The organism is Paraburkholderia silvatlantica (genome assembly GCF_003096715.1).
GTDB classification, from domain to species: Bacteria; Pseudomonadota; Gammaproteobacteria; order Burkholderiales; family Burkholderiaceae; genus Paraburkholderia; species Paraburkholderia silvatlantica.
Genome location: NZ_QEOL01000019.1, coordinates 1 through 172,243 on the forward strand (window position 1 = coordinate 1; position 172,243 = coordinate 172,243).

The 172,243-nt window shown below is 63.0% G+C and carries 159 protein-coding genes and 12 pseudogenes; 99 read left to right on the forward strand and 72 right to left on the reverse strand.

The features are described 5' to 3' along the window. Nucleotides 1–466: 466 nt before the first annotated feature. From hydA (C7411_RS23200) to C7411_RS23220, 5 genes are read right to left on the reverse strand one after another with little or no spacing between them, the layout of a single operon-like run. Nucleotides 467–1,891: a dihydropyrimidinase gene (gene hydA / locus C7411_RS23200; RefSeq protein ID WP_110386402.1), complete on the reverse strand. Its 1,425-nt coding sequence runs from the start codon at nucleotides 1,889–1,891 to the stop codon at nucleotides 467–469. Continuing rightward, complete coding sequence (locus C7411_RS23205; protein ID WP_110386403.1) at nucleotides 1,888–2,844, reverse strand: dihydrodipicolinate synthase family protein; 957 nt, start codon at nucleotides 2,842–2,844, stop codon at nucleotides 1,888–1,890. Before C7411_RS23205 ends, hydA (C7411_RS23200) begins: the two co-directional genes overlap by 4 nt. Before the next feature lie 11 nt (nucleotides 2,845–2,855). Beyond that, a complete protein-coding gene (locus C7411_RS23210) occupies nucleotides 2,856–4,028 on the reverse strand; it encodes an NAD(P)/FAD-dependent oxidoreductase (RefSeq protein ID WP_110386404.1) in 1,173 nt (390 codons plus the stop codon). Between the two features lie 8 nt (nucleotides 4,029–4,036). Then, nucleotides 4,037–5,461 carry an FAD/NAD(P)-dependent oxidoreductase gene (locus C7411_RS23215; protein ID WP_110386405.1) on the reverse strand — a complete coding sequence of 475 codons (1,425 nt, stop codon included), beginning with the start codon at nucleotides 5,459–5,461 and terminating at the stop codon, nucleotides 4,037–4,039. After that, nucleotides 5,454–5,768, reverse strand: coding sequence for a (2Fe-2S)-binding protein (locus C7411_RS23220; protein WP_243413301.1), 315 nt, complete (start codon nucleotides 5,766–5,768; stop codon nucleotides 5,454–5,456). The genes C7411_RS23215 and C7411_RS23220 overlap by 8 nt, the downstream gene beginning before the upstream one ends. A gap of 146 nt (nucleotides 5,769–5,914) precedes the next feature. Here C7411_RS23220 and C7411_RS23225 point away from each other — a divergent pair, with 146 nt between their 5' ends. From C7411_RS23225 to C7411_RS23245, 5 genes are all read left to right on the forward strand, one after another. Next, nucleotides 5,915–6,745, forward strand: coding sequence for a transporter substrate-binding domain-containing protein (locus C7411_RS23225; protein WP_110386406.1), 831 nt, complete (start codon nucleotides 5,915–5,917; stop codon nucleotides 6,743–6,745). Nucleotides 6,746–6,822: 77 nt separating this feature from the next. Continuing rightward, nucleotides 6,823–7,491 (forward strand): amino acid ABC transporter permease, encoded by a 669-nt coding sequence (locus tag C7411_RS23230; protein WP_110386407.1) that lies wholly within the window; start codon nucleotides 6,823–6,825, stop codon nucleotides 7,489–7,491. Next, the gene (locus tag C7411_RS23235) at nucleotides 7,491–8,180 is read left to right on the forward strand and encodes an amino acid ABC transporter permease (protein ID WP_110386408.1); all 690 of its coding nucleotides are present in this window, start codon (nucleotides 7,491–7,493) and stop codon (nucleotides 8,178–8,180) included. Before C7411_RS23230 ends, C7411_RS23235 begins: the two co-directional genes overlap by 1 nt. Beyond that, nucleotides 8,158–8,895: an amino acid ABC transporter ATP-binding protein gene (locus C7411_RS23240; protein WP_110386409.1), complete on the forward strand. Its 738-nt coding sequence runs from the start codon at nucleotides 8,158–8,160 to the stop codon at nucleotides 8,893–8,895. The genes C7411_RS23235 and C7411_RS23240 overlap by 23 nt, the downstream gene beginning before the upstream one ends. 51 nt (nucleotides 8,896–8,946) lie before the next feature. After that, the gene (locus C7411_RS23245; protein WP_110386410.1) at nucleotides 8,947–10,176 is read left to right on the forward strand and encodes an ArgE/DapE family deacylase; all 1,230 of its coding nucleotides are present in this window, start codon (nucleotides 8,947–8,949) and stop codon (nucleotides 10,174–10,176) included. Between the two features lie 47 nt (nucleotides 10,177–10,223). Here the strand turns inward: C7411_RS23245 and C7411_RS23250 are convergent, their stop codons facing one another. Beyond that, complete coding sequence (locus C7411_RS23250) at nucleotides 10,224–10,898, reverse strand: GntR family transcriptional regulator (protein ID WP_309147586.1); 675 nt, start codon at nucleotides 10,896–10,898, stop codon at nucleotides 10,224–10,226. Between the two features lie 104 nt (nucleotides 10,899–11,002). On the opposite strand from C7411_RS23250, the gene C7411_RS23255 reads away from it, so the two are divergent. After that, on the forward strand, nucleotides 11,003–11,230 hold the full coding sequence (locus C7411_RS23255) for an FmdB family zinc ribbon protein (protein ID WP_110386412.1): 228 nt from the start codon (nucleotides 11,003–11,005) through the stop codon (nucleotides 11,228–11,230). Between the two features lie 7 nt (nucleotides 11,231–11,237). Further along, a complete protein-coding gene (locus C7411_RS23260) occupies nucleotides 11,238–11,489 on the forward strand; it encodes a hypothetical protein (RefSeq protein WP_110386413.1) in 252 nt (83 codons plus the stop codon). Between the two features lie 179 nt (nucleotides 11,490–11,668). Here the strand turns inward: C7411_RS23260 and C7411_RS23265 are convergent, their stop codons facing one another. After that, a complete protein-coding gene (locus C7411_RS23265) occupies nucleotides 11,669–13,360 on the reverse strand; it encodes a sigma-54-dependent Fis family transcriptional regulator (protein WP_110386414.1) in 1,692 nt (563 codons plus the stop codon). Nucleotides 13,361–13,677: 317 nt separating this feature from the next. Between C7411_RS23265 and C7411_RS23270 the strand changes: the two genes are divergently transcribed. From C7411_RS23270 to C7411_RS23325, 12 genes are all read left to right on the forward strand, one after another. Next, entirely contained in the window at nucleotides 13,678–14,463 is a 786-nt protein-coding gene (locus C7411_RS23270; RefSeq protein ID WP_243413302.1) for an ABC transporter ATP-binding protein, read from the forward strand. Further along, a complete protein-coding gene (locus C7411_RS23275; protein WP_110386416.1) occupies nucleotides 14,460–15,236 on the forward strand; it encodes an ABC transporter permease in 777 nt (258 codons plus the stop codon). Before C7411_RS23270 ends, C7411_RS23275 begins: the two co-directional genes overlap by 4 nt. 34 nt (nucleotides 15,237–15,270) lie before the next feature. Beyond that, nucleotides 15,271–16,254, forward strand: a complete 984-nt coding sequence (locus C7411_RS23280) for an ABC transporter substrate-binding protein (RefSeq protein ID WP_110386417.1) — start codon at nucleotides 15,271–15,273, stop codon at nucleotides 16,252–16,254. Then, complete coding sequence (locus C7411_RS23285; RefSeq protein WP_110386418.1) at nucleotides 16,251–17,975, forward strand: carbon-nitrogen hydrolase family protein; 1,725 nt, start codon at nucleotides 16,251–16,253, stop codon at nucleotides 17,973–17,975. The genes C7411_RS23280 and C7411_RS23285 overlap by 4 nt, the downstream gene beginning before the upstream one ends. Nucleotides 17,976–17,998: 23 nt before the next feature. Then, on the forward strand, nucleotides 17,999–18,910 hold the full coding sequence (locus C7411_RS23290; protein WP_165822874.1) for a LysR family transcriptional regulator: 912 nt from the start codon (nucleotides 17,999–18,001) through the stop codon (nucleotides 18,908–18,910). Nucleotides 18,911–19,038: 128 nt separating this feature from the next. Next, entirely contained in the window at nucleotides 19,039–20,028 is a 990-nt protein-coding gene (locus tag C7411_RS23295; protein WP_110386420.1) for an ABC transporter substrate-binding protein, read from the forward strand. Nucleotides 20,029–20,032: 4 nt separating this feature from the next. Beyond that, nucleotides 20,033–20,836 carry an ABC transporter permease gene (locus C7411_RS23300; protein WP_110386421.1) on the forward strand — a complete coding sequence of 268 codons (804 nt, stop codon included), beginning with the start codon at nucleotides 20,033–20,035 and terminating at the stop codon, nucleotides 20,834–20,836. Then, nucleotides 20,837–21,595 carry an ABC transporter ATP-binding protein gene (locus C7411_RS23305; RefSeq protein ID WP_110386422.1) on the forward strand — a complete coding sequence of 253 codons (759 nt, stop codon included), beginning with the start codon at nucleotides 20,837–20,839 and terminating at the stop codon, nucleotides 21,593–21,595. A 9-nt stretch (nucleotides 21,596–21,604) separates the two neighbouring features. Then, the gene (gene nthB, locus C7411_RS23310; RefSeq protein ID WP_110386423.1) at nucleotides 21,605–22,300 is read left to right on the forward strand and encodes a nitrile hydratase subunit beta; all 696 of its coding nucleotides are present in this window, start codon (nucleotides 21,605–21,607) and stop codon (nucleotides 22,298–22,300) included. Then, a complete protein-coding gene (gene nthA / locus C7411_RS23315) occupies nucleotides 22,297–22,887 on the forward strand; it encodes a nitrile hydratase subunit alpha (protein ID WP_110386424.1) in 591 nt (196 codons plus the stop codon). The genes nthB and nthA overlap by 4 nt, the downstream gene beginning before the upstream one ends. A gap of 44 nt (nucleotides 22,888–22,931) precedes the next feature. Further along, nucleotides 22,932–23,342: a nitrile hydratase accessory protein gene (locus C7411_RS23320; protein WP_165822875.1), complete on the forward strand. Its 411-nt coding sequence runs from the start codon at nucleotides 22,932–22,934 to the stop codon at nucleotides 23,340–23,342. Then, complete coding sequence (locus C7411_RS23325) at nucleotides 23,339–24,028, forward strand: cysteine hydrolase family protein (protein WP_110386426.1); 690 nt, start codon at nucleotides 23,339–23,341, stop codon at nucleotides 24,026–24,028. The genes C7411_RS23320 and C7411_RS23325 overlap by 4 nt, the downstream gene beginning before the upstream one ends. Before the next feature lie 162 nt (nucleotides 24,029–24,190). Here C7411_RS23325 and C7411_RS38355 read toward each other — a convergent pair. The 7 genes and pseudogenes from C7411_RS38355 to C7411_RS23365 all read right to left on the reverse strand — a co-directional run. After that, nucleotides 24,191–24,328 (reverse strand): annotated as a pseudogene (locus C7411_RS38355) (IS4 family transposase); the annotation flags it as partial. A 575-nt stretch (nucleotides 24,329–24,903) separates the two neighbouring features. After that, on the reverse strand, nucleotides 24,904–25,569 hold the full coding sequence (locus tag C7411_RS23340) for a GntR family transcriptional regulator (protein ID WP_110386428.1): 666 nt from the start codon (nucleotides 25,567–25,569) through the stop codon (nucleotides 24,904–24,906). A 35-nt stretch (nucleotides 25,570–25,604) separates the two neighbouring features. Next, a complete protein-coding gene (locus tag C7411_RS23345; RefSeq protein ID WP_110386429.1) occupies nucleotides 25,605–26,930 on the reverse strand; it encodes an amidase in 1,326 nt (441 codons plus the stop codon). A gap of 61 nt (nucleotides 26,931–26,991) precedes the next feature. Beyond that, complete coding sequence (locus C7411_RS23350; protein ID WP_110386430.1) at nucleotides 26,992–27,960, reverse strand: ABC transporter substrate-binding protein; 969 nt, start codon at nucleotides 27,958–27,960, stop codon at nucleotides 26,992–26,994. After that, entirely contained in the window at nucleotides 27,957–28,775 is an 819-nt protein-coding gene (locus C7411_RS23355) for an ABC transporter permease (protein ID WP_110386431.1), read from the reverse strand. Before C7411_RS23355 ends, C7411_RS23350 begins: the two co-directional genes overlap by 4 nt. After that, nucleotides 28,772–29,626 (reverse strand): ABC transporter ATP-binding protein, encoded by an 855-nt coding sequence (locus C7411_RS23360; protein WP_110386432.1) that lies wholly within the window; start codon nucleotides 29,624–29,626, stop codon nucleotides 28,772–28,774. Before C7411_RS23360 ends, C7411_RS23355 begins: the two co-directional genes overlap by 4 nt. A 428-nt stretch (nucleotides 29,627–30,054) precedes the next feature. Continuing rightward, the gene (locus C7411_RS23365) at nucleotides 30,055–30,471 is read right to left on the reverse strand and encodes a hypothetical protein (RefSeq protein ID WP_181431364.1); all 417 of its coding nucleotides are present in this window, start codon (nucleotides 30,469–30,471) and stop codon (nucleotides 30,055–30,057) included. Nucleotides 30,472–30,619: 148 nt separating this feature from the next. Between C7411_RS23365 and C7411_RS23370 the strand changes: the two are divergent. Beyond that, nucleotides 30,620–31,016 (forward strand): annotated as a pseudogene (locus C7411_RS23370) (DDE-type integrase/transposase/recombinase); the annotation flags it as partial. Between the two features lie 78 nt (nucleotides 31,017–31,094). On the opposite strand, the gene C7411_RS23375 reads toward C7411_RS23370, so the two are convergent. Then, nucleotides 31,095–31,808: a GntR family transcriptional regulator gene (locus C7411_RS23375; protein ID WP_243413303.1), complete on the reverse strand. Its 714-nt coding sequence runs from the start codon at nucleotides 31,806–31,808 to the stop codon at nucleotides 31,095–31,097. Nucleotides 31,809–32,290: 482 nt separating this feature from the next. Between C7411_RS23375 and C7411_RS23380 the strand changes: the two genes are divergently transcribed. The 12 genes from C7411_RS23380 (at nucleotide 32,291) to argE (C7411_RS23435) (ending at nucleotide 45,294) form a co-directional block, all read left to right on the forward strand. Continuing rightward, the gene (locus tag C7411_RS23380; protein ID WP_110386545.1) at nucleotides 32,291–33,019 is read left to right on the forward strand and encodes a maleate cis-trans isomerase family protein; all 729 of its coding nucleotides are present in this window, start codon (nucleotides 32,291–32,293) and stop codon (nucleotides 33,017–33,019) included. After that, entirely contained in the window at nucleotides 33,016–34,506 is a 1,491-nt protein-coding gene (gene hydA / locus C7411_RS23385; protein ID WP_110386434.1) for a dihydropyrimidinase, read from the forward strand. Before C7411_RS23380 ends, hydA (C7411_RS23385) begins: the two co-directional genes overlap by 4 nt. Nucleotides 34,507–34,615: 109 nt before the next feature. Further along, complete coding sequence (locus C7411_RS23390; RefSeq protein WP_110386546.1) at nucleotides 34,616–35,473, forward strand: transporter substrate-binding domain-containing protein; 858 nt, start codon at nucleotides 34,616–34,618, stop codon at nucleotides 35,471–35,473. A gap of 13 nt (nucleotides 35,474–35,486) precedes the next feature. Beyond that, on the forward strand, nucleotides 35,487–36,134 hold the full coding sequence (locus C7411_RS23395; RefSeq protein WP_110386435.1) for an amino acid ABC transporter permease: 648 nt from the start codon (nucleotides 35,487–35,489) through the stop codon (nucleotides 36,132–36,134). A gap of 22 nt (nucleotides 36,135–36,156) precedes the next feature. Then, nucleotides 36,157–36,990 (forward strand): amino acid ABC transporter ATP-binding protein, encoded by an 834-nt coding sequence (locus C7411_RS23400; protein WP_279306310.1) that lies wholly within the window; start codon nucleotides 36,157–36,159, stop codon nucleotides 36,988–36,990. A gap of 22 nt (nucleotides 36,991–37,012) precedes the next feature. Then, nucleotides 37,013–38,371, forward strand: a complete 1,359-nt coding sequence (locus C7411_RS23405; RefSeq protein WP_243413304.1) for an amidohydrolase family protein — start codon at nucleotides 37,013–37,015, stop codon at nucleotides 38,369–38,371. Further along, a complete protein-coding gene (locus C7411_RS23410; RefSeq protein WP_243413305.1) occupies nucleotides 38,368–39,555 on the forward strand; it encodes an ABC transporter ATP-binding protein in 1,188 nt (395 codons plus the stop codon). Before C7411_RS23405 ends, C7411_RS23410 begins: the two co-directional genes overlap by 4 nt. Before the next feature lie 89 nt (nucleotides 39,556–39,644). Continuing rightward, nucleotides 39,645–40,703, forward strand: coding sequence for an ABC transporter substrate-binding protein (locus tag C7411_RS23415; protein ID WP_110386436.1), 1,059 nt, complete (start codon nucleotides 39,645–39,647; stop codon nucleotides 40,701–40,703). Between the two features lie 6 nt (nucleotides 40,704–40,709). Further along, entirely contained in the window at nucleotides 40,710–41,561 is an 852-nt protein-coding gene (locus C7411_RS23420; protein ID WP_243413306.1) for an ABC transporter permease, read from the forward strand. Continuing rightward, a complete protein-coding gene (locus C7411_RS23425) occupies nucleotides 41,554–42,402 on the forward strand; it encodes an ABC transporter permease (protein WP_243413307.1) in 849 nt (282 codons plus the stop codon). Before C7411_RS23420 ends, C7411_RS23425 begins: the two co-directional genes overlap by 8 nt. Before the next feature lie 40 nt (nucleotides 42,403–42,442). Further along, nucleotides 42,443–43,942: an amidohydrolase family protein gene (locus C7411_RS23430; RefSeq protein ID WP_110386438.1), complete on the forward strand. Its 1,500-nt coding sequence runs from the start codon at nucleotides 42,443–42,445 to the stop codon at nucleotides 43,940–43,942. A 155-nt stretch (nucleotides 43,943–44,097) separates the two neighbouring features. Beyond that, nucleotides 44,098–45,294, forward strand: coding sequence for an acetylornithine deacetylase (gene argE, locus C7411_RS23435; RefSeq protein ID WP_110386439.1), 1,197 nt, complete (start codon nucleotides 44,098–44,100; stop codon nucleotides 45,292–45,294). A gap of 12 nt (nucleotides 45,295–45,306) precedes the next feature. On the opposite strand, the gene C7411_RS23440 is transcribed toward argE (C7411_RS23435), so the two are convergent. Continuing rightward, nucleotides 45,307–46,038 carry a GntR family transcriptional regulator gene (locus C7411_RS23440; protein ID WP_110386440.1) on the reverse strand — a complete coding sequence of 244 codons (732 nt, stop codon included), beginning with the start codon at nucleotides 46,036–46,038 and terminating at the stop codon, nucleotides 45,307–45,309. 479 nt (nucleotides 46,039–46,517) lie between these two features. Here C7411_RS23440 and C7411_RS23445 point away from each other — a divergent pair, with 479 nt between their 5' ends. The 6 genes from C7411_RS23445 to C7411_RS23470 are packed head-to-tail and all read left to right on the forward strand — an operon-like array spanning nucleotide 46,518 to nucleotide 52,665. Further along, a complete protein-coding gene (locus C7411_RS23445) occupies nucleotides 46,518–47,435 on the forward strand; it encodes an ABC transporter substrate-binding protein (RefSeq protein WP_110386441.1) in 918 nt (305 codons plus the stop codon). A gap of 10 nt (nucleotides 47,436–47,445) precedes the next feature. Further along, nucleotides 47,446–48,507 (forward strand): ABC transporter substrate-binding protein, encoded by a 1,062-nt coding sequence (locus tag C7411_RS23450; protein ID WP_207786561.1) that lies wholly within the window; start codon nucleotides 47,446–47,448, stop codon nucleotides 48,505–48,507. Continuing rightward, nucleotides 48,504–49,403 carry an ABC transporter permease gene (locus C7411_RS23455; protein ID WP_110386442.1) on the forward strand — a complete coding sequence of 300 codons (900 nt, stop codon included), beginning with the start codon at nucleotides 48,504–48,506 and terminating at the stop codon, nucleotides 49,401–49,403. The genes C7411_RS23450 and C7411_RS23455 overlap by 4 nt, the downstream gene beginning before the upstream one ends. 1 nt (nucleotide 49,404) lies before the next feature. Continuing rightward, nucleotides 49,405–50,217, forward strand: coding sequence for an ABC transporter ATP-binding protein (locus C7411_RS23460; protein WP_110386443.1), 813 nt, complete (start codon nucleotides 49,405–49,407; stop codon nucleotides 50,215–50,217). Next, nucleotides 50,214–51,095: a carbon-nitrogen hydrolase family protein gene (locus C7411_RS23465; protein WP_110386444.1), complete on the forward strand. Its 882-nt coding sequence runs from the start codon at nucleotides 50,214–50,216 to the stop codon at nucleotides 51,093–51,095. The genes C7411_RS23460 and C7411_RS23465 overlap by 4 nt, the downstream gene beginning before the upstream one ends. Before the next feature lie 28 nt (nucleotides 51,096–51,123). Next, nucleotides 51,124–52,665: an amidohydrolase family protein gene (locus tag C7411_RS23470; protein ID WP_110386445.1), complete on the forward strand. Its 1,542-nt coding sequence runs from the start codon at nucleotides 51,124–51,126 to the stop codon at nucleotides 52,663–52,665. 244 nt (nucleotides 52,666–52,909) lie between these two features. Here C7411_RS23470 and C7411_RS23480 read toward each other — a convergent pair whose 3' ends face one another. Beyond that, entirely contained in the window at nucleotides 52,910–53,479 is a 570-nt protein-coding gene (locus tag C7411_RS23480) for a membrane dipeptidase (protein ID WP_110386446.1), read from the reverse strand. Between the two features lie 71 nt (nucleotides 53,480–53,550). After that, nucleotides 53,551–54,717 carry a pyridoxal phosphate-dependent aminotransferase gene (locus tag C7411_RS23485; protein WP_110386447.1) on the reverse strand — a complete coding sequence of 389 codons (1,167 nt, stop codon included), beginning with the start codon at nucleotides 54,715–54,717 and terminating at the stop codon, nucleotides 53,551–53,553. 53 nt (nucleotides 54,718–54,770) lie between these two features. Here C7411_RS23485 and C7411_RS23490 point away from each other — a divergent pair, with 53 nt between their 5' ends. Continuing rightward, the gene (locus tag C7411_RS23490; RefSeq protein WP_110857938.1) at nucleotides 54,771–55,421 is read left to right on the forward strand and encodes a GntR family transcriptional regulator; all 651 of its coding nucleotides are present in this window, start codon (nucleotides 54,771–54,773) and stop codon (nucleotides 55,419–55,421) included. Nucleotides 55,422–55,754: 333 nt separating this feature from the next. Then, nucleotides 55,755–56,033 (forward strand): annotated as a pseudogene (locus tag C7411_RS23495) (helix-turn-helix domain-containing protein); the annotation flags it as partial. A gap of 92 nt (nucleotides 56,034–56,125) precedes the next feature. Here the strand turns inward: C7411_RS23495 and C7411_RS23500 are convergent. Continuing rightward, nucleotides 56,126–56,983, reverse strand: coding sequence for a LysR substrate-binding domain-containing protein (locus C7411_RS23500; RefSeq protein ID WP_165822876.1), 858 nt, complete (start codon nucleotides 56,981–56,983; stop codon nucleotides 56,126–56,128). A 143-nt stretch (nucleotides 56,984–57,126) separates the two neighbouring features. On the opposite strand from C7411_RS23500, the gene C7411_RS23505 reads away from it, so the two are divergent. The 4 genes and pseudogenes from C7411_RS23505 to C7411_RS38360 all read left to right on the forward strand — a co-directional run. After that, complete coding sequence (locus C7411_RS23505; RefSeq protein ID WP_110386450.1) at nucleotides 57,127–58,380, forward strand: aminotransferase class V-fold PLP-dependent enzyme; 1,254 nt, start codon at nucleotides 57,127–57,129, stop codon at nucleotides 58,378–58,380. Between the two features lie 24 nt (nucleotides 58,381–58,404). Then, nucleotides 58,405–59,712 carry a dicarboxylate/amino acid:cation symporter gene (locus tag C7411_RS23510; RefSeq protein ID WP_110386451.1) on the forward strand — a complete coding sequence of 436 codons (1,308 nt, stop codon included), beginning with the start codon at nucleotides 58,405–58,407 and terminating at the stop codon, nucleotides 59,710–59,712. A gap of 18 nt (nucleotides 59,713–59,730) precedes the next feature. Beyond that, a complete protein-coding gene (locus C7411_RS23515) occupies nucleotides 59,731–60,762 on the forward strand; it encodes a threonine aldolase family protein (RefSeq protein WP_110386452.1) in 1,032 nt (343 codons plus the stop codon). Between the two features lie 53 nt (nucleotides 60,763–60,815). Beyond that, nucleotides 60,816–60,941, forward strand: a pseudogene (locus C7411_RS38360) (GlxA family transcriptional regulator); the annotation flags it as partial. Nucleotides 60,942–60,978: 37 nt separating this feature from the next. On the opposite strand, the pseudogene C7411_RS23525 reads toward C7411_RS38360, so the two are convergent. The 4 genes and pseudogenes from C7411_RS23525 to C7411_RS23540 form a co-directional block, all read right to left on the reverse strand. Continuing rightward, nucleotides 60,979–61,434 (reverse strand): annotated as a pseudogene (locus C7411_RS23525) (SDR family NAD(P)-dependent oxidoreductase); the annotation flags it as partial. Nucleotides 61,435–61,457: 23 nt separating this feature from the next. Continuing rightward, nucleotides 61,458–61,877, reverse strand: coding sequence for a MaoC/PaaZ C-terminal domain-containing protein (locus tag C7411_RS23530; protein WP_110386453.1), 420 nt, complete (start codon nucleotides 61,875–61,877; stop codon nucleotides 61,458–61,460). 118 nt (nucleotides 61,878–61,995) lie between these two features. After that, nucleotides 61,996–62,309: pseudogene (locus C7411_RS23535) on the reverse strand (thiolase family protein); the annotation flags it as partial. 658 nt (nucleotides 62,310–62,967) lie between these two features. Beyond that, nucleotides 62,968–64,020 (reverse strand): AraC family transcriptional regulator, encoded by a 1,053-nt coding sequence (locus tag C7411_RS23540; RefSeq protein ID WP_110386454.1) that lies wholly within the window; start codon nucleotides 64,018–64,020, stop codon nucleotides 62,968–62,970. Between the two features lie 289 nt (nucleotides 64,021–64,309). On the opposite strand from C7411_RS23540, the gene C7411_RS23545 reads away from it, so the two are divergent. From C7411_RS23545 to C7411_RS23590, 10 genes are all read left to right on the forward strand, one after another. Further along, on the forward strand, nucleotides 64,310–65,095 hold the full coding sequence (locus tag C7411_RS23545; RefSeq protein WP_110386455.1) for an enoyl-CoA hydratase/isomerase family protein: 786 nt from the start codon (nucleotides 64,310–64,312) through the stop codon (nucleotides 65,093–65,095). A 63-nt stretch (nucleotides 65,096–65,158) separates the two neighbouring features. Continuing rightward, complete coding sequence (locus C7411_RS23550) at nucleotides 65,159–66,400, forward strand: thiolase family protein (RefSeq protein WP_110386456.1); 1,242 nt, start codon at nucleotides 65,159–65,161, stop codon at nucleotides 66,398–66,400. Between the two features lie 10 nt (nucleotides 66,401–66,410). Continuing rightward, nucleotides 66,411–67,568, forward strand: a complete 1,158-nt coding sequence (locus C7411_RS23555) for an acyl-CoA dehydrogenase family protein (protein WP_110386457.1) — start codon at nucleotides 66,411–66,413, stop codon at nucleotides 67,566–67,568. Nucleotides 67,569–67,605: 37 nt separating this feature from the next. Further along, the gene (locus tag C7411_RS23560) at nucleotides 67,606–68,382 is read left to right on the forward strand and encodes an SDR family NAD(P)-dependent oxidoreductase (protein ID WP_110386458.1); all 777 of its coding nucleotides are present in this window, start codon (nucleotides 67,606–67,608) and stop codon (nucleotides 68,380–68,382) included. A gap of 74 nt (nucleotides 68,383–68,456) precedes the next feature. Further along, nucleotides 68,457–70,049 carry a class I adenylate-forming enzyme family protein gene (locus C7411_RS23565; RefSeq protein ID WP_165822877.1) on the forward strand — a complete coding sequence of 531 codons (1,593 nt, stop codon included), beginning with the start codon at nucleotides 68,457–68,459 and terminating at the stop codon, nucleotides 70,047–70,049. Between the two features lie 35 nt (nucleotides 70,050–70,084). Beyond that, on the forward strand, nucleotides 70,085–71,029 hold the full coding sequence (locus tag C7411_RS23570) for an NAD(P)H-dependent flavin oxidoreductase (RefSeq protein WP_110386459.1): 945 nt from the start codon (nucleotides 70,085–70,087) through the stop codon (nucleotides 71,027–71,029). Between the two features lie 33 nt (nucleotides 71,030–71,062). Further along, nucleotides 71,063–71,446 carry a BON domain-containing protein gene (locus tag C7411_RS23575; RefSeq protein WP_110386460.1) on the forward strand — a complete coding sequence of 128 codons (384 nt, stop codon included), beginning with the start codon at nucleotides 71,063–71,065 and terminating at the stop codon, nucleotides 71,444–71,446. A gap of 115 nt (nucleotides 71,447–71,561) precedes the next feature. Continuing rightward, nucleotides 71,562–71,978, forward strand: coding sequence for a hypothetical protein (locus C7411_RS23580; RefSeq protein WP_110386461.1), 417 nt, complete (start codon nucleotides 71,562–71,564; stop codon nucleotides 71,976–71,978). Between the two features lie 170 nt (nucleotides 71,979–72,148). Further along, nucleotides 72,149–73,273, forward strand: a complete 1,125-nt coding sequence (locus C7411_RS23585) for a porin (RefSeq protein WP_110386462.1) — start codon at nucleotides 72,149–72,151, stop codon at nucleotides 73,271–73,273. 272 nt (nucleotides 73,274–73,545) lie between these two features. After that, nucleotides 73,546–74,040: a hypothetical protein gene (locus C7411_RS23590; RefSeq protein ID WP_110386463.1), complete on the forward strand. Its 495-nt coding sequence runs from the start codon at nucleotides 73,546–73,548 to the stop codon at nucleotides 74,038–74,040. A 547-nt stretch (nucleotides 74,041–74,587) separates the two neighbouring features. Here the strand turns inward: C7411_RS23590 and C7411_RS23595 are convergent. Further along, entirely contained in the window at nucleotides 74,588–75,088 is a 501-nt protein-coding gene (locus tag C7411_RS23595) for a hypothetical protein (protein WP_110386464.1), read from the reverse strand. A gap of 426 nt (nucleotides 75,089–75,514) precedes the next feature. Here C7411_RS23595 and C7411_RS23600 point away from each other — a divergent pair, with 426 nt between their 5' ends. Both C7411_RS23600 and C7411_RS23605 read left to right on the forward strand, forming a co-directional pair. Continuing rightward, on the forward strand, nucleotides 75,515–75,862 hold the full coding sequence (locus C7411_RS23600; protein WP_110386465.1) for a hypothetical protein: 348 nt from the start codon (nucleotides 75,515–75,517) through the stop codon (nucleotides 75,860–75,862). A gap of 3 nt (nucleotides 75,863–75,865) precedes the next feature. Continuing rightward, nucleotides 75,866–76,387, forward strand: a complete 522-nt coding sequence (locus C7411_RS23605; protein ID WP_110386466.1) for a hypothetical protein — start codon at nucleotides 75,866–75,868, stop codon at nucleotides 76,385–76,387. A gap of 806 nt (nucleotides 76,388–77,193) precedes the next feature. Here the strand turns inward: C7411_RS23605 and C7411_RS23610 are convergent. After that, nucleotides 77,194–77,436, reverse strand: a complete 243-nt coding sequence (locus C7411_RS23610; protein ID WP_243413308.1) for a hypothetical protein — start codon at nucleotides 77,434–77,436, stop codon at nucleotides 77,194–77,196. A gap of 738 nt (nucleotides 77,437–78,174) precedes the next feature. Here C7411_RS23610 and C7411_RS23615 point away from each other — a divergent pair. The 3 genes from C7411_RS23615 to C7411_RS23625 all read left to right on the forward strand — a co-directional run bounded on the left by C7411_RS23615 (nucleotide 78,175) and on the right by C7411_RS23625 (nucleotide 81,768). Further along, a complete protein-coding gene (locus tag C7411_RS23615; RefSeq protein WP_110386468.1) occupies nucleotides 78,175–79,008 on the forward strand; it encodes a DUF932 domain-containing protein in 834 nt (277 codons plus the stop codon). Between the two features lie 123 nt (nucleotides 79,009–79,131). Continuing rightward, on the forward strand, nucleotides 79,132–81,399 hold the full coding sequence (locus C7411_RS23620) for a ParB/RepB/Spo0J family partition protein (protein ID WP_110386469.1): 2,268 nt from the start codon (nucleotides 79,132–79,134) through the stop codon (nucleotides 81,397–81,399). 117 nt (nucleotides 81,400–81,516) lie between these two features. Then, the gene (locus C7411_RS23625) at nucleotides 81,517–81,768 is read left to right on the forward strand and encodes a hypothetical protein (RefSeq protein WP_110386470.1); all 252 of its coding nucleotides are present in this window, start codon (nucleotides 81,517–81,519) and stop codon (nucleotides 81,766–81,768) included. A 98-nt stretch (nucleotides 81,769–81,866) separates the two neighbouring features. On the opposite strand, the gene C7411_RS23630 is transcribed toward C7411_RS23625, so the two are convergent. The 4 genes from C7411_RS23630 to C7411_RS23645 form a co-directional block, all read right to left on the reverse strand. Beyond that, nucleotides 81,867–82,595 carry a hypothetical protein gene (locus C7411_RS23630; RefSeq protein ID WP_110386471.1) on the reverse strand — a complete coding sequence of 243 codons (729 nt, stop codon included), beginning with the start codon at nucleotides 82,593–82,595 and terminating at the stop codon, nucleotides 81,867–81,869. Then, nucleotides 82,588–83,292 carry a nucleotide-binding protein gene (locus tag C7411_RS23635; RefSeq protein ID WP_181431365.1) on the reverse strand — a complete coding sequence of 235 codons (705 nt, stop codon included), beginning with the start codon at nucleotides 83,290–83,292 and terminating at the stop codon, nucleotides 82,588–82,590. The genes C7411_RS23630 and C7411_RS23635 overlap by 8 nt, the downstream gene beginning before the upstream one ends. A 9-nt stretch (nucleotides 83,293–83,301) precedes the next feature. Continuing rightward, on the reverse strand, nucleotides 83,302–83,751 hold the full coding sequence (locus C7411_RS23640) for a hypothetical protein (RefSeq protein WP_110386472.1): 450 nt from the start codon (nucleotides 83,749–83,751) through the stop codon (nucleotides 83,302–83,304). Nucleotides 83,752–84,565: 814 nt separating this feature from the next. Further along, on the reverse strand, nucleotides 84,566–85,561 hold the full coding sequence (locus tag C7411_RS23645) for a LysR family transcriptional regulator (RefSeq protein WP_243413309.1): 996 nt from the start codon (nucleotides 85,559–85,561) through the stop codon (nucleotides 84,566–84,568). A gap of 64 nt (nucleotides 85,562–85,625) precedes the next feature. On the opposite strand from C7411_RS23645, the gene C7411_RS23650 reads away from it, so the two are divergent. The 3 genes from C7411_RS23650 to C7411_RS23660 are packed head-to-tail and all read left to right on the forward strand — an operon-like array spanning nucleotide 85,626 to nucleotide 88,894. After that, the gene (locus C7411_RS23650; RefSeq protein ID WP_110386473.1) at nucleotides 85,626–85,967 is read left to right on the forward strand and encodes a DUF485 domain-containing protein; all 342 of its coding nucleotides are present in this window, start codon (nucleotides 85,626–85,628) and stop codon (nucleotides 85,965–85,967) included. Beyond that, a complete protein-coding gene (locus C7411_RS23655; RefSeq protein ID WP_110386474.1) occupies nucleotides 85,957–87,831 on the forward strand; it encodes a solute symporter family protein in 1,875 nt (624 codons plus the stop codon). Before C7411_RS23650 ends, C7411_RS23655 begins: the two co-directional genes overlap by 11 nt. Nucleotides 87,832–87,862: 31 nt before the next feature. Then, nucleotides 87,863–88,894, forward strand: coding sequence for a carbon-nitrogen hydrolase family protein (locus tag C7411_RS23660; protein ID WP_110386475.1), 1,032 nt, complete (start codon nucleotides 87,863–87,865; stop codon nucleotides 88,892–88,894). Nucleotides 88,895–88,982: 88 nt separating this feature from the next. On the opposite strand, the pseudogene C7411_RS23665 reads toward C7411_RS23660, so the two are convergent. The 12 genes and pseudogenes from C7411_RS23665 to C7411_RS23720 form a co-directional block, all read right to left on the reverse strand. Next, a pseudogene (locus C7411_RS23665) lies at nucleotides 88,983–89,532 on the reverse strand (IS5 family transposase); the annotation flags it as partial. A gap of 171 nt (nucleotides 89,533–89,703) precedes the next feature. Continuing rightward, nucleotides 89,704–90,639, reverse strand: coding sequence for an electron transfer flavoprotein subunit alpha/FixB family protein (locus C7411_RS23670; protein WP_110386476.1), 936 nt, complete (start codon nucleotides 90,637–90,639; stop codon nucleotides 89,704–89,706). 16 nt (nucleotides 90,640–90,655) lie between these two features. Then, entirely contained in the window at nucleotides 90,656–91,405 is a 750-nt protein-coding gene (locus C7411_RS23675; RefSeq protein WP_110386477.1) for an electron transfer flavoprotein subunit beta/FixA family protein, read from the reverse strand. 74 nt (nucleotides 91,406–91,479) lie between these two features. Further along, on the reverse strand, nucleotides 91,480–92,610 hold the full coding sequence (locus C7411_RS23680; protein WP_243413314.1) for a porin: 1,131 nt from the start codon (nucleotides 92,608–92,610) through the stop codon (nucleotides 91,480–91,482). Between the two features lie 162 nt (nucleotides 92,611–92,772). Further along, nucleotides 92,773–93,609: a substrate-binding periplasmic protein gene (locus tag C7411_RS23685; protein WP_110386479.1), complete on the reverse strand. Its 837-nt coding sequence runs from the start codon at nucleotides 93,607–93,609 to the stop codon at nucleotides 92,773–92,775. Between the two features lie 81 nt (nucleotides 93,610–93,690). After that, on the reverse strand, nucleotides 93,691–94,353 hold the full coding sequence (locus C7411_RS23690; RefSeq protein ID WP_110386480.1) for an amino acid ABC transporter permease: 663 nt from the start codon (nucleotides 94,351–94,353) through the stop codon (nucleotides 93,691–93,693). Beyond that, nucleotides 94,350–94,991 carry an amino acid ABC transporter permease gene (locus C7411_RS23695; RefSeq protein ID WP_110386481.1) on the reverse strand — a complete coding sequence of 214 codons (642 nt, stop codon included), beginning with the start codon at nucleotides 94,989–94,991 and terminating at the stop codon, nucleotides 94,350–94,352. The genes C7411_RS23690 and C7411_RS23695 overlap by 4 nt, the downstream gene beginning before the upstream one ends. Then, the gene (locus C7411_RS23700; RefSeq protein WP_110386482.1) at nucleotides 94,992–95,807 is read right to left on the reverse strand and encodes an amino acid ABC transporter ATP-binding protein; all 816 of its coding nucleotides are present in this window, start codon (nucleotides 95,805–95,807) and stop codon (nucleotides 94,992–94,994) included. Nucleotides 95,808–96,062: 255 nt separating this feature from the next. Continuing rightward, complete coding sequence (locus tag C7411_RS23705; RefSeq protein ID WP_165822878.1) at nucleotides 96,063–96,581, reverse strand: MarR family winged helix-turn-helix transcriptional regulator; 519 nt, start codon at nucleotides 96,579–96,581, stop codon at nucleotides 96,063–96,065. A 19-nt stretch (nucleotides 96,582–96,600) separates the two neighbouring features. Continuing rightward, the gene (locus C7411_RS23710) at nucleotides 96,601–97,593 is read right to left on the reverse strand and encodes an ornithine cyclodeaminase family protein (protein ID WP_165822879.1); all 993 of its coding nucleotides are present in this window, start codon (nucleotides 97,591–97,593) and stop codon (nucleotides 96,601–96,603) included. A gap of 45 nt (nucleotides 97,594–97,638) precedes the next feature. Continuing rightward, complete coding sequence (locus tag C7411_RS23715) at nucleotides 97,639–98,964, reverse strand: M24 family metallopeptidase (RefSeq protein WP_110386485.1); 1,326 nt, start codon at nucleotides 98,962–98,964, stop codon at nucleotides 97,639–97,641. A 198-nt stretch (nucleotides 98,965–99,162) separates the two neighbouring features. Next, nucleotides 99,163–101,199 carry an NADH:flavin oxidoreductase gene (locus C7411_RS23720; protein ID WP_110386486.1) on the reverse strand — a complete coding sequence of 679 codons (2,037 nt, stop codon included), beginning with the start codon at nucleotides 101,197–101,199 and terminating at the stop codon, nucleotides 99,163–99,165. A gap of 255 nt (nucleotides 101,200–101,454) precedes the next feature. Here C7411_RS23720 and C7411_RS23725 point away from each other — a divergent pair, with 255 nt between their 5' ends. After that, nucleotides 101,455–102,081 carry a TetR/AcrR family transcriptional regulator gene (locus C7411_RS23725; RefSeq protein ID WP_110386487.1) on the forward strand — a complete coding sequence of 209 codons (627 nt, stop codon included), beginning with the start codon at nucleotides 101,455–101,457 and terminating at the stop codon, nucleotides 102,079–102,081. Nucleotides 102,082–102,104: 23 nt separating this feature from the next. On the opposite strand, the gene C7411_RS37115 is transcribed toward C7411_RS23725, so the two are convergent. From C7411_RS37115 to C7411_RS23775, 11 genes are all read right to left on the reverse strand, one after another. After that, on the reverse strand, nucleotides 102,105–102,341 hold the full coding sequence (locus C7411_RS37115; RefSeq protein ID WP_133253698.1) for a hypothetical protein: 237 nt from the start codon (nucleotides 102,339–102,341) through the stop codon (nucleotides 102,105–102,107). Between the two features lie 213 nt (nucleotides 102,342–102,554). Further along, a complete protein-coding gene (locus tag C7411_RS23730; RefSeq protein ID WP_110386488.1) occupies nucleotides 102,555–103,556 on the reverse strand; it encodes a DMT family transporter in 1,002 nt (333 codons plus the stop codon). Next, the gene (gene tnpB, locus C7411_RS39005; protein ID WP_373682637.1) at nucleotides 103,463–103,843 is read right to left on the reverse strand and encodes an IS66 family insertion sequence element accessory protein TnpB; all 381 of its coding nucleotides are present in this window, start codon (nucleotides 103,841–103,843) and stop codon (nucleotides 103,463–103,465) included. The genes C7411_RS23730 and tnpB overlap by 94 nt, the downstream gene beginning before the upstream one ends. Before the next feature lie 342 nt (nucleotides 103,844–104,185). Next, complete coding sequence (locus C7411_RS23740) at nucleotides 104,186–104,599, reverse strand: LysR substrate-binding domain-containing protein (protein ID WP_110386490.1); 414 nt, start codon at nucleotides 104,597–104,599, stop codon at nucleotides 104,186–104,188. A 569-nt stretch (nucleotides 104,600–105,168) separates the two neighbouring features. Then, entirely contained in the window at nucleotides 105,169–105,795 is a 627-nt protein-coding gene (locus C7411_RS23745; protein ID WP_133253699.1) for an ANTAR domain-containing response regulator, read from the reverse strand. A 2-nt stretch (nucleotides 105,796–105,797) separates the two neighbouring features. After that, nucleotides 105,798–107,030, reverse strand: coding sequence for a transporter substrate-binding domain-containing protein (locus C7411_RS23750; protein ID WP_110386492.1), 1,233 nt, complete (start codon nucleotides 107,028–107,030; stop codon nucleotides 105,798–105,800). Between the two features lie 9 nt (nucleotides 107,031–107,039). Continuing rightward, the gene (locus tag C7411_RS23755) at nucleotides 107,040–108,827 is read right to left on the reverse strand and encodes a nitrilase-related carbon-nitrogen hydrolase (RefSeq protein WP_110386493.1); all 1,788 of its coding nucleotides are present in this window, start codon (nucleotides 108,825–108,827) and stop codon (nucleotides 107,040–107,042) included. A 106-nt stretch (nucleotides 108,828–108,933) separates the two neighbouring features. Further along, nucleotides 108,934–110,457, reverse strand: coding sequence for a sugar ABC transporter ATP-binding protein (locus tag C7411_RS23760; protein WP_110386494.1), 1,524 nt, complete (start codon nucleotides 110,455–110,457; stop codon nucleotides 108,934–108,936). A 48-nt stretch (nucleotides 110,458–110,505) separates the two neighbouring features. Further along, nucleotides 110,506–111,732, reverse strand: a complete 1,227-nt coding sequence (locus C7411_RS23765) for a sugar ABC transporter substrate-binding protein (protein ID WP_110386495.1) — start codon at nucleotides 111,730–111,732, stop codon at nucleotides 110,506–110,508. 110 nt (nucleotides 111,733–111,842) lie between these two features. Further along, nucleotides 111,843–112,868 (reverse strand): ABC transporter permease, encoded by a 1,026-nt coding sequence (locus C7411_RS23770; protein WP_110386496.1) that lies wholly within the window; start codon nucleotides 112,866–112,868, stop codon nucleotides 111,843–111,845. A gap of 39 nt (nucleotides 112,869–112,907) precedes the next feature. Continuing rightward, a complete protein-coding gene (locus C7411_RS23775) occupies nucleotides 112,908–113,909 on the reverse strand; it encodes an alpha/beta fold hydrolase (RefSeq protein ID WP_373682635.1) in 1,002 nt (333 codons plus the stop codon). A 365-nt stretch (nucleotides 113,910–114,274) separates the two neighbouring features. On the opposite strand from C7411_RS23775, the gene C7411_RS23780 reads away from it, so the two are divergent. From C7411_RS23780 to C7411_RS23800, 5 genes are all read left to right on the forward strand, one after another. Further along, nucleotides 114,275–115,114, forward strand: a complete 840-nt coding sequence (locus C7411_RS23780) for a transporter substrate-binding domain-containing protein (RefSeq protein WP_110386497.1) — start codon at nucleotides 114,275–114,277, stop codon at nucleotides 115,112–115,114. Nucleotides 115,115–115,181: 67 nt separating this feature from the next. Beyond that, a complete protein-coding gene (locus C7411_RS23785; protein WP_110386498.1) occupies nucleotides 115,182–115,832 on the forward strand; it encodes an amino acid ABC transporter permease in 651 nt (216 codons plus the stop codon). Between the two features lie 25 nt (nucleotides 115,833–115,857). Then, a complete protein-coding gene (locus C7411_RS23790; protein ID WP_110386499.1) occupies nucleotides 115,858–116,520 on the forward strand; it encodes an amino acid ABC transporter permease in 663 nt (220 codons plus the stop codon). Between the two features lie 15 nt (nucleotides 116,521–116,535). Continuing rightward, entirely contained in the window at nucleotides 116,536–117,405 is an 870-nt protein-coding gene (locus C7411_RS23795; RefSeq protein WP_110386500.1) for an amino acid ABC transporter ATP-binding protein, read from the forward strand. Nucleotides 117,406–117,435: 30 nt separating this feature from the next. After that, a complete protein-coding gene (locus tag C7411_RS23800) occupies nucleotides 117,436–118,158 on the forward strand; it encodes a class II aldolase and adducin N-terminal domain-containing protein (protein WP_110386501.1) in 723 nt (240 codons plus the stop codon). Nucleotides 118,159–118,255: 97 nt separating this feature from the next. Here C7411_RS23800 and argE (C7411_RS23805) read toward each other — a convergent pair whose 3' ends face one another. Genes argE (C7411_RS23805) through C7411_RS23820 form a run of 4 tightly spaced genes read right to left on the reverse strand, consistent with a single transcriptional unit; the run spans nucleotide 118,256 to nucleotide 121,877 of the window. Then, nucleotides 118,256–119,428, reverse strand: a complete 1,173-nt coding sequence (gene argE, locus C7411_RS23805; protein WP_110386502.1) for an acetylornithine deacetylase — start codon at nucleotides 119,426–119,428, stop codon at nucleotides 118,256–118,258. Then, complete coding sequence (locus C7411_RS23810) at nucleotides 119,421–120,098, reverse strand: DUF1028 domain-containing protein (protein WP_110386503.1); 678 nt, start codon at nucleotides 120,096–120,098, stop codon at nucleotides 119,421–119,423. The genes argE (C7411_RS23805) and C7411_RS23810 overlap by 8 nt, the downstream gene beginning before the upstream one ends. Nucleotides 120,099–120,108: 10 nt before the next feature. Continuing rightward, on the reverse strand, nucleotides 120,109–120,540 hold the full coding sequence (locus C7411_RS23815; protein ID WP_110386504.1) for a RidA family protein: 432 nt from the start codon (nucleotides 120,538–120,540) through the stop codon (nucleotides 120,109–120,111). Further along, the gene (locus tag C7411_RS23820; RefSeq protein ID WP_110386505.1) at nucleotides 120,540–121,877 is read right to left on the reverse strand and encodes a flavin-containing monooxygenase; all 1,338 of its coding nucleotides are present in this window, start codon (nucleotides 121,875–121,877) and stop codon (nucleotides 120,540–120,542) included. The genes C7411_RS23815 and C7411_RS23820 overlap by 1 nt, the downstream gene beginning before the upstream one ends. Before the next feature lie 223 nt (nucleotides 121,878–122,100). Here C7411_RS23820 and C7411_RS23825 point away from each other — a divergent pair, with 223 nt between their 5' ends. The 17 genes from C7411_RS23825 (at nucleotide 122,101) to C7411_RS23905 (ending at nucleotide 147,507) form a co-directional block, all read left to right on the forward strand. Further along, nucleotides 122,101–123,027: a LysR family transcriptional regulator gene (locus C7411_RS23825; protein WP_110386506.1), complete on the forward strand. Its 927-nt coding sequence runs from the start codon at nucleotides 122,101–122,103 to the stop codon at nucleotides 123,025–123,027. 137 nt (nucleotides 123,028–123,164) lie between these two features. After that, nucleotides 123,165–124,316, forward strand: a complete 1,152-nt coding sequence (locus tag C7411_RS23830) for an aromatic ring-hydroxylating oxygenase subunit alpha (RefSeq protein WP_110386507.1) — start codon at nucleotides 123,165–123,167, stop codon at nucleotides 124,314–124,316. Between the two features lie 44 nt (nucleotides 124,317–124,360). Then, nucleotides 124,361–125,587 (forward strand): ABC transporter ATP-binding protein, encoded by a 1,227-nt coding sequence (locus tag C7411_RS23835; protein ID WP_110386508.1) that lies wholly within the window; start codon nucleotides 124,361–124,363, stop codon nucleotides 125,585–125,587. Between the two features lie 14 nt (nucleotides 125,588–125,601). Then, nucleotides 125,602–126,639, forward strand: coding sequence for an ABC transporter substrate-binding protein (locus C7411_RS23840; RefSeq protein WP_243413310.1), 1,038 nt, complete (start codon nucleotides 125,602–125,604; stop codon nucleotides 126,637–126,639). 51 nt (nucleotides 126,640–126,690) lie between these two features. Next, complete coding sequence (locus C7411_RS23845; protein ID WP_110386510.1) at nucleotides 126,691–127,947, forward strand: ABC transporter permease; 1,257 nt, start codon at nucleotides 126,691–126,693, stop codon at nucleotides 127,945–127,947. Between the two features lie 47 nt (nucleotides 127,948–127,994). Then, nucleotides 127,995–128,822, forward strand: coding sequence for an ABC transporter permease (locus C7411_RS23850; protein ID WP_110386511.1), 828 nt, complete (start codon nucleotides 127,995–127,997; stop codon nucleotides 128,820–128,822). Nucleotides 128,823–129,759: 937 nt separating this feature from the next. Further along, complete coding sequence (locus C7411_RS23855) at nucleotides 129,760–132,447, forward strand: polysaccharide deacetylase family protein (protein WP_110386512.1); 2,688 nt, start codon at nucleotides 129,760–129,762, stop codon at nucleotides 132,445–132,447. Next, the gene (locus C7411_RS23860; RefSeq protein ID WP_110386513.1) at nucleotides 132,437–136,393 is read left to right on the forward strand and encodes a tetratricopeptide repeat protein; all 3,957 of its coding nucleotides are present in this window, start codon (nucleotides 132,437–132,439) and stop codon (nucleotides 136,391–136,393) included. The genes C7411_RS23855 and C7411_RS23860 overlap by 11 nt, the downstream gene beginning before the upstream one ends. 75 nt (nucleotides 136,394–136,468) lie before the next feature. After that, complete coding sequence (locus C7411_RS23865) at nucleotides 136,469–137,017, forward strand: penicillin-binding protein activator LpoB (protein ID WP_110386514.1); 549 nt, start codon at nucleotides 136,469–136,471, stop codon at nucleotides 137,015–137,017. A 21-nt stretch (nucleotides 137,018–137,038) separates the two neighbouring features. Beyond that, on the forward strand, nucleotides 137,039–138,457 hold the full coding sequence (locus tag C7411_RS23870; RefSeq protein ID WP_110386515.1) for a PelD GGDEF domain-containing protein: 1,419 nt from the start codon (nucleotides 137,039–137,041) through the stop codon (nucleotides 138,455–138,457). Next, nucleotides 138,450–139,460, forward strand: a complete 1,011-nt coding sequence (locus C7411_RS23875) for a hypothetical protein (protein WP_110386516.1) — start codon at nucleotides 138,450–138,452, stop codon at nucleotides 139,458–139,460. Before C7411_RS23870 ends, C7411_RS23875 begins: the two co-directional genes overlap by 8 nt. Further along, the gene (pelF, locus tag C7411_RS23880; RefSeq protein WP_110386517.1) at nucleotides 139,460–141,115 is read left to right on the forward strand and encodes a GT4 family glycosyltransferase PelF; all 1,656 of its coding nucleotides are present in this window, start codon (nucleotides 139,460–139,462) and stop codon (nucleotides 141,113–141,115) included. The genes C7411_RS23875 and pelF overlap by 1 nt, the downstream gene beginning before the upstream one ends. Further along, entirely contained in the window at nucleotides 141,115–142,485 is a 1,371-nt protein-coding gene (gene pelG, locus C7411_RS23885; RefSeq protein ID WP_110386518.1) for an exopolysaccharide Pel transporter PelG, read from the forward strand. Before pelF ends, pelG begins: the two co-directional genes overlap by 1 nt. A 150-nt stretch (nucleotides 142,486–142,635) precedes the next feature. Then, nucleotides 142,636–143,604, forward strand: coding sequence for an endo alpha-1,4 polygalactosaminidase (locus tag C7411_RS23890; protein ID WP_110386519.1), 969 nt, complete (start codon nucleotides 142,636–142,638; stop codon nucleotides 143,602–143,604). Between the two features lie 390 nt (nucleotides 143,605–143,994). Then, complete coding sequence (locus C7411_RS23895; RefSeq protein WP_110386520.1) at nucleotides 143,995–145,152, forward strand: HPP family protein; 1,158 nt, start codon at nucleotides 143,995–143,997, stop codon at nucleotides 145,150–145,152. A 121-nt stretch (nucleotides 145,153–145,273) separates the two neighbouring features. Next, a complete protein-coding gene (locus C7411_RS23900; RefSeq protein WP_110386521.1) occupies nucleotides 145,274–145,687 on the forward strand; it encodes a MarR family winged helix-turn-helix transcriptional regulator in 414 nt (137 codons plus the stop codon). A 5-nt stretch (nucleotides 145,688–145,692) separates the two neighbouring features. Then, nucleotides 145,693–147,507 carry a chloride channel protein gene (locus tag C7411_RS23905; protein WP_110386522.1) on the forward strand — a complete coding sequence of 605 codons (1,815 nt, stop codon included), beginning with the start codon at nucleotides 145,693–145,695 and terminating at the stop codon, nucleotides 147,505–147,507. Between the two features lie 15 nt (nucleotides 147,508–147,522). Here C7411_RS23905 and C7411_RS23910 read toward each other — a convergent pair whose 3' ends face one another. The 3 genes and pseudogenes from C7411_RS23910 to C7411_RS23920 all read right to left on the reverse strand — a co-directional run bounded on the left by C7411_RS23910 (nucleotide 147,523) and on the right by C7411_RS23920 (nucleotide 149,240). After that, nucleotides 147,523–147,930 carry a DUF2000 domain-containing protein gene (locus C7411_RS23910; RefSeq protein WP_110386523.1) on the reverse strand — a complete coding sequence of 136 codons (408 nt, stop codon included), beginning with the start codon at nucleotides 147,928–147,930 and terminating at the stop codon, nucleotides 147,523–147,525. A gap of 91 nt (nucleotides 147,931–148,021) precedes the next feature. After that, nucleotides 148,022–148,162, reverse strand: a pseudogene (locus tag C7411_RS23915) (carboxymuconolactone decarboxylase family protein); the annotation flags it as partial. Between the two features lie 193 nt (nucleotides 148,163–148,355). Further along, nucleotides 148,356–149,240 (reverse strand): dienelactone hydrolase family protein, encoded by an 885-nt coding sequence (locus tag C7411_RS23920; RefSeq protein WP_373682638.1) that lies wholly within the window; start codon nucleotides 149,238–149,240, stop codon nucleotides 148,356–148,358. Between the two features lie 371 nt (nucleotides 149,241–149,611). Here C7411_RS23920 and C7411_RS23925 point away from each other — a divergent pair, with 371 nt between their 5' ends. After that, on the forward strand, nucleotides 149,612–150,631 hold the full coding sequence (locus tag C7411_RS23925) for an alcohol dehydrogenase (RefSeq protein ID WP_110386526.1): 1,020 nt from the start codon (nucleotides 149,612–149,614) through the stop codon (nucleotides 150,629–150,631). Between the two features lie 55 nt (nucleotides 150,632–150,686). Here the strand turns inward: C7411_RS23925 and C7411_RS23930 are convergent, their stop codons facing one another. Next, complete coding sequence (locus C7411_RS23930; protein WP_110386527.1) at nucleotides 150,687–152,453, reverse strand: SulP family inorganic anion transporter; 1,767 nt, start codon at nucleotides 152,451–152,453, stop codon at nucleotides 150,687–150,689. A gap of 409 nt (nucleotides 152,454–152,862) precedes the next feature. On the opposite strand from C7411_RS23930, the gene C7411_RS23935 reads away from it, so the two are divergent. Then, nucleotides 152,863–153,447: an ANTAR domain-containing response regulator gene (locus C7411_RS23935; RefSeq protein WP_110386528.1), complete on the forward strand. Its 585-nt coding sequence runs from the start codon at nucleotides 152,863–152,865 to the stop codon at nucleotides 153,445–153,447. 20 nt (nucleotides 153,448–153,467) lie between these two features. Continuing rightward, nucleotides 153,468–154,601, forward strand: coding sequence for a CmpA/NrtA family ABC transporter substrate-binding protein (locus tag C7411_RS23940; RefSeq protein ID WP_110386529.1), 1,134 nt, complete (start codon nucleotides 153,468–153,470; stop codon nucleotides 154,599–154,601). Nucleotides 154,602–154,625: 24 nt separating this feature from the next. Here the strand turns inward: C7411_RS23940 and C7411_RS23945 are convergent, their stop codons facing one another. Continuing rightward, nucleotides 154,626–154,919, reverse strand: coding sequence for an antibiotic biosynthesis monooxygenase family protein (locus C7411_RS23945; RefSeq protein WP_042259226.1), 294 nt, complete (start codon nucleotides 154,917–154,919; stop codon nucleotides 154,626–154,628). Nucleotides 154,920–154,988: 69 nt separating this feature from the next. Further along, a complete protein-coding gene (locus C7411_RS23950) occupies nucleotides 154,989–156,110 on the reverse strand; it encodes an NAD(P)/FAD-dependent oxidoreductase (protein WP_110386530.1) in 1,122 nt (373 codons plus the stop codon). Between the two features lie 172 nt (nucleotides 156,111–156,282). On the opposite strand from C7411_RS23950, the gene C7411_RS23955 reads away from it, so the two are divergent. From C7411_RS23955 to C7411_RS23965, 3 genes are all read left to right on the forward strand, one after another. Continuing rightward, nucleotides 156,283–156,540, forward strand: coding sequence for a hypothetical protein (locus tag C7411_RS23955; protein WP_243413311.1), 258 nt, complete (start codon nucleotides 156,283–156,285; stop codon nucleotides 156,538–156,540). After that, a complete protein-coding gene (locus C7411_RS23960) occupies nucleotides 156,537–157,796 on the forward strand; it encodes a LysR family transcriptional regulator (RefSeq protein ID WP_110386531.1) in 1,260 nt (419 codons plus the stop codon). Before C7411_RS23955 ends, C7411_RS23960 begins: the two co-directional genes overlap by 4 nt. A 99-nt stretch (nucleotides 157,797–157,895) precedes the next feature. Continuing rightward, on the forward strand, nucleotides 157,896–158,393 hold the full coding sequence (locus C7411_RS23965; protein WP_110386532.1) for a hypothetical protein: 498 nt from the start codon (nucleotides 157,896–157,898) through the stop codon (nucleotides 158,391–158,393). Between the two features lie 99 nt (nucleotides 158,394–158,492). Here the strand turns inward: C7411_RS23965 and C7411_RS23970 are convergent, their stop codons facing one another. Then, the gene (locus C7411_RS23970; protein WP_110386533.1) at nucleotides 158,493–159,086 is read right to left on the reverse strand and encodes an NADPH-dependent F420 reductase; all 594 of its coding nucleotides are present in this window, start codon (nucleotides 159,084–159,086) and stop codon (nucleotides 158,493–158,495) included. 65 nt (nucleotides 159,087–159,151) lie between these two features. Then, a complete protein-coding gene (locus C7411_RS23975; protein WP_110386534.1) occupies nucleotides 159,152–159,892 on the reverse strand; it encodes an SDR family NAD(P)-dependent oxidoreductase in 741 nt (246 codons plus the stop codon). A gap of 133 nt (nucleotides 159,893–160,025) precedes the next feature. Here C7411_RS23975 and C7411_RS23980 point away from each other — a divergent pair, with 133 nt between their 5' ends. Further along, nucleotides 160,026–160,916, forward strand: a complete 891-nt coding sequence (locus C7411_RS23980) for a LysR family transcriptional regulator (protein ID WP_110386535.1) — start codon at nucleotides 160,026–160,028, stop codon at nucleotides 160,914–160,916. 27 nt (nucleotides 160,917–160,943) lie between these two features. On the opposite strand, the gene C7411_RS23985 is transcribed toward C7411_RS23980, so the two are convergent. Beyond that, nucleotides 160,944–161,834: a LysR substrate-binding domain-containing protein gene (locus C7411_RS23985; protein ID WP_110386556.1), complete on the reverse strand. Its 891-nt coding sequence runs from the start codon at nucleotides 161,832–161,834 to the stop codon at nucleotides 160,944–160,946. A 101-nt stretch (nucleotides 161,835–161,935) separates the two neighbouring features. On the opposite strand from C7411_RS23985, the gene C7411_RS23990 reads away from it, so the two are divergent. The 3 genes and pseudogenes from C7411_RS23990 to C7411_RS24000 all read left to right on the forward strand — a co-directional run. Beyond that, the gene (locus tag C7411_RS23990) at nucleotides 161,936–162,526 is read left to right on the forward strand and encodes a LysE family translocator (RefSeq protein WP_110386536.1); all 591 of its coding nucleotides are present in this window, start codon (nucleotides 161,936–161,938) and stop codon (nucleotides 162,524–162,526) included. Between the two features lie 2 nt (nucleotides 162,527–162,528). Then, nucleotides 162,529–162,921 carry a cupin domain-containing protein gene (locus tag C7411_RS23995; protein WP_110386537.1) on the forward strand — a complete coding sequence of 131 codons (393 nt, stop codon included), beginning with the start codon at nucleotides 162,529–162,531 and terminating at the stop codon, nucleotides 162,919–162,921. Between the two features lie 52 nt (nucleotides 162,922–162,973). Continuing rightward, nucleotides 162,974–163,060: pseudogene (locus C7411_RS24000) on the forward strand (IS5/IS1182 family transposase); the annotation flags it as partial. A gap of 203 nt (nucleotides 163,061–163,263) precedes the next feature. Here C7411_RS24000 and C7411_RS24005 read toward each other — a convergent pair. Beyond that, on the reverse strand, nucleotides 163,264–165,123 hold the full coding sequence (locus C7411_RS24005; protein ID WP_110386538.1) for a putative bifunctional diguanylate cyclase/phosphodiesterase: 1,860 nt from the start codon (nucleotides 165,121–165,123) through the stop codon (nucleotides 163,264–163,266). Nucleotides 165,124–165,475: 352 nt separating this feature from the next. Here C7411_RS24005 and C7411_RS38365 point away from each other — a divergent pair. After that, nucleotides 165,476–165,648: pseudogene (locus C7411_RS38365) on the forward strand (Crp/Fnr family transcriptional regulator); the annotation flags it as partial. 138 nt (nucleotides 165,649–165,786) lie between these two features. On the opposite strand, the gene C7411_RS38375 reads toward C7411_RS38365, so the two are convergent. The 3 genes from C7411_RS38375 to C7411_RS38780 form a co-directional block, all read right to left on the reverse strand. Next, nucleotides 165,787–165,972, reverse strand: a complete 186-nt coding sequence (locus C7411_RS38375; protein ID WP_243413316.1) for a hypothetical protein — start codon at nucleotides 165,970–165,972, stop codon at nucleotides 165,787–165,789. Between the two features lie 557 nt (nucleotides 165,973–166,529). Beyond that, the gene (locus C7411_RS24020) at nucleotides 166,530–167,711 is read right to left on the reverse strand and encodes a PDDEXK nuclease domain-containing protein (RefSeq protein WP_110386539.1); all 1,182 of its coding nucleotides are present in this window, start codon (nucleotides 167,709–167,711) and stop codon (nucleotides 166,530–166,532) included. Then, nucleotides 167,708–168,406 (reverse strand): HU family DNA-binding protein, encoded by a 699-nt coding sequence (locus C7411_RS38780; RefSeq protein ID WP_309147587.1) that lies wholly within the window; start codon nucleotides 168,404–168,406, stop codon nucleotides 167,708–167,710. The genes C7411_RS24020 and C7411_RS38780 overlap by 4 nt, the downstream gene beginning before the upstream one ends. Between C7411_RS38780 and C7411_RS24030 the strand changes: the two genes are divergently transcribed. After that, nucleotides 168,356–168,904, forward strand: a complete 549-nt coding sequence (locus C7411_RS24030; RefSeq protein ID WP_243413312.1) for a hypothetical protein — start codon at nucleotides 168,356–168,358, stop codon at nucleotides 168,902–168,904. The two genes, C7411_RS38780 and C7411_RS24030, sit on opposite strands and share 51 nt — an antisense overlap. Nucleotides 168,905–169,282: 378 nt before the next feature. Beyond that, the gene (locus C7411_RS24035) at nucleotides 169,283–169,474 is read left to right on the forward strand and encodes a hypothetical protein (protein WP_110386541.1); all 192 of its coding nucleotides are present in this window, start codon (nucleotides 169,283–169,285) and stop codon (nucleotides 169,472–169,474) included. 64 nt (nucleotides 169,475–169,538) lie between these two features. On the opposite strand, the gene C7411_RS24040 is transcribed toward C7411_RS24035, so the two are convergent. Continuing rightward, nucleotides 169,539–169,883 carry a hypothetical protein gene (locus C7411_RS24040; RefSeq protein WP_110386542.1) on the reverse strand — a complete coding sequence of 115 codons (345 nt, stop codon included), beginning with the start codon at nucleotides 169,881–169,883 and terminating at the stop codon, nucleotides 169,539–169,541. Between the two features lie 170 nt (nucleotides 169,884–170,053). After that, a complete protein-coding gene (locus C7411_RS24045) occupies nucleotides 170,054–170,659 on the reverse strand; it encodes an H-NS histone family protein (RefSeq protein WP_110386543.1) in 606 nt (201 codons plus the stop codon). 498 nt (nucleotides 170,660–171,157) lie between these two features. On the opposite strand from C7411_RS24045, the pseudogene C7411_RS24050 reads away from it, so the two are divergent. Then, a pseudogene (locus C7411_RS24050) lies at nucleotides 171,158–171,497 on the forward strand (H-NS family nucleoid-associated regulatory protein). Between the two features lie 611 nt (nucleotides 171,498–172,108). On the opposite strand, the pseudogene C7411_RS24055 reads toward C7411_RS24050, so the two are convergent. Continuing rightward, nucleotides 172,109–172,243, reverse strand: a pseudogene (locus C7411_RS24055) (IS5/IS1182 family transposase); the annotation flags it as partial.

Here is a 172,243-nt window from a genome sequence, read left to right on the forward strand (position 1 = left end):
AGCTCAGCCGCACGGATCAATCCATCGTTCGCCCCGGCCAGGACCTGTGGCCGGTTGCCAAGCTGGTCAACGAGTACGTTGGAATGGAAATGCTCCCTTACTCCCCCTGATATGAGTCCGTTCAGGATCGTTTTCGCAGCCGCCGTCGTACTTGGCTCCATGTTTCTCAGCTCTTGCTCTGCCACGAGCGAATCAGTTTCGCCAACAAGCGACGACTCCGCACATAACGCTGCGCTATTACGCTATGTGCGCGGATACTGACAGGCGGATGATTTAGCTCGCATGCGTTCGTCACGCGTACGAACCGGAACGGGACTTCGAGCTGGTACACGGGGCGAATCGTGTGCTGGTCGCATTCCCCCCTGCAAAAGCGACCTTGAGCGATCGACTGGAGTCACTGCTGATACGGCATTTCTGCGAATTGCGCACCAGTGGGAACCCGCTACCTTCGTACCGCACACCGCTTTCACCAATACGCTCCCAGTTCACCTCGCGCCACGAATTGCCCTTGCCCAGCGCGTCCGACCCACTTACCATCTTCGATCAAACACTCGCCGCGCAGCAGAACCGTTTTGACCTGTCCTGTAACATTGCGCCCTTCGAACAGTGTGAAATCGCATGCGCCGTGCTGCGTTTCGGCGCTGATCGTGTGTGACGCATCAGGATTGAAGAGCACGATATCCGCGTCGCTGCCCACCGCGAGCGTCCCCTTGCGCGGGAAAAGTCCGAACAACTTTGCCGGCGCGGTCGAAGTCAATTCCACGAAGCGGTTCAGTGAAATGCGCCCGGTGCGCACACCTCCATCGTAGACGACAGTCATGCGGGTCTCGACGCCCGGCACGCCATTGGGGATGCGCGAAAAATCGTTCTCGCCCAGCGGCTTCTGGTTGACGCGCCCGAGATGCCCCTCCTTCAGACAATACGGGCAATGGTCCGTCGAAATCAGTTGCAGATCGTCGGTTTTCAGTGCAGTCCACAACGCACTCTGTGCTTCCTTCGAGCGCAACGGCGGGCTCATCACGTACCGGGCGACATCGAAGCTGTCGTCGGCATACGCAGAGTCGTCGAAGAACAGATAGTGCGGGCACGTTTCCGCGAACACTGGAATGCCCAGATCGCGGGCCTCGATGACATGCTTGAGCGCCTCTTTGGCAGAAAGATGCACGAAATACACCGGCGCCTCGGCGAGTTCCGCGAGCTTGATGCCGCGATGCGTCGCCTCGCCCTCCATCAGCGCCGGCCGCGTGAGCGCGTGATAGCGCGGCGAAGTGTGCCCCTGTGCGAGCGCTTCGCGAATCAGAAGATCGATTACATTGCCGTTTTCCGCGTGCAGCGCGATCATGCCGCCATGTTGTCCCACCATGCGCATGGCGCGAAAGATCGCGGCATCATCGGACATGACCGTGCCCGGATAAGCCATGAACATCTTGAAGCTCGACACGCCTTCGTGACGAATGGCGTAGCGCATGTCGCCGAGCACCGCGTCGTCTACATGCGTCACGATCACGTGAAACGCATAGTCGATATGAGAAACCGATGCGGCCTTCGCCTGCGTGCGTGCGATGGCGTCCAGGGGACTCGTGCCCGCCTCCTGCAACGCGAAATCGATGATCGTGGTCGTGCCGCCAAACGCTGCCGAGCGCGTGCCCGTGTCGAAGGTGTCGCAGGTCACGGAGGGGCCGAAGGTGTTTTCCATGTGCGTGTGCGCGTCCACGCCGCCGGGCAACACGAGCAGGCCCGTTGCGTCGATTACGCGCGTATCCGGTCCGGCTTCGAGCCGCGCGCCGATGCAAACGATGCGCTCGCCTTCGATCAGGATATCGGCATGGTAGTCGTCAATCGCGGTAATGAGGCGACCGCCGCGGATCAGGGTTCGCGTCGCTTGGGTCATGAATGGCTCCGTTGAGGGTCGGTGGCCCGCGCGTGAGAGAGCGCGGCTTCGAGGTTTTGAATCTCCTGTGCGCTAAGTGGCGCAACCGGCGGGCGCATCGCCGCATCCGGAAACTGGCCGAGCAGATAAAGGCACGCCTTCAGCCGCGCGTTGGCGAGAAAGCCGGGCGCCGTTCCGTATATCGCCTTCGCGAGCGGATAGATGCGCTCATGCGCCTTGCGCGCCGTGATGAGGTCGTTGCCCTGCATGGCGCGATAGAGCTCGATGATCAGCTCGGGCACCACCGCCGCGAGACTCACGAGCGAACCTTCGGTCCCGAGCGCGAAACACGTCATGAGATGCTCGTCTCCCGAGGCCATCACCGCGACATGCGGTGCGAGGCTTTGCACGAGTCGGCGGTTGGCCTCGTAACGCGCGGTCTCCCAGCTGCCCTCCTTGACGGCGACGACATGGGGCAACGCAACCAGCGCCGCGAGCATATCCGGTGTGTACGCCATCGCGCCCGTGCCAACGCCCGCCTGATACAGCATCAGCGGTAACTGCGCGTTCGCGTTCGTAATGCGGTGATGGGCGAGGACGGTCGCCAGATCGGTGGAGAGCGTCCACGAGTACGGCGGGAACAGCAGCAACGCATCGGCACCCGCGGCTTTCGCGTCGTCGGCGTGCGTCTGTGCCTGGAAGCTGTCCTCGGAATTGATACCGGCCACGATGATAGAGTGCGAGCCGCAAACGTCGCGTGCAATTTCCACCACACGGCGCTTCTCCTCGCGCGACAGCGCAAAGTTCTCTCCGGCATGGCCATTGATCAGGAGTCCGACTATCCCGTCGACCGACGTGACTTGCGCGAGATGACGGATGAGTGCTTCTTCGTCGAGATGACGGCCCTCGGCGTCGAGCGGGCAAAGCGTGGCGGCGTAGACGCCGTGAAAGGGGAATTCGTGGGCGGGAATCATTGCATCGGTTCTCAGTGAGCGCGGAAATGGGAGGACATGGCCACCGGCGTGACGACGAGCCGCGCGGGATCGAAGAGTGGCAGTTCGGGCTCGCTGCCGAGCATCGCCTGCGCGAGCAGCTTTCCCATGAATGGGCCGCTCGTGTAGCCTGAATGCACGCAGCCGATCACCCATGCGCCGTCGTGACCGGCAATCGGGCCGAGCATTGGCATGGCGTCGGCCGTCTCCGATTCGAGGCCGAGCCAGATGCGCGCCACGCGAGCCGAGGCGAGTGCGGGAATGACATGCTGCGCAAGGCGAAGATTGCCCTGCAGGTTCTGCGGAATGGTTTCGACCGGGCCGTTCTCGCGGTCGCCTACGCCTTGCCAACCGCCGCCGATCAGCACCGTGCCGTTGGCGAACTGCTTCATCGACAAAAGGCCGTTGGCGATACTCAGCACCGTACGCATCACGCGCGGCATGCGTTCTGTGACGACCAACTGGTTGACGAGCGTTTTCACCGGAACGTTCACGTCCAGCATCGCTAGCATGGGTTCGAGCCACACACCGCCCGCCAGCACGAGACGCGCCCCATTGAGCCGCAGCGGCGCATCATCGCGCCGTGCGCCGTGCACCCGGTACACACCGCCTTCGCGTTCGATGCGCCTGACCGCCGTGTATTCGACGATCTCGACATTCGCCTCGCGCAGCGCGGCGCGATAGGCCCGGCCGGTCAGATACGCACTCGCAAAGCCATCCATGTCGCAGTGCGCCGCTTCGAGCATGCGGGGGTTGAGCCCCGGCTCGACCGCGAGCGCTGCGGCCGGGTCGAGCAGGCCGATCTGGGCACCATATTCGCGCCGGGCCGCAGCCCGCGCGCGCAACAGGTCCTGCTCGGCGGGCGTGAAGGCGAGGGAAAGGCCCGGAGCCGCCGTTGCTGCCACGCCGGAACCCAGCCAGCTTTTGGCGTTCATCCACATGTGCCAGGCGCGTATGGCATAAGGCACAAGTGCGGCCCGCGTCATGTGCAGCGTGAGCGTGCCGGCATTAACGCCGGAAGCGGCCCGGCACAGCGCATCGCGCTCGACGAGCGCCACGCGCATGCCGCCGCGCGCGAGAAACAACGCGGTGGTACAGCCCATCACGCCGCCGCCGATCACGATGGCGTCGAAGGCGCGAAGCGAATTCGTATCAGTCGATTTCATAGCGGTATTCACAGCGGCGCCGCCTTGGGAATGGGAATGTCCTCGTAGGTGTAGGTGCCCGTGAGCGCCTCCACGGCTACCGGGCGCAACGGAGTGCGCGCCGAAAATGCACCAATGCTCTCGCGCGTTTTTCCGGGCACGCCATGCATCTGCAATTCCGCGGCGACGTCGCCGCAACTGCGCCCCTGGCAAGGCCCCATGCCACAGCGTGTCCACGCCTTTAGCTGGTTGACGTCCTGCGCGCCTGCCATGCACGCCGCCTCGATTTCCGCGCGGGTCACGTCCTCGCAGCGGCACACCGTCGTATCCGCGCCGATTCCCTGCACATGCCCCTCGCGCAACGCCATCATCCGGCCCATTGCGCGGCCGAAGCGAGCGTTGCGGGCATGCGATGCACGCGCTGCCTCGATGGCGGCAGTCGATGCGATCGCGTCGTTTGCGCCGAGGTCGCGCGCACACACGAGTCCAGCCAGCGTGCCGTGAGCGGCGGCGGCCGCCGCACCTGCGATTCCTGCGCCATCGCCGCATACGTAGAGGCGTTCTCGCGAAGTGCGCCCGTCGCGGTCGGTATTGGCGATCCAGCCGCCGGCCGCCCGCACGTATCGATGGCGCGCGCGCAGCAGCCGCGTAATCTCCGTCGACGGCACGAGGCCGTGCCCCACCGCGACGCAGTCCACGTCTGCCGTGCGCCGCGCGCCGGCGACCGGACGCCCGCTCGCATCGCAAGGCGCGAGCGTCGCGCGCAGGCGCTCGCCCACGGGTTCGACGCGCTCGAGCGTGTGACGCGCGTAACGCGGCGTGCCCGCGCGGCGAATCGCACGCCACCACGCAAAGCCTTGCGCCAGCAGGTCGGGACGCGTCACGAGCGCGGGGAGCGTGCACAGCCAGTCCGCGCTGCTCGCGATATCGGCAATCGCCACGACCTCGCCACCGCCCGCAATCGTCTTCGCGGCCACCGCCGCGAGCAGCGGCCCGCAGCCGCCCACCAGCGTCGTACGCCCAGGCAGCACGCCTTGCGCTTTCAGCAGGATGGTCGCCGCCGCAAGTCCGATTACGCCGGGCGTGGTCCAGCCGTCGAACGGCACGACGCGCTCCGTCGTGCCCGTGGCGACGATCAACGCTCGCGCGCAGCAATGCAGCGGCCCCTCCGGCCCGACTGCATCGACCCGATAGTCGCCTGTCACGGCCCAGACCGAGTGCGCCAGGAAAACACGTACCGCACTCGAGCCGAGCACACGGCGCAAGGCATCGCCGGCCTCGCGGTCGGCGTCGCCGTATGCGGCCATATCCGCGTGCGGCGCGCGATACACCTGGCCTCCCGCCTGGGGATTCTCGTCGAACAAGGCGACCGAGAGACCGGCCGAAGAAGCGGCAAGCGCCGCTTGCACGCCGGCAGGCCCGCCGCCAATCACGATCACGTCGAAATCATTCATGGCGGCCCGGGTGTTCGGCGAGATCGATCGTGTCGACGCACAATTGCGCGCGAACAGGGGTCTGGCACGCAAGCGCACGGCGGCCGTTCACCATCACGAGACATTCCTGGCACGAGCCCATCAGGCAGAACATGCCGCGCGGCCCATGTCCCCGGGGACTCATGCGCAAGCGGCGGATACCGTTGGCGAAAAGCGCCGCAGCAACACTCTCTCCAGCACGCACCGTCACGGGCTGGCCGTCGTAGATCAGTTCGACCCGCTGCGCGCCTGATGCGCCGCGCAGATGCATCGCATCGTCTGAAGACATCGTGAACACCTCGCTTGACAAGGAATTTAGGCGATGTTTTGATCCTATCGTATACGAACCGTATACGACAAATGGCCAAAAATAAGGCCAGCGCACAAACGGTCCGTCGCCTCTTTCCACCCTCACGCTTCTTACGGAGTCAGCAGATGAAACCTTCGATGATGTTGGGACGCATGCTAGCCGCCACGGCGGCGGCAGTCGCGTTGCTCGGTCCGGTCAGCGCCCATGCACGCACGCTCGACGAAATTCTCGCCTCGAAAAAAATCGTCTTCGGCATTAATCCGAACCTGCCACCGCTCGGCACCTACGACGCAAAGAACAACATCGACGGTTTCGACGTGAGCGTCGCGCGCAAGATCGCCGAAGGTCTGGGCGTGAAACTGGAAATCGTGCCGGTCGGTTCGAACGACCGCATTCCGTTTCTCATGACCGACAAGATCGACGCGGTGATGGGCGGCATGACGCGTAACGCCGACCGCATGAAGGTGATCGATTTCACCGATCCCGTGAATACCGAAGTGCTCGGCGTGCTGACGACCAGGGACAAGCCGTACAAGGACTGGACCCAGCTCAACGATCCGTCGGTGCGTCTCGTGCAGGTGCGCGGAACGACCCCTGTGAAGCTCATTCAGGACAAGCTGCCGAAGGCGCAACTGCTGCTGCTCGACAACTACCCCGATGCGGTGCGCTCGATCGCACAAGGCCGCTCCGACGCGCTCATCGACGTGCTCGACTTCATGCTCAGCTTTACGAAGCAGTATCCGGTGAAATGGCGCGTGGTCGACTCGCCCATTGAAGTCGACTACGACTGCATTGGTGTGAAGAAGGGCAACACGGCGCTCACCGAGCGCCTGAACAAGGAGATCGGCGCCATGCAGAAGTCCGGCTATATCGCGGCGAACTGGAAGACCTGGTTCGGCAGCCCGATGCTTTACGACCCGACGGCTGCGCCGCCGGCTGTCGCCGCCGCACAGTAAGCGCGCGCACCTCGCACGCAGGCGCTGCGCGGCGCCTGCGTGATTGTCTAATTCCATTTTCCGGGGGCGCAGAAATAATGACGCTTCAATTTGGGCCGATCCTCGAGCAATGGCGGTATCTGCTCGGCGGCGCGTGGCTCAGCCTGCAGATCGCCGTACTGGCTTTCGCGCTTGGCATGCTGATCGGTCTTGCATGCGCGTCCATCCAGCGTTTTGGCCCCGCATGGCTTGGCCGGATCGTGCGCGTGTACGTGACGTTCGCGACAAACACGCCGCAACTCGTGCAGATTTTCTTCCTGTTCTTCGCGCTGCCGCAGGCCGGGCTCACGCTCTCGCCGTACGCGGCCGTCCTGATCGGCGCAACATTTAACGCGGGCGCTTACCTGTGCGAAATCCAACGCGCCGGTTTCGCCTCGGTGCACCGCACGGAGATCGAAGCCGCCGAAGTGCTGGGCTTTTCCTCATTGCAAATCGTGCAGTACGTGATCTTTCCTCACGTCGTAAAGGTCATGTTCCCGCCGCTGTCGAACCAGTTCATCATGATGACGCTTGGCACCTCGATGGCTTCGGTATTTGGCGTGGAGGAACTGACCGGCCGCACGTACAATCTCAGTTCGCAGACCTATCTGTCCGTCGAGGCGTTCACCGTGGCAGCCGGCGTCTACATCGCCATCACGATGCTGGCGACGTTCGCGCTCGCGATGTTCGGCCGGCACGTGTGCCGCGCCAGAGTGAAGGTGTTTTGATGCCAGATTCAACAACACAACAAATCGCGCAACTGTTTTCGTATTACAACCTTTTGCTGCTGCTGGAGGGTTTCGGGACCACGCTCGCGCTTTCCGCGATCGGCTGCCTCGCGGGCTTTGCAGGCGGCTTCGTCATTGCCGTGCTGCGCCTCACGCGCTCGCGCGCGGCCGCACCTTTGCGCGTGCTGGCTTTCGTCTGGTGCATGCTCTTCAGGCGCGTTCCGTTTCTCGTCACCCTGATGCTGGTGTTCTTCGTGACGCAGTCGCTCGGCGCGAACTTTTCGACCTTCACGGTGGCGCTTGCAAGCGTGTGCCTGATCGCGAGCGCCTACCTCGGGGAAATCGTGCGCAGCGGGCTCGAAGCGGTGCATTCCACGCAATGGGAAGCGGCGCAAACGATGAACTTCACGTTCGTACAGACGCTGCGCCACGTCGTCATGCCGCAGGCGTGGCGCGTGATCCTGCCGCCGACCTTCGCGTTCTTCGTCATGTTCATCAAGGACACGGCGCTCGCTTCGCAAATCGGCGTCATGGAACTGACGTCGGCGGGCAAGGTTCTTAGCAACAAGGGCTTTTCCGCCATGATGGTCTACGGCTCGGTCCTCGTGCTCTACTTTGTCATGTCGTATCCCCTCTCGCGCCTTGGTAAGCGCCTGGAGAAGAATTTTGCCGCAACTCGAAATCGTTGATCTCAAGGCCTCCTACGGCTCGCAGACGGTCCTGGAGAAAATCAACCTGCGCGTGGAAAAGGGCGAGATCGTCAGCCTCATCGGGCCATCCGGTTCGGGTAAGAGCACACTGCTTCGCGTGCTCATGGGACTGTTGCCGCCCGAAGCCGGTGCGGTGCGCCTGAACGACAAGGTCGTCGACTACGCCAGCAAGGCGGCCGTGCGCGCGCTGCGCTCAGACATTGCCATCGTGTTCCAGCAGTACAACCTGTTCCAGAACATGACCGTGATGGACAACGTGACCATCACGCCCGCGCGCATCAAGGGCTGGCCGCGCGCTGAAGTCGAGCGCGACGCGAAGCGGCTGCTGGAGCGCGTTGGCCTTGGGCATCGCCTGAAGGCGTATCCCGACGAATTGTCCGGCGGACAACAGCAGCGCGTCGCGATAGCGCGCGCACTCGCGCTCAAGCCGAAGGTGCTGTTCCTCGACGAGGTTACGGCCGCCCTCGACCCCGAACTCGTGAACGAAGTGCTCGATACGATACGCGAGCTCGCCTCGGACGGCATTACGATGTTCATCGTTTCACACGAAATGAGCTTCGTGCGCGAAGTCTCGTCGAAGGTTGTGTTCATGGCCGGCGGCCATGTGGTCGAAACCGGCACGCCTCAGCAGATCTTCGACACGCCGCAGGAGACTCGTACGCGCGAGTTCGTCGGCAAGATCCTGCGCCATTGAGCAATCGCTGGACTGCCAACGCCCACGCATCCCCATTGACAGGTATAGAGAATGACTGACGCAGATTTCACCACCACACTATTTCAGGCGATTGATCGCAATTTCGACGATGAAATCGCGTTTCTCGCCGACCTCGTGCGCCGACCGTCCGACAATCCCCCCGGCTATTGCGCGGAACACGCCGAACTCACGGCGCAGGCGCTGGAGACGCTCGGGTTCAGCGTCGAGCGCCATCGCGTGCCGACACCAGTCGTCGAGCTTGCGGGCATGATCAGCGCGACGAATCTCGTCGTGCGGCATCGGTTCGGTCCGGGCCCCGTGATCGCGCTCAACGCGCACGGAGACGTCGTGCCGCCTGGAGACGGCTGGACCGCCGATCCCTATGGCGCCGAGATTCGGGAGGGCTGGATGTATGGGCGCGGCGCCGCCGTTTCGAAGTCCGACTTCGCGACCTACGCCTTTGCGCTCAAGGCGCTGATCGATGCACGGGCTTCGCTTGCCGGCACGGTCGAACTGCACCTCACCTACGACGAGGAAAGCGGTGGCTTGATCGGTCCAGGCTGGTTGCTCAAGGAGGGCATCGTAAAGCCCGATTATGCCATTTGCGCTGGATTCTCGTATGCCATTACGACCGCTCACAACGGGGCGATCCATCTGGAAGTGACCGTGCGGGGCAAGTCGGCGCACGCGGCGCGGCCCGATACGGGCCACGACGCGCTGGAAGCCGCGGTAGGCGTGCTCAACGCACTGTACGCGCACCGCGAGGAACTGCGCCAGATCCGTTCGGCCACCACCGGCATCGAGCACCCCACACTCGTCGTGGGGTTGATCGAGGGCGGCATCAATACGAACGTCGTGCCCGACAAGGTCACCCTCCGCCTCGATCGGCGTGTGATCCCCGAAGAATCGGCGCAGGCAGTCCTCGCGCAGCTGCAGTCGGTGATCAAGACCGCAGTGGCGTTTCCCGGCATCACGGTCGAGATTCGGGAGGTCCTCGTCACCTCTCCGCTGCGTTCGATCGAAGGCGCCGGGCGTCTCACGTCCGCGCTACAGCAAGCCGCGGAGGTCACGCTCGGCACGCGCATTCCCGAGGAAGGCGTCCCGCTTTACACCGACGCGCGGCTGTACTGCGAAGCGGGCGTGCCAACGGTGATTTACGGAGCAGGGCCACGCACGTTGCTCGAAGCGAACGGCCACCGCGCGGACGAGCGCGTCAAAGTGGAGGACGTGCGGCTCGCCACGCGCACGCTGGCGCTGGCGCTCAAGAACCTGCTCGGATGATGCCATGAGAAGAAGGAAGCGGCGCGCACGCGCCGCTTTCCTGGGGCTTAGCCGTACGAGCCTTCGGCGAGCCGTTCGATGACGAAGCGGCGCAGGTTCTGCAGATGGGTGCGCATGGCATTGCGCGCGAGTTCCACATCTTCTGCAAGGCAGGCTTCGAGGATCGCAAGGTGTTCGACGCGATCTTCTTCGATCCGGTTGAACGGCGTGGCGAGTTCGAACAGGCGGCTATTCGTTCGCACAATGTCGATGGTGCGCGCAAGCACATCGTTGCCGCCCGCGCGGGCCATGAGCGTGTGAATCTGGTCGTCGACCTGCCAGTGAGCCTGTTCCTGCTGACCACTGCTCAGGGAACGCGTTTTCTTGATGAGCGCCTGTAACTGTTTTTTCTCGATCTTGCCGACCGCCAGCCCCACGGCCTCGACCTCGAGCATTTCGCGCACCTTCATGGCCTGAAAATATTCCTGCACGCTCACGAAGCGCACCGAATACGAGCGCGCTCCGGCGCGCACCAGCAGCCCTTCGCCTTCGAGACGCAACAGCGCCTCGCGCATGGGGGTGCGCGAAATGTTGAGCTCCTCGGCAAGTCTCCCCTCGACCACGGCACCGCCACTGCGTAGCGCCTTGTCAAGAATCATGCGCCGCAACGTCTGATAGGCGAGCTCCCCGAGTTTTTCCGGACTGGAAGTGGATACGCTAGACACAATGATTGATCTCCCCACGGTGGGGTGAGTATACGGTAAGTATACGGTTTATCAAGTGTACGTCCGAATCCGGAAACGACGCCTGTCCCCACACATTGCCCCCAGAAAGAAGGAAGCTGACGATGCCGCTGTACGATTACCGATGCGACGCTTGCGGGCTCTTCGAGGCCGCGCGCAGTGTCGCCGCACGCGACGATGCAGTATCGTGCCCAATTTGTACCGAGCCTGCGCTCCGGGTGACGATGGTCGCCCCGCGCCTCGGCAACCGCTCTACCGACGATGTCATGAACGAGGCGGACAAGGGGCGTTATGGAATGCGCCACGTCAGCTGTTGTTCGTGTTGTTGCTGAAGTTTGTATGCTCCAGACGTGGCGCGAATTCTCGCCGTTTTCGCCGTACGGCCACGGCGACAAGCTGAGGGCGGCAGATCCACATGCCTCGGCCTGGGAGTGGGACAACCGTCAGCGCCATGTTGCCGCTGCCATGAACCAGTATGCCCAGATGAAGATCGCGCGGATTGCGGAGGTGGAAAGGCAGATCGCCGCTGAGGACGATCTCAGTGACCTCTATCGGTCCTCGCTCGGTGCGCTCCTGTTACCCAGTGACTAGATCGCGTGGCCCTGCAGGAACGGCGATTGGAGCCGCCCAATAGAGGAACGGGGAGCACGCATCTTGATCGTTCGCTAACAGTTCCAGGTTCGTGGCTATGCATGGCATGACAAATCTGACTGGTCCAACTGAAATCATCACGCAGTCGCACCGCCCGGAACATTTGTTCCTCCGTCACTCTAGCGATCGTTCTTGAGTACTGTGTTACGCAATACTTGCTGGACGTCAATTTGCAGCAAGCGAATCCGGTAGTTAAACTGACTCAGAGTCAGGCCGATCTGCTGGGCAGCTCTGGACTTGACACCGCCAGCGCGCACAAGAGCCGCCTCAATATTCTCGCGCTGCCCGTAATCGATACGCCGGGAAAGCGCAAAATGCGCTCCGGCTTCCTCCGTCGACCGGTCTCTCTCCTGCCCTTTCAGGCCGCCCTCTGTTTCGAGGATCGCCATGACTTCGCCGGCGCCAATTGCTGGTGAATCCGCCAGCAACGTCAGGCGATCAATTACGTTCTGCAGCTGACGTACGTTTCCTGGCCATGGATAGTGGACAAGTGCCGATAGCGCTGCGCCTGAGAGCCATGCCTTGCGCTTGAATCTCGCGTTCGCTCCCCTCAGAAAATGCTCGACCAGTGGCGCGACGTCTTCCGGATGCTCCCGCAATGGCGGAAGGTGTATTGGCACGACGTAAATCCGATAGAACAGGTCGAGTCGGAACATTCCTTGCGCTACGCGCTGCCGCAGGTCCAGATTGGTCGCAGCAACGACACGCACGTCAACACGCCGTTCATCCCGGCCTCCCAGAGGCGTGACGCAGCGTTCCTGCAGGACGCGCAGCAACTTGACCTGCAGGTTGAGCGGCAGCTCGCCGATTTCGTCCAAAAACAACGTACCACCGTGCGCTTCTTCGAAGCGCCCCGAGCGGGCTCGCGTTGCACCGGTAAAGGCACCCTTCTCGTGACCAAAAAGCTCCGATTCGAACAGCGCTTCCGGCAACGCGCCACAATTCACGCGCACGAAAGGATAGGCGCGGCGAGAACTCGCGAAATGCACCGCATGTGCGAAGCGCTCCTTTCCTGTGCCAGACTCGCCAAGCAGCAGTACCGTCGCGTCGCTCTGCGCGACCTGTTCAACTTGTCTGACCGCTGCACGGATTTTTTTCGATCCGCCAATAATTCCGTAAGTGGACGAATGGCGATTGAGGGCAAGCTTCAGCGTGTGGTTTTCCTGTTCCAGCGCTGCGGTATGCGTCTGAACGCGCTCGGCAATCAGGTCGTCCAGACGCAACAGCTGGGAGACTTGCGTAGCGACCTCCCGCAGGATTTCGAGGTCGGACGTCAGGCTGCGCGAGATGCCACGAAAACGGTTGACGATGAAAACACCGCGCGTTTCGCCCCCAACCCGAATCGGCACAAAGAACATGGATGTCGTGCCATTCGGCAACGCGCTGCGCGCGACGGTCCGCCACAGATAACTCGGCTCCGAATCGATATCCTGCACGATGGTCAGTTGACCCGACAGGAACACCCTGCCCGTCATACCCTCGCCCGGTGCGAAGACGCCGCGCGCCATTTCTCCGCGTGTCAGCCCGTAGGCGCATCGCAGCGTCAATTTACCAGCCGCATCTGCAAGAAACAGGCGTCCGCGGTTCAGGCCGAGAATTTCCGACAGCAAATGGAATACTTCGCGCAGGTTTTCCTCGGAATTCGAAAACCGTCCTGCGACTTTCGCAAGTTCGCGGCGAAAGAAAAGCTCCTGCGAGGCCCAGTCGACGTCGATATGAACCTCGACATCGAGGTCCGCCCGCGCAGATGAGGGCACCAGCCTGTCGGCGCCGTCATCTGCCGCTGGACTGAAAGGTAAGCGAGCGGCCATGCGATCCATTCCCGAACAAAACATGACATGAGGTCGCGACGAACCCTTTCGTCGCGCGCGAACAGCGAGGTAACGCCCAATCTATATCAACAAATTGTGCATTTGTTAACAAATTCGCGGCACCGCTCCCGGCGCATATGCATGGGCCGCCGCGGCCTCGACATTCGTTCGCGGGCCTTCGGGACGGGGCCGCCCGTGCGCGACTGCGCGAGCGACGTGAACTGGCGCAGATATTGCCTCTCATGTCACCGCGCACAGACCTCTCTTCTCCAGTCCATCAGCAAAAGGCTCAACGAATGCATGCACGCGTTGAAACAATGTCTCTGCCCACGAATGCCGTGGAAAACAGGCGCCCAGCCATCACAATAAGCGGGTTGCACAAGAAGTTCGGCCACGATCCGCTTTACGATACATTCAACCTCGAAATCCCGGCCGGTTCATTCACTTCGATCTTCGGACCTAATGGTTGCGGCAAGTCCACACTGATCAACATGATGGCAGGCCTTACGCGGCATGATGGCGGCCAGATCCTGTTCGACGGCCGTGACGTGCGCGACGTCGCCATTGGCTACGTATTCCAGAACTATCGCGATGCCTTGTTTCCCTGGCGCCGGGCCAGTGAAAACATCGAATATCCGCTGAAAATCCGCGGCATGGCTCGTGCCCGCCGGCGCGAACGCGTGCAGGAACTGGCTGAACAGTTCGACGTGCGCTTCGACCTGAACCGCTACCCGTATGAGTTCTCAGGCGGCCAACAGCAGTTGATCTCCATACTGCGCGCGCTCGCACCACATCCCGAAGTCGTATTTCTCGATGAGCCATTTTCGGCGCTCGACTATGAAACGACGTTGTTCATTCGCGAAAAGCTGCAATCGGTCTTCATGCAAGGCAACCTCACAATGATCCTCGTATCGCACGATCTCGAGGACGCCGTGTATCTGGCTGACCGGGTGCTCATGCTGACACGGCGGCCGACGCGCGTGGCGGCAATTGTCCCGTTTGACCTCCCCTATCCACGAACTGACTCAACGCTGCACCACCCTCAATTCATTGCAGCGAAACGGCGAAGCCTCGAAATCTTTCAACGTGAGGTGCATCGATGATCGGCACACTCGCGGCATGGCGCACGCGCCTCGCGGGCGCCGGCCTCATCGGTCCGGCCGCGTTGATTGCGCTCTGGGCCATTGCCCACTCCGCGCACTGGGTCACGCCGCATCTGTTACCCGGTCCGCTGGAAACGTTCAGCACCCTATGGGACGGCGTGATCCACGGTGCGATCTGGCCCGACCTTGGCGCGACGGTGCTGCGTACCGGATATGCCTTCGCCATCGCGTTGGTGGCCGGGATTCCTGCCGGCGTCCTGCTCGGATCAAGCCCGGTTATCTACCGCACGACAGAGTTCGTCATTGATTTTTTTCGCTCGACGCCTGCCACTGCGATGTTTCCGCTGTTCCTGCTGGTTTTCGGCATCGGTGAAGAATCGAAAGTGGCCGTCGCGGCGTTCTCGGCGTGGCTCGTGATCGTGTTCAACACCGCGTATGGGGTGATGAACGCGCGCCGAACGCGGATTCTTGCCGCTCGCGTGATGGGCGCATCGAACTGGCGCGTACTGTGCGACGTGATGTTCTACGAATCGCTCCCCCAGACGTTTATCGGCCTGCGGCTCGGGGTGTCGTATGCGCTCGTCGTGATCATCGTTGCAGAGATGTTTATCGGTTCGTCGGACGGCATGGGGCGTCGGATCATTGACGCCGAGCAGGTCTACGACCTGGCCCAGATGTACGCCACCATCATCGCAACTGGCTGCATCGGCTATTGCGTCAACCTCGGCTTCCTGCTACTCGAACGGAGTTTCGTGAAGTGGGCAGGCAAATAGAGACTCTTCTGGCAATTTACCTTGCGGGGCCTGCATGAAACTAGCAAATCTACTGGCTGCGACAAGCGCGGCAATGGCGCTCCTTGCCGCCACTCCCGCTCACGCAGTGGACAACGTCACCGTCGCATGGCTGCCGATCATGCAGACAACGGCCTTCTACGTCGCCATGGAAAACGGCCTGTTCAAGAAGGCGGGTATTGAGATCCATGCAGTCCGCTTCGAGAATCCAAACCAGATCGTGGACGCGCTTGTCTCCGGGCAGGCAGATGTTGGTGCCCCTGGCACAGCAGGGGGCATCACCGCACTTGCCGAATCACGCTTTCCTGGCACGTTCAAGGTGTTCGGCCTCGAAGGCGGCAGCATCAAAGCGGGTCGCATCAACGATGGCCTGATCGTAGCCAACCAGTCGTCAATCCATTCGTTCGCGGACCTCAAGGGTAAGAGCCTCGGCCACCTGCCGGGCATCCAGTGGCGCACTATCGCGCGCTACATGGTGCGAAAGGCGGGTCTCGACCCAGACCACGACGTACGCCTGCAAGATATCGCCACAGGCTTGCAGGTTCCGTCCGTCGCGTCCGGCAGCGTTGACGCGACGCTCTCGCTCGAGCCCGTCGGATCGATCGCAGTCGCCTCTGGCGAAGCAAAGCGCGCAGTGGTCAATCCGGCTGAGGTCATGATTGCAGAGCCGTTCTACTCAGGTGTTTCCGTTCTCACCACGCGCTTCATTCGGGCGCATCCGGACACCGCCCGAAAGATCGTCGATGTGCTCGATGAGGCGACACGCATGACAAACGCTTCCTTCGACACCTACCGTCCCCTGATCGCGCGCTATGCCGCCATCGAACCCGGGCAGGCCCGCATTGTCGCGCAGCCCTATCTGCGTGCATGGAACGACATAGACACGACCGACATCGCATCTTACCAGGCCCTCGTCGACGTATTCCAGAAAGAAGGTGTCCTAAAGCAGCACGTCGACGTTTCCTCCCTCATCCTGAAACCCAAGGACTTCAACCAATGAACGGTTCCTCAACACGCACCTTCCGCGCCGCGGTGGTGCAAACGCTCGCCAGGCTCGGCGACGTCCACGCAAACATCGCACTCGTCGAACGCTACGTCGATGAAGCCGTACGACAGGGTGCGAAGCTGGTCGTGTTCCCGGAATGCATGAATTCCGGCTACCTGTTCGATTCCGTCGAACACTGCCGCCAACTGGCTGAGCCGCTCGACGGCGTCTACTGCTCGGCGCTCCGCAATCTATGCCGCCAGCACGACATATTCATCGCATCGGGCTTCACCGAACGCGGCGAGGACGGACTGGCCTATAACTCAGCCCTACTGTTCAACACGCACGGCGAACTGATCTGTCACTATCAGAAGCAGTTCCTTGCCACGCATGATCAGAACTGGTTCGAGGTCGGCACGAAGGGCAATCCCGTCGTGGACACGGAACTCGGCCGCATCGGCCTGCTGATCTGCTTCGACGGACGCATACCCGAGATAGCAAGATGTCTTGCTGCGAAGGGCGCGGAGGTCGTGCTCGACATGGCGAACTTCTTCGCAATGGATCAGGCCGAGATGTGGGTGCCCGCGCGTGCCTATGAAAACGGCGTGTGGTTCGTCGCCGCAACGAAAGCGGGCGTCGAGCGCAGCATCTACTATCCGGGCGGCAGCATGGTCGTTTCACCAGATGGCGACGTGCTCACACGCATTCCCTACGATGCGCACGGAGTCGTATCGGCCGACATCGTGCTCGACGCTCACCGCGCGGCACGCTGGCCGTTCGGTGGAGACAAATGGCGCGATCGCAGGCCGCACGCGTACCGGCTGCTCACCACACCCTTCCCCGATACGCCACTCGAGACGTTGCTGGCCGAACCCATCGCGCCCGATGCACATACCACGAAGGTCGCGGCGGTGCAGGCGCACGTCACACGCGAGCATTCACTGGACGAAGCGATGGAGATGGTCGAACATGCGTGCCGACTCGGCGTAAAGCTTCTTGCGCTGCCGCTCAACTTCGGTTCACCGGCCTGGTGCCTCAGCGAACAGGCCGCGCGGGAGCAGGCCATACTTGCGCCGAGCCTGATCGCGCGGCTGTCCGGGATATGCGCACGCTACGACGCGCTGGCTGTCCTGCCCTGCGTTGGCGGCGGACCTGCTGGCGAGCCGTATCTGGAAGCGGTACTGGTCGGCCCGGATGGGGCGATCGGACGTCAGCGCCAGGTGCATCCGGGACCGCGCGCTGGCACAAGGACGACAGCTGCGACAAACAGCTTCGCTGTCTTCGACACACGATATGGACGGCTCGGCATACTGGTCGACTATGACGGAATGTTTCCGGAATCGAGCCGCGTGCTCGCGCTGATGGGCGCCGAGATCATAGTATGGTGCGCGGCGTGGGAGCACCCCGCACAACGGCGCCTGCTCAGCGTACCCAAAGCAGAGGATAATCGCGTGTACGTTGTGTGCGCCAACCGAGTCGACGCGCCCTATCCGGGCGGCTCGTTCATCGTGCCGCCAAACGGCTTTCCAAACTGGGACGTGGAGCATGCAGCGGCTCCGTCGCCTCGCTGGGGCGCCGTGATGCCCGCCTATGCGAATCTTGCGTTCGCGCGTCAGAAGCGCATGATCCCTGGTGTCGACATGGTACGCAACAGGCTCGTTGATACCTACGAGGTGCTAACCGGCGACGCCCGCGCACATGGACCAACCGCGCCAGGCGCGACGGTACCGGCATGATCGTCGGGAACATCGACCTGCGAATGTTACGGGTGTTCCAGGCGGTAGTGGAAGCGGGAGGCTTCTCGAACGCCCAGGTCATCCTGAACGTGAGCCAGTCGACGATCAGCACGCAAATGGCGCAACTGGAAACACGACTTGGCGTCACGTTGTGCCATCGCGGTCGGGGTGGCTTCAGCCTCACAGAAGAAGGCGAAGCCTGCTACCGGCACGTCGTCGAACTGTTCACGGCAATCAATACGTTCCAGACTCACGCGGACGCGTTACGCGGCGAGTTCGACGGCGTGCTGCGCGTTGCGTTCCTTGACAACGTCGTGACCGATCCCGCGTCGCCGCTACGCGAACTGTTCGCGCGCTTTGTCGGGCTGCCGGGCAACCGCGTCAGGCTCGCGCTTGAGGTACTGGCACCGCAGGACATGGAGCGCCGCCTGCTTGACCGCAGCCTGGACGTCGCCATCGGCATCTTCTACGGGCGGCTGCCTGAACTGGAATATCGGCCTCTGTACCGAGAGACCGACAGCCTCGTCTGCGCACGCGGCCATCCGCTTGCCTCAATACGCGAGCCCGGTGCGCTGCGCGCGGCGCTCCCGGCCACCCGCAAGGTCATGCGCGGCTTTCTCGGCTCGCTCGAATTCGCCCAGCCCGAGTCGCAAGCGCCCTCGTCCGACGCGGTCGTAACGAACGTTGAGGCAGCAGTGCATCTCATCCTCACTGGCGGGTATATCGGTTTCCTGCCGCGCCATTACTCACGTACCTGGATCGACTGTGGAGAACTCGTTGAACTGCTCCCCTGCCACTTTCTCCGCCACTCAGAGTTCTCTCTTGTTACGCGCGTGACCGAAATCCGGCAGCGCACCCTCCAGGCCTTCCTGAACTGCGTCGAACCAACATACGACAGCCAGACACCTTCGGCGAAACTCAGGGTTGCGAACTGACTTCCATATCGCAAATGCCGATACGAACATTGAAACTACACTATTTATCGGTCAATTTTCGCTCGCTACGATCAGCTCCGTCATCCACCACTCGTCCATTCTCACGGGCACATAACAAAGGAACTCCGATGTGGAAACTCAATTCCATCCTGCTGTCCCTTACGTTGCTGTTCGGCGCCACCAGCCGCGTGCAAGCCGAGCCCGCGCTTACCCATGTCAAGGTCGGCCATCTCGTGGCGCTCGACATGGCTCCGCTGTTCGTCGCGAAAGAGAGCGGGTGCTTCGCACAGAACGGCCTCGCGGTCGACACTGTATTCTTCGCAAATCCCGGCGACAACAATGCCGCGCTTGCGGGTGGCAAAATCGATTTCAGCATCAATCCATTCACATTGCCTTTTTTTGCGGCAAACAGCGGCGTGCCGATCCGTGTGATCTCGGCAGCTGGTGGATGGGGAGTGATGGAGGTAATTGCAAGCCACCGGCTGGGCTTCAAATCATTTTCCGACTTGCAGGCTTACATCAAGGCCGGCAAGCCGAAACTGAAGATTGCGACACTGCAGGGCGACACTCTGGAACTGATCCTCACGAGGGAATTCGCGCGCTACGGCATCGATAGCAACAGCGTCGATTTCGTCTACTTCAATGATCTGCTCGCGATGGTTGAGGCGTTCCGGTCGGGTCAGGTCGATATCCTGAGTCATATCAAGCCCTACACCACCGAGATGGTGGCCACGAAAGGGGCAACCGTATTGACAAACAACGCGCAGGCATGGACCCCTCATACGCCAAATACGGTTGTGAGCGTGCTCGACAGCACACTTACCGGACGCCCGCAGGTAGTTCACGCATTCCTGAAAGGTCTCGTCTGCGGCGGCGATCTCATCAATCGCTCGCCCGAAAAGGCAGTACAACTCCTGCAGAAAGGCAGCTATTTCAGGGTGGCGCCAACAGTTCTGCTCGCGTCGTTCAAGTCAGCGCCTGAACCCATCTCGTTCGTGCCCGACGTCAACGCAGTCCAGAGCGTAGTTACGGATCTGACGAAGCTCGGTTACATCAAGGGCAACGTCAGCGCGAAAGACATCTTCCGGCTTGACATGATCGAGTCGATCGGAAAATGACACGATGAAGCGCGACGACAACCGCCCGACGCAGCCCCGATGGTTACCGGCTGCAACGGGCTTGCTCTCGATCGGCTCCGTACTGGCGCTGTGGGAATGGGCAGGCCATGACACCAATTCCGCACTCGCGTCCATCCTGCCGCCGCCGAGCCAGTTCCTCGCCACAATTGCACAGAGCGGCTTTCGTATCGGACTCGGCTCGCAAGCCGAGTCAGTGTACGCGTCGGTAGCCTCAACATTCGCGCGTGTCTTTGCCGGAATGGCGCTCGCGTTCATTGCCGCGATCCTGACGGGGGCGTTGCTCAGCCTTTCGCGTTTCGCCACCTGGAGCCTCGGACCAATCCTTCGCCTGCTCGCACCAATCGCTCCGATTGCGTGGATTCCTACCGCGATCGTCGTATTCGGCATCGGCAACACGACCGCAGTATTTATTGTATTCATGGGCGTCTATTTCATACTCACACTCGCCACACTTGCCGAAATCGAGCGCGTACCTCCGGAATTTCTCACGGTCTCGGGCAACCTCGGTGCGAACGCGATGCAGCGCTGGCTGTGGGTCATCCTCCCGGCAATCCTGCCCGGCGTATTTACACTGCTGCGAACAAATTTTATCGCTGCCTGGATGGCCGTCCTTGTGGCCGAAATGGTAGGGCTGCGCGATGGCCTCGGAGCGATCATCATGATGGGGCGCAACCTGTTCAACAACGACCTCATCATGTTCGGGATGGTGGTAATTGGTTTGTCAGGCTTCGTGGTAGACAGGCTACTCGGCCTCATCGCCCACCGCATCCTCTGGTGGAGACTCTGAATGACGGCGCTCGCACGCAACGCACACGCATTCCGTGTCGAACAGTTGACGGTGCCGTATCAAGGCGCCAAGCCATTTCCGATCGAGTGCCTCAGCCTCGATCTCCGTGAGGGCGAAATCACATGCATCCTGGGCAAGTCTGGTTGCGGCAAGACGACGTTGCTCAAGGCGCTAGGCGGGTTCGTGCAGTCTGCAAAGGACGGCGGGGTGCTTTTCCGCGGCCGCTATATCAATGGCCCCACGTCCGACATTGTCATGATCTTCCAGGACAACAACCTGTTCCCGTGGTTGACCGTGCGGCAAAACGTCGCCTTTGGACTCAAGTTCCGGCCCTCGCCGCCAGAGGGTAGAGGCTTCGCCGTGGACAGGATGCTCGAAAACGTCGGGCTCGCGGAGGCGGCACGCGTGTATCCGCACCAACTATCGGGTGGGATGCGGCAACGCGCGGCGATCGCGCGCGCGCTCGTCGCCGACCCGAAAGTGCTGCTACTCGACGAACCATTCAGTGCGCTAGACATTGGCCTTCGTCGACGGATGCATGTATTGATGCGTGCCTTGTGGGAGCGCTCGCACAAGACCATGGTGATGGTCACACATAGCATCGAGGAAGCGATCCTGATCGGTCACCGCGTAATTGTGCTGGGAGGACGCCCAGCCCGCGTCCTGTTCGATGCGGACACGAGCGCGCCGGAAATGAAGGATCGCTATTCGGCAGACTTCCTCGATCTGCAAAAGCTGCTCGAAGCCTTGATCGACTGAGAGACGACGATGAACGGCATTCACGACATGGGGGGCCTGCACGGCTTCGGCAAAGTGGACCCGGAGCAGGACGAGCCGGTTTTTCACGCGCGCTGGGAAAGCCGTGTGTTTTGCATGACCCAGGTGCTCGATACAAAGGGAATCTGGAACCTCGACGAACACCGGCACGAAATCGAATTGATGGACGCCGCCGCTTATCTCACAGTCGGGTACTACGGCCGCTGGCTCTTCGCAATGGAGCGCCTGCTGACCCGCAAGAACATCGTCGCGCCCGAGGAGATCGAGTTGCGCGTGGCCGAGTATCTCCATGACGCCTGCTTTCCAACTCCACTTCCCGCCCGGTCGCGCAACTGGCCATTGCAGCCGGCAGCACGGATACGCTGGGGCGCGTGGCGCAAAGAGGCCACGGTCAGTCCCCGCTATCAGGTCGGAGACCGCGTACGTGTACGCAACATCCATCCTGAGGGCCATACGCGCGTAACCGCGTATGCACGCGGCAAACGCGGAACGATCTCGATCGTGAACGGCGAAGCGTGGGTGTTTCCCGACACGCGTGCACATCACCGCGGCGAGAACCTCCAAGCAGTCTACAACGTCCGCTTCGACGCGCGTGAACTCTGGGGCGTGCAGGCAGAGGCCGACGCATCCGTCCATATTGATCTGAGCGAGGATCACCTGGAACCCGACCAAGGAGAAACGCCATGACGCATCGACCGACGGATAAGCCCTGGCAAGCTGTCCGCACCGAAGCCATCGAAAGCCTGCTCAACGAGCTCGGCGTACTTCAGTCCACGCGCGTCGACGAAATCGTTCGGCACTACGAGCAAACCGTGGGCCCCAGGAACGGAGCGCGCGTAGTCGCAAAGGCCTGGACCGACCCGGCGTACAAGGCCAGACTGCTCGCTGACGGTCTCGCCGCCTGCGCGGAACTTGGCATTGGCGGCCCCGAAACCGAGAAGCTGCACGTGGTCGAAAATACGTCTTTCATTCACAACGTTGTCGTATGTACGCTGTGCTCGTGCTATCCGTGGCCGATCCTCGGCCTGCCACCGGCGTGGTACAAATCGAGCGCCTACCGTTCGAGAATGGTCAGGGAGCCGCGCCGCCTGCTCGCAGAAATGGGGCTGACGCTGGCCGCCGATGTGGAGATTCGCGTGTGGGACTCGGTTTCGGAAATACGCTATCTCGTGCTGCCGTGCCGCCCGCCCGGCACCGAATCACTCGACGAAGACTCGCTCGCTGCGCTGGTCACGCGCGACGCCATGATCGGCGTAGCCAGGGTCCTCTCATGACGCGCCCGCTAGCGCCGCTGCCAACACCACCAAGGACACTCCCGATGAACCTCGTAGACACCGCTGCATACAATTCGCTCACGGACCCGCTTCGGCTCGACGGTCTCGCGTTTCCGACCCCCTGGTCCGCCCGGGCGTTCGGCATCGTGCTTACGGCTGCGCAGTGCGGGCTCTTTTCGCTAAACGAGTTCCAGCAGGCGCTAATCGTGGAGATCGCCGACTTCGAACAACGGGTCGGCCCCGTAGAGGCAGAAGACGTGTACTACTCGCGCTGGGTAAATGCATTGAAACGCGTACTCTCGCTTCGGGGGCTGGTGCACGAACCCTCGTTGCTCGCCGCCGAACAGGCCATTCGCGATGCACGTGCCGCGCATCCGCACCCGCACCATCACGCACCCGATGATGACCCGGTTCAGAACACTCCGAGCCCGATCTTCCGGGAGATAGGTCAATGATCGTGCGAGCAACGCCTTACAATTTCCCGATAACCGGGTCTCTCGATCCCCAGTTGACGGCGCTAGTCGTTATCGATATGCAGCGCGACTTCTGCGATCCGCTCGGTTACATGGGCACGCGCGGCGGCGATGTCACCGCCACTATGGCAATCGTGCCACGTATCCAGCAGGTGCGCGATTGCGCCGCTGCCGCCGGTCTCACGATTATCCACACGCGCGAAGGGCACCGGCCAGACCTTTCCGACCTGCCTGAGAACAAACGCTTGAAGACCGCTCGTGCCGGCGCGGAAATCGGCAGTCGCGGCCCGCTTGGTCGCCTCCTTGTTCGTGGAGAATCGGGCTGGGAGTTTATTCCCGAGCTAGAACCACGTCCCGGGGAAATCGTCATAGACAAGCCCGGCACCGGCGCGTTCTACGGCACCGACCTGCATCATGTGCTCGCGACATCAGGGATACAGAATCTGGTCCTGGTTGGAGTGACGACAGGCGTATGCGTCACGTCGACGGCGCGCGAGGCTAGCGATCGCGGATTAAACGTCCTCGTGATCTCGGACTGCTGCGCGGAGCCTGACCCGCTCGAGCACGAAATGGCCATACGTCTGCTACAGATCGAGGGCGGGTATATTGCAACGATCGCGTCCACAGTGGACTTCGTCGCAAGCGTAAATACTTTGGCACAAAGCTAGCCTTCGTGTTGATCAGGTCAGAGGCAACCCGCCGGCGGAGGGTTCCCGAACACCCTGAAAAACGAACGGATCCATGCCAGCCTCGATCACTCGCATTGGGAACCGATAGCCGGCTTGTTCGAGCGCATCGAAGCATTGTGTAATCGTAATCGCCATGATCCGTTACATGTCAATCCACAGCGTCTTCGCGCCCGGTTCGCCATCGCTCTTGCGCCGCAGAAACCCGCCCAGTGACGCGGCCAACTCTGGACATGTCCTGCCCAGACGCATGAGCCGTGCGATACCCCACGATACGACCATGGCCGCGTCGGGCAAGCCGGCAAATGTCGCCGTAGGGCGGGACCGAAGCAGACGTCCTCACAACCGAAGGCTGGACAAGGACTTCAAGTGAAACGATAAATTGCAGTCCAGATCCGCTCAGGCGGATTGCCAACGAACTGCCGATGCATGACCACGCCGCAATGGCGACAACGGTAGTGTTCGATTGCCAACGTACCTTCGCACTCACCGATGCCGATCAATGTCATTCCACTGGTACAGGACCGGTCAGCGGAACAGCCATTGAGGCTGGCGCAATCATTGCAAAGTTCCATAATGACATAGCATTCGACTTGCACTGAAACGGATGGCAGTACTGCAGAAAATGCATAGAACCGGCGCTCCCTGCTGTCACAGCTTCCGCAGATAGCCGGAACTTGCTGAATGTTGAATCTGCGCAGACGGGGCTGGGCCTGCGTACTGACTGCATGTGCAGCAAAGAAGGACAGTCCGCAACTGGAGCCGTGTTGACGCCAAAAGAAAAACACGGTAAGAGTGGTTGATTATAAATCGCAAAATTCCGGTCGCAACATCCCAACGGTCCCGAAAGGAGTGCATCAGGCGGCCAGCGCGCACGCCGATCGGTCGACGCAGGCCACGATCGCATTGCGCGTGTTGAGCAGATGTACGCGCGTCTGCTCGTGCACGGTGGCAGCGGCGCGCGTGCGCCAGGCCCTGAGCAGTTGCGCATGCTCGTCGTTGTTGCTCGCCATGATATCCGGCTGCACGTACATAGACAGCGCCACGTACGGACGCGCGAGCAGCGAAAGCCCGCGTACCACTTCGAACAGCCGTGTGTGCGCCTCGCACTGCATCATATGCTGATGGAATTCCTCGTTCAGCAAGGCCCATTGTTCGGGACTCGGTGCGGCGCCGCTCATGGCGTCGTGGCTCGCCTGCGCCGCGTCGAGTTGCGCGGTACTCACGCGCAGACACGCTCGCGCAGCGAGCACCGGTTCCAGCATCATCCGCAACTCGTAGATCTCGCTCACGTCGTCGGCGGTGAGTCCGCGCACTTCCACGCCCTTGTTCGGATCGATCGCCACGAGCCCTTCGGCGCGCAGGTCGCGGAACGCCTCGCGCACTGGTGTCGTACTCACGCCCAGGCGCCTGGCTACCTCCTCCTGGCGCAGGCGCGTGCCCGCCGTGTAGATGCCTTGCAAGATCTCGGCGCGCAGCGTGCCGAGTACGTACTCCTGAATCGTGCGATACGGCTTGCCCATGCTGTCTCCCTGGTCGCTACCCGGCAGCGCTCGCGCTACGCGACGGCTTCCGTGTTCATGGCAAGCACGAACTCGCGCCGCGCACCGATCACGCGCTCGATCCACGCCGCTACGCGCAGCGTCGCGAGATCTTCGCCGAACGCGCCGATGGTCTGAAAACCGAGCGGCAAACCGATTTCGGTCCAGCCCGAAGGCACCGTGACGGCGGGCATGCCGAGCAGGCTCCACGGCGCGCAGAACGTAGGATCGCCCGTGTCGTCGAGCCCTCGCGGCGCAACGCCGGTGGCCGGCACGCTCACGAGCGCATCGCAGCCCGCGAGCAGTTCCGCCGAGCGCGCGCGCCACTGCGCCTGCAACGCGAGCGCCGCCCGATAGTGCGCCTCGGGCATCGCCGCGCCTTCGTCCACGAGCGCGCGCATAGGCTCGCTCAACTGGTCGCGATGCGCGCGCGCCTCGGGCCCAACCGCGTGCCAGGCTTCCACGCGCAAAATCACCTGCAACGCGTCGACGATCTGCTCGAGATCCGCGTGGAATTCGACCTCGACGACCTCCGCGCCCGCTGCGCGCAACTGCGCGAGCGCGGCGTCGAAATTCACTTTCTGTATGTCCTGCAAGCGGTCGTCGAACGGCGTGCGCACGACGCCCAGACGCGGCGGCGCGGCCAGCGGCGCGAACCACGCGCGCCACGCTTCGGCGCTATCGATCACTTCCACGCGCCGAGTCACGAAGAGCGCGTGCGCGAGCGCCGCCACTTCGACGTCGCGCGCGAAGAAGCCAATGTGATCGAGCGACGCCGCGAGCGCATGCACGCCCTCGCGCGAGATCGTCCCGTAGCTCGGTTTGTAACCCACGACGCCGCAGTACGCGGCCGGCCGGATCACCGATCCCACCGTCTGCGTGCCGAGCGCGAGCGGCACGATACCCGCGCCCACGGCCGCCGCCGAACCACTTGACGAACCGCCCGGCGTATGGTCCTTGTGCCACGGATTCACGGTCGGCCCCGGCTGGCGCCACGCGAATTCGGTCGTCACGGTCTTGCCGAACACCAGCGCGCCGAGTTCGCGCAGTTGCACGACGATGGGCGCGTCGGCCCCCGGTCGATGGCCGCTCCAGATCGGCGAACCGTACGAGGTGGGCATGTCGACGGTGTCGATCAAGTCCTTTACACCCACGGGCAACCCCGCGAGTGGCGCACACGCGTCGGGTTCGACATAGGCATGCGGGCGATGTGTGAAGGCATGCAACGATGCTTCGAGCGCCTCGGCGCGCGCCACGGCTTCGCCAAGCCGCGCGCGGCTCGCAGCGTGATTGCCACGCTGCGCGATCAGCGCCGTCACGAACGACGGTTGGGCTTCGTTCATCCTATCCTTCCATTCGAGGCGCCAGCGCAGCGCGCTGACGCGATAGCGGGCGACTCGGCGCTTACTTCTTCGCGGCGGCCGCAGCAAACGAATTGTCGACGGCACTCGCATAGGTCACGCTGCCAGGCTTGATATTGCCGATCGATTCCTGCAGATCCAGCGCGTTGCCAAACGCCTGCGCGGAGATCTCGGGTGTGGGCGCGTAGATATTCTGGTCGATCAGGCGGCCCACCGCCGCTTCGACGATCTTCGCATCGAGTGAGGGAAACTCCGCTTTCGCGACCGCCTTTGCCGTATCGGGCGACTGATGAATCAGCGCTTCGGCCTCGCCGATCGACTTCACGAACGCCGCCACCATCTGCGGCTTGTCCTTGATGGTCGAGGCCAGCGTGTCGATGGTCGAGAACGCATAGCCGCCCGGATAGGCCTTCGGGAAACTGTAGACCACCTTATAGCCCTGTGCGAGGCCCGTATCCGCCTGCGGCTCGTAGACGGCCGCAGCCTGACTGCGCCCCGCACTCACGGGCGCAAGCTCGGTGCCGATCTGCACCGTGTTGAGCGACACCTTCTCGATCTTCTGATCCTTGATCAGGCGTTGCAGCAAGTATGTGCTGGTCGAAGGCGGCAGCGCCGTGGCCACGCTCTTGCTCGACATGTCGCCGGGCTGATGCACGCCCGCATCGGGTGGCGCGATCACCCACACCGGCACGCCTGCCACCACGTTCGCGACGGCCATCACGTTCGCGCCCTTCAGGTTCGCGAGCACGGCAGTCATCGGGTCCTGCAGTGAAAAGTCCGCATGCCCGCCGATCACCGCCGCCACTCCCGCCGCGCCGCTGCCAGCGGTGACCTTTTTCACGTCGAGACCGTTCTTCGCGAAGATGCCCTTGTCGATCGCCACGTAAAGCGGCAAATACTGAATCGACTGGAATGCCTGATATACCGTCACCGGCTCCGCCGCCTGCGCCGAGACCTGAACGCTCAACCCGGTCACTGCGGCCGCCAATGCAATCGCGCTGACTCGTTTCATCGTGCTGACTTCCATGAAATAACCTTCGCTTCCGTGAAATGAACGATCCAGCCCAGCAGCGTCGCCATCAGCGTGAGCACGATGATGCCGAGCCACACCGTATTCAGGTCGAACAGCGATCCGGCCACGAAAACCTCATGCCCGAGTCCCGCCTGCGAGGCAATGTATTCGCCCACCACCGCACCGATCAGTGCGAAGCCGATGTTCACGCGCAGCGTCGAGAACACCCACGGCAGTGCGCCGGGCAGAATCAGCCTGGTGAAGATCATCGACGGCTTCGCGTTGAAGGAGCGGAACAGGTTGAGCAGATCCTTGTCGACTTCGCGCGCCGCCGCACACGAGGAAATCATCGCCACGGCGAAGGTGGAAATGCCCGCCAGCCACACTTTCGACGTCATGTCCGAACCGAACCAGATGACGATCAGCGGCCCGAGTGCGATCTTCGGAATACTGTTCAGAATGACTGACAATCCTTCGGCAACGCCTGTGACGCGCGGCACGAACCAGAGCAGCAGGCCCAAGCCGATACCGAGCCCGCTGCCCACCACGAGGCCCACCACGGTCTCGTAGAGCGTGACGAGCGTGTCGGGCACCAGCGTGCCGCCGTCCAGACCTTGATGCGCGGCCTGCCAGATACCCGCGGGCGAGCCGAGCAGCTTGCCATTGATCCAGCCCGCTGACACCGCAACTTGCCAGAGCGCGATCAGCGCGACAACGATGAGCGCCACGGCGCCCGTGGTGCCCAGTTGCGCCGCACGGCGCGGCTTCGCGCGGCGCCGTGCGGGCGTGTTGGTGGAGATCGCAATATCGCTCATGCCGTGGCTCCCGCGTGCTGGATGGTATGGCTGCGCAGTCCGTTCCAGACGCGCGAGTGGAAAGTGCGGAACTCGGGCGCCTCGCGCGCCGACACCGCCGTGCGCGGCCCGTGCGTGGTGAGGCGGACGTCGATGTCATCCTCGATGCGCGCCGGGCGGCCGCCCAGCAGGATCACGCGGTCGCTCATGGCGATCGCTTCCTCGATGTCGTGCGTGACGAGCACGACGCTCGTGCCGTTCTGTTCGCGCAGCGCCATCACGTCGTCTTCCAGCGCGAGGCGCGTTTCGTAGTCGAGCGCGGAAAACGGCTCGTCGAGCAGCACCAGCGTGGGATCGACCAGCAGCGTGCGCGTGAGCGCCACGCGCTGGCGCATGCCGCCCGAGAGCGAATGCGGATACGCGTCGGCCACCGTGGCCAGGCCATAACGCGCGAGCATCTGGCGCGCGCGCTCGTAGTCGGCGGGCTTGACCTTGCGATAGAGCTCGATGCCGAGCACGGCGTTTTGCAGCACCGTGCGCCACGGCATCAGCAGGTCCTTTTGCAGCATATAGGCGATACGCCCGGCGTTCCCATCCTCGCGGATGCCCACGCTGATCTGCCCAGACTGCGGCTTGATCAGGCCCGACACGAGATTAAACAGTGTGCTCTTGCCCGCGCCGCTGCGGCCAACGATCGAGACGATCTCGCCGCTGCGCACGCAGAAGTCGAGCCGCTCGAAGATCGGCACGTCGACACCATCAACAGTCTGAAATGAATGACTGAGCCGATGGACCTTCAGTCGGTCCGTAACCGACGCGTGCGTCGAAGCGATTTCCCCCTCATGCGGGGTTGCAATGGCTGAGACACTCATGGACATCCTCACCGGTACGTAATGTACGTTTGTGCTGTGCACGACACATAGTGCACAGTCAAAATGCCACGGCGCAAGTGAAAAAAAAATCCTGCGCAATCGGGGAATCACCTGCTCGATGATGGTGCGAATGCGTGAGCCAACGCGCGTGCAAAGCGCCAGACGGGCATGCGGTGCCGCGCCGTGGTGCACCATGCTGGAAATACACGACGAGCGTGGCAATGTCCGTCGTCGACTCGTCGCCTACGAAAGTCAGTTCGAAGCGAAGTGACAGTTCGACGACAGAAACGCCGCAGAACCAGCGGTTTTGTGATCAGCGTCAGGCGCTGTTTCAAGGCGCCAAGCCTCGACTTCGTCAAGAATCCATTTCGCAAATGCACAAATGGCTGTGGACCGACTCGGAATCACATGTCAATCCCGCAGTGCGCTTACGACTTCAATACCGACCACGCCACCATCACAGGCATCAGGACGCCGAGGCTGATGCTCACTATCCGGTTCAACACAGGATCCGTGAAAAATCGACGCAGGTTGCTCCCCGTCGCCAGCCAGAGGAAGTCAAGGACGACAACCGCTGCCATGCAGATTGCAGCCTTGATCAATACGTCCCCTTGCCCTTTCTCCGATATACCCAGCACGAACCCACCAAATAGGGCACCGAACACCGCGTATGCCTCGACGTTGGTGACGCCGAGAATGAATCCAGACGGAAGTCCCGGCGACGCAACCTCCTCGGGATTCGACAGCGGTGGTGTTGAGTCAATCTTCACCGCGAGGTACAGTGTGTAGCCTGCCGAAGAGGCAAACAGGACTGACGAGACGACGGGAACCGTGCGCGGCGCCACAAATACCGCGCAGGCAACCAATGCGATAGCGGAGACCAGTACGACAGTCGAGTAGCCCGAGGGAATCGCACCCTCAGGCCCTTACGCGTAGGGTCGAGAACTGGCGCGCGCACGGTAGGCTCCGGTGGATTCTCCCTCGCTTTCGCGGTGGGCCTATCTCTACCGCGCCGTTGACCGGGCGGGAAAGACGATCGATTTTCGCCTCAGCGCCAGGCGCGACGTAGCGGCAGCAAAGGCGTTCTTCGCGAAGGCAATCCGGACTCAGGGGCGCGGTCCGCGAGATGAAGACAGACGGGTCGTTGCCCAGGCGAACGAGATTGCGATCCTCGAAGTACCTGAACAACCTGATTGAGCAGGATCACCGCCACATCAAATCGCAGGTGAACGTGATGCTAGGGTTCAAACAGTTCCGCAGCGCCGCCGTTACCCCCTCCGGCATCGAACTAATGCATTGCATTCGCAAAAGCCAGTTCGATCTCACCAGCGTGCTCGTCAAAGATACGACCTCGCCATCGATCTGGACGGCGGTTCTTTCAGCTCGTTGAGGTATCCAAAACGTGGGCGATTTCTCGCCCATGCACCGAGTTTTCACCACAACCGTCACGCCCTGGTGGGCAGCCGGTTCAGGAAAAGATCGCTTCGATATCTAGCGACGCGTCCTTCACCTCGTCGAAGTTCAGCGTCGCTTCGATATGCTGCAGGTGTTGCAGCATGCACGCCGCCGCCTTTTCTTCTTCATGCGCTTCAATTGCATCGATCAGATCACTGTGCTCGTGATGCGGGCACGCCGGGGCATTGGGCTTGTCGTAAAGCGTGATAACCAGACACGTCAACGGCGCGAGTTCTCGCATCATCCGCAAGAGGATTTCGTTGCCGATCATCTCGGCAATCAGCACGTGAAACTCGCCTGACAGTCGGATGATGGCGGGCCGGTCATTCTGCTTGCGTGCGTCGCTTTCCTGCCGCACGTGCTTGCGTAACGCACGCACTTGCGCCGACGTCGCCGTGCGGCTCAACAGCCTGGCCATTTCCGGCTCGATCATCCTCCGCGTGACAAATACGTCTCGCGCCTGCTGGACGCTCGGGCTGGCGATAAAGGCTCCCCGATTCGGCACCAGCTCGATGAGCCCCTCATGCGCGAGCTTGTTGAGCACTTCGCGAATCTTGGTCCGGCTCACGCCCGAGACTTCCGCAAGCCGCTCCTCAATCAGTTTTGTACCGGGTGCAAGGCGATGCTCAAGCACCGCCTTCTGGATACGGCCATAGATTTCCTCGTTTGTAAGCGGCGCCTTGGGCGCGGCAGCTTTACTGGCAGGCATGGAGGAGGCTCGACTCAAGGGGCTTCTGGCAACTGGGAATGGGTTGATGATAGAGCAATCACTAGCATTTTTGTACACAAAATTTGGCAAGGTGCTCGCATCGAAACCCTGCTTTAGAGAAGCAAACTTCAATTTTTGTATTCAAATGCTTATCCGCGCCAGTCGAGCCCAACATCCTGAAAACCTCTTTGGGGACAACTGTACGGCCGGCGCAGCAATCCATATCTGGTGCCAATGATTCGATCCTGGTGCGTCTTCGCACCATCTTCATGCGCGCGTCTATCGCAGCTTACACCACGATTCATGGACGCTCATTCCAGAAAACTTGCTCAGTAAACGGCCGTCTCCACGGTGGAATGCGCACCTTTCATTGCATACAATCCAGTTTTTATTGCGTACAAAAATGACAATTTATGTTGGCATAAGGTTTGCATTAAGTAACTCCAGAAAGCAACTCGTTCCGGCGCCGGCCTCCAGAAGCCACCCTTGAAATGGAAATCATGATGCAACGCACCCTGATTGGTATGTTGACCCCGTCTTCCAATACGGTTCTCGAACCGGTCACGTCGGCGATGCTCGCGGCCCTGCCCGAAGTCAGCTCGCATTTCGGCCGCTTCCGGGTGACCCAGATCGCGTTGTCCGAGCAAGCGCTAGCCCAGTTCGACGACAAGGCAATTCTCGGCGCAGCAGGGTTGCTCGCCGACGCGAAACTGGACGTAATCGGCTGGAACGGGACATCGTCGGGCTGGCTCGGGTTCGAGGCAGACGAGCGTCTGTGCCGCAGCATCACGGAACGCACTGGCATTGCCGCCTGCACCTCGGTGCTCGCGCTCAACGAGATTTTCGCCATGACGGGCGTGCGTCGCTTCGGCCTGATCACGCCCTATCGCGACGACGTGCAGGCAAAGATCGTCTCGACGTATGGCAGCGCGGGCTTCGAATGTGTCGGTGAACGTCATCTGAACAAGCAGGATAATTTTTCGTTTTCAGAGGTCGATGCGGACACGTTGCGTGAGATGGCGCGTGAAGTCGCAAGGAGCAAACCGGACGCGACAACGATTTTCTGCACCAATTTGCGCGGCGCGCCGCTTGCCGAAGAGCTCGAAGCCGAACTCGGCATTCCGGTGTACGACACCATCTCGACGGTGGTCTGGAAAGCGCTGCGGATGAGCGGCATCGATACGCGGCGCGTCACCGGCTGGGGCAGCCTGTTCCGGGAGGTCGCATGAGCGACGCGGCGGCCTTCGACCTCGTGATCCGCAACGCGGATATCGCCACGGCGGCCGACCGTTTCACTGCCGACATCGGCGTTCGCGACGGACGCATCGCCGCGCTGGGCAGCGGACTGGCCCGGGGCGTCAGCGAGATCGACGCAGGCGGCCGCCTCGTCACGCCAGGCGGCGTGGACAGCCACTGTCACCTCGACCAGGACACCGGCGACGACAGCGTGATGGCCGACGACTTCCTGAGCGGCACCGTTTCGGCTGCGTGCGGCGGCACCACCACGGTAATTCCGTTCGCGTGCCAGCAGAAGGGAAAAACGCTGCGTGAGGCGATCGATACCTACCACCAGCGCGCTGACACCCGCGCGGTGATCGACTACGCCTTCCATCTGATCGTCACCGATCCCACGGCGCATGTCCTCGAACGGGAGCTGCCGCAACTGGTCGAAGAGGGGTATACGTCGTTCAAGATCTACATGACGTATGACGCGCTCAAACTGAACGACCGTCAGATCATCGAACTGCTCGCATTGGCCCGCGTCCACGGCGCCATGGTGATGATTCATGCCGAAAACGCCGATTGCATTGCCTGGCTTACCGAAGCGCTGCTGGAGGAAGGCATCACCGCGCCGATCGGGCATGCGCTGTCCCGCCCGATGCTGGCCGAGCGCGAAGCGACGCACCGCGCGATCAGTCTCGCGCAGCTGGTCGACACGCCCGTGCTGATCGTGCACGTCTCCGGCCGCGAAGCGATCGAGCAGATTCGCTGGGCGCAAGGACATGGCCTCGCCGTTTACGCCGAGACATGTCCGCACTATCTGCTGCTGACCGAAGACATGCTCGAAGATGGCCCTCGCGGCTATCAATGTATCTGCAGTCCGCCGCCGCGCGACGAAGGCAACCGCCAGGCCGTGTGGGACGGTCTGGTGAACGGTACGTTTCAGGTGCTCTCCTCCGACCACGCGCCGTTCCGCTTCGAAGGTCCGCACGGCAAGCAGGTGGCCGGCGAAAACCCGCGCTTCGATCAGGTGCCCAACGGCATACCGGGTCTCGAGACGCGCATGGCGTTGCTGATGTCCGAAGGCGTGATGAACGGACGCATCGACATTCACGCATTCGTTGCATTGACCGCAACCAATGCCGCGAAGCTCTATGGTCTCTATCCGCGCAAGGGGTCGATCGCAATCGGCGGCGACGCCGATCTGGTGATCTGGGACACGGATCGAGCCTTCACGCTCACCAACGATGCGTTGCACCACAACGTCGACTACACGCCGTACGAGGGTTGGCAGATGAAAGCGTGGCCCGCGCTGACGCTGTCGCGCGGCGACGTGGTGTGGGACGGCGTGCAGCCCAGCGGCACGCGCGGCCGCGGCGAGTTCCTGCCGGCCTTGCGGCCGCAACCGGCGCAACCGCATCGGCCGTTGAACCCCCGTATCGACACTCACCGGGTACTACCGCGCTTTGCCTTTCCCGCTGTCTATCGCGGGTAGGACTGGCGTGGCGGGCTCGCGCGGAACGCGCAGTGTATTCGGCACCTTCGGCGCCGCTTGACATGCTGGCTTTATAACGTACGTATTGTGATTTTCTCTGGAGATCCTGATGTCCGAACGATTTTCACGTCGCCAATTCCTCCAGCGTGCTGGCGCGGGTGCCGCCCTGATGTCGATTGGCCTGCCCCGCTTTGCGATCGCCGCCGGGCTCACGCTTGACGAGATCAAGAAGGCCGGCGTGCTGCGAATAGGCTGCGAAGCGACCTATCCGCCGCTGACATATCGCAATACGAGCGGCGCGATGGTCGGCTACGACGTGGATCTGGCCAACGCGTTTTGCCGCGATCTCGGCGTCAAGGCGCAGTTCGTCGACACGGTCTGGGCAGGCGTGATTCCATCGCTCTATACGAAGAAGTTCGATCTGGTGATGAGCAGCCTGAGCTACACGGCCGAGCGCGAAAAGCACGTAGCTTTCTCCGTGCCTTACGTCGAGGCCTCACAGGCATTACTGATTCGTGCGGCGGATCTGAAGAGCATCACCAGCCTGACCGGCATGAACGGCAAGGTGCTCGGACTCAAGCTCGGCTCGCCGGGCCAGATACTCGAACCCAAACTCGATGCCCAATTGAAAGCGGCGGGCGGCGCGAGTTTCAGGGAAGTGAAAACCTTCGACGATCATCCGGCCGCCTATATCGCGCTGGCGGAAGGCAAAGTGGACGGTGTACTCAACACATTGCCGACGCTTTCGCTTGTGCTGAAGAACGCGCCGGGCAAATACGCCATCGTCAAGGGCATCGGCGCAGACAATTGGGCGGGGATCGCAGCACGAACGGATGACACCGCGCTGATCGGCTTTATCGACCAGCAATTGCGCAAGTTCAAGAAAGACGGCACGTTGCGTACGCTGCAGCAGAAGTGGTTCGGCTTCGACATGAACTTGCCGGATGCGATTCCGGTGCTGTCCTGAGAGCGCGGCGTTCATGGACTGGAGCATCATCGTCATGGCGTTGCCGATCCTCGCGGTCGGCCTGCTCGCCACGCTTAAGGTTTGCCTCGCGGCCATCGCGATTGGCATTGTGCTCGGCTTCGCGCTGGGTTTCGGCGCGCTCAGCCGCTTCAGGGCGATTCGCATCGCGGTACTGGCGTATGTAGATTTCGTGCGCGGCACACCGCTGCTCGTGCAGATCTTTCTCGTCTATTTTGCGCTGCCTGTCATCGGCATCAACTTCAACGAGTACTGGGCAGGCGTCATCGCGCTCAGTCTGAACGCGGGCGGCTTCATCTGCGAGATCGTGCGCGCCAGCATGCAGTCGGTCGATCACGGCCAGACTGAAGCCGCGCAATCCATCGGCATGCGTCATGGCCAGATCGTTCTGCACGTGCTCTTTCCGCAAGCGTGGCGGCGCATCCTGCCGCCGCTCACCAATGAGCTGATCTCGCTAATCAAGGGTTCGGCGCTGCTGTCTGCGATCTCCGTGTATGAGCTCACGCACGCGGGTCAGGAAATCATCGCAACGTATTTTTCGCCGTTCGAGATTTTCCTGCTGATCGCCCTCTACTACTACGCATTGATCTCGGCGCTGGCGTGGCTGTCGCGCTACCTGGAGCGGCGACTGCCGCAATACTGACTTCATGAGCTCGGGTTCCCGCATGTCTTCCACCGTTACCGCCTCTGAGCTGCCCGCTGCGTCCGCTATGGACGCAGCCGCGCGCACGCATGAAGGCGGAGCTGCAACGCTGCTCTCCATAGAAGGGCTGCACAAGCGCTTCGGAAACAAGGTCATCCTTCCCTCCGTCTCGCTGGAGGTCGGGCACGGCGAGACCGTGGTTCTGATCGGGCCGTCGGGTTCCGGCAAGACCACGCTCCTGCGCTGCCTCAACTTCCTGGAGAGACCGGACGGCGGCACGATCCGCCTTGGCGGCCGGCGCATCGGGCTGTCGGAGCACGGGCGCGCGCTGCCCGAAGCCGACCTGGCGCGGCAACGCAGCCGCCTCGGCTTCGTGTTTCAGCGCTTCAACCTGTTCGCGCATCTGAGTGCGCTGGATAACGTCGCCGCCGGCCCGCAGCGTGTGCTGGGACTCTCGCGCGATGCAGCTCGCGCTCGCGCACAGGGTGCCCTGGACAAAGTCCATCTCGCGCAGCACGTCGACAAGCGGCCCGCGCAACTCTCGGGTGGCCAGCAGCAACGCGTGGCGATTGCCCGCGCGCTCGCGATGGAGCCACAGATGATCCTGTTCGATGAACCGACCTCGGCGCTCGACCCGGAACTCGTCAACGAAGTGCTCGACGTGATGCGCGATCTCGCCGCTGCCCGAATGACGATGATGGTCGTGACACATGAAATGAGCTTCGCGCACAACGTCGCGCATCGGGTTGTCTTCATGGATGCCGGCGCGATCGTCGAACAAGGTACGCCCCACGACGTCTTCGACCGTCCGCGCGAAGAGCGCACCCGGCGTTTCCTGAAGCACCTGCACATCTGAACTGAAGCGGACCGGCTGACTGATGACTGCCCCACCTATCGAGCTTGATCTTGACCTTCTGCTGCTCGGCGCCACCGCCGTGACGATGGACCCGGCGCAACCGCTGCTGCACGACGCGGCCATCGGCATCCGCGGCGAGCGTCTCGCCTTTGTCGGCCGCGCGCACGATCTGCCGCCGCTGACACGCGCGCGGACCACGCGCCGGCTTGATGGACGCGTCATCGTGCCGGGCTACGTGAACGTCCATACCCACGCCATTCTGACGATGGTGCGTGGTGTGGCCGAAGACCTCGGCTTCGCGCCCGCCTACACGCCCGGTATTCCGCACGGCCATGACGTGCGCCCGGACGAAGCCATCGCGCTGGCGCGTCTCGGCGCACTCGAAGCGATGCTGTTCGGCTCGACGCTGATCAATGACAGCTATGTCCACGCAGACCTGACGATGGAAGCCATGGCCGAACTCGGCCTGCGTGTGTATTCGTGCGGACGTTTGCACGATGTCGATTTTTCGGGGGTCGCCGACGGGCATTGGGAATACCATGCCGCAACCGGCGAGCGCACGCTCAACGACGCGCTCGCGCTCGCCGGCCGCTGGCATCGCAAGCGCAACGGGCGCACCGGCGTCCAACTCGCCGTTCACGCGCCCGACACCTGCTCCGACGACTTTTTGCGTCTCATTGCCGACGCAGCGCGCACGCATGATCTCAGCGTGACGACTCATCTCGCGCAAAGCCGTACCGAAGTCAGCGTGGTGAAGCAGCGTTCCGGCAAGAGCCCCGCGCAGCTGCTCGACGAAGTCGGACTGCTCAACGAAAGGCTCGTGGCGGCGCACTGTCTGTATCTGGACGATGACGACATTGCACGCGCCGGACGGGCCGGCATTACGGTGGCGCACATCCCCAAGGGCAACGCGACGGGCGGCACGATGGCGCCCACGCCGCGTCTGCGCGACGCCGGAGCGCGCATTGCATTGGGCACCGATAACATGCACGCCGATATGACCGAGGTGATGCGCTGGGCGCTAGCCATTGCGCGCATCCAGCTGGGCGAAGTCTCGGCCGACTGGCAGCCCGCCGATGCGCTCGCGATGGCGACGCGCAACGGCGCGCAGGCCATGGGCCTCGGCGACGAGCTCGGTTGCCTGAAGACAGGCTGGCTCGCGGACCTCGCGGTATTCGATTTCCAGCGCGCGCATCTGACACCGCACCCCAATCCGTTGGGCACGCTGGTACACACGGGACTTGGGCGCGATGTCGAGATGGTCGTCGTGGGCGGGGAGCTCGTGGTAGACGGCGGCGCCCCCACCCGTTGCGACGCCGATGCCGTCATCGCCGCTGGAAAACACGCCGCCACGCAACTATGGAAAAGGGCAAGCACATGAGCACCCCGCACAGTGTCATTTCGCAGTCGAAGCACGGCGCAGCCGGCGCCGAATTCGCGGCTTCGCAAGCACGCACCTCGCAAACTGGTGCCACCGTGCAGATGCGCGGCATCCGGCATCGTTTCGCCGCCGTGCCGGTGATCGAAGACGTCACGCTTGAAATCGCCGCGGGCGAGCTGGTTGCGTTGCTCGGCCCATCGGGCTGCGGCAAGAGCACCCTGTTGCGCATCCTTGCCGGTCTGCAGGTGCAGTCCGAGGGCGAGGTGCATATCGGTGGGCAACGCGTGGACGGCCTCGCGCCACGCCAGCGCGGCGTGGGCATTGTCTTCCAGAACTACGCGCTGTTTCCGCACATGACGGTCGCCGCGAACGTCGCCTACGGGCTCGAAGCCAACGGCGTCGCGCGTCGGGATGCCGCTCGGAGGGCCATGCAGATGCTCGAGACGGTGCGCATGGACGCATTGGCGAAACGCCACCCGCGCGAGTTGTCGGGCGGACAGCAGCAACGCGTGGCACTGGCCCGTACGCTTGCCGTCGAACCGCGCATCCTGCTGCTTGACGAGCCTTTTGCAGCGCTGGACAAAAACCTGCGGCTCGATATGCAGATCGAAATCCGCCGGCTGCAACGCGAACTGAACATCACGACCGTGATGGTGACGCACGATCAGGAAGAGGCCATGAGCATGGCCGACCGGGTCGCGGTGCTCAATCGCGGGCGGCTCGAACAATACGACGCGGCGGTCGCGATCTACGATCAGCCGGCCACCCCCTTCGTCGCCACCTTCGTCGGCACGGCGAATCTGCTGCCGGTCACCCTGCGCATGCACGACAACCGGTGCCTGGCACACTTCGACGACGGCGCCGCGCTGACCGTTGCCCAGCCCGGCCCGTGGCGCGATGCGGGCGCAGCGCTGCTGGCGGTTCGCCCCGAGCAGTGGGCATGGCAGTTGCCGCAGCCCGGCGCCAGCGCGCGTCAGTTGCTGGCTACAGTGCAACTGGCGATGCCGATCGGTCCCACGCTGGTGGTCGATCTGCAGAGCGACGCCGGACGTACCGTGAAGATTTCCATGCCACGCGCAGAGGGTGCCGACTTGCGCCCCGGCATGCGCGTCGCGCTCGATTTCAAGCCGGGCGCGCGAGTGCGCACGTTCAAGGCGGCGCAACCCGATACCACGGGTGTCTAGGGTCACGAAGGTCCTGGTCCAACCTGCCGTCCGCTTCGTTATCGCCGGTTCATCCTGTTCAACTACCTGACTACCAATCCAGAGGTCCTATGTCGCTGATCGATTACCAACGTCGCAAGCTCCTGCAACTGATGGGCGCAGCGGGGGCTGTCGGCCTGTCCCTCGGCAGCCCGCTTGCCATGGCTGCGTCCGCATCCCTCGCCGCCACCACGTTTCCCGGTGCGTGGGAAGAGTCGCAACGCAAGATCCTGTTGCCCGCGTTTCGCAAGGCGGCGGGCGTGAGCGCCGTGCTCACCGCATCGCAAGCGGTCGACACGCTGACCAAGCTGGTGGCCGCGCGCAACAACCCGCCGTTCGACGTGGTCATGATGGACGAGGGGCCCTACCTGCAGGGCATCGCGCAAGGCGTGTTCGAACCCATTCCTGCAGCCCGGGTGCCGAACCTGGCGAGTCTGCCCGTGCACTTCATCGACCCGAAGGGTCTGGGTGTCTATGTGTCCGCGCAGGTCTATGGCATCGCGTACAACACCGAGCGCGTGAAGACCACGCCGAAATCGTGGAACGATTTGCTCAAGCCGGAATTCAAGGGCCGCGTTGGCCTCGTGAGTCTTGACTCCACCTTGGGCACGGTATGGATGGTGGCGCTCGCCAAGATGCTAGGCGGCGACGAGGATCACATGGACCCAGCGTTCGATTACATCAAGCGGCTGATGCCTAACGTCGGCGCGGTTGCCGCCAATCCGGGCGCACTCGGCACGCTGTTCCAGCAAGATCAGGTGGATATTGCCTGCCACTACATCAACAACGTGGAATCGCTAAAGGCCAAGGGCGTGCCGGTGGCGCTCGCGCGCCCCGAAAGCAACTGGGGCATGGTGCGCAGCACGATGAATATCGTCAAGAACACTCAGGCGGCAGATCTCGCCGCGGCGTATATCAACACCGCATTGAGCGTAGAAGTGCAGCAGCAGATGACGAGCGCGCCCTACTACGTCGCGCCGACCAACACCAAGGTGCCGTTTGGCGCGGCGCTCGCCGCTATCGCGCATGACGCCAATGAGATGGCGTCGTTCGTGCAGGTCGACTGGGCACGCGTCAATCCGCGCCGCGCTGAGTACATCGACCGCTTCAACCGTCTGGTCAAGGTCTGACGCATCATGAAGGCGAATCACCGGATGCCGCGCGACTGGCTGCTCGTGCTGCCACTGGGTCTGTTCTTCGTCGCGTTCGTGGGCATGCCGCTCCTGCTCGTCGCGCTGGTCAGCCTGCACAACGACACCGCCATGACGCATTTCGGCATTCGCCAATACATGGTCTTCTTTGGCGACAGCTATAACCGCGGCATCCTCTGGCAAACGCTCTGGCTCGGCGTGGCGACCACGCTGGTGACGATCGTGCTCGGCTATCCGGTTGCGCATCTGTACGTGGTGAGCCCGCCGCGCTGGCGGCGTGTGCTGATCGTGCTGATTCTGCTGCCGCTTCTGACCAGTTCGGTGGTGCGCACGTTTGCGTGGGTCGTCATTCTCGGCAACGAAGGGCTGGTCAACGCGCTGCTGATGGCACTCCGGCACACGGGCCAACCGGTCAAGCTTCTCTACACGCCGCTGGCGGTGATCCTCTCGCTTGCGCAGATCGAATTGCCGTTGATGGTGTTGCCGCTCGTCACCACGCTCACGGCGCTCGACACGCGCTTGCCCGAGGCCTCGCATGCGCTGGGCGCCAGCTGCTGGCGCACCTGGTGGAAGATCACAGTGCCGCTCGCCATGCCGGGTTTGCTCAGCGGAACCCTGCTGGTGCTTACCGGCGCGGTCAGCGCGTTCGTGGTTCAAACCCTGGTGGGTGGCGGCCAGCTGATGTACATGCCGTTCTACATCTACGAACAGGCCATCCAGACGCAGAACTATCCGTTTGCGGCGACGCTTGCGGTGATTCTGCTGGTGAGCGTGCTGTTCGTGGTGACCTTGCTCAACTATTTCGGCCGCAAGACCAGAGGGTTTGTCCATGGCTAAATCCACGCTCGCCGCGCCGGGCGTCATGCCAGCGCGGCACACCCAGCCGGGTCGCCGGTCGTTCAATGCAGTGATGGGCTTGATGGGCGGCATCGGGCTCCTGATGCTGATCGGGCCCACGCTGATCGTTCTGGTGACCTCGCTCACGTCAGGCTACTCGTTGAAGTTCCCGCCGCCGGGACTGTCATTGCGCTGGTATCAGGCGCTGATCTTCGATTCGCCGGAGATCATCGACGATCTGATGTTGAGCCTGAAGCTGGCTGCCGCTGCAACCGCCTGCGCGACCGTGCTGGCGGTCGCCGCCGCGGTCACGCTCGCGCGCCGTCGCACGTTCGGCGCGCGAGTGCTCGATTCGTTCTTCATGGCGCCGCTGACCATTCCGTCGCTGGCGCTGGGTCTGGGTATTCTGATCCTGTTCAATCTCGACAGCGCGGGGCTCTCGTTCTACAGCCTGCTCGCCGGTCACATCGCGCTGTGCGCGCCGTATGTGCTGTACACGACCTCGGCCAGTTATGCGCAGCTGGATCCTGCGCTGCTCGACAGCTCGACGTGCCTCGGCGCGGGTGGCTGGTTCACGTTTCGCCGTGTCGTACTACCCGCGCTGGTGCCGGGCATTGCGTCGGGGGCGTTCATCGCGTTCATGAATTCGTTCGATAACGTCGCGCTGTCGCTGTTCCTGTCGGACGCGAGATCCGAAGTGCTGCCCATCCATCTTTGGCACATCATCGAGGACAGCCTCGACGTGCGGGCAGCCGCGGCCTCGGGCGTACTGATTATCGCCACCTTGATTTCCATGCTGCTGATGGAGCGACTCGCAGGTCTGTCGCGGCAGTTTCGCTAGCTGCCGCAGTCAACCCCTTCCCTTCGATCAAGCAAAGACCGTGCGCAAAATACTTTCCAACGTCAGAGCTTTACTCGGCACCCAACAGCGTTATGAGGAACGGCGCGTGGATGTCGTCATCGAAGGCGAGCGCATCGCCGCCATCGTGCCGGGCGGCAGCGCGGCCGACGGCGAGCGCATACCGCTCGACGACTGCCTGCTGGTGCCGGGGCTCATCAACGGCCATCAACATTCGCACGAGCACTTTCACAAGGGACGGCTCGAGAACCTGCCGCTCGAGTTGTGGATGCACTATGTGCGCTCGCCGCGCCCCGTCAAGCTGACGCCGCGTCAGGTCTATCTGCGAACGTTGATTGGTGCGCTCGAATCGCTGCGCACCGGCGCAACCACGCTCGTCGACGACGTGAGCCTCGGTCAGGCCATTGACCCGGCCGCCGTCGACGCTATCTTCCAGGCCTACGAGGACGCAGGGATTCGCGCGCTTGTGGGGTTCTCGATGATGGATCGCTCGATCGTCGACAACTTCCCGGAGGTCGACAGCATTTTCCCGCCTGCGCTGCTTGCGCAACTACGCGCGCAGCCGCGCCCTTCTCCCGACGCCTTCTTCGCGCTGCTGGAAAACGAGCTGGCGCATCACCATCCGCAGCATGATCGGGTGGGCATGCTGATCGCCCCTTCCGCACCGCAGCGCTGCACGCCGGAATTTCTCGCGCGCTGCCGCGAATTCGCCGACACCCATGATCTACCGGTCATCATCCACGTTCAGGAAACCCGCTTGCAGGTGGTAACGGCGCAAGCCTTCTACGGCAAGTCCATGGTGATGCGCCTTGCGGAGCTGGAATTTCTGCGACCCGGCACGTCGCTGATCCACGCGGTCTGGTTGTCGGATGCGGAGATCGCCTGTCTGGCTCGATCGGGCGCGAGCGTGCAGCATAATCCATGGAGCAATCTGATGCTCGGCTCAGGCGTTCAACCCGTGCGGGCGCTGCTCGAAGCGGGCGTCAACGTGAGTCTCGGCTCCGACGGGTGCGCGTCGACGGTCACCGTCAATATGCTCAACGTGCTTGGCAGCGCCGCAGCGGTGTCGAAGATACGCGGCGACGATTATTCGCGCTGGCTGTCCGCAGCTGAAGCACTGCGTGCGGGGACGATCGGCGGCGCGACCGCGCTCGGACTAGGCAGCCAGCTCGGTGCAATCGAGCCGGGGTATCGCGCCGACCTGGTCGCTTACCGGACCGACGCGATCAGCTTCTCGCCGCTCACCGATCCGGTGCGGCAACTGGTGTATGCCGAGCGCGGCGCCGCTATCGACAGCGTGTTCGTTGCGGGTGAAGCAGTCATGCGGAACGGACGACTCACGCGCGTCGATGAAGGCGCGCTGCTGCGGGAGATCAACGCCGCTTACCAGGCACTGGGCGAGGAGTTCGACCTCGCGGATGAATCCGTCGCGCCGCTGCGCGTGGAGATGGAGAGGGTCTACGCACGCGCCCAGGCACTGCAGGCCGCCTGGCAACCTCATCCGGCGAAACTGGCCGGATGACGACGACGGACTCCCGCACCAGGCAATCCAGATGCGCGCCGCTGCTGCGCTTGCGACGCTCAGCTTGGCGGGGCCGCATACGTTGACGGACACATTGGGAATTTCGTCCACCCACAATCGTTCAATGTCATTCCGAGGGCCCGACGGCACATGTGATGTTTGATCAGCCAACACTGGACACGAACGAAGCCCCCGCCTATCTCGCGTTGGCCGACGAACTGATTCGACACGATACGACGAGCAGCCGTTCGAATCTCGGCCTGATCGAAGCGATCCGAGACCGCCTTCGAGCCCATCACATAGAAACGCTGCTGGTCTATGACAGGGCCAAACAGAAAGCCAATCTGTTCGCGACGGTGCCGGCCTTTACCGGGGAACAGAATGGCGGCGTCGTGCTGTCCGGGCACACCGATGTCGTTCCCGTAACCGGTCAGAACTGGTCAAGCGATCCCTTTGATCCAATCATCCGCGGCGAGCGACTCTACGGCCGCGGCTCGTGCGACATGAAAGGCTTTATCGCAGTGACGCTCGGCCTGTTGACCGATATCCGGCTGCACCGGCTACGCGAGCCTCTTCATTTCGCCTTCTCCTTTGACGAGGAGGTCGGTTGCCTTGGTGCGCCCCTGCTTCTGGCTGAACTTGCGCAACGGGGCATCAGGCCGGCTGGCTGCATCGTCGGCGAGCCGACCAGCATGCGCCCCGTGGTCGCCCATAAGGGCAACAACGCCTACCGGTGCTGCGTAAAGGGCGTAGCCGCCCATTCGTCGCGTACGCCAAGCGGCGTCAACGCGATCGAATACGCCGCGCGCCTGATCTGCCGGATCCGCGATACCGCTGATGCCCTGCGCCGCAACGGCCCGTTCGATCGCGCATTCGACGTACCGTATTCCACGGCGCAAACCGGCCTGATCAAGGGCGGCAACGCAATCAACACGATTCCCGACGATTGCGAATTCTTCTTCGAATACCGCAATCTGCCCTCCGAAGATCCGGAACTGTTCTTTGAACAGATTGCGCGCTACGCGCGCGAGGAACTCGAGCCACAGATGCGCGAAGTCTCCGATGCCGCGGCGATCTCATTTGAAAAGGTCAGCACGACGTTGTCGCTCGACAGCGCTGAGCAAGCCGCCATCACCAGACTGGTACGCACGCTGTGCAATGACTTCGAAACCCGCAAGGTGACTTACGGCACCGAAGCCGGCCTGTTCTCGCAAGCGGGAATTCCCACGGTCATTTGCGGCCCGGGCAGCATCGACGACGCGCACAAGGCCGACGAATCCGTCGAACTTTCGCAGCTGGCCGAATGCGACCAGTTCCTGCGGCGCGTACTCGCCACGCTCACGGCGCCCTGAGTCTTATCGCCATCAGAGGCCATGAACGAGGATCGACTCCAGGTCGTCGTTCTCTTCCTCCGGGCCGTGCAATCGCAACGTTGCCTCGATATGCTCGAGATGCTCGTCCATGATTTTCTGCGCCAGCTTCGCGTTGCCCGCTTCCACTGCGTCGATCAGGCGCGCGTGTTCGTCGTGCAGACACGCCTGCGCGGTAGGCGCGTTATAAAGCAGGATCGTCAGGCACGTGAGCATCTGCAACCCGCGCATGGTGCGCTCGATGAAGCGGTTACCCGACACCTGCGCGAGCATTACGTGGAATTCGCCTGAAAGCCGTACCGTGGTGCGCCGGTCATCGCGCCTACGGGCCTCGTCCTCCTGTGCCACATGCGCGCGCAAACGCGCCAAGTCCTTCTTCGTGGCGCAACGGCATACCTTTTCGATAATCGGCAATTCGATCTGACGGCGCGCCTCGAACAACTCGCGCGCCTCCTCTACCGTCGGGCTCGCAACAAAAGCGCCGCGATTCGGCACGATGGTCACGACGAGTTCGTGCGCCAGTTGCTGCAATACCGACCGCACGGTAGTCCGACTCACGTTGAAAATGGCGGCGAGCCGGTCTTCCGAGAGCTTCGTGCCGGGCTGCAGACGATGCTCCGAAATCGCATTCATCAAGCGCTCGTAAATCACGTGGCGATGGGCGCCGTCGAAGGAGCCGGCCACTTCGTTTTCGGCTGTCTTCGCCCTCTTCTTATTGGTCGGCATGAAAGGGTCCCGGTAATGAGTTGAATCACGAAAAAGGCAACATGCGCGATGCAATGCACCGATTGCACCTCCTCGCCACTGCGATAGATTATCGCCCATATTGCACACAAATTATGCGACAGATTGTATTTCAATTGCGAGCGACAGTTGGACGATTGTGTGTACCACGCCTTCAAATCTCGTACCAATTTGGTATAGACGCATGATGCCCAGTCACTGTGCCCTGCGCAACATGAAGGTGCAGAAACGGCCAGCCGGCTACATTGTGGTGCGTCAATTCGAACACACTTTCAGAAAAAATTGTGTACAACTTCTTATATGTTCAAAGAACAATATTCAAAATATCCTGTAAACAAAGCGATGCGCCAAAGCGCACACGGAGCGCCGCTCGCTGGCACGGTCTTCGCTAACCGTCATCAAACCCTTGCGTGCGGCAAGCCATCTGTCCACGCGATTCCCCTGACGCCTGAAATCCCGTCATGCGAAAACTGCTCCTGGCGCACGGCAGTGCGCTTTCCAATCTCGCGTTGTTCGTCGCGGTCGATACCGGCCTGTTCGAGCGCCAAGGCCTGCAGGTCGAAGCGCCGCCGCTGGCACATTTCAGTTCCACTGCGGCACTACTGAGAGGCGGTGGGGCTGAACTCGGCACAACCGGCTTTACACAGGCGCTGGTCGATCATGACCGGCCCGATCCGCTGCGCATTGTCGGCGGCAGCGGCAAGCTCGGTATGGCGCTCGTGGGGCGGCCAGGCCTGTCGATGAACGAGCTGCGCGGCCAGCGTGCCGGAACCTTCGCCGACGATCCAATGGAGGTTCTGCTGCACGACGCGCTGCGGATGCACGGCATGGACCCCACGCAGATCGAACGCATACTGTACCCGTCACTAGCCGGCGCAGTCGCCGATCTGATGAGCGGTCGACTCGCGGCGCTCACCTTGATCGAACCGTGGATTTCCCGCCTTCGTCTGCGCGGCTTCGAGGTGCTTTGCGACGGCCTGCAGGCATGGGGAGACGACTATCCCGACACCTTGCTCGTCGCCCGCAAGAGCTTTCTCGACGCGCATCCCGAGATCGTCCGCGCGGCCTTACGCGCGATGCTCGACGCCCAGGAAGCGATCACGAAAAATCCCCGCTCAGCCCTGAGCGCCAGCGCGTACCGCTACCCCGAATTCACGCTCGACGAGCTGCTCGCAGGGATCGCTGCGCAACCGCCGATCATTGATATTCGCCCGCTTCGCGAGTGCATCCTCGCGCGTGCCCGGTCGCTGGAGGCGCTCGGACGAATGCGGGTATCAGGCTCGATCGGAGAGATTTTCAGCTTCGACCTGCTGGAACAAACGCTCGCGCAATCGCCTGCGGAAACTTTCACATCCTCATCTGCCGTTCAACCTCTCTAAGGACCACGCGATGTTCAGGAAATTTGTTCAGCAAGACCCGAATGGTTACCCGTTGACCGAACTCGGCAGCACGCGACGCGAATTTCTGATGCGCGGCGCGTGTCTGGCCGGCGCCGCGGCGTTGGGCGCAGCCTATCTTCCACAGGCTATGGCGGCCGGCCCGCTGACCCTCAAGGCGACACACGGCACGGGGCTCTGCAATTGTCCGTTCTTTCTCGTAAAGGAACGCAACCTCGCGCTAGGCGTCGCGCTCGACTTCGTAACCACCCCGTCCAATGCGGACATCGCGGCGCTCTTCGGCGCGGGGGTCGTGGACGTCTCCGTGGTGCCGTACACCAACTTCATGACGCTCTACGATGCCGGCGCGCCGATAAAGATCGTCGCGGGCTCAGGCGTGCAAGGCTGTGTGATCGTTGCGCAGCCGGGCATCACCTCGGCGGCCCAACTGCGCGGCAAGACCATCGGCACGTTCCAGGCCGATACGCTGGAGATGCTGCCCTACGATTACCTGAAGAAGTCCGGCATGAGCTTCGCCGACGTCAAGGTGCGCTACTTCGGCACGTCACCGGAGCTGGCGCAGGCGTTCATCGCCGGGAATGTCGATGCAATGTGCCACATCGAGCCTTACGCGACGCAGGCATTGAAAGCGAAGCCGGGGTCCGTGCAGCTTTCGAACGGTGTGGACGTCTACGGCGCGAACTACTCCGACTGCGTTCTCGCGGTGCGCAGCAAGCTCCTGCAAGAAAACCGCGACGCGGTGAAGGCGCTGATCAAGGCGATGATGACCGCGCAGCATCAGGAAGAACTGGACCGTGCCTCGGCCGTCAAGGACACCGTCGGCAAGTACTTCAAAACCAGCTACGACGCCACGCTCGACGCGGCCGCGAAACAGCCCGCGATGATCGATCAGCGCGGCAACCAGAATTTCATCCTGCAGAGGGCGCAGAATCTGAAGGACCTGCGCTACATCAAGCGACTTCCCGGGCCTGACATGTTCGACTGGGGTCCGCTCAATGAGGTAATCAAGGAGAACACCGATCTCTATGGCCAGCTCAAGCTGAAATCCGCATGAAGGCCGATCCGACGACCCTTCTCGCGCACCGACACAGGGTGCGCCCGGTGGCGACCAGCCGGCAGCGCGCCGGTCTCGTCCGGCGACTCGTGCCGCTCGGCTGGGGCGTCGCCTCGCTGGCGTGCTTCATCGCCGCGTGGGAACTGGCGTGGGCCGCGGGTTGGGCCGACCCGCTTCTGCTGCCGCCGCCGCACATCTTCCTGCGCAACTTCGCGTCGCAGGCGCAGTACTTCATCCCGACCGACGTGATTGGCGAGACGTCCAACGCGACCGCGCTGAAGTCGCTTGCCATGACCATCGCGGCAACGACATTACGGGTGCTGAGCGGTCTCGTGCTGGGTTTCGTGTGCAGCGTGGCGATGGGCGTCGCGATCCGCTACTTCCGGTTGTTCGGCAATCTGACGTTGCCGACGATCACGTTGCTGGCGCCCATCTCGCCGATTGCATGGCTGCCGGTCGCGATCTTCCTGTTCGGGATCGGCAATGCGCCAGCCGTTTTCATGGTCTTCATTTCGCTCTTTTTCGTCATGACCGTCTCGACGATCAGCCAGATCGACAACGTCAGCCGTACCCACCTCAACGTCGCCGCCGTGATGGGCGCGACGCGCGCGCAGACGTTCCGCCATGTGATTCTGCCGGCCATCTTGCCGTCGCTCTTCATGGTGCTGCGCATGAATCTGTTCGGCGCGTGGATGGTCGTGCTGGTGGCGGAAGCGACAGGCGTCGGCAGCGGGCTCGGTCAGGTCGTCATGCTCGCGCGCAATACCTTCAACTCGAGCCTGTCGTTCTTCACGATGACGCTGATCGGCGTCACCGGCTTCGCCTTCGACGTTGCGCTGAGAATCGTCCAGCGCAAAGTGCTGTTCTGGGTACCAACTAACGGCCTGGGGAAATGATATGAGCCAGAAGGAATCCGCTTGCGCGCAACCGCCGCTCGTCACCTGCAAGGGCGTCGGCAAGACATGGCCGACAGACGGCGCTCCTTTCGTCGCCTTGCGTGATATCGACCTGAATATCGCTCGTCGCGAATTCGTCGTGTTCCTCGGCCCAAGCGGCTGCGGCAAAAGTACCCTGCTCTATCTCATCGCGGGACTGGAACAGGTATCCAGCGGCCGCATCGTGTGCGGCGGCGCCGAGGTGAGCGGACCGGGCACGGACCGTGGACTCGTCTTCCAGGACGCCTCGCTCTTTCCGTGGCTGAGCGTGAGCGAAAACATCACCTTCGGCCTGAAAATGCAGCACATGCCAAAGGAAAACCGGCGGCGTGTCGCGGCGGAAATTCTCGAGCGTGTAGGCTTGTCCGAAGCCATCGACAAACGGCCCGACCAGCTCTCGGGCGGCATGCGCCAGCGTGTTGCAGTTGGGCGTGCACTCGCGCTGAAACCCGAGATACTGCTGCTCGACGAGCCATTCGCCGCGCTGGACGTGCAAACGCGCGCAAAGATGCAGGACTTCCTGATCCAGGTCTGGCAGCAAAGCAGCGTCTCGATGGTGTTCGTCACTCACCACATCGACGAAGCCATCGCGCTAGCCGACCGCATCGTCGTATTTACGGCGCGCCCAGGATGCATCAAAACCATCATTCCAGTCGAGCTGCCTCGTCCGCGCGACACGCGCAGCCGCGCGTTTCACGATCTCAGCGTCCACCTGACCGATCTGATGCGCGATGAAGTCGATCGCGCCTTCGCCGAGCAGGAGCGGGTCCGATGAATTCGTCGGTAACCCTGAGCACACTTCGGGTCGCGGCCCTGCAATTGCCCCCCTGCACGACCGACCTTGCCAGCAACGAGGCCGTCGCTTTCGAAGCCGTGCGCGCCGCCACAGCTGACGGCGCTCAGTTGATCGTCTTGCCGGAGCTTTCCATGGTGCCGTATTTCGCGAGCGCGCCGGGCGGGCAATATCGTGACTGGGCTCAGCCCGCCGACGGTCCCCTCGCCGCGCGCTGCGCTGCGCTGACCCGGGAGATTGGCATCGCGCTGTTCGTCCCGTTCTACGAAATCGATCGGGCGAGTGGCCGGTATCACAACGCCGTGCTCGGCTTCGATGCGCACGGCAAGCCGCTACGCGCCGGTCCGGTTGCGCGCAAGCTTCACCTGCCTGTCGGCGACGACCCGCCGCCCGGCTACGACGAAGCCGCGCACTTCACGCCTGGCGACGCACTGCACGTCGTGCAGGTAGGCGCATGGCGCATCGGCGTACTAGTCTGCTACGACCGACGCTTTCCGGAATGCTGGCGCGCGTTGCGTGCGGCCGGTGCGGATCTCGTTATCGTGCCTGTCGCGGGCAGCGGTGGCGACGACATGGATTTCTTTGTCGGGGAGCTACGCACGCACGCACGGGAAAATGGGCTGGCCGTCGTTTGCGCCAACAAGATAGGCGACGAATATCTCGATGGCGTATGCATCGACAACTATGGCGAGTCGTGTGTGATCGCTGCCGACGGTGCGGTACTCGCCCGCCGGCCTGGCAATGAAGGGCCTGGCATCGTCAGCGCGACGCTTGTGCATGCAGAGATTGCGGCGACCCGCGAAAAGCTGTCTTACTTCGACCATCGGCGTGTCGATCTGTACAACACACCATCGTTCTGAAACTCTCCTCTATTCAGGCAAAACAACCATGTCAGAAACATTGATTGTCGCTGGGTGGATCGTCAAAGGTGTCGACGACCGGCACACCGCGAACATCATCCGCGACGGCGCGTTGTATCAGCGTGACGGCGTGATCGTCGAGATTGGCGATGCGCGGGAACTGATCGCCAGGTATCCGGATGTGCCGCGCATCGGCTCAGCCGATACGGTATTGATGCCCGGCTTCGTCAACAGTCACCATCATGTGGGCCTGACGCCGCTGCAACTCGGCTCTGCGGACCACGCCCTGGAACTTTGGTTTGCGAGCCGGATGGGCGCTCGCGAGATCGATCTCTATCTCGACACGCTCTATTCAGCGTTCGAAATGATCGCTTCCGGCATTACTACCGTGCAGCACATTCACGGCTGGCGGCCAGGGCCGTTGTCGGCGATTCATGAAGCGGCTTCGCGGGTTCTGAAGGCGTATCAGGACATCGGTATGCGCGCGTCGTACAGCTTCGCCGTGCGCGAGCAGAACCTGCTCGTCTACGAAGCCGACGAAGATTTCGTCAAACGCTTGCCGCCCGACATCGGACCTAAGCTCGCCGCGCATCTAAAAGCGCAGCAAGTTCCTCTGGCCGACCATCTCCAGCTATTCGACATGCTCGTCCAGGATAACGAAGGCCAATCACTCACCAGGATTCAGCTTGCACCAGCGAACCTGCACTGGTGCGGCGATGACACGCTGCTCGCCATCAAGGAACGCGCCGACCAAGCCGGTGTACCGATGCACATGCACTTGCTGGAAACCGCGTACCAGAAGGAATACGCGCGCCGCCGGACCGGTAAGACAGCCGTCGCGCACCTGAACGATCTCGGGCTGCTCGGTCCGTCGTTGACCCTCGGCCATGGTGTGTGGCTGACAGAAGAAGACATTGAAATGGTCGCGCACACCGGAACTTGCATCTGCCACAACTGCAGTTCGAATCTGCGTTTGCGAAGCGGCGTGGCGCCGTTGAATGCGTTTGCCAAGTATGGCGTCACGGTAGGTATGGGTCTGGACGAAGCCGGTATCAACGAGGACCGCGACATGTTGCAGGAGATGCGCCTCGCACTGCGCGTACATCGCACGCCGGGAATGGACGACGACGTTCCGACTTGCCCGCAGATACTGAAAATGGCCACCGAAGACGGCGGTCGCACCACCCCGTTCGGCGACCAGATCGGACGCCTCGAAGCCGGACGCCTGGCCGATCTCGTGCTGATGAACTGGAAGACGGCCACGTATCCCTATCAGGACGACAACATTCCGATGTTGGATGCACTCTTGCAGCGCGCCAAAGCCAATGCCATCGATACGGTGATGATCGCCGGCGAGGTCGTATATAACGAGGGGCGCTTCACGCGCGTGGATCGTGATGCGATCCTGCGCGAGATCGAGCAGATGCTCGCGAAACCGCGAGTCTCGCAGGATCAGGCTAAGCGTGAATTGGGTTCCGCGGTATTTCCCTACGTGAAGGCGTTCTATAGCGACTATTTTGCGCAGACGCCCAGGCGAGAGCCCTTCTACGCGCCATCGTCTCGAAGCTGACTATGTCGTGGCGGTCGACTATATCGTCGCCAATGCCGCCGCCAGGCGGCAGCGGCGGAAAAAACACCCCAGTGACCTCTGCGCGCGCGAAGCGATACAGCCCAACCAGGTGATTCTGCACTCGGATAACGGTGACCCGATGAAAGGCGCGAGACGATGCTCGCTACCCTCCAGGCGCTGGGTGTCCTGCCGTCGTTGAGTCGCCCCGGCGTGCGCAACGACAACCCATATTCGAAGTCTCTGTTCAAAACCCTGCGCTCGTGATCGAACAAGGAGCGTGCGTTGGAATGAGAGAACACGGTGGGCGCAATAGCGCTGTGTCGAGCACATCGAGGCTCGTGCGAGTTCCGCAATGCCTCAGGTCGATCCGCATCCCCGTTGCATCCATCCTTTCGACGAGACGCCGGCCCAGCGCGCTCAATCTCGCGTTGCGCACTTCATGGCAGCCGTTGGGGAACGGATTGGCCTCGTTGTACGCGAGGATCGCGCGGTCGATGCCTGCCGCGAGAAAGGCATCGACCAGATTCAGACTGCCGCTGAGCGGCGTGGCCGTCTGGAAATGGAACGAGACCGACATCTTCCGCGCCGCGTGGGCGGTCTCGATCGCATCCTGCCCGCTGGCTACGACGAGCCAGTCCTGACATGCGTTGATCACGCTTCGTAGGTAGCAGAGTCGCTCCTGGGCCAGCGCCATCGAATCGCGGCCGGCTGTGACTGTGATCGAGATATGGTCGATGCCCGCGTCGCGAAATCGCTTGAGTTGCGTCGGAAGCTCCGCGTTTGCCGGAAGGAAGACGTCGGTCCAGGGCAGCAGGCCATCTCAGACCGGTGTGTCGTCCAGCCAGGGACGCTCGGCGCGCCAGTCGGGCTTCACGTGGGCGACCGTCACGCGTCCTCCAGTGCGAAGCGCACCTTGTCTCCGAGCGTGCGCAACCGCTCGACCGGTTCGTTCGCGAACACAAAACGGACGTACTGATCGCCGTGTGCGACTCCCCATCCGGCCATAGCCGTCGCACATACGCCGCGGCTCAGCAACCGCTCCGACATCTGCGATCCGGTCAGGCTGAAGTCGGAGACGCGCAGCAGCATCGACCAGCCGCCCGCCGGCATGCCGAACGGTAGTCCCGACAGTTCGGCGGCGATCGTGTCCCGGCGCTTCTCGAGTTCGCTCACGTAGCCAGGCAGATCGGATGCGGAATGTTCAAGCGCGACGGCCGCAGCTTCCTGGGCAATGCCGACCGGTACCACGACATTGGCGAGCGACACTGCCACAAGATCGGGAATCAGCCATTCCGGCGCGACGATCCAGCCTACCCGCCAGCCAATCATACGCAGCTCTTTCGACGCTGCGCCGACCGTGACCGTACGCTCTGCCATGCCGGGCAGGCCGGCGGGATGGATGACCGTGCGTCCATCGAAGAGCAGCCGCTCCATCGCACTGTCGAGGATCAGCAGCAGATCGTTCTTCACACATAGGCTTGCGATCAGTTGCCAGTCAGAAGAGTCGAAGAAACCGCCCGACGGCATTGAGGGAGACATGAGCAGCATGGCCCGTGTTTTCGGACCGATTGCCGCCCGCAGCGCGGCTTGGTCCAGCTTCCATTCGCCGCCTGGCGTGAAGTCGAACGGCACTTGCCGGGGTATGCCGCCCGCAAGGCGGACGCGGTTGAGCAGACCCGCGTACGTCGGATCGGTGACGATGACTTCGTCACCCGTCTCGACGGTGGCGAGCAGCGCGTTCAAAATGCCAGAGAGTCCGCCCGCCGAAACCACCACCTGGTCGGCCGTAAAGCGCTGCCCCGAAAGCGCCGACACGTGGGCGGCAGCACTCGCGCGTAGCCGATCCTGACCGACGAATGGCAAATAGGAGTTGGCCGAGTCCCGCTGGATTGCCTCTCGGGTGAAGGCGAGCGCCTCTATAGTGGGTGGGATGTCGGTATCGAGATTTTCGAGTCGCAAAAGGTCGACGTCGGCATGATCGGCGATCGAACCCATGCGATCGACGCCGATGCCGGCGATGTGTTGCAGACGGACAGGACGGTAGTGGCGCATCGAAGCTCCAGTTTTGTTACAATTTAATAGATAATAGATAAATGATGATCGGAATGAATTTTGAAGTCAAGAAAGATCGCTCGCTGGCCGATCGGATTGCCGTCGCATTGGCGGACCGCATCATCTCGGGCGTCATTGCGCCGGGAGAGTGGCTGCGCCAGGACCACATCGCCGCAGAATTTGGCGCGAGTCATGTGCCGGTACGCGAGGCGTTCAGACGGCTGGAAGCGCAGGGGTTGGCAGTGGTGGAACCGCGACGAGGCGTGCGGGCGGCGCCGCTTGAGCCGGCGGACGTACTCGAAATGGCAAAGATGCGCGCCGCTTTCGAGGCGCTGGCGCTGCGTGAGGCGATCCCCGCTCTCGACGCAGGTGCTCTGGAGGAACTCGATGCGATCCTCGATCAGGAGTCGGCAGCGCGCGGCGTAGCCGTGCTCGGCACGCTGAACCTAAGGTTTCATCGCGCATTGACAGCGCGATGTGGGATGCCGCGACTCGTCGACGCAATCAGCGACATGCATCGGACCAGCTCCCGGCATCTGTACGCGACGTGGCAGCAACTTAACTGGCAGGACCGCTCGAACGACGAGCACCGAAACATCGTCCGGGCGATACGCGACAGCGATGTGGAAGCAGCGTGCGCGGCCCTGTCCGCGCACATTCTGTCTGCGGGCGACGCACTAGCTCATGCGTTGCGGTGCCGGTAGGAGCCTCGAGTCGAGGCGGTGCACATGATTAGAGCAGCAATGTGAGGGCTTCATCAAAAAGCATCTCTAGGTTCGCGATGGTCGGCAGTTGCCGGCAGACTGGCAAATTAAACGTCGGTAACAACTTGAAAAGAGACGTTTGAACGGTAGATGGTCGAGTGGCAGAGAAGGGTCCGGTCCAACGCGAGATGGGCGACCTGCGGGTTCACGCGTGCGAGACAACGGGCAAGGTTCGTCGGCCATTCTCGGCCGCTCCGTATCGTCGATGCCACGACCTTCAGGCGGCGTTTAGACTTAGGTAAGAGACATCCACAGCGTTATAGGCACGCATCCAGAACGGAGCGGCTCGCGGAGGCCGCCCATCTGAGTCTCCGGCAGTTCGGACGAGCATTCCGGCGTGAGACCGGCGAGACACCGGTCGAGCGACTGCGTGTCGAAGCGGCCCGGACTCGATTGCAGGCGGGATCTGAGCCGATCGAACTGATCGCCGAAGCGGTGGGTTTCGGCGATCCTGAACGGATGCGGCGTGCGTTCGTGCAGGTCCACGGGATGCCGCCTCAGGCCATCCGTCGTGCCAAACAGCACGGCGAAACGCAGCGTGTTCGCTCATGATCGGAACAGACCGGACCCGATCTAAGCCGGGTCTGCTTACTTTCTGAAGCCGAATTTTTCCTGATCACGCCACTTGCTCGGTTTTGGGTACGCTATGCGGAAATCGCGAATTCCGACTCGAGCCACTGCATGAATAACTCCACTGCGCGGCGAGCATTGGTACGGTTCGAGCAGACGGCGTAATACCTCTGCCCATCGCGAATTTCCTGTCCCCACAACTGCGTAAGCGTCCCTGCAGCCAGCGAGTCCGCAACCAGCGTCAGTCGCGTCAGGCAGAGTCCCGCTCCTCCCTTTGCAGCTTCAAGCATCGGAGCGGAATCGTTAAAACGGATCGCTGGACTTCCTTCGAGATCGGGCATGCGATTCCCGCTTTCCTGCCAACGTTCCCAGTAGTCCCGCTCGATGTTTCGCAGCAGCAATCCTTCCGCGATGACGTCGGACGTTGACAACTGTTCGTAGTGTTTAAGCAAACCTGGACTGCAGACCGCACCCACCCTGTCGTCACTGATCGCGAGGGCACGGTATCCGTCCCAAGGGCCTGCTCCAAGCCGGATGGAGATGTCCACCCCCGAAGAATCGAGGTCGACAAAGTAGCGATGGACATCGATCCTCAGGTCGATCCACGGATTCGCGCTGACGAAACCAGCGATTCTTCTGCAGAGCACACAGTCGGCGAAACTCCTTGCCACCGAAACGACCAGCGTCTCTCTGCTCGCGCCAATCGACAGATGTCGTACTGCTGTCCCCAGCGTGTCGAACGCCCGCCGGGAGTAGTCGTATAGCAAGTCTCCCTCTTGAGTAAACGACAGGCCTCGAGGACCACGCTTGAACAGCGCGACGCCCAGATGCTCTTCGAGTGCCTTTATTTGCCGGCTCAATGCGCCTTGAGTCATGTGCAGTTCCTCGGCGGCGCGGACCAAGTTCAGGTGCTTCGCTGCGGTGTTGAACACGAGGAGCGCCTTGATGGAGGGCAGTGTCCGGAGAAGTTCGGTATTCCCTGAGCTCATAGCTGTCGAATTATTTTCTCGATACTGACGAAGTAAAAAGTCCACGACCATACCCGCATGTTCCCACACTCATATGGGGCGGATTTATGGAGTTGGCTCTGGAGAAGACGATGATACAAAACGAACCCTCTTGCTGGCATGCCGTCCGCAGTCGGTTTCCCGGCGCGGAAGAGGGCCCTTACCTCGATCTGTCTGGACGGTCGTTGCTATTCGAAGACGGTCGGACGGCGTTGAACGCACATCTCGACGCCTTGTCCGTCGGCCTGGTCGACAAAGGTGCACTCTTTGAAGCTGTGGAGAGCACGCGGGCCCTCTTCGCGGACCTGATCCGCTGCGAGCCCGACGAGATATGCTTTACACGCAACGTGACGGACGGGATCGCCGCATTCGGCACGAGTATCGAGTGGAAACGAGGAGATACTGTCGTTATATGCGAAGCGCTCGAGCATCCGGCTAACGTATACCCCTGGTTCGGGATTTCCCGGAAGTTCGGGATCGACGTCAGATCCGTGGCGTCTGATCGCGGCGCGCTGTCGCTTGAAAAGATCATCGACGCGATCGACTCCACGACTCGAGTGGTCGCGGTGTCCGCTGTGTCCTTCGCGCCAGGCTTTACGTTTCCAGTCGCGGAACTCGGCGCCGAGTGCCGGCGTCGCGGGGTATTGCTGCTGGTCGACGCGGCACAGGCCATCGGCGTTGCGAACATCGATGCCCGGCAATGGAAGGCAGACGCGATCGTAGCGTCCACGCAGAAAGGATTGATGGCCCTGTATGGTCTGGGATTTATGTTCGTCCGGCAGGAAGTCGCAGAAACGCTCAAGCCGGCTTACCTGTCGCGATTCGGCGTCGATCAGGAAGGTCATGAGGCGCACCTCGGCAATCCGTCGTCGGACGCCTATGCGCCCGGAGCAAGACGGTTCGACGTAGGCAACTATAACTATCCGGGCATCGTTACCGTTGCGCCCGCGATCCGTATGCTCCTCGAACTCGGGCAAGAGCAGGTGGAAAGCTATGTGTTCGGTTTGGCACGAGAGTTTGCCAACCGAATTCTCGATCTTGGGCTACCGGTATTCGGTGGACGACCCGGCTCACACAGCAGTCAGATCGTCACCGTAGGCTCGGACCTTGGCTCCGAACACGATAGCACCGGCGACCACGACATGCTGAGCTTATATGAGCATCTCAGCGCGAACAGAGTGCGCCTGAGCATCCGTCGGAACCTCCTCCGCTTTTCTTTCCATATCTACAACAACGAGAGCGATATCGACACGGCGGTCGCATTCGTCGCCCAGTGGATCGAGCGTCACGGCTCCGATGCCCGCGCGTTGACCCGCACCTGACCTCCGTCGATCAGAGAGTAATTTATGAATTTCAATGCACATTCGACGGACCGCGTGCCTGGCGGTCCAGCACGCCGTTCATTTCTCGCCCGCACGCTGCCGGCTCAGATGCTGATCGGCCTCGTGCTGGGATGCCTGATTGGCCACTTTTTCCCGGATATCGGAAAGAGCCTGGTGCCGCTCCGGGATGCCTTCATCAGCGCGCTGCGCATGATCGTCATCCCGCTCGTTTTCGCATCCATCTCCCTCGGCGTCTACAACATGGGCCGCAACATATCCGTGTTGGGGCGAATAATCGGTGCGGTCTTTATATGGTTCTTTCTCGCGACCGGGGTATGCATCTCCCTCGGCCTGGTGCTGAACGCCGTCTTCCATCCCGGCGTCGGCGCGGATCTTTCGGTTGCCGGCGCGATTCCCGCCCAGGCCGGGCTCAAGATCAACCTGGCGCAGTTTCTGATCGAACTGATACCGACGAACATTGTTGCCGCGATGGCGCAGCAAAAGGTGCTGCAGGTTTTGATATTCGGCATTCTGTTCGGTGCGGCGCTGTCCAAGATCGGGCAGGTGGGCGGCGAGAGCGTGGCGCACATGCTGCACGGAGTCCAGCTGGCGATGATGAAGATCGTCCAATGGATTATTTCCTTGGCGCCTCTCGCCGTGCTCGCAGCCATGGCGTGGCTGTTCGCCAGTCAGGGAGCGGCGACGATCATTGCACTCGCAAAGCTCGTGATGACCCTTTACATAGGGCTCGCGCTCGCGGTCGTGCTGATGTGGGTGGTGATGTTCGCCTGCGGACACAATCCGTTTTCAGTTACCCGAAATATCTCCGGCGCTCTGCTTCTTGCCTTCACGACCCGTTCGTCTGAAGCCACGCTCCCCATCCTCATGGATATCCTTGAGGTAAAGATGCGCGTGCCGAACAGAATCGTGTCTACGGTGCTTCCGCTTGGTTATTCGTTCAACCAGGACGGGACATCGCTATACATTTCTCTCGCAGTCGCGTTCGTGGTCGAGGCCCACCATATCACTCTGACATTGCCCGCGATTCTCACGATCATCGTGACTGGCCTGATAGCGACCAAGGGAATGGCCAACGTCTCCGGTGGAGGATTGCTTGCGGCGACAACAGTGCTTGTCGCACTCGGTCTGCCGGTCGAATCTGTCGCGATCTTGGCTGCAATTGACATCTTCCTCGATATGGGGCGCACGACAATCAACGTGTTTGGAAATACTGTGGCAGTCCTGCTCGTGAATCGACTCACGAAATCCAGGTCGGAAGAGCCGACACGCGCTCCGACCTCGCTTGCGCAGACTGACGACCGCACCGCTTGACCTGTTCAGAGACTGCTCGTGCATCACTTCCGGATCGACCTTCGAAGCGACACAAAAACGATTCCGTCGGCGGCAATGCGAGCGGCGATGGCGCAGGCATCGGTGGGGGATGAGCAACTCGATGAAGACCCCAGCGTGAACGAGCTGGTGGCGCGCGTATCCACTCTCCTGGGCAAGCAAAAGGCTCTCTTTCTGCCCTCCGGAACGATGTGCAATCTAATCGCGGTCCTGGTTCATTGCCGTCCGGGGGACGAGATCATCGCGGCTGACAATTCGCATCTCATCTCGTCCGAATCGGCTGGAGCAACGGCACTTGCCGGTGCACAAATCAGGCCGGTCCCGGCAGAGCGCGGGATTTTCTCCGCCGAGCAGGTCGCCATTGCCGTACGGCCGCAGAAGGTGAACGCTCCGACGACGCGACTCATTCACGTCGAGCAGACTGTGAACCGGGGCGGCGGGGCGATCTGGCCGATCGACGTGCTTCGGGACCTCGCACGGTTTTCCCGTGAACGAGGTCTCGCCATGCATATTGACGGGGCGCGCCTGATGAATGCGGTCGTCGGCAGCGGAGTCGACGCAAAAGACTATGGAGACTGCTGCGATAGCGTGTGGCTCGATCTGTCCAAGGGACTGGGTTGTCCAATGGGGGCCGTGTTGGCCGGTAGCGACGAATTCATCGAGGCTGCGCGGCGATGGAAGTTTCGCCTCGGTGGAGCGATGCGGCAGGCAGGGATCGTGGCTGCCGCAGGACTCTATGCGCTTGAAAATAATGTCAGCGGCTTGCAGACCGACCATCAGAAGGCCCGCCGGTTTGCCGATGCGCTGAGTTCTCACGAATGCGTTCTCGTGGGTAATCCGGAAACAAACCTCGTTTTCTTCGAGATCAACAGCCGGCGCATGAACGCGGCGCAGCTTGCACATGAACTTGCGCTGGAGGGCATCGGTATAGGTGTTGAAAGCGCGACTTTGCTGCGCGCAGTCACGCATCTTGACGTGTCCACAGCGAACGTTGATGAAGCAGCAGCAACGATTTGTCGTATCTTGAGATAGACAGCGTTGAAGGGTAACTCTCTGAATCCAGACGCTCCGTAGCATGGATCGTGACGCCAGCTCGCGCCGTCGAGCGACTGCGCGTCGAAGCAGCGCGGATCCGATTGCTGATGGGATTCGAGCCGATCGAACTGATCGCTAATGCGCTGGTTTTCATCCGTACTGCGCCTTCCCGGTAGCTCATCGCTGTGTTTTGAAATGCGGTGCATAGCCACAGGCGATATTTACAATCTTGCGTACGTTACGCCGGCCAAGCTCCACCTCGGCTCTGGACAGGCCACGGATCACTGGTTGCGCGGCGCGCAGGATGCGGAACGGCGCAGTCAGATGGCAATCGATCATGGCATACCACTGTTCGTCGGTCATCTTCTGGATCACGTTATCCCAGGTGTAACCGGCGTTGTTGATGATGATGTCAAGGCCCTTGTACTTTTCGACTGCCGTGCCCACGAAGCGCTCGGCGAAATCCGGCGCAGTCACGCTGCCGACGCAAATCCCAGCCTCTCCTCCCAGCGCGCGAATTTCCGCGGCGCCCCCCTGCGCCGGCTCGCCGTCCAGATCGTTGATGACGATGCGCGCGCCTTCGCTGGCGAGCTTGAGCGCGATCGAACGACCAATGCCGCGGCCCGATCCGGTGACGGGAGCAATTTTGCCTTCGAGTTTGCGAGTCATGTATGTGTCTCCTTGAAACCGTTTCAGGACAGCGCGACCAGCGCTTCACCTGCGATTTTTGTTTGTCCGTATTGACTGGTACTGTGCACTTCGACGCGTGCGCAGCGTTCACCATTTACCTCGAGTTTTTCGACCACACGGCCGCCGCATCGAATCACATGACCCAGGTGAGTGATGCCCTGAAAACGCACGTCGAACCGGCGCAAATGCGACTGCGGCACCCAGTTCGTCAGCAGCCGGCCGATCCAAGTCATACCCAGCATCCCGTGCGCGAACACATCCGACATGCCGGCACGGCGCGCGAAATCGAGGTCGATATGGATCGGATGATGATCGCCCGAGGCGCCAGCGAACAGCGCCAGCATGCGACGATCCACCGGCGGCAGTGTGAGTTCGGGCAGCGCATCTCCGACCTGGACCGAGTCAAAATCAAGCGTGTCCATATTCCGTCCTTCAGTTGCGTACCACGGTCACCGAGCGAATCCGTGCAACCGGGTCGCCGTGCTGATTCGTTGCCTGCGACTCGATTTCAATGAATTCCAGTGCACCGCCCTTCTTTGCAAGCGCTCCTGGAGCCATGTGCTCGAAACCTAGCGCCAGAGCACAATCGACGACACCACTCCGAACAGCCTGACGCGCGAGGAACAGCGCGGTAGAGCCAGTCGAGCAGTTGTTATTGACGTTGATGATAGGGATGCTGGTCATGCCCACTTCATATAGTGCACACTGAGCTGCTGTGGAATCGCCATAGACATAGCCCACGTAGGCTTGCTGCACATCAGCATAGTCTAGGCCGGCATCAGCGAGCGCTACCGTGTAGCCTGCGCAGCCATCTCGGGATAAGGGGCGTGCTTTCCCGGCTTGCCGAAGGGGAGGTACCATCACAGCTCGTGCAGGACGTGCGCGGCAATATCCCCTGTGCGTTGTTGCCCGAGTACATCACGGACCTCATCCTCCAACGCACACAGACGATTGGGTGAATTCGACACCTTCGGATTGTCTAACGAGAATGCTATTTCCGCGGACACATCGGATCATAGTAGAGAGGCCGCACATCTGGCTGTAGGCGGCCAGCAAGCGACGTTCGCCGTCATGCTCCGATGGACATTCAAGCGGCCGCTCCACTCAAACAACGGACCTTCGCGGCGGGATAAGTAACCGGTCTGTACCGGACGACACATTGACGTGGCTAATTCGATCACCTCCTCGCGTTAGCCGTAGTTACCTGGACGCTCGGCGAACAATACTCGTTCCTGCGTTATTGGTTTACGGACGCGTGCAAAAAGTCGTCACGACACATCAGAAAATCAAATTGGAGAATGCGGTGCGGAAACTCTGCGTGGAATTCGGCCCCGAGACGGAAAACTATGATGTGACTACCTTCGTCCAGGCAGTGCTTCACACGGAAGGTCGTTGAGGCAGAACTGGATGCTCACGGCATTTCAATCGCGAATCCAGAGGTCCGACTCGCCCTGGAGCGTGCAGTCTCGCGCAAGAGCAAGTAAGCGTGGCGGCATCGACTGATCTTTGTTACTACGACAAAACCTCCTGCTCGGGTCGATCATCACGGAATTGCGTTGGTGATAGGCCAGTCCATCGCTTGAATGCGCGGGCAAAATTACTGGTGCTGGTGAATCCGAGCAGGAAAGCAATTTCGGTTACGGAGCCTGTCCGCTGCTGGATGTAATTGCAAGCCAGTTCCCGGCGCGTGTCGTCCATGATCTGCAGGAAATTGGTGCCGCGCTGCGCCAAGCGCACCTGCAAAGTCGCCGGGCTCACGCATAACGCTTCGGCCACCTTCTCCCTGCTGCAGTCGCCAGAGGGCAGCAATTCGATGATTTTCTGCGTGACGCCGGTCACCACGTCGCTCTTGTCCAGTCGGGCAAGATATTGATTCGCGATATTGTCGTTGACTTGCGCCAATTCCGGGCACGCTCCGCCGAGCGGCTGCATCAACTCATGCTTGTCGAAAGTCAGCGTCGTGGCCTGATTCGAAAAACTGACCGGTGCTCGCAGCAAGGCGCGGTAAGGCTCGTCGCCTTCACGCGGCATTGGACGACGGAATTCTACGGACAGCGGGTTGAACCCCGGCTTGTACAACATACGCATCGTCTGCACCAGGAAACCCACGAATGCGTCTTCAGTTTCGCCGCAGACTTCGATCTTGAAATCGGTGGCGCGCAACGCGATGTTGTCGCCTTCTTCAATGACAAGAACGGTCGCCGATTGCGACACCAGCCGGAAGTGCCGCTCCAGCCGGCGACAGAAGTCGAGCAGCGTGCTGCTCGCGGCGAGCGCGTAGCCGAGCGCATGCAAATTGGAAATATGGATGTGCCGGGCGACCGAGAGGCCGAAATAAGGATTGTTAGTGGCCTCCACGCAGGCACGGTATAGCCTAGTCAGGGTGGCAACAGGCAGCCGGACCATCGGGCCGTTCACCATATGGGGTTGCACGCCGACGGAGCGAAAAATGCGCTCGCTGTCGATCCCGCTGGCTTGCAGAGTCTTGGCGATTGCCGTGCAGTACCCCCCTATGGTCGTCGCTTCCTGCGTGGCGGCGAGGGACGGTTGGCGGTCGGATTTCAAGGCGCGGCGATGTAGTCAAACGGTGGTGCTGCCGATTCTACACCGTCGCTGAACGGGTCAAGGCGCGCTTGGGCGGCCGCCCTTCGTCCGTCCCGGGACGACAATCCGCCTTCCACAGTCATTGCTCACTGGCGCGTCGCACGAATGATCAACGGCGATCGCTCTGCGGAATGCACTTTTCGTTCCAAAGAGCCGCGCGGTCATTGTCCCCTGCCTAAGATGACCTCCTACTGCGGACAGGTCTGGGCCTCTCCGCCACAACAACATTCCTGCATGACACGGAGACGTTATGACCGAAGAAACCTTGCTGTTTGAGCCAACGGGTGCGGTTGCGCGTTTGACGCTGAATCGCCCTAAGGCGATGAACGCGATGAATATGGCGCTGCTGGCCGAACTGGATCGCCGGTTGGCACGGATCGCCGCCGACGACGACATCCGCGTCCTGGTCTTGACCGGCGCTGGCCCTGCATTTTGCGCCGGCGCGGACTTGAAGGAGGTGCTGGCCAGTCAGAAGGCAGAGCCCGGCGAAGCAGATTTCCTCGACCGTGCTGACGCAACGCTTGCGCGACTGCGCAATTTCCCCAAACCGGTGATTGCCGCACTCAACGGTGTAACCATGGCCGGCGGCCTGGAGATGGCCATGTGCGCCGACATCGTCATTGCTGCTGAAAGCGCTGCCATCGGGGACGCCCATGCCAATTTTGGCGTCTATCCCGGCGCCGGCGGCGCAGCGGTGTTGCCGCGCCTCATTCCTCAGAACATCGCCATGTATCTACTGTTCACCGGCAAGACGCTTTCGGCGGCTGAGATGAAGGCTTACGGCTTCGTCTCCGAAGTGCATCCCGACGGCGAATTGGCCGATGCAGCGATGAAGCTGGCCGGCCAGATTGCCGCAAAGAGCCCTGTCGTGTTGCGGCGCATGAAGGAAGTCGCGCGCGTCTCCGCCGACAAGAGCCGGGACGACGCCTTGCTGCATGAGCAAGTCATGTTGCGTCGCCATCTGCGCAGCTTTGACCTGCAGGAGGGCTTGCAGGCATTCGCCGAAAAGCGCGCACCGCAATTCCAGGGCCGCTGAGCCGACTCCGCTGAGCCGACTCACTACTTCATCTGGATTTCTCATCCCTCTTTCGGGAATTACATGAACGATATCTATGTTGCCGGCGTCGGTATGACGCCGTTCGGACGCTTGCTTGAGCGCACCGTATACGACATGGTCGGCGAGGCCGTCACCCTGGCCTTGAAAGATGCCGGCGCAGAGGCCGCCGACATCGGCTCGGCATTCTATGCGACGCTGACCAATGGTCAGTTCCAGGGGCAGACCGCGATTCCCGGGCCGATCGCCATGCGCCGCATCGGCATTACAGGCATTCCAGTGTTCACCGTCGAAAATGCATGTGCCTCCGGATCGTCGGCATTCAACCTGGCGGTGCAGGCGCTGCGGGCCGGGACCTGCGACGTGGCGCTAGCCGTCGGCGCGGAAAAGATGAACATCGCCGACAAGGCCAAGATGTTTGCTGCGTTCGACGGCGGCTGGGACGTCTCGACTGTCGAGGAAAACAAGAGGACGCTGCTGGCATTAGGCGAAGGCGTGGAGCCCCCACCCGGCACCATGTCCGACCGTCCCTACAGCGTGTTCATGGATGTCTATGCGGCCATCGCTCGCAGCCATATGAAACGCTATGGCACTACGCAGCATCAGATCGCTGCAGTCGCGGCCAAGAACCACCAGCACTCGGTGCATAACCCACTGGCGCAATTCCAGCAGCCAATGACGATCGAGCAGGTGCTGGCTTCGCCGCCGATCACCTACCCGCTGACCACGACCATGTGCTCGCCGATCAGCGACGGCGCCGCCGCCGCCTTGCTGTGCACCGCCGCCGGCCTGAAGCGCCTGCAGGGCGAGGCTGGCCGCGCAGTGCGCGTGCTGGCCAGCGTCATTCAGACCGGTGCGACGCGCAGTGTCGACGAGCCGCAAAAGATCATCGCGCACCTCGCGGCGAAGAAAGCCTACGAACAAGCCGGCGTCGCGCCCGAGGACGTTGACGTTGCCGAAGTGCACGATGCCTCGGCGATCGGGGAGATCCTCAACGCCGAATCGCTGATGCTGGTGCCATTCGGCGAAGGCGGTCCCGCGGCCGCACGCGGCGACTTTACGGTCGGCGGACGCATCCCGATCAACCCGTCCGGCGGTCTCGAGTCGAAAGGTCATCCGATCGGCGCTACCGGTCTCGGCCAGATTCACGAACTGGTGACGCAGTTGCGCGGCGAAGCGGGACAGCGTCAGGTTCAAGACGCACGCATCGCAATTCAGGAAAACGGCGGCGGCCTGTACGGCATCGAAGAAGCTGTGGTCGGCATCAACATCCTGGCGAAACAATAAGGACTCCACAATGGGACACGTATTCCGCACTGAAGAGCAGCAGGCCGCCGTCGATGGACTGAAACGCTTCCTCGATGCCGAGATCGATCCGATCTTCAGCAAACAATACCGCGACAAGTTCGTACCGCGCGACAAGATGGCCGAAATCATGCGCCGGCTGACGGAATTCGGCCTGGTATCGGGCATCGCGAGCGAAGCCAACGGCGGCATGGGCCTGGATTGGCTGACTTCACTGATGCTGTTCGAGGAAGTGGCTACCACCTCGGCCGACCTGTCGGTGCCGGTGCTGATCAACTCGTTTGGCGTAGTGCTCCTCGAGAAGGTTGCCCCCCCGCATTTGCGTGAACGCTACCTGCCCGGCCTGTTGAGTGGAGACAGTTTCGTCTCGATGGGTATATCCGAACCGGACGTCGGGTCCAATGTGCTGGAGATCAGAACGCGCGCGCGTCGCGATGGTGATCATTTCGTCATCAACGGCGAAAAGACCTGGATCAGCAATGGCGAATACTCGGACTTCCTGATCTGCACCTGCCGAACCAGCGACGATCCGCGCAAGGGGCTGACCCATTTTCTGCTCGACCGCAAGGAACATCCGTACGAAGTCCGCGGCATTCATAAGATCGGTTTCAACAGTCAGTCCACCGCACAGATCTTCCTGACTGATGTGCGCGTGCCAGCCTCAAACATGATCGGCAACGAAGGCGAGGGACTGCGCAATACGCTCTCGCTGTTCGAAAGGTCGCGCGTATTCGTCGCCGCCCAGGGATTGGGCATCGCCCGCCGCGCCCTCGAAGAAGCGATTCGTTATGCAAAGGAACGCCGCCAGCACGGCAAGGTCATCGCGGGCCACCAGTTGATCGCGGCAATGTTGGCCGAAATGGCGACCAACGTGGACGCAGCGCGTCTGTTGACCTACCGCGCGGCGTCGATGATCGAAGCCGGCGTGCCTGCCGAGATGGAAGCGGCGATGGCCAAGTATTTCGCCTGCGAAGCAGCGGTGAAAATCGCCCGCGAGGCCGTGCAGATCCACGGGGGCAACGGCGTCACGACCGAATTTCTGGTTGAGAAGCTCGCGCGCGAGGCAATCATCGCGCCGATTCCGGAAGGCACGAGCCAGATCCAGCAACTCATTATTGGCCGGGCCTTGACTGGCGTGCCGGCGTTCTAAGGCGCCGAGGCGAAGAATTAATCTACAAGGACACATCATGCGTATTGAAGGAAAAGTCATTGTCATTACCGGCGGCGCTTCGGGCCTCGGGCTAGCCACGGCGTGTTATCTTGCTCAGGAAAAAGGCGCGCGCGTCGCCCTCTTCGATCTGAACGCCGAGGCCGGTGCCAAGGCGGTCGAAGACGTCGGCGCCGAACACGCGATGTTCGTGCAAACCGACGTCGCCAGCGAGGAATCGGTTCAGAACGCGCTAGCGGCTGTGACTGCCCGGTTCGGCACGGTACACGTCTGCATCAATTGTGCGGCGCTGCCCACACCGTGCAAGGTGCTCGGCAAGGAAGGCAAGGCCACGCCGCTCGCGAAGTTCGCCCAGGTGACGGCGGTCAACGTCAATGGCGTGTTCAACGTCATGTCGAAGTGCGCCGAGCAGATGGTCAAGAACGAAGCGGAAGCTGGCGAGGAGCGCGGTGTGATCATCAACATCTCGTCGGGTGCCGCCTACGAGGCGCAGATCGGTCAAGTCGCCTATGCCGCCTCCAAGGCGGCGCTGCTCGGTATGAACATGCCGGCGGCGCGCGAACTCGGTGACGTAGGCATCCGTGTCAACGCCATTGCGCCCGGCCTGTTCATGACGCCGATGGTGCGGACGCTCGACGAAAAGATTGTCGCCTCGTTGACGGCACAAATCGAAGCCCCTCGGCGCCTCGGCGACATGCGCGAGTTCGCGCACTGCTGCGCGTTCATCATCGAAAACGGCTACCTCAACGCGCACACGATCCGCCTCGACGCAGCGTCACGCCTGCGCGCGCGCTAAACGCGCTGCACCGGCGACAGGACCGCCCTTCCTCTCAAGAAGCGGGAGGGCGAAAGAACAAAGGAGACACATCCATGAAGATGAACTTTTGCCGCATCATGCGCCTGATGACGCTGCGCTTTCGCGACCGGCAAGCGATCGTCAATGTGGAGCGCGGCCGCGGTTACACATACCACGAATACCACCTGCTGACCAACCGCATCGCCGATGCGCTGCGCAACGCGCTCGGGGTTGGCAAAGGCGACAAGTTCCTGCTCATCCTGGACAACGACAACCTGAGCCTGATGATGCTGCCGACTGTCCTCAAGCAGGAAGGCACGGTGGTCATGACCAACCTGCGCGACGCGCCGCAAGAGCATGCGCGTCAGATCGAACTGGTCAAGCCGAAGGTCGTATTCATTGAAACGCGCCTGCTCGATGGCTACTACGCCACGTTGCGCGGGGCCGGCTGCGAGATCGTCGTCATGGACGATCCCACGCCGGATCAGGCCACGCGCCCTGGCGTGCACGCGTTCTGGAGCCTGGTCGACACCGCCTCCGAACTCGACGCCAACGTCGAGCTGGACGACGACGAGCACATCTTCATGTTGCGTTTCACCGGCGGCACGACTGGCCAGGGTAAATGCGCGATGTACTCGATCGACAATCTGATGGCTTGCCGCGACGGCGGCTTCAGCAACCCGGATTTCGGCTTCAACGACCGCACACGCATGTTGCATGTGGCGCCGCTCTCGCATGGCACGATGGTCGGTTTCGTACCGACTTTCTATGCAGGCGGCGCCAACCTGACGCTCAATCAGCTTGATCTCGAGCAATGGCGGCAAACGGCCGAACAGCAGCGCGTGACGCATTCGTTCCTGGTACCGACCGTGCTGTACCGTCTGCTCGAATTGCAGCACTCCAACCCACGCGATCTCTCTTCGCTGAACACCCTAATCTACGGCGCCGCACCGATGAGTCCCGCCAAGCTCGAAGAACTGATCGCGTGCTTCGGTCCCATCTTCGCGCAAGTCTACGCCGCCACCGAAGTCCCCATGTTCGTGTCGACGCTCGACAAGGCCGAACACGAGACCGGCCCAAAGACGGAGGGCGGTGTCGAACGTCTATCATCGGCCGGCCGGCCGACGCCGGGCGTCGAAGTTTATGTGACCGATGAGCAGGGCAACCCGCTGCCAACCGGCCAACCCGGCGAAATCAACATCCGCAGCAGAGCCGTCATCAAGGGGTATTACAACAATCCGGAAACGACGGTCGCCGAGTTTGCCGACGGGGCCTGGAAGTCGGGCGACCTCGGCTATATCGACGAGGACGGCTACCTGTACATCGTCGACCGTTTGAAAGACATGATCATCAGCGGCGGCTTCAACGTTTATGCGATCGAAGTCGAATCGGCACTGGCTTCGCACCCAGCCGTCATGATGTCCGCTGTGGTCGGCGTTCCCCATCCTGAGTGGGGCGAGGCCGTGCATGCGGAAGTGCTGCTGCGTCCCGGCGCCTCGGTCGAGGCCGCCGAACTTATCGCACACGCCAAGGAAAAGCTCGGCAGCTACAAGGCGCCGAAGTCGTTGGTGTTCGTCGACCAATTGCCGACCTCGGTGGTCGGCAAAGTACTGCGGCGCGCGATCAAGGAAAAGTACTGGCAAAACATGCAGCGCAAGGTCAGCTAGACAGTTCCATGTGACATGTAAGCAGGATTTAACTCATGGCCATACCATCCGCCCTCAACAAGAACCTCAAATTGCCGGTGATCGTCGCGCCGATGTTCCTGGTCTCAGGACCGGAACTCGTGCTGGCCGCCTGCAAGTCCGGCGTGATCGGATCGCTGCCGGCATTGAATCAGCGCACCACTGAAGGCTATTCCGGCTGGCTGGATACGATCAAAGCGGGGCTAGGGCCAAACGACGCCCCCTATGCCGTCAATCTCATCGTTCACAAGACAAACCCCAGGTTGGCCGCCGACCTTGAGGTCACGATTCGACACCAGGTGCCTCTGGTCATCACCTCACTTGGCACGGCGCACGACGTCGTCGACAGGATCCACGGCTATGGCGGGCTGGTCTTTCACGATGTCATCAACCTGGTTCACGCAAAGAAAGCGGCTGCCGCCGGGGTTGACGGTCTGATCCTGGTGACCGCCGGCGCGGGTGGTCATGCTGGCGACAAGAATCCATTCGCATTGCTGAACGAAGTGCGGAATTTTTTCAAAGGCACCATCATTCTTTCCGGTTGCCTCTCGACGGGAGGGGACGTCGCCGCGGCTACCATGATGCAAGCCGACTTCGCCTACATCGGAACCCGGTTCATCAATGCCAAAGAGAGCCTTGCGCCCACAGAATACAAGCAAATGATCATTGACAGCCATGCTGCCGATATCACTTACACACCGGCCATCTCCGGTATTCATGCGAATTTCCTGAACGCTTCCCTGATCTCCTGCGGTCTCGATCCCAGCAATCTTCGAGGCGGCGCGGCTGTCAGTGTCGAAAAAGAACTAGGCGCACACAGCGCAGAGCCATGGAAGCAAGTATGGTCGGCGGGCCAGGGCGTCGGAGCCATCAAGGATGTTCTGCCAATGGCCGATCTGATTCCTCGCATGAAATCGGAGTTCGATGAGGCCGTATCCAGGTTCATCGCGCGCTTTTTCTGATGCCGTCCACCTTCATAACAACCGGAGTATTCGATGAAAAGTATTCAGGCACGCGCGTTGGCAGTTGCCACATTGATTCTGGCCGCGTCCAGCAACGCATGGTCGCAGCCGGGTCAGACAGCCAGTGTACCTGCCGGTATGCCGGCTGCATCGATTGCGGAAAGCGCAACGCCTCCCATCAACGCAAGGAAAGCCGACCGCGCGCTGCGCCGGCAGGTGTATGCCGCCATCGGCAAGCACAAGGAGATCAGCGCCGGCAATATCAGCATCGTCGCAAGGAGCGGCGCGGTGACGCTGAGCGGCACAGTCATGAACGCTTCGCAGGTCAATGAGGTTGCGGAGATTGCGAAGGGTGTGCCGGGGGTGACCTCCGTGACCAACAAGCTGACCGTGCAAAAGCCGTTTGGCGGTGCGTAAAAGCTCGCGCATCGGGAGAAGTTAGCGCGAGCATTCGCAAATGACCAGCGGCGCCCACCGCGTAGGAATAGTGCTTTGGCCAACGCGTACGCATGCACACCTTGAAGGATGGAACATGAATTTGCAGGTACTGCATGGTGTTGCCGTTGCCGCATGGCTTGTTGTTCTGGCAGCGGAAACAGCTGTCGAGACGCAAGCGCGAGCACCCGAGTCGCACCCCATCGTCGCGGCCTTGCATGGATGGATCGGTCTCCTGGCGGAGGTGCCGCTGATCGCGATCACTGTGGTCACGGGGATGCTGCTGCTGATGCGCATGTGGCCAGTTCCAACACTTGTCCTCGTCAAGGCGGCTTTGGGTCTCGTCGCTGCAGTTACCAACAGGTTCCGTGTTGTTCTGGTTGCGTCGCGCATTTGCGTGGACCACGACATGACGCGCATTCAGCCGACTCGCCGGATCACTTTGGCCGGAACGGCGATATCGATTGGTGCCGTCGCCTGGGTTATCGGGTATTTCTATTTGCACGGACAGTAGACGGGTAACCTTGTTTTCTGTAATAAACCTTGCATTCTGTAGTACACCGAATAAAAAAACGCAACTGGAAAACCTTCGACGAGCGCAGTTTGCGTTGAGGCAAAGCATCCAAAGTGTTCAGTACGTACGGCGGTCGCAAGGCCGCTTTAAAGCAAAAAATCGGAGACGCGATGAAATTGAAATGGATAGCGGCGGCCGCTTTAGCGGCAACAGGTAGTGCGGTACACGCTCAATCGTCAGTGACGCTGTACGGTGTCATCGATGCCGGGATGTTGTATCAAAGCACTTCGGCGGCCACGTTGAGTCCGACGGCGACGAACCTCGGCAAGGTCTTTCGCTACAAGGATGGCGGCATCTATGCGAGCTACTGGGGACTCAAGGGATCAGAGGACATCGGCGGCGGATATCACGTCAATTTCAGACTGCAAGGTGAGTTCGACAGCGGCACCGGCAAGTTCAACCTGGGCGATACGCCGGGAGTGGTCGCACTGTTCAACCAGATCGCGACCGTAGGTGTATCGGGACCGTTCGGCACAGTGAACTTCGGTCGCCAGATCGTGCCGATTACCTATGCAATGGCCGAGACCGACGTACGGGGGGCACAGTATTTCGGCAGCATTCTGACTGCTTGGCTCGGCATGAACCAGGCTGCGGGCTGGCAGGGCACCAGCACCAACGGGCCAATCGGCGCGTTGTACGACAGCAATGCGATTGTCTACGAATCGCCAAAGTTCGCTGGCCTCTCTGCGGCACTCGAGTATGCACCCGGAGGTGTACCGGGCAGCTTCCAGGGGAACACGCGGGAGTCCGCCGTACTGAAATACTCGAACTATGGCCTTCGTTTTGCGGCTGGCTACTACATTGGCCACGATACGAATCCCGGCCCGACGACGGTGCCCACCGGACTTGCCAATAACCGCCTTTTCTACGTGGGAGCGCTTTACACGTACCACGCATTCTCGGTTTCCGCATCGTATTCGAACGGCAGGAATCCGGCGCAATCTGACCGGGTCAACCTCGATCTGTATTCGGCCGGCTTCGGCTACCAGTTCTCACCTGCCTTCAAGATTACCAGTGGCGTGTACTACCTGAAGGACCGCAACAACTCGGCCAACAAGTCGACCGAAGTTGCAGCCGGCGCGGAGTACAGCCTGTCGAAAGGCACGCTCGTCTACGGCCAGGTGGGACACGTGAACAACCGGGGAACGATGACCCAGCCAATTACCTATGGCCAGCCCGTGGCGCCGGGCATGGGTACGACAGCGGTCATGCTGGGTATCCGTCACTTTTTCTAGGGGCTTTCTCATCGCCATGTTCGACGAATGGGTTCGCCGTAACGTCGAAACGGTGGCGTGTATGAACTACCTCATTGCCAGGCGCGTTGTGAAGTGTGTTGGCTGACGACGAGAACGTCGCCTGGTACTCCTTTGACCGCCGAATCCGTCCATCAGGCAAGGGAATCTGCCGCGCCTGACACCTCAACCAGGCCGGAAATCTCCGCTTCCGACCGGGACTAATCCCGGTTCAGGGTCACCAGAGCCACACTTTCAAAAGGAGTTATCGTCCTATGCCTCATCCCATTTCCTCTTTGGGCGCGGTTCACACCGTTGTCAGTTTGCTGACGGTCGCCGCAGGTCTCTATAGCTTTGCTCGATATCAAATGATCGATGGCACTACCCGGTCCGCCAAGATTTACCTGGCAGGGATGGTTGCATCGGTGTTCACATCGTTTGGTTTGTCCAGCACCCACGGCTTCAATATTGGGCACGCACTCGGCATCGTGGCGCTGCTCGCAACATTGGGTGGAGTATTCATTCCGCGTATCAAAGTTTTGGGGCGTGCGCGATTGTCCCTGTCCCAGTTCGCATTCACATTTAGCTTCTTTCTGCTGTTGGTCCCTGGGATCAACGAGACGCTGACACGGTTGCCGGTCGGTCATCCCCTCGCGAATGGCCCTGAATCCCTAATCGTGCGCGGATCACTCGCCGCGTGGCTAGGCATTTTTGTGCTGGGATCCACGTTTCAGTTTTTATGGCTTCTTTCGTGCCGCAGCCGTACGTGAAATTACACGGAGCGGCTTAATGGGCTAACGGCCGGTCGTTTCCGACTTTGTTGTCGATGGCGTTTCGGGTGTTGCCATTGTGACGGTGTATTCTCGCAACTGCAAGGCGGAGTGAGCAGCCAAAGCGGATCACGAGCACGGGTGCCGGGTACATCGCGGTAGAACAAACTGGGGGCCCTGCATACCGTGGGTTCGCAAATGCAATTCTTCCTCTGCTGCGGACGCTGTCAGGAGAAGCTTCGATCCGAAGCTCATTGAAAATGTGATCCAGGATGGAAGCGCAAGCCAGGCTCCAAATTGCCATGCGCTTTCCCAATGCCGCGCTCGCGAACACCGAAAACTCGAAGAGGCGCGCCCTGGGATGGATCGTGTGGGCAATCGGTCCCAAACCGAATACGCCCGACTTGGGCGCGCTAGCGATGGGCTTTTAGCTCGATTGGCGCGTCTGCGCCAGCGCCCACGCATGCGGCCGTTGTACACGCGGAGCGGTCATTTAGGATGAGATAGGCCGAACGGCAGAGTTGGGTCGAAAAAGGTCCTTCGCGGATTACTGGCCCACTGCCACGTTTCGCGCTTCTGCCACAGCGGGCAGAATGTTGAAGCTGAAAATGGTTTTCGCCCTGTAGACGTGAGGTTCAGTCTTAAGGCGCTTGCCGGGCATGCCTTGCGAACTCGGACTGCCAGGGGCTATGCCGATGACGTCGTGCACCGTATGTGTGACCTCGAGGATGCCCATGTAAAAGCCCGTCATCCATGCGATGTCCCCGTTAGCGTTGGTAGCGAAGGTTTGCCACCGCAGCGAATATACACCCGCCATGCCGGGCGTGTTGCTCATCTCCTCCAGCCACCCCCCTACACCGTCATCAAAGCCAAACGGTTGCCCCCACTTGTCCGCGGTGAACTCCCTGGTAGCCGGGACAAAAACAGAAAAGTCGCTTTGCAGCAGTGTCGAGACGGGACTGCCGTCGAGCGTGACCAGCACATAACTATTGACGTACGGATTGCTATCTTCAAACGTGCGCGTGACGACAGAAACTTCGAATGCCATCGCAAACTCCCCGTGTTGGTCATAGAAACGCGACAGACCTTTTCGCACTCATTCTCAGCATAGACGGTCCGAGAACCCCGCGTTACCGATTCAAACGCTCAACCTGCGCGTGATGAGTCTCCCGGATGTATGAAAGCCTCCTTTCCCTCGCATCTAATTCACTTGACTGCACACTGGGCGATGACTTGCCTGAACTGTATGGACCGGCGACATGGGTAACAGGTGTGCGGCCAACTTTCCTACACCGCCCTTGGCGTTCCGCCGCAGGAGCGAATTTTCTTCGCAGCGCTCGTCTGGATGGGTGATCTATCCCCACCAGTAGCGTTAGTAACAGTATAAATACCTGGCATTAGCTTTTTAACACATAATTATGTGTTACACTTGATTATGTGTTACACTTGCGATGTTATCCAATGGAGGCCCGTCATGGCCGAAACCGTCAACTTTACGGGCTCAGTTGATCGCGACCTGCTCAAGCGCGCCAAGATTCTTGCCGCGAAATCAGACACGTCCGTCAACGCCCTGTTCAACGCCGAGCTTCGTTATCTCGTCGAGACGTTCGAGGCTGCCGAAGCGGGTGGCAATCAGAATTTCCGCACCCTGCTCGATTTTTCGCTTGGCCGGATCGACGATCGCCAGGCCATGCAGGCGCTCGGCATCGACAGTGACGAAGACCTGTTCCTGCTGATGGCTCAGGCCCATCTGCCGATGCCCCGGCTGCCGGAAGCAAGTACGCGCCGCATGGTTGACGACCTCAACGCCTTGCGCAGTTAGTCCATGGCGAGCAACATCTCCGTCACCCTGCTTCCCGACGCAGCCCCCCTGATTACGCTCGCCTATGCCGATGCACTCGACCTGTTGCTGAAACCGGGCTGGTCAGTCGCCCTGGTTGACATGGTGCTGTACGAGGTTACACGCAACGAGACCCCGACAAGCGGACGGATCTCCGCGTGGGCGCGCGACAGCGGCATCCCGGTTCTGGAAACGTCCATTTATCGCCGATACCTGCAGGAAGGAACCGTCTCCCCTGTCCGGAAAGCCAATCTCGGCGAACTCGCCATACAGGAAGCGATGAGTGGCTTCGGCCTTCACCCAGATCAGACTGGCGTCTTTCTGTTTGAGGACCACAAGATCGCTCGCGCCAGTTTCCTGTTACCGGAAAACTGCCGCAAGGTCTCCACCCGCGCATTCCTGGCATTTATGGAGGGGCAAGCTTTGATTGACTCGGCAGCCGAGATTGAACGGCGCGCGATCCTGGCGGGACGGCAATTCTCACAGATCCGTTTTCCTCCGGAATAAGAGTAAGCCCCCGCGCATGGGTCGTCAGTCCAGCTACGTCCTGCAATCTCACTGACATTCGCGGCCGGGCAACCGCACGATGGTCGCCCGTGGCGGCACCAAAGCCAGGCATCAACAATCCCGCCTAAAGCTGGGTCAGCCTGTCCATCGTCTGACCGCCAACGGAGATCGAACGCCGCTGGCCAAATAAGCTTAAGCCGCACCGACCGTCCGCCCGAGCGGAAAGTACCGCCCTACTGACGAACCCGGAACACGCCAAGGCCACGATCCCGGTTGGCCACAGTCTCCTTCAGTCTGTCGGGTGTGGCGCGACATGGATGAGAGACCTCATCTTGTTTGACGCGCGGCATGAGCCTTCGCGCGAGTACGGCGCCCCCCGGTCCACTCCCGGCCGAAGCGCCTGCACCCAGGTCGCGGGAATCGCGAGGCAACCTGGCGCTCGGGGCCCGCTGTTCCGCTGCGCTCGCGCCAGCGGTCGTCCGGCGTCCGCAGGCGCTGTTGCACTGGCGGCCGGTCGACAAAGCCACCGGCTTCAGGCAGCGTGCAGAATGCCGCAAGCGCAATGGCGTTATTCCGGCTCGGGGGAAAGCACCCCATCCTTTCCAGGACGTCGCCAAAGGTAGACAGTACCCGCCAGCCATCGTCGAATACCTCAAGCCGCGGGCACAGCACATCGTGGAGCACGTCGCGCATCCCCGGGGTGAAACGCGGACCTGTTCATCGGGCACGAAAGCAGCGTCTGACCGTCGCATCCGGTACCCGTACTGTATCCCGATGACCGGATCGGAGACTGCCGCTGTAAAAGATCAGTTCACGATCTGGCAAACGCCCCAGGGTGTCGTGAGGATCTCGCCCGCCGGCAGCCTGACCTTCCCCACCGCCCTGGCGCGGAACGTCACAAGGCGTCCGCCGTGGTCCGCATAAGGCCCGATCTCCACGACCTCGAGCGTCAATCCGTCCACCGGGATGCGTGAGCCTGCGAACGCACTCGTTCGCTGCCGCTGCGCAAGCGCGCCAGCCAGTGTGAGGCGACGGGGTTTGTCCGCCATGCCCACGTCGTCAGTAAATTCAGTCTCAGTCTGTACAGGCATTGCTGCGGCGTTGCTTGACCAAGGCCGTCATTGTAGCAAGCGCCAGATCGCAGGCGTACAGCGGCGAGGCTGCGTACGCCCTGCGCGATGATCAGGCTGACCGCCTGACTGATGCAGCACATCGGGGTCTGCAGACCTCGCCTCCTGCCGACCATGACAGTCCGCATGATCGCAAGTCCTGACCATCCGGCCGGGCTGCATGACACCGTCGGGTGTCTCCCTCCACTGACGTTCCAGGCCGGGCTTTCGTGCTTCGCACCGGGCCGCAGGCCGCGTCCCGGCCCTGCCGGGCTTCAATCCCTGACACAAACCCCAAATCCCTGAAAAGCCTGAACAGGTGGTGGCCGCACACGCGGCCACCACGATCGCACTCGCCGCGCGCCGGCTCATCCCGGTCAAACCCGGCGCTTCGCAGCCGCCTGCTCCCGGGTTCCCGCCCGACACCCGCGACCGTAGCCGATGGCTACCCGGCGTCAAGGGGCGAGGGACCGTGTTGCCCGCACCCCTCCCTCGCCTTTTTCCTTGACGCCGGGTAGCCATCGGCTCCTTGAGTCGCACGGGCGCGAACTCAGGGGACTGGCGGCAGTACTGCCAACCCCGGGTTCCACCGGGACGAGCCCAGCCCCTACGAGGCGGGCGGAATCCTGGGGCCCGGTCAGCGCAACACCCCTCAACCTTCTTGCTGTGGAGAGTGTCATGCAACTCGCTTCCTCCTTCCGTTACGGTTCCCCGATGCTCCGCTCCGACTCGCCGCTGTCGGACGACCAGATCCGCCGTGTTGCTCCCTCGATTTTCGCAAACGGCAAGCACGAAAGCCGCTCCGAACGCTACACCTACATCCCCACCATCGACGTGTTGCGCGAGCTGCGTAACGAAGGCTTCCAGCCGTTCATGGTGTGCCAGACCCGCGTGCACGATCAGGACAAGCGCGAATTCACAAAGCATCTGATCCGTATGCGCCCTGCAGGCGAAATTACCGGCGAGGACGTCAACGAAGTCATCCTCCTCAATTCGCACGATGGGTCCAGCGGGTTCCAGTTACTCGGTGGCGTCTATCGCTTCGTCTGCCAGAACGGCATGGTTGCGGGCGAAACCGTGGGCGAGGTCCGCGTCCCGCACAGGGGCAACATCGTGCGGAACGTCATCAACGGCGCGTTCGATATCCTCGACGGCTTCGACCTGATCCGCGAACAGAAGGACAGCATGAAAGCCGTCACGCTTGATCGCGACGAACAGTACGCGTTCGCGCGCTCCGCCCTCGCGCTGCGCTACGACCCGTGCGACACCGAAGCACCCGCCCCCGTCACCGAAAGCCAGTTGCTCGCCCCGCGCCGCTTCGAGGACCGCCGCGACGACCTCTGGACCGTATTCCAGAGAACGCAGGAAAACCTCACCAAGGGCGGGCTGCATGGACGCTCGCGCAGCGGACGCTCCATGTCCACGCGCCCCATCACGGGCATCGACCAGAACGTGAAGCTCAACCGCGCGCTGTGGATGCTGGCTGACGCCATGCGGCAGATGAAGGCATAGCGAGCACCGGGTGGCACACCGCGCCGCCCACCTTTTATTGATCAGGACTCCTTTCCGGGTCAAGTCCTGACCGCTTCTGCAACACCGACCCGGAATTTTATTTCCAACTTTCTGGAGTCAGTCATGCAAGCCCTGGTCGAAACCCCTGTCGTTGACACCGCCGAATCAGCAACACCGCTTGAAACCACTTTCGGCAACGAACAGCCAGTCGTCGCCGTGCCGTATTCGAGCCTGCACCCGTCGCCGCTGAACGCCCGCACCAGACCGCTCTCGGGCATTGAGGGCCTCGCCGCGAACATCCGCGCCAAGGGCCTGTTGCAGAATCTCGTCGTTCACGAAATGAAAAGCGGGCGCGGCAAGCAGCGAAAATACGGCGTTTGTGCGGGCCAGCGGCGCGAGGCCGCGCTCGACCTCTTGTTCGAACAGAAGCACATCGCTGCCGACTATCCCGTACCGGTACGCCTCGTCAGCGCAGGAGAAGCCCTCGCCATTTCGCTGATCGAGAACAGCGAACGCGAAGGACTCGATCCGTTCGACGTGCTGCGCGCCTACCGGATGCTGGCCGAGGAAGGGCGCAGCGTCGATTACATCGCTGCGCTTTTCTCGGCCTCACCGCTCACGGTCAAAAGGCGGATGAAACTCGCCAACGTGTCGCCAAAGCTGCTCGCCCTGCTGCGTGAGGACGCCATCACGCTCGACCAGCTTGTCGCCCTCGCCCTCGCGGATGACCACGAAACGCAGGAACACATCTGGTTCGATGCAAACGAATGGCAGCGCCAGCCGAACTATCTGCGGCAGGCCATTACGCGTGCTGAAATCGACGCGAGCCGCAGCCGACTCGTGCGCTTCGTGGGCCTCGCCGCCTATGAAGTAGCGGGCGGGTATGTAAGGCGTGACCTCTTCAGCGACGATGAAAACGCCGGTTACATCGCAGACGCCGAACTGCTGCAGAAGCTCGTCGCGCAGAAGCTCGATGCCGCTGCAGAAGAAACACGCGCCGAAGGATGGGGCTGGATCGAGACACGTGTCGAGCGCGATTATCTGGAACTGAACCGCTACGGCAGGCTGCGCCCAGTCCAGCGTCCGTTCACCAGTGACGAGCAGCAGCAGATGGATGCCCTCACCGTACAGCAGGACGAACTGGCCGAAAAACTCGAAGCGCTTTCGGAGGATGACGAGAGCGCGTACGAGGAAGCCGACCGCCTGAACGAGGAAATCGGGCGCGTCAATGCCGCGCTCATCGCCCTCGAAAGCGTCGCATTGGTATGGGACGAAACGCAGATGGCTGGCGCGGGCGCATTCGTCATCCTCGGGCCGCAGGGTGAATTGGTCATCGAGCGTGGCCTCGTGCGGCGCGAGGATGCCAGCGCGCTCGAAGCAGCGGGCGCAGACGTGACCGGCACGCCCGAGGCACACGCGCACGATCCCGTATCGGCCAAGGCACCGAAGGCTCGCCCCGTTCACAACGCGAAGCTCTGCCAGCGCCTCACCGCGCACCGCACTGCTGCCATCCATGCGGAACTGCTCGCGCAGCCCACCGTCGCGCTCGCTGCCCTGCTGCACTACCTGGTGCCGAAGGCACTCCCCGAACACTTCGGGCATGCGTCCGCGCCTACCTTCCTCGCGCTCACCGGCTCGAGCAATCAGGACAGCCTGCTGCGCGCCGCAGACGACCTGGGCGCCAGCCCCGCGTGGAGCGCCGTCGAGGCGCAACGCACGCGATGGATCGCGGAATTGCCCGCGAAGCGCGCCGACCTGCTGCCCTGGCTTGTCCAGCAGAACCCCGGCACGACCCTGCTCGATCTGCTCGCCTTCTGCACCGCCACCCTGCTCGACGGGATCACGGGCGAAGAACGACCCCATGCGATCAACGCGCTCGCGGGGGCGTTGAACCTCGACATGACACGGTACTGGACGCCGACCCGCGCCACGTATTTCGACCACGTCAGCAAGGCGCGCATCGCCGAAGTCGTCGCCACCGCCGTGTCACCGAAGGCCGCAGCGGACCTCGAAAAGATGAAGAAGGCCGACGCGGCAGCCGCCGCCGAACTGCGCCTCGCCAAAGTCGCGTGGGTGCCGGAAGTCTTCACCGACCGGGAAATTCCCGCCGCCCCTGCCTGGGGTGGCCAGGACGACGACGATGAGGATGAGGACGGCGGCAGCGATGGCGGAAACAGCGACAACGCGGATGCCACGGACGCCGAAGGCAACGCCGAAGCACCGGAAGGCGACGATGCCGAATCCGAACCGGACACCGGCGTCAGCGCGGAACACATCAGGGAAACCCCGTCCGATGCGGGCACCGCGACCGCCCATCCGCCGTGGCCCTTCCCGACCGCTGACAGCGCAGGCACCGGCAGCTCCGCGCAGTCCGGGCCGCTCGCCGCCTGACGCCGCGCATTGAGCCAGTCACCGGGCAACCACCGCCCGCCAGCGGGCAGCGCAGACGTCAGGGCCGCAGCATCACGCCCCGCCGTCTGCGCCCCGCCCAAAACCGGAGAATCCGTCATGTTCACACGTATCCGCATGGTCGTCCTCGCGACCAACGCTGAAGGTTCACCCGACCTGTTTCTCACCACCGTCGACGCAACCGGCACGCAGTACGAGCACGGCCGTCATTACGACATGGCACTGCCGCGCGCCCGTGACGAAGGCTATGAAACGCCAATGATAGCCTTCGACCAGTACGATGCAGCCGCCCGAATGCTGCGCCGCGCCGCCACGTTCATCGAAGGCGGCGACGCCGCCACGGGGAATTGATCGGCACAGGCAGACGGACCGCCGTCTGCCTGCCTGGACCGGACGCCCGTACACTCACGCCGCCCTTCGGACAAAAATGCTTGATGCGGCTTCGTGATTCACTGCGGCATGCTCGCGGACGACGCCAGCGAGACATGACCCGTCCGGGCAGACGGCGAGCCGTCAGCCCCCCAATGCGCCCCTGCCCACCATCCCGCCAGTCCGCCCGCGCCCGCCGCGATCACCATCACGACCACTCCCGCCACCACAAGCCCGTAACACGCCCGCACGAGCCGCCGCATGGCGACGCGCTCGAATGACGCGAGCGCGGCATCGAGCCGCTGCCGCTGCTCACGGGCAGCCATCGCCGCCGCGCCCACGAGCCGGTTTCCCGCTGCCTGCGCGATCCGCTGCGCCGCGTGCGTCGTGAGCGCCCCAAGCGCCTCACGGTTCAGCTCTGCCAGCGCCGCCCGGTAGCGCGCCTGGTGCTCGGTCGTCATCTTCTCCGCGATGATGATCGTTTCCTTGCAGCGTTCCAGCGCCTCACGGTGCTGGGCCATCAGCGCCTGCGTCGCCGCATACGCTTCGGCCCGTGCCGCGTCGACGCCGCCCGCGCCCGCCTGCCGGATGCGCTCCGGCATCGCTTCGTAGAGGCGCACGTAGTATTCGAGCACTGCCAGTACCGACCACAGCGCGTCGTTGTCGCGCAGGTTCAGCGCCGCCGACACCCGGCGCATGCGCAGCAGGCTCGCGTCGTCGGGCGGCGCGCCGCTCACTTCCATAAAGAGCCGCGCGAGCGGATCGGCCGGACGCTGGTGCCGCTCCCGCCTTGGCCGCCGCTCACGCATCGCCCGTCACCAGCGCGAACATCGCGTCATAACACCCGCGCCAGCGCAGCAGTTCCGCACGCTGCCCGATGGGCAGCGTTTCCACCGCCTTGCGCACCGACAGCCGCTGGCTGCGCAGGTCATCGGCTACCCGGTCGGCCAGTTCGGGAAAATCCAGTGACCGGCCCTTTGCCTCGATCGCCTTTCGCAGCTTCGAATCGCGGTACAGCACGAAGCGATCGGGGGCACCGAACAGACCGTTACGTACGACATGCACCGTTGCATCCGGGAACGTTTCACTGAACTGGCGCAGCAGTTCGAGACTGTCGCGCTGCCGGTTGATGACCCACAACACGACGAGCCGCCGCCCGAGTTCGGCGAGCGTACTGCCGAGCGTCGCACCGTACCGCGTGACCCCGTCCTGGTTGCGCGCCGCCGTGCTCACCACCACAGCCGCATCGCGATGGGCATCGCAGTAGTTCACCACGTCGATCCAGCCGCCCGCCGTGTCCAGATCGAACGACGCACATTCGATCTCGTCATGCATGGCCCGCATCACGTCTGGGTTCGACGTGTCGTTCTCCACCAGAACGGTCTTCACGCCCCGGCGCTGCAGATAGTCGACGAGCGCGAGCGCGACCACGCTCTTGCCGACGCCGCCCTTGCCGCCGCCAACGAGATAGATGGGATTGACTGTCGTGTCCACGGTCGCGTTCATTGCGACTCCCTACAGGTCGTCGGTGTCGGGCCGGATCGCAAATCCGAGCGTGCCCTGTACCGGCATGGGTTGTCTGGTTACGGCCTTTCCCCCATCCCTGCGGACCGGATGCGCGCGCGGCGCACTGTCAGCCGCACGCGCCGGGGACGCACCTGCCTGTCCTGTTGCACGCGTGCCCGTTGATGCGCGCGCGCCGTTCGCGCCGCCGCCCTTCGCAGCCGCGCGCAGACCGTAGCGAAGCGCGCCCGCCGTAATCTCGATGCCATGCGACTTCGCCTGCTCCGCGATCTGCTCCAGGGTGTAGCCCTTCGCCTGCGCGGCGCGCACGCGCGCGCGCATCTCCTTCATCGCGTCGCGCACGGTAACCCCGCGTTCGGTATCGGGTTTCTCCGGCAGCGCATCCAGCGCACACGCGAACGCCTCCCATTGCGACTTCGTATAGACCTTCGCGACAGGCATGGTCACCCTCCAGTGCGCACACCTTCACACCTGCCGTTCACCTCTGCATTCGGCACGGCCTTGTCACCATCCTGCGCACCGCATACGCACGCGTCAACCGCCTTTTTCCGCACGGCAAACGCACATGGGAAGACGTGGGATGCGATAGGAAGTCGTGGGAACAACGCACTTTTTTACGCCTGTCGTACACGCGCAACAGTTTCACCGCGACGCACTACGGTTCGCCCTCCCTGCGCATCGCATACGCACGGGATCGCGCTCACGCGACGCACCGGGTTCGCTCTCCGATACGCAGCATATGAGCCTCGACAACGCAACATCAACGCACATCGCTACGCAGCACATTGAGCATCGCCAACGCCGTTTGTGCGCATGGCCCGCAACGTAGCAGCGCGTGCGCTGCGCTTCGCGTAGTGTATGTCCAGCACGTTTCGAACACATATCATGCCCACCGGCATACTCACGACGGTACGCACGTGATTTCGCACTGACGAGGACGACGTTACGCACAGCCTGCGCAATCATCTACGCACCGACCTGCGCACCCGCTTTGCGTCGTGGTCTACGCCTATGCGCCCACGTTACGCACAGGGTGCGCACGACGTTCGCACTTCATTCGCACGCGATACTCCGGGGCCTGAACAGGCGTTTACGCTGCGAGGGAAACCTCTGCGCAGAACGTTTACGCGGGGCGACAAAAAGCGCACGAAAAACACGGTATTGCAGGATAGGCTACCGCCGGTTTTGGGCGCCGACGCTGCGTGCAAGCGCAGACCGGTTTACTGTCAACCCGAAGAGGCCCGACCCGCAGTTCCTACCTTCCCGGCGGATAGTCCCGCTCCATAATCTCTATGAGAAATGCAGCTGCAGCCCTGATTCTTGGAACTCGTCGAAGGTATTGATGTGAGCTCATCCACACATCGCGCGCAACTGTAATTTCGCCCGCGAGGACCGGCACAAGGCCAAATCGTTCAGCTCGCGAAAACGCCGGAAGCATGACGAGACCTCCGCCCGCAGCTGCTGCAAACATCTGGGCAATCATGCTAGTTGAGTGCAGAGCGATTGAAGGGTTGTGAACCGCATCATCAAGCCAGCGCACAGCATCGAGTTGTATCAGGTCATCGATATATCCAACAAAGCGATGCCGCTTAAGATCATCGACAGTCTGTGGAGTGCCGACTTGAGCCAGATAGTCTGGATGTGCATACAGATGAAGCGTGAAACGGCCGACCTGCCGAATTTCCAGATTGGAACCTCTTGGCTCAAAAAAACCAATAAAAAGATCGGCCTCACGGTGCGATATACGAACGTCCGTCGACGAGGTAACCAGCTCAATCGTGATACCGGGCTGGCGCCTTTTGAAATCGACGAATTGCTCGCTTAGATAAAGTGAGGCGATGCCCTCCATCGTCGCGATGCGCACGTGGCCAGCCAGTCCGGGTTGTTCCCCGTTCAGCAGATCGCCCAACGTCAGCACATTCGCTTCGACGGCTTCGACGAGGCCCAGCATTTCGCGGCCCTGCGCGTTCAATCTGTATCCCTGCCGGTCACGCTCAAAGACGGGCGTTTCGAGAGCGAATTCCAGCGCGGAAATTCGCCGTCCGACCGTCGCGTGATCGATGCCCAGTAGCCGACCAGCCTTCGACAGGTTTCCGGCGCGGGCGACCGCAAGGAATATCCTCAGATCGTCCCAGCTAAGGCGGTTGATATTCACGGCGACACTCGCATGTTTTCCCGTCGCCATTCTCGCTGTGCAAAATTGCACAGGCCATAGATTGTTTTCCGGTTCGTCAGGCAATGCGGCTTTCATAGACTTTCAGGGTGCGGCCGGAAGTCTGTTCCGGTTGCGATTGATCACCAGACGGAGATTCCCGATGACCAAAAGCGATCCAGACTGGAACGCCGTGCTGGCAAGCACGTGCTTCAAGCAGGTGGCGCGCCGGCGGCGCAATACGATCGTCGTGCTCGGCGTCCTGTCCGCGCTGTATTACTTTTCCATTCCCGCGCTGATCGCATGGGGCCCCGACGTATTCCGGATCAGGCTCGCCGCCGGGATCAACCTCGGCACCGTGTTCGCGGTGTCGCAGTATCCGTTCGGCGGGCTGATCGCCTACGTCTTCATGCGCCGCTCGGCCGCGATCGATCGCGCCGCCGAAAGCCTCGCACCCCGCGTGCAGAGCGACGCCGCGTTCGTGGAGGAACACCATGCGTACTAGCCTGCGCACCGCCGTCGCCGCTGCCTGCGTCGCACCGACCGCGCCCGCCCTTGCCGCCGGCGTCGCCGGCTCGGCAGTCAGCCATCGGCTGCTTACCTGGGCGATGTTTGGCCTCGTCATCGCGTCGACGCTGCTGATCACCTGGTTCGCCTCGCGCAGCAACCGCACGGCCGGAGACTTCTATACGGCTGGCGGCAGCATCGGGCCGGCGAAGAACGGCCTCGCGATCGCCGGCGACTATCTCTCCGCGGCCGCCTTCCTCGGCGCATCCGGACTCATCGCACTATACGGCTTCGACGGGACCATCTATCTGGTCGGGTTCTTTGCGGCATTCATCCCGGTGCTGCTGTTCATCGCGGAGCCGTGCCGCAACCTCGGCCGCTATACAATCGGCGACGTGCTGGTGGCGCGCAACGGCTTTCGTGCGACCAAGGCGGTGTCCGCCGTGTCGAGCGTGGTCGTCGCGCTCGCGTACATGATTCCGCAGATCGTCGGTGGCGCGGTCATCGTACGCGCGCTCGTCGGCATCGATTACGACGTCTCCGTGTGCGGCGTCGGCGGCCTGATGCTCGTCTACGTCGCGTGCGGTGGCATGAAGGCGACGACGTGGGTGCAGGTGATCAAGGCCGCGCTGCTGATCGGCGCATCGTTCTTCCTCGTCGTGCTCGCATGGCTGCCGTTCGGGTTCCGCGTCCCCGCGTTCATGGACGCGGTCGTCCACAGCCCGCTCGTGCAGGCGCACGTCGCGTCGATTGTGGCCGCGCACGGGGCGAACGCCGGCCTTGCCGGCGAAGCGCTCGGGTGGCGCTTTCTCGAACCCGGCCTCTATCTGAACAAGCCGCTAGAACTGCTTTCGCTCGGCCTCGCGCTCGTGCTCGGCACCGCCGCGATGCCGCACATCCTGATGCGCCTGTTCACTGTGAAGGACGCGAAGGCCGCACGCCAATCGGTGATGTGGGCCATGCTCGGCATCGGCGTCTGCCACCTGTCGATTATCGTCATCGGCTTTGCAGCCGCCTATTTCGTCGGCGCGCCCCTGATCGCGTCACTCGACAAAGGCGGCAACCTTGCGGCGCCGCTGCTCGCGCAGGCATTGACGGGCGGCCAGGGCAGTGTCGGCGGCGATCTGATGCTCGCCTTCATCGCCGCAGTGGCGTTCGCGACGATCGTCGCCGTCGTCGCCGGGCTCACGCTGGCTGCCGCATCGTCGCTCGCCCACGACGTCTACGTTGGTGCGATCAGGCACGGCAATGCCACCGACCGGCAGCAGGTCACGGCCGCGCGCGTGGCGACGCTTGCAGTGGGCGCCGTCGCGGTCGGCGTCAGCATTCTCGAACGCGGCCAGAACGTCGCGCAACTTGTCGGGCTCGGCTATGCGGTCGCCGCATCGGCCAACCTTCCCGCACTGGTGCTGACACTCTACTGGCGACGCACGACCACGCAGGGCGTGCTCGTCGGCATCGTCGGCGGAACGCTGGCCGCCGTCTCGCTGGTTCTCGTATCACCGAATATGACCTACCCGTCCATGATCCGGGACCAGGCGTTGCAGCAGATCGCGGCCGTCGACGCGCAGCTTGCCGCCACGCCGGCGTCGGACGCCGAAAGGATCGAGCAACTGACGAAACGGCGCGCCGCCACCCAGGCAAGCGCCGATGCGATCGCTCCCGACGCGACCAGCATCGTCGGGCTGAAAGCGCCGCTCATCGGCCTGCGCAACCCCGGGATCATCTCGATTCCAGTCGGTTTCCTCCTCGTCGTTCTCGTCTCGCTTTTCACTCGCGACGCGACCGCCCGCGACCGCTGGGCCGAACTGGTCGTGCGCCGCGAAACGGGCTACGGCGCGATCTCCGCAGCCGACCACTGAAACATTCGATATAACCCCCTGAGCCTATACCATGTCCACTCTCCCCACCGTGAAGGTCGCTGCCGTCCACGCAGCGCCCGTCTTCCTGAACAAGCGCGCGACGGTCGCGAAGGCCGTCTCGCTGATCCGTGAGGCGAGCCGCAACGGCGCGCAACTGATCGCGTTTCCTGAGTCGTACATCCCCGCGTTTCCAGTCTGGGCGTCGCTGTGGGCGCCGATTGACAATCACGACCTGTTTGAGCGTTTCGCGCATGAAAGCCTGTACGCGGACGGCAGCGAACTCGCCGAAATCGCGGCCGAAGCGCAGCGCAACGGCGTGTTCGTGTCGATGGGCTTCAGCGAGCGCTCGCATGCGAGCGTCGGTTGCCTGTGGAATTCGAACGTAATGATCGACGACCGTGGCGAGGTGCAGAACCTGCATCGCAAACTGGTGCCGACGTTTTACGAGAAGCTCGTGTGGGCTGCAGGCGACGGCGCCGGCCTGCAGGTCGTCGATACCCGCATCGGTCGCGTCGGCGGCCTGATCTGCGGCGAGAACACGAACCCGCTCGCCCGCTATTCGCTGATCGCGCAGGGTGAGCAGATCCATATTTCGAGCTGGCCGGCGCTGTGGCCGACGCGTCGGCCGGTCACAGGCGGCAATTTCGACAACGTGGCAGCAAACCGGTTGCGAGCAGGAGCGCATTCATTCGAGGCCAAGGCATTCGGCATTATCTGTGCGGGTTACATGGATGCCGGGATGCGCGACTTCCTCGTTGACCGTGATTCCGTGGCGGCGGCGGTGCTCGACGGCTCGCCGCGAGCCGTCACGATGTTCGTCGATCCAACCGGTACGGCGATCGGCGACTCGCTGAGCGACGAGGAAGGCATCGCGTATGCGGAGTTCGACCTGAATCGCTGCATCGAGCCGAAGCAGTTCCATGATGTAGTCGGCTATTACAATCGCTTCGACGTCTTCTCTTTGAACGTCGATCGCACCAGACTAGAGCCGGTTTCCTGGCGGTCATCGCTTCAGCATTTGAGTCCGCAACTTACTCCGGAACCCGTATCGGCTGATGATTGAACAATCGTACTGACGGAAGCTTACGCCTTTTGTGGGCGTTGTTGCGTAAATCGAGCGTCAGGACGGAGTGACCTCCATGTTTTCGATCTCAGGCGATACGGACAGACTGCGGGCGGGCAAGCGCCGCCATGCGGTTGAACGCCTGCACGAATCGAAACCTCGGTCGCTTGGGAGCCGATTTCGCGCGCCCACAGGCATGGGCCCGTGAGTATCTTGAGCCGATACATCAGGGCCTCTGCGAGCGAGCGCCGGTGGTAGCCACTCTCTTGCTTCCATTCGCGCCTGCTGCTCTTCGCGATAGCATCGATCGCCGCATTGCGCCACGCTGCGCTGGGCGAGGCGTCAGGCCAAGGTATTGCGCCCTCACGTGGCGGGATCGCCGGGATGGCCGCGCGCGAGGCAATTTGCTCGTGGCACGGCCTGGTGTCGTAGGCGCCGTCACCTCCAATGGTGTCAATCGGAACGTCATTCGGAATCTGGTCGAGCAAATCGGGCAGCACTTCGCCATCTCCCTCGTCCTGTTGCGTCATCAGTGCGGCGCAGATCTGGCCGGTGTTCGCGTCCATCGCCAGATGGACCTTGCGTCAGGTGCGGCGCCCGGACCAGCCGTGCTTACGGACCTTCCACTCGCCTTCGCCAGGTCGTCGATCGTCATCATGCTTTCCGTGGCCGCAGCAACGAAGCGCTGTGCGACCTCCTTTCACTCTAGAATCTCAATGATGTCGGAAATTCGCGCAGCTTCAGCGTAACTGTTGATCCTGACCTGTCGCCGTCATTTCCGGGAACGCGGTAGTCTTCGCCCATTCGGCCTATTCCAGTTCGGCCGCCAGATGGGGCACCGCAGTGAAGAGGTCATCGACGAGACCGAAGTCGGCGACACTAAAAATTGGCGCTTCGGGATCCTTGTTGATCGCAACGATCACCTTCGAGTCCTTCATGCCCGCCAGGTGCTGGATCGCACCCGAAATGCCGACCGCGATGTACAGCTGCGGCGCGACGATTTTGCCGGTCTGTCCAACCTGGTAGTCGTTCGGCACATAGCCCGCATCGACTGCCGCGCGGGATGCGCCGAGCGCGGCCTGCAGTCTGTCTGCCAACGGCTCCAGCACCTTCCGGTAGTTCTCGCCGCTGCCCAGACCCCGCCCTCCCGAGACGATGATCTTTGCGCTCGTCAGTTCAGGACGGTCCAGCGTCGTCACTTCCTGGCTCACGAACTGCGACACGCCTGCGTCCGCCGCTGCGTCGACTCTCTCGACAAATGCGCTGCCGCCTTCGGCTGCAACCGGATCAAAACCCGTTGCACGCACCGTGATCACCTTGACCGGGTCTTTCGACTGCACCGTTGCGATCGCGTTGCCTGCGTAGATCGAACGCTCGAACGTGTCGGCCGATTCGACCGCCGTGATCTCCGAGATTTGCGCGACATCCAGCTTCGCGGCGATGCGCGGAGCGATATTCTTCCCGTAGGCGGTCGCCGGCGCGAGGATGTGCGAATAATGCTGCGCGACGCTTAGCACCGTCGCCTCGACGTTTTCCGCGAGGCCTGCGGCCAGTTGTGGCGCGTCGGCCAGCAACACCTTGCTCACACTACTGATCTTCGCGGCCGCGTCGGCCGCCGCCTGCGCGTTGTGGCCCGCAACCAGCACGTGAATGTCGCCGCCGATCTTTTGCGCCGCTGCCAGTGTATTCAGCGTAGCGGACTTGATCGACGTGTTGTCGTGTTCGGCAATCACCAGATTCGTCATTTTTCTATCTCTCGCTTTACAGTACCCTGGCTTCGGTCTTCAGCTTCTCGACCAGCGTCTTCACGTCCGGCACAGTCACGCCCGCTGCTCGTTTTGGCGGCTCCGTCACTTTCAGCGTCTTCAGACGCGGCGTCACATCGACCTCAAGATCCTCCGGCGTCACGGTTTCCAGAGGCTTCTTCTTCGCCTTCATGATGTTAGGCAGCGTGACGTAGCGCGGCTCGTTCAGGCGCAGGTCAGTGGTGATCACCGCGGGTAATCTCAAGGAAAGCGTTTGTGCGCCGCCGTCGACTTCGCGCGCGACCGTGGCGTTGCCATCGGCGACCGTGACCCTGGAAGCAAAGGTGGCTTGCGGTAGACCGGCCAGTGCGGCCAGCATCTGGCCCGTCTGATTCGAATCGTCATCGATCGCCTGCTTGCCGACGATCACCAGTTGCGGCTGCTCCTTGATGACCAGCGCCTTCAGGATCTTCGCGACGGCCAGCGGCTCGACACAGTCGTTCGACTCGACGAGAATCGCACGGTCCGCTCCGATCGCGAGCGCCGTACGCAGCGTTTCCTGTGCCTGCGCGACACCGACCGACACGGCCACCACTTCGGTCGCGACGTCCGCTTCCTTCAGGCGCACCGCTTCTTCCACGGCGATTTCGTCGAACGGGTTCATCGACATCTTCACATTCGCGATATCGACACCCGTATTGTCCGACTTCACACGGACCTTGACGTTGTAATCGACCACTCTCTTGACTGGAACCAGAATCCTCATCGTCAATTCCTTATGAATGAATGGGCCCGCGATCGTCATGCAGCACGGAAAAATTATCAGGCATACTGAAATATTTAGAACAGGTGATACATGCCGATGCGCAATGCGATCTGATGGTTGTTGCTCGACGCGTCGCCCACCACACCACTGAAGATGGCGGCCTGCGAAGCGGCGCCCCCGGCACGCTGATAGACACCCATCGCATAGATCGACGTGCGCTTCGAGAGCGCGTATGACGTCGTCAGGCCGCCTTGATGGTAGATAGGCACGGCATTCGAGTAGCCGATATGCCCGTGCGTGTACGTGTAGGCACCGCCCACCGACCATGCGGGAGTCAGCGCGTAGCGCGCCCATACCTCGTAGTTGTCGAAGCGAACCGTCGACGTCGTGCCGTTCGCCTGATCGAAGCGCGTGTCGGTGAAGTCGGCCCCGATAATCGCCTGGCCGAACGCGTAACTCGCCCCGATCCCGGCCACCTGTTCGTTCGCCGGATTGCCGACATAGCTGAATGTGCCCGACGCGCCAATCGCGGAACCTGTCCTGTTGGGCAGAAAATTGCCGTCCGTGAACAGCAGAGCTGGGGCTTTCGCGTACAGATACGCCGCTGCGACATTGAACGAAGCGATCGAATAGCTCGCGCCGATGCTCCACATGCCGGTGGTGCCACGGTCGGGGTCGGTCGAATTCGTGAATGAGTACATGCCGCCAAACGTCAAACCGCCGAGGTTCGGGCTCGCATACTTGATCGAGTTGTCGACGCGGAACGAGTTGTCGGTATTGTCGATGTCGCCCGCATGCACGAACGGGCCACCGAACTGGCCGGGCGCTGTCAACGGCTGCAGGTAGTCGACGACCGAATCGTACTGGCGGCCGAACGTCAGCGTGCCGAGAAGCGTGCCCGACAAGCCAACGTAAGCCTGCCGGCCGAACAGGCGGCCGCCCTGCAGCGATTTTCCGTTTGTGGCGCTGAAGCCTGATTCGAGCTTGAAGATCGCCGCCAGGCCGCCGCCGAGATCCTCGTTCCCCCTCAGCCCCCAGCGGCTTCCGTATACGCCGTCATAGGAACCGTCCTGCATGTGCCAGAGCGATATGCCGCCGCTGTTGTTCGTATAGTCGATGCCCTCGTCAATCGCGCCATACAGCGTGACGGTCGACTGCGCCTGCGCAGCGGCCGAGCAAGCGGCGAAGGTCGAGGTGATGATCATTGAGCGGGACAAGCTCAACGCGCTCTTGTTCATTTGGTATCCTTATTAATTTGTATGATATGAGGACAGCTTCCGCAGCGCGCATCGTCCTCATCGCAGCTTAAAGTCAATTGTGGGATCGCCGTTTCACAAACGCACATCCGGTTGAGGCGATCGCAAGTCCTACTGGATGATCCGCGGAGCCCCCACTTCCGCCGCCGACGCCGAGAGGCCGTAAGTCTTGAGAATCCGCGCGATCTCCCCGGACTGGCGCAACGCTTCGATATTGGCGCTGAGCGCGGTGCCGAGCGCGGCATTCGTCTTCGTGAACAGCAGCGCTGTCTGACCCGGTTCGAGCGTGGCCGGCACGCGCGCATCGGGCTTCACCAGCATGATTTTCATTGCCGGATAGCCGCCTTTGGTCTGGTTGTACTGCGACACCGCATAGCTGTCGGTGCCCGCGTCGATTCGGCCGGCGGCCAGGTCCTGCGCCATTGCGACCGGGTTCGGATAGACCACCAGCGCGCTGCCGAGCAGCTTCTGCAGATCGCCGGTCCACAAATAGCCCTGCACGGTCCCAACCCGCTTGCCGACGATGCCACCGACCGTGTCGACACCCTGCTTCGAAATCACCGCCATCTGGTCGAGATACATCGGACCGCTCAGGCCGAGCACCTTCGCACGGTCGGCTGTGCGATACCAGTCGCCGAGGCCAATATCGGCGCGCCGGGACACGACGGACTGAACCACGGCGGCGGGATCGACGACCGAGACGGAGATCTTCAGGCACTCCCTCGCCGCAATCCGCTTGACGATTTCGCCGTCCACACCCTTGATATCCTGCGCGCCGGCCGGAATCGAATACGGCGGGAAATCCCACACGGCAACGGACAACGTGCCGGGCCGGATCGTCTCGAACTGGTGCGCGGGCTTGCAGGACTCGGCGTGGGCGGTGGCGCCAAGGCCTGCGAAATACAGGCCGACGAGCGCGAACGAAAGGCGACGCATGGGTGATGTCATGAGGATCTCTCCAAAAGTGCGTGGCAGGTTGAAAGTGCGAAAACCGGTGAATGACGCAACAGGACGGACAGAACGTGCGAATCAGCGCACCGCGTGCCGTCCCAGACGGCGTTCGAGCGCCGACACGGCGAATGTCGCCGGCACGCAGACCAGCGCGAACATCAGTCCAGCGAGCAACAGCACGGGCATGTACTCGAACGTCGACGAACCGATGTTTGACGCGCGGCTCACGAGTTCGGGCAGCGCGATCGTGAAGCAAAGCGACGTGGCCTGCAGCATCATGATCGAGAAGCCAAGCAACGCCGGCAGCGCGACGCGCAATCCTTGCGGCACGATGACGAAGCGCAGTGAGTCGACCGCGCTCAGCCCGATCACCGCAGCGGCCTCTTTCTGGCCGTACGGCACGGCGTCAAAGCCCGCGCGGATGATCTCGCTCGTATAGGCGCCCGTGCAACATGCCAAAGCGATCACGGCGGAAAGATACGACGAAAGTGTTAGTCCGGCGCTCGGCAATCCGAAGTAAAAGAACTGCAGCAGGATCAGCGCCGGTGCGCCTCGGCCGATTTCGACGAACACGAGCGCGGCGCCGCGAATCGCCTTCGGCTGCATCGACACGCAAAGTGCAAGCACGAGGCCGAGCGGAATGCCGATCCCGACGCTCAGTGCGGTGACTTCGAGCGACAGACAGAAGCCGCCAAGCAGGTCGGGCAGCCAGGACAGCCAGAGATCGATCATGGCGCTCATCGCGACACCTCGGAACGAAGATGAAGATCGGCCCAGCGCGACAGCCATGCGACAGGGATGCTGAGAGCGATGTACAGCAGCGCGGCTGCCGCGTAGACGCCAAGCCCGCTAAACGTCTCCTGCGACACGTGGTAGGCCTGAAACGCGAGTTCCCCCACGCCAATCGTCGAGGCGACGGCCGAATCTTTCAGCAGGCCGATCAGGTAGGTTGCCGCGGTCGGCAGCGCGACGCGCACCATCTGCGGGAGAATCACGTCGCGAAACTGCTGGAAGCGTGTGAGGTTCAGCACTTTCGCCGCCTCGTGCTGCCCCGGATGAATCGCGGTCAGCGCACCGCGGTATACCTCGGAAAGATTGGCGGCGGTCACGAGGCCGAGACCGAGCGCGGCCGCCACGAACGGGCTGAGCGGCAGCAGGTCGTTGCCGATCCCGAAGAAGACGAAAAACAGCCAGACGATGGGCGGCACCGACCGGCAACCGACGACGATCGCCGTTGCAAGCGTGCGCACGAGCGGATTCGTGGCCTTGCGCATGGCGCACAATGGCAGCCCCAGCACCGCGCCGATTGCGAAGACCGTGAGCGTCAATGCAATCGTCCAGGGCACGCCGGCGAGAATGGCGGAAAGATGGTTGCTCATTCAGCGGTCCCTCACGGCACTGAGGAATTTCGCTGCGCGTTCCGTTTGCGGGTGGCACATCACGGTTTCGCTCGGCCCGGCTTCGAGGACGCGACCGTCCGCCATGATGATCACGCGGTCGGACACGCTCTCCGCAAAATGCATCTCGTGCGTGACGACGATCATCGTCATCCCAGACCCCGCGAGCTCTTTCATCACGGCGAGCACTTCGAGGCCGAGTTCGGGATCGAGCGCCGATGTCGGTTCGTCGAACAGCATGATCTCCGGGTCGAGCGCGAGCGCCCGGGCGATCGCGATGCGCTGCTGCTGCCCGCCCGAGCAGCGCACCGGATACTGCGCAGCCTTGCTCGCAAGGCCAACGCGTTCGAGCAGCTCCATCGAACGCTTGTCCGCTTGCGCGCGGCTGCGGCCCATCGTGCGCTCCTGTGCGAGGCTGACATTGCGCAGCACGCTCAGGTGCGGGAACAGGTTGAACGACTGGAACACCATGCCAATCCTGCGCCGCAACGTCACGAGCTCGCGGCGCGCGGGCGCCTGATTTGCCTCGATCGTCACGTCGCCGATCGTTACGCGGCCCTCGGTCGGCGGTTCGAGCTGGTTGATGCAGCGAAGCAGCGTGCTCTTGCCTGAGCCGCTTGGGCCGATGATCGCGATCACTTGTCCGGCGTACATCGAGAAGCTGACGTCCTGCAGCACGCGGTGCGGGCCGAACTTCTTGCCAACGCCCTCGACGCACAGGATCGGCTGCATGCCGGGCCGGCTGGCCTGCGCGAGGCTCGCTTCCGGCTGCAAGGGAGGGGGGACGATGCTGTTCATGGAAGCTTCTCCGTCGACGGCTTTCAAGGCTTGTCGCAAGCTCGATCGACATTTACCGCGGCCGTGGCATAACGGCCTGTCGATTCAAGCATGGCGATTCGTAATCTTATTGATGAGGATAACGATATGAATGGACGAACCGTATTTAACGCATCCAATATCCCGGTCTCAAGCGATCCTTTTTCATCACATCTTGAGCGGCACGCATTACCTCGGGTACGCTCAAGCGTGCACGCTACGACTGCATCAAAGCGCTCACCACGTCCGGCGCGTGCTCATCAGCTTGTCGAGGATGCGATCGAGCACGGTGCGCTCGTTTTCGTCGAGTGCGCCCAGCATCATTGTCTGCCTGTCGAGTGCGACAGGCAGCACCCGCTCGTAAAGCCGCTGACCGCTTTCGTTCAACGCGAGCCGGATCTCACGCCGGTCGTCTGCATTCGTCTTGCGGCGAATCATCTTTCGCTCCGCGAGCCGATTAACGGCGCGGCTGATACTGTTTTTCGGCCGACCCGTCACCTCGCAGATCTTCTTCGCCGTCATTGCGCCCACTATCGAGAGGCAGGCGAGCACGTTAAATTCGTCGCGGCTGACGTCGAACGTCTCCATCATCTCCGTGAAGACCGGCTCCGTGTAATAGTTCGACCACAGCGTCAGTCTCCATGCGTCGTTCAGCGGACCGTTGGTGACGATTGCGTCAAATACGGCGTCGCCCGCCGTGGCCTCTTCGCGATCCTCGGTGTCGTTGCCTTCGAGGTCGATGTCGGTAGCTTTCATCGGGAACGGCTCCATCGATTCATTGATCGGCAGGCATGAGGCAATCGTGCGGCACCGTGCACAGGCGGCTCAGCCAGTCGGCGAACATCAGGTCCAGATGACCGCCGCCACCGTTCTTGAACAGCGTGATGTCGGCATCGTGCCCTCGCCGCGCAACGCGGCCGCTGCAAAGGTCGAACAGATCGCCCACAATATCGGTGGCCGCGATCACACCGGCTTCGAGAGGCTGACGAATGTCGCCGCAATGTTCGGTCACGAGCGCGCGATGATCGACGTAGATGCGCGAGCGCAGCAGCGCTGCATCGTTCGCTTCCCGCATCGACGGCGTGTAGCTGCCGACCAGATCGACGTGGCAGCCCGCACGCAGCCACGCTCCATCGATCACCGGCGACGTCGAAGGCGTCACGCACACGACGAGGTCGGCCTCGCGAACGCTGCGCTCGAGATCCTCGACCGCATGCGCTTCGGCACCAGGTGCGTCGTCAGCGGCCTGTTCGGCGAGTCGTGCGGCACGCTCGTGGTTGCGGTTCCAGACATCGATGCGCCGCAGCGTCGGGAATTCCGCAGCCATGACGCGCAAATGCGTGGCCGCCTGCGCGCCGGCGCCGACAATCGTCAGCGTTTGCGGCGCGCGCCGTGCGAGCAGGCGGGCACCCAGCGCGGAATCGGCTGCCGTTTTGTAGCGGGTGAAGGAGTTGCCGACGATGATCGCGCGGAAGCGGCCGTGTTCCGCATCGCAGAGGAGAAACGCCGAATGCACGGTGTCGACCGCACCGCTCGAGCGCAGGCCGTTGTCGGGCGAGATCGATACGACTTTCGCGCCCGTGGCGCCGTCTTGCGCCCCACCGAGCCACACCAGCATCTCGCCGTCGTCGCGCGCATCGCGCGGGACCATCGCATGCAATCGCGCGAGTGGCGACCACGCGCGCCGATGCGCGGCGTCCAACGCATCGACCATCTGCGTGGGCGGCACGCAGCCCAGCACCGCATCGGCGTCGATCAATTGGGGCAAGGGGCTCGATATCATCCTGAGCAATCTGGTCTTAACGTGGCGAACTCATGCATTGCGGTCCGCGATCAGCGGCGTGGACGAGAGCGCAATCGCACCGGTCTTCGTGATCAGCACCTGCTCCTCGAGCTTGACGCCTTCGGCACCGCCCTGCACGCCGATGTAGCTCTCGACCGACACCACCATGTTCTCCTCGAATGTGCCATCGTACCCCCACGCGTCGAAATCGACCGCGTACACCACACTCGGATATTCGTCGACCAGCCCCACGCCGTGCAGCATCATCATGTAGCGGTTGTGCACGTAACGCTCCGGTACCGGCCAGCAGCGCTCGGCGAATTCCCTGAACGTGAGGCCCGCGCGCAGCAGTCCGACGTTGTGCTGGATCTGGTCTTCCGCATAGCCGAGCAGGTTGCGCTGATTCGCGGATACGCCGCGCCCGGGACACACGAAGCTGCGCGAAATGTCCGAGAGGTAGCCGCCCGGCCCGACCATGTCGGTGTCGAAGCACACCATGTCGCCCGCTTCGATCACGCGGTTCGTCGCGTCCTGGAACCACGGGTTCGTGCGCGGACCCGACGACAGCAGCCGGCTTTCCGCCCACTCGCCGCCGTGAGCAATGTTCGTCTCGTGAAAGACACTCCACAATTGATTTTCGGTGACGCCAGGGCGCAACGCCTCGCGCATACGCGCGACGCCGAGGTCGCACACGCCCATCGAGACACGATGCTGCGCGACCTCCTCGGGGCCCTTGATGAGGCGGGCCTGCTCAGTCAGCGGTTGCGCGTCGAACAGCGTAATGCCGAGCCGAGTGAGCCGGTCGGCGCCCCACGGGTCGCAGCGGTCCACGGCAAGCCGCATGTTGCCGCCGCCATGCGTGCGCAGCAGATGCGCAATTTCCTGTGCCCACACCTCGGCTTTCTCTTCAACACGCGGCCCGGCAAGAAAATATATCCATGGCGTAGCCGGGCGGATCTCGCCGATCGATTCGATACCCTCGCTGTTGTGCTTGCTGCTCGTGAATTCGAACAGGACGAGCGGGCCCTCGGTGGCGATGAACACGTAACGGCTCGGCGAATGCATGACCCACAGGCCGAGATTGTTCGTATCGGTTGCATAGCGGATGTTCAGCGGATCGGCGAGCAACATGCCCGCGTAGTCGTGCTTGCGCAACTGCTCGCGTAGTCGCTCGACGCGATACGCACGCAGCGCGCGGCGGTCGATAGCGCCAAACGCGTCGAGCAGCGCGCGATCGACCGGCGCGACGCGTTTGTCCTGCACCAGTGCGTCTTGCCGATACGCACGTTCGTTCGCGTGCTCGCCTTGCAGTGAGGACGCGACGCTGGGGGCTTGTAGTGCGGTGTCAACGATCACGGCGACTTCCTTCAGGCTGGAGTGTGAGCACTCACAGGGGAGCGCAGACTCGACGCATTGCGGCGCATCACGCCGCATTGCCTGTTGCAACGCAGATTAGTCCCGCGTGGAACCATCTGTCAATGCGCCAATAATGATGTTTACCCCTGTATGGCGACGCGCCTTTCCAGGACCGCTAAAGCCCTGGAAACGCGTGCATTACAGATCCTTGACGAGCCGCAGTGCGTCGTAGATCGCCGCGTGCGTGTTGCGTGCGGACACGGCGTCGCCGATGCGGAACAACTGAAAGCGGCCCGCCGGATTGCGGTTCTCGATCTGTGGCTTGCCGTCGATCAGATCGTCGTAATTGACGGCGCCGAGGTTCGTCGACTGAGCCTTCAGCGCGAAATACAGTTCGTCCATCGGGATCGTGCCGTGATTGACGACAATCTGGTCGTAGCGCTGCTCTTTGCGGATGCCGCCGTAGTCGCTGCCGACGATCGCGACAAGCTCATTGCCTTCGCGGCGCACGGCCTCGAGCCGGTACGTAACCGTGAACTTCGCGTTGAGCTTCTGCAGCGAGCGCATGTACGGCACGAGATTCATGCTCATGACTTCAGGCGAGAACGAGCGGTCGGGCGTCATGATCTCGACCGCGCCACCCGCATGCGCGATCGTTTCCGCCGCCTGGAGCGCCGGGTGATCACCCGCGTCGTCGTAGATCAGCACATTGCTGCCTGGCTTCACGTCGCCAGAGAGGATGTCCCATGCGGACACCACATGTTCGACGCCCTGGGTCAGCACCTCGATGTCCGGCATGCCGCCCGTCGCGACGATCACGACGTCCGGCCGCTCGTCGAGCACGGTCGACGCGTCCGCCCACGTGTTGAAGGCGAAGCGCACACCGAGGCGCTCGCACTGCGCCATGCGCCAGTCGATGATGCCGAGCATTTCCTTGCGCCGTGGCGTCTGGGCCGTCAGCCGGACCTGGCCACCGGGATGGCCGGTCGCCTCGAACACGACGACGTCGTGCCCGCGCTCCCCGGCAACGCGTGCCGCCTCGAGGCCGGCCGGTCCGGCGCCGACGATCACGATTTTGCGCTTCGTGTGGGCGGGCGTGATCGTATGCGGCATCGTCGTTTCACGCCCGGTAGCCGCGTTGTGGATGCAGAACGCAGCGCCCCCCTGGTAGATCCGGTCGAGACAATAGTTCGCGCCAACGCAGGGGCGAATGTCGTCCTCGCGGCGCTCGATGATCTTGCGCACGATATGGGGATCGGTCATGTGCGCGCGCGTCATGCCGATCATGTCGACCTTGCCGGAGTTAATCGCGTGACGCGCGGTGGCCACGTCCTGGATGCGTGCCGCGTGGAAGGTCGGGAAATCCGTAGCATTCCGAAGCTCGCCGGCGAAATCGAGGTGAGGTGCGCTGTTCATGCCCATGATCGGGATGATGTCAGTGAGACCAGCGTCAGTTTCAAGGTGCCCGCGGATCACGTTCAGGAAGTCGATCAGGCCGCTCGACTTCAACGCCATCGACAACTGCATCCCCTCTTCCCTGGTCAGTCCGCCGGTAATCATTTCATCGGCCGTATAGCGGATCCCCACGATGAACGCATCGCCCACGCGCTTGCGAATTGCGCTCAGCACGTCAAACGTGAAGCGCATGCGATTTTCGAGCGAGCCGCCGTACGGTGCGTCGAGGGTATTCGTGAGCGGTGACCAGAACTGGTCCATCAAGTGTCCATACGCTTCCAGCTCGATGCCGTCGAGTCCGGCTGCCTTCATCCGCTCCGCCGCGTCCGCGTAGTCGCGCACGATCCGCTCCCTGTCCCACTCCTCGAGCTTCTTGGGAAACGCGCGGTGCGCGGGCTCGCGCGCATGTGATGGCGACACCGCCGGCAGCCAGTCGCCCTTGTCCCAGCGCGTGCGGCGGCCGAGATGCGTCAGCTGAATCATCACCTTGGCGCCGTGTTCATGGCACTCATCGACGAGATCTTTCATCCAGGGCACAACCTCGTCGCGGTACGCGAGGATGTTGTTGAACACCGGCGGGCTGTCCTTCGAGATCGCTGCGGAGCCGGCCGTCATCGTCAGCGCGATGCCCGCTTTCGCGCGCTCGACGTGGTACGCGCGGTAGCGCGCCTTCGGCATCCCGTCCTCGGCATACGCCGGCTCGTGCGACGTCGTCATGATGCGATTGCGAAACGTCAGATGTTTGAGGGTGTAGGGCTGCAGCAGCGGGTCATTCGACATGGGATTCCTCTGGATGGGGACGGGATCGTGGTTCGTGACTGCCTGACGTGGATGCCTGTTGCGACCTAGGTTAGAATCACTGTACATATGTGTCAAGTAAACATAACACATGTGTACACATTGCTTGGGAAAGCCCTTATGATGGGCGGATCAGGGCAGAGCCCGTGCCCGGCCTGGGCCGTGGCATGGTGCGGCACAATGCAGGTTGTGAAGTGCACAACCGATCGATGATTTGACCGGGAGGACGTTTGCCAGATGGAAGAGCCAATTGCAGCCGACAACATCCGCGGGACGGCGGATACGTGGCTCGACGCCGCGACGGAAAGCCTGCTTGAGAGCGGCATCGAATCCGTACGGATCCTGCCGCTGGCGAAGAAGCTGAATATGTCTCGGACGAGCTTCTACTGGTTCTTCAAGGACCGGGAGGAATTGCTCGCAACGCTGCTTGAACGCTGGAAGGCGACGAACACCATCAACTGGATCGCGCGCACGCAGGCCTACGCGGAGACGATTTCAGAGGCCGTGCTCAATGTGTTCGACTGCTGGTTCGACGACACGATCTTCGACAACCGATACGAAGCGGCCATCCGCAGCTGGGGGCAGCAGGCGCCAGAGATCGCGGCCGAGCTGGCTGACGCGGACGCGAAGCGGATTGCAGCGCTGACGGAAATGTTCGAGCGCTTCGGCTACGCGCTGCTCGCGGCTCAGGTACGCGCTCGCACGATGTATCTGACGCAACTCGGCTATGTGTCGATGAAGACGACAGAGCCGATGGCGGAGCGGATGATGCGAATTGCTACGTATGCCGAAGTATTTACCGGTGTACAACCCTCAGAGCGCGAGATGCAGCGCTTCTTCGCGCGCCGTGCGCTGGCTGTATAGCGGAAACAGAAAAAGCCGTCAGACTACATGTACACATTCAGGTGCTCGGCAGAAAAATGAACGAACGGTGCGGGGCGCTCCGACACCAGCGCGTTACGCCCGACGCCAAAGAGAAAGCCGCCTTGGTCACCGCAAGACGCGTCGTCGATCACGAATGCGCCGCTTTTTGGCAAGAGCCGGATCATTTTCGAGTGCGTGGAGGCTTCTACTACATTCACCTCGTTACTGGGGCGCAACGCGATCTGCTTGTCGTTCCCCAAAACGATCGTGTTTCGACTGGTGTCAGACGCCAGCCGCCGATATCCACCGCTGCGGGAATGGGCGGCAGGCCTAGCTCGACCAGGACTGGCATGGACGCCACGAGTATCGCGATCCCTTACTTCAACCAAAGCCTCCGCTTTCGATCTCGTGCTTGCGAATCAGCGGCTCTCAGAGGTTAAGTTCCGATCGTCACGACGGCCGCGGTTTGACGCTTACTTTTCGTTAGCGATTCCTCGCAGATCGACGTCCGACATGATACCGTCGCCATGCGCCTTCTCTTCGGGCCCGCTCGAATGCTGGCGCACAGACCAGCTCACGCCCGCCACCAGCAGGACGATCGCCGCGATTTCGAGCCCGTGCGGCAGCCGATGGTCGTAGATAAAGCCATAGAGCAGGGCGAACAGCGTTTCGAACACGATCATCTGACCCGAGAGCGTGAGCGGCAGGCGTTTGGAGGCGGCGTTCCAGAGGCCGTTACCAAGCCACGAAGCGCCAATCGCGAGGATGAGATTCAGCTGCCATAACGCGGTCCAGCGGCCGGCGGCCACGGGTTCCTGCACCCAGTGCGACGGCATGACGAGAATACCGACCCAGAGCAGCCCGCCGAGCGCGCCCGTAACCACGCCCCAGAGCACCGACCACTCGTTGCCGCTGAAGTGCGCGTTGCGCTGCAGATAACGGGCGTTCTCGACCGCGAACCATGTCCAGCATACAAGCGCGCCGGCGGCGCAGCCAATACCCGCGATGCGCGTGAGCATGCTCGCGCGGCCTGCTGCGTCTCCAGCGGCGGAGAACACGTCCACGTTGATGCAGACGATGCCGACGGCGATCATCGCGAGCGGCCAGACGAGGCGTGAAAGCGGCACGGCACCATGGTCGCGTCGCCCGAACAGCGTGACCGTGACGGGCAGCACACCTATGATCAGCGACGCCGGAGCAATCCCCACCAGGTGAATCGCGCTCGCAAGAAAGAGGTAATAAAGCACGTTGCCCACGAGCGCGAACTTCACCAGCGCGATGAGATCGGCGCGCGTCATGCGTGGCCAGACACGGCGCTGCATGGGTAGGAGCGCGGCGAGCGAAACGAGTCCATACATCACATACCGGCCCGCGCCCAAGATCAGTGGTGAAAACTCGGCCAGTTGCCGGGGTACGACGAACACCGTTGCCCATAGCGCGCCGGCAAGCACGCCGTACAACACACCACGCTGCATTTGTATTGCCTCCGCAAACTTCGGATGACCCAATCGGCTAGTTTTGACAGGACGACCCGAAGCGCGTACAGGCTCATGCCGTCGCCGCTCCACCATAAAAACCTGATGAGGCCACCGCGACGGCCGCGAAACGAAAGGTGTGGCCAGAGAACGGGATCACGTCCGAGTGTCGACTGCACCAGCGCGGCAAGTCCGTCCATGCCAAGACGCATAGTTACCTGATAGAGCGTAGATAGCCATGACGCATCGTCGTAACTGATCTCCATGGTGCCACGCATATCGGCCATCGCAATCTCAGTCACGTGATCTTCAGTTGGGGGATCACAACGACCATGAGCCCCCCATGCCCACGAGGATTCGCGCACCAAACGCGGGCGGCGTAGCACCACCAGTCGGGGCCGTCGTCGGAGACGCGGTCGGCGCTGGCGAAAGCGCGACGCTACTCACATTCGCCTCCACGCCCGATCCACGCATACGCAGCGAGTGCAGGCCACAACAGCGCCAACCGACATCGGAAAAGACTTCACCGTTTTACCTTCCCACAGACAACATCGAATGCGGTCAGTCTAGGTACGGTGAATCAATCCGAAAACTGAAATCTTTGCACTCCTGCCGTGCGTGCGACGCAATTATCTCGAAAACAACATTGCTCCGGGTATGTCATCGACATCGCCCCTGCAGAGTTCGCGCACGATACGTCTGAGCCATTGATGCGCGCTGTCGCTTTGAAAACGAGGATGCCATGCTTGGACAACCACCACGGTTTCCAGCGGAAGCGGAAGTTCAAAATGACGCGATCGCACTCCCGTCTTCCGCACTGCCCATGCAACGTGCTCCGGCACTGTCAGGATGAGGTCCGAACTCCCGAGCATGAAAACGCCTGAGTGAAATGTGGAGGCCACAAGCGACACACGCCTGGAAAGTCCGAGACGTTGCAGGGCGGTATCAATCGGGCCGCTCGCAAGTCCACGGCGGGAGACACTGATCTGGTCGTATCTCGCGAAACGTTCTGGAGTGGTTTCGTGTTCGAAGATGGGGCTCATCGCGTGCCATCTGCGGCATGGTGACGACCGCGCCGTCAAAATTCTCCAGAACTCTTAGAGCTCGAACAAAGGCTAGGCAGGCTTTCCGATTTCACATGCCACGGAAGGACGATGTACTGGCCAAGTTGCTGCCTTTGCTCAAGTAGCTCGTTGGCCATCTCGGGTGTTCTCGCTTGGAAAACCGGGTCACCGATGAGGCCAGAAGTCTCGTTGCGCCATTGATTCGCATTGTTTCTCCATGCCCGAAATCTATCGCAGATACGGGAGCTGGGCGTCCTTTTGCCTGATCCGAAGCTAAGACCTGAGACACAGCCTGCCTTCACTGGGCGTCAGATTAACATTCCTCCAGCTATGGCCATTTTTCTGCAAGACGTTGGAGGTAAGGCGCTTACCGCCGATGCTCCTGAGCACGACGACTTGTCGTGCCTGAATTCTGCTTCATGATCGAGATCATACACTTATAAGCCAATAAATATCATTTATTAATCAATCAATTAAAACATATTGCATTGATAAATAAATTAAATTAAGAAATCAATTTAATTCTGTTAAGAATAGGCGTAGCCTCCTTATGGCAACAATTTGTTACTCATCTCGCTGGATACGACAGCACTCCTTCTACCCGAACCTTCTGCCGAGAGAAGCTCGACACTCAATTGTTCGACGCTGATCTGCCTGTTCATCGCTAGTGTCCGGAGCGTCGAGAAGGCCTCGCGTTCGCTGAGACCACGGTCGCGCATCAGCATCAGTTGCGCCGAGAATACAAATTTGCGTCCCTTGACGCGCTCTTCGAGTTGCTCGATGCGCGCGCGCAACGCGCGATGCGTACGGTGGTTATCGCAGGCGAGCACGCACGCCGACAGCACGCCTTCGTAGCGCACCGGTTTGCGCAGAACGCCCGACACGCCCTGATTGATGACCCACAGCAGACGTGACGGCGTCTCCGTGCCGAGAATCGCAATCAGCGGCACGTCGGGCCATTCGAGCTCGCGGCCATGGTTGGCGACCGACGCGTAGTCGCTGTCGAACATCAGGATGTCGTAGCCATCGAGCGTGGCGAGATCCGGCAACGTGGCGAGAAAGGTCGATTCGACGCCGAGTCGCCGGAACTGCTGCTCGAGGTTGTGTTGATCCCTGCTCTCGCAATAGAACGCGCAGACTTTCACTCCCCTCAGAGAAAGCGACGTCTTTTTCACCGCTACCTCCCGCTGTCATCAGGGGGAACGAAAGATCCCGAATGCTCGGGTTTGACCAGGCCGGACAGGTCGACCCACGTCAGATAAGGGTCTGGTTTGACCGGCTTCGGCGCCTCCCAGAAGATGTCGAATTGCCCGTCCGCGCGGCAGCGGCCGAGTCGCGGCGTCAGGTAGCTGTGGTTATTGTCCGCGTCGATATGAACGGTACCTTGCGGCGCCTGCACCTTTTGCCGGCAAACCTCCTTGCAGACAGCCGACGTTTCGGCCGTGCCGCACGCGGCGATCGAGCGGCTCAGAAATACGCCGCACAGATAAGCCGCTTCGGTATCGACCGAAGGCGAGCTGCTGCTGCCGAAACGGGCACGGTACTCACGCAAAAAGCGCTGGTTATGCTCGCTATGGATCGACTGGAAATAAACCGACGACACCAGATAGCCCTCGACCGCCTGCGCACCCACCAGCTTCACCTCGGGCTCGCACAGCGTCAGGCTGAGCTTGGCCACGTCGTTCGATGCGAGGAAACCGTGCTGATGCGCCGAGCGCTGCCACGCGTGATAAAAGTGATACGCCGACTCACCGACGAGCGTATTCAGCACGATGGCCGGCCGCTTCTCGATGATATCGTCGATGATTGCCTGCACCGTATGTTCGCCCACCGGCACCAGTTGCTCGCCGACGACCGTGCCGCCCGCTTCCTGCATCGCCTCGCGTGCAATCCGGTTGATCTCCCATGACCACACATAATTCGAGCCGACGTTATAGAGCTTCGTTTCGTAGCGGTCCGTGACATGCCGGATCAGCGGAATCACGTGCTGGTTCGGCGCCGCGCCGAGATAGATCACGTTGGCGCTGCTTTCGAAACCTTCATAGCGAGGCGAGTGCCATAGCAGCGCATTGGCGCCTTCGATTAGCGGCAGCACGCGCTTTCTCGACGCCGACGTGTAGCAGCCGATCACATGCCGCACACCTTGCGTATGCAGCAGTTCGTGGCACATCGCGTAGTACTGGTCGAGCGAGCCGCCCGGATCGCGGATCACTGGCTCCAGCAGGAAGTCGAACGACGCGTTGGCGTTCGACTCCTCGATCACCATCAGCACGCCATTCAGCATTTCGCGGCCGATCGCGCCATAGGTGCCGGTCAGCGAATACAGGATGCCGATACGGATGACCGTTTTGTCCCGGGCCGACGCGCTCTGGCCGGGCCGCCCGTCGGGCGAAACTTCACTGGTAGACAAACTTCCTCCTTACCTGGCAGATGCCGCCTGCGCCCGGACCGCGGATTCGACCAGCGCGGTGTAATGGTGCGGCAGGCGCATCATCAGCAAATCCTTCCGACGCGCAACGTTCGTCGGATAAACGGTGTCCAGATTCGTCGTGTCGATATCGAGTACGGCATACCCCTCGGCGTCGAACACGAGCGATTCGCGGCGCGGAAACTCGAATGTATCCGGGCCGAAAACGCCGGACTGTCCAACGTACCCGTGCTGCGCGTCATGACGATTCGAAAATGCGAGGTACACGTTGTTCTCGCCTGCCCGCACGCGGAAGTGATGCCAGTGACAAGGATCGGCTGCCGTCGGGATCGGGAAGTTCTGACGCACAGCCGAGCCCGGATGACCACTCGACAGGCGGTTCTTCAGCGCGCCCGGACACGCGATCAGATCGCATCCGGCCAGCGCCAGCACCCGGCACGACTCGGGGAACAACGCATCGTAACCGGTCAGAATTCCGAGCCGTCCCAGCGGCGTGTCGAAAGTTCGCCAGTTCTCGCCGGGCGTCGCCCAGGCGAGATCGTCGTCGTCAAGATGCAGCTTGCGGTAGGTCCCGACGAGCCCCTCCGGCCCCGCCAGCACGACGCCGTTAAAGTGATGCTGCTGCGCCTGCTCGGCGATACCTGCGACCAGATACACGCCGTATTGCATCGCGAGGCGCACGAGCGCGTCGGTGGCCGGGCCCGGAATCGGTTCGGCCGGCGCACCCTGAGACGGACTGCCGGTCAGCGACAATTCGGGAAAGACAATCAGCGATGGATGTTCCGCGTTCATCACGCACTCGACGTGCCGCGCGATCTGCGCGAGGTTGTCCGCGAGACTGCCCGACGGATTGAACTGTGCGGTGGCTACGCGCGAGCGCCGTCCCGGGGGCAAAGGAGCGATGTTATACAGGCGGAAATAATCGAGCGAATTCCATGTGAACGGATTGGTCATCAGTTCGGGATATTTGTCGGGACGACGACGCCCGAACGGCGCCGCAACCGTCGGAGACGACGGTTGCGGCGGCACCGTTGTTTGCGAACGGGCGCGATCAACGGGTTCGAGTTCGGCATACGCAATGCCGTCGCCACTATCGACCGAGGCGAGGATCGAGCCGTCGCGGCCGATCACGCAACTGCCGCCGCTGAACTGCACGCCGCGCTCCAGACCCCAGCGGTTGCTCTCGATCAGATAGCAGTCGTTCTCGGCCGCCCTGCTGATCCAGTAAGGAGCGGGCGTACGCTCGGCGAGCCAGTTGCTGATATGACAGATGATGTCGGTACCGGCCACGCCGAGCAGCCGCGCGGTCTCGATGAAATGAATGTCCATGCAGATCAGCAGACCAACGCGCCCGATCGGCGTATCGAAAACCTGGTGACCGAGGTTGCCCGGCGCCGCCCACTTCGGCTCCGAAATATACGGGTGCGTCTTGCGATGACAGCCGAGCACGCCTTCCGGGCCGATCAGCACAGCCGAGTTGTAGTAAAGCCCGGTGGCGGGATCGACCTCGGGCATCCCGAGCACCACGTAACAGCCGTACTGTTTCGCCAGTTCGACAAAGCGTGTCGTGGTCGGGCCCGGCACCGGCTCGACATACGGCGAGACTTCCGCGCGATCGACCCAGCAGTAGCCGGTCGTCGCCATCTCCGGCGTGGTGATGAGCCGCGCACCCTCGCGCGCCGCCTGTCCGACGAGCCGCAGCAGCGCGTCGATATTGTCGTGCTTGCGAAACATCGTCGGCTCGAACTGCACGGCCGCGACTTTTAGCTGATTCGTCATGCCTGATTCTTCTCCAAGATAAGGGTCGAAGCCGCGTTGTTCGTGGCGTCAACCGCGACGATTCGCGATGCAGGCCGCGGCGCGCCGCGGGCGTGACCGCTGCGGCTCATCCTGCGTGACCGGTCATCAACGCGACCAGTTCGCGCTCGTCGAGCTGCTCGCGCGGCAGGTCCGCCCTGACCTTGCCGTCGTACATCACAAGACAGCGGTCCGACATGCGGATCAGTTCGGCGAGTTCGGTCGAGTAGACGAGCACCGAGCCGCCCTTTTCGGCGAACCGGTCGATGGCCTGATAAATGATTTCTTTGGTGCCGACATCGACGCCGCGAGTCGGATCGAACAGCAGCAGCGTTTTCGCTCCGGTGAGCAGCGCCCGCGCGATCAGTGCCTTCTGCTGGTTGCCGCCCGACAAATTGCCGATCCGAAAGCGCAGATAGCGGCGCTCGAGTTCCACCTGCGGCGCGACGTTGCCGATCGATCTCGCTTCATGCCGCGCCGAAATCACGCCGCAGCGTGCCATCCGCCGCAGCACCGACTGCGTCACGTTGGCGGCCGTCGTCAGGTGCGGAAATATGCCTTCGTTCTTGCGATCCTCGGCGACGAACGCGACCCCACCTTGCAACGTCAGCGCATGGGCGGGGTTCTTGAAGCGCACCGGCCGCCCTCCCATCACGATCTGGCCGCTGACCGGCTGGCTCTGGCCCGCCAGCGTGCGAAACAATTCACGCTGGCCTTGCCCTTCGAGCGCGGCGACACCCAGCACTTCGCCGCGCGCCAGTCGCAGCGACACCGAATCGAAGCCCTTGCCGGTCAGATCGTTGAGCACGAGTGCATCGACGCGCGGCCTCACTTCGGGCTTGCGCGACGGCGCGAGCGAGTGCGTCGCGCGCCGGCCTACCATCATTTCGAAAATGTCGGCATCGCTCACGTCATTGAGCGCGACGGTCGAAATGCTCCTGCCGCTGCGCAGGATCGTCGCGCTCGACGCCAGCTCGCGAATCTCGGCGAGCCGGTGCGAGATGTACAGCACCGCCGTGCCCTGCTGCGTCACGCGCCGCACGAGCCCGAACAGCCAGTCGACGTCGGCAAGCGCGCCGGTCGGCTCGTCGAGGATCAGCAGCTTCGGCTGCCGGTACATCGCACGTACGATTTCGATGCGCTGGCGCGCAGCCAGCGACAGGCTGTCGACCGTCGCACCAGCGGCTACGTCCGTGACACCGTATGCGGCCAGCACCTGCGTCACCGCGTCGTTCATCCGCTCGACAGAGATCAGGCCGCCGGCGTGCCTGAGCGAGCCGGGCAGGAAGAAGTTCTGCGCGACCGACAGATTGGGCACGAGGCTCAACTCCTGAAAGGCCGTCGATACGCCCGCGGCACGGGCCTCGATCAGGCGCGCCGGCCGGTACGGCGCGCTGTCGAGCGTCATCCTGCCGGTATCTGGCCGGACGACGCCGGACAGCACCTTGACGAGCGTCGACTTGCCCGCGCCGTTTTCGCCGAGCAGCGCCTGAATCTCGCCGGGCCGGATGCTCAACGACACGTCTTCGAGCGCGACAGTCGCGCCGTACGACTTCGACAGCGACCGCATGTCCGCAGTGAACCGGTCAAGCGCGCTTATCTGCGTTCCCATACGTCGATCTCCGATGCGGCCTCGCCGCTTTTGCGTTGATGGTTGCGCTCAGGGTTTCGCCGAGACCTTGACGACCGTCAGCCGGTACTCGTCGGGCGCCGCCTTGCAACTGCTGCAGTTGATGCCCGGCTCGTCGGCGGCCTGTTTGATCGCGGCCGGCAGCGGCTGGATCGTCGCACCCGGTGTCGGTTTGCCGGTCAGCACCGCATCGAGGCTCACTTCAGGCAGCGTCGTCGGGTTGTAGATCTCGGTCGAGAAGCCATCGGGCACGAGGCCGGCGGCAAACACGTTGCAGCCGTCGGCGATGGTCTTGCCGTTGCACAGCTTGATCTGGTCGGCCGCGGCCCATGGCAGCGGGTATTCGATGTTGGTCGGCTTCAGGTCGCGCTTGCCGGTCAGAACTTCCATCATCAGCTTGAAAGCGTACCCCGCCGTAGCCGGCGGCGATCCGGATGAGACGCCCTTGAAGCCGCGTTGCACGTAGTCCTTGTTGAGGAAGCCGAGGCGGAAACCGTTCATGTTCTCGCCGGTGATCGGCACCATCCTGCCCTTGCGGTCGGCGACCGCGCGCAGCACGCCGGCCTCGCCGAGTTCGGACCAGATGCCGTCGACATCGGGATGAGCGGCCAGTGCCTTGGCGGTTTCCTTCTGGCTGACGCGGTCGTCCCAGTAGCCGTAGTACTCCGATACCACCTGAATGCCGGGATACTGCGCGAACACGTGGCGCGCGCCGTCGGCGTGACGCTTGTCAACCGACGTGCCCGGCACACCGCGGTTCATGAAGATCTTGCCGTGGCCGCCAAGTTCGTTGACGAGCGCCTGTGCGGTGTTCTCTCCGAAGCCCGCTGAAATGTAGCTGACGTTGTACGCGCACGGCTCCGTGACGGTCGAGTCGTACATGAAAAATTTGACCCCTTTTTCGCAGCCGCGTTTGACGGTGCGGTTCAGCGCGGTAGGTGAAATCGGGAAGCTGATGATGCCGTCGGCCTTCGCGTCGATCATGCTTTCGTAGGCGGCAATCTGCGCCTGCGGATCGGTGCCCGAAATCACCACTTTCAGGTCGACCATCTTGTCGTACGGGGGCGTTTTCGCGAGCGCCTGAATCATGTTCGACGTCTCGCTCATCCAGTTATTGCCCGAGTAGCTGAGGCTCAGGAAGATCTTGTACTTTCTGGCCGGCGCGCTTTGCGCCGACGCGCCCGACCACGCGGTGCCGAGCAGCGACGCGCCGATCAGCACCGCGCAGAGTGTCTTGAACAAGGCTTTGCTTTTCATAGGTATCCCACTTTGAAGAAGTGAATGAATCAGTGGATGAATGCAACCTTCTGGTGTGGGGTGAAACTTCAATCTGGAGAAGCCACGAGCCTGTGCCGCGCCGAACATGCTCAGCGTCGGAGCCGCGAAAACCACGTCGCAAGCGAACCCGCCGACGAGCTTTGGCACAGCAGCGCGACGACGATGACAAGGCCCGACACGATCAGCCGCCAGCCCTGGGCGAGACCCGTGGCGGCAATCACCGAATCGAGCGTCGTGAGAAACAGCGTGCCGACGATGGTCCCGAGAAAACTGCCGCGGCCGCCGAGAATAGACGAGCCGCCCACCACGACAGCGGCGATCGAAGGCAACAGATAAGGCTCGCCCATCATCAGCGTGGCACCGCCCGAGTAGCCGGTCAGCAGTGCGCCGCCGGCGGCCGCGCATATCGCGCTGCCCGTATAGGTGAGCACCAGCGTGCGCGTCACGGGAATGCCCGACACGCGCGCGGCGCCGAGACTGCCGCCGATCGCGTAGAGGTTGCGTCCAAACACGGTACGCGTTTGCAGCATGAGGCCCACAACGCAGATCGCGACGAACACGAGCACGACGACCGGCACGTTCAGCAGCGAGCCTTTCATCAGCGCTTCGAGGAACAGCGGCGAACCGCCAAGCGTGCTTCCGCTCGTGTAGCCGAGCGCGATCGAGCCGACGATGATGCCGACACCCATGGTCATGATGAACGGCGGAATCTTCAGCCACGCGATGCCCACGCCGCTCAATGCGCCTATCAGCCCGGCGCCGACAAGGATGGCCGGCATCAGATACCAGGCGCCCGCATTCGAGCTGCCGATCAGCGCGGTGCTCATCACGCCGCCGAACATGAACAGCGACGCCACCGACAGGTCGAGTCCGCCAGACAGGATCACGAGCCCCTGGCCGAACGCGGCGACCAGCAGAAAGCAGCCGAGCGTCAGCACCGTGCTCACCTGCGCCCACGATCCGAGGCTCGAGCTGATGAGCCGCGAGCAGGCGATCATCAGCACGGTCAGCGCAAACAACAGGCCCGCGCTCAGATAGTCGGGGTTGACCCGGCTTGCGCGGCGCGCGTCGCTTCTCGGACTGGCCATCGTGACATTGGTCGAATTCGTCGTCATGCCACTCTCCGCGCGTGATGCGTGCGGTTCAGACCGCGCTCAGCCAGAATCGCCAGAATCAGAAGAACACCCTGAAAGAGGCCGGTGTAGAACGACGACACGCCGACCGCGAACAGCATCTTTTGCATCAGCAGCAACACGCTGGCGCCGATCATCGAACCGATCGCACCACCCTGGCCGCCGCCGAGGCTTGTGCCGCCGAGCGCAACCGCCGAGCCGGTTCTCCCTGAAAATCTGCCGGATGGTTTGCAGATACCAGCGCCCGGGCAGGTCGAGCGGGTTCTCGTACCAGCTCTGGAACGCTTCTTCCTTTTTCACGTAAGCCGGGTCGTCGATGTGCTCGTACAGATCGATGTGCTCCGTCACGTAGTGCTGGTCCGGGTGCATGTTTTTCCATCCGCTCAGCATGAAACGGCCTCGCATCAGGCCGCCGCCAAGCTTCACCAGTTCTTCGTAGAACGACTCGGGATAAGTGTGCACCATCCGCTTGATGGGACCGTCACCCGCGTCGGTGTCGATCGGCGAACCGGCCAGCACGAGACTCGCGACCTTGTGCGGAAAGCGGGCGGCATACATGGCCGACATCCAGCCGCCCTGGCACAGGCCCACCAGGTTCACCCGGCCGCCGAGCTCGTCGACGCACACGTTGATCTCGGCGAGATACTGGTCGATCTCCAGATCCTTCATGTCCTCCGTCGCCGACTTCCAGTCGGTCAGGAAAAGCCGCGACAGTCCGTGCTCGCGCAACGTTTGCATCAGGCTCTGACCCGGCTGGAAGTCGGCGATCATCGCGCGGTGGCCGGCGTACGGCGCATCGACGATGGTCGGCAGGCCCTGCGGGTTGTCGCCGGAGTAGTCGCGCAGAACCATCGTGCGCAGGTCCAGCAACGGCCGGTTGGCCGTGGCGAGCGCGGGATGCAGTTCGAAATGGAGCCGCTCTTCTTCCGCGAGGAAAGCGAGATTTCTGGCCGACAGCGAAGCGCCGGTTTCCATCAAGGCTGCGGTGGCCGCCATCGGCCAGAAAAGCGGCAGCGCGAGCATCGACGTACTGCCGGGACTTTGAGTTTCACGAGGGTGGCTCAAGGGAATTTCTCCGTTCTTGGTGCAGCGTGTGGAAATCCAGACTTCCCGTGTCACGCGTGGTCCGACATGTCCGCTCCTTGCAGGTCAGGTAGCGGGTGAGCACAGGCGAAGATTACGCACCCTCTGAGAACAAGGCGCATTGATTTACATCAAATTTATTGCGCTGCACAATCCCAGGTGTGCGCACCCAGGTCATAGGCAAAACCTTTCCACTTCATCGGGAAACAATATTTTCTCGGGATTGTGGCCAGGTAAATTTCCTGGGTGGCCGCACCGCACCCCGATATGTCGGGGCCCTCTCCGCCGCTTCAGGACAACGACCCATGAATCTTTTCCAGCACTGGAAACACCACGTTTGTGCCGCCATGATGCTGACCGCGAGCCTGGCCGCGAGTCTGCCCGCCCACGCCGACGACCTGCTTGGCCGCGTCAGGCAGCACGGCGAACTCGTTGTCGGAACCGAGATGCAGTTCGCGCCGTTCGATTTTCTGGAGAACGGCCAGCAAGCCGGCTTCAACAAGGATCTGTTCGCAGCCGTCGGCAAAATCATGGGCGTGAAGGTGCGCTTCATCGACCTGCCCTGGGACAGCGTGCTGCCCGGCCTCGACGCGAAGAAGTTCGACATGGTCGCCGGCCCCCTCACGGTCACGAAGGCGCGCATGGAACGCTACGCCTTCACCTACCCCATCGCCGACGCCACCGACGCGCTCCTCAAGCGCGCCAGCGACGCGAGCATCAAGCAGCCGTCCGACATCGCGGGCAAGGTCGTCGGCGCGCAAAAGAGCAGCGCGCAAAACGAACAGTTGAAGGCTTACGCCGCGACTCTCAAGCAAGCGCCCGACGTGCGCGAATACGTCGACAACAACCAGGCCTACGCCGATCTCGCGTCGGGGCGCCTCGCCGCCGTCGCGAACTCGCTCACGAATATCGCCTATGTCGCGAAGCAGCGCCCGGCTGTGTTCGCGGTCGTGCAGCCCGCGTTCGGCTCGAAGGTGTATTTCGCCTATTGCATGCGCAAGGACGCCGACAGCCAGTCGCTCGACGACGCCTTCAACGCCGCCATCAGCACGCTGAACAAGAACGGCGAGCTAGCGGCGCTGCAAAAGAAGTGGTTCGGCGTGGCCGTGAGCCTGCCGATGGCCGTGCCGACGCCCAATATCTGAGTGTCGCAATAGTAGTGTCGTCAATAGCGCGCCGTCCGCGCCTCACACTTCGACAAGGCGATTCGACATGTTCAGTCTGAGCGCGTTCTGCGATGCCCTGCCCCTGCTGCTTCACGCGTCGCTCACGACGCTCGCCGTTTCGTCGGCCGGGCTCGTGATCGGCTTCTTCATTGCGCTCGCGGTGTGCGCGGCGCGGCTTTCCCAGAAGCGCGCGCTGCGCGTTGCCGCCACGGTCTATGTGCGCGTGCTGCGCGGCATTCCGTTGCTCGTGCAACTTCTTCTGGTCTATTACCTGTTGCCGTTCATCGGCATCAACGTGCCGCCGCTCACGGCAGCCATCAGCGCCGTGTCGCTCTGTTCGGCAGCGTATATCGCCGAAATCCTGCGCGGCGGCTTTGCGAATCTCGCACGCGGACAAACCGAAGCGGCGCGCATGCTCGGGCTCTGCGCGTTCGACCAGCTTCGACGCGTGCAGATTCCGCAGGTACTGCGCTCGACCTTGCCGTCGCTCGTCAACGAGATGGTGCTGCTGATCAAGGCGTCGTCGCTCATTTCGGTCGTCGGCGTCGCCGAAGTCACGCGCACCGCGCAGAACATCGCGGCCAGCACCTATCAGCCGCTCGAAGCGTATGCCGCGGCGGGCCTGATCTATTTCGTCCTGTGCGGCACCCTGGCGTTGATGGCGCACGGCGCGGAGCGGCGCCTGCGCGCCGCCTGACGCGAACGGGCATACGGAGCCGGCCATGTCCCAGTTCGACTTGCATGTCATCACGAACAACCTTCCGCAAATCGGCGCGGGCTTCGCCACGACGATCGGCATGTGGCTCGCGGGCGTCGCGCTCGGCGCGGCCATCGGCCTCACGGTCGCGCTGTTGCAGCAAGGCGGCGGCCGTGGCACACGCGCGCTGCTGCGCGTGTATATCGAACTCTTTCGCGGCACACCCTTTCTCGTGCAGCTTTTCCTGCTCTATTACGGCGGCCCCGCGCTGGGTTTGATGCTCACGCCCGCGAGCGCGGGCGTGGTGAGTCTCGCACTCTACGCGGGCGCCTACTTCGCCGAAGTCTTTCGCGGCGGCTTCGCCTCCGTGCCGCGCGGCCATCTCGAAGCGGCCGTGTGCCTCGGCCTCACCCGCTGGCAGGCGATCTGGCGCATCGAGCTGCCGCAAATGCTGGCGCTCATCACGCCCGCGCTGGCCAATCTCACGATCGTGCTCAGCAAGGAAACGGCCGTGCTCTCGATCGTGACGGTGCCCGAGCTCACCTTCGTGCTGACCGGCATCGGCTCCGCAACCTTCGCCTTCGTGGAAACGCTGCTCGTGCTGTGCGTCTGCTATCTGCTGCTTGTCGAAGCGGCGACACTCGCCGGCAACTGGGCCGAACGGCGCGTGAGCCGCTTCATGGCATGAACCCTGGAGATCCGCATGAATAATCCGGCCGAACCCGGGCCCGCTTTTCTGGGCGCGAGCGCCCCGCACGTTTCGCCCGCACCGCTGATCCAGGTGAAGGATCTCTACAAGCGCTTTGGCCATACCGACATTTTGCGCGGCGTCGATCTGAGCGTCGCGAAGTCGGAGGTCGTTTGCATCATCGGACCGTCCGGCTCCGGCAAGAGCACGCTGCTACGCTGCATCGCGGGGCTCGAAACCTACGATCACGGCGACGTGCGTATTGAAGGCGAATTGCTCGGCTACGTCGATCGCGGCGGGCGGCGCGTGCGGGCGGCGGCGCGCGAGGTGAACCGCGTGCGCCGCAATGTCGGCATGGTGTTTCAGCAGTTCAACCTGTGGCCGCACATGACGGCGCTGGCGAACGTGAAGGAAGCGCTGCTGCGCGTGCGCGGTCTGTCGAACCGGCAGGCAGACGAGCGCGCGGGCAAGATGCTGGAGATGGTCGGTCTTTCGCACAAGGCGAACGCGTATCCGTCGCGGCTGTCCGGCGGCCAGCAGCAGCGCGTCGCGATTGCGCGCGCGCTCGCCATGGCGCCGCACATCATGCTCTTCGACGAACCGACTTCGGCGCTCGATCCCGAACTCGTCGGCGAGGTGCTGCAGGTGATGAAGCAGCTTGCGCGCGACGGCATGACGATGGTCGTCGTCACGCACGAAATGGGCTTCGCCGCGCAGATGGCCGACACGGTCGTCTTCATCGATCAAGGCCGCGTTGCCGTGCGCGGTGCGCCGCAACACGTGTTTCGCGAGTCGGAAAACCCGCGTTTCAAGCAGTTCCTGCAAAACTATCTGGACCGCAACGCCTTCTGGTCCGGCGCGCCGAACGCGCGGAACCCAGCGTAATCCACCTCGAATCCCCTACTCCCTTCCATCATGAGCGAATCTGAACTGCGTATCGATCTGGCCGCGGCCTTCCGGTGCTTCGCACGCCTGAACATGAACGAAGCGGTCGCGAATCATTTGAGCGTAGCCGTTTCGGACGACGGCCGCCGCTTCCTGACCAATCCGAAGTGGATGCACTTCTCGCGCATCAAGGCGAGCGATCTCGTGCTGCTCGACGCCGACGACCCCGCAAGCCTCGCGGGCGGCAAGGTCGATCCGACGACATGGGCGATTCACGGTCAGTTGCATCGCCGCCTGCCGCACGTGCGCGTCGCGATGCATCTGCATCCCGTCTACGCAACGACGATCTCCACACTCGAAGATCCCGTGGTCCTGCCGATCGAACAGAATACCGCGCGCTATTTCAACCGCGTCGCGCTCGACACCGCGTTTTCCGGCATGGCCGACTCCGAAGACGAGGGCGCGCGCCTCGTCGCGCTGCTCGACGGCAAGTCGCGCCTGATGATGGGCAATCACGGCGTAATGGTGTGCGCGCCGACCATCGGCGAAGCGTTCGACGACATGTACACGCTCGAGCGCGCCTGCCAGATTCTCGTGAACGCCTATGCGACGGGCAAGCCGCTGCGCGTGCTCTCCGACGCCGTCGCCGAACGCACCGCGCGCGACTGGGAAAGCATTGCGGACTTCTCGATCGCGCACTTCGAAGAAATGAAGAAGGTGCTCGACGAGGAAGATCCGTCGTATCGAGACTGAATACGGAGACTAGATGCGGAGACTGAATGCGGCGCATGAAAAAGGGCGCGTGCGAATCAACGCACGCGCCCGTTGCAACCCGCTTCGAAAGCGCCGCTTAGCCGGCCGTTTGCAGATGCTGCGCGAGACGCATCAACATCGCATCGCAGCGATCCAGTTGATCGAGCGTGACAAACTCGTCCGGCTTGTGGCCTTGATCCATGCTGCCGGGCCCGCATACCACCGTCGGAATGCCTGCCTGCGCGTAAAGGCCCCCCTCGGTGCCGAACGCCACCGTGCCGAAGTCGCTCGATTCGCATAGCCGCGCGAGCAGTTGCGCAACCTCGCTCTCGGGCGGCGTGGCGAGGCCCGGATACGCGTTGAGCGCTTCGAAGCGGATGCCGGTATCGGCGCGCACGGCGCGCATTTTCGGCACGAGTTCGCTCTCGGCGTAACGCTTCAGATCGTCGGCGACCGTGAGCGCGTCGAAGCCCGGCACGGTCCGGACTTCGAAGTCGAATTCGCATTCGGCGGGCACGATGTTCAGCGCGCGGCCGCCCTTCACGACGCCGGTTTGCAGCGTGGAAAACGGCGGGTCGAAACGCGCGTCGCGATACTCGGGCCGCGCGAGTTCGTCGCCGATCGCCTCCAGTTTGTTGATGAGGCGCGCCGCGTACTGGATCGCGTTCACCCCGTACGGCGCATAGGCCGAATGACACGCGGCGCCTTTCACGTGACAGCGCATCGCGAGCTTGCCCTTGTGACCCAGCACGGGCTTTAGTTCGGTCGGCTCGCCGATCAGGCACAGCCGCGGCGCGTGCGCGCGCTGAGCGAGTTCGGCGAGCATGGGCCGCACGCCGAGGCAGCCGATTTCCTCATCGTACGAGAACGCGAGATGCACCGGCATGACGAGCGGCGCGCGCAGGAATGCGGGCACTGCCGCGAGCACGCACGCGATGAACGATTTCATGTCGGCTGTGCCGCGTCCGTATAGGCGTCCGTTCTTCCCGGTCAGGCGGAACGGTTCGACGGTCCACGCCTGGCCGTCGACAGGCACGACGTCGGTGTGGCCCGAGAGTACAATGCCGCCGCGATCGCGCGGACCGATCGTCGCGAACAGATTGGCCTTGGTGCGCTGCGCGTTGTGGAACAGTTCGCACTCCACGCCCAGACCGGCGAGATACGACTCGATGAACGCGATGAGTTCGAGGTTCGAATCGCGGCTCACGGTCGCAAAACCGATCAGGCGCTCCAGCATCGCGCGGCTCGTCGTCTCGCACGGCTCACTCATCGCCTGGCACTCCATAGCCTGGTGCGGCCGTGGGGTTCAGCGCGCGCGTGATGTAGTCCTGCATCTGCGGGCGGTACGCCTCCCACAAGCCGCCCAGCGCGGCAATGGGTGCTTCGTCGGCCCAATCGACACGCAGATCGACGATGGGCCAGACCTGCGCATCGACGATCTTGAGCGCCGCCGAATGCACCGGCCCCGCTTCGCCGCCCGCCTCGAGCGCCGCGTGCATGGCCGCCAGCAAGCGGTCCGCGAGCACGCCCGGCGTGCGTTCGAACGCCTGCGCCATCGTGTCGATCACCTGTTCGTGAGCGAGCATGTTGCCCGCCGCGACGCATTGATCGCCCGCATGCGCGTGGTTGCGCCCGAGCGTGCGCGCGCCCGTGAAGAACGCCGTGCGTCCCGCGCTGTTCACAACCGTGACCTGCCGGTAAGCGCTGTACGGGTCCAGGGCGAGCGCGCGTTGCAACGCCGCTTCCGGCGCGAGCTTTTCGCTCTCCAGCAAGTCGAGCACCTGCGCGCCCAGCGCGGGCAGCGTGACATTCTGCGTCGCCACCACGCCCACGCCCGCACGCGCCCACGCGCAGCGCGCGCCCACGGCGATGCTCGACGAGCTGATGGCAATGCCCAGTTGCCCGCTCTGCGGGCAACGTCCCACGATCGAGAAGGTCATGGCCCGCTCCTCAGTCCTGTACCGGCTGCCAGTTATCGGGAATCACGGCGATCACGTCGATTTCCATGAGCCATTGCGGCTGCCCGAGCGCGCTCACGACGAGCCCCGTCGAAATCGGGAACACGCCTTTCAGCCACTTGCCGACTTCCTGATAAACGGGCTCGCGATAGCGCGGATCGATCAGATACGTGGTCGTCTTGACGATGTGCGTGAGGTCGCTGCCTGCTTCTTCGAGCAATTGCCTGACGTTCTTCATCGCCTGCTCGGCCTGCGCACGCGCATCGCCGAGACCGACCAGATTGCCGTCGAAGTCGGTGCCCACCTGGCCGCGCACGTAGACCGTGTTGCCCGCGCGAACGGCCTGGCACAGGTCATTGTCGAGCGACTGGTTCGGGTACGTGTCCTTCGTGTTGAACATGCGGATACGGGTATGCGTAGGCATCAATTCACTCCCAGTTCGTTGAGATTCGGCTCTCCGGGCGCCTGCACGGCGTCGTGCCCGGCGGACGCCGCGCGGCGCTGCGCGGCGTCGCGATAGTCGAGATACTTGCGTTGTGTCGCGATCTGGTCGGCCAGATGCTTCGCGTCGTGCCACACGCCCCATATGAACGACGAGCCGCGCCGCGACAGCCACGGCAAGCCGAGGAAATACACGCCTGGCTCCTTCGAGACGCCGCGTTGATGGCGCGGCTTGCCCGTTTCGTCGAAGGCGTCGACCTCGAGCCACGCGTAGTCCTGCGCATAGCCGGTCGCCCAGATGATCGTGCTCACGCCCGCTTCGGCGAGATCGAGCGTGAGGATCGGATGCTTCACGCACTCGGGATCGGCGGGAATATCGCGCGCGTGCGGGTCTGGCGGCAACGCCACGCCGTTGCGTTCGACATAGGCGTCGGCGGCGTCGAGCAGCGCGAAAAGACTTTGATCGCCGCGCGTGAGATTGGCGGCGAGATCGTCGGCGAAGGTGACGACGTGGCCTTCGAACGATTGCGTCACGCCCACGAGCGTCATGCCCTGATGCGCCAGTGCGCGGAATTCGACGGTCTGCCCGCCGCGTGCGCCGCTCACGGCAATCGTCACGTGCTCCCGGCCCGGCCCGGCGACTTCCTTGTCCCACTCGCCGAGCACGCCCAGCCACCAGCAAAAATCGCGATTGCGGTACGCGCGCGGCGGCCGGTCGTGCGCGCCCACCGAAAGATAGACCTTGCGGCCCGCGCGCATGAGTTCATCGGCAATCTGCACGCCTGAGGAGCCCGCGCCCACGACCAGCACCGCGCCGGGCGGCAACTGGCCGGGATTGCGGTAATCGACGGAATGCATTTGCGTGAGCGTCGAGTCCCCGGGCGCAATCGGCGGAATCACGGGACGCTGGAACGGCCCGGTTGCGACCACCACGCGCTGCGCGTCGATCACGCCATCGGACGTCTCCACGCGAAAACCGGGGCGGCCCGCGTGACGGGTCACGCGCGTGACCTCCACGCCGGTGCGGATCGGCGCGTGATATTTGCGGGCGTAGGCCTCGAAATAGTCGGCGACCTGATCCTTCGAGGCGAAGGCGTCCGGGTCCAGCCCCTCGAACTCCATGCCCGGGAAGCGGTCGTGCCACGCCGGACCGTTCGCGACGAGCGAATCCCAGCGCGCGGTGCGCCAACGCTCGGCGATGCGATCGCGTTCGAGCACGAGATGCGGCACGCCGATGCGGCTGAGATGCTCGCTCATCGCAATGCCGGCCTGCCCGGCCCCGACGATGAGCGTGTCGATTGACGTCGTTTCAGCCGTCATGGCTGCCTCCTTCTGAAAAGCGATGCGGGACGGGCCGCACAGGGCCCGCGGATAGCGGAAACCGGAGATGGCCCGAGAGATCCGGCCGTGTCAGGGGAGAAAATTTACGCCCGGCGCCTGCGCCCACAAACTACTTAAAAAAAATGCGTTGCATTGTTTTTCGCTATGCAAGCATGCCCCGCGTGATCGACAATGTTTTGATCGGCAATCCTCAGGAGAGGCGATGGATCACAATCCGCTGCGCTATTCGCTGCGCCAGTTGCGTTATTTCGTCGTGGCCGCGGAAGCGCTGTCCTTCACCGCCGCGGCGCGGCGCCTGCATATTTCGCAGCCGTCGATCTCGACGGCGCTCGCCGACCTGGAGGCGTCATTCGGCGTGCAGTTGTTCATCCGGCATCACGCAAGCGGACTCTCGCTCACGCATTCGGGACGCGATCTGCTCGGCCATGCGCGCAATCTGCTCAAGAACGCCGAGGAATTGCAGCTTGCGGCGAGCGAAATGGACGGCGGCATGGGCGGCACGATTTCGCTTGGCTGCCTGGTCTCGCTCGCGCCGCCGCTCATGCCGGGCATCATCAGCCGCTTCGTGAAGGAGCACGCGGGCATCGGCTTTCGCACCACGGAGGCGCATCAGGACGTGCTGTTCGGGGGCCTGAGCGACGGCTCGCTCGACATCGTGCTCACCTATAGCCTCGATATCGCGGACGGCATCGCCTTCACACCGCTGCTTTCGCTGCCGCCCTATGTGCTGCTGCCCAGGACGCACCGGCTCGCGCGCGCGAACAAGGTCTCGCTCGCCGAGCTGCTCGAAGAACCCTATGTGATGCTCGATCTGCCGCACAGCCGCGAATATTTCTCCGCGCTGTTCGACTCGGTCGGCACGCGCCCCGTGCCGACCTTTCGCTCGTCGCAGCCCGAAGTCGTGCGCGGCATGGTGGCGAACGGCCTGGGCTACAGCATCCTCAATTTTCCGCTCAAATCCACCCGCACCGTGGACGGCGAGCACTTCGTCATCAAGCACTTCAAGGACAACGTGAGCGCGACGACGCTCGGTATCGCGCAGTCGAGCGGCATGCGCTCGCGCCGCATCGTGCAGCACTTCGCGGCGTTCTGCGAAGCCTATGTGCGCGAGCTCGACGTGCAGGAGTAGCAGCGCCTCCAAGCCAGTTCCTGCAGCCATGCCGTATAAGTTTTCCCTATCCTTTACATGGGAAAACAATATTTTGACTGGTAATTTGGATTGTTAGATTGGAGTCCATGCACAGCCCATCAGGTCCTGGAGGCCGCATGGCATCACTCCTCTCGTCCCCCGCCGACGGACACGCATTGCTCGGCGCGCTGCGTGCCAATTGCGAGCGCCCGTTCGAAGACGCCCGCGCCATGCCGCCGGGCGTCTATACATCGGAGGCGTTTCTCGCGCTCGAACAGCGCGACGTTTTTCGCAACGAATGGCTCTGCGTCGGGCGCGTGAGCGAACTGGCGAAACCCGGCGACTATCTGACGACCCAGATCGACGACCAGCCCGTTGCGGTGCTGCGCGACGCGAACGGCGCACTGCGCGCATTCTCGAACGTCTGCCTGCATCGCATGTCGGTACTGCTCGAAGGCAGCGGCAACGTCCGGCGCATCGTCTGCCCGTATCACGCCTGGAATTACACGCTCGACGGCGCGCTCGCCGGCGCGCCGCTGATGGACCGCCAGCCCGGCTTCTGCAAGGAGCACTACAAGCTGCCTGCGGTGCGCTGCGAAACGTGGCAAGGCTGGATCTACGTGACGCTGAACGACGACGCGCCGCCCGTCGCCGAACAGCTCGCCGGGCTCACCGCCCTGATCGAGCCGTACGGCATGACCGACTACGTGCAGACCTTCCACGAAGAGCACGTGTGGGACACGAACTGGAAGATCCTTGCCGAGAACTTCATGGAGAGCTATCACCTGCCGATGCTGCATCGTGCGACGGTGGGCCCGCATTCGAAGCTCGAGGAAATGGAATGTCCGCCGGGTCTGCCCGCGTTCAACTATCACTGGATCACGAAGGAAGCAACGCTGCCGATCGGCAACGCGCATCCCGCCAACCAGCGTTTGCAAGGCCACTGGCGGCGCACCACGGCGCTGCTCACGATCTATCCCACGCACCTGGTGACGCTCACGCCGGGTTACTTCTGGTACCTGATCCTGCAGCCGAAGGGCGTGGGCCAGGTGCATATCCGCCTGGGCGGCGGCCTGGCGCCTGAGTTCATCGACGACCCGAAATCGGCCGGCTACCTGGCCACGCTGAAAACGCTGCTCGACGAAGTGAATGCCGAAGACCGCCACGGCGTGGAGGCCGTGTTTCGCGGCGTGCACGCGCCGCTCGCGCGCGCCGGGCACCTGAGCCACCTGGAGCGGCCCAATTACGACTTCGCGCGCTATCTCGCGCGCCGCATTGGCGCGTCGTGAGCCGCGCGCCTCGTTCCTCGCCGACCGACATTTGATGCCGTCCCATGCAAAGCGAACCGTTTATTTCATTCCAAGGCGTCAGCAAGTCGTATGACGGCGTGCACAGCGTAGTCGACGGGCTCGACCTCGACGTCGTGCGCGGCGAATTCGTCTCGCTGCTCGGGCCTTCGGGCTCCGGAAAAACCACCACGCTGATGATGCTCGCGGGCTTCGAGTCGCCCACGCACGGCGAGATTCGCCTCGCCGGCAAACGTCTCGACGACAAGCCGCCGCACCGCCGCGACATCGGCATGGTGTTCCAGAACTACGCGCTCTTTCCGCATATGACGATTGCGGAAAACGTGGCGTTTCCCCTCTCGGTGCGCAAGGTAAGCCGCAGCGAGCAGCAGGCGCGCGTCGCGCGCGCGCTCGACATGGTCGAACTCGGGCATCTCGCGAAACGCCGCCCCGCGCAGTTGTCGGGCGGCCAGCAGCAGCGCGTCGCGCTGGCGCGCGCGCTCGTGTTCGAGCCGAGCGTCGTGCTGATGGACGAGCCGCTCGGCGCGCTCGACAAGCGTCTGCGCGAAACCATGCAGTACGAAATCATGCGCCTGCATCGCGAACTCGCGCTGACCGTCGTCTACGTGACGCACGATCAGCACGAAGCGCTGACGATGTCCGATCGCGTGGCCGTGTTTTCCGATGGCCGCATCCAGCAGGCCGCTGCGCCGACCGAGCTTTACGAGAATGCGGCCAACGCGTTCGTGGCGAGCTTCGTCGGCGAGAACAATGGCTTGAAGGGGCGCGTCACCTCGACGGACGGCGAATGGGCCGCGCTGCAACTCGCCGAAGGCGGCACCGTGCATGGCCGCGCGGGCACGCAGCTCAAGCCGGGCGACACGGCGATGCTCGCGCTGCGTCCCGAGCGCGCGCATATCGCCGCAACCGACGCGAGCGTGCTCGACGCGCAGCAGCAGAACCTCAACGCGCTGCACGCGTTCGTCCACGAACTCGTCTATTGCGGCGATCACCACCGCGTGCATCTGAAACTCGCGAACGGCGAAGCGCTCGTCGTCAAGGTGCCGAACACCCAGCATCACGAATTGCCCGCGCTCGGCCATCGGACCGTGGTGACCTGGCGGCGCGACGACTGCAAGGTGCTGCCCGTCACCGTCGCTTCCAGCGCGCGTGCGCCAGCCGGGGAGTCCGGCGCACGCGCCGCGTCGCCACCACCGTCCCCGCAATCCATTTCATCCGCCTCGCCATCCATCGCAGGAGTCAAACAAGCATGAAAACGAATCGCTCTATGATCCGCACCGCCCTCGCCGCCTGCGGCTTCGGTGTGGCCGCCATGACCGGCGCGCACGCGGCCGACACGATCTCGGTCGTAACGTTCGGCGGCGCTTATGAAGCGGCCGCGAAAAAGGCGTGGTTCGAACCCTTCACCGCGAAGACCGGCGACCAGTTCAGCACCGAATCGTACGACGGCGGCCTCGCCAAGCTCCAGGCGATGGAACAGGCCAAAAATCCGACGTGGGACTTGATCGACCTCGAAACCAACGACGCCATCAACGCCTGCGATGAAGGCCTGCTGGAGAAGTTCGACAAGAAGACGCTCGGTAACACCGCGGACTTCCTGCCTGGGTCGATCAGCGATTGCGCGGTCAGCGCGATGGTCTGGTCGACGGTCTACGCCTACGACACGAGCAAGCTGAAACCCGCGCCGACCACCATCGGCGACTTCTTCGACCTGAAGAAATTTCCGGGCAAGCGCGGCATGCGCAAGTCGCCCAAGGTGGCAATGGAATGGGCGCTGATCGCCGACGGCGTCGCCCCGCAGGACGTCTACAAGACGCTCGCCACGCCCGCCGGCGTCGATCGCGCGTTCAGGAAGCTCGACACGATCAAGTCGAACATCGTCTGGTGGGACGCGGGCGCCCAGGCGCCGCAGTTGCTCGCCGATGGCGCGGTGGTCATGACCCAGGCGTACAACGGCCGCATCGACGACGCCGTTCACAAGGACAAGAAGCCGTTCAAGGTCGTGTGGGACGCGCAGGTGTACGACTACGAATGGTGGGGCGTGCCGGCCGGCGCGAAGCATGGCGATGCGGCGCGCAAGTTCATCGTCGCGTCGTCCACGCCGCAGGCCTACGCCGATCTGTCGAAATACATCGCCTACGCGCCGCCCCGCAAGAACGCGATTGAGCTGATCGACAAGGCGCGCCTGAACGACCTGCCGACCGCACCCGCGAACTTCAAGCGACCGTTGCAGATCGACGCCACCTTCTGGGCCGATAACGCCGACGCGATCAACAAGCGCTTCCAGAACTGGCTCACGCAGTAACGCGAGCACGCACGAGACCTCCCGCTTCGACAGCCCAGGCGCCACGCGACGATGAACACACCGCTGCCCACCACCGCTTACCCCGGCCCTGGCACGACGGCCGCCGGCCGCGCGTCGTTTCTCGCCGCGCGCCGCAAGGCAGCCCTTCGCGCGCTGGCGCTTGCGCTGCCGCTGCTGGTCTTTTTGCTCGTGACCTTCGTCGCGCCGATCGCGAGCCTGCTCGCGCGCAGCGTGCAGAACCCGGAAGTGCGCCACGGCATGCCGCATCTGAGCGCGGCGCTCGCGGCCTGGAGCGGCGTTGGCGTGCCCGGCGAAAGCGCGTTCTCAGCGCTTGCCGTCGATCTGAAGCGGGCAAGCGAAAACAGCCAGCTCGGCGATATCGCGCGGCGCATGAACTTCTATCAGCCCGAGTACCGGAGCCTGCTGTTCAAGACCGCGCGTGCCGTGCGCGCGCAAACGCCCGCGCAGTGGAAACCCGCGCTCATCGATCTGGACGCGCGCTGGGGCGACACCGAAACGTGGCGGCTGCTCAAGCGCGCCTCGCAGTCGCCCACGCCCGATTACCTGCTCAATGCCGTCGACGCGCAGGTCGCGCCCGACGGCGCCGTCGCTCACGTGGCCGCCGGCAGCGCCGTCTATCGCGCAGCCTTCGCTCGCACCGTGGCGATCAGTGCGAGCGTGACGCTGCTGTGCCTGCTGCTCGGCTATCCGGTTGCCTACCTGCTCGCGACGCTGCCCGAAAAGCAAAGCTCGCGCCTCATGATGTTCGTGATCGTGCCGTTCTGGACGTCGCTGCTCGTGCGCTCGACGGCGTGGTATGTGCTGCTGCAACCGGGTGGCGTGATCAACAGCGCGCTGCTGCGCCTCGGCGTGATCCATGAACCGGTTCCGCTCATTTTCAACCGCACGGGCGTGCTGATCGGCATGACGCACATTCTGCTGCCGTACATGATTCTCGCGATCTATTCGGTGATGAAGAACGTTTCGCCGTCGTACATGCGTGCGGCGAAGTCGCTCGGCGCGCATCCGGCCGTCGCGTTCGTGCGCGTGTACGTACCGCAGACCTTTCCCGGCGTGGGCGCAGGCTGCTTTCTCGTGTTCGTGCTGGCGCTCGGCTACTACATCACACCTGCGCTGCTCGGGGGCGCGGGCGATGAAATGATCAGCCAGCTCATCGCCGAGCAGACCAACGACCAACTGAACTGGGGCCTCGCCGGTGCACTGTCCTGCTATCTCGTGATCTTCACCGGCGTGTTCTATTTCGTGTTCAACCGGCTCGTCGGCATCGACCGGCTGCGCTTCGGCTGACCGCGACCGCCCACGACCCACGCACTCACTGAACCATCGAGCCCGACATGAACGACGCCCGCCCCCGGCTGCTCTCGGAACGCATCGCAGGCGCCGGATTGCGACTGCATAGCGCGCTGATCTTCTTCTTCCTCGTCGCGCCGATTCTCGCGATCGTGCCGCTATCGTTCAATTCGGGCTCGTTCTTCTCGTACCCGATGCAGGGCTGGTCGCTGCGCTGGTACGAGCAGGCGTTGAGCTCCCCGGACTGGCAGCGCGCGTTCGCGAACAGCATCGGCATCGGCGCGGCGTCCACCTTGATCGCAACGGTGCTCGGCACGCTCGCCGCGCTCGGCCTGAGCCGCCCCGGCTTTCCGCTGCGCGCCATCGTCATGCCGCTCATCATTTCGCCGATGATCGTCCCCATCGTCGTGGTCGCGGCCGGTTTCTATCTCGTGTTCGCGCCGCTCGGCCTCGTGAATTCGTATCCGGGTGTGGTGCTTTCCCACGCGGCGCTCGGCACGCCGTTCGTCGTCATCACCGTGACGGCGTCGCTGCTGTCGTTCGATCAAAGCCTCCTGCGCGCGGCGTCCGGGCTCGGCGCACGGCCGTGGGTGGCGTTTCGCCGCGTGACGCTGCCGCTCATCCTTCCCGCCGTGGCGACCGGCAGCATCTTCGCGTTTGCAACCTCGTTCGACGAGGTGATCGTGATTCTCTTTATCGGCGGCCCCGCTCAGCGCACCGTGCCGCGCCAGATGTGGAGCGGCATTCGCGATCAGATCGATCCGTCGATTCTCGCCGTCGCGACGCTGCTGATGATCTTCGCCGTCGCGCTGCTCGCCAGCATGAACTGGCTGCGCAAGCGCGCGCAGATGGCGCGCGGCGCGATGAATTGACCGGGCATGCATGCGAGGTCAGGTCACGCCGGGGGCGTGGCGATGAGCGACTTTCCGTTCACGTCGCGCTATGCGCCCCTTTGAACGCGGCCAATTCCGGGTAAATTGCCTTTGGGCGAATGGCGATTCGCCAGTTCCGCAAACGTTTGCGATATCGGGATCGATTTGCGCATCGATCGAAATTGTCATCCCTGGATGATTTCAGCGCGCACGGCAAACCTCATTCGACATCGAAATGAACGCGAATATCCTGTTCGGCTGCAACCGGACGACCGTCTTTCAACGCTGAAACAAATCGCCATTTTAGGGGAGCGCCGAAAGTAATGTAAATTTCACGAATAAAACGTTTGCGAACATCATTTGCGTTTCGTCACCGTTACCCACAAGGCAAATACGCGCTGGAAAATCGGCGCTCGCTGCCGGCGGCCTGAGTGCCCAACCGATCGGCACGTCCTGGCGGAACCTGGCCCCGCCGCCCGATAACATCGCCATCACCGGCATAACGACGCAGCAGGACGCACCCCGTACAGAGCGCCCCTCCCGCACCCCATCAAAATCAACAATCGTCTTCGATATATGCAAGGTAAAACGTTTTCCCTACGTCATAACACAAGAAAATCAAAAACAACATTAATCCTTTTCATTCTCCAGAATTCAGCGGTTATACCTCGGGAAATGTCAAAAATGGTTAAAGACGCCTATGAATCACGGTAAAACGATGGTAATTTGCGCCAGCCAAAGCAGGAAAATAACGCGCCGAATAGCTGAGTAACGTCTCGCCGGAGTTTTCGAAGCTCACCGATTGATTTGCGCGCTGAAGTGTTCTCCACCTACTAACACTGACGGATGCACGAAGTTGGCAAGCCTTGCAGAGAGGATCGCGCTGCGCGCGCGACGCGTGGGTAATTTATTGGGGATTCTCGGGACGAGGTGTCTCGTGGTCACGTGTATCGCCGTCAGCGCGTGCTCGCAAACCGCCTGGGCCTTCCCGCCCGCCACGGCCAACCCTGTCGCCCCCGCTGCGGTAACGCCCACCGCGCCTCACCACGTCAATCTGGCCGCCTTCGACGGCGCCGATCCCCCCATATCTTTGCTGCAGGCGTTCGACGCCGTGGTCCTCGACCCGTCGCGCAGCTTCGATCCCTCTTCGCACCCGCTTGCCCATACGGTCTACGTGGCGCGCACGGCTGCGCAACCCGGCGAATCCGCGCAGTCTTTCGTCGAACAGGAGATTGCGCCACTCTGGCAGCGCGGCTTCCGCGGTTTCGTGCTCGACACGCCCGCAGCGATCGGGGCACTCGACGTGATCCGCGCGGCGCACCCAAGCGCGGCCATTGTGCTGGGCGGCCCCGACGCCCTGAGCGCCGCCCGCGCGCATGCTCGCGACATCTATGCCGTTCTCGCCGGCCCGCTCTTCACGCAAGGGCTCGCCGCAGGCGCGACGGCCGATGCCACGCCCGTCGCTGCATCGCCGGATGCGCTCGCGGCCACGCAGGCCTTCACGCGCGAGACCGGCGTGCCGGTCGTCACGATCGAGTACTGCGACGCGACCGACCGTGCGTGTGCGCGCCGCACGGCCCAGCAGGCGCTGGCCGCCGGCCTCGACGCCTACGTGACCGATCCGGCCCAGGACGTCGTGGGGATCGGCCGCATCGAGGTGATGCCGCGCAAGGTACTGGTCGTGCAGGACCGCGAGCCCGACGAGCAGATCGACCTCACGCCGGGCGTGCGCGTGCTCGCCACGCCGCTCAACTACCTGGGCTACGACGTCCAGTACGCAGACATCAGCGGCCCGCTGCCGACCCGTGTGACGCCCGACCGCTACGCGGGCGTGGTCGTCTGGATCCAGCACGGCGACGTCGCCGACCAGATGGCCTGGCGCCGCTGGATCGCTCGCGTGCGCAGCGCACACGTGCCCATCGCCTTTCTCGGCCAGTTCGGCTTCGCCGCCGGCGATTCGAGCGAACTGCCGGGGCTCGCCGCCGTGAACGGCCCGCTCAAGGGCCCGCTCAGCATCGTCGCGCACGACCCCATGGTCGGCTTCGAGACCATGCCGCGCCCCGACCCGCGCGACCTGCCGGCGGTACGCGTCGAGGCGGCGGGCCGCTCTCTGCTCGGCATCGACGCGAACGGCACGCGCGTGGACGCCGTCGGTGTGATGCCGTGGGGCGGCTTCGCGCTGAATCAGTACACGGAAACCTCGCTCGACGGCATCGATCAGGAACGCTGGGTCATCCAGCCCATCGACTTCCTGAAGGCGACGCTGCGCCTCGCCGACCTGCCCGGGCCGAGCGTGACCACCGAAAACGGCCGGCGACTGCTCATGACCCACGTGGACGGCGACGGCTTCGCCTCGCGAGCCGAATTCCCCGGCCCCGACTACTCGGGCGAGGCGCTCTACCAGCGCATCTGGACGCGCTACCCGATTCCGATGACGCTATCGGTCATCGAAGGCGAGGTCGGCCCCGACGGTCTTTATCCGAAAATCTCGCCGCGCCTCGAAGCGATCGCCCGCAAGATGTTCGCGCTGCCTTACGTCGACATCGGCACGCACACGTACTCCCATCCGTTCGTCTGGGAAGAGGTCGACGGCAAGAGCGGCGCGCGCACCGACCGCGGCGGCTCGGACGCCGCCTTCTCGCTGAACATTCCCGGCTATCACTTCAGTCTGGACCGCGAGATCTCGGGCTCGATCGCGTATATCAACTCTCGCCTCGCCCCTCCGGGAAAAGAGGTCGTCGTCCTGCAGTGGTCCGGCGACTGCATGCCGCCGGCCGTCGCGGTGCAGCGCACGTACGAGGCAGGTGTCTTCAACATCAACGGCGGCGACACCGTCATCACGCGCAACAACAACAGCTGGACCAACATCGCGCCCATCGGCATCGACAAGGGTCCCGGCGCCTACCAGGTGCTCGCGCCGAACCAGGACGAGAACGTCTATACCAACGACTGGCAGGGCCCGTTCTACGGCTTCGACCAGGTGCTGCAAACCTACGAGATGACCGACCGGCCGCTGCGCTTCAAGCCGATCGACGTCTACTACCACATGTACAGCGGCACCAAGCTCGCCTCGCTGCGCGCGCTCGACACGATCTTCAGGACCGTGCTCGCGCAGCCCGTGCTGCCTGTGCAGATCGCCGACTACGTGCGCAAGGTGCTCGACTGGCATACCTTCGCCATTGCGCGCGACGGTGACGGCTGGCTCGTGCGCGGCAACGGCAGCGTGCGCGAGCTGCACTGGGCTGGCAACGACGTGCCGCGCCTTGCCGACGCGCACGGCGTGACCGGCTACGCGCCGGGCCCCGACGGCAACTATATCCATTTCGACGGCGGCAGCGCGCGCTTCACGCTCGTGCACCCCGATCCGAACGGCGAGTTGCCCTATATCGCCGAGGCCAATGGTTTCGTGCGTGACTTCGCGCGCAGCGCACAGGGCCTGAAGTTCGAGTTCGGCAGCTACTACCAGCCCTTCATCGCCGTCGCGCACGCAGCCCAGTGCCGCGCGAGCAGCGGCGGCCACGCGCTCGAAACGCAGCGCCAGGGCGACGCGCTGCGCATCGTCACGCCGGCCGTGCCGGGCGTGCGTGTGACCTATCAGCCTGTCGAGGTGGACTGTGGCCACTGAGCGGCCCCGCATCGCCTCTGCGCTCCTGCTGGCTGGTGCGACGCTCGCGGTCGCGGCCACGCTCGGCGCGGTCTATGGCGGGGCGCACCTGCGCTCGCGCGTCATCGAAAATTCGACGCCGAACGCGCTGAACACGGCCTACCTCGAAGCATGGCTGCGCAGCACGCCCAGCGACCCGATCTATCTGAAGGCGCTCGGCGAACAGTACCTGGGCCTCGGCCGGCTCGACGACGCGCAATCGGTCGCCGCGCGGCTCGCCGCGCTCGGCACGCCCGCCGCCCGCCAGGCGGGCAACCATCTGCTGCTGCGCTGCGAACTGCTGCGCGCCTTCATGGCGAAGCCCGGCTCCACCGAACGCGCGACCCATGTCGCGCAGGCGCGGGCACTGCTCACCGCGATGATCGCCGAGACGTGGACGCCCGCGCAGCTACAGTGGCTCGCCACCCAGGCGCTCGCCATCAATGTGCCCGACATCGCCGCGCGCTATGACGAACGACTCGTCGCGGCCGATCCGGCACGGCGCCTGCACTGGCAGCGCGAGGCAGCGCGCCAGTATCTCGCCACGGCCGCCTACCGCGAGGCCGCCTCCGCGTACTTCGCCGCCCAGTCGATGGCGGCCACGCGCGACGAGGCGCGGCGCGACTTCATCGCCGGCGTGGGCGCGCTGCAGGCCGGCAATCTGCTCGACGAAGCGCTCACGCAGGGCAATGTGCACCTTGGCGCGCTCTCACAAGACCGCGCCACGCTCGAAGTCATGCTCGCGCTCGCGCGCGCCGCGAATCGCCCCGAACTCGTCGAACGTTATGCGCGCGCGCTCATGCCGTTCGTCTCGCAACGCGCTCCCGGTGCGGGCGCCATGCGGCTCGCCGCCGTGCACGCGGACTCCGCACCACAGCGCGGGAAGTGGCTGCGGCTCGCAGGCATCGAGCCGTTCGGGCACGCCGCACGCATGCGTGCGCATCGTGCGTCCGGTGAAATCGTCGAGGCCGGTTACGCGGCCGGGCAGCCGGTGCGCCTGCTGCGCGTCGCGGCGGCGGCGGCACCCGACCCGGCGCCCGCCCCCCGTGACGCGCAGGCCAGCGACAAGCTCGCGCTCACGCTCTATCAGTCCTTCCTCGAAGCAAACGACCTCGCCAACGCCGAAGCGATTGCGGCAAGGCAGGCCGGGCGGCCGGGCGCTGCACCCGAGTGGCGCAAGCGGCTCGCGCAGGTGCAGGAATGGCGCAACGAGCCGATGGCCGCCCTGCAGTCATGGCTTGCCTATGCGCAGGTATCCGGCGACCCCGACGCCTGGCACAACGTCCAGCGCATCGCGCCGATGCTCAACGACGACGAGGCCTACGTCCAGTCGCTCGTGCATGCCTGCGATGCCGCGCCCGACAATCTATCGCTCGTCGACGACGTGATCGCCGCCTACGAACGGCTCGGCCGCCCCGACGATGGCCTCGCGTTCCTGAAAACCCGCGCGCGCGGCACGCGCACGGAAGAGATGCTGCGCCGCTACGCATGGCTCTCGCAGCGCAGCGGCCACTTCGACCAGGCGCTCGCGACCTACGAGGCGCTCCAGCAGGCGCAGCCGCGCAACACCGGGTACGCCGGGCGCAGCGCGAACCTGCTCTACCAGCGCGGCGAATATGCCCAGGCGCTTGCCGCGCTCAAGCGTGCGCAGCCCTACGCCGGAGACGCGGACACGCTCTACTGGCGCACCTACGGCCAGCTCGCGAGGCTGCTGCAGGACGACGCCGACGCGAATCTCGCCTACCGGCATCTGCTCGTAAGCCCCGGCGCCGAGCCGGAGGACTTCGCCGCGATGACCTTCTTCTACGATCCCTACCCGATCGACGCGGCGCGCACGGCCACGCGCCAGTACCGCAAGACGGGCGAGGTCCAGCCGCTGCGCGACGCGATCAACTACTTCGTCGCCGCGCACGCGCTCGACCAGGCCGGCGCGCTGCTCGACTCGCTCACGCCTGCCGGGCGCGAGGCCGCCGAACGCAGTCTGGGCTTCCTTGCCGCGCGCGCCGAGTACGAGCGCCAGAGCGGCAAGCTGGAGGCGGCGCTCGCCGACCTGCGGCGCGCCGTGAATTTCCTGGGCACGAGCACCGACACGCGCGCCGCGTACCTCTGGATGGTGGTGGACATCGGCACCGAAGACGAGCTGCGCGCTGCGCTGCGCCGCTGGCGCGACCGCTCGCTGGACGACGAGACGCTCTGGGGCCCCTACGCTGCCGGCGAAATGCAGCTGAATCGCCCTGAAGCGGCCCTGCGCTATTTGCGCCGGCAGGCCGTCACGAACAGCCGCGATCCGCTCTGGCTGCTCACCTACGCCGATGCACAGGAAATGGCGGGGCACGTGGCGCTTGCGTGGTCGGTGCGGCGGCAAGTCTGGCTCGCGCTGCTGCACGAGGCACCACAGACGCCACAGACACCCCAGGCGGCGAAGCCCGGCGCCAGGCGGCTCGCCACGCCCGCGCGCAACGAATGGGAAGCAAACGGCCAGTTACAGGGGCGCCGCGCCCAACTCGCGCAGGTGCTCGCGAACGGCGACTACGCCGCCCATCTGCTTGCCGCGCTGACGGCCGCCAAGGCGCCGCCGCCCGACGACCCCTCCGGGCGCAGCCTGCTCGGCGCGGCGCCCGGCGTCGAGCCGCCGCCCGCGCCTGCCGGGCGTGAGGCGCAATACCGGCGCCTGCGCCTGGCGGTGGCGCGCGACGTCGCCGTGGCGTGGGCGCTCTCGAACGAGCGCAACGAAGTGGCCAAACGCTGGCTTGCGCGCCGCTACGCGCACGGGCTCGCGAGCGAGCGCAACGAACAGCTCACCATCGCGCTGGCCGGGGAAGATGCCCGGCAAGTCGCGCAGATCCTCGATGCGCGCGGCGCCTCGCTGTCGCTGTACAGCCGCATCGACGGCGAGAGCTTCGTCGACCGCCAGGGCGCTGCGCAGGCGCACGCGTTCGAGGGTCTGGACGGCGCGCCGTACGATGACCAGATGCACGAACGTCTGGTCGACACCTCTCTCTTCTGGGACCAGTCGGTGGGCGCTTCGGTGGAGAACTATGTCGAGCACCCGCTCGACTACGTGCAGCAGACGTTCTGGGCCAGCCTCAAGCTCGCCGACCATTACCTGGCAGGCCTTCAGGGCGTGCAGCGATTCCAGCGCAGCAGCGATACGACCCAGCTCGTCAACGTCGATTCGGTGGACCGCGAGGCCTCGCTCTTCGTGCGCCGCCAGACCCGCGACTCGGTCGTGAACGCCGCATTCGGCCGACGAGACGGACTCGATTCGTTCTACACCTTCCGGCTGGACGCGACGACCGGCAGCGCCTCGCCGCTCACGCTGACGGGTTCGATCGCGCACAACGCGCGAAGCGACGAAACGCAGACACTCTTCGTGGGCGGCATGAAGGATCTCGCGGTGGGCAGCCTGCTGTGGCAGATCGACCCGCGCTGGTCGCTCAGCGCGAGCGTCGAGGCCGACCGCTTCTACAGCCAGGCGCGCAACCTCGTGGGCACGGGCGTCGTCCAGCAAGCGGAACTCGACTACAAGATCCGCACCGACTATCCCGACTACACGCTGCGCTTCGTCGCCGCGCATGGCGGCTACAACGACAGCGGCCAGCCCGACGCCCTGCTCCGGCGGCTCGTGCCGGCTGACGCCGGGCCGGTCTCCGCGGCGACCTTCATGCCGAACAGCTATACGCAGTTCGGCGCGTACGTGGGCTTCGGCAACGATCTGGCCCAGCGCTACACGCACGCCTGGCGGCCTTACCTCGATGTCGGCCTCGTCCACGACACCGTGCAGGGCTGGGGGGTCAATGCCGATATCGGGATTGCCGGATCGGTATTCGGCGGCGACCATGCGGCAATCTACTTCGAGCATGCACATGTCGCGCAAAACGGCTCGCAGATCACCATGATCGGTGCGCGTTACCGTTGGCTGTATTGATGTGACAACACAGGACGGCGCGCCCCGCAGGCGTGCCGAGGCAGACACTCAATGAACCGGAAAGGAAAAGCACACATGAATGCTATCGAGCGCATCCGCAGGAGCTGGGGGCTGATGCTGGCCGCCGCGTGCATGCTGGGTCTGAGCGCGTGTGCCAGCGTCGATTCGACGCCGGCACCGTCGCTCGCGGCAGCGGGCGGCGTGGCCGTGCTGCCGCTCGCGAACTTCACCGAAACGCCGGACGCCGGACACGCCGCGCAGTCCATTGCCGCCAACGCGCTGCGCCAGCTTGGCCATGCGGGCATCGTAGCGATGGCAAGCACGGACAGCAACAGTGCGAGCTTCGACGCCTCGACACAACCGAGCCTCGACCAGGGACTCGACTGGGCCCGCACGCAACACGCGAAGTATGTGCTGACAGGTGCCGTGGAGGAGTGGCGCTACAAGGTCGGCGTGGACGGCGAACCCGTCGTCGCCCTGTCCTTCGAGCTGCGCGAGCTGCCCTCGGGACGCGTGGTCTGGAGCGCGACGGGCTCGCGCACGGGCTGGAGCCGCTCGGGCCTCGGCGCCACGGCGCAGAGCCTCATCGGCAAACTGCTCGCGCCACTGGCCGCGCACGGCTGAACCGTACAACGCGAGACGCCGATGGACGTCCAGATCAATCACGGCCGCGATCCGGCCGCACGCGAGCGCGGCACCGGCCGGCGGCACCTGTATGAGCGGCCCCATAGCGACCCTGGCTGGCTGCGCAACCTGCTCGCACCGGTCACGCGCTCGCGCTTCGCGTGGCTCGAGGCTGCGCTCGTGACGATCGCGGCGCTCGCGCTCGCGTGGTTCGTCGACCGCGCCGATCCGCTCCTGCTCAAAAGCGGCTTCCCCTGGCCGTGGCTCGTGCCGACACTCATCGCCCTGCGCTATGGCGTGGCGCCGGGCCTCGGCTCCGCGCTGCTGCTCGCGGCGCTCTGGCTGCTCGCCTACCCCGCCGGCACGCCGTGGCCCACGCCGTTCTTCGTGGGCGGCGGCGTGCTCGTGATCCTGGCTGGCCACTTCGCCGACACCTGGAACGTGCGGGCGGACCGCGCCAACGCAGTCAACGACTACCTCAACGAGCGGCTCACGGCACTCACCGACAACCACTACCTGCTGCGGCTCTCGCACGAGCGGCTCGAACGCGACCTGCTCACGCGCCCGACCACGCTGCGCGACTCGATCAACGAACTGCGCCAGCTCTCGGGCGGCACGGCCGCCGACGCACCGGACGCGGCGAGCGGGCTGCCCGGCACGACGCGGCTCATCGAGTTCGTCGCGCGCGCCTGCCAGATCGAGGTCGCGGCGCTCTACCCCGTGCGCGACGGCCAGCTCGTGCCCGAAGCGCTCGCGAGCGCCGGCGAGCCCTTCGAGCTCGACGCCAGCGATCCGCTCATCGCGCTGGCCCTCTCGAGCGGGCAGCTCGCGCACCTGAAGTCGGCGGACATGCTTGCGAGCGGCAGCCGCTATATCGCCTGCGCGCCGCTCATCTCTGCCACGGGCGAGACACGGGCGCTGCTCGTGGTTCAGCGTATGCCGTTTCTCTCGCTCACTCACGACAACCTGCAACTGCTGTTCGTCCTGCTCGGCTACTACGGCGACGGCCTCGAGTACGCCCGCGCCACGCGCGAGCTCATGGACGCCGTGCCCAACTGCCCGAGCGATTTCGGCCTCGAGTATGGGCGCCTGGTGCGCCTGCACCAGCGCAGCGGCATCGAGTCGTCCGTGGTGGCCCTGTCGTTCCCGCGCAGCGAAGCGCACGACTCGCTCTTCGAACACGTCCTGCGCCGCGGGCGTTCGGCCGACCTGGCCTGGCCGCTGCAAACGGCGCAACGCTCGGTGCTCGTGAACCTCATGCCGCTCGCCGACACCACGGGCGTAGCCGGCTATCTGGCCCGAATCGAAACGAATCTGCGCAACCAGTTCGATACCGACTTCGAACGCGCCCGCGTGGGCGTGCACACGCTGCACGTGACGGGTGCCTCGAGCAAAACAAATCTCGTGGACCTGCTGCAGCGGGTGACGACCCATGAGTGACGCGCTTGCGATCCTGCTCGTACTGCCGCTCGCCGCGCTGCTGCAAGGCGCAGCGTTCTGGAGCGCGTTCCACCCGCCGGCGGGCTTAGGACCGCTCGCGTGCTTTCTGGCGCTCCAGGCACTGGCGGCGGCAGCCGAAGCGCTCCTGTTCCGCCGCCTGATGCCTGCCGCACAGCGTGAGCCGAGCCGTGCCGCGCTGCTCCATCTCTGGGCGCTCTCGTTCTTCGTGCCGTGCGCGGGCGGGCTGCTCGAAGTGCTCGCAAGCGTTGCCGGCGCGCGACTCGCCATCGCGCGGGAAGCGCGCGCGACCGACATCGTGGGCCGCCCCGAATTCGTCTCGCACCTCGTCTCGCGCGTCTCGCACGCGGCGGGCACGCGCGTGCAGGCCCGCCTCGCGAACCGCCATGCGGCCACTGGCGACCGCCTCGCCGCGCTCGTGGCAATCCAGCAGCTCCCCACGCGCACCACGGGCACGCTGTTGCGCGAGCTGCTCGCCGACCCCGTCGACGACCTGCGCCTGCTCGCCTACGGCATGCTCGACCAGGCCGAAAACGAGATCGTCAACCGCATCTTCGCGTGCGAGGAGGCCCTCACCCGTGCCAGCACCGAAGCGGAGCAGCTGGCGCTGCACCGCCAGCTCGCCGAGCTGCATTTCGAACTCGTGTACCAGCGGCTCGCGCAGGGCGACGTCTACCACCATGCGATCGCCGAGGCCGAAATGCATGCGCGCCGTGCGCAGGCGCTCGCACAGGGCGAGCGCGACGCCGCCCTGTGCCTGCTGCTCGCGCGCCTCGCGCTCGCCCGCGACCGCGCCGACGAAGCCACGCCACTGCTCGAGCGTGCGCGCGAACTCAGCTTCCCGCGCGAGCGCCTGCTGCCGTGGCTCGCCGAGGCCGCCTTTCGTCAGGGCCGTCACACAGAAGCCGCCGCGATCGTCGGCGAACTTGCGCGGCACGCCGGAACGCCCGCGCTCAAACCCGTGATCGACTACTGGACACGTTGATGGACACATCGCTCGAGCGCCGCGCGGCGCAAGCCGACGTCTGCCTGCTGCTCGAAGGCACCTTCCCTTACGTGCGCGGCGGCGTATCGAGCTGGGTCAACGAGATGATCCGCGCGTACCCGCAGCGGGCGTTCGGCATCGTCTTCATCGGCGGGCGCAAGGAGGACTACGCCAGGCCCGCCTATGCGCTGCCTGAGAACGTCGTGCACTTCGAGGAGCACTATCTTTACGAAGCCGCGCCCGCAGACGCCAAACTTCATCACCGCGCCGTGCGCGGCGAGCGCGACGCCTTCGCCAGGTCCGCGGCGTTCCACGAGATGCTGCGCAGCCGGGAGCAGCAGCCCGGGATCGGCGCGATGATGGTCGAGCTCATTTCGATGCTCGGCGAGGGCGGGCGCCTGTCGTCGGAACAGTTCCTCCATAGCCGCGAGGCGTGGGAGTACATCGAACAGCAATATCTCGAGCGCTGCACGGACCCATCGTTCACCGACTACTTCTGGACCGTGCGCCACATGCACCAGCCGCTCTGGCAGCTCGCCCGCGTGGCCGCGCAGACCGTGCGTGCGCAGACCTATCACACGATCTCGACCGGCTACGCCGGCTACCTGGGCGCGCTGCTGCACCACCGCACGGGGCGTCCGCTCGTCGTGAGCGAGCATGGCATCTACACAAAGGAGCGCAAGATCGACCTGCTGCAAAGCCGCTGGATACGCGATAACCGCGGCGTGTTCGAGCGCGACGTCTCGGATGTGAGCTATTTCCGCGATCTGTGGCTGCGTTTTTTCGAGGCGCTCGGTCGTCTCGCCTATGACGCCGCCGACGAAATCGTCGCGCTCTACGAAGGCAACCGCCAGCGCCAGATCGCCGACGGCGCGCGCGCCGAGCGCACCCGCACGATCCCGAACGGCATCGACGTGGACAGGCTGATGCCGCTCGCCGCACAGCGGCGCGCGCGGCCACGCCGCGTCGTCGCGCTGATTGGACGCGTAGTGCCGATCAAGGACATCAAGACCTTCATCCGCGCGATCTTCATCGCCGCGCGCACGATGCCCGACATCGAAGGCTGGATCGTCGGCCCCGAGGACGAAGACCCCGCCTACGCGCGCGAGTGCCACGCGCTCGCGCAAAGCCTCGGCCTGCAGCGCAACCTGAAGTTCCTCGGCTTCCAGCGCATCGACGATGTGCTGCCGCAGATCGACCTGCTCGCGCTCAGCTCGATCAGCGAGGCGCTGCCGCTGGTGGTGCTGGAAGGCTTCGCGGCCGGCGTGCCGGCGATTACCACCGACGTGGGCGCGTGCCGCGAACTGATCGAAGGCGCGCTGCCCGAAGACCGGGCGCTCGGCGCGGCGGGGGCGGTCGTACAGATCGCCAATCCAGCCGAACTCGCGAGCGCGACGCTCGCGCTGCTCAGCGACGAGCCGCGCTGGCTCGCCGCCCAGCGCGCCGCGGCGCAACGCGCCGCGCGCTACTACCGGCGCAGCCAGATGGTCGAGCGCTACGAAGCGATCTACGCGCGCTGTGCCGCGCAGACCGAGCGCCCACGCAACGACATCGTGTCCGGTGCAGCGCTGCCGGCACCGGGCTGTCCTGTCCACGGAAAAGGGCGCGGCGGCGCGCTTGCCGCGCTGCGCGCGGCCTTTAACCGGAGTCGCTGATGGCCGGCATTGGATTCGAACTGCGCAAGCTGATGAGCCGCGAAACGCTCACGGGTGTCGCGCGCGCCTATTTCTATGCGGGGCTCATCAGCTCAGGCCCGATGATCCTCTCGTGCTTCGGCATTCTGATCATTGGGGCGCTGAGCTTCGCTGTGGTGATACCGGGCGTGCTGATCACGCAGTTTCAGGTGTCGGTCACCTACATGATCGCCTGCAGCCTGATTGTGACGGGGCCGCTGCAGCTCTCGTTCACGCGCTTCGTGTCGGACCGGCTCTACGAGCGCCGCGACGACCTCGTGCTGCCGAATTACCGCGCGGTCCAGCTCGTCTGCACGGCCGTCTCGGGCCTGCTCGGCATCCTCGCGATGAGCATCGGCTTCGACCAGACCCCACTCGCCTACCGCATCCTGATGATCGCCGGCTTCGTGATCGCCAGCAACATCTGGATCGCCGTGATCTTCCTCTCGAGCGTGAAGCAGTACCGGCAAGTCCTGTGGTCGTTCGCGATCGGCTACAGCGCCGTGGTCGGCCTCGCGCTGGCGCTCAACCACCACGGGCTCGCGGGCTTGCTCGGCGGCTTCGTGGCCGGCCATGCGATTCTGCTGCTGTGCCTCTCGGTGATCGTGCACCGTCAGTATCCCGGCTCACGCTACATCTCGTTCGAAGTGTTCGACCGCAGGTTCGTCTACCCGAGCCTTGCCTGGGTTGGGCTGTTGTTCAACCTCGGCGTGTGGGCCGACAAGTTCATCTTCTGGTTCTCGGACGTCACCGGTACGCGCGTGGTGGGCTGGTTTCACGCCTCGGTCATCTACGACATTCCCGTGTTTCTCGCCTATGTGTGCGTGATGCCGGCCATGGCGGCATTCCTCGTGCGCATCGAAGCCGATTTTGCCGGCTACTACGACGCGTTCTATGACGCAGTACGTACCGGCGCCACCCTGCAACGCATCAACGCGATGCGCGACATGATGGTACGCAGCGTGCGCGCGGGCCTCTCCGAAATCGTCAAGGTCCAGATCGTGGTGGTCCTGCTGATGCTCGGGTTCGGCGCCGCACTGCTCGGCGTGCTGCGCATCTCGTCGCTGTATCTGCCGCTGCTGCTCGTCGACGTGATCGCCGCGAGCCTGCAGGTGCTGTTTCTCGGCCTGCTCAACGTCATGTTCTATCTGGACACGCGCCGCGACGTCCTGCGCCTGACCGGCATCTTCATCGTGCTCAACGCGCTTTTCACACTGCTGTCGATCCGCCTCGGGCCGGCTGCGTATGGCTATGGCTTTGCGCTCGCCCTGCTGAGCGTGACGATCCTGGCCGTACGCACGCTCGATGCCCGTTTCGTCACACTCGAATACGAAACCTACATGCTCCAATGACGGCCCACAAGAACAGCGTGCTGCGTACGCACACCGCCGCGCTCGTCAGTGCCGCGCTAACCCGTCGGTGGCGACTTCGGCGCTCAACCAGATCTGCTGGTGGCCGTTTCTTCCTTCCTGATGCCTTTCTCCTGAAACACGGAACCATTCATGCGCACGTTTTCCGGCCGCGGCAGTGCCAGCGTCCAGCCGCCTGCCTCGATCGCGCTGGCGCTCAGTGCCATCTCGCGCAGCGCGCGGCTGATCTTCGCCACGCTGTGCGCCTTGTGCGCAGTGCCCGCCGCGCGCGCGGATGCCGCCGCTACCGACACGGCTGCGCCGAATCTGCGCGTGGCGTTCTACTACGGCACGACGCCGCCCACGGCGCAGCTCGCAAACTACGACATCGCAGTGATCGAGCCGGACAGCGGGTTCCAGCCACGCGAGCATGCGCTGCCCTGCACGCAATGGTTTGCCTATGCGAGCGTCGGCGAGATTACGCCCGAACGGACGTATTTCGCACAACTGCCGCGGGACTGGCTGATGGGCCGCAACGCGAACTGGGCTTCACGCGTGGTCGATCAAAACCGCCCGGGCTGGCCGGCCTTCTTCGTGCGCCACGTGATCGATCCGCTATGGGCGCGCGGCTATCGCGGCTTCTTTCTCGATACGCTCGACTCGTATCAGCTTGTGACTACGACCAACGCCGAGCGCGAACGTCAGCGCGAAGGCATCGTGCGCGTCATTCGTGCGATCAAGACGAGCCATCCTGCGGCAAAGCTCATTTTGAATCGCGGCTTCGAACTGCTGCCGCAGATTCACGGCGACGTGAGCGCCGTTGCGTTCGAGTCGCTTTATGGCGGGTGGGATCAGGCCAATGCGCGCTACGTCGCTGTGCCGGAGGCCGACCGCAACTGGCTGCTGGCGATGGCGAACAACGTGAAGGCCCAGTACGGCTTGCCCGTCATTTCAATCGACTACTGTGCAACGGCCGACACCGAATGCGCGCGTAAGACTGCGGCCAGCATCGCCGCTCATGGCATCGTACCTTTCGTTACGGACGGCTCGCTGCAGAGGCTGCCGGATACGGCAGCGGTGCCGCGCGAAGGCTCGGCTTGTCCCTCTGTTTTGCGAGACTGAAGGATGCAGACGCCTCACTGCGGCTGCGATATCGACTGAAGGCCTGAGACGCATGGCTGGCGGGGTTTGGGTGACGCCAACGGAATCCGCCGGAGCCTTATGGAATAGCGAATGGCGGGCCTGCTGAAGTTCGAACCGTCGGCCAGCGTTCGCTGGCCGGCCTCAAAGGCGCCGCCGACCGTCTGTAGCGGCACTTCCCGCCTTGTCTCACCTGCCGCCACACGCTGCGCGGTTCCGGTCGCGCCCCCAAATTCCTCGCCTGAAGCGCATCGTCGATACAACACCGCCGCGACTAAGTGTCGCGATATATATCACATTGCGATACAATTCCTTTCCTTTGGGCGGCGCCGAGCCGTCTGCGCTCCCACCGTTCCAGGTTCGTTCCGAATCGTGTCACGCTTTAAGGTTCTTCGCTGGCTCACCCGCTTCACCCCCTCCCGGGTCACCCTCACATGGCGCGAGCGCCTGCGTTCGGGCGGCGGCGCACTGGTCGGTATTGCCCTGACCGGTGCGCTAACGCACCGGCTGCTCGGCGGCGATCCCGTCATTCCGTATCTGATCGCCCCCATGGGCGCCTCGGCCGTGCTGCTGTTCGGCGTGCCCGCCAGCCCGCTCGCGCAGCCCTGGTCGATCATCGGCGGCAACCTCGTTTCCGCCACCGTGGGCGTGAGCGCGGCGATGTGGATCCACGACCCCGTGCCGGCCGCCGCCGTGGCCATCGCCGTGGCCATCGTCGCGATGTTTACGCTGCGTTGCGTGCATCCGCCTTCAGGCGCGGTCGCGCTGACCGCGGTGCTGGGCGGCCCGGCCGTGCAGGCGCTCGGCTATGAATTCGTGTTCGTGCCCGTCGCGCTGCAGTCGTTCCTGCTACTCGGCGGCGCGCTCGTCTATCACGCCGCCACGGGGCATCGCTACCCGCATGCCGCGCGGCGCCCGCGGGTGACCGGCCCCGCCCCCGCGCAAGCCGGTTTCACGCGCGCCGACCTCGAAGCCGTGCTGCGCGAGCGCGACGAAATGCTCGACATCGACACCGACGACCTCGAAACCGTGCTCCAGGATGCCGAAATCCGCGCGTACGCGCGCAGCTTCGGCGAACTCACCTGCGCCGACGTCATGTCGGCCAATGTGGTGAGCATCACGCCCGCGACGACCGTGGGCGAAGCGCGCTCGCTGCTCAAGCGCCACGACGTGAAGGCGCTGCCCGTGGTGGACGCGCATTGCCAGGTGAAGGGCATCGTCACGCGCGCCGACCTCGCCGGCGACGGACGCGAGCGGCATCCGCTGCGTCTCATGCTTTATGCGGTCGCACGCATGTTCCGGCCGCACGCCGGCTCCGGCCAGCAGGTCGGCAGGCTGATGACCACGCATGTGCTGACCGTCGCGAACACGACGCCGATCGTCGAACTCGTGCGTATTTTTGCGGGCCGCGGGCACCACCATGTGCCGGTGGTCGATCACGAAAAGAGGCTCGCGGGCATCATCACGCAGGCTGATCTCATCTCGGGGCTCTATCACCAGGCGAAGACGCCGCAGCAGGCGCCGGCCTGAACCGGCTGGCGGCCAGACTCGCAGCCATGCACCTGGCCGCGATGCTGATTCGGCGGGTGCTTTCGGACAACAATATCATGTTGTGATATATTAGCGGACTAAACTGTTCCAGGGACTCCCGATGAAAAAAAGCATGCGCGATCTCGACAAGGCCGACTTTGAACAGCTGTCCGAATTTCGCTACCAGATGCGCCGCTTCGAGCGCTTCTCGGAGCAGGCCGCGCAGGCCGAGGGTATTACGCCGCTGCAATACCTGCTGCTGCTGCATGTGAAAGGCTACCCCGGCCGCTCGTGGGCGACCATTGGCGAGCTGGCCGAGCGTTTGCAGTCGCAGCATCACGGCGTGGTGGCGCTCGTCTCGCGCTGCGAGGCGATCGAACTCGTCGAGCGCCGCGTGAGCGAGCGCGACCGCCGCCAGGTCGAAGTGCATCTGCTCGCTGCCGGCGAAAAGCTGCTCGCGCGCCTCGCCGAGCTGCATCGCGCCGAGTTGAGATCGCTCGACGGCGCATTCACCGTTCCGCGTATCGATCTTTAGAGACCATGCATTCCAACGATTCCCACAAGCGCGATTTTTCGGCGAACGCACGCCTGCCCGGCATCAGCGTGCTGGCCGCCGTGATCGGCGCACTGGCCACGCTCGCGGCGTTCGTGCTGCTGAGCCTGATCCACTGGTTCACGAACCTTTTCTTCTTCGGCCAGTTCTCGTTCGCCGACCGCTCGCCGGCGCTCAACACGCTGGGACCGTGGGTCATCGTCGTACCTGTGATTGGCGGGCTGATCGTCGGGATGATGGCGCGCTTCGGCTCCGAGAAAATTCGCGGCCACGGCATTCCCGAAGCCATCGAAGCCATTCTCTTCGGCAAGAGCAAGATGTCGCCGAAGGTGGCCGTGCTCAAGCCGCTTTCGTCGGGCATCGTGATCGGCAGCGGCGGCCCGTTCGGCGCGGAAGGCCCGATCATCATGACGGGCGGTGCGCTCGGGTCGCTGCTCGCGCAGTGCGTGCGCGTCACGTCCGCCGAGCGCAAGACGCTGCTCGTGGCGGGCGCGGCCGCTGGCATGACCGCCGTCTTCGGCACGCCGGTCGCGGCCGTGCTGCTCGCCGTCGAACTGCTGCTGTTCGAATGGCGCCCGCGCAGCTTCCTGCCGGTGGCGCTTGCGTGCGCGGTGGCCGGATTTGCGCGCTCCATGTTCTTCGGTACGGCGCCGCTCTTCCCCATGCAGACTCTCCCACCGCACGCCGTGGCGCTCTTCTCGTGCATCATCGCCGGGCTGCTGGCCGGCGCGCTCGCGTCGGGGCTTTCGGCGGCGCTCTACAAGATCGAGGACCTGTTCGGCCATCTGCCGCTGCACTGGTCGTGGTGGCCGGCCATCGGCGGGCTCGTGGTGGGCATCGGCGGCTTCATCGAGCCGCGCGCGCTCGGCGTGGGCTACGACGTGATCGGCGATCTGCTGCATCAGCACATCATTCTTCAGGTCGCCATTGCGATTCTGGTGGTGAAAGCCGTGATCTGGGTCGTGGCGCTCGGCTCCGGCACATCGGGCGGCGTGCTCGCCCCGCTGCTCATGCTGGGCGCCGGGCTCGGCTCGGTGCTCAGTTATGTTTTCAGCCACGCGCTGCCGGCCAGCGACCCGGCGCTGTGGCCGCTCGTGTGCATGGCGGCGACGCTCGGCGCCACGCTAGGCACGCCGCTCACGGCCATCGTGTTCGCGCTCGGCCTCACGCACGACACCAATGCGCTGCTGCCGCTGCTCACGGCCACGCTGGTCGCGCACGGCTTCGCGACGGTCGTCATGAAGCGTTCGATCATGACCGAAAAAATCGCGCGCCGCGGTTATCACATCTATCGTGAGTACGGCGTCGATCCGCTCGAGCGCCATTACGTCGATGAAGTGATGACGCGCAATGTCGATACGATCGACGCGAACGTCACCGTACGCGAAGCCATCGACCGCTACTTCGGTTCGACGCAGCAGCGCCGCGCCTTCCCGGTGCTGCGTGACGGCGCGGTGCTCGGCGTGGTGGATCGCGCGATGCTCGACGCCGTGCGCGCGCTCGCCGCCACCGGAGCACTCGACACGCCGCTCGGCTCGTTGCTCGCGCAACGTTCCCCCGACATGGCGCTGCCCGCGGAAACCTGCCGGCAGATCGCCACGCGCCTTGCGATTCACGGGCTCGAACGCCTGCCTGTGGTGGCCGACCGCGAATCGCGCCGGCTTGTGGGCATTGTCTCGCGCAGCGACCTCGTCAAGCTCTCGCTCTCGCACTTCGAGGAAGAGCACAAGAAGGAGCGCTTCCGCCGCATTCCCATGGGCAATGGCAAGCGGCGCTTTGCGCCGGTGCGCAAGGCTGGGTGAGAAAGAAGGGCGCGCCTACTGATGCAGCGCCAACCCCTTCACGGCCTTGTCCACCGCGTTTTTCGGGCCGTATAGCGCGATCCCCACCAGATCGGGATTCTCCGGGTCCTCGGCGCGAAAGACCTCGCGGTTCGCCGCGTCGTGGCCCGTCGAAAACATGGCGTGCACATATGGCACGATCGTCAGTTCGCGCGACACGCCGCGCCGCAGCGCCGCCTGCAGCCCCCCGACATCCGCGCCATAGATCATCATCGGCTGGCCCAGCATCCTGCCGTAGCGTTGCCCGCGCGCGTCTTCGTAGGGCTCGCCGAGCGCTTCGGGCACCGCCGCCGCAATGCCCGTGGCGAGAAACGCGGTCACGTTGAGCTTCTGCCAGACCGCGAGGCTTTCCCGCACGACCAGCGCGACTTTCGTATCGAACATGCTGCCTCCTTTTTTCGAGGCAGTCATGATCCGCGAGACGCGGCTGCAAGTCTGGAACGTTTGTGCACGCCGGCGGCAGGTAGAGACGCTATTCGGTCCCGCCCTCCTCGCATGCGTAGGCGGTATGCATGTCAAGACGATTCGCGTAGCCGTTGATTTGCGACGCGCGCACCTCCACCAGCGCAATGAGGCTCGGCTCGAGGCTCCCGGACACGGCGAGCGGAGTGCCCATCCAGGACTTCCTCAGGGTCGGAGCGGCGGCGAACAGGTCGAGCTTGGCAGCAACGGTTTCATCTCCTTTCGGTTAAGTTGCCATGACGTGACGAGACAGCCTCCCCGCGTGTGACATTGGGGCGAATCAAACTCAATCGTTTCATTCCAGGGGTTGGCGGCCAGCGCAAGCCCGATATGAATGTGAACAGGCCCTATGGTTTCAGCACGGCCCTGACAATCTCGCCGACGGCTTGCCTGGCCTTGGCCGCCGCGTTCTCGTCGTACGCGATGGTCGCCCCGCGCTCGACACACGGATCGCTGTAACTAAACGGTTGCCTCGTTCTGGCGTTGACGACCAGCCCGCTTTCAACTTCAACAGCGAGGCAGTTTCGTGTCGTCTGCGCCTGCGATAACTGCTGAGGCTGCTTGAGCGCTCGCGCGTCGAAGAAGTGGCCGGCGCCGGCGTACTCAGTCAACTGGACATCATTGACTTTTGTTTTCAGACGTTCGACATAAGCACGGCATGGAGCAACGGGATTGTAATTGTCTGCAGTCCCCTGGAAAATGCGAACCGGCCTGGAAACAACATTCTCATCTTCGAGATACGTGTAAGTACAGTCAGGATAAAACGCGATGAACGCTGCGAACTGCGTACCGGGTTGGGCGTGCATCCTCTGGAACCGGCTCAGGCTCGCATAAAGCGCGTTCTGCCCTCCACGCGAGAAGCCCATCAGCACTATCCTGTTCGGGTCGATTCCCGGATGCTTCGAAAGCGCCGCCATCGCCCGATAGGCATCTTCAGTCTGTGCCAGGCGGCCGAGTTGCGATTGGTCGTTGATCGTGCTGACGATACCTCGACCCGAGAAACTGTCGATCACAAAGGTCGCGACACCGAGAGAAAGAAAGTACTCCTCCCAGTCCGTGACGCTGCTGCCGACCCCGCCAGACGAATGCAGCATGATGACAAGAGGAAGCCGGTCGGTGCCGCTTCGGGGAATCCGCAGCTCGCCTGCTACCGTGACAGGTTTGCCATCCTCGCGGCCACTCAGAAATTCCTGGTCAGTAAGTGTCACGGACGGAATCGGGATGACCTCCATTCGCGTTACCTGTGCGTGTCCGGCGGTCGCAAGGCAACTGCAGATGCAGATCAAGGCGATCCGGATGAGCTGACTTATGTTTGCTTTCGACATGGCGTCTCTCTTCTTCGGTGCTGGTTCACGCGACGACTCACGAAGTCCAGTATAGGAAGATGTGGAGAGGTCGGTCGTTCCGGTATCGCCAGGCGACAGACGAAACTCCGCGGTGCCGGGCGCTACGGCCGTTCAAGCCAGTCGCTTTTCAAACCAGAACCCAACGCGCCGCGCAACACGAAGCGCCCGCACCATCGTCCTACAATGTCACGGTAGCTACACGTTACACGTCGCCGCGACATCACCGCCACAAACCCCCACTTTCCCAGGAGCAGACGATGCCAAAGATGCACGTAGTGCAGGTAGCAAAACCGGGCGCCCCTCTCGAACTGGTCGAGCGCGATATTCCCGAGCCGCCCGAGGGACACGTCCTCGTCAAGGTGCAGGCCTGCGGGATCTGCCACAGCGATTCGCTCACGAAAGAAGGCCAGTGGCCCGGCCTGCAGTTTCCCCGCGTGCCCGGCCACGAGATCGCAGGCGTGATCGAAAAGCTTGGCGCGCGCGTCGACGAATGGAAGGTCGGGCAGCGCATCGGCGTAGGCTGGCATGGCGGCCATTGCGGCCATTGCGAACACTGCCGCCACGGCGACTTCGTGCTCTGCAAGAACGGGCAGATTCCCGGCATCAGCTACGACGGCGGCTATGCCGATTACATGGTGGCGCCGCAGGAAGCGCTCGCACGCATGCCCGACGACCTCTCCGACGTCGACGCCGCGCCGCTCCTGTGCGCCGGCATCACCACCTTCAACGCGCTGCGCCACAGCGGCGCACACGCGGGCGATGTCGTGGCGATTCTCGGCATTGGCGGTCTCGGCCATCTCGGCGTGCAGTACGCGCGCAAAATGGGCTTCGTCACCGTCGCCATCGCGCGCGGCCAGGACAAGGCGCCGCTCGCGAAACAGCTCGGCGCGCATCATTACATCGACAGCGCCTCGCAGGACGTCGCGCAAGCCCTGCTCGCGCTGGGCGGCGCGCGCGCGATCCTCGCCACGGCCACGAGCGGCAAAGCCATGAGCGCCGCGCTTGGCGGCCTTGGCCTGAACGGCAAGCTGATCATGGTCGGCGTCTCGCAGGAGCCCGTGGAAGTGCCGATCACGCAGTTCATCATGGGCCGCCACTCGGTGCAGGGCTGGCCCTCGGGCACTGCCGCCGATTCTCAGGAAACCCTGGCATTCAGCGCACTCTCGGGCGTGAAGCCCATGATCGAGGAATATCCGCTGTCGCGCGCCGCAGAAGCCTATGAGCGGATGATGAGCGGCAAAGCGCGCTTTCGCGTGGTGCTCAAGCCCGGCGCCTGACGGGCATCGAGGCGAGGTGCGGTGCCGCGAGAACCGGCACCGCAGCGGCTTTTCGCTACCGTCCCGTTTGCGGCCCGGCCTCGTCCTGCGCGAGGCCGGTCTCGTCGACATAGCGATCGACAGCACTGCTCACGGTCGGATCGAAGCGGTCCGGGCCGATGTCCTCGAGCAAATCGAAACGCTTGAGCTTGTCGCGCACCGGGTCCTTCATCTCCGCGAAATGCAGCGCGATGCCGCGCTCGCGCAGCGCATGGGTCAGTTCGCGCAGCATGTCGGCGGACGTGACGTCCACGCTCGTCACCGGCTCCGCCGCCACCACGACCCGGCGCACCGTCGTGGGCGACGCTTCCACCGCTTCCATCAGCCGCTGCTGAAACAGATCGGCATTCGCGAAGAACAACGGCGCGTCCCAACGAAACAGCACGAGTCCCGGTGTGCGCACGGCGTCGGGGTAGCGCTCGATGTCGTGATAGCCGCGCAACCCCTCCACGCGGCCGAGCACCGCGAAATGGGGCCGCCAGCCGTCCCAGAGAAATTCGATCACGGCGATCAGGACGGCGAGGCCAATGCCCGGAATCGCACCGAAAACCGCGACGGCCGCGAAGCAACCGATCGACAGCCAGAACTCCCACTGCTGAATGCGGTAGATGCGTTTGAGATCGGCGATTTCGAACAGTCCGAGCGCCGCGGCGATCACCACGGCGGCGAGCGCGCTACTGGGCAAATAGCGCAACAGATTGGGCGCGACCATGAGCAGCGCCGCCACCGCGAGCGCGCCCACTACGCCGGTTAGCTGCGTGCGGGCGCCCGCGGCTTCGGCAACCGGCGTGCGCGATGCGCTGCTGCTGATCGGAAAGCCCTGGAACAAGCCGGCCGCGAAGTTCGCCACGCCAAGGCCCACCATCTCCTGGTTCGGATCGACGCGCGCATGAAAGCGCGCCGCATAGGTGCGCGAGAGCACGCTGGTATCGGCGAAGGCGATCAACGCGACGGCCGCGCCGCCGAGGACGATCTTGACCAGGTCCGCGTTGGCGACCCACGGCAGCGAGAGTCCGGGCAAGCCCTGGGGAATCGTGCCGAGCACTTTTACGCCCATGCTGTCGAGATGGAAGAGCCTGACCGAGAGCGTGGCCACGATCACGGCGATCAGGATGCCGGGCACCTTGTCGAAGCGCTTGAGCACCAGGATCAGCACGAGGCTTCCCGCGCCCACGGCGAAGCTGTACCAGTTGGCCTCGCCGCGCGCCACGGCCTGAACGAGGCTGAGCAGGTCCCGCATCGGCCCCTGCTCGTCGACGGAGATGGCGAACAGCTTCGGCAACTGGCTGATGAGCACGGCGAGCGCAATGCCGTTCATGTAGCCGTATCGAATGGGCTTGGACAGCAACTCCGTGATGAAGCCGAGGCGCAACAGCCCCATGACGACGCAGACGAGCCCGGAAACGATCGCCATCATGCTCGCCACGCCGATGGCGCGGACGGGATCGCCGCCCGCTACCTGCACCACCACGGCGAGTATGGGCGCGGCAAGCGCGGAGTCGGGGCCGAGCACGAGGATGCGGCTGGGCCCGAAAATGGCATAAGCCAGCAGCGGAACGATCGTGGCATAGAGGCCGTAGACGCCGGGCACGCCGGACGCCGCCGCGTAGGCAATGCCGACCGGCACGAGCATGGTGGTCAGCACCAGCCCCGCGGCGAGATCGTTGAGCAGCCAGGCGCGCTGATAAGTCTTGAACAACGTGACGCCGGGCAGCCAGCGCAGCCAGGGCCGGCTTGCAGTTGCACTGGCGGGCTGTGCGTGGGGGGAGGCAGGTCTTTCCATTTCCATTGGCCGGTTAATTGTCGTGGGAATGCTGGCGCTGGGAATCGTGGAGCCGACGGCGTGCGCTAAAAAGCATAGGTGAAATACGCGCGTCACAAAAGCCGCGTTCGACTGTCCCGACTCCCGAATCCCGAGCGCGCAGATTCACGCCGCCCGCCGGCACGCTTTTGGTCATCGCCCGCAACAGCTGCGCCAACTGGGTGCGCCGTGCCGCATCCCGCACTGCTGCGGTGCACAACGCATTGCGCGCCCCGTTTCTGCGCGGCGCGCTCCAAACTCCAACCGGCATGGCTTTGCGGCCGGCGGACAAACTGGCACTCACCTTGCTTAACCCCATGCGCGCCCAGCGATGGCGCGTCATGCACCGATTAACCGTCGAAGACATCATGCCGACGACCACCGAGTCCCCATGCTGCGCGTACTGCTCGTAACCGACACCGACAAGCCTATCGGCGACCTGCGCGACGCGTTAGCCAAGCTCGGCTACGACATGCTCGCCGAGCCCGCGACGCCGCAGGGGCTGCATCGCGTCGTCGAGCGCGAGCGGCCCGACGTCATCATCATCGATACCGAGTCGCCCTCGCGCGACACGCTCGAACAGCTCGCGGTGATGAACGCCACCGCGCCGCGCCCGGTGCTGATGTTCAGCCACGACGCCAACCAGCAGCTCATCCGCTCGGCGGTGAATGCGGGTGTGACCGCCTATCTCGTGGAAGGGCTCGCGAGCGAGCGCCTCGCGCCGATCCTCGAAGTCGCGCTCGCGCGCTTCGCGCAGGAAGCGCAGTTGCGCGAGCGTCTCACGCAGGCCGAAAACGAACTGGCCGAGCGCAAGCTGATCGACCGCGCGAAGCGCATCCTGATGGAGCAACAGAAGCTGACCGAGCCCGCCGCCTACGCGGCGCTGCGCAAGCGCGCGATGAACCAGAGCGTGAAGCTCGCCGAGCTCGCCCGCCAGATCGTCGCGCTCGCGCAAGCGCAGGAACGACCCGACTGAGCAGGAGCGAAGCGCCGCCTATGAACGCCACCACCCCTCTCGCCGCGCCCGAGAAAACCCATCTGAAGATCGGCTTCGTGCCGCTCGCCGACGCCGCACCGCTCGCCGCCGCGAAGCTGCTGGAGTTCGGCCACGCGCACGGCCTCACGCTCGAACTCTCGCGCCAGCCCTCGTGGGCCGCACTGCGCGACAAGCTGCTGTCGGGCGAACTCGACGCAGCGCACTCGCTTTACGGGCTCGTATATGGCGTGCAGCTCGGTCTGGGCGGCCCGCAAACCGACATGGCCGTGCTGATGGTGCTCAACCGCAACGGGCAGGCCATTTCGCTCTCGAACCGTCTGGCGGATGCGCTCGCCGAACACGGCTCGCTGCCGCGAGCGCTCGCGACGCTCGAGCGCAAGCCCGTGTTCGCGCAGACCTTCCCCACCGGCACGCACGCGATGTGGCTGTACTACTGGCTCGCTTCGCAAGGCGTGCATCCGCTGCGCGACATCGAAAGCGTGGTGATACCGCCGCCGCAGATGGTGGCCGCGCTCGCCGAAGATCGCCTCGATGGCCTGTGCGTGGGCGAGCCGTGGCCAGGGCTCGCGCAGCAGCGCGGCGTGGGACGCACGGTCATCGCGAGCGGCGCGATCTGGCCGGATCATCCCGAGAAGGTGCTCGCCTGCCGGCGCGATTTCGTGCAAAGCCATCCGAACACGGCGCGCGCGCTCGTGCAGACGATGCTCGAAGCGTGCCGCTGGCTGGACGGCGAGGGCAACCGGCGGGAAATTGCGCAGTGGCTCGCTCGCCCGGAGATGCTGGATGTGGACGCCGCGCTGATCGCGGCGCGGCTCGAAGCGGACCCAACATCACGCACGCCGGGCATGAAGTTCTTCGAGGAAGGCCGCGTGAATTATCCGCAAGAATCCGAAGGCGTGTGGTTTCTGACGCAGTTCGAACGCTGGGGCATGCTCGCGCGCCGAAGCGACTATCGCGCGATCGCACGCGGCTTGAACCAGACGGCGCTGTACGGGCAAGCGGCGGCGGCGATGGGAATTGCGCTGCCGGAAGGGACGGCCACCGGGAAGGCCACCGCGCCGTTCGTCGACGGACGCGTTTGGGACGGAGAAGACGTGGTGGGGTATGTGGAGGGGTTCGGCATCAAGGCGTAAGCGCGGCTGGCCGCGCTCAGCCGCTTACTTCACGACGACCTGTGTGTGCCCCACGACAGGCGGCTTCTCGAAGTATGGGCCGACGAGGCGGCGCCACTCCTGAAAGTCATCCGACTCGCGAAAGTGCACCATGTGATCCTCGACGGTATCCCACTGCACGACGAGCACATACTGGTTCGGCTCTTCCACGCCGCGCTGCAGCTCCACGCTGCGGCAGCCGCGCGCGCGGTGAAAAAGCGGCAGCGCCTGCGCGACGCCTGCCTCGAATTCGGCGTTCTTGCCTGCGCTCACCGTGATGTGCGCCATCTCGTAGACCATCCTGTTCTCCTTGTGATTCGCGTTGATTCGCGTTGATTCGCGTGGATTCGCGTTGGTTCGCAACTGCAGTCAGTGTGTGTTCAGCCGTTCGATCACTTCGTCCGCAATGGCGAGCGAAGCCGTCAGCCCCGGCGACTCGATGCCGTAGAGGTTCACGAGCCCGCTCACGCCGTGCTCGCGCGCGTCCTGGATCACGAAGTCGCCGCCATGCTTGCCGCTGTGCGTCCCATCCGCCAGCTTCGGGCGAATGCCAGCATAACCCGGTTGCAGCGCGCCGTCAGGCAGCGCGGGCCAGTAGGTGCGAATCGCATCATAGAATTTCGCCGCGCGGCCCGGGTCCACGGTGTAGTCGATCGTATCGATCCACTCCACGTCGGGACCGAAACGCGCCTGGCCGCCGAGGTCGATCGTCAGGTGCACACCCAGGCCCCCTTCCTCCGGCACCGGATAGATGAGCCGCGAAAACGGCGCCGCGCCCGCAAGCGAGTAGTAATTGCCCTTCGCGTAGCGTCCCGGCGGGATCGATTGCGACGGCACGCCTTCGATGCAAGCCGCGACCTGCTGCGCGTAAAGGCCGGCGCTGTTCACCACGCGCGTGGCGAGTAATTCCATCGGCTCGTCGCCGCCCACCTCGAGGAGCGTCGGCTGGCCCGGCCTCGCCGCGCCGCCTGTGACCGGCGAACAAAACGCGAGCATGCCGCCCGCCGCCTCGAAGTCGCCCCGCAGCGCGAGCATCAAACCATGGCTGTCGACGATGCCCGTGGAGGGCGATTCGAGCGCCGCCACGCAATTGAGCGCGGCTTCCCTTGCGCGCGCCTCGCCGCGGTCGAGCCAGCGCAGGTCGTCCACGCCATTGGCGGCGGCCGCCGCGCGAATCGCGCGCAGCGCGTCGAGTTGCCCTTCGTGCGTCGCAACGATGAACTTGCCGCAACGGCTGAACGCCACGCCCTTCTCTTCGCAATACGCGTAAAGCTTGTGCTTGCCTTGCACACACAGCCGAGCCTTGAGCGAACCTTGCGGGTAGTAGATGCCCGCGTGTACCACTTCGCTGTTGCGCGAGCTGGTGCCCGTGCCAACGGCGTTTTCCGCCTCGACGAGGACGGTTTCCCAGCCCTGCTGCGCGCACGCGCGCGCCACCGCGAGACCGACCACGCCCGCGCCGATCACGGCGCAATCCACCGTATCCGTCATGAAACTTCCTTCCTCGTCACGCGAGTGCTGTTTCGACCGGCGCTATTTTGCCCAATTCGTCCGCGGTTCGTGAAAGGATGCGCAGCATGAAAAAAAGCCGCTCGAACCACCGGTTCGTACCCCTGGAAGAGCGGCCCCCAGGCGCGAAGGCGGCGCGATTTTCGCCGCCGGCGTGCCCGACAGCGAAACGCAAACGCGCTACGCCGCGATGAACGGCCGCTTCCACGCATTGATTGTGGAAGCGGCGCACAATCTCGCGGTGAGCGCAGCGCCCGGTCGCGGCGACAAGGTTTCATTCGTCTCGCCGGGCACGGTGGCGTTCGACAAGGCCGCGCAGCAGCGCCAGTTCATGATGCGCTCGTATGCGCGCCACAGTCGCCGCATGAGACATGGCGCGTATCCCACCCAAAACGACATGATCGAGCCGTGAGCCAGCCCGAACTCCTGAACCTTGCGCATCTGCGCGCTTTTCGCCTCGTTGCCGACACGGGCAGCGCCACGCGCGCCGCTTCGGCCCTGTATCGCGCGCAGTCGGCCGTCACGCGCTCGGTGCAGGAACTGGAGACGGCGCTGGGCGCGCCGCTCTTCGAGCGCAAACCGTCGGGCATGCAGCCCACCGCCGTGGGCCGCGTGGTGCTCGAGCGCTGCGCGCGCATTTTCGGCGAACTGGAAGCGCTCGCGCAGTGGTGCGCCGCGCGCCAGGCGCGCCGACGCGCGTTGAGTGAAGGCACACTGCCTGCGTATCTGCTCAACACGCGGCGGCTGCAGCTATTCGTCACCCTGGCGCGGCACCGCCATATGCCGAGCACGGCTCATGCATTCGGCATCAGCCAGCCCGCCGTGAGCAGCGCCATGCGCGTGCTCGAAAGCGGTTCGGGTGTCACGCTCTTCCATCGAGGGCCGCGCGGCGTGCTGCTGACCGCCGAGGGCGAGACCTTCCTGCTGCACGTGCGGCGCGCACTCAACGAGCTGCGTCACGTGCCCGACGATATCGCAGCGCTGCACGGCAATATCCAGGGCGCGGTGACGGTAGGCGCACTGCCATTGGGCCGCACGCTGATCCTGCCGGCCGCCATCGCGCGCCTTTGCGCACAGCATCCGGGCGTGCGCGTGGTGACCGACGAAAGCGCGTATGAACTGCTCGCGGCGGGCCTGCGCGCCGGCGACGTGGACCTCGTGCTCGGCGCGCTGTGCGAAAACGATGCGGCAAGCGGCCTCGGCAACGAACGATTGATGTCGGAGGACATGGTCGTGCTCGCGCGGCGCGATCATCCGCTCGCGAAGAATCGCGGCCTCACGCTGAACGATCTGCGTGATGCACAGTGGATTCTTTCGCGCACGCATTCGCCCTCGCGCGGGCTGCTCGAAGCGCAGTTCCGCCGCGTGAAGCTCAAGCCGCCGCTGCCCACGGTCGAATCCGACGATCCCGCCGTGATTCGCGGGCTACTGCTCGGCACGGACATGATCACGGCACTCTCGGCGCAGCAGTTGCACTACGAAATCGAATCGGGGCAACTGGTGATTCTCGACGTGCCGCTGCAGCACACGCGCCGCGATATCGGGCTTACGCTGCGCGCGCAGGGCTCGCCTTCGCCGGCGGCACGCGCGCTGATCGACGCGATCCGGCTCGCGGTGACGGATGTTGCGCCCGCAACGCGTGTGGTGGAGGGGCGGCGCGCGGGGTGAGCGTAGCGGACCCGACGCGCCCCAGGGTTAACCTCGATAAATATATGCATAACGCACGCCGTAATACTGACTCTTACATCGAGGCAGGCCCGTTTGGAGATGAGAACGCTAACGTTTGCGCCGAGACTACGGGGAGCCGGCGGCCACCAAATCACTTTCCGGAGTCATTGCGCCCGCATCACGCTCGCAGCCTTTGTCGCCATCCTGGCGGGATGCGGAAATGACGTCTCGGATTCGGACATCCAGTTTGTCACGGCCGCAATGCCAGCGCAGTTCGAGGCGTTCCGCATGTACGGCGCGGTCCCCTTTCGCGACGGCTCACCCGGATTGTCCGCTCATGCGCCCGCCCGGCTCCAGCAGGGCTGCGAGGCGGTCATTCGCGCGCCGAAGGGCAGTTTTCGCGAGTCGGTGGTCCTCGATAGCGAATCGGCCGAGTACTTCGAACTCGATGTTTCGCGTACGCCTGACGGATGGACTGTGACGACCGACAGCCTTGCCGCACCGAGCGGCAACTCCGTGGGGCTTCGCACCCAGTTCACGAACTGCCTGACTGCAATCAGGGACAAGCTTCGGGCACAGCCGGAACCTGTACAGTGAGCCATGGCCCCGCATGGCGAACGGATAGCGTCCGTCCACAAGCAACGCCATGCCCGTTATGAAAGCGCACGCGCCGGAAGCGGGTTAGCGCGCGGCCGGTCAATCGAACTTGACCAGATCCTGGAAAACAAGCTGGGCCCACGTATTGCCGCGTGCCTGGACGAGAAGACCGCCCTCGCCGATCTTCCCGAGGTCGACCGGCGCAAACCCAAGCCGGTCAACGAGGGCCGCCACCGAGGCGCTAGCCGGCTCGTCGTCGCTGGCGACGAACACGACGCGCCGGCCGCCGTGCGGCGTCGTTGGCCCCTGTGCCAGTGTGGCTGCGGGCAGGTGGTTGAAGGCCTTCACCAGCTTCGCGCCCGGAAACGCCTTTGCAACGGCAGCGCTCGAAGGCAACCCGTCCAGCTCCTTGACAGGCACGCCATACGCGTTCATTGCGTCGATCACGATCTTCCCCTGCCAGCTTTCGGCGGCTCGTGCGACGTCTTCGTGAGCGCCGAAGGGGACAGCCAGGATGACAACGTCGGCCTCGATCGCATCCTCGATCCGCTGCGGGACCAGCGACGGCCCAATCCGCGCAGCAAGCGCGTCGACCGGCCGCCTGCCTGCCACGGCTACCTCGATGCCCTGATCGGCGAATGCCTGCGCGATGGCCGTGCCGATCCTGCCAAGCCCGATGATTGCATAGCTCATTGAATTCTCCATTCGGTTTCCTGAATAACAGAAAAATCACTTTGATGGACGGTGTGCCCGGGGCCTCAGACCTGGCCGATGCCGCCGTCATTCATCAAATCCGCGCCAGTCATGTACGAACTCTGTTCGGAGGCGAGAAAGAGTGCTGCGCTGGCCATCTCCTCGGCCCGGGCGAGACGGCCGAGCGGGACCATGCTCTGGTACATGCTCACCAGATCCTCGCGTGCCGCCGACTGGCTATCGAGAATCGGCGTATCGGTGACGCCGGGGCTGAGCATGTTGACGCGAATGCCGCGATCCTTGAATTCGGCAGCCCACGTGCGCGCATAGGAGCGCAACGCGGCCTTGGTCGCCGCGTAGGCGGTGTGCCCGGGGATGCCCATGACGTGCATGGCCGAAGAAACCAGGATGATCGATCCACCCCCTGTCATCATCGGCAGCAGCTTCTGCACCAGAAAGACAGGACCGCGCGCCATCAGGTTGAATGCCTTGTCGAAATGCTCCGGCGTGATGGTGTCGATCGAAGCCTGCTCGGTAAAGCCCGCGTTCGACACGATGATGTCGACAACACCCTTTTCGTCCCTGACTGCCGCGGCGACGCGGTCGAGGTCGTCGAGATTCGCGGCGTCGGCCTGGATCGCAGTGACGTTGCGTCCGATCAGCTTGACGGCCTCGTCGAGCTGGCCTCGCCGACGGCCGAAGATAAAAACGTGAGCGCCTTCGGCGACGAACCGCTGGGCGATCGCCAAACCGATACCTGTCGTTGCGCCGCTAATGACGGCAACCTTGCCTGTGAGAGTGGACATTGGAGTCTTCTGCCTGTGGGTGAACATTAGGTGAACATTGCCGACATCGTAATTGCCGCCCCAACGAATGATAATTAGCGGAGTTATCATGAGATCTATTCTCCAGGGGAATAGGTCTCACGAGAGACATGCAATGGATCGGTTTCACGAATTGAACGCTTTCATCGCCGTTGTCGAAGCGGGCGGCTTTTCCGCCGCGGCGCGTCGAACCGGCGATTCACAGTCCGTCATCAGCAAGGCGGTCGGCGCGCTGGAAAAGCGCCTGGGCGTGCTGCTATTGAACCGAAGCACACGCAGCGTGACCCTGACGGATCAGGGGCGGAAGTACTACGAGCGCACCAAGCCGTTGCTGGACGAGATCGAGGTAGCCGACAACGAACTGAGCAACAGCACGCTCGACGTTTCGGGCCTCGTGCGCATCGCCGCCGCCTCGACTTTCGGGCGGCTGCACATTCTTCCGCTGATTCCCGAACTCCTGTCGCGCCATCCTGGTCTTCGGGTCGATCTCGTGTTGTCGGATTTCGTCCGCGACATGGTGGAGGATCGAATCGATCTTGCGATTCGCGTGGGCACCGTCAACGATCCGGATTCGGTCGTGAGGCAAATCGCCAGCACGCCGCTGGTCTGCGTGGGATCGCGCCGCTATTTCGAGCAACACGGCATACCGAAGGATCCTGCGGAACTCGCCAGGCACAATTGCCTCGTCTACGGCGGTCTGATGGAATCGGCGAACTGGCCGTTTCACGGGCCGCACGGCCGGTTCAGCGTACCGGTGCAAGGCAACCTGTCGTCGAATAGCGTGGAGACAATCCGGTCGGCCGTGCTCGCGGGTGTGGGAATCGGCCTCTTCGCGAAGCTCTCGCTCACCGACGAACTCAGGCATCCCGACATCGTCACCGTGCTGGACGACTTCATTCGGGACGCGCGTGATATCAGCATCGTCTGGCCAAGGCGTCGTTTCGTGCCTGCGCGCGTGCGCCGGATCACCGACTTCTTCGCGGCTGCGCTGCCGCAGCGCTTGTAGAAACGCGGCGGCTTCTCACGCAATGCGTCACGCAATATTCGCAAGCTGCACGCGTCGTGTGCCTGCGTCGTTCGACATCGATTCGCGCACGTGGCGGGCGAACTCCTGCGCAGCGGGCTGAACCGTCGCGGGCAATCGCAGGCAGATCGCGAACGCAGGCAGCGCGGGCAAGCCAGTTGCTTCAGGCGTGAGCGTCTCCAGGTCGGCCGGCACCGTGGAGGCGAGCCAGGTCGTGATCGCGAGGCCCGCACGCACCGTCGCGGCGGTCGCCTCGATGTTGCCGCTCTCGAATACTGTGCGCCACGCAATACCCTCGTCCGCGAGCGCGCCGAGCACGACCGGCCGGAAGGCACATCGCTCGTCCACCATCGAAAGCGGCAACGGCCGCTTCTGCCAGGCATCGCTGCCGCGCCCCTTGACCCACACCAACGGCTCGGTGCGGACGAGCTCCCCTTCGGCTTCGCTCGCGACGTATTCGACGAGCGACACGTCCACGCGCCCGCTATGCACCGCTTCGCTCAACTCCGGCGACGCCGCGCACACAAGCGAAATCTCCACTTGCGGATGCGCATCGGCGAACGTCTTCATCGCAGGCGCGAGCGGTGTCACGAGATCGTACGGCACGCCCACGCGCAGGCTGCCGCGCAGCGATCGACCGGTCATGTCGGCCCAGATTTCGTCGTTCAGCTGCAGCAACTGGCGCGCCTTCACGAGAAATGGCTCGCCATGGCGCGACAGCTCCAGCTTGCGCGCCTTGCGCACGAACAGCAGGCAATCCAGCACGTCTTCGAGACGCTTCACCTGCTGGCTCACGGCGCCTTGCGTCATGTGCAGCAGATTCGCGGCGGCCGTCATGCTGCCGCTATCGGCGACGGCAACGAAGGTGCGGATCAGATCGAGGTCGAGGTTTCGGCTCATCGACGCATTATGCCGCGTAATGGATTGCATCAGAATTATTGCCTTTGATGATGCGTCGGCGTTCCGTACAGTGCAGGTTTCATTCTCCCGGATCTGCAACGATGACTTCGATCCTGCCGCTTCTTCTGTTTGTCGTCATTGCGACGGTGACGCCCGGTGGAGCAACCACGCTCGCCACCGCATCGGGCGCGCGCTTCGGCTTCGCGCGCTCGATTCCGCTGATGCTCGGCATCGCCACAGGCCTGGCCCTGCTCGCCGCCGTCGCCGGGCTCGGGCTGGGTGGTCTGCTGCTCGCGCTGCCGTCGCTGCAGACGGCAGTCAAGGCAGTCGGCTCCGCCTATCTGCTATGGCTCGCCTGGCGCATCGCGCGCAGCGGACCGCCGAACGCAGGCAACGGCCCCGCGCGCCCCATCACGCTCGTCAACGGTTTTCTGCTGCTCTGGCTCAACCCGAAAAGCTGGGCGATGACGGTCGGCGCGGCGGCGTCGTTCGCGCTGCTCGCAAGCAGTCCGAACCGACTCGCGCTGCTGCTCGGCGCCGCGTTCGGCGTGGCCGCGTGCGTCTCGCTCGCGCTGTGGTGCGCGCTCGGCGTGCTGCTCGCCCGGCTCTTTCGCACGCCGCGCCACTGGCGCATTCTCAATCTCGCGATGGGCGTGCTGCTTGCCGCATCCGTCATTCCAGCATGGAGATAACGATGCCTCGTCATCCGTTTGCCGAATCGTTCGACCTCGAAGCCGCGTTCGCCGACGTGTCCGATTACTGGTCGCCAAAAGTTGTCGCCCAGGTCAACGATCAGTACGTGAAGGTCGCGAAAGTGCGCGGACAGCTCGTCTGGCACGACCATGAGCACGAAGACGAACTGTTCTTCGTCGTGCGCGGCCATCTGAAGATCGAGTACGAAGGCGGACGCGTCGTCGATCTGCCGGCGGGCTCGATGCACGTCGTGCCGCGCGGCACGCTGCACAATCCGGTCGCAGACGACGAATGCTGGATCGTGCTGATCGAACCCGTGCAGACAATGCATACGGGGCGCGTGGAATCGCCATTGACGAGGACGATCGAAGAGCAGTTAGGCAAGGCACACTAAGAGTGGCTAACACAACCTGGACATGAAGCCATGAAGGCCATATCCTGGGGGCATGGCCAGACGAAAAATCAGTAACGAGCTATGGGCGGCACTTGAGCCGTTGATTCCGGTGTTCACTCCGTCGCCCAAAGGCGGCCGAAGGTGCGCGCGGCTTACATGGGTGAATGAGTGGGCGAGTAAATCGCCGACACCCGTGAAGGCTGAACGCTTTCGAGAAGCTTCAAACGCCGGTATGCGAACGACACCCGTCCGCATTTTCGGCGACCAGGCGGGGCGCGGCTGGCTCCATCGCCCGCACGACCAGCATAAAGATGTAGATGCTCGCGAATCCGCACTCCGCTCTCACGGTTTGCCCTCGTTGGTCGCGTTCGGGTGGAGACGACGAGGAAGCGAGGGCATGGCAGATTTCGGCAGTGGCTTGCTGTAGAGGAATCCCTGTGCAACCTCACAACCATGAGCCTCGAGAAACGCAGCTTGCTCTGTCGTCTCGACGCCCTCGGCGACGACACGCTGTCCAAGACAGCGTGCGATCGAAAGTATCGCCTTTACAAGCTCGGCATGCCGGCGATCAGTCGTGACCTGCTGCACAAACGTACGATCGATCTTGAGCGTGTCAATCGGGAATCGGGTCAGATAGCTGAGAGCCGAATAGCCGGTGCCGAAGTCATCAATCGCAATCGATATCCCCATGCTTGAGAATGCCAGAAGCGAAGTCATGACAGAGTCGTCTTCCTCCAGCAGCAGGCTTTCGGTAATTTCAAACTCCAGCCACTCGGGTCTGCAGCCGGTTTCATCAAGGATCTCCGCTATCGTTACCGCGAGATCACGAGCCTGGAATTGCCTGACCGAGAGATTGATCGACACCTTGTGGGACTTGTCACTGGCGCTATTCCATTCGGTGGCGGCACGGCATGCCTCGCGAAGTACCCATCGCCCGATATCGACAATGAGGCCGGTTTCCTCCGCAAGCGGTACGAACTGCGCAGGGCGAATGAAACCGACTCCGGGGTGATTCCATCTCAGCAACGCTTCCGATCCGATTACCTCTGCACTGCGGAGCAAAATCTGTGGTTGATAGTACAGCTCAAGCTCGCCCTGGTCGATCGCGCGACGCAGTTCCGATTCGAGTGAGAGACGCGCAGTCGCTTCGATCGTCAGTTCTTTCGTGTAAAAACGATACCCGCGCCGTCCGGAGCGTTTCGCGAGATACATGGCAGAGTCTGCATATCTGAGCAAATCTTTCGCATCCGTGCTGTCATCAGGATAGAGCGCAATTCCGACACTGCATGAAACGAACACTTCCCTTGCGCCGAGCAGGAATGGCTCGTCGAGGCGATCAATGATCGTCGCGGAGATCTGCTCGAGGACGTCACGCGCTGATACCTCGGGAATCAGAACAGCGAATTCATCGCCGCCAAAGCGGGCGACGGTATCGCCGGGACGGACGCAGGCGAGCAAACGACGCGCCGCCTCGCATAACAGTTCGTCTCCAACCGCGTGACCCATCGTATCGTTGACGCCCTTGAAGCGGTCCAGATCGATCATCACGACGGCTGTAACGTGATCGGGCAAACTAACTGAGATTGCCTGGCGCAAATGTTCGTTAAACAGGACGCGGTTCGGCAGCGCTGTAAGCGCATCGAAGTACGCCAGGCGATGGATTTTTACTCTCGACGCCTGCAGCTCCGAGATATCCCGTCCCACGGCGAGGACCGTTTCCACTGTGCCGTTCGCACCGAGCTCTGGTGTCAGCCTGATCAGGTGACACAGTCGCCTGCCATCGTTCGCCTGCCAACTCAGCTCAAACTCCCTGTCGCTCGCCGTCGCGAATACGTCCGCGATGTGCTTCTCGTAGAGAACGGTGTCCGGACCACCAGGGAACTCACTCGGCGCTTTGCCGAGCAACGCGTCTGCACCGCCGACAGAGAGCGATGCAAAAGTCGGATTGACGTAGATGCGCCGGCAGTCCTTTCCGTAGCGAGCCACCGTATCAGGCGAGTTTTCGACGAGCGTTCTAAACTCGTGCTCCCGGCGGGCGAGCCTTTCCTCAAAACGGCGCCGCTCGGTGATGTCCCGTGCCACACCAAGCACACCCGCAACCGTCCCTCCTGCATCGAACACCGGCAGCAGCCGGGTCTCGATCAATGTGCGTTCGCGGTTCGCCGGGGCGACAACCCACTCGTCGTCGATGCACACCTGCATGGCATCAAGCGCCGCGATGGTCCGAAATCATTTGGGTATCGCTCAACATCTTCCTGCCGTCTCTTCGCGGTCAAAGCGCATGCCGCCCTATATGATTCACCATGTGGATGCAATTCGGCGCCCTTTTTTTTCGCACTTCTCGCAAACGCAACCGTTTGCCTCTGCAAGACACGAATGACATTACGACGCACATTCTCATGCCAGAAGCTTTCGCCACGCTTTCCATACGTGCCGTCTATGCAATCTGATTCAAGAACGTCCTGTGAAATGCCGTAAACGCTGCACGTAGCACTCACTTCGCATACGCATCAACTAGTCAGACTAATTCGTGCGACGGAATCGATTTGCGGGGATAGAACCTGGATCGCAGTCATGGTCACGTACGGCGGCGCCGGCCGCGATCATTTATTCGGAAGGCTTTGCAGGCGAACGATTGATCTTCGTGATCGCCGAGGGCAAGGTCGAATTTCTGCCCGCTGCGACGACAAGAAAGTCGTAATGGCCACGCTGGCCGTTGGCTCATTTCCTATGCGGACTTGATCACTACACTGATGGCGCTACTCCTCGCACTCTATGCGATTCAGCTCGCAAAACATATGGATTCCGAAATACGTTCGGCGCGACCCACGAACGCACTCGAAACGCTGCTCCAGCGCGGCGAGATCACGATCGTGCCGCCAGCGCGGTGGAGATCGGCATCAACGCGAAGATCCTGTTCAACGCGGGCGATACCACGCTGCTACCCGAATCGCCTGGCGTGCTGGCTCGTATCACCGAGGCGCTGCGCGCGGCCCCGACGGCAATATCCTCGAGGTTCCAAATCTTTCTCCCAGCAGTCTCGAAATGCATGGTACCCCCGGTTACTACGGTCCATGCCTATTATCGCCTCGTCGGCAACGAGCGCATCCAGTGGCTGCGATCGGACGAGTGGGAGGTCCGCTGTGGATCGGGAGTATGAGTTCGCTGATGCAGGGAACTGTCGTCCGGCAGCTCGAAGCCGGCACCGTCAGCATTCCACCGTATTGCCAGGATAGAAGGCAGCACGCTCCAATGACGGCAATGGCCGATGACCTGTCGGTACCGAATTGCCTATACTCTCCGATACCCTCGCTTAGGCCTGCTACGCCTCGAGAGATGCCAACGTGGCAAGATAACCAGATCGCGTTCCGAAAGTGACCTTGCCCCCCGCCGACGAGGAGGCCGGCTAGATGAATGCTCATAACAGGTCGAACGCCACACATGGATATAATCAGTACGGCGAATTCCTCAGCCAGATCCCGGAAAGGCGCCGGTCGCGAATGTATTATCGGGGCATCGCGATGCAGTTGACGAATACATACCTGACTGAGGCGAAGCGACCCAGGCCTTTAAGGGAGACTGATTTGCTGGGGTCGTAACTACCGCTATCAGGATTCCGGCGCTCCCTCGTCAAAACGAGCGGATTGCTTGCGCTCTTCCAGCGCAACGCGGGTGCGTTCGAGCTCTTCCGCTATCAGCGTCTCGTCCGGCAACACTGTTCGGTACTCGGCTGCCAGGATCTTGTTCGGCAGGTTGTCGAGCGCATAGTGCGCTTCGGCCGCTCCTTTCTCGGCACACAGTATCAGCCCGACTGGCGGGTTCTCACCTGGCTTCATCCAGTGCTCCCGCGCGTAGTTGAGATACAGATGCATCTGCCCGGCATCCGCATAGCTGAAGCGGCCGAACTTCAGGTCGATGATCACAAGACACTTCAGTCCGCGGTGGAAGAACACCAGATCGACGCGAAACCACGTGTCGTCGATCCGCAGGCGACGCTGACGGCCAAGGAAGGCGAAATCATCGCCGAGCTCCAGGAGGAAGTCCGCAAGGTGCTGGATCAGCGCCGCTTCAAGATCCGACTCCGAGTACTCGTCCCGGATATCCAGGAACTCGAGCACGAACGGGTCACGGATCGCCTCTTCGGGCGTCACAACGTCACCCGGCTGCGCATCGCCGGCCTTGCTGAGGAGGGCCGCCTTGTTGCGCGAGAGTGCCAGTCGTTCATAGAGCTGGCTGCCGATCTGACGGTCGAGCTGACGTACCGACCAGCCCTGCCGCAACGCCTCCGTCTCATAAAAGGTCCGGGCGGCTTCCGTCTTCACGGAAAGCAGCCGCACATAGGCAGACCATGGAAGCGTGAAACGGCTGGCCAGCGACAGGTAGTCGGGCGTGGTTGCACCCGCGGTGACGGCGCCGCCTGCCGAGGGCAATTTTCCAGACGGTGTCTGGAGGTTTGGGGCCTCCGATTTTCCAGACAGTGTCTGGAAAATCTCATTCTCAGGCCAGGCGAGATAGAACGCGCGCATGCTCGCCAGGTTGGCCCGCCCGAACCCGCGGCCAAAGCGGCGCGTCAGGTCGTCCGCGAGGTGTGCGATGAGCGCCTGCCCATAGCCGGCACGGGCCCTGCCGCCCTGCTCGCTGCCGACGATGCGCCGCCCGATCTCCCAGTAGGCAGCGGTCATGACCGCATTGACGTTGCGTGCGGCGGCCTGTCGCGCGGACTCGACCACCCTGACCACGCCATCATGAAGCCCAGCGTAGTCGCCAGGCAGGATCACGGGCTTCGTCATGGTGCGCTCACTGCCTCCCTGAGCGCCCTGCCAGCAGTGAATTTCATCGTCTTCGTCGCGGGGACGTAGATTACCGCGCCGGTAGATGAACTGCAGCCGGCGCGGGCCGCGCAGCGCCCCACAGAAAATGAGCCGAAACCGACCGGTTGCACGGAACCTCTATCGGCAAGTGCCTGCACAATGATCCCGGGCACGGCGTTCACCCGGTCGGACGTGGCGGTCTTGCTCCCGCTGGTACCAGCCACTACCGTATCAATCCGTTCCTGCCTGCTCACGGCCACTCCTATCCAGGATGCGAAACCTGGCACCCTACCGCACGTGCCGCATGCTGGCAAATCCAGGGCGTACAGGCACTCGAGTGCGCCCTTTCTTTCGCCAACCCGATCCAGCCATTCTGCCCGGTCGACGCCCCGAGCGTGTATTCCACGCGCATCAGCCACCGTCTGTACCCAATCCCTCGTTGCCGGTCGCTCCTGCCGCCGTGAGGCGCAGGTTGCAGGCACAGCGCTATGACGATTAGTTGCATAAATGCATTGAATGTAGCGGCGGAAGATCGAGGAGCAGCAGGAGTCGCGAGAAGAGCCGCAACGGCCAGCGCAGAGCGTGAAAACCCGGGCGCGCGTCGCCAAAGGTAAAACCTGGTAGTGGCACTTGATGCCGGCAAGTGTGATCCCAATATGGCGTGTCAAATCCACATCAACCAGCTGCCGGACATGCCCAACAAGAAGAACTCCCGCTCAATGCGTCGGCCGACGGCCGGATCGCACGCAAAGTCGCTCTTTCTCCCCATGCCCCGCAACGAAGCCGCGGATCTCGCACTGCGTGCACGGATCGCACTTGAGCGCCTGCGCAATGGTGAAGCGGACCGCCCATTGATCAATCTCGTCTCGCAGGTCGTCATCATCGCGGGCTTCATCACCCGGGCGGGGCACGGGAAGCTCGATATCGGAGAGATTGAATGTGTCGAGCGTGGCCTCGGGGAAGTGCTCGCCGAGGCAGATAGCAGCGGAGTGTGGAATGTACCTGATTCGTTGATCGAAGGCCTCACCCCCGTGATCAATGAGTACGATCGCCAGCTCTGCGTGACGCGGATGGAAATCGTTGTCCGAGCGAGTGACCATCTTGGAAAACTTGTTAATCTGGCCGCGCAAGATACCCGCACCGACGACAGCCACCTTCAGGTCGCACGGTAGCTCATCATGTTTCCCGTGTCGGTATCGCCTATCAATCACCGCGACGTGCGTTAAAGCTCGCAGGCAATGGAAGACATGGGGGTGTAAGAAAACTGCGAGCAAATGTCATACGGTTTGTTCTCGCCAGCCCGATGGTAACCAGCCCCCATAGATGGAGACCAAATCGCAGTGCGTACGCCGCGAATGAACAGGGACCGCGATTGGCAAGCCCTGTTATAACCCGCGAAAGCGCGCAAGCGCTCACAACACAGGCCATTCAGCAACGCCCAGCGCAACGAAGTCAAAAATATCCCGCGCTACACCGCGTCCACGCCCCCGCCCCGCCCCGAGCTCGGACAATGCGCTGCTGGCAACCACGTCCCCCGAACGAACACAATAATGGAAATTCGCGTCGCATACGAACATAGCCTGGCTTCTGCGCCGGAAGAATTCATCGTTCAGGTGCCGTCGCAACTCGTGACCAGTATTCCCGCAAATGTGCCGCGCGCGCTGTTGCCGGAGTTCATCGCGAACCTGATCGTCGAACGCTCGCCGACCATTGGAAAGATTCGCAATCTCAGGATTCTCTAGCGGATTGCTTATCCTGAGGTGACACCTGCCTGACGACCGGCGTTGTCGCGCGGCGCAAGAAAACTCAGAAGAGGTTCTGCTGCCTGATATCGCGCGCCGGAGGCAGTGAAGGTTTCTGGCGTCGTGCGCCCCTGCGTCGGCGACGCACACGCCGTACATGGACGGTCAGTTCGAAGCTCTCATCCGCAAAGCTGAGCGCCAGCCTGAACTGCGTCAGCCCATCAGCTTCGATACCGGGCTGCACCCGCAGCGATGCACGCATATCGAGCCGACGGGCACGGTCCAGGAGTTGTGCGCGGCTCATGCCCGGCCACGCGAGCAAGATCAGCCGGCCGACCGCCGGAGGAACCGACTCCGGAGGACAGTCCGCTGGCAACGCGAGAGACACAAGCTCGAAACGGTAGGGCATGGGGCTTAAGACCGGCGGATCTGTGCCCGCGCTTTCTCATGGACAAACGTCGCGCCGCTCTCACGTAAGGCGACGCGCGAAGGGACCTGCGTGATCAGTCGTAGCGAGCCGCGAATGGAATGTGGCCAGCATGTCGCTGCGCCAGCCACAACCGGATTGACCGCTACCCGTTACGCTGCTCCGACTTCGGGCGTGGTAGCAGCAGAGTCAACTGTGGCCGTTACCTTTCTGGCTGCGACCTTGCGCGGCGCCGAAACTTTTTTCGCAGGTGCTGCGGCCTTGCGTCCACGCCCCCCCTTTGCCGGAGCGGCTGCCGCCCGGCCAGCCTTTTTCGTGGCTACTGTCGTCTTCGCCGCCTTTTTGGCCACGACACGCTTCGCCGCAGCCTTCTTCGCAGGCGCCGCCTTTGCGCCAGCGCCCTTCGTCGTTGCACCAGCTTCAATCAGGAATTTCGAGCGATCCTTGACGTCGCGAATCCAGAGCGGCGCGAGTCCCCGGCCCGACCACGTCGCGCCCGTTTTCGGATCCGCGTATTTCGGCGCAACGTGATGCACGACCGTGCGCGGAGCTTTTGCTGCCGCCTTCGTCTGCGTCGCCGCAGGCTTACGACCGCGCCGTTTGGCGACAAAGCCTTCGATGTCAGCGACAGTCAGTCCGTGCTTGTGCATCAGTTCACGGATTTTGGTCAGGCCCACCGACGACTGCTTTTCGGCAATCGCCACGGCCTGCTTCTGGAGTTTTGCAATTTTCGAGTGGATTGCGTCGAAGGTAACCATATCTATCCCTCCCTGTGGGGTTCACCGTTCGTGCGATCCTGGCACTTCCCTGGTTTGGTTCCCAGGCACTTCGAAGTTCGGTCTGCCCGTCAGAATTGACACCATCGTCGCGGTCGTGATTATGACTTTATCGGCGCGCCCGTGCAAATTGAATGCACGGTAAGCAAAAGGTTCATTTCTCTATTTTCCAGACATGTACTCACGCATCGTCGCGTCGCGTGGACGCTCCTGTTCGTTCTGCACAATAAGTCGCCGGTAAAAAGATGACTTAACGCGTGCCAGCAAACCTGGCATCGCTTACGGGTTGATTTATACTGCATTCACACCGCCCCCGAAAGGGGCCACCGTCCGTGTGCCGCTCACAGCAAGACGACGTTCAAAACACACCCTGCCCTCTTCAATGCTGCAACAAGGGCCAGCTTTGGGTCGCACGGCATCCTGGCAGCACACGAATTGCAATCAGTTGCCCAAGGGCAAATTGTTGCGCGGAGAATACTGATGGATGAGAGAAAGCGTGAAAGCATAGTCGCCTATCTGAGGCGAAGGATGGCCGAATTTGGAATCAAACCGGAAGACGTTGCGACGTCAATTGCAGCCGATCAGGAGCGTTTGGGCAGTGCGTTTCCGCGACGCTTCCGGAAACACCTGGGACGGCAAAGGCGCCCCGCCACAATGGGTGGTTCAGGCGATCAGCGCTGGGCAGTCACTTGAACATTTTGCAATTGACGGTGCGTCGAATCGGGATCCAGACAAAAACACCGGCGCCGACTGGCGCAATGACCCCTTTGCTGGCACCCGACTGGCCACAATCAGAACGGAGGACATTAGTGCCGCTTAAGGGCGGCGCCAACCAGACTCCGATTCCAGGGATCACTTTCCTCGCTACAGAGAGTCGAACGTTCATGAGATTTAATTCCCGGCCGATCACGAACACAACTTCCGTGATAGCGTGAAAGACTACGCACCGCGCACGCGGTTAGGCCAATAACTGAAAGGCAGGCGCACTGAGAGTGAACGCGTTTTCAAAATGACGCGCATGCCAACAGTCGCGTCCAGCAGTTCCCTCACTGACTTGCGCCGCGTCGGCAGAACATCCCGTAAATCCACGTTGCCAATCGCAATGCGTCTTCTACGCGTCCCGGTCCCACACGTCTCCCTCCTCAAACTTATTGTCACATCATCCAACGCACTTACTGTAAACAAATCGGTACTCATGCTCCGGCATAGAATTGCAATCGCATCGTTGACTGGACCAAGTGCGATCTTCCGACCATTTTCCGGACGTGGAACCGCGTGCCCGCGTGCTTCGGATTGCGTGAGAGACTCCGAGGCATCCTTTCTCGTACGCTATAGGCGATTCCGTTGCAATATTCGCAGCCATTCAAGTGAGTCGCGCCATGACGATCATATATCACTCGTTGTGTGTCTTCGCTTGCCTCTTTAGAGCCGCTAACACAAGTCATCAACGAAGCGCGAACAGATAACGGCAGCGGCAAGGGAGAGCAAAGCGAGATGAATGTCGAGACGACGCTCGAAACGGATGCGCAGTTTGCCGAAACCAGCAAACCAGGCATGAGTACGCTC

Coding starts and splice junctions, on each gene's coding strand:
- C7411_RS23870 (WP_110386515.1), top strand. CDS start 137,039: ATGGACGTCCAGATCAATCACGGCCGCGATCCGGCCGCACGCGAGCGC.
- C7411_RS23765 (WP_110386495.1), bottom strand. CDS start 111,732: ATGAAAAGCAAAGCCTTGTTCAAGACACTCTGCGCGGTGCTGATCGGC.
- C7411_RS23545 (WP_110386455.1), top strand. CDS start 64,310: ATGACCGAAGAAACCTTGCTGTTTGAGCCAACGGGTGCGGTTGCGCGT.
- C7411_RS23440 (WP_110386440.1), bottom strand. CDS start 46,038: ATGCCGACCAATAAGAAGAGGGCGAAGACAGCCGAAAACGAAGTGGCC.
- C7411_RS23280 (WP_110386417.1), top strand. CDS start 15,271: ATGAAACTAGCAAATCTACTGGCTGCGACAAGCGCGGCAATGGCGCTC.
- C7411_RS23945 (WP_042259226.1), bottom strand. CDS start 154,919: ATGGTCTACGAGATGGCGCACATCACGGTGAGCGCAGGCAAGAACGCC.
- C7411_RS23405 (WP_243413304.1), top strand. CDS start 37,013: ATGACTGCCCCACCTATCGAGCTTGATCTTGACCTTCTGCTGCTCGGC.
- C7411_RS23455 (WP_110386442.1), top strand. CDS start 48,504: ATGAAGGCCGATCCGACGACCCTTCTCGCGCACCGACACAGGGTGCGC.
- C7411_RS23770 (WP_110386496.1), bottom strand. CDS start 112,868: ATGACGACGAATTCGACCAATGTCACGATGGCCAGTCCGAGAAGCGAC.
- C7411_RS23260 (WP_110386413.1), top strand. CDS start 11,238: ATGCTCCAGACGTGGCGCGAATTCTCGCCGTTTTCGCCGTACGGCCAC.
- C7411_RS23755 (WP_110386493.1), bottom strand. CDS start 108,827: ATGACGAATCAGCTAAAAGTCGCGGCCGTGCAGTTCGAGCCGACGATG.
- C7411_RS23615 (WP_110386468.1), top strand. CDS start 78,175: ATGCAACTCGCTTCCTCCTTCCGTTACGGTTCCCCGATGCTCCGCTCC.
- C7411_RS23890 (WP_110386519.1), top strand. CDS start 142,636: ATGCGCACGTTTTCCGGCCGCGGCAGTGCCAGCGTCCAGCCGCCTGCC.
- C7411_RS23650 (WP_110386473.1), top strand. CDS start 85,626: ATGACCAAAAGCGATCCAGACTGGAACGCCGTGCTGGCAAGCACGTGC.
- C7411_RS23920 (WP_373682638.1), bottom strand. CDS start 149,240: ATGGAGGTCATCCCGATTCCGTCCGTGACACTTACTGACCAGGAATTT.
- C7411_RS24035 (WP_110386541.1), top strand. CDS start 169,283: ATGGAAATTCGCGTCGCATACGAACATAGCCTGGCTTCTGCGCCGGAA.
- C7411_RS23550 (WP_110386456.1), top strand. CDS start 65,159: ATGAACGATATCTATGTTGCCGGCGTCGGTATGACGCCGTTCGGACGC.
- C7411_RS23585 (WP_110386462.1), top strand. CDS start 72,149: ATGAAATTGAAATGGATAGCGGCGGCCGCTTTAGCGGCAACAGGTAGT.
- C7411_RS23555 (WP_110386457.1), top strand. CDS start 66,411: ATGGGACACGTATTCCGCACTGAAGAGCAGCAGGCCGCCGTCGATGGA.
- C7411_RS23730 (WP_110386488.1), bottom strand. CDS start 103,556: ATGCAGCGTGGTGTGTTGTACGGCGTGCTTGCCGGCGCGCTATGGGCA.
- C7411_RS23800 (WP_110386501.1), top strand. CDS start 117,436: ATGAGCGAATCTGAACTGCGTATCGATCTGGCCGCGGCCTTCCGGTGC.
- C7411_RS23220 (WP_243413301.1), bottom strand. CDS start 5,768: ATGTCTTCAGACGATGCGATGCATCTGCGCGGCGCATCAGGCGCGCAG.
- C7411_RS23620 (WP_110386469.1), top strand. CDS start 79,132: ATGCAAGCCCTGGTCGAAACCCCTGTCGTTGACACCGCCGAATCAGCA.
- nthB (WP_110386423.1), top strand. CDS start 21,605: ATGAACGGCATTCACGACATGGGGGGCCTGCACGGCTTCGGCAAAGTG.
- C7411_RS23985 (WP_110386556.1), bottom strand. CDS start 161,834: ATGAGCCGAAACCTCGACCTCGATCTGATCCGCACCTTCGTTGCCGTC.
- C7411_RS23670 (WP_110386476.1), bottom strand. CDS start 90,639: ATGACGAATCTGGTGATTGCCGAACACGACAACACGTCGATCAAGTCC.
- C7411_RS23930 (WP_110386527.1), bottom strand. CDS start 152,453: ATGGAAAGACCTGCCTCCCCCCACGCACAGCCCGCCAGTGCAACTGCA.
- C7411_RS23910 (WP_110386523.1), bottom strand. CDS start 147,930: ATGTTCGATACGAAAGTCGCGCTGGTCGTGCGGGAAAGCCTCGCGGTC.
- C7411_RS23605 (WP_110386466.1), top strand. CDS start 75,866: ATGGCGAGCAACATCTCCGTCACCCTGCTTCCCGACGCAGCCCCCCTG.
- C7411_RS23590 (WP_110386463.1), top strand. CDS start 73,546: ATGCCTCATCCCATTTCCTCTTTGGGCGCGGTTCACACCGTTGTCAGT.
- C7411_RS23415 (WP_110386436.1), top strand. CDS start 39,645: ATGTCGCTGATCGATTACCAACGTCGCAAGCTCCTGCAACTGATGGGC.
- C7411_RS23645 (WP_243413309.1), bottom strand. CDS start 85,561: ATGAAAGCCGCATTGCCTGACGAACCGGAAAACAATCTATGGCCTGTG.
- C7411_RS23780 (WP_110386497.1), top strand. CDS start 114,275: ATGAATCTTTTCCAGCACTGGAAACACCACGTTTGTGCCGCCATGATG.
- C7411_RS23215 (WP_110386405.1), bottom strand. CDS start 5,461: ATGAATGATTTCGACGTGATCGTGATTGGCGGCGGGCCTGCCGGCGTG.
- C7411_RS23460 (WP_110386443.1), top strand. CDS start 49,405: ATGAGCCAGAAGGAATCCGCTTGCGCGCAACCGCCGCTCGTCACCTGC.
- argE (WP_110386439.1), top strand. CDS start 44,098: ATGTTTGATCAGCCAACACTGGACACGAACGAAGCCCCCGCCTATCTC.
- C7411_RS23360 (WP_110386432.1), bottom strand. CDS start 29,626: ATGAGTGTCTCAGCCATTGCAACCCCGCATGAGGGGGAAATCGCTTCG.
- C7411_RS23575 (WP_110386460.1), top strand. CDS start 71,063: ATGAAAAGTATTCAGGCACGCGCGTTGGCAGTTGCCACATTGATTCTG.
- C7411_RS23785 (WP_110386498.1), top strand. CDS start 115,182: ATGTTCAGTCTGAGCGCGTTCTGCGATGCCCTGCCCCTGCTGCTTCAC.
- nthA (WP_110386424.1), top strand. CDS start 22,297: ATGACGCATCGACCGACGGATAAGCCCTGGCAAGCTGTCCGCACCGAA.
- C7411_RS23640 (WP_110386472.1), bottom strand. CDS start 83,751: ATGCCTGTCGCGAAGGTCTATACGAAGTCGCAATGGGAGGCGTTCGCG.
- C7411_RS23840 (WP_243413310.1), top strand. CDS start 125,602: ATGATCCGCACCGCCCTCGCCGCCTGCGGCTTCGGTGTGGCCGCCATG.
- C7411_RS23995 (WP_110386537.1), top strand. CDS start 162,529: ATGCCTCGTCATCCGTTTGCCGAATCGTTCGACCTCGAAGCCGCGTTC.
- C7411_RS23400 (WP_279306310.1), top strand. CDS start 36,157: ATGTCTTCCACCGTTACCGCCTCTGAGCTGCCCGCTGCGTCCGCTATG.
- C7411_RS23865 (WP_110386514.1), top strand. CDS start 136,469: ATGAATGCTATCGAGCGCATCCGCAGGAGCTGGGGGCTGATGCTGGCC.
- C7411_RS23275 (WP_110386416.1), top strand. CDS start 14,460: ATGATCGGCACACTCGCGGCATGGCGCACGCGCCTCGCGGGCGCCGGC.
- C7411_RS23830 (WP_110386507.1), top strand. CDS start 123,165: ATGGCATCACTCCTCTCGTCCCCCGCCGACGGACACGCATTGCTCGGC.
- C7411_RS23850 (WP_110386511.1), top strand. CDS start 127,995: ATGAACGACGCCCGCCCCCGGCTGCTCTCGGAACGCATCGCAGGCGCC.
- C7411_RS23655 (WP_110386474.1), top strand. CDS start 85,957: ATGCGTACTAGCCTGCGCACCGCCGTCGCCGCTGCCTGCGTCGCACCG.
- C7411_RS23290 (WP_165822874.1), top strand. CDS start 17,999: ATGTTACGGGTGTTCCAGGCGGTAGTGGAAGCGGGAGGCTTCTCGAAC.
- C7411_RS23450 (WP_207786561.1), top strand. CDS start 47,446: ATGTTCAGGAAATTTGTTCAGCAAGACCCGAATGGTTACCCGTTGACC.
- C7411_RS23660 (WP_110386475.1), top strand. CDS start 87,863: ATGTCCACTCTCCCCACCGTGAAGGTCGCTGCCGTCCACGCAGCGCCC.
- C7411_RS23355 (WP_110386431.1), bottom strand. CDS start 28,775: ATGAGCGATATTGCGATCTCCACCAACACGCCCGCACGGCGCCGCGCG.
- C7411_RS23210 (WP_110386404.1), bottom strand. CDS start 4,028: ATGAAATCGACTGATACGAATTCGCTTCGCGCCTTCGACGCCATCGTG.
- C7411_RS23465 (WP_110386444.1), top strand. CDS start 50,214: ATGAATTCGTCGGTAACCCTGAGCACACTTCGGGTCGCGGCCCTGCAA.
- C7411_RS23810 (WP_110386503.1), bottom strand. CDS start 120,098: ATGACCTTCTCGATCGTGGGACGTTGCCCGCAGAGCGGGCAACTGGGC.
- C7411_RS23445 (WP_110386441.1), top strand. CDS start 46,518: ATGCGAAAACTGCTCCTGGCGCACGGCAGTGCGCTTTCCAATCTCGCG.
- C7411_RS23700 (WP_110386482.1), bottom strand. CDS start 95,807: ATGAACAGCATCGTCCCCCCTCCCTTGCAGCCGGAAGCGAGCCTCGCG.
- C7411_RS23395 (WP_110386435.1), top strand. CDS start 35,487: ATGGACTGGAGCATCATCGTCATGGCGTTGCCGATCCTCGCGGTCGGC.
- C7411_RS23380 (WP_110386545.1), top strand. CDS start 32,291: ATGATGCAACGCACCCTGATTGGTATGTTGACCCCGTCTTCCAATACG.
- C7411_RS23630 (WP_110386471.1), bottom strand. CDS start 82,595: ATGCGTGAGCGGCGGCCAAGGCGGGAGCGGCACCAGCGTCCGGCCGAT.
- C7411_RS23410 (WP_243413305.1), top strand. CDS start 38,368: ATGAGCACCCCGCACAGTGTCATTTCGCAGTCGAAGCACGGCGCAGCC.
- C7411_RS23820 (WP_110386505.1), bottom strand. CDS start 121,877: ATGACGGCTGAAACGACGTCAATCGACACGCTCATCGTCGGGGCCGGG.
- C7411_RS23725 (WP_110386487.1), top strand. CDS start 101,455: ATGGAAGAGCCAATTGCAGCCGACAACATCCGCGGGACGGCGGATACG.
- C7411_RS23580 (WP_110386461.1), top strand. CDS start 71,562: ATGAATTTGCAGGTACTGCATGGTGTTGCCGTTGCCGCATGGCTTGTT.
- C7411_RS23270 (WP_243413302.1), top strand. CDS start 13,678: ATGTCTCTGCCCACGAATGCCGTGGAAAACAGGCGCCCAGCCATCACA.
- C7411_RS23485 (WP_110386447.1), bottom strand. CDS start 54,717: ATGCGCCACTACCGTCCTGTCCGTCTGCAACACATCGCCGGCATCGGC.
- C7411_RS23305 (WP_110386422.1), top strand. CDS start 20,837: ATGACGGCGCTCGCACGCAACGCACACGCATTCCGTGTCGAACAGTTG.
- C7411_RS23350 (WP_110386430.1), bottom strand. CDS start 27,960: ATGAAACGAGTCAGCGCGATTGCATTGGCGGCCGCAGTGACCGGGTTG.
- C7411_RS23345 (WP_110386429.1), bottom strand. CDS start 26,930: ATGAACGAAGCCCAACCGTCGTTCGTGACGGCGCTGATCGCGCAGCGT.
- C7411_RS23695 (WP_110386481.1), bottom strand. CDS start 94,991: ATGAGCAACCATCTTTCCGCCATTCTCGCCGGCGTGCCCTGGACGATT.
- pelG (WP_110386518.1), top strand. CDS start 141,115: ATGGCCGGCATTGGATTCGAACTGCGCAAGCTGATGAGCCGCGAAACG.
- C7411_RS23825 (WP_110386506.1), top strand. CDS start 122,101: ATGGATCACAATCCGCTGCGCTATTCGCTGCGCCAGTTGCGTTATTTC.
- C7411_RS23420 (WP_243413306.1), top strand. CDS start 40,710: ATGAAGGCGAATCACCGGATGCCGCGCGACTGGCTGCTCGTGCTGCCA.
- hydA (WP_110386434.1), top strand. CDS start 33,016: ATGAGCGACGCGGCGGCCTTCGACCTCGTGATCCGCAACGCGGATATC.
- C7411_RS24020 (WP_110386539.1), bottom strand. CDS start 167,711: ATGACGAAGCCCGTGATCCTGCCTGGCGACTACGCTGGGCTTCATGAT.
- C7411_RS23940 (WP_110386529.1), top strand. CDS start 153,468: ATGAACGCCACCACCCCTCTCGCCGCGCCCGAGAAAACCCATCTGAAG.
- C7411_RS23295 (WP_110386420.1), top strand. CDS start 19,039: ATGTGGAAACTCAATTCCATCCTGCTGTCCCTTACGTTGCTGTTCGGC.
- C7411_RS23790 (WP_110386499.1), top strand. CDS start 115,858: ATGTCCCAGTTCGACTTGCATGTCATCACGAACAACCTTCCGCAAATC.
- C7411_RS23720 (WP_110386486.1), bottom strand. CDS start 101,199: ATGTCGAATGACCCGCTGCTGCAGCCCTACACCCTCAAACATCTGACG.
- C7411_RS23425 (WP_243413307.1), top strand. CDS start 41,554: ATGGCTAAATCCACGCTCGCCGCGCCGGGCGTCATGCCAGCGCGGCAC.
- C7411_RS23245 (WP_110386410.1), top strand. CDS start 8,947: ATGACTGACGCAGATTTCACCACCACACTATTTCAGGCGATTGATCGC.
- C7411_RS23900 (WP_110386521.1), top strand. CDS start 145,274: ATGAAAAAAAGCATGCGCGATCTCGACAAGGCCGACTTTGAACAGCTG.
- C7411_RS23235 (WP_110386408.1), top strand. CDS start 7,491: ATGCCAGATTCAACAACACAACAAATCGCGCAACTGTTTTCGTATTAC.
- tnpB (WP_373682637.1), bottom strand. CDS start 103,843: ATGGCCGATATGCGTGGCACCATGGAGATCAGTTACGACGATGCGTCA.
- C7411_RS23740 (WP_110386490.1), bottom strand. CDS start 104,599: ATGAGCCCCATCTTCGAACACGAAACCACTCCAGAACGTTTCGCGAGA.
- C7411_RS23705 (WP_165822878.1), bottom strand. CDS start 96,581: ATGAAAGCTACCGACATCGACCTCGAAGGCAACGACACCGAGGATCGC.
- C7411_RS23625 (WP_110386470.1), top strand. CDS start 81,517: ATGTTCACACGTATCCGCATGGTCGTCCTCGCGACCAACGCTGAAGGT.
- C7411_RS23230 (WP_110386407.1), top strand. CDS start 6,823: ATGACGCTTCAATTTGGGCCGATCCTCGAGCAATGGCGGTATCTGCTC.
- C7411_RS23505 (WP_110386450.1), top strand. CDS start 57,127: ATGGAGTTGGCTCTGGAGAAGACGATGATACAAAACGAACCCTCTTGC.
- C7411_RS23390 (WP_110386546.1), top strand. CDS start 34,616: ATGTCCGAACGATTTTCACGTCGCCAATTCCTCCAGCGTGCTGGCGCG.
- C7411_RS23610 (WP_243413308.1), bottom strand. CDS start 77,436: ATGGCGGACAAACCCCGTCGCCTCACACTGGCTGGCGCGCTTGCGCAG.
- C7411_RS23265 (WP_110386414.1), bottom strand. CDS start 13,360: ATGGCCGCTCGCTTACCTTTCAGTCCAGCGGCAGATGACGGCGCCGAC.
- C7411_RS23990 (WP_110386536.1), top strand. CDS start 161,936: ATGACTTCGATCCTGCCGCTTCTTCTGTTTGTCGTCATTGCGACGGTG.
- C7411_RS23925 (WP_110386526.1), top strand. CDS start 149,612: ATGCCAAAGATGCACGTAGTGCAGGTAGCAAAACCGGGCGCCCCTCTC.
- C7411_RS23935 (WP_110386528.1), top strand. CDS start 152,863: ATGCTGCGCGTACTGCTCGTAACCGACACCGACAAGCCTATCGGCGAC.
- C7411_RS23340 (WP_110386428.1), bottom strand. CDS start 25,569: ATGGGCAAGCCGTATCGCACGATTCAGGAGTACGTACTCGGCACGCTG.
- C7411_RS24005 (WP_110386538.1), bottom strand. CDS start 165,123: ATGCAGGTGTGCATCGACGACGAGTGGGTTGTCGCCCCGGCGAACCGC.
- C7411_RS23965 (WP_110386532.1), top strand. CDS start 157,896: ATGAGAACGCTAACGTTTGCGCCGAGACTACGGGGAGCCGGCGGCCAC.
- C7411_RS23815 (WP_110386504.1), bottom strand. CDS start 120,540: ATGCCTACGCATACCCGTATCCGCATGTTCAACACGAAGGACACGTAC.
- C7411_RS23675 (WP_110386477.1), bottom strand. CDS start 91,405: ATGAGGATTCTGGTTCCAGTCAAGAGAGTGGTCGATTACAACGTCAAG.
- C7411_RS23635 (WP_181431365.1), bottom strand. CDS start 83,292: ATGAACGCGACCGTGGACACGACAGTCAATCCCATCTATCTCGTTGGC.
- C7411_RS23795 (WP_110386500.1), top strand. CDS start 116,536: ATGAATAATCCGGCCGAACCCGGGCCCGCTTTTCTGGGCGCGAGCGCC.
- C7411_RS23510 (WP_110386451.1), top strand. CDS start 58,405: ATGAATTTCAATGCACATTCGACGGACCGCGTGCCTGGCGGTCCAGCA.
- C7411_RS23690 (WP_110386480.1), bottom strand. CDS start 94,353: ATGAGCGCCATGATCGATCTCTGGCTGTCCTGGCTGCCCGACCTGCTT.
- C7411_RS23775 (WP_373682635.1), bottom strand. CDS start 113,909: ATGCTCGCGCTGCCGCTTTTCTGGCCGATGGCGGCCACCGCAGCCTTG.
- C7411_RS23470 (WP_110386445.1), top strand. CDS start 51,124: ATGTCAGAAACATTGATTGTCGCTGGGTGGATCGTCAAAGGTGTCGAC.
- pelF (WP_110386517.1), top strand. CDS start 139,460: ATGGACACATCGCTCGAGCGCCGCGCGGCGCAAGCCGACGTCTGCCTG.
- C7411_RS23285 (WP_110386418.1), top strand. CDS start 16,251: ATGAACGGTTCCTCAACACGCACCTTCCGCGCCGCGGTGGTGCAAACG.
- C7411_RS23875 (WP_110386516.1), top strand. CDS start 138,450: ATGAGTGACGCGCTTGCGATCCTGCTCGTACTGCCGCTCGCCGCGCTG.
- C7411_RS23950 (WP_110386530.1), bottom strand. CDS start 156,110: ATGACGGATACGGTGGATTGCGCCGTGATCGGCGCGGGCGTGGTCGGT.
- argE (WP_110386502.1), bottom strand. CDS start 119,428: ATGAGTGAGCCGTGCGAGACGACGAGCCGCGCGATGCTGGAGCGCCTG.
- C7411_RS23600 (WP_110386465.1), top strand. CDS start 75,515: ATGGCCGAAACCGTCAACTTTACGGGCTCAGTTGATCGCGACCTGCTC.
- C7411_RS23255 (WP_110386412.1), top strand. CDS start 11,003: ATGCCGCTGTACGATTACCGATGCGACGCTTGCGGGCTCTTCGAGGCC.
- C7411_RS23530 (WP_110386453.1), bottom strand. CDS start 61,877: ATGGACACGCTTGATTTTGACTCGGTCCAGGTCGGAGATGCGCTGCCC.
- C7411_RS23680 (WP_243413314.1), bottom strand. CDS start 92,610: ATGATCATCACCTCGACCTTCGCCGCTTGCTCGGCCGCTGCGCAGGCG.
- hydA (WP_110386402.1), bottom strand. CDS start 1,891: ATGACCCAAGCGACGCGAACCCTGATCCGCGGCGGTCGCCTCATTACC.
- C7411_RS23980 (WP_110386535.1), top strand. CDS start 160,026: ATGGATCGGTTTCACGAATTGAACGCTTTCATCGCCGTTGTCGAAGCG.
- C7411_RS23760 (WP_110386494.1), bottom strand. CDS start 110,457: ATGGGAACGCAGATAAGCGCGCTTGACCGGTTCACTGCGGACATGCGG.
- C7411_RS23320 (WP_165822875.1), top strand. CDS start 22,932: ATGAACCTCGTAGACACCGCTGCATACAATTCGCTCACGGACCCGCTT.
- C7411_RS24045 (WP_110386543.1), bottom strand. CDS start 170,659: ATGGTTACCTTCGACGCAATCCACTCGAAAATTGCAAAACTCCAGAAG.
- C7411_RS23570 (WP_110386459.1), top strand. CDS start 70,085: ATGGCCATACCATCCGCCCTCAACAAGAACCTCAAATTGCCGGTGATC.
- C7411_RS23835 (WP_110386508.1), top strand. CDS start 124,361: ATGCAAAGCGAACCGTTTATTTCATTCCAAGGCGTCAGCAAGTCGTAT.
- C7411_RS23560 (WP_110386458.1), top strand. CDS start 67,606: ATGCGTATTGAAGGAAAAGTCATTGTCATTACCGGCGGCGCTTCGGGC.
- C7411_RS23490 (WP_110857938.1), top strand. CDS start 54,771: ATGAATTTTGAAGTCAAGAAAGATCGCTCGCTGGCCGATCGGATTGCC.
- C7411_RS24040 (WP_110386542.1), bottom strand. CDS start 169,883: ATGCCCTACCGTTTCGAGCTTGTGTCTCTCGCGTTGCCAGCGGACTGT.
- C7411_RS23300 (WP_110386421.1), top strand. CDS start 20,033: ATGAAGCGCGACGACAACCGCCCGACGCAGCCCCGATGGTTACCGGCT.
- C7411_RS23970 (WP_110386533.1), bottom strand. CDS start 159,086: ATGAGCTATGCAATCATCGGGCTTGGCAGGATCGGCACGGCCATCGCG.
- C7411_RS23685 (WP_110386479.1), bottom strand. CDS start 93,609: ATGACATCACCCATGCGTCGCCTTTCGTTCGCGCTCGTCGGCCTGTAT.
- C7411_RS23975 (WP_110386534.1), bottom strand. CDS start 159,892: ATGTCCACTCTCACAGGCAAGGTTGCCGTCATTAGCGGCGCAACGACA.
- C7411_RS23595 (WP_110386464.1), bottom strand. CDS start 75,088: ATGGCATTCGAAGTTTCTGTCGTCACGCGCACGTTTGAAGATAGCAAT.
- C7411_RS38375 (WP_243413316.1), bottom strand. CDS start 165,972: ATGCATTTCGAGACTGCTGGGAGAAAGATTTGGAACCTCGAGGATATT.
- C7411_RS23845 (WP_110386510.1), top strand. CDS start 126,691: ATGAACACACCGCTGCCCACCACCGCTTACCCCGGCCCTGGCACGACG.
- C7411_RS23565 (WP_165822877.1), top strand. CDS start 68,457: ATGAAGATGAACTTTTGCCGCATCATGCGCCTGATGACGCTGCGCTTT.
- C7411_RS23905 (WP_110386522.1), top strand. CDS start 145,693: ATGCATTCCAACGATTCCCACAAGCGCGATTTTTCGGCGAACGCACGC.
- C7411_RS23205 (WP_110386403.1), bottom strand. CDS start 2,844: ATGATTCCCGCCCACGAATTCCCCTTTCACGGCGTCTACGCCGCCACG.
- C7411_RS23225 (WP_110386406.1), top strand. CDS start 5,915: ATGAAACCTTCGATGATGTTGGGACGCATGCTAGCCGCCACGGCGGCG.
- C7411_RS23325 (WP_110386426.1), top strand. CDS start 23,339: ATGATCGTGCGAGCAACGCCTTACAATTTCCCGATAACCGGGTCTCTC.